General features: G+C 68.5%; 211 protein-coding genes, 2 tRNA genes, 2 pseudogenes and 1 riboswitch (2 of these 216 running past the window's edge). Of the genes and pseudogenes, 125 read left to right on the top strand and 90 right to left on the bottom strand.

Going from position 1 to position 222,703, the window contains the following annotated elements:
• From dnaX to AC1DF3_RS02150, 6 genes are all read left to right on the top strand, one after another.
• Nucleotides 1-1,511: the 3' portion of a DNA polymerase III subunit gamma/tau gene (dnaX, locus tag AC1DF3_RS02175; RefSeq protein ID WP_286532074.1), read on the top strand. Its footprint begins 304 nt before the window's first position; 1,511 of the gene's 1,815 nt are visible here — the last part of the coding sequence; its start codon lies off the left edge, out of view; it ends in the stop codon at nt 1,509-1,511.
• A 96-nt stretch (nt 1,512-1,607) separates the two neighbouring features.
• Nucleotides 1,608-1,940: a YbaB/EbfC family nucleoid-associated protein gene (locus AC1DF3_RS02170; RefSeq protein ID WP_012747441.1), complete on the top strand. Its 333-nt coding sequence runs from the start codon at nt 1,608-1,610 to the stop codon at nt 1,938-1,940.
• 17 nt (nt 1,941-1,957) lie between these two features.
• On the top strand, nt 1,958-2,548 hold the full coding sequence (gene recR / locus AC1DF3_RS02165; protein ID WP_286528760.1) for a recombination mediator RecR: 591 nt from the start codon (nt 1,958-1,960) through the stop codon (nt 2,546-2,548).
• Nucleotides 2,549-2,669: 121 nt separating this feature from the next.
• Nucleotides 2,670-3,704 (top strand): ABC transporter substrate-binding protein, encoded by a 1,035-nt coding sequence (locus tag AC1DF3_RS02160; protein WP_286532072.1) that lies wholly within the window; start codon nt 2,670-2,672, stop codon nt 3,702-3,704.
• 50 nt (nt 3,705-3,754) lie between these two features.
• On the top strand, nt 3,755-4,570 hold the full coding sequence (locus AC1DF3_RS02155; protein WP_286532070.1) for an ABC transporter ATP-binding protein: 816 nt from the start codon (nt 3,755-3,757) through the stop codon (nt 4,568-4,570).
• Nucleotides 4,571-4,835: 265 nt separating this feature from the next.
• Nucleotides 4,836-5,669, top strand: coding sequence for an ABC transporter permease (locus tag AC1DF3_RS02150; protein WP_301809901.1), 834 nt, complete (start codon nt 4,836-4,838; stop codon nt 5,667-5,669).
• Here the strand turns inward: AC1DF3_RS02150 and AC1DF3_RS02145 are convergent.
• A complete protein-coding gene (locus AC1DF3_RS02145) occupies nt 5,666-7,243 on the bottom strand; it encodes a transglycosylase SLT domain-containing protein (protein WP_286532067.1) in 1,578 nt (525 codons plus the stop codon). The genes AC1DF3_RS02150 and AC1DF3_RS02145 overlap by 4 nt on opposite strands.
• Nucleotides 7,240-7,593, bottom strand: a complete 354-nt coding sequence (locus AC1DF3_RS02140) for a hypothetical protein (protein ID WP_478138704.1) — start codon at nt 7,591-7,593, stop codon at nt 7,240-7,242. The genes AC1DF3_RS02145 and AC1DF3_RS02140 overlap by 4 nt, the downstream gene beginning before the upstream one ends.
• Between AC1DF3_RS02140 and AC1DF3_RS02135 the strand changes: the two genes are divergently transcribed.
• Both AC1DF3_RS02135 and rnhA read left to right on the top strand, forming a co-directional pair.
• Entirely contained in the window at nt 7,592-8,386 is a 795-nt protein-coding gene (locus AC1DF3_RS02135) for a class I SAM-dependent methyltransferase (RefSeq protein WP_286532065.1), read from the top strand. The genes AC1DF3_RS02140 and AC1DF3_RS02135 overlap by 2 nt on opposite strands.
• Nucleotides 8,383-8,832 carry a ribonuclease HI gene (gene rnhA, locus AC1DF3_RS02130; protein WP_286509015.1) on the top strand — a complete coding sequence of 150 codons (450 nt, stop codon included), beginning with the start codon at nt 8,383-8,385 and terminating at the stop codon, nt 8,830-8,832. The genes AC1DF3_RS02135 and rnhA overlap by 4 nt, the downstream gene beginning before the upstream one ends.
• Here the strand turns inward: rnhA and AC1DF3_RS02125 are convergent.
• The 7 genes from AC1DF3_RS02125 to AC1DF3_RS02095 are packed head-to-tail and all read right to left on the bottom strand — an operon-like array spanning nt 8,829 to nt 15,327.
• Nucleotides 8,829-9,320 (bottom strand): Crp/Fnr family transcriptional regulator, encoded by a 492-nt coding sequence (locus AC1DF3_RS02125; protein ID WP_286532063.1) that lies wholly within the window; start codon nt 9,318-9,320, stop codon nt 8,829-8,831. The genes rnhA and AC1DF3_RS02125 overlap by 4 nt on opposite strands.
• A 35-nt stretch (nt 9,321-9,355) precedes the next feature.
• Nucleotides 9,356-10,663, bottom strand: a complete 1,308-nt coding sequence (gene moeA / locus AC1DF3_RS02120; RefSeq protein ID WP_478138703.1) for a molybdopterin molybdotransferase MoeA — start codon at nt 10,661-10,663, stop codon at nt 9,356-9,358.
• 13 nt (nt 10,664-10,676) lie between these two features.
• The gene (gene mobA, locus AC1DF3_RS02115) at nt 10,677-11,327 is read right to left on the bottom strand and encodes a molybdenum cofactor guanylyltransferase MobA (protein WP_478138702.1); all 651 of its coding nucleotides are present in this window, start codon (nt 11,325-11,327) and stop codon (nt 10,677-10,679) included.
• A complete protein-coding gene (gene moaA / locus AC1DF3_RS02110) occupies nt 11,324-12,442 on the bottom strand; it encodes a GTP 3',8-cyclase MoaA (protein ID WP_286532058.1) in 1,119 nt (372 codons plus the stop codon). Before moaA ends, mobA begins: the two co-directional genes overlap by 4 nt.
• Before the next feature lie 58 nt (nt 12,443-12,500).
• Complete coding sequence (locus AC1DF3_RS02105; protein ID WP_286532056.1) at nt 12,501-13,262, bottom strand: SDR family oxidoreductase; 762 nt, start codon at nt 13,260-13,262, stop codon at nt 12,501-12,503.
• Nucleotides 13,263-13,322: 60 nt separating this feature from the next.
• Entirely contained in the window at nt 13,323-14,756 is a 1,434-nt protein-coding gene (locus tag AC1DF3_RS02100) for an aldehyde dehydrogenase family protein (protein WP_286532054.1), read from the bottom strand.
• 16 nt (nt 14,757-14,772) lie between these two features.
• Nucleotides 14,773-15,327: a peroxiredoxin gene (locus AC1DF3_RS02095; RefSeq protein WP_436411581.1), complete on the bottom strand. Its 555-nt coding sequence runs from the start codon at nt 15,325-15,327 to the stop codon at nt 14,773-14,775.
• Between the two features lie 89 nt (nt 15,328-15,416).
• Between AC1DF3_RS02095 and AC1DF3_RS02090 the strand changes: the two genes are divergently transcribed.
• From AC1DF3_RS02090 to AC1DF3_RS02075, 4 genes are all read left to right on the top strand, one after another.
• Nucleotides 15,417-16,994 (top strand): phospholipase D family protein, encoded by a 1,578-nt coding sequence (locus AC1DF3_RS02090; RefSeq protein ID WP_286532053.1) that lies wholly within the window; start codon nt 15,417-15,419, stop codon nt 16,992-16,994.
• A 60-nt stretch (nt 16,995-17,054) separates the two neighbouring features.
• Nucleotides 17,055-17,402 carry a hypothetical protein gene (locus AC1DF3_RS02085; RefSeq protein ID WP_301809928.1) on the top strand — a complete coding sequence of 116 codons (348 nt, stop codon included), beginning with the start codon at nt 17,055-17,057 and terminating at the stop codon, nt 17,400-17,402.
• Entirely contained in the window at nt 17,395-17,640 is a 246-nt protein-coding gene (locus tag AC1DF3_RS02080) for a hypothetical protein (protein ID WP_286509024.1), read from the top strand. The genes AC1DF3_RS02085 and AC1DF3_RS02080 overlap by 8 nt, the downstream gene beginning before the upstream one ends.
• 232 nt (nt 17,641-17,872) lie before the next feature.
• Entirely contained in the window at nt 17,873-18,439 is a 567-nt protein-coding gene (locus AC1DF3_RS02075) for a hypothetical protein (protein ID WP_286528790.1), read from the top strand.
• A gap of 30 nt (nt 18,440-18,469) precedes the next feature.
• On the opposite strand, the gene AC1DF3_RS02070 is transcribed toward AC1DF3_RS02075, so the two are convergent.
• Nucleotides 18,470-20,986 (bottom strand): sodium-translocating pyrophosphatase, encoded by a 2,517-nt coding sequence (locus AC1DF3_RS02070; RefSeq protein WP_286532049.1) that lies wholly within the window; start codon nt 20,984-20,986, stop codon nt 18,470-18,472.
• A 253-nt stretch (nt 20,987-21,239) separates the two neighbouring features.
• Here AC1DF3_RS02070 and ppa point away from each other — a divergent pair, with 253 nt between their 5' ends.
• A complete protein-coding gene (gene ppa / locus AC1DF3_RS02065) occupies nt 21,240-21,767 on the top strand; it encodes an inorganic diphosphatase (protein WP_286528793.1) in 528 nt (175 codons plus the stop codon).
• A gap of 51 nt (nt 21,768-21,818) precedes the next feature.
• Here ppa and AC1DF3_RS02060 read toward each other — a convergent pair whose 3' ends face one another.
• Both AC1DF3_RS02060 and AC1DF3_RS02055 read right to left on the bottom strand, forming a co-directional pair.
• On the bottom strand, nt 21,819-23,000 hold the full coding sequence (locus AC1DF3_RS02060) for a GNAT family N-acetyltransferase (RefSeq protein ID WP_478138701.1): 1,182 nt from the start codon (nt 22,998-23,000) through the stop codon (nt 21,819-21,821).
• 10 nt (nt 23,001-23,010) lie between these two features.
• Complete coding sequence (locus tag AC1DF3_RS02055; RefSeq protein WP_286532045.1) at nt 23,011-23,952, bottom strand: DMT family transporter; 942 nt, start codon at nt 23,950-23,952, stop codon at nt 23,011-23,013.
• Between the two features lie 107 nt (nt 23,953-24,059).
• Here AC1DF3_RS02055 and AC1DF3_RS02050 point away from each other — a divergent pair, with 107 nt between their 5' ends.
• Both AC1DF3_RS02050 and AC1DF3_RS02045 read left to right on the top strand, forming a co-directional pair.
• Entirely contained in the window at nt 24,060-25,754 is a 1,695-nt protein-coding gene (locus AC1DF3_RS02050) for an NAD+ synthase (RefSeq protein WP_286532043.1), read from the top strand.
• Entirely contained in the window at nt 25,751-26,089 is a 339-nt protein-coding gene (locus AC1DF3_RS02045) for a P-II family nitrogen regulator (RefSeq protein ID WP_286368035.1), read from the top strand. Before AC1DF3_RS02050 ends, AC1DF3_RS02045 begins: the two co-directional genes overlap by 4 nt.
• Nucleotides 26,090-26,221: 132 nt before the next feature.
• Here the strand turns inward: AC1DF3_RS02045 and AC1DF3_RS02040 are convergent, their stop codons facing one another.
• The 6 genes from AC1DF3_RS02040 to AC1DF3_RS02015 are packed head-to-tail and all read right to left on the bottom strand — an operon-like array spanning nt 26,222 to nt 29,553.
• Nucleotides 26,222-26,818 (bottom strand): LOG family protein, encoded by a 597-nt coding sequence (locus tag AC1DF3_RS02040; protein WP_478138700.1) that lies wholly within the window; start codon nt 26,816-26,818, stop codon nt 26,222-26,224.
• Nucleotides 26,819-26,836: 18 nt separating this feature from the next.
• Nucleotides 26,837-27,226: a diacylglycerol kinase gene (locus AC1DF3_RS02035; RefSeq protein ID WP_478138699.1), complete on the bottom strand. Its 390-nt coding sequence runs from the start codon at nt 27,224-27,226 to the stop codon at nt 26,837-26,839.
• Nucleotides 27,223-27,780, bottom strand: coding sequence for an RDD family protein (locus AC1DF3_RS02030; protein WP_286532039.1), 558 nt, complete (start codon nt 27,778-27,780; stop codon nt 27,223-27,225). Before AC1DF3_RS02030 ends, AC1DF3_RS02035 begins: the two co-directional genes overlap by 4 nt.
• A 6-nt stretch (nt 27,781-27,786) precedes the next feature.
• Nucleotides 27,787-28,539 carry a DUF3106 domain-containing protein gene (locus AC1DF3_RS02025; protein WP_478138698.1) on the bottom strand — a complete coding sequence of 251 codons (753 nt, stop codon included), beginning with the start codon at nt 28,537-28,539 and terminating at the stop codon, nt 27,787-27,789.
• Between the two features lie 16 nt (nt 28,540-28,555).
• Nucleotides 28,556-28,990, bottom strand: a complete 435-nt coding sequence (locus tag AC1DF3_RS02020) for a DUF3619 family protein (RefSeq protein WP_478138697.1) — start codon at nt 28,988-28,990, stop codon at nt 28,556-28,558.
• Nucleotides 28,987-29,553 carry an RNA polymerase sigma factor gene (locus tag AC1DF3_RS02015; RefSeq protein WP_286528809.1) on the bottom strand — a complete coding sequence of 189 codons (567 nt, stop codon included), beginning with the start codon at nt 29,551-29,553 and terminating at the stop codon, nt 28,987-28,989. Before AC1DF3_RS02015 ends, AC1DF3_RS02020 begins: the two co-directional genes overlap by 4 nt.
• Nucleotides 29,554-29,838: 285 nt before the next feature.
• Here AC1DF3_RS02015 and AC1DF3_RS02010 point away from each other — a divergent pair, with 285 nt between their 5' ends.
• From AC1DF3_RS02010 to AC1DF3_RS01980, 7 genes are all read left to right on the top strand, one after another.
• Nucleotides 29,839-31,623, top strand: a complete 1,785-nt coding sequence (locus AC1DF3_RS02010; protein WP_286532035.1) for an acetolactate synthase 3 catalytic subunit — start codon at nt 29,839-29,841, stop codon at nt 31,621-31,623.
• A 140-nt stretch (nt 31,624-31,763) separates the two neighbouring features.
• Nucleotides 31,764-32,255 (top strand): acetolactate synthase small subunit, encoded by a 492-nt coding sequence (gene ilvN / locus AC1DF3_RS02005; RefSeq protein ID WP_076998466.1) that lies wholly within the window; start codon nt 31,764-31,766, stop codon nt 32,253-32,255.
• 44 nt (nt 32,256-32,299) lie between these two features.
• On the top strand, nt 32,300-33,316 hold the full coding sequence (gene ilvC, locus AC1DF3_RS02000; protein ID WP_286368026.1) for a ketol-acid reductoisomerase: 1,017 nt from the start codon (nt 32,300-32,302) through the stop codon (nt 33,314-33,316).
• 149 nt (nt 33,317-33,465) lie between these two features.
• Entirely contained in the window at nt 33,466-34,290 is an 825-nt protein-coding gene (gene pssA, locus AC1DF3_RS01995) for a CDP-diacylglycerol--serine O-phosphatidyltransferase (protein WP_286528811.1), read from the top strand.
• Between the two features lie 182 nt (nt 34,291-34,472).
• Complete coding sequence (gene leuA / locus AC1DF3_RS01990) at nt 34,473-36,176, top strand: 2-isopropylmalate synthase (protein ID WP_286532027.1); 1,704 nt, start codon at nt 34,473-34,475, stop codon at nt 36,174-36,176.
• A gap of 51 nt (nt 36,177-36,227) precedes the next feature.
• Complete coding sequence (locus tag AC1DF3_RS01985) at nt 36,228-37,766, top strand: 2-isopropylmalate synthase (RefSeq protein WP_478138696.1); 1,539 nt, start codon at nt 36,228-36,230, stop codon at nt 37,764-37,766.
• A 117-nt stretch (nt 37,767-37,883) separates the two neighbouring features.
• Complete coding sequence (locus AC1DF3_RS01980) at nt 37,884-39,059, top strand: serine hydrolase (protein ID WP_478138695.1); 1,176 nt, start codon at nt 37,884-37,886, stop codon at nt 39,057-39,059.
• Between the two features lie 99 nt (nt 39,060-39,158).
• On the opposite strand, the gene AC1DF3_RS01975 is transcribed toward AC1DF3_RS01980, so the two are convergent.
• The 3 genes from AC1DF3_RS01975 to aat are packed head-to-tail and all read right to left on the bottom strand — an operon-like array spanning nt 39,159 to nt 41,482.
• Complete coding sequence (locus AC1DF3_RS01975) at nt 39,159-39,953, bottom strand: IclR family transcriptional regulator (RefSeq protein WP_286532024.1); 795 nt, start codon at nt 39,951-39,953, stop codon at nt 39,159-39,161.
• Between the two features lie 30 nt (nt 39,954-39,983).
• Nucleotides 39,984-40,733, bottom strand: coding sequence for an arginyltransferase (locus tag AC1DF3_RS01970; protein WP_286528825.1), 750 nt, complete (start codon nt 40,731-40,733; stop codon nt 39,984-39,986).
• Nucleotides 40,730-41,482, bottom strand: coding sequence for a leucyl/phenylalanyl-tRNA--protein transferase (gene aat / locus AC1DF3_RS01965; protein ID WP_478138694.1), 753 nt, complete (start codon nt 41,480-41,482; stop codon nt 40,730-40,732). Before aat ends, AC1DF3_RS01970 begins: the two co-directional genes overlap by 4 nt.
• A gap of 122 nt (nt 41,483-41,604) precedes the next feature.
• Here aat and AC1DF3_RS01960 point away from each other — a divergent pair, with 122 nt between their 5' ends.
• On the top strand, nt 41,605-43,929 hold the full coding sequence (locus AC1DF3_RS01960; RefSeq protein ID WP_286532022.1) for a xanthine dehydrogenase family protein molybdopterin-binding subunit: 2,325 nt from the start codon (nt 41,605-41,607) through the stop codon (nt 43,927-43,929).
• Nucleotides 43,930-43,995: 66 nt separating this feature from the next.
• Here AC1DF3_RS01960 and pobA read toward each other — a convergent pair whose 3' ends face one another.
• Complete coding sequence (pobA, locus tag AC1DF3_RS01955; RefSeq protein WP_478138693.1) at nt 43,996-45,177, bottom strand: 4-hydroxybenzoate 3-monooxygenase; 1,182 nt, start codon at nt 45,175-45,177, stop codon at nt 43,996-43,998.
• Between the two features lie 119 nt (nt 45,178-45,296).
• Here pobA and AC1DF3_RS01950 point away from each other — a divergent pair, with 119 nt between their 5' ends.
• The 5 genes from AC1DF3_RS01950 (at nt 45,297) to AC1DF3_RS01930 (ending at nt 50,329) form a co-directional block, all read left to right on the top strand.
• A complete protein-coding gene (locus AC1DF3_RS01950) occupies nt 45,297-46,067 on the top strand; it encodes an IclR family transcriptional regulator domain-containing protein (RefSeq protein ID WP_286532020.1) in 771 nt (256 codons plus the stop codon).
• A 41-nt stretch (nt 46,068-46,108) separates the two neighbouring features.
• The gene (locus tag AC1DF3_RS01945) at nt 46,109-46,768 is read left to right on the top strand and encodes a response regulator (RefSeq protein ID WP_301812720.1); all 660 of its coding nucleotides are present in this window, start codon (nt 46,109-46,111) and stop codon (nt 46,766-46,768) included.
• Nucleotides 46,769-46,853: 85 nt separating this feature from the next.
• The gene (locus AC1DF3_RS01940) at nt 46,854-48,161 is read left to right on the top strand and encodes an ATP-binding protein (RefSeq protein WP_286532018.1); all 1,308 of its coding nucleotides are present in this window, start codon (nt 46,854-46,856) and stop codon (nt 48,159-48,161) included.
• A 202-nt stretch (nt 48,162-48,363) separates the two neighbouring features.
• The gene (locus AC1DF3_RS01935) at nt 48,364-49,848 is read left to right on the top strand and encodes a Do family serine endopeptidase (RefSeq protein WP_478138692.1); all 1,485 of its coding nucleotides are present in this window, start codon (nt 48,364-48,366) and stop codon (nt 49,846-49,848) included.
• A gap of 208 nt (nt 49,849-50,056) precedes the next feature.
• Complete coding sequence (locus AC1DF3_RS01930; RefSeq protein ID WP_286532016.1) at nt 50,057-50,329, top strand: hypothetical protein; 273 nt, start codon at nt 50,057-50,059, stop codon at nt 50,327-50,329.
• An 8-nt stretch (nt 50,330-50,337) separates the two neighbouring features.
• Here the strand turns inward: AC1DF3_RS01930 and AC1DF3_RS01925 are convergent, their stop codons facing one another.
• The gene (locus tag AC1DF3_RS01925; protein WP_478138691.1) at nt 50,338-50,544 is read right to left on the bottom strand and encodes a hypothetical protein; all 207 of its coding nucleotides are present in this window, start codon (nt 50,542-50,544) and stop codon (nt 50,338-50,340) included.
• A 124-nt stretch (nt 50,545-50,668) separates the two neighbouring features.
• Here AC1DF3_RS01925 and AC1DF3_RS01920 point away from each other — a divergent pair, with 124 nt between their 5' ends.
• From AC1DF3_RS01920 to AC1DF3_RS01910, 3 genes are all read left to right on the top strand, one after another.
• Complete coding sequence (locus AC1DF3_RS01920; protein ID WP_286532014.1) at nt 50,669-51,049, top strand: FHA domain-containing protein; 381 nt, start codon at nt 50,669-50,671, stop codon at nt 51,047-51,049.
• A gap of 95 nt (nt 51,050-51,144) precedes the next feature.
• Entirely contained in the window at nt 51,145-51,306 is a 162-nt protein-coding gene (locus AC1DF3_RS01915) for a hypothetical protein (RefSeq protein WP_286532013.1), read from the top strand.
• A gap of 57 nt (nt 51,307-51,363) precedes the next feature.
• Nucleotides 51,364-53,001, top strand: a complete 1,638-nt coding sequence (locus tag AC1DF3_RS01910) for a putative bifunctional diguanylate cyclase/phosphodiesterase (protein WP_478138690.1) — start codon at nt 51,364-51,366, stop codon at nt 52,999-53,001.
• A gap of 14 nt (nt 53,002-53,015) precedes the next feature.
• Here the strand turns inward: AC1DF3_RS01910 and AC1DF3_RS01905 are convergent, their stop codons facing one another.
• From AC1DF3_RS01905 to AC1DF3_RS01870, 8 genes are all read right to left on the bottom strand, one after another.
• The gene (locus tag AC1DF3_RS01905; protein WP_478138689.1) at nt 53,016-57,314 is read right to left on the bottom strand and encodes a cellulose biosynthesis protein BcsC; all 4,299 of its coding nucleotides are present in this window, start codon (nt 57,312-57,314) and stop codon (nt 53,016-53,018) included.
• Nucleotides 57,290-58,510: a cellulose synthase complex periplasmic endoglucanase BcsZ gene (bcsZ, locus tag AC1DF3_RS01900; RefSeq protein ID WP_478138688.1), complete on the bottom strand. Its 1,221-nt coding sequence runs from the start codon at nt 58,508-58,510 to the stop codon at nt 57,290-57,292. Before bcsZ ends, AC1DF3_RS01905 begins: the two co-directional genes overlap by 25 nt.
• Nucleotides 58,511-58,534: 24 nt before the next feature.
• The gene (gene bcsB, locus AC1DF3_RS01895) at nt 58,535-60,808 is read right to left on the bottom strand and encodes a cellulose biosynthesis cyclic di-GMP-binding regulatory protein BcsB (protein ID WP_478138687.1); all 2,274 of its coding nucleotides are present in this window, start codon (nt 60,806-60,808) and stop codon (nt 58,535-58,537) included.
• Nucleotides 60,805-62,961, bottom strand: coding sequence for a UDP-forming cellulose synthase catalytic subunit (bcsA, locus tag AC1DF3_RS01890; protein ID WP_286532008.1), 2,157 nt, complete (start codon nt 62,959-62,961; stop codon nt 60,805-60,807). The genes bcsB and bcsA overlap by 4 nt, the downstream gene beginning before the upstream one ends.
• Nucleotides 62,958-63,770 (bottom strand): cellulose biosynthesis protein BcsQ, encoded by an 813-nt coding sequence (gene bcsQ, locus AC1DF3_RS01885; RefSeq protein ID WP_478138686.1) that lies wholly within the window; start codon nt 63,768-63,770, stop codon nt 62,958-62,960. Before bcsQ ends, bcsA begins: the two co-directional genes overlap by 4 nt.
• On the bottom strand, nt 63,752-64,132 hold the full coding sequence (locus AC1DF3_RS01880; RefSeq protein WP_478138685.1) for a hypothetical protein: 381 nt from the start codon (nt 64,130-64,132) through the stop codon (nt 63,752-63,754). The genes bcsQ and AC1DF3_RS01880 overlap by 19 nt, the downstream gene beginning before the upstream one ends.
• The gene (bcsD, locus tag AC1DF3_RS01875) at nt 64,129-64,602 is read right to left on the bottom strand and encodes a cellulose biosynthesis protein BcsD (protein ID WP_478138684.1); all 474 of its coding nucleotides are present in this window, start codon (nt 64,600-64,602) and stop codon (nt 64,129-64,131) included. The genes AC1DF3_RS01880 and bcsD overlap by 4 nt, the downstream gene beginning before the upstream one ends.
• Nucleotides 64,603-64,685: 83 nt before the next feature.
• Nucleotides 64,686-65,690 carry a diguanylate cyclase domain-containing protein gene (locus AC1DF3_RS01870; protein WP_286532174.1) on the bottom strand — a complete coding sequence of 335 codons (1,005 nt, stop codon included), beginning with the start codon at nt 65,688-65,690 and terminating at the stop codon, nt 64,686-64,688.
• A 185-nt stretch (nt 65,691-65,875) separates the two neighbouring features.
• Between AC1DF3_RS01870 and AC1DF3_RS01865 the strand changes: the two genes are divergently transcribed.
• Complete coding sequence (locus AC1DF3_RS01865; protein ID WP_478138683.1) at nt 65,876-68,008, top strand: ATP-binding protein; 2,133 nt, start codon at nt 65,876-65,878, stop codon at nt 68,006-68,008.
• A gap of 17 nt (nt 68,009-68,025) precedes the next feature.
• On the opposite strand, the gene AC1DF3_RS01860 is transcribed toward AC1DF3_RS01865, so the two are convergent.
• From AC1DF3_RS01860 to AC1DF3_RS01850, 3 genes are all read right to left on the bottom strand, one after another.
• On the bottom strand, nt 68,026-68,628 hold the full coding sequence (locus AC1DF3_RS01860; RefSeq protein WP_478138682.1) for a DUF2939 domain-containing protein: 603 nt from the start codon (nt 68,626-68,628) through the stop codon (nt 68,026-68,028).
• Nucleotides 68,629-68,665: 37 nt separating this feature from the next.
• Entirely contained in the window at nt 68,666-69,004 is a 339-nt protein-coding gene (locus AC1DF3_RS01855) for a hypothetical protein (protein WP_301812736.1), read from the bottom strand.
• Between the two features lie 96 nt (nt 69,005-69,100).
• Entirely contained in the window at nt 69,101-69,418 is a 318-nt protein-coding gene (locus tag AC1DF3_RS01850; RefSeq protein WP_478138681.1) for a hypothetical protein, read from the bottom strand.
• Between the two features lie 89 nt (nt 69,419-69,507).
• Here AC1DF3_RS01850 and AC1DF3_RS01845 point away from each other — a divergent pair, with 89 nt between their 5' ends.
• Nucleotides 69,508-70,086, top strand: a complete 579-nt coding sequence (locus tag AC1DF3_RS01845) for a DedA family protein (RefSeq protein ID WP_478138680.1) — start codon at nt 69,508-69,510, stop codon at nt 70,084-70,086.
• A gap of 11 nt (nt 70,087-70,097) precedes the next feature.
• On the opposite strand, the gene AC1DF3_RS01840 is transcribed toward AC1DF3_RS01845, so the two are convergent.
• The 7 genes from AC1DF3_RS01840 to AC1DF3_RS01810 form a co-directional block, all read right to left on the bottom strand.
• Nucleotides 70,098-70,625, bottom strand: coding sequence for a thermonuclease family protein (locus AC1DF3_RS01840; RefSeq protein ID WP_478138679.1), 528 nt, complete (start codon nt 70,623-70,625; stop codon nt 70,098-70,100).
• A gap of 92 nt (nt 70,626-70,717) precedes the next feature.
• A tRNA-Asn gene (locus AC1DF3_RS01835) sits at nt 70,718-70,793 on the bottom strand.
• A gap of 210 nt (nt 70,794-71,003) precedes the next feature.
• Nucleotides 71,004-71,079 (bottom strand) — tRNA-Asn (locus tag AC1DF3_RS01830).
• Nucleotides 71,080-71,114: 35 nt separating this feature from the next.
• Nucleotides 71,115-72,035, bottom strand: a complete 921-nt coding sequence (locus AC1DF3_RS01825) for a thiamine phosphate synthase (protein ID WP_478138678.1) — start codon at nt 72,033-72,035, stop codon at nt 71,115-71,117.
• Complete coding sequence (locus AC1DF3_RS01820; protein WP_478138677.1) at nt 72,032-72,850, bottom strand: thiazole synthase; 819 nt, start codon at nt 72,848-72,850, stop codon at nt 72,032-72,034. The genes AC1DF3_RS01825 and AC1DF3_RS01820 overlap by 4 nt, the downstream gene beginning before the upstream one ends.
• Before the next feature lie 9 nt (nt 72,851-72,859).
• Nucleotides 72,860-73,057, bottom strand: a complete 198-nt coding sequence (thiS, locus tag AC1DF3_RS01815; protein ID WP_286531996.1) for a sulfur carrier protein ThiS — start codon at nt 73,055-73,057, stop codon at nt 72,860-72,862.
• Nucleotides 73,054-74,154 (bottom strand): FAD-dependent oxidoreductase, encoded by a 1,101-nt coding sequence (locus AC1DF3_RS01810; protein ID WP_478138676.1) that lies wholly within the window; start codon nt 74,152-74,154, stop codon nt 73,054-73,056. The genes thiS and AC1DF3_RS01810 overlap by 4 nt, the downstream gene beginning before the upstream one ends.
• 47 nt (nt 74,155-74,201) lie before the next feature.
• On the opposite strand from AC1DF3_RS01810, the gene thiD reads away from it, so the two are divergent.
• Nucleotides 74,202-75,047, top strand: a complete 846-nt coding sequence (gene thiD / locus AC1DF3_RS01805; RefSeq protein WP_286531994.1) for a bifunctional hydroxymethylpyrimidine kinase/phosphomethylpyrimidine kinase — start codon at nt 74,202-74,204, stop codon at nt 75,045-75,047.
• Here the strand turns inward: thiD and AC1DF3_RS01800 are convergent.
• The 11 genes from AC1DF3_RS01800 to AC1DF3_RS01750 all read right to left on the bottom strand — a co-directional run bounded on the left by AC1DF3_RS01800 (nt 74,992) and on the right by AC1DF3_RS01750 (nt 86,290).
• The gene (locus tag AC1DF3_RS01800) at nt 74,992-76,329 is read right to left on the bottom strand and encodes a purine-cytosine permease family protein (RefSeq protein ID WP_478138675.1); all 1,338 of its coding nucleotides are present in this window, start codon (nt 76,327-76,329) and stop codon (nt 74,992-74,994) included. The two genes, thiD and AC1DF3_RS01800, sit on opposite strands and share 56 nt — an antisense overlap.
• Nucleotides 76,330-76,400: 71 nt before the next feature.
• Nucleotides 76,401-76,510: riboswitch (TPP riboswitch) on the bottom strand.
• 52 nt (nt 76,511-76,562) lie between these two features.
• The gene (locus AC1DF3_RS01795; protein ID WP_478138674.1) at nt 76,563-77,147 is read right to left on the bottom strand and encodes a phosphatase PAP2 family protein; all 585 of its coding nucleotides are present in this window, start codon (nt 77,145-77,147) and stop codon (nt 76,563-76,565) included.
• A gap of 81 nt (nt 77,148-77,228) precedes the next feature.
• Nucleotides 77,229-78,293, bottom strand: coding sequence for an NAD(P)/FAD-dependent oxidoreductase (locus tag AC1DF3_RS01790; RefSeq protein ID WP_478138673.1), 1,065 nt, complete (start codon nt 78,291-78,293; stop codon nt 77,229-77,231).
• Complete coding sequence (gene fdxA / locus AC1DF3_RS01785) at nt 78,251-78,580, bottom strand: ferredoxin FdxA (RefSeq protein ID WP_162574924.1); 330 nt, start codon at nt 78,578-78,580, stop codon at nt 78,251-78,253. Before fdxA ends, AC1DF3_RS01790 begins: the two co-directional genes overlap by 43 nt.
• Before the next feature lie 43 nt (nt 78,581-78,623).
• The gene (locus AC1DF3_RS01780; protein WP_478138672.1) at nt 78,624-79,961 is read right to left on the bottom strand and encodes a sulfate adenylyltransferase subunit 1; all 1,338 of its coding nucleotides are present in this window, start codon (nt 79,959-79,961) and stop codon (nt 78,624-78,626) included.
• Nucleotides 79,961-80,914, bottom strand: coding sequence for a sulfate adenylyltransferase subunit CysD (gene cysD, locus AC1DF3_RS01775; protein ID WP_478138671.1), 954 nt, complete (start codon nt 80,912-80,914; stop codon nt 79,961-79,963). The genes AC1DF3_RS01780 and cysD overlap by 1 nt, the downstream gene beginning before the upstream one ends.
• A gap of 43 nt (nt 80,915-80,957) precedes the next feature.
• Nucleotides 80,958-81,578 carry a phosphoadenosine phosphosulfate reductase domain-containing protein gene (locus tag AC1DF3_RS01770; protein ID WP_301812750.1) on the bottom strand — a complete coding sequence of 207 codons (621 nt, stop codon included), beginning with the start codon at nt 81,576-81,578 and terminating at the stop codon, nt 80,958-80,960.
• Entirely contained in the window at nt 81,575-81,994 is a 420-nt protein-coding gene (locus tag AC1DF3_RS01765; RefSeq protein WP_478138670.1) for a DUF934 domain-containing protein, read from the bottom strand. Before AC1DF3_RS01765 ends, AC1DF3_RS01770 begins: the two co-directional genes overlap by 4 nt.
• Nucleotides 81,991-83,769 (bottom strand): nitrite/sulfite reductase, encoded by a 1,779-nt coding sequence (locus AC1DF3_RS01760; RefSeq protein ID WP_478138669.1) that lies wholly within the window; start codon nt 83,767-83,769, stop codon nt 81,991-81,993. Before AC1DF3_RS01760 ends, AC1DF3_RS01765 begins: the two co-directional genes overlap by 4 nt.
• A 239-nt stretch (nt 83,770-84,008) precedes the next feature.
• The gene (locus AC1DF3_RS01755) at nt 84,009-84,227 is read right to left on the bottom strand and encodes a YbdD/YjiX family protein (RefSeq protein ID WP_286531985.1); all 219 of its coding nucleotides are present in this window, start codon (nt 84,225-84,227) and stop codon (nt 84,009-84,011) included.
• Nucleotides 84,224-86,290 carry a carbon starvation CstA family protein gene (locus AC1DF3_RS01750; protein WP_301812753.1) on the bottom strand — a complete coding sequence of 689 codons (2,067 nt, stop codon included), beginning with the start codon at nt 86,288-86,290 and terminating at the stop codon, nt 84,224-84,226. Before AC1DF3_RS01750 ends, AC1DF3_RS01755 begins: the two co-directional genes overlap by 4 nt.
• Nucleotides 86,291-86,469: 179 nt before the next feature.
• Here AC1DF3_RS01750 and AC1DF3_RS01745 point away from each other — a divergent pair, with 179 nt between their 5' ends.
• Nucleotides 86,470-86,733, top strand: coding sequence for a hypothetical protein (locus AC1DF3_RS01745; protein WP_286531983.1), 264 nt, complete (start codon nt 86,470-86,472; stop codon nt 86,731-86,733).
• A 94-nt stretch (nt 86,734-86,827) separates the two neighbouring features.
• On the opposite strand, the gene AC1DF3_RS01740 is transcribed toward AC1DF3_RS01745, so the two are convergent.
• The 5 genes from AC1DF3_RS01740 to AC1DF3_RS01720 form a co-directional block, all read right to left on the bottom strand.
• Nucleotides 86,828-88,282, bottom strand: a complete 1,455-nt coding sequence (locus AC1DF3_RS01740) for a GntP family permease (RefSeq protein ID WP_478138668.1) — start codon at nt 88,280-88,282, stop codon at nt 86,828-86,830.
• Nucleotides 88,283-88,285: 3 nt separating this feature from the next.
• Nucleotides 88,286-89,299, bottom strand: a complete 1,014-nt coding sequence (locus tag AC1DF3_RS01735; protein WP_478138667.1) for a patatin-like phospholipase family protein — start codon at nt 89,297-89,299, stop codon at nt 88,286-88,288.
• A gap of 161 nt (nt 89,300-89,460) precedes the next feature.
• Nucleotides 89,461-90,360: a transglutaminase family protein gene (locus AC1DF3_RS01730; protein WP_478138666.1), complete on the bottom strand. Its 900-nt coding sequence runs from the start codon at nt 90,358-90,360 to the stop codon at nt 89,461-89,463.
• Between the two features lie 28 nt (nt 90,361-90,388).
• Nucleotides 90,389-92,254 carry a bifunctional tRNA (5-methylaminomethyl-2-thiouridine)(34)-methyltransferase MnmC2/FAD-dependent 5-carboxymethylaminomethyl-2-thiouridine(34) oxidoreductase MnmC1 gene (gene mnmC, locus AC1DF3_RS01725; RefSeq protein WP_478138665.1) on the bottom strand — a complete coding sequence of 622 codons (1,866 nt, stop codon included), beginning with the start codon at nt 92,252-92,254 and terminating at the stop codon, nt 90,389-90,391.
• 18 nt (nt 92,255-92,272) lie between these two features.
• The gene (locus tag AC1DF3_RS01720; protein WP_286531978.1) at nt 92,273-92,545 is read right to left on the bottom strand and encodes an oxidative damage protection protein; all 273 of its coding nucleotides are present in this window, start codon (nt 92,543-92,545) and stop codon (nt 92,273-92,275) included.
• Nucleotides 92,546-92,671: 126 nt separating this feature from the next.
• Here AC1DF3_RS01720 and AC1DF3_RS01715 point away from each other — a divergent pair, with 126 nt between their 5' ends.
• The 11 genes from AC1DF3_RS01715 (at nt 92,672) to AC1DF3_RS01665 (ending at nt 101,857) form a co-directional block, all read left to right on the top strand.
• Entirely contained in the window at nt 92,672-93,694 is a 1,023-nt protein-coding gene (locus AC1DF3_RS01715) for a sulfate ABC transporter substrate-binding protein (RefSeq protein WP_478138664.1), read from the top strand.
• A gap of 7 nt (nt 93,695-93,701) precedes the next feature.
• A complete protein-coding gene (gene ssuE / locus AC1DF3_RS01710) occupies nt 93,702-94,292 on the top strand; it encodes an NADPH-dependent FMN reductase (protein WP_301812759.1) in 591 nt (196 codons plus the stop codon).
• 90 nt (nt 94,293-94,382) lie between these two features.
• On the top strand, nt 94,383-94,523 hold the full coding sequence (locus AC1DF3_RS01705; RefSeq protein ID WP_286531975.1) for a hypothetical protein: 141 nt from the start codon (nt 94,383-94,385) through the stop codon (nt 94,521-94,523).
• Nucleotides 94,524-94,552: 29 nt separating this feature from the next.
• Nucleotides 94,553-95,509, top strand: a complete 957-nt coding sequence (locus AC1DF3_RS01700) for a sulfonate ABC transporter substrate-binding protein (protein ID WP_478138663.1) — start codon at nt 94,553-94,555, stop codon at nt 95,507-95,509.
• A gap of 13 nt (nt 95,510-95,522) precedes the next feature.
• Nucleotides 95,523-96,692: an FMNH2-dependent alkanesulfonate monooxygenase gene (ssuD, locus tag AC1DF3_RS01695; protein ID WP_478138662.1), complete on the top strand. Its 1,170-nt coding sequence runs from the start codon at nt 95,523-95,525 to the stop codon at nt 96,690-96,692.
• A gap of 9 nt (nt 96,693-96,701) precedes the next feature.
• Nucleotides 96,702-97,535 (top strand): aliphatic sulfonate ABC transporter permease SsuC, encoded by an 834-nt coding sequence (gene ssuC / locus AC1DF3_RS01690; RefSeq protein ID WP_478138661.1) that lies wholly within the window; start codon nt 96,702-96,704, stop codon nt 97,533-97,535.
• Nucleotides 97,532-98,359 carry an ATP-binding cassette domain-containing protein gene (locus AC1DF3_RS01685; RefSeq protein WP_478138660.1) on the top strand — a complete coding sequence of 276 codons (828 nt, stop codon included), beginning with the start codon at nt 97,532-97,534 and terminating at the stop codon, nt 98,357-98,359. The genes ssuC and AC1DF3_RS01685 overlap by 4 nt, the downstream gene beginning before the upstream one ends.
• A 40-nt stretch (nt 98,360-98,399) precedes the next feature.
• On the top strand, nt 98,400-98,615 hold the full coding sequence (locus AC1DF3_RS01680; RefSeq protein WP_028250350.1) for a TOBE domain-containing protein: 216 nt from the start codon (nt 98,400-98,402) through the stop codon (nt 98,613-98,615).
• A gap of 174 nt (nt 98,616-98,789) precedes the next feature.
• Nucleotides 98,790-100,232: an amino acid permease gene (locus AC1DF3_RS01675; protein WP_478138659.1), complete on the top strand. Its 1,443-nt coding sequence runs from the start codon at nt 98,790-98,792 to the stop codon at nt 100,230-100,232.
• A gap of 74 nt (nt 100,233-100,306) precedes the next feature.
• Nucleotides 100,307-101,221, top strand: a complete 915-nt coding sequence (epsC, locus tag AC1DF3_RS01670; protein ID WP_478138658.1) for a serine O-acetyltransferase EpsC — start codon at nt 100,307-100,309, stop codon at nt 101,219-101,221.
• A gap of 81 nt (nt 101,222-101,302) precedes the next feature.
• Nucleotides 101,303-101,857 carry an NADPH-dependent FMN reductase gene (locus AC1DF3_RS01665; protein WP_286531968.1) on the top strand — a complete coding sequence of 185 codons (555 nt, stop codon included), beginning with the start codon at nt 101,303-101,305 and terminating at the stop codon, nt 101,855-101,857.
• 84 nt (nt 101,858-101,941) lie between these two features.
• Here AC1DF3_RS01665 and AC1DF3_RS01660 read toward each other — a convergent pair whose 3' ends face one another.
• Nucleotides 101,942-102,589, bottom strand: a complete 648-nt coding sequence (locus tag AC1DF3_RS01660) for an FMN-dependent NADH-azoreductase (RefSeq protein ID WP_478138657.1) — start codon at nt 102,587-102,589, stop codon at nt 101,942-101,944.
• Nucleotides 102,590-102,718: 129 nt separating this feature from the next.
• On the opposite strand from AC1DF3_RS01660, the gene AC1DF3_RS01655 reads away from it, so the two are divergent.
• The 7 genes from AC1DF3_RS01655 (at nt 102,719) to AC1DF3_RS01625 (ending at nt 108,914) form a co-directional block, all read left to right on the top strand.
• Nucleotides 102,719-103,636: a LysR family transcriptional regulator gene (locus AC1DF3_RS01655; protein WP_286531966.1), complete on the top strand. Its 918-nt coding sequence runs from the start codon at nt 102,719-102,721 to the stop codon at nt 103,634-103,636.
• A gap of 209 nt (nt 103,637-103,845) precedes the next feature.
• A complete protein-coding gene (locus AC1DF3_RS01650) occupies nt 103,846-104,403 on the top strand; it encodes an RBBP9/YdeN family alpha/beta hydrolase (protein WP_478138714.1) in 558 nt (185 codons plus the stop codon).
• Nucleotides 104,400-105,398 carry a sulfate ABC transporter substrate-binding protein gene (locus AC1DF3_RS01645; protein ID WP_286531964.1) on the top strand — a complete coding sequence of 333 codons (999 nt, stop codon included), beginning with the start codon at nt 104,400-104,402 and terminating at the stop codon, nt 105,396-105,398. The genes AC1DF3_RS01650 and AC1DF3_RS01645 overlap by 4 nt, the downstream gene beginning before the upstream one ends.
• 85 nt (nt 105,399-105,483) lie before the next feature.
• Nucleotides 105,484-106,371, top strand: a complete 888-nt coding sequence (cysT, locus tag AC1DF3_RS01640; protein WP_286531963.1) for a sulfate ABC transporter permease subunit CysT — start codon at nt 105,484-105,486, stop codon at nt 106,369-106,371.
• 3 nt (nt 106,372-106,374) lie between these two features.
• Nucleotides 106,375-107,271 carry a sulfate ABC transporter permease subunit CysW gene (gene cysW / locus AC1DF3_RS01635; RefSeq protein ID WP_286527693.1) on the top strand — a complete coding sequence of 299 codons (897 nt, stop codon included), beginning with the start codon at nt 106,375-106,377 and terminating at the stop codon, nt 107,269-107,271.
• A gap of 12 nt (nt 107,272-107,283) precedes the next feature.
• A complete protein-coding gene (locus tag AC1DF3_RS01630; RefSeq protein WP_286531962.1) occupies nt 107,284-108,378 on the top strand; it encodes a sulfate/molybdate ABC transporter ATP-binding protein in 1,095 nt (364 codons plus the stop codon).
• Complete coding sequence (locus AC1DF3_RS01625) at nt 108,375-108,914, top strand: disulfide bond formation protein B (protein WP_301812773.1); 540 nt, start codon at nt 108,375-108,377, stop codon at nt 108,912-108,914. Before AC1DF3_RS01630 ends, AC1DF3_RS01625 begins: the two co-directional genes overlap by 4 nt.
• Nucleotides 108,915-108,917: 3 nt before the next feature.
• On the opposite strand, the gene AC1DF3_RS01620 is transcribed toward AC1DF3_RS01625, so the two are convergent.
• Complete coding sequence (locus tag AC1DF3_RS01620) at nt 108,918-109,610, bottom strand: P-loop NTPase family protein (protein ID WP_286527688.1); 693 nt, start codon at nt 109,608-109,610, stop codon at nt 108,918-108,920.
• Nucleotides 109,611-109,999: 389 nt separating this feature from the next.
• On the bottom strand, nt 110,000-110,749 hold the full coding sequence (locus AC1DF3_RS01615; RefSeq protein ID WP_301812774.1) for a hypothetical protein: 750 nt from the start codon (nt 110,747-110,749) through the stop codon (nt 110,000-110,002).
• A gap of 129 nt (nt 110,750-110,878) precedes the next feature.
• Here AC1DF3_RS01615 and smc point away from each other — a divergent pair, with 129 nt between their 5' ends.
• From smc to AC1DF3_RS01585, 6 genes are all read left to right on the top strand, one after another.
• The gene (gene smc, locus AC1DF3_RS01610) at nt 110,879-114,394 is read left to right on the top strand and encodes a chromosome segregation protein SMC (RefSeq protein WP_478138656.1); all 3,516 of its coding nucleotides are present in this window, start codon (nt 110,879-110,881) and stop codon (nt 114,392-114,394) included.
• Between the two features lie 13 nt (nt 114,395-114,407).
• Nucleotides 114,408-115,505, top strand: coding sequence for a cell division protein ZipA C-terminal FtsZ-binding domain-containing protein (locus tag AC1DF3_RS01605; protein ID WP_478138655.1), 1,098 nt, complete (start codon nt 114,408-114,410; stop codon nt 115,503-115,505).
• 13 nt (nt 115,506-115,518) lie between these two features.
• Complete coding sequence (gene ligA, locus AC1DF3_RS01600) at nt 115,519-117,609, top strand: NAD-dependent DNA ligase LigA (protein ID WP_286531958.1); 2,091 nt, start codon at nt 115,519-115,521, stop codon at nt 117,607-117,609.
• A 71-nt stretch (nt 117,610-117,680) separates the two neighbouring features.
• A complete protein-coding gene (locus AC1DF3_RS01595) occupies nt 117,681-117,977 on the top strand; it encodes a hypothetical protein (protein ID WP_478138654.1) in 297 nt (98 codons plus the stop codon).
• 19 nt (nt 117,978-117,996) lie between these two features.
• Nucleotides 117,997-118,536, top strand: coding sequence for a peptide deformylase (def, locus tag AC1DF3_RS01590; protein ID WP_286527675.1), 540 nt, complete (start codon nt 117,997-117,999; stop codon nt 118,534-118,536).
• 3 nt (nt 118,537-118,539) lie between these two features.
• On the top strand, nt 118,540-119,742 hold the full coding sequence (locus AC1DF3_RS01585) for an MFS transporter (protein WP_478138653.1): 1,203 nt from the start codon (nt 118,540-118,542) through the stop codon (nt 119,740-119,742).
• Nucleotides 119,743-119,755: 13 nt separating this feature from the next.
• On the opposite strand, the gene AC1DF3_RS01580 is transcribed toward AC1DF3_RS01585, so the two are convergent.
• The gene (locus tag AC1DF3_RS01580; RefSeq protein ID WP_286531954.1) at nt 119,756-120,160 is read right to left on the bottom strand and encodes a DoxX family protein; all 405 of its coding nucleotides are present in this window, start codon (nt 120,158-120,160) and stop codon (nt 119,756-119,758) included.
• Between the two features lie 156 nt (nt 120,161-120,316).
• Nucleotides 120,317-120,616 (bottom strand): annotated as a pseudogene (locus AC1DF3_RS01575) (transposase); the annotation flags it as partial.
• A gap of 409 nt (nt 120,617-121,025) precedes the next feature.
• On the opposite strand from AC1DF3_RS01575, the gene AC1DF3_RS01570 reads away from it, so the two are divergent.
• The 4 genes from AC1DF3_RS01570 (at nt 121,026) to AC1DF3_RS01555 (ending at nt 126,306) form a co-directional block, all read left to right on the top strand.
• Nucleotides 121,026-121,574, top strand: a complete 549-nt coding sequence (locus AC1DF3_RS01570) for a fimbrial protein (RefSeq protein WP_286531953.1) — start codon at nt 121,026-121,028, stop codon at nt 121,572-121,574.
• 86 nt (nt 121,575-121,660) lie between these two features.
• The gene (locus AC1DF3_RS01565) at nt 121,661-122,452 is read left to right on the top strand and encodes a fimbria/pilus periplasmic chaperone (RefSeq protein WP_286531952.1); all 792 of its coding nucleotides are present in this window, start codon (nt 121,661-121,663) and stop codon (nt 122,450-122,452) included.
• Nucleotides 122,453-122,575: 123 nt separating this feature from the next.
• A complete protein-coding gene (locus AC1DF3_RS01560) occupies nt 122,576-125,173 on the top strand; it encodes a fimbria/pilus outer membrane usher protein (protein ID WP_478138652.1) in 2,598 nt (865 codons plus the stop codon).
• 17 nt (nt 125,174-125,190) lie between these two features.
• On the top strand, nt 125,191-126,306 hold the full coding sequence (locus AC1DF3_RS01555; protein WP_478138651.1) for a fimbrial protein: 1,116 nt from the start codon (nt 125,191-125,193) through the stop codon (nt 126,304-126,306).
• Between the two features lie 26 nt (nt 126,307-126,332).
• On the opposite strand, the gene AC1DF3_RS01550 is transcribed toward AC1DF3_RS01555, so the two are convergent.
• Nucleotides 126,333-126,740, bottom strand: a complete 408-nt coding sequence (locus AC1DF3_RS01550) for a hypothetical protein (RefSeq protein WP_286531949.1) — start codon at nt 126,738-126,740, stop codon at nt 126,333-126,335.
• 164 nt (nt 126,741-126,904) lie between these two features.
• On the opposite strand from AC1DF3_RS01550, the gene AC1DF3_RS01545 reads away from it, so the two are divergent.
• The 5 genes from AC1DF3_RS01545 (at nt 126,905) to AC1DF3_RS01525 (ending at nt 130,837) form a co-directional block, all read left to right on the top strand.
• Entirely contained in the window at nt 126,905-127,936 is a 1,032-nt protein-coding gene (locus AC1DF3_RS01545; protein WP_286531948.1) for an amino acid ABC transporter substrate-binding protein, read from the top strand.
• Entirely contained in the window at nt 127,933-128,922 is a 990-nt protein-coding gene (locus tag AC1DF3_RS01540; RefSeq protein WP_478138650.1) for an amino acid ABC transporter permease, read from the top strand. The genes AC1DF3_RS01545 and AC1DF3_RS01540 overlap by 4 nt, the downstream gene beginning before the upstream one ends.
• Complete coding sequence (locus AC1DF3_RS01535) at nt 128,919-129,974, top strand: amino acid ABC transporter permease (RefSeq protein ID WP_478138649.1); 1,056 nt, start codon at nt 128,919-128,921, stop codon at nt 129,972-129,974. The genes AC1DF3_RS01540 and AC1DF3_RS01535 overlap by 4 nt, the downstream gene beginning before the upstream one ends.
• A gap of 78 nt (nt 129,975-130,052) precedes the next feature.
• The gene (locus AC1DF3_RS01530; protein WP_286531945.1) at nt 130,053-130,328 is read left to right on the top strand and encodes a type II toxin-antitoxin system TacA family antitoxin; all 276 of its coding nucleotides are present in this window, start codon (nt 130,053-130,055) and stop codon (nt 130,326-130,328) included.
• Nucleotides 130,328-130,837 (top strand): GNAT family N-acetyltransferase, encoded by a 510-nt coding sequence (locus tag AC1DF3_RS01525; protein ID WP_286531944.1) that lies wholly within the window; start codon nt 130,328-130,330, stop codon nt 130,835-130,837. Before AC1DF3_RS01530 ends, AC1DF3_RS01525 begins: the two co-directional genes overlap by 1 nt.
• A 3-nt stretch (nt 130,838-130,840) precedes the next feature.
• Here AC1DF3_RS01525 and AC1DF3_RS01520 read toward each other — a convergent pair.
• Nucleotides 130,841-131,602: pseudogene (locus AC1DF3_RS01520) on the bottom strand (glycosyl hydrolase family 28 protein); the annotation flags it as partial.
• On the opposite strand from AC1DF3_RS01520, the gene AC1DF3_RS01515 reads away from it, so the two are divergent.
• A complete protein-coding gene (locus AC1DF3_RS01515; protein WP_478138648.1) occupies nt 131,493-131,954 on the top strand; it encodes a FadR/GntR family transcriptional regulator in 462 nt (153 codons plus the stop codon). The pseudogene AC1DF3_RS01520 and the gene AC1DF3_RS01515 sit on opposite strands and share 110 nt — an antisense overlap.
• On the opposite strand, the gene AC1DF3_RS01510 is transcribed toward AC1DF3_RS01515, so the two are convergent.
• Genes AC1DF3_RS01510 through map form a run of 3 tightly spaced genes read right to left on the bottom strand, consistent with a single transcriptional unit; the run spans nt 131,951 to nt 135,796 of the window.
• Entirely contained in the window at nt 131,951-132,346 is a 396-nt protein-coding gene (locus tag AC1DF3_RS01510) for a PPC domain-containing DNA-binding protein (RefSeq protein WP_478138647.1), read from the bottom strand. The genes AC1DF3_RS01515 and AC1DF3_RS01510 overlap by 4 nt on opposite strands.
• Nucleotides 132,347-132,356: 10 nt before the next feature.
• Nucleotides 132,357-134,945, bottom strand: coding sequence for a [protein-PII] uridylyltransferase (locus AC1DF3_RS01505; protein ID WP_478138646.1), 2,589 nt, complete (start codon nt 134,943-134,945; stop codon nt 132,357-132,359).
• A gap of 26 nt (nt 134,946-134,971) precedes the next feature.
• A complete protein-coding gene (map, locus tag AC1DF3_RS01500) occupies nt 134,972-135,796 on the bottom strand; it encodes a type I methionyl aminopeptidase (protein WP_286531938.1) in 825 nt (274 codons plus the stop codon).
• An 80-nt stretch (nt 135,797-135,876) separates the two neighbouring features.
• Between map and purL the strand changes: the two genes are divergently transcribed.
• Nucleotides 135,877-139,950, top strand: coding sequence for a phosphoribosylformylglycinamidine synthase (gene purL / locus AC1DF3_RS01495; RefSeq protein WP_478138645.1), 4,074 nt, complete (start codon nt 135,877-135,879; stop codon nt 139,948-139,950).
• Nucleotides 139,951-140,015: 65 nt separating this feature from the next.
• Nucleotides 140,016-140,867: a 4,5-DOPA-extradiol-dioxygenase gene (gene ygiD, locus AC1DF3_RS01490; RefSeq protein ID WP_478138713.1), complete on the top strand. Its 852-nt coding sequence runs from the start codon at nt 140,016-140,018 to the stop codon at nt 140,865-140,867.
• Nucleotides 140,868-140,942: 75 nt separating this feature from the next.
• Here the strand turns inward: ygiD and AC1DF3_RS01485 are convergent, their stop codons facing one another.
• From AC1DF3_RS01485 to AC1DF3_RS01465, 5 genes are read right to left on the bottom strand one after another with little or no spacing between them, the layout of a single operon-like run.
• A complete protein-coding gene (locus AC1DF3_RS01485) occupies nt 140,943-141,728 on the bottom strand; it encodes a foldase protein PrsA (protein WP_286531936.1) in 786 nt (261 codons plus the stop codon).
• A gap of 51 nt (nt 141,729-141,779) precedes the next feature.
• Nucleotides 141,780-142,043 carry a BolA family protein gene (locus tag AC1DF3_RS01480; protein ID WP_286527636.1) on the bottom strand — a complete coding sequence of 88 codons (264 nt, stop codon included), beginning with the start codon at nt 142,041-142,043 and terminating at the stop codon, nt 141,780-141,782.
• Nucleotides 142,040-142,579, bottom strand: a complete 540-nt coding sequence (locus AC1DF3_RS01475; RefSeq protein WP_286531935.1) for a septation protein A — start codon at nt 142,577-142,579, stop codon at nt 142,040-142,042. The genes AC1DF3_RS01480 and AC1DF3_RS01475 overlap by 4 nt, the downstream gene beginning before the upstream one ends.
• A gap of 8 nt (nt 142,580-142,587) precedes the next feature.
• Nucleotides 142,588-143,007, bottom strand: coding sequence for a peptide-methionine (R)-S-oxide reductase MsrB (msrB, locus tag AC1DF3_RS01470; protein ID WP_478138644.1), 420 nt, complete (start codon nt 143,005-143,007; stop codon nt 142,588-142,590).
• Nucleotides 143,004-144,485 (bottom strand): protein adenylyltransferase SelO, encoded by a 1,482-nt coding sequence (locus AC1DF3_RS01465; RefSeq protein WP_478138643.1) that lies wholly within the window; start codon nt 144,483-144,485, stop codon nt 143,004-143,006. The genes msrB and AC1DF3_RS01465 overlap by 4 nt, the downstream gene beginning before the upstream one ends.
• Nucleotides 144,486-144,588: 103 nt before the next feature.
• Between AC1DF3_RS01465 and AC1DF3_RS01460 the strand changes: the two genes are divergently transcribed.
• The gene (locus AC1DF3_RS01460; protein WP_286531933.1) at nt 144,589-144,825 is read left to right on the top strand and encodes an AbrB/MazE/SpoVT family DNA-binding domain-containing protein; all 237 of its coding nucleotides are present in this window, start codon (nt 144,589-144,591) and stop codon (nt 144,823-144,825) included.
• The gene (gene mazF, locus AC1DF3_RS01455; protein WP_478138642.1) at nt 144,825-145,163 is read left to right on the top strand and encodes an endoribonuclease MazF; all 339 of its coding nucleotides are present in this window, start codon (nt 144,825-144,827) and stop codon (nt 145,161-145,163) included. The genes AC1DF3_RS01460 and mazF overlap by 1 nt, the downstream gene beginning before the upstream one ends.
• 18 nt (nt 145,164-145,181) lie before the next feature.
• Here mazF and AC1DF3_RS01450 read toward each other — a convergent pair whose 3' ends face one another.
• A complete protein-coding gene (locus tag AC1DF3_RS01450; RefSeq protein ID WP_478138712.1) occupies nt 145,182-146,159 on the bottom strand; it encodes an AraC family transcriptional regulator in 978 nt (325 codons plus the stop codon).
• A 234-nt stretch (nt 146,160-146,393) separates the two neighbouring features.
• On the opposite strand from AC1DF3_RS01450, the gene AC1DF3_RS01445 reads away from it, so the two are divergent.
• From AC1DF3_RS01445 to AC1DF3_RS01355, 19 genes are all read left to right on the top strand, one after another.
• Nucleotides 146,394-148,196, top strand: a complete 1,803-nt coding sequence (locus tag AC1DF3_RS01445; RefSeq protein ID WP_478138641.1) for a carboxylesterase/lipase family protein — start codon at nt 146,394-146,396, stop codon at nt 148,194-148,196.
• Between the two features lie 159 nt (nt 148,197-148,355).
• Nucleotides 148,356-149,999, top strand: a complete 1,644-nt coding sequence (locus AC1DF3_RS01440; RefSeq protein WP_286527630.1) for a 3-(methylthio)propionyl-CoA ligase — start codon at nt 148,356-148,358, stop codon at nt 149,997-149,999.
• Nucleotides 150,000-150,165: 166 nt separating this feature from the next.
• Nucleotides 150,166-151,404, top strand: a complete 1,239-nt coding sequence (locus AC1DF3_RS01435; protein ID WP_286531930.1) for a branched-chain amino acid ABC transporter substrate-binding protein — start codon at nt 150,166-150,168, stop codon at nt 151,402-151,404.
• Nucleotides 151,405-151,484: 80 nt separating this feature from the next.
• Nucleotides 151,485-152,438, top strand: coding sequence for a branched-chain amino acid ABC transporter permease (locus AC1DF3_RS01430; RefSeq protein WP_286527628.1), 954 nt, complete (start codon nt 151,485-151,487; stop codon nt 152,436-152,438).
• 4 nt (nt 152,439-152,442) lie between these two features.
• On the top strand, nt 152,443-153,741 hold the full coding sequence (locus tag AC1DF3_RS01425) for a branched-chain amino acid ABC transporter permease (RefSeq protein WP_478138640.1): 1,299 nt from the start codon (nt 152,443-152,445) through the stop codon (nt 153,739-153,741).
• Nucleotides 153,738-154,508 (top strand): ABC transporter ATP-binding protein, encoded by a 771-nt coding sequence (locus AC1DF3_RS01420; protein ID WP_286527626.1) that lies wholly within the window; start codon nt 153,738-153,740, stop codon nt 154,506-154,508. The genes AC1DF3_RS01425 and AC1DF3_RS01420 overlap by 4 nt, the downstream gene beginning before the upstream one ends.
• Before the next feature lies 1 nt (nt 154,509).
• Nucleotides 154,510-155,205, top strand: coding sequence for an ABC transporter ATP-binding protein (locus AC1DF3_RS01415; protein WP_286531928.1), 696 nt, complete (start codon nt 154,510-154,512; stop codon nt 155,203-155,205).
• 178 nt (nt 155,206-155,383) lie between these two features.
• A complete protein-coding gene (locus AC1DF3_RS01410; RefSeq protein ID WP_301812792.1) occupies nt 155,384-157,489 on the top strand; it encodes a 3-hydroxyacyl-CoA dehydrogenase NAD-binding domain-containing protein in 2,106 nt (701 codons plus the stop codon).
• 19 nt (nt 157,490-157,508) lie between these two features.
• On the top strand, nt 157,509-158,978 hold the full coding sequence (locus AC1DF3_RS01405) for a M20 family peptidase (RefSeq protein WP_478138639.1): 1,470 nt from the start codon (nt 157,509-157,511) through the stop codon (nt 158,976-158,978).
• 31 nt (nt 158,979-159,009) lie between these two features.
• Nucleotides 159,010-160,185: an acetyl-CoA C-acyltransferase gene (locus AC1DF3_RS01400; RefSeq protein WP_286531925.1), complete on the top strand. Its 1,176-nt coding sequence runs from the start codon at nt 159,010-159,012 to the stop codon at nt 160,183-160,185.
• A gap of 162 nt (nt 160,186-160,347) precedes the next feature.
• Nucleotides 160,348-162,180, top strand: coding sequence for an acyl-CoA dehydrogenase (locus AC1DF3_RS01395; RefSeq protein ID WP_286531924.1), 1,833 nt, complete (start codon nt 160,348-160,350; stop codon nt 162,178-162,180).
• A complete protein-coding gene (locus AC1DF3_RS01390) occupies nt 162,180-162,401 on the top strand; it encodes a hypothetical protein (RefSeq protein ID WP_286527620.1) in 222 nt (73 codons plus the stop codon). The genes AC1DF3_RS01395 and AC1DF3_RS01390 overlap by 1 nt, the downstream gene beginning before the upstream one ends.
• The gene (locus AC1DF3_RS01385; RefSeq protein WP_286531923.1) at nt 162,398-162,682 is read left to right on the top strand and encodes a Dabb family protein; all 285 of its coding nucleotides are present in this window, start codon (nt 162,398-162,400) and stop codon (nt 162,680-162,682) included. Before AC1DF3_RS01390 ends, AC1DF3_RS01385 begins: the two co-directional genes overlap by 4 nt.
• Before the next feature lie 16 nt (nt 162,683-162,698).
• On the top strand, nt 162,699-163,493 hold the full coding sequence (locus AC1DF3_RS01380) for an SDR family oxidoreductase (RefSeq protein WP_286531922.1): 795 nt from the start codon (nt 162,699-162,701) through the stop codon (nt 163,491-163,493).
• Nucleotide 163,494: 1 nt separating this feature from the next.
• Nucleotides 163,495-163,956, top strand: a complete 462-nt coding sequence (locus AC1DF3_RS01375) for a PaaI family thioesterase (RefSeq protein ID WP_301812796.1) — start codon at nt 163,495-163,497, stop codon at nt 163,954-163,956.
• Between the two features lie 22 nt (nt 163,957-163,978).
• A complete protein-coding gene (locus tag AC1DF3_RS01370; protein WP_478138638.1) occupies nt 163,979-164,995 on the top strand; it encodes an NADP-dependent oxidoreductase in 1,017 nt (338 codons plus the stop codon).
• A 24-nt stretch (nt 164,996-165,019) separates the two neighbouring features.
• Nucleotides 165,020-166,660, top strand: a complete 1,641-nt coding sequence (locus tag AC1DF3_RS01365) for an isovaleryl-CoA dehydrogenase (protein WP_478138637.1) — start codon at nt 165,020-165,022, stop codon at nt 166,658-166,660.
• Between the two features lie 22 nt (nt 166,661-166,682).
• The gene (locus AC1DF3_RS01360; RefSeq protein WP_478138636.1) at nt 166,683-167,621 is read left to right on the top strand and encodes a glutathione S-transferase family protein; all 939 of its coding nucleotides are present in this window, start codon (nt 166,683-166,685) and stop codon (nt 167,619-167,621) included.
• A gap of 96 nt (nt 167,622-167,717) precedes the next feature.
• On the top strand, nt 167,718-168,623 hold the full coding sequence (locus AC1DF3_RS01355) for an SDR family oxidoreductase (protein WP_286531917.1): 906 nt from the start codon (nt 167,718-167,720) through the stop codon (nt 168,621-168,623).
• A 131-nt stretch (nt 168,624-168,754) separates the two neighbouring features.
• Here the strand turns inward: AC1DF3_RS01355 and AC1DF3_RS01350 are convergent, their stop codons facing one another.
• Complete coding sequence (locus tag AC1DF3_RS01350; RefSeq protein ID WP_478138635.1) at nt 168,755-170,578, bottom strand: SLC13 family permease; 1,824 nt, start codon at nt 170,576-170,578, stop codon at nt 168,755-168,757.
• Between the two features lie 164 nt (nt 170,579-170,742).
• On the opposite strand from AC1DF3_RS01350, the gene AC1DF3_RS01345 reads away from it, so the two are divergent.
• Nucleotides 170,743-171,102 carry a DUF1428 domain-containing protein gene (locus tag AC1DF3_RS01345; protein WP_478138634.1) on the top strand — a complete coding sequence of 120 codons (360 nt, stop codon included), beginning with the start codon at nt 170,743-170,745 and terminating at the stop codon, nt 171,100-171,102.
• Between the two features lie 11 nt (nt 171,103-171,113).
• Here the strand turns inward: AC1DF3_RS01345 and AC1DF3_RS01340 are convergent, their stop codons facing one another.
• Both AC1DF3_RS01340 and AC1DF3_RS01335 read right to left on the bottom strand, forming a co-directional pair.
• Nucleotides 171,114-172,154 (bottom strand): aldo/keto reductase, encoded by a 1,041-nt coding sequence (locus AC1DF3_RS01340; RefSeq protein WP_478138633.1) that lies wholly within the window; start codon nt 172,152-172,154, stop codon nt 171,114-171,116.
• Between the two features lie 43 nt (nt 172,155-172,197).
• Nucleotides 172,198-173,376 (bottom strand): MFS transporter, encoded by a 1,179-nt coding sequence (locus AC1DF3_RS01335; RefSeq protein ID WP_478138632.1) that lies wholly within the window; start codon nt 173,374-173,376, stop codon nt 172,198-172,200.
• 79 nt (nt 173,377-173,455) lie between these two features.
• Between AC1DF3_RS01335 and AC1DF3_RS01330 the strand changes: the two genes are divergently transcribed.
• From AC1DF3_RS01330 to AC1DF3_RS01290, 9 genes are all read left to right on the top strand, one after another.
• Entirely contained in the window at nt 173,456-174,409 is a 954-nt protein-coding gene (locus tag AC1DF3_RS01330) for a LysR substrate-binding domain-containing protein (protein WP_478138631.1), read from the top strand.
• 123 nt (nt 174,410-174,532) lie between these two features.
• A complete protein-coding gene (locus tag AC1DF3_RS01325) occupies nt 174,533-175,297 on the top strand; it encodes a carbonic anhydrase (protein ID WP_478138630.1) in 765 nt (254 codons plus the stop codon).
• Nucleotides 175,298-175,344: 47 nt separating this feature from the next.
• Nucleotides 175,345-175,968 (top strand): paraquat-inducible protein A, encoded by a 624-nt coding sequence (locus AC1DF3_RS01320; RefSeq protein WP_286531911.1) that lies wholly within the window; start codon nt 175,345-175,347, stop codon nt 175,966-175,968.
• A complete protein-coding gene (locus tag AC1DF3_RS01315) occupies nt 175,965-176,624 on the top strand; it encodes a paraquat-inducible protein A (protein ID WP_478138629.1) in 660 nt (219 codons plus the stop codon). Before AC1DF3_RS01320 ends, AC1DF3_RS01315 begins: the two co-directional genes overlap by 4 nt.
• Nucleotides 176,621-178,255 carry a PqiB family protein gene (locus AC1DF3_RS01310; protein ID WP_286531909.1) on the top strand — a complete coding sequence of 545 codons (1,635 nt, stop codon included), beginning with the start codon at nt 176,621-176,623 and terminating at the stop codon, nt 178,253-178,255. Before AC1DF3_RS01315 ends, AC1DF3_RS01310 begins: the two co-directional genes overlap by 4 nt.
• Nucleotides 178,252-178,884, top strand: a complete 633-nt coding sequence (locus AC1DF3_RS01305) for a PqiC family protein (RefSeq protein ID WP_478138628.1) — start codon at nt 178,252-178,254, stop codon at nt 178,882-178,884. Before AC1DF3_RS01310 ends, AC1DF3_RS01305 begins: the two co-directional genes overlap by 4 nt.
• Nucleotides 178,885-178,905: 21 nt before the next feature.
• On the top strand, nt 178,906-179,448 hold the full coding sequence (locus AC1DF3_RS01300; protein WP_478138627.1) for a methylated-DNA--[protein]-cysteine S-methyltransferase: 543 nt from the start codon (nt 178,906-178,908) through the stop codon (nt 179,446-179,448).
• A 65-nt stretch (nt 179,449-179,513) separates the two neighbouring features.
• Complete coding sequence (locus AC1DF3_RS01295) at nt 179,514-180,719, top strand: multidrug effflux MFS transporter (protein WP_286531907.1); 1,206 nt, start codon at nt 179,514-179,516, stop codon at nt 180,717-180,719.
• Nucleotides 180,720-180,722: 3 nt separating this feature from the next.
• Nucleotides 180,723-182,132 (top strand): MFS transporter, encoded by a 1,410-nt coding sequence (locus AC1DF3_RS01290; protein ID WP_478138626.1) that lies wholly within the window; start codon nt 180,723-180,725, stop codon nt 182,130-182,132.
• Between the two features lie 9 nt (nt 182,133-182,141).
• Here AC1DF3_RS01290 and AC1DF3_RS01285 read toward each other — a convergent pair whose 3' ends face one another.
• A complete protein-coding gene (locus AC1DF3_RS01285; protein WP_478138625.1) occupies nt 182,142-183,596 on the bottom strand; it encodes an alpha/beta hydrolase in 1,455 nt (484 codons plus the stop codon).
• A 65-nt stretch (nt 183,597-183,661) separates the two neighbouring features.
• Complete coding sequence (locus AC1DF3_RS01280) at nt 183,662-185,086, bottom strand: aminotransferase-like domain-containing protein (RefSeq protein ID WP_478138624.1); 1,425 nt, start codon at nt 185,084-185,086, stop codon at nt 183,662-183,664.
• A 45-nt stretch (nt 185,087-185,131) separates the two neighbouring features.
• Here AC1DF3_RS01280 and AC1DF3_RS01275 point away from each other — a divergent pair, with 45 nt between their 5' ends.
• From AC1DF3_RS01275 to AC1DF3_RS01230, 10 genes are all read left to right on the top strand, one after another.
• Entirely contained in the window at nt 185,132-186,736 is a 1,605-nt protein-coding gene (locus AC1DF3_RS01275) for an MFS transporter (protein WP_478138623.1), read from the top strand.
• Nucleotides 186,737-186,812: 76 nt separating this feature from the next.
• A complete protein-coding gene (locus AC1DF3_RS01270; protein WP_478138622.1) occupies nt 186,813-189,338 on the top strand; it encodes a hypothetical protein in 2,526 nt (841 codons plus the stop codon).
• Nucleotides 189,339-189,357: 19 nt separating this feature from the next.
• Nucleotides 189,358-191,235, top strand: coding sequence for a GMC family oxidoreductase (locus AC1DF3_RS01265; RefSeq protein WP_478138621.1), 1,878 nt, complete (start codon nt 189,358-189,360; stop codon nt 191,233-191,235).
• A 61-nt stretch (nt 191,236-191,296) separates the two neighbouring features.
• Entirely contained in the window at nt 191,297-191,728 is a 432-nt protein-coding gene (locus AC1DF3_RS01260; RefSeq protein ID WP_478138620.1) for a hypothetical protein, read from the top strand.
• Between the two features lie 27 nt (nt 191,729-191,755).
• The gene (locus AC1DF3_RS01255; protein WP_478138619.1) at nt 191,756-193,063 is read left to right on the top strand and encodes a hypothetical protein; all 1,308 of its coding nucleotides are present in this window, start codon (nt 191,756-191,758) and stop codon (nt 193,061-193,063) included.
• Nucleotides 193,045-194,556, top strand: coding sequence for a Dyp-type peroxidase (locus AC1DF3_RS01250; RefSeq protein ID WP_478138618.1), 1,512 nt, complete (start codon nt 193,045-193,047; stop codon nt 194,554-194,556). The genes AC1DF3_RS01255 and AC1DF3_RS01250 overlap by 19 nt, the downstream gene beginning before the upstream one ends.
• Nucleotides 194,553-195,779 (top strand): catalase family protein, encoded by a 1,227-nt coding sequence (locus AC1DF3_RS01245; RefSeq protein WP_478138617.1) that lies wholly within the window; start codon nt 194,553-194,555, stop codon nt 195,777-195,779. Before AC1DF3_RS01250 ends, AC1DF3_RS01245 begins: the two co-directional genes overlap by 4 nt.
• A 110-nt stretch (nt 195,780-195,889) precedes the next feature.
• Complete coding sequence (locus tag AC1DF3_RS01240; protein WP_478138616.1) at nt 195,890-196,624, top strand: glutathione S-transferase family protein; 735 nt, start codon at nt 195,890-195,892, stop codon at nt 196,622-196,624.
• Between the two features lie 37 nt (nt 196,625-196,661).
• On the top strand, nt 196,662-197,366 hold the full coding sequence (locus tag AC1DF3_RS01235; RefSeq protein ID WP_478138615.1) for a helix-turn-helix transcriptional regulator: 705 nt from the start codon (nt 196,662-196,664) through the stop codon (nt 197,364-197,366).
• 66 nt (nt 197,367-197,432) lie between these two features.
• A complete protein-coding gene (locus AC1DF3_RS01230) occupies nt 197,433-197,801 on the top strand; it encodes a VOC family protein (protein ID WP_478138614.1) in 369 nt (122 codons plus the stop codon).
• A gap of 10 nt (nt 197,802-197,811) precedes the next feature.
• Here AC1DF3_RS01230 and AC1DF3_RS01225 read toward each other — a convergent pair whose 3' ends face one another.
• Complete coding sequence (locus AC1DF3_RS01225; protein WP_478138613.1) at nt 197,812-198,489, bottom strand: FMN-dependent NADH-azoreductase; 678 nt, start codon at nt 198,487-198,489, stop codon at nt 197,812-197,814.
• A gap of 35 nt (nt 198,490-198,524) precedes the next feature.
• On the opposite strand from AC1DF3_RS01225, the gene AC1DF3_RS01220 reads away from it, so the two are divergent.
• A complete protein-coding gene (locus AC1DF3_RS01220) occupies nt 198,525-199,571 on the top strand; it encodes a LysR substrate-binding domain-containing protein (protein ID WP_478138612.1) in 1,047 nt (348 codons plus the stop codon).
• A 19-nt stretch (nt 199,572-199,590) separates the two neighbouring features.
• On the opposite strand, the gene AC1DF3_RS01215 is transcribed toward AC1DF3_RS01220, so the two are convergent.
• From AC1DF3_RS01215 to AC1DF3_RS01200, 4 genes are all read right to left on the bottom strand, one after another.
• Complete coding sequence (locus tag AC1DF3_RS01215) at nt 199,591-200,289, bottom strand: glutathione S-transferase (RefSeq protein ID WP_478138611.1); 699 nt, start codon at nt 200,287-200,289, stop codon at nt 199,591-199,593.
• Nucleotides 200,256-201,602: an MATE family efflux transporter gene (locus tag AC1DF3_RS01210; protein ID WP_286532161.1), complete on the bottom strand. Its 1,347-nt coding sequence runs from the start codon at nt 201,600-201,602 to the stop codon at nt 200,256-200,258. Before AC1DF3_RS01210 ends, AC1DF3_RS01215 begins: the two co-directional genes overlap by 34 nt.
• A gap of 77 nt (nt 201,603-201,679) precedes the next feature.
• Complete coding sequence (locus AC1DF3_RS01205) at nt 201,680-202,255, bottom strand: DUF2239 family protein (protein ID WP_478138610.1); 576 nt, start codon at nt 202,253-202,255, stop codon at nt 201,680-201,682.
• 66 nt (nt 202,256-202,321) lie between these two features.
• A complete protein-coding gene (locus tag AC1DF3_RS01200; RefSeq protein ID WP_286531894.1) occupies nt 202,322-202,819 on the bottom strand; it encodes a hypothetical protein in 498 nt (165 codons plus the stop codon).
• Between the two features lie 400 nt (nt 202,820-203,219).
• Here AC1DF3_RS01200 and AC1DF3_RS01195 point away from each other — a divergent pair, with 400 nt between their 5' ends.
• From AC1DF3_RS01195 to AC1DF3_RS01185, 3 genes are read left to right on the top strand one after another with little or no spacing between them, the layout of a single operon-like run.
• Nucleotides 203,220-205,592, top strand: coding sequence for a Tex family protein (locus AC1DF3_RS01195; protein ID WP_478138609.1), 2,373 nt, complete (start codon nt 203,220-203,222; stop codon nt 205,590-205,592).
• A gap of 47 nt (nt 205,593-205,639) precedes the next feature.
• Nucleotides 205,640-206,713, top strand: a complete 1,074-nt coding sequence (locus AC1DF3_RS01190) for a patatin-like phospholipase domain-containing protein (RefSeq protein ID WP_286531892.1) — start codon at nt 205,640-205,642, stop codon at nt 206,711-206,713.
• A gap of 14 nt (nt 206,714-206,727) precedes the next feature.
• Nucleotides 206,728-206,949 (top strand): hypothetical protein, encoded by a 222-nt coding sequence (locus AC1DF3_RS01185; protein WP_286531891.1) that lies wholly within the window; start codon nt 206,728-206,730, stop codon nt 206,947-206,949.
• A 2-nt stretch (nt 206,950-206,951) separates the two neighbouring features.
• On the opposite strand, the gene AC1DF3_RS01180 is transcribed toward AC1DF3_RS01185, so the two are convergent.
• Genes AC1DF3_RS01180 through AC1DF3_RS01165 form a run of 4 tightly spaced genes read right to left on the bottom strand, consistent with a single transcriptional unit; the run spans nt 206,952 to nt 210,193 of the window.
• Entirely contained in the window at nt 206,952-207,317 is a 366-nt protein-coding gene (locus AC1DF3_RS01180) for a nitrile hydratase accessory protein (RefSeq protein WP_286531890.1), read from the bottom strand.
• Complete coding sequence (nthB, locus tag AC1DF3_RS01175; protein WP_478138608.1) at nt 207,314-207,976, bottom strand: nitrile hydratase subunit beta; 663 nt, start codon at nt 207,974-207,976, stop codon at nt 207,314-207,316. Before nthB ends, AC1DF3_RS01180 begins: the two co-directional genes overlap by 4 nt.
• Entirely contained in the window at nt 207,973-208,602 is a 630-nt protein-coding gene (gene nthA, locus AC1DF3_RS01170; protein WP_478138607.1) for a nitrile hydratase subunit alpha, read from the bottom strand. Before nthA ends, nthB begins: the two co-directional genes overlap by 4 nt.
• 19 nt (nt 208,603-208,621) lie before the next feature.
• Entirely contained in the window at nt 208,622-210,193 is a 1,572-nt protein-coding gene (locus AC1DF3_RS01165; RefSeq protein ID WP_478138606.1) for an AMP-binding protein, read from the bottom strand.
• 153 nt (nt 210,194-210,346) lie between these two features.
• On the opposite strand from AC1DF3_RS01165, the gene AC1DF3_RS01160 reads away from it, so the two are divergent.
• A complete protein-coding gene (locus tag AC1DF3_RS01160) occupies nt 210,347-211,333 on the top strand; it encodes a tripartite tricarboxylate transporter substrate binding protein (RefSeq protein ID WP_478138605.1) in 987 nt (328 codons plus the stop codon).
• On the opposite strand, the gene bla is transcribed toward AC1DF3_RS01160, so the two are convergent.
• The gene (gene bla, locus AC1DF3_RS01155) at nt 211,305-212,186 is read right to left on the bottom strand and encodes a class A beta-lactamase (protein ID WP_478138604.1); all 882 of its coding nucleotides are present in this window, start codon (nt 212,184-212,186) and stop codon (nt 211,305-211,307) included. The genes AC1DF3_RS01160 and bla overlap by 29 nt on opposite strands.
• 98 nt (nt 212,187-212,284) lie before the next feature.
• On the opposite strand from bla, the gene AC1DF3_RS01150 reads away from it, so the two are divergent.
• Nucleotides 212,285-213,172: a LysR substrate-binding domain-containing protein gene (locus AC1DF3_RS01150; protein WP_478138603.1), complete on the top strand. Its 888-nt coding sequence runs from the start codon at nt 212,285-212,287 to the stop codon at nt 213,170-213,172.
• A 3-nt stretch (nt 213,173-213,175) separates the two neighbouring features.
• Here the strand turns inward: AC1DF3_RS01150 and AC1DF3_RS01145 are convergent, their stop codons facing one another.
• Nucleotides 213,176-214,312 carry an iron-containing alcohol dehydrogenase gene (locus tag AC1DF3_RS01145; RefSeq protein WP_286531883.1) on the bottom strand — a complete coding sequence of 379 codons (1,137 nt, stop codon included), beginning with the start codon at nt 214,310-214,312 and terminating at the stop codon, nt 213,176-213,178.
• Nucleotides 214,313-214,427: 115 nt separating this feature from the next.
• Between AC1DF3_RS01145 and AC1DF3_RS01140 the strand changes: the two genes are divergently transcribed.
• The 7 genes from AC1DF3_RS01140 (at nt 214,428) to AC1DF3_RS01110 (ending at nt 221,967) form a co-directional block, all read left to right on the top strand.
• Entirely contained in the window at nt 214,428-215,363 is a 936-nt protein-coding gene (locus AC1DF3_RS01140; RefSeq protein WP_478138602.1) for an alpha/beta hydrolase, read from the top strand.
• A gap of 5 nt (nt 215,364-215,368) precedes the next feature.
• Entirely contained in the window at nt 215,369-216,238 is an 870-nt protein-coding gene (locus AC1DF3_RS01135; protein WP_286531881.1) for a YbgC/FadM family acyl-CoA thioesterase, read from the top strand.
• An 85-nt stretch (nt 216,239-216,323) separates the two neighbouring features.
• The gene (locus AC1DF3_RS01130; protein ID WP_286531880.1) at nt 216,324-217,055 is read left to right on the top strand and encodes an alpha/beta fold hydrolase; all 732 of its coding nucleotides are present in this window, start codon (nt 216,324-216,326) and stop codon (nt 217,053-217,055) included.
• 536 nt (nt 217,056-217,591) lie between these two features.
• Nucleotides 217,592-218,953 carry a cache domain-containing protein gene (locus AC1DF3_RS01125; RefSeq protein WP_478138601.1) on the top strand — a complete coding sequence of 454 codons (1,362 nt, stop codon included), beginning with the start codon at nt 217,592-217,594 and terminating at the stop codon, nt 218,951-218,953.
• Complete coding sequence (locus AC1DF3_RS01120; protein ID WP_478138600.1) at nt 218,950-219,585, top strand: response regulator; 636 nt, start codon at nt 218,950-218,952, stop codon at nt 219,583-219,585. The genes AC1DF3_RS01125 and AC1DF3_RS01120 overlap by 4 nt, the downstream gene beginning before the upstream one ends.
• A gap of 112 nt (nt 219,586-219,697) precedes the next feature.
• The gene (locus tag AC1DF3_RS01115; RefSeq protein ID WP_478138599.1) at nt 219,698-221,755 is read left to right on the top strand and encodes a carbon starvation CstA family protein; all 2,058 of its coding nucleotides are present in this window, start codon (nt 219,698-219,700) and stop codon (nt 221,753-221,755) included.
• Entirely contained in the window at nt 221,752-221,967 is a 216-nt protein-coding gene (locus AC1DF3_RS01110; RefSeq protein ID WP_286528952.1) for a YbdD/YjiX family protein, read from the top strand. Before AC1DF3_RS01115 ends, AC1DF3_RS01110 begins: the two co-directional genes overlap by 4 nt.
• Before the next feature lie 14 nt (nt 221,968-221,981).
• Here the strand turns inward: AC1DF3_RS01110 and AC1DF3_RS01105 are convergent, their stop codons facing one another.
• Nucleotides 221,982-222,703, bottom strand: partial view of a competence protein CoiA gene (locus AC1DF3_RS01105; RefSeq protein ID WP_478138598.1) — the 3' portion only. It continues 40 nt past the right edge of the window; 722 of the gene's 762 nt are visible here — the last part of the coding sequence; its start codon lies off the right edge, out of view; its stop codon occupies nt 221,982-221,984.

The following is a 222,703-nucleotide window of genomic DNA, read 5'->3' as shown; positions in this document are numbered from 1 at the left end:
CCAACCGGGGCGTCGACGAGGTCCAGGCGCTGCTGGAGCAGGCGGTCTACAAGCCGGTGCAGGGCCGTTTCAAGGTCTTCATGATCGACGAAGTCCACATGCTCACCGGCCACGCGTTCAACGCGATGCTGAAGACGCTCGAGGAGCCGCCCGAATATCTCAAGTTCGTGCTGGCCACGACCGACCCGCAGAAGGTGCCGGTCACGGTGCTGTCGCGCTGCCTGCAGTTCAACCTGCGGCCGATGGCGCCCGAGACCGTGCTCGAACACCTCACGCAGGTGCTGCAGTCTGAAGCCGTGCCGGCCGAACCCCTGGCGCTGCGCCTGATTTCGCGCGCCGCCCGCGGCTCGATGCGCGATGCGCTGTCGCTGACCGACCAGGCCATTGCCTTCGGCAACGGCGAACTGCTGGAGACGGGCGTACGCCAGATGCTCGGCAGCGTCGATCGCGGGCACGTGTTCCGGCTGATCGAGGCGCTGTCGCAGGGCGATGGAAAGACGGTGGTCGAGACCTCCGAAGGGCTGCGCCGCGACGGTCTCTCCGCCGCTTCCACGCTGGAGGAAATGACCACCGTGCTGCAGGCGATGGCGGTGCTGCAGGCGGTGCCTTCGCGGGCCGAGTCGCGCGATGGCGCCGACCCAGACGCGGCGGAGACGGCCCGCCTCGCGGCCCTGCTGCCGGCCGACGAAACCCAGCTGCTCTACAGCCTCTGCCTGCACGGCCGCGGCGAGCTCGGCCTGGCGCCCGACGAGTACGCGGCGCTCACGATGGTGCTGCTGCGCCTGCTGGCCTTCAAGCCCACCGCTTCGGCCGGCGCGGAAAAAAAAACTCTGAATGACGCCGTGCCTGCGGCTGCGCAGGCACCCACGGCCGCGCCGCTGTCTCCTCCCCCGGTGGCTGCGCCAGTGCCGGTCGAGCCGGTGCGGCCCCCAGCGGTGGCGGCTCCCGCGGCGCCGGGCCATCGGCTGCCGGTGGTCGAGGCCCCGGCGCTGAGCGCTGCCGCGCCGCCCAGGGCGGCCGCCACGCCCGAACCGGCCGCCAGGCTGATGGCGATGCCGGTGCGCGTGCAGCCGCCGGCCGGCGCCCGCGAGGCGCCGTCGGCGGTAGCCTCGACGCCGATCCCGCCGAGCGAGGAGGGCGATTTCTGGCATGCCACCGTGACGCGGATGGTGGTGGCCGAGGCGATCACTGCGCTGACGCGCGAGCTCGCCCTGCAATCGCAGCTGGTGGCGCGCGATGTCGACCAGTGGCTGCTGCGGGTCGAGCGCGAGTCGCTCAACCAGACCAGCAGCCGCGAGAAGCTGCAGGCGGCGCTCGCGGCCCTCGGCCACTCGGTGACAATCGCCATCGAGATCGGCGGCGTGGTCGACAGCCCGGCCCGCCGCAACCGGCAGGCCGCCGAAGAACGCCAGCGCATCGCCGAGGAAGCGATCCACAACGACCCCGAGGTGCAGTCGATGATGCGCGACTGGGACGCGAGAATCGTTCCGGGGACGCTGCGGCCCTCCTGAGACCTTGCGGGACAGACCAAAAACTGCGAAGCGGTTTTTGCTCTGTCCTCAACTGACTAGACTCTTTTTTCAACGATCGACAAACAGGATCCCCCCATGTTCAACAAAGGACAACTGGCCGGCCTCATGAAGCAGGCGCAGGCGATGCAGGACAACCTCAAGAAGGCCCAGGAAGAACTGGCCACCATCGAGGTCGAAGGCGAATCGGGTGCCGGTCTCGTGAAAGTCGTCATGACCTGCAAGCACGACGTCAAGCGCATCACGATCGACCCCAGCCTGCTGGCCGACGACAAGGACATGCTCGAAGACCTGGTGGCCGCAGCCTTCAATGCCGCCGTGCGAAAGGCCGAGGAAACCAGCGAGCAGAAGATGGGCAAGCTGACCGCCGGCATGCCCGGCCTGCCGCCCGGCATGAAGCTGCCGTTCTGAGCCTCCATCGGTCCTCGATGGCGGATTCCAGTTCGCTCGATGCGCTGGTCGAGGCGCTGCGCCGGTTGCCCGGCGTCGGGGCCAAGTCGGCCTCGCGCATGGCCTTCCACCTGCTGCAGCACGACCGCGAAGGCACGCTGATGCTCGCGCGCGCCCTGCAGCAGGCGGCCAGCAACGTGCGCCATTGCGAGCGCTGCAACACCTTCACGGAAGGCCAGGTCTGCAGCGTCTGCCAGGATGCCCGGCGCGACGGCACCAAGCTGTGCGTGGTCGAGACCCCGGCCGACCAGGCCGCGCTCGAGCGCACCGGCGTGTTTCGCGGCTACTACTTCGTGCTGATGGGCAAGCTGAGCCCGCTCGACGGCGTGGGGCCGAACGACATCGGACTCGCGAAGCTGTTCGCGCGCGCGCTCGACGGCACGGTGAGCGAGGTGATCCTCGCCACCAACTTCACCGCCGAGGGCGAAGCCACGGCCCATGTGATCGGCGATGCGCTCAAGCAGCGCGGACTTTCGGTGACCCGGCTGGCGCGCGGCGTGCCGGCCGGCAGCGAGCTCGAATACGTCGATCTCGGCACCATCGCCCATGCGCTGGTCGACCGTCGCTGAGGGCCGGACAACGGCCTTTCAGTTTACGTAAAAACCCGCACGGGATGTTCCCGATGCAGGGGCAGGGGGCCGCCCCTAAGCTCGATTCGAATCACACGAAAAGAGCCCGCGGGCGCCACTCATGCTCAATCGCCGTACCTTTACCGTTGCCGCAGCGCTGGGCGCCGCTGCGATCGGGGCGCCGCTGGTCCATGGCCAGCCCAAGCTCGAAAAATCCAAGGTGTCCATCGCGGTCGGTGGCAAGGCGGCGTTCTACTACCTGCCGCTCACCATCTCCGAGCAGCTCGGCTACTTCAAGGCCGAAGGACTCGACGTCGAGATCTCGGACTTCGCCGGCGGCGCACGCGCGTTGCAGGCGGTGGTCGGCGGCTCGGCCGATGTCTGCTCGGGCGCCTTCGAGCACACCATCAACCTGCAGGCCAAGAACCAGTTCTTCCAGGCCTTCGTGCTGCAGGGGCGCGCGCCGCAGATCGCGATCGGCGTGTCGACCAAGAACATGCCCGGCTACACCGGCATCGCCGACCTCAAGGGCCGCAAGATCGGGGTTTCGGCGCCGGGCTCGTCGACCAACATGGTGGCCAACCTGGTGCTGTCGCGCGGCGGGCTCAAGGCCAGCGACGTGAGCTACATCGGCGTCGGCGTGGCCGCCGGCGCGCTGACGGCGCTGCGTTCGGGCCAGATCGATGCGATCAGCAATACCGATCCGGTCATGACCATGCTCGAGCAGAAGGGCGACGTGAAGATCATCAGCGACACCCGCACGCTGAAGGGCACTCAGGAGGTGTTCGGCGGCCTGATGCCGGCCGCCTGCCTCTATGCCTCGTCGGAATTCATCCAGAAGAATCCGAACACCTGCCAGGCGCTCGCCAATGCCATCGTGCATGGCCTCAAGTGGCTGCAGACCGCCGGCCCGGGTGACATCATCAAGACCGTGCCAGAGACCTACCTGCTGGGCGACCGGGCCCTGTACCTTGCATCGTTCGACAAGGTGCGCGAGGCCATCGCCGTCGATGGACTGGTGCCGGCCGACGGCCCCAAGACCGCGCTCACCGCGATCGCGAGCTTCGATCCGACAGTCAAGGCCGAAAAGATCGACCTGGCGAAGCTCTACACCAACGAATTTGCGCGGCGCGCCAAGGACAAGTTCAAAGCTTGACCCCGGTGTCGCTGCAACCCGGCCCAGGCCGGGTTTTTTCTTCCAAGCCCATGGCCGCCCACGCGCTCGAACTGATAGACATCCGCTGCACCTTCCGCGCGAAAGACGACCACAGCCAGCGCTACACCGCGGTGGCTGACACCACGCTGCGGATCGCCGACGGCGAGTTCGTCTCGGTGGTCGGACCGACCGGCTGCGGCAAGTCGACCTTGCTGAATGTCGGCGCCGGCCTGCTCGAACCCTCGTCGGGTTCGGTGCGGGTGTTCGGCCAGCCGCTGTCCGGCATCAACACGCGTGCCGGCTACATGTTCCAGAGCGAAGCCCTGATGCCCTGGCGCAGCGCGCTGGACAACGTGAAGGTGGGCCTGCAGTACCGCGGCGTGCCCGATGCCCAGGCCAGGGAGCAGGCCGAGGCCTGGCTCGCGCGGGTCGGCCTCGCTGGCTTCGGCGACCGTTATCCGCATCAACTTTCCGGCGGCATGCGCAAGCGCACCGCGCTGGCACAAGTACTGGCGCTCGATCCGGACATCATCCTGATGGACGAGCCCTTCAGCGCGCTCGACATCCAGACCCGGCAATTGATGGAGAACGAAGTGCTGGATCTCTGGGCTGCGAAGAAGAAGGCGGTGCTTTTCATCACCCACGATCTCGATGAAGCGATCGCGATGAGCGACCGCGTGGTGGTGCTCTCCGCCGGCCCCGCGACCCACCCGATCGGCGAGTTCGAGATCGACCTGCCGCGGCCGCGGGACGTCGCCGAGGTCCGGGTGCATCCGCGCTTCGTCGAACTTCACACGCAGATCTGGAACGTGCTGCGCGACGAGGTGCTCAAGGGCTATGCGCAGCAGTTGAAGGCAGTGGCATGAGCTCGCCCCCAGGTTGGCTCACTTCGTGTAGCCGCCCGCCCCCTACCGGGGGCAACACCAGCGGGCTGGCAAAGCCAGTTCCGCGGTGTTTCACGAAGGGGCCTGGCTGCGCCGGCCAACTCAACCCGGTCGGCATCTGTTTTTCGGCTGCGCGCAGCGCGCCCATTCGTGGGCAGTCGCGGAACCGGCTTTGCCGGGCCGCTGACTGCGCCCCCGGCAGGGGGTGGGCGCCCGGACACGAAGTGCCGGGCAACCTGGGGGCGAGATGAAGCTCCGACCCAGGGAGAGCAATGCGCGCCTCTGGCAGCTGGCGGTGCTGGTCGCGCTGCTGGCGGGCTGGCACCTGGCGTCGCGCAACCAGCAGTTCGCCTTCTTCGTCGGCGAACCGATCCAGGTGGCCGGCCGGATCTGGAGCTGGTTCATGCCGTTCGCGATTCCACCCAATCCGCTGTTCCCCGATGGGCTCGCGGGCAACGCCGACATCTACCTGCACCTGGGCACCACCTTGCTCGAGACCGTACTGGCCTTCGTGATCGGCACCGTGCTGGGCCTGGCCTGCGGCCTCTGGCTGGCCCTGGCGCCGACCGCGAGCCTGGTCTTCGATCCCTACATCAAGGCGGCGAACTCGATGCCGCGCGTGATCCTGGCGCCGATCTTCGCGCTGTGGTTCGGCCTCGGCATCTGGAGCAAGGTGGCGCTGGCGGTCACGCTGGTGTTCTTCATCGTCTTCTTCAACGTCTACCAGGGCGTGCGCGAAGTCAGCCCGGTGGTGCTGGCGAATGCGCGCATGCTCGGCGCCAGCCAGCGGCAGCTGCTGCGCACGGTCTACCTGCCGAGCGCGACCAGCTGGGTGTTCTCCAGCCTGCACACCTCGGTCGGGCTGGCCTTCGTGGGTGCGGTGGTGGGCGAGTACCTGGGCTCGGCGCGCGGCGTGGGCTACCTCATCCTGCAGGCCGAGGGCACCTTCGACGTCAACACGGTGTTTGCGGGCATCGTGGTGCTGACCGGTTTTGCGCTGCTGCTCGATGCGATCGTCGGCGTGCTCGAGAAGCGCCTCATGAAATGGCAGCCTCGCAGTGGCGAGACCGAAAAGCTTTAGCGTTTCTTCTTCGACGGCGTGCCGCCGCGCTTCTCGCGCACGACTTCCTTGCTGCTGCTCGACGTCTTGGTCAGCTTGGCGGTCGAGCTTTTGGCGCTCGTGCCGCCACGCGGCGCCACGGCGCTGCTCTTGAGCACCGGCGCGCGGCCGAAGCCCGAGCCCACGCCGGCGGTCTTCGCGGCCCGCACCGGCAGGAACACCACCACTTCATAGCCGCGCTGGAAGGTGTGGTTGGCCTTGACGTCGTTCCATTCGGCCACGCTGGCCGGGCTCAGCCGGTAGCGCCGCGCGATGCTGGCGACGCTGTCCTGGCGCCCGGCCTTGATCACCGTGCGGCGGGTGACGATCTCGGGCTGGAAGCTCAGCTGCCCGGTGTCGGCGACCACCGCCGCGACGTCTTCCTGGACTCGCGCGCTGCGCGGAACGATCAAGGTCGAGCCCGACTTGATCAGCATGCGCGGCGGCACGTTGTTGATGGCCCGCAGGTCGGCTTCGCTCATGCCCGAGCGCTGTGCGGCGTCGGCCACGGTCATGGTCGAGGGCACGGTCCAGGCGGTCCAGCTGGCGTACTGGCCCTGGCTGTAGGCCTCGAAGTTGCGCTGGAACACGGCGGCGTTGTCCCACGGCAGAAGGATCTCGGGCGTGCCGGCCGCCAGCAGCACCGGTTTGTGGGCCGACGGATTGAGGGCCCGGAAGTCCTCGATCTGCACGTCCGCCAGCTTGGCCGCCAGCGAGACGTCGAGATCGCGCTTGAGCGTGACGGTCTGGAAGTAGGGGTGGTTGGCGATCAGCGGCAGGTCGACATTGAAGCGGGCCGGATTGGCGACGATGTTCTTCACGGCCTGCAGCTTCGGCACGTAGAGCCGGGTCTCGGCGGGCATCGACAGGTCGCTGTAGGTGGCCGGCAGGCCGGCGCGCTGGTTCTTGGCGATCGCCTTGGCCACGTTGCCTTCGCCCCAGTTGTAGGCCGCCAGCGCGAGCTGCCAGTCACCGAACATGCCGTAGAGCCGCTGCAGATAGTCGAGCGCCGCGCGGGTCGAGGCGACCACATCGCGGCGGTCGTCGCGGAAGATGTTCTGCTTCAGGTCGTAGTCGGTGCCGGTGGCCGGCATGAACTGCCACATGCCGGCGGCGCGCGCGCTCGACACGGCCTGCGGATTGAAGGCGCTCTCGATGTAGGGCAGCAGCGCGATCTCGGTCGGCATGTCGCGACGTTCGAGTTCCTCGACGATGTGGAAGATGTAGCGGTTGGAGCGCTCGGTCATGCGCTGGATGTAGTCGGGCCGGGTGGCATACCACTGCTCGCGATCGCGCACCAGGTCGCCGTCGAGGTCGGGCATCTTGAAGCCGCGGCGAATGCGGTCCCACATGTCGACCGGCGGGGCGAGCGTGACGACGGGGCGCGACTTGGTGTCGCCGGAKGTGATCGGCGTGAGGCTGCCGCGCGGGTAGACCGGCGAGGCACCGCCCGAGGCGGCACCGGACGACGACCCATCCATCGACGGACCGGTGCCTGTGGCGCAGCCCGCCAGGAACAGGGAGCCCGCGAGGCAGGCAGCTAGCAGAAATTTCATCGAAAATCGTTCTTCCATTGGTGCGGGGCAGCGAGCAAGGGCCGTGGCCGCTCGCAGCGCGCACGCAATGCGGCGCAAGGCGCCGTGGAGTGAGTGGGATCCGGCTTGCGGGGTTCCATGCTTTGCACGAATCTCAGGTTAGCAAGTGTGTATCCATGGTGCGTCGAGACACCGTCGACGCCGTCGGCGCGAGGGCGCGTGACTAGAATCGCGGCCAGTTGCAGTTGCTCGCGCCCGGGTGCATCGAACACGGGTGTTGCATCCCCTGGGTCGACCTCGATCGCGTTGCGCCCCTGCTGCAGCATCCAGATGTAGTTGTCGGCACGGGCGGGCAGCGGAACGAGGGTCATGAGCGGTCAAATTATAGGTTTGCACGATTGGTTCGAGACCCCCCCGGGCCGCTACCTGCTGGCTTGGGAGCAGGCCCAGTTCGACCAGGCGGTGGCCGACATCTTCGGTTATCACGCGCTGCAGCTGGGCCTCAGCGAGGTCCAGGGGCTGCGTGCCAATCGAATGCCGCACCGCTGGCTGGCGCTGTCCGATCCGGCGCAGGCCGGCGCGCCCGCGCTCTGGACCGACTTTTCGGCCCTCCCTTTTCCGGCCAACAGCCTCGACCTCGTGGTGCTGCCGCACACGCTCGAGCTCAGCCCGGACCCCCACGCGACCCTGCGCGAGGTCGAGCGGGTGCTGGTGCCCGAAGGGCGGGTCGTCATCTGCGGCCTGAATCCGGCCAGCCTCTGGGGCATGCGGCAGCGGCGCGCCCACCTCTACCGCGGACTCGGGTTCGGCGAGCTGTTCCTGCCCGAGGCCGGTGACTTCATCGGTTACCGGCGCATGCGCGACTGGCTGCGGCTGCTGAGCTTCGAGGTCGAGTCCGGGCGATTCGGCGTCTACCGGCCCGCGGTCCGCAGCGAAGCCTGGCTGGAGCGCTGCCGCTGGTTCGATGCCGCCGGCGAGCGCTGGTGGCCGATCTTCGGTGCGGTCTATTTCCTGGTGGCCGTCAAGCGGGTGCGGGGGCTGCGGCTCTTGAGCGCCGACTGGCGCCGCGCCGCATCGCGCGCCAGCGCGCCRGTGCCGATCGCCGGCAAGATGCACCGGGGGCGCGACAATGGCGGCCAGCTAGAAGAAGGAAGCGGTTCTTGAACGAAGTACAGATCTACACCGACGGTGCCTGCAAGGGCAACCCCGGTCCCGGCGGCTGGGGCGCATGGCTCAAGTCGGGCGCCACCGAAAAAGAACTTTTCGGCGGCGAACTCAACACCACCAACAACCGCATGGAACTGCAGGCCGTGATCGAAGGCCTGGGCGCGCTCAAGCGCCCGTGCAAGGTCGTCCTCTACCTGGACAGCCAGTACGTGCGCATGGGCATCACCGAGTGGATTCGCGGCTGGAAGGCCAAGGGCTGGCGGACCTCGACCAAGCAGCCGGTGAAGAACGTCGAGCTCTGGCAGCAGCTCGACAAGCTGGTGGCCGAGGGCGGCCACCAGATCGAATGGCGCTGGGTCAAGGGCCATTCGGGCGATCCGGGCAACGAGCGCGCGGATGCGCTCGCCAACAAGGGCGTCGAGCGCGCGCTCGGCCGGATCTAACGCCGCAGCAGCCGTTCCGGCGTCTCGGGCACGTCGCCCATGCTGGCCCTGAAGAGCAGGTCGTCCGTGATCCGCAAGCGGCGGCTCATCTCGCGGGCGATGTTCATCTGGATCAGCGCGAACTGCTCGACGTCGCGCTCGAACACCCGGTACAGGTTCGCGGAAGTGAGTTCGATCGCGCGGCAGTCGACGTCGGCCCGGACCGAGGCGCTGCGCGGGAAAAGGTCGAGCAGCGCCATCTCGCCGAAACAATCGCCCTGCGCCAGGCGCCGGATGAGCAATTCGTGCTGCTGCCAGCTCTTGGAGATCGTCACGCTGCCGCTCTCGAGCACGAACATGCCGTGGCCGGGCTCGCCCTCGCGGAAGAAATAGCCGCCGGACGGCATCTCGACCACCGGTGCGGCCGCCAGCAGGAACTCCAGGGTGTCCGCGGCAATGGCGCCGAAGATCGGCATCTGCTGCATCAGTTCGATCCTGCTCGCTGCCATGCGCGACTCCGGTGAGGCCAGGGCGGGGACAGACCTTACACCACGCCGTCGAAGATCATGACGTCGACCGTGTCGCCCGGCGCCACGCCGGCCTGGTCATGGTGCAGCACCACCAGGCCGTTGGCCTCGACCATCGAACTCAGCACGCCCGAGCCCTGGTTGCCGGCGATGCGCACCTGCGGCAAGGCACCCGCCACCTGTTCGACCCGGCCCCGCTGGTACTCGGTGCGTCCGGGCTTCTTGCGGATCGCGTCGACGCTGGTGGCGCGCAGTAGCGGCGGCGGCGCGGCGCAGGCGGAGTTGCAGCCCATCATCCTGAGCAGCGCCGGGCGCACGAAGGCGAGAAAAGTGACCATCACGGCGACCGGGTTGCCCGGCAGCCCGAACAGCACGGCCGGCCCGCGGGGCGCGCCCGGGGCGGGGATCAGGCCGACCGCCATCGGCCGGCCGGGCCGCATGGCGACGCGCCAGAACGCCATGTCGCCGAGCCGCTGCATGACGGCGCGCGTGTGGTCGGCCTCGCCGACGCTGACGCCCCCGCTGGTGATGATGGCGTCGGCCTGCGCGGCGGCGCGGCGCAGCGCCGATTCGAGCGCCGCCGGGTCGTCGCGCACCAGGCCGAGGTCGATCACCTCGCAGCCCAGCCGCGTCAGCAGGCCGAACACCGTGTAGCGGTTGCTGTCGTAGACCGCGCCTTCGCGCGGAAGCTCGCCAAGACTCAGGATCTCGTCGCCGGTGGAGAAGTAGGCGACGCGCAGGCGCCGCAGCACCGGCACCATCGGCAGCCCGAGGCTGGCCACCATGCCGAGCGCGGCCGGGGTGACGATCTGGCCGCGCCGCAGCGCCGGCTGGCCCTGCATCAGGTCTTCGCCGGCGAAGCGGCGGTTGTCGCCGCGTCGCAGCGCCTGGGCCGGGAAGCTCACCCGGTCACCCTCGACCGTGCAGAACTCCTGCGGGACCACGGTGTCGAGGCCGGCCGGCATCACGGCACCGGTCATGATCTTGACGGCGTCGCCGGTGCCGGTCGCGCCGCGCCAGGCGGCGCCGGCCAGTGCGGTGCCGACCACCCGCAGGCTCAGCGCGGTGTCGCCGGCCGCTTCGAGCTGCGCGCCATCGAAGGCGAAGCCGTCCATGGCCGAGTTGTCGTGCGGCGGCACGCTGACCGGCGAGACGATGTCCTCGGCCAGCACCCGTCCGAGCGCATCCCGCAGGGCCAGGCGCTCGACCTCGGTGACGATGGCAGGCTCGGCCAGCTGCGCCAGGAAGGCCTGCACGGCATCGACACCCAGCGCCTTGGGGTCGTAGCCCGCCAGCGCGGCGGCGATTTCGGCGATTCGGCTCATGACGGGACGGGCCTCACGAACGCTGGCGCTCGAGCGTGTGCAACTCGGCCAGCGTGTTGGCATTGAAGAAGGCGTCGGCGGCATCGCCCGGGCGATCGAAGGGCACCAGCACGGTGTGGTGCTGCGCGGTCCATTTGTCGATCTTGCGGCCGCCGTCCTGGGTGAAGCGCACCAGGCTGTCGAGCAGCGTGGCGCGCAGCAGGCAGAACACCGGCTGCGGGAACAGCGCCGCCGAGGCGCCCGGCGGACCCGCGGTCTCGGGCGCGGAGACCATCGCGATGTCCGCTTCGTGGGACGCCAGGGCCGCCGCCAGCCGGCTGGCGAGGTCGAGCGGGAACAGCGGGGTGTCGCACGGCACGGTGAGCAGGTAGGGCGTCTCGCAGCGCTCCAGCCCGGTCAGGAAGCCGGCCAGCGGACCGGCATAGTCGGCCAGCCCGTCGGGCCAGACCGGCACGCCGAAGGATTCGTAGGCGGCCAGGTTGCGATTGGCGTTGACCAGCACCTGGCCGACCTGCGGACCCAGCCGCAGCACCGCATGCAGCGCCAGCGGCGTACCGTTGAAGTTCTGCAGGCCCTTGTCGACGCCGCCCATGCGCGAGCCGCGCCCGCCGGCGAGAACGAGGCCGGTGATTTCGCTGGCGACGATGGGGGCCGGCGCGCTCATCCGCCGATGTAGCTCATCTCGACCCGGCGCGCCGCGCCGGCATCGGTGTCGGGGACCCGCGACGCGCGCAGCTCGGAGTAGCGATCGCTGCGGCCCTGCCAGATGTGGCCGAGCGCGGAGGCGATCTGCGCGTCGTCGGCATCGCCGCGCAAGAGCGGCCGCAGGTCGTGCCCCTGGCTCGCGAACAGGCAGAGGTAGAGCTTGCCCTCGGTCGACAGGCGGGCCCGGCTGCAGTCGTGGCAGAAGGCCTGCGTCACGCTGCTGATGACGCCGATCTCGCCGCCGCCGTCGGCGTAGGCCCAGCGCTGTGCGGTCTCTCCGGGGGCGCTGGCTTCCAGCGGCACGAGCGGGAATTCGGCGCCGATGCGGCGCACCACCTCGGCCGATGGCAGCACCTCGTCCATGCGCCAGCCGTTGGTGGCGCCGACGTCCATGTATTCGATGAAGCGCAGCACCACGCCGCTGCCGCGGAAGTGGCGCGCCATCGGCAGGATCTCCTGCTCGTTGGTGCCGCGCTTGACCACCATGTTGACCTTGATCGGGCCCAGGCCGGCCGCCTTCGCAGCCTCGATGCCGGCCAGCACTTCGGCGACCGGGAAGTCGACGTCGTTCATGCGCCGGAACACCGTGTCGTCGAGGCCGTCGAGGCTGACGGTCACCCGATTCAGGCCGGCGGCCTTCAAGGCCCCGGCCTTGCGCGCCAGCAAGGATCCGTTGGTGGTCAGCGTGAGGTCCAGCGGCTGGCCCTGCGGCGTGCGCAGCGCGGCGAGCTGCTCGACCAGCACCTCGAGGTTCTTGCGCAGCAGCGGCTCGCCACCGGTGAGCCGGATCTTGCGCACGCCGTGGCTGGCGAACAGGCGCGCCAGACGGGTGATCTCCTCGAAGCTCAGCAGCGCGCTGTGGGGCAGGTACTGGTAGTCCTTGTCGAACACTTCTTTCGGCATGCAGTAGCTGCAGCGGAAGTTGCAGCGGTCGGTGACGCTGATGCGCAGGTCGGTCAGCGGCCGGGCCAGCCGGTCGAGCAGCACGCCGGTGGCCGGCACGGCGTGCGCGGCCGGCGCGGCGCGGGGCGCGCGACCGATCTCGGCGATCTTGACGACATGCTGCGAACTCATGGGAGGGCCAATTTACCGCATCGCCCGGCCTGATACCGCTGCAAGGCCTTGGCGCCGATCAGACGCAGCGGGCGCCGTCGACTTCGATGCAGACCCCGCTGATGAACGAGGCCTCGTCGCTGGCCAGGTAGAGCGCCGCGTTGGCGACGTCGAGCGCGGTCGAGAAGCGGCCCAGCGGGATGGTGGCGCGGAACTTGGCCTTGCGCTCTTCGGTGACCGGACCACCGGCGAACTCGGCCGCCAGGCCGGTGTCCGGGTTGAACACCGGGTTGATGCAATTGACCCGGATGTTGTCGGGACCGAGTTCGGCCGCCAGCGACTTGCTGGTCGTGATCACGGCGCCCTTGGAGCCGTTGTACCAGGTGAGGCCCGGGCGGGGGCGCACGCCCGCGGTCGAGGCGATGTTGATGAACGATCCGCCGCCGTTGGCCCGGAAGGCCGGCACCGCATGGATGGTCGACAGGTAGATGCTCTTGACGTTGACCGAATAGCAGCGGTCGAACTCGTCCTCGCTGACTTCCAGTGCGGGCCGGTTGCGGTGGGTCCACCCGGCGTTGTTGACCATCGCGTCGAGCTTGCCATGGCGCTGCACGGCGGCATCGACCAAGGCTTTCATCTGGTCGGACTTGGTGACGTCGGCGGCGAAGAACGAAGCCCGGCCGCCGTCGCGCAGGATGGCCTCGACCACCTGTTCGCCGAGCGCCTGGTTGATGTCGTTGACGATGACCTGCGCGCCCTCGGCCGCCAGCCGCTTCGCGATGCCCTCGCCGATGCCGCCGCCGGCACCGGTCACGATGATGGATTTGTCCTTGACGCGCACAGGTGTCTCCTCGAATTGAAGTGCAGCCGGCCAGTGTATCGGCCGGCCGGTCCCTCGCGTTCAGCCGTGCTTGACGGCGACGGTCTTGAGGGTGGTGAAGCCGTAGAGCGCCTCGAAGCCCTTTTCGCGCCCGTAGCCCGAGGACTTGACGCCGCCGAAGGGCAGTTCGACACCGCCGCCGGCGCCGTAGTTGTTGATGAACACCTGGCCGCTCTTCACGCGCTTGGCCATCCGGAACTGCCGTCCGCCATCGTTCGTCCAGATGCCCGCGACCAGCCCGAACTGCGTGGCATTGGCCAGCGCCACGGCCTCGTCCTCGTCGCGGAATGGCATCGCGGCCAGCACCGGGCCGAACACCTCCTCCTGTGCCAGGCGGTGGTCCACCGGCACGTCGCGCAGCAGGGTGGGGGCCTGGTAGAAGCCGGCCTGGGGCGCCTCGTCGACCACCACGCCCTGCGCCACCATCGGAATGCCGGCCACATGGGCGTCCGAGAGAAAGTCCCAGACCCGCTGCTGCTGCGTCTGGCGGATCAGCGGGCCGACGTCGAGGTCCATCGCCGCCGGGCCGACCCGAAGCGCCTCGAAGGCGTGGCCGAGGCGCTGCAGCAGCGGCTCGTAGATGGCCTGGTCTATCAGGACCCGCGAGCCGGCCGAGCAGGTCTGGCCGGCGTTCTGCACGATCGCGTTGATCAGCACCGGGATCGCCGCGCCCAGGTCGGCATCGGCGAACACGATCTGCGGGCTCTTGCCGCCGAGCTCGAGCGTCACCGGGCAATGCCGTTCGGCGGCTACCTGCTGGATCAGCGTGCCCACCTTGGGGCTGCCGGTGAAGCTGATGTGGTCGATGCCCGGGTGCCGCGCCAGGGCGTCGCCGACCTCGTGGCCCAGGCCGGTGACGATGTTCAGCGCACCCGGCGGAAAGCCGGCCTCGGCCGCCAGCTTGGCGACCCGGATCAGCGACAGGCAGGCGTCCTCGGACGGCTTCACCACGCAGACATTGCCCGCGGCCAGGGCGCCGCCGACGCTGCGCCCGAAAATCTGCATCGGGTAGTTCCACGGGATGATGTGGCCGGTGACCCCGTGCGGCTCGCGCCAGGTGAAGACGCTGTAGCCGTCCTGGTAGGGAATCGTCTCGCCGTGCAGCTTGTCGCAGGCGCCGGCATAGAACTCGAAGTAGCGCACCAGCGCGAGCGCGTCGGCGCGCGCCTGCTTGACCGGCTTGCCGCAGTCGCGCTGCTCGATCAGCGCCAGCTCGTCGACATGCTCGGCGATCTTCTGCGACAGCTTGTAGAGCAGCCGGCCGCGCTCGGCCGCGCTGACCTTGTGCCAACCGGTTTCGAAGCAATGGCGCGCAGCCTGCACCGCGGCGTCGATGTCGGCGGCATTGCTGCGCTGCAGTTCGTCGAAGGGCTGGCCGTCCGAGGGGTCGATCACCGGCAGCGTGCGGCCGGAAGAGGAAGCAACGTTTTCGTTGCCGATGTAGTTGAGTTGCATGGGGCAAATCTTAAGGTCAGCGCGAAGGCGTCGCCTTCGGCAGGGCCCGAAGCGCGTTGAGCATGCGCTCGACGTGCTTGTCCGGATTCAGGTTCTGATAGTAGTAGGCCACCTTGCCGCTGGGCGCGATCACGTAGGACAGGCGATTGGCGAAATCCGGGCGGGTCTGCATCAGGGCGTCGAAGCCCTCGATCACGGTCTTGGCCTCGTCGGACGCGACTGGAAAGCGGCTCTGGCAGGACTTGACCGAGAACTTCGCCAGCGTGTCGATGTCGTCGGCCGACACCCCGATCACCGTGGCGCCGAGCGCCGCGAACTGGTCGATGGCCTCGGCGAAGGCGTGGGCCTCGATCGAGCAGTCGGCCGAATCCGCCGCCGGAAAGAAGTACAGCACCACCGGCCCCTTGGCCAGCGCATCGGCGAGCGAATAGCGAAAGGTCTTGCCGCCGAGCGCCGCGTTGGCCGTGAATTTCGGCACCGGGTCACCGATGTCGAGCGCGGCGACGGCCGGCAGGGCCAGCATGGCGGCGGCCGCCATGAAAATTGCGCGCGCGCTGATCGAGAACGTCATGATGTAACCCCGGGTGGAAGCGTTTCGAATTCTAGGACTGCATGCCGCGGTCCATGACGCCCACCCGCCGCCACGAAAGCACACACGACATGAGGATTGACCTGGACCGCTGGCTTCGCCTGGCGCTGGTCGCGGCCGGCATCGCACTGCTGGCTGCCTGCGGCTCGCTGCCGATCGCCCGCGACCGCCCGGCCGAGTACGCCGCGGCGCCCGACCGGTCGACCCGGCTGGCCAAGATCGTGGCCGATTCGACGCCGCCGGGGGAGCAGTCGGGATTCCGGCTGATGCCGCTGGGCGTCTATTCGCTCGACGCCCGCATCCAGCTCGCCCAGCGGGCCCAGCAATCGCTGGTGGTGCAGTACTACCAGCTCGAGAACGACGCCACCGGGCGGCTTTTGATGCGCGCCGTGCGCGAAGCCGCCGCCCGCGGCGTCAAGGTTCGGGTGCTGGTCGACGACCTCTACACCGCCAAGAGCCAGCAGCCGCTGCTGGCGTTGTCGCACACGCCCAACGTGGAGGTGCGGCTCTTCAACCCCTTCTGCTGCGGCCGCGACGGCTTCCTGTCGCGCTTCATCGCCTCGCCGCAGGACATCGCGCGGCTCAACCACCGCATGCACAACAAGCTCTTCATCGCCGACGGCGTGGTGGCGGTGGTCGGCGGGCGCAACATCGCGGACGAGTACTTCGTGCTCAGCCAGGCGCAGAACTTCATCGACATGGACGCCCTGGTGGTCGGCCGGGTGGTGGCCGAGCTCGAGGCGATCTTCGACGCCTACTGGAACGCCGAACAGGTCTGGCCGATTGCCGAGATCGTGCGCGGACCCGGCGGTCGCCCGCCTGGCCCGGACGACTTCGATGCCTGGATCGGCATGAGTTCCCCGGCGCCGAAGGTCGAGCTGCCGCCCTCGGATGTGCTGGGCTACGGGCCGATCACCGAGGAGCTCGACGGCGGCCGCATGGGCCTGCTGTGGGGCGAGGCGCATGCGGTGGCCGATCCGCCGACCAAGCCGGCCACGATGAGCGCCGACGAGGCGCTCGCGACCAGCGTGACCATGAAGGTCTGGGGCCTCCTGATGGATGCGCGGTTCGAGGTCGACCTGACTTCGCCCTACCTGGTGCCGGGCGAGAAGGGGATGGCCGCGTTCGAGGACCTGTCGCGGCGCAAGGTCAAGCTGACGCTGCTGACCAATTCCCTGGCCGCCAATGACGAGCCGCTGGTCCACACCGGCTATGCGCGCTACCGCGAGCGCCTGCTCGCCAGCGGCGCCGACCTCTACGAGCTGAGCCCCGAGCGCACCACCGCCAACAAGCGCTTCGACATGTTCGGCAACTCGCTCGGCCGGCTGCACGCCAAGACGGCCGCGATCGACCGGCGGCGCATCTTCATCGGCTCGATGAACCTGGACCCGCGCTCGGCGACCCAGAACACCGAAATGGGCGTGGTGGTCGACAGCCCCCAGCTGGCGCGCGAAATGCTGCGCGTGATCAACATCAGCAAGCTCCAGAACTCCTACCGCCTGCGGCTGGACAAGGACACCGGCGCCCTCGAATGGCTCACCACCGACGGCGAAAAAGAGATGATCCTCCACTCGGAACCCGAATCCGGCTTTTTCAAGCGTTTCTACAATTCGCTGATTGCCCCGATCGTGCCGGAGATGCTGTTGTAGGCTCGGGGGATGGTTCTTTCACGCCCTTGCAATCCTTTGGCACCGCCCCACATGCTGTGCATGAACGCTACCCACACCCCCGCGCACAAGGCCGACCTGGCCGTCACGCATGTCCTGGCCCAGCTCCTCGAGCGGCTGGAACACAGCGCCGTGCCGGTAGGCCCCGAGCAATACCGGTCGGTGGTGACGCACCTGGTCGAGCAATTCCGCGACGCCGAGCCCGGCTCCGAGCTGGGCCGGCTGCTGGATGCCTATCCGGCCGCCTCCGAGGTGTACGAAAACCTCAACTACCAGCACGCCGGCCTCTGCCGCTCGGCGCTCGACACCTCGCTGGCCGCCGAATTGGCCGCCCGCAAGGCGATCGAACGCGCCATGCACGCCGCTGGACCGGAAGCCGCCCATGAGTAAGGCCGAGGTCAAGACCGCCGTGGTGGCCGACGGGCTGCGCTACAAGGCCAAGGCACCCGGCTCGCCGTTCCGGGCCTCGGCCTCGTTCAGCGGCGCCACCATGTCCTGCTTCATGTGCGGCAAGCATCGGGTCCGCTCGCAAATGCGCACCCGGCAGCTGCTGGGCAAGTCGCAGACCGTCTGCGCGCCGTCCTGCAAGGCACTCGACGAATTGGTGGAAGCCGGCGGCGGCGCCTGAAACGGCGAGCCGGCGGCCGGCTATCGGCCGCTCATTGGCAATTGATTGAGTCAATTTAGTACTTCGTGTTGCCTATCCATTGAAGGCAATTCGGACTACAGTTAGAAACAATTGATGCAAGCGATTTGCATCAATACCTAAGTTCTAATTGAGTAGATTCAATGCTTCCAATGAAACCCATTGCCTGCAACGGGTCGAAACTGACTCGAATGCTTGCGAAAGGACGGCCTCTGTGAGCCAGCTGCGTCACGTCATCATGCAGGTCGTCAAGCGCTCGGGTGGCGCGACGCACCATGTCGAGTTCTGCATCGACGACAACTTTGCCGAACGCCTGCGGCAGTTGCGTTCGCTGGTGCCTCCGCTCAATGCGCTCAACAAGCAGCGTGACTTGGTCATCGACAAGGTGCGCGTGCGGCTGCCGACCGCCATCTGGCGCTGCGGGGGCGACATCGACAGCTCGGTCGAAGGATCGTGCATCGTGATCGCTGCCGAAGGCTTCTTCAATTGCGGTGCCAAGGACCGCAAGACGAAGGAAAAGCTGGTCACCTACACCTTCCCGATCGCGCGCCTCATCGAGCTGCACATGGAGCGCCCGGCGGGCGAGACCTTCTACATCCGCGACGGCATCTTCACCAACGACGAGCCGGCGGAGTCGGCCGCCGGCCGTTGGGTCGCCTCACTGCATGAGCTCGAGGAAATGCGCGTGCCCGAGGCGCCGTCGGATTTCGACACCCTGCAGGGTGTGCCGCTGCGCACCGAGCAGGGCGCGCTGCCGGTGCAACGCGCCAGCCTGAACTGAGCGCGTCGCGCCGAGCCCGAGGGCGGGGCACTACTGGAGTTTGACTTCGACCCGGCGCGCTTCGGCCGGCGGCCCGTCGGCCTGGGTCTGGGCCGGCTTGGCGAGTTCGAGCTTGTCTTCGGGCACGCCGGCGATCTTGAGCGCGGCACCCACGGCCATCGCGCGCTGCTTGGCGAGTTCGGCGTTTTTCTCGGGGTCGCCGGTGGCGTCGTGGTAGCCGCTCACCAATACCCGGCCCCCGCTCTGCACCGCCTTCACGACATCGGCCAGCGCTGCGCTGGATCCGGCGGGCACTTCGGCGCTGTTGGTGGCGAAGTAGAACTTGACGACGCCGCCCTCGGTCTTGATCGAGGCGCCGCCGTCGGCGACCGGCGCCGCGGCGGGCGCTGCCGCGGCAGGACCCGGTGACGGTGCGGCCGGCGCTGCCGGCGCGCTGGCTGGCGGCGGGGCCATGGTGGGCGCCGTCATCGCGCCCGCATCGCCGGAGTGGAACTTGACCACCAGCGGCACGATCAGCAGCGCCACGATGTTGATGATCTTGATCAGCGGGTTGACCGCCGGGCCGGCCGTGTCCTTGTAGGGGTCCCCCACGGTGTCGCCCGTGACCGCCGCCTTGTGCGCCTCCGAGCCCTTGCCGCCATGGTGGCCGTCCTCGATGTATTTCTTGGCGTTGTCCCAGGCGCCGCCGCCGGTGCACATCGAGATCGCGACGAACAGGCCGGTGACGATGGTGCCCATCAAGAGCCCGCCGAGGGCCTTGGGTCCGAGCAGCAGGCCGACCAGGATCGGCACTACTACCGGCAGCAGCGAAGGAATCATCATTTCCTTGATCGCGGCGCCGGTCAGCATGCTCACGGCGCGGCCGTACTCGGGCTTGCCGGTGCCTTCCATGATCCCGGGGATCTCGCGGAACTGCCTGCGCACCTCCTCGACCACCGAGCCGGCCGCGCGGCCCACGGCTTCCATGGCCATGGCGCCGAAGAGGTAGGGGATCAGGCCGCCGATGAACAGGCCGACGATCACCATCGGGTCGCTCAGGTTGAAGCTGATGGCGAGCCCGTAGCTCTCGAGCTTGTGGGTGTAGTCGGCGAACAGCACCAGGGCCGCCAGGCCGGCCGAGCCGATCGCGTAGCCCTTGGTCACGGCCTTGGTGGTGTTGCCCACGGCGTCGAGCGGGTCGGTGATGTCGCGCACGCTGGCCGGCAGCTCGGACATCTCGGCGATGCCGCCGGCGTTGTCGGTGATCGGGCCGTAGGCGTCGAGGGCGACCACGATGCCGGCCATGCTCAGCATCGCAGTGGCGGCCACCGCGATGCCGTAGAGGCCGGCGAGCGTGTAGGAGGCCAGGATCGCGATGCAGACGAAGATCACCGGCCAGGCGGTGGAGCGCATCGAGACGCCGAGGCCGGCGATGATGTTGGTGCCGTGGCCGGTGGTCGAGGCCTGCGCGATGTGCTGCACCGGCGAATACTGCGTGCCGGTGTAGAACTCGGTGATCCAGACCAGCGCCGCGGTCAGCGCCAGGCCGACGAAGCAGGCGCCGAACAGCTTCAGCTGGCTGCCGGTGGCGGCGATCGCGTTGTCGGGGATCAGCCAGGCGGTGACGAACCAAAAGGCGATCAGCGACAGGATGCCCGCCACCGCGAGGCCCTTGTAGAGCGCCGGCATCACGTTGACCATGCCCGGCGAGGCCTTGACGAAGAAGCAGCCGATGATCGACGCGATGATCGACACGCCGCCCAGCGCGAGCGGATAAAGCACCGCGTTGACCGGCGCCGCGGCCACCATCAGCGCACCGAGCACCATGGTGGCGATCAAGGTGACGGCGTAGGTCTCGAAGAGGTCGGCGGCCATGCCGGCACAGTCGCCGACGTTGTCGCCCACGTTGTCGGCGATCACGGCCGGGTTGCGTGGATCGTCCTCGGGGATGCCGGCCTCGACCTTGCCCACGAGGTCGGCGCCGACGTCGGCGCCCTTGGTGAAGATGCCGCCGCCGAGGCGGGCGAAGATCGAGATGAGCGAGGAGCCGAAGGCGAAGCCGATCAACGGATTGAGCAGGCTGGCCAGGCTCTTGTCCGGCGTCAGGCTGCCGTTGCCGGCCAGGAACCAATAGAAGCCCGACACGCCGAGCAGACCCAGGCCGACCACCAGCATGCCGGTGATGGCACCGCCGCGGAAGGCGACGTCGAGGGCCGGGCCGATGCCTTGCGTGGCGGCCTGCGCGGTGCGCACGTTGGCCCGCACGGAGACGTTCATGCCGATGAAGCCGCAGGCGCCGGAGAGCACCGCGCCTATCACGAATCCCACGGCCGTGGTGAAGTCGAGGAAGAGGGCGATCAGGATCGCCAGCACCAGGCCGACGACCGCGATGGTGCGGTATTGCTTCGCGAGGTAGGCCGCTGCGCCGGTCTGGATCGCGGCCGCGATCTCCTGCATTCGGGCATTGCCCGGGTCTTTCGAAAGAATCCAGCTGCGCGCCCAGAATCCATAGGCCACGGCCACCAGGCCGCAGACCATGGCAAGGACGAGAGGGGTGTTGCCAGTCATGCCGTTGCTTCTCCAGTCGTTCGTTGTAACTAATGGAGACGAAAGCCGGACCCTGTGCGCAACGCGTACGGGACAGTGCTTCCGCCGCGTTGCTTCCTCGAAGCCCCGGTGCCGTGAAAGGCAGGGACCGATTGGCCAACGTGGGCAATTTACAGGCAAAAACCGCTTTGTGTGCGACTGTCCGATGACATGGAAAGTAAACTTCGGGTTTGTCCGCATCCCGCTAACACTTTCAACTACTCCAAGTCAGACCATGTCCCTCGGCCAAGTTTCCCCCGGCAAAGACGCCCCCGAAGCCTTCAATGTCGTCATCGAAATCCCGATGAACGCCGACCCGATCAAGTACGAAGTCGACAAGGAATCGGGCGCGATCTTCGTCGACCGCTTCATGACCACCGCGATGCACTACCCGACCAACTACGGCTACGTGCCGCAGACGCTGTCTGGCGACGGCGATCCGGTCGACGTGCTGGTGATCACGCCCTGGGCTCTGGTGCCCGGCGTGGTGGTGCCGTGCCGCCCGATCGGCATCCTGATGATGGAAGACGAGGCCGGTGTCGACGGCAAGGTGCTGGCCGTGCCGACCACCAAGGTGCTGCCGATCTACAGCCACTGGAAGACGGTGGAAGACGTGAACCAGATGCGTCTGAAGGCCATCACGCACTTCTTCGAGCACTACAAGGACCTCGAGGCCGGCAAGTGGGTCAAGGTGCTCGGCTGGGAAGGCATCGATGCCGCCAAGAAGGAAATCATGGACGGCATCGCGAACTACAAGAAGTAAACGCCGCCGTAGCAAATCAACGCCCCGCGATTTCGGTCGCGGGGCGTTTTTTCATTCTGGCGCGGTGTGGCGGAACGGACTGCGTTCGCCCAGGTGGTCCAGGTAGTTCTCGATGCCTGCACCTTCGCGCTCCAGGAAGCGCTCGACCGCGTCGGCGAAGGCCGGGTGGGCCAGCCAGTGGGCACTGGTGGTGCGCACCGGCATCAGCGCGCGCGCCATCTTGTGCTCGCCCTGGGCGCCGCCTTCGAAGCGCCGCACACCGTGCTCGATGCACCACTGCAGCGGCTGGTAGTAGCAGGCCTCGAAATGCAGGCAGTCGACCCGTTCGAGCGCTCCCCAGTAGCGGCCGTAGGCGATCCGCGGCGCGGGGGAATCGTCCGCGCCGCCGGGCCCGGCCGACAGCGCGATCAGGCTCGACGCGATCGGCTTGCCCTCGCGCTCGGCGATGAACAGCAGCCAGGCCTCGGGCATGGCCGCGGCCATGYGATGGAAGAAGTCGCGGTTCAGGTAGGGCGGATTGCCGTGCTCGCGATAGGTGCGGGCATAGCAGCGGTAGAAGAAGTCCCAGTCGGCGGCGCGGATGTCGGTGCCGCGCGACCAGCGGAAGGAGACGCCGGCGTCGTGCACCTTGCGGCGTTCCTGGCGAATCTTCTTGCGCTTGTCGTGGGCGAGGCTGGCGAGGAAGGCGTCGAAGCTTGGCCAGTCGGCATTGTCCCAGTGGAACTGGACCGTGTGACGCAGCATCAGGCCGGCTTCCGAACAGGCGGCGATGTCCTCGTCGGCGCCGAACAGCAGGTGCAGCGACGACAGTTCCTCTTCCTTGCACCAGGCGACCAGGGCCTGCGCCAGCAAGGCGCGGCTCTCGGCATCGCGGGCCAGCAGGCGCGTCCCCGGCACCGGCGTGAAGGGCACCGCGCAGACCGCCTTCGGGTAGTAGGCCAGCCCGTGCTGCTCGTAGGCGTTGGCCCAGGCCCAGTCGAACACGTACTCGCCGTACGAATGGTCCTTGATGTAGAGCGGGCAGGCCGCCATCAACTGCTTGCCGCGCCAGAGCGTGACGAACTGCGGCGTCCAGCCGCTCGCCGGCGAGGCGCTGGCGCTGGCGTCGAGCGCGGCCAGGTAGGCGTGGCGCATGAACGGGGAGGGCGCAGGCTGCAGGGCCAGCAGTGCGTCCCAGTCGGCGGCGTCGATCTCGGACGGCGAGCGGTGGATACGGACGATCGGCGTGGTCAAGGGCGTGGGGTCAGCGTTGCTTGCCGGGCCCGAAGGACTCGGCGATGTAGATGCCGCCCAGCACCAGCGCCAATGCGAGCGCGTGGTAGGCGGAGAGCGGCTCGCCGAGGACCAGCACCGCCAGCAGCGGGCCGAAGATCGGCACCAGGTTCAGGAACAGCCCGGCGCGCGCCGGCCCGATCGCCTCGACCGCCTGGATGAAGAAGATCTGCGAGACGAAGCTCGGCAGCAGGCCGATGAAGACGATCAGGGCGACCCCGGTGGCGGTCGGCATGAAGAAGTGGCCGGTGACGATCTCGGCCACCACCAGCGGCACCGAGGTGAGGGCCGCCACCGCCGCCATCGCGGCGAAGAAGACGATGGCCGGCACCGCCGGCCGATCGCGCAGCGCGAGCGCATAGCCGGCATACAGCAGGCACGCCAGCACGATCCAGAGGTCGCCGATGTTGAAGGCGAGGCCGGCCAGCAGCGCGAACTGCCCGCGCGATGCCACGACCACGATGCCGGTCAGCGTCACCAGCACGCCGATGATCTGCAGCGCGCCGATCCGGCTGCCGAAGAAGATGAAACCGCCCAGCAGCACGAGCACCGGAATGGTGCCCTGGATGATCGCGATGTTGATGGCGGTGGTGTGGTGCGCCGCGGCGTAGAAGAGGGCGTTGAAGCCGGTGAAGCCGAGCGTGCCCATCAAGGCGATGGAGCGCCAGGACGGCCGCAAGGCCCGCCAGTGCGTGGAGATCTCGCGCCGCGAACTCAGGGCCAGTGCGAGGCAGCAGACGATCCAGCGCGAGAAGGTCAGCATCATCGGCGAAACCTCGCCCACCGCCAGCCGGGCCGCCACGGCATTGGCGCCCCAGGTGAGCGTCGCCAGTACCAGCAGCAGGTAGGCCCGGCCCTGGGACCGGGGCGCAACGGCGTCGGAGAAGCTGGGGGAAGAAGAACCTGTGCGCATCGCCCGTCGAGGGTAACAGCCCGCGCCGCGGCGTGTGGAAGGTGGTCCGCAAGCCATGCGATTCGAAGGCCGATGACATAATCGACCAGCCTTTTTTCTACATCGACATGACCCTGAAACTCGCCATCGCGCAGCTCAATTTCGTCGTGGGCGACCTCGCCGGCAACGCCCGCAAGATCGTCGACGCGGCCCGCGACGCCTATGGACAGGGTGCGCGCCTGCTGCTCACGCCCGAACTGTCGATCTGCGGCTACGCCGCCGAGGACATGTTCCTGCGGCCGGCCTTCGTCACTGCCTGCGACGACGCGGTGCGCGCCGTGGCCGCCGAACTGGCCGACCTCGACGGCATGGTGGTGGTGGTGGGACATCCCACGGGCGGCAGCCTGCGCAGCCGGTCGGTCGCGGTGCAGCTGCGCCACAACGCCGCCAGCGTGCTCAGCGAAGGCCGCATCCTCGACACCTACGCCAAGCGCGAACTGCCGAACTACCAGGTGTTCGACGAGCGCCGCTACTTCACGCCGGGCGACGGCGTCTGCGTGTTCGAGGCCGGCGGCATCCGGGTCGGCCTGCTGATCTGCGAGGACGCCTGGTTCGACGCCCCGGCCCAGCTCGCCAAGGACGGTGGCGCCGAGATCCTCGCGGTCATCAACGCCTCGCCTTTCCATGTCGGCAAGGAGGGCGAGCGGGTCGCGCGCATGGCCGAGCGCGCCACCGCGGTGGGGCTGCCGCTGGTCTACGCGCACCTGGTGGGCGGCCAGGACGAGGTGGTGTTCGACGGCGCCTCCTTCGCCCTCGAGGCCGACGGCGCCAGGGTCGTGCAGGCCGAGAGCTTCCAGGAGCGCCTGGTCTTCGCCCAGCTCGAACGGCGCGCGACCGGCGTCGGCTTCGTGCGCAGCGAGGGCGCTGTCGCCGCGCCGCGCGCGCCCGAGGCCCAGCTCTGGGATGCGCTGGTCGTGGGCGTGCGCGACTACATCGGCAAGAACGGTTTTCCGGGCGCCATCCTCGGCCTGTCGGGCGGCATCGACTCCGCGCTGGTGCTGGCGATCGCGGTCGACGCGCTCGGCAAGGACCGCGTGCGGGCCGTGATGATGCCCTCGCCCTATACCGCCGACATCAGCTGGATCGACGCCCGCGAAATGGCCAAGCGGCTCGGCGTGCGCTATGACGAGATCTCCATCAAGCATACCTTCGAGTCCTTCCGCGGCGCGCTGGCCGAGGAGTTCAAGGGCCTGGCCGAGGACACCACCGAAGAGAACCTGCAGGCCCGCATCCGCGGCACCCTGCTGATGGCGCTGTCGAACAAGTTCGGCTCGATCGTGCTGACCACCGGCAACAAGAGCGAGATGGCCACCGGCTACTGCACGCTGTACGGGGACATGGCGGGCGGATTCGCGGTCATCAAGGACCTGCTGAAGACCACCGTGTTCGCCCTGGCGCGCTGGCGCAATGCGCACGACCCTTACGGCACCGGCACCGAGCCGATCCCCGAGCGGATCATCACCCGGCCCCCCAGCGCCGAGCTGCGGCCCGACCAGACCGACCAGGACAGCCTGCCGCCCTACGACATCCTGGACGGCATCCTGGCGCGCTACATGGAAGACGACGAAGGCATCGACGAAATCATTGCCGCCGGCTACGAGCGTGCCGTCGTCGAGCGGGTGGCGCGCCTCATCAAGATCAACGAGTACAAAAGGCGCCAGGCGCCGGTGGGTATCCGCGTCACCCACCGCAGCTTCGGCAAGGATTGGCGCTACCCTATCACCAGCAAGTTCAACGAAACCGCCGGAAGAAAGACCGTATGAAGCAAATCACCGCCATCCTCAAACCGTTCAAGCTCGATGACGTGCGCGAGGCCCTGGCCGAGGTCGGCGTCACCGGACTCACCGTCACGGAGGTCAAGGGCTTCGGCCGCCAGAAGGGCCACACCGAACTCTACCGCGGCGCCGAGTACGTGGTCGACTTCCTGCCGAAGATGCGCGTCGAGGTGGTCGTCAACGAGGCCGACGTCGAACGCTGCGTCGACGCCATCGTCAGCGCCGCGCGCACCGGCAAGATCGGCGACGGCAAGATCTTCGTCACCAACGTCGAGCGCGTCGTGCGCATCCGCACCGGCGAAGAAGACGAAGCCGCGGTATAAGCTCGCCCCCAGGTTGCCCGGCACTTCGTGTCCGGGCGCCCACCCCCGTCCGGGGGCGACACCGGCGGCCTGGCAGAGCCAGTTCCGCGGTGTCTCACCAACATGGGCCTGGCTGCGCCGGCCCCTTCGCGATCAAAGAACTTCTGCGAGCTTGTCGCCCTTGGGGTGGCGGCTCGCTTCCTCGGCCAGGGCCTCGAGCAGGGGGACGGTGTCGGTGCCGGTGCGCACCAGGGTCATCTGCCAGTCGTTCATGAAGCCCGCGCGGACACTCTCCGCCAGGAAGGCGAGCATGCCGTCGTAGTAGCCGCCGGCGTTCAGGATGCCCACCGGCTTGTCGTGGTAGCCGAGCTGGCGCCAGGTCCAGATCTCGAACAGTTCCTCGAAGGTGCCGATGCCGCCGGGCAGGGCCAGGAAGGCGTCGGCGCGTTCGCCCATCATGGCCTTGCGCTCGTGCATGGTGTCGACCACGTGCAGTTCGTCGCTCTGGCGGTTGGCGAGTTCCTTGTCGACGAGGGCCTTGGGAATGATGCCGACCACCCGGCCGCCGGCCGCGCGGGTGGCCTCGGCCACGGTGCCCATGAGGCCGGTGCGGCCGCCGCCGTAGACCAGTTGGCCGCCGCGCTCGCCGATCCAGCGGCCGACCGCCTGCGCCACGGCGGTGAATTCGGGGCGCTCGCCGGGACGCGAGCCGCAATAGACGCAAATCGAGAAAGAAGGGGAGGAAGTCATCCCCCGATCATGCCGCGCCTAGATGAATCTTTGCCACAAGGCAGCCAGCCAGACCCCGACGCACAGCAGGATCGTCAGCAGCACCGCCGCGCTGCCCAGGTCCTTGGCGGCCTTCGACAGCGAATGCCATTCGGGTCCGATGCGGTCGATGGCGGCCTCGATCGCGCTGTTGAGCAGCTCGACGATCAGGACCAGCACCACCGTGGCGACCAGCAGCGCCACCTCGACCCAGCTGCGGCCGACCCAGAAGGCGGCCGGGACCATGACGACGGCGCAGGCCACTTCTTCGCGGAAGGCGGCCTCGCGCCAACCGGCGCGAAAGCCGTTCACCGAGATCAAGGCGGCATGCCAGACGCGCTGGATGCCGCGCCGCAGCGCCTGCGGGTTGACCGGATCGGAGCCGTTCATCGCCGGCTCATCGGCTTGGAGGTGATCAGCCGGGTGCCGGCCCAGGCGTCGTGCCAGAACTGGCGCTCGGGATGGAAACGCGCCAGCAGGGCCCAGACCGCCACCCAGCCGAGGACCAGTACGGAGGCTTCGCCGCCGCCGAGCTTGAACGGCGCGATGAGTGCGAGGGGCGGCAGAAACCAGACCCAGCTGAGCAGGTAGCGCAGCAGCGCCCGGCCCTGGCTCAACGCCCGGCCCCGGCGGTCGACCACGCGGATGCCCCAGGTCTTCATGGCCAGGGTCTGGCCCTTGGCCCAGAAAAAGACGAAGTAGACGCCGAAGACGATGAACAGGAAAGCCTGCAGCAGATGCCGGCGCGAATCCATCGCGTCACGCATCTGGCCCAGGGTGCTGAAGAGCCAGCCGGCGACGAAGACCACCGCGAACAGCAGCATGCCTTCGTAGAGCCAGCAGGCCATGCGGCGCCAGAGACCGGGCGTGCCCGGCAGCGGGGACGCGGCGTCGCCGCCGGCAGCCGAGTGCGGTCCGGTCGGGCCGGAGAGTGTGGATGCCATCGACGATCAGGGCGCCGACGATGGCTGTTCGGTCTGGCGAAGAACCGGCGGGGTCGATGCCACCGGCGGCTCCGCGGCGGGGGCGCTGGGGGTCGGCGGCGGCACCTGCGCTTCGGCGGAGACGGGAGGGCTGAACGAGGGCGCCGGGGCGACCGGGCGTGCGACGACCGTCGGCGCGGCCGGTGGCGCCAGCTGGATGCGCGGCGTGTGCTGAGCGTCGGGTCCGGCCGCGGGCACTGGCACCAGCTTCTGGAGCGGCACCGGCCGGATGGCCGCGGCTGCGCCCGGCGAGGTCGTCGGAGCGCTGGCGGCGAGCCGGCTCTTTTCCTCGTCGCTGAGGGCCTGGTAGGCCTCCCACTTGGCCTTGCGCTCATCGGCGGGCAAGCGCTTCGCGTCGGCGAAATTGAGACGCGCCTGGGCGCGCTCCTTGTTGCTCAGCTTGGCCCACTCTTCCATGCGGCTGTGCAGGATATCGCGGTCAGCGGTCGACATCTCCGCGTAATCGCGCACGATCGCCAGCCATTTGCGCTTATGAGGCTCGGTCAATTCATCCCAGGTGGATGCCAGGGGCTCCAGGGCCCTCTGCTGACGCGCGGTCAGATCGCGCCAAGCGGGCTTGGCGACGGCCTTGGCCGCCGGAGCCGGTGCCTTGGCGGGCGGGGCGTCGGCGGGCGGCCCGGCCGCGGTCTCGAACGCGACCAGCACCAGCGCCGCGAACAGGACACCGGCCGCGGAAGAGAGGGGAAGTGAAGGCAGCATTCGTCGCGGGGAGGAATCAGCGCTCGCCAGCGTCGCTGGTCTTCAGGAACTGGGCGAAGCCGGGGTCGGTGTAGGCCGCGGGCGGCAGGTCATCGGTCAGGAGCGCCGAGTCGACTTCCGCCAGTTCGTCGGTACGGCGTTCTTCCTGGATCACGCTGATCGCCATCAGGCCCGCCACCAGCGCCACCAGCGGCACCACCGAGCCGATGCGCGTCCACCAGCCGCCACCGAGGACGGCGGCGCGGCCGCTGGCCACCGCCACCGGGACCGATCGGAGTTCGGGTGCGGTCTTGCGGCGTGCCACGGCCTGCACGCGGGCCGCGCGCAAGCGCTCGCCGACCTCGTGCGAGAGATCGAGGTTGCCGGCAGACAGGCGCGCGGCGACCCGGCGGCCGAATTGCTCTTCGAAGGCGACGGCGGACCCTGTCGGGCTGGTGTTTGTTGGTTTCATAGCGAAATTCCCTTGGCTCTGAGCGCCTTGCTCAAGGCGTGCACGGCCCGCGAACAGTGGGTCTTGACGCTCCCTTCGGAGCAGCCCATCGCGGCGGCCGTCTCGGCGACGTCCATTTCCTCCCAGTAACGCATTAGAAAGGCCTCGCGTTGACGTCCTGGCAGTGCGGCAATTTCTTCTTCGATCTCGTGAAAGATCTGCGTGCGCCGGGTGGCGTCCTCGGCGCTCTCGCTTTCGCGCGTGTCGGTCGGGGCCTGGACGTGTTCCAGCAGGTCGAAATCGCCATCGTCGTCGATCGATTCGAAATCGCTCAGGTTCGAGAACAGGGCCCGCCGGGTCTTCTGGCGCCGGAACCAGTCGAGCGTGCAGTTCGAGAGGATCCGCTGGAACAGCATCGGCAGCTCGTTGGCCGGCTTGTCCCCGTAGTGCTCGGCGAGCTTCATCATGCTGTCCTGCACGATGTCGAGCGCTGCCTCTTCGTCCCGCACGTGGTAGACGGAACGCTTGAATGCCCGTCGTTCGACGCTCTTCAGGAAGTCGGAAAGTTCTTTTTCAGTGGCCAAGCGAATCCGGCGCCGGGGTAGTGCGCCGCGTGGGGAAAAGTCTCGGGGACGTTTGTCTTTTTGTCGCCGCGAATTATGCCCCGGTGCCCGCCGGGCTCGCTCGGGCCGCCAATCGGGGTTCCTGCATGTCATAATCCGCCTTGCAAGTCAAAAGGCAAACGGGTCACGGTCCGGCGGTATACAGATACGCTCATGGTTGTGGCCTCAAGTCCTGACGCGGCTTCAAAAGAGCTGGCGAAGGGGCACCCAAGGTTTTTCGTTCCCGAAAAAACACAAAGGTTCATCATGGAAATCTCCAAGGCGGAACTCACTTCCGCAGCAGCCGCGTCCTCCGGGATGGGCAACCAAACCCAAGAACTCATGGGCGCCGAAGTGCTGGTCAAGGCACTGCAGGCCGAGGGCGTCAAGTACGTCTGGGGCTACCCCGGCGGCGCGGTTCTCTACATCTACGACGCCTTCTACAAGCAGGACACCATCCAGCACGTGCTGGTGCGCCACGAGCAGGCCGCCGTCCACGCGGCCGATGGCTATGCCCGCGCCACCGGCGACGTCGGCGTCGCCCTGGTCACCTCCGGTCCTGGCCTGACCAACGCGGTCACCGGCATCGCGACGGCCTACATGGACTCGATCCCGATGGTGATCATCTCGGGGCAGGTGCCGACCGCGGCGATCGGCCTCGACGCCTTCCAGGAATGCGACACCGTCGGCATCACGCGGCCGATCGTCAAGCACAACTTCCTCGTCAAGGATCCCAAGGACCTGGCGATGACCATGAAGAAGGCCTTCCACATCGCCCGCAGCGGCCGCCCCGGCCCGGTGGTGGTCGACGTGCCGAAGGACGTCTCCTTCAAGAAGGTCCCCTACAGCGGCTATCCCGACAAGGTCGAGATGCGCTCTTACAACCCGGTGCGCAAGGGCCACGGCGGCCAGATCCGCAAGGCGCTCCAGCTGTTGCTGAACGCCAAGCGTCCCTATATCTACACCGGCGGCGGCGTGCTGCTCGGCAACGCCACCAACGAACTCCGCACCCTGGTCGACATGCTCGGCTATCCGGTCACCAACACGCTGATGGGCCTGGGCGCCTATCCGGCCAGCGACCGCAAGTTCCTCGGCATGCTCGGCATGCACGGCACGATCGAGGCCAACAACGCGATGCAGAACTGCGACGTGCTGCTGGCCGTGGGCGCGCGCTTCGACGACCGCGTGATCGGCAACCCGAAGCACTTCGCCCAGAACGAACGCAAGATCATCCACGTCGACATCGACCCGTCGAGCATCTCCAAGCGCGTCAAGGTCGACATCCCGATCGTCGGCGACGTCAAGGACGTGCTGACCGAGCTGATCTCGATGATCCGCGAGAGCACGATCCGCCCCGATGCCGGTGCGCTGGCCAGCTGGTGGAGCACCATCGAGGAATGGCGCGGCAAGGACTGCCTCAAGTACGACCGTGGCAACAAGGAAGTGATCAAGCCGCAGTACGTCATCGAGACGCTGTGGAACATGACCAAGGACGCCGACACCTACATCACCTCCGACGTCGGCCAGCACCAGATGTGGGCGGCGCAGTACTACCGCTTCGACGAGCCGCGGCGCTGGATCAATTCGGGCGGGCTGGGCACCATGGGCGTGGGCATTCCGTACGCGATGGGCATCAAGCTCGCCAAGCCGGAGTCGGAAGTGTTCTGCGTCACCGGCGAAGGCTCGGTGCAGATGTGCATCCAGGAACTCTCGACCTGCCTGCAGTACAACACGCCGATCAAGATCTGCTCGCTCAACAACCGCTACCTGGGCATGGTGCGCCAGTGGCAGGAAATCGAGTATTCGGGCCGCTACAGCCACAGCTACATGGACGCGCTGCCCAACTTCGTGAAGCTGGCCGAGGCCTATGGCCACGTCGGCCTGCTGATCGAACGGCCGCAGGACGTGGAGCCGGCGTTGCGCGAGGCGCGCAAGCTCAAGGACCGCACCGTGTTCATGGACTTCCGCACCGACCCGACCGAGAACGTGTTCCCGATGGTCAAGGCGGGCATGGGCATCACCGAGATGCTGCTGGGGTCCGAAGACCTCTAGCGCGAGCGAAAGCGAAGCCACAAGTCCCCGGTTCGCAGAACCGGGTTTCAACTTTTTTATTTCGGATCAATCTATCGTTCCGTCGAGCCCGCGCATTACCGTGCACGGGGGAGGGCGGCGAAAAGAGGAGTCCTGCTGACATGAAACACATCATTGCCGTGCTGCTCGAGAACGAGCCCGGTGCACTCTCCCGCGTCGTCGGCCTGTTCTCGGCCCGCGGCTACAACATCGAATCGCTGACCGTCGCGCCGACCGAGGACCCGAGCCTCTCGCGCATGACCATCGTCACCGCCGGCTCGGACGACGTGATCGAGCAGATCACCAAGCACTTGAACCGCCTGATCGAGGTCGTCAAGGTGGTCGACCTGACCGAAGGCGCTTACACCGAGCGCGAGCTCATGATGGTGAAGGTGCGCGCGGTCGGCAAGGAGCGCGAAGAAATGATGCGCATGGCCGAGATCTTCCGCGGCCGCATCATCGACGTGACCGACAAGAGCTACACCATCGAGCTCACCGGCGACCACGGCAAGAACGACGCCTTCCTCGAAGCCATCGATCGCGGGGCGATCCTCGAGACGGTCCGTACCGGCGCCAGCGGCATTGGCCGCGGCGAGCGCATCCTGCGCGTCTGAACCCATCCATCCACACACCAGCGAATCAACGAAGGAGCACTCTCATGAAGGTTTATTACGACAAGGACGCCGATCTCAGCCTGATCAAGGGCAAGACCGTCGCGATCATCGGCTACGGCAGCCAGGGCCATGCGCACGCGCAGAACCTGAACGACAGCGGCGTGAAGGTCGTGGTCGGCTTGCGCAAGGGCGGCGCATCGTGGGACAAGGTCGGCAAGGCTGGCCTCAAGGTCGCCGAAGTCGCGGATGCGGTGAAGTCCGCCGACGTCGTCATGATCCTGCTGCCCGACGAGCAGATCGCCAGCGTCTACAAGAACGACGTCGCGCCGAACATCAAGGAAGGCGCTTCGCTGGTCTTCGCCCATGGCTTCAACGTGCACTACGGCTTCGTGCAGCCGCGTGCCGACCTCGACGTCTGGATGGTCGCCCCGAAGGCACCCGGCCACACCGTGCGCAGCACCTACACCCAGGGCGGCGGCGTGCCCCACCTCGTGGCCGTGCACCAGGACAAGAGCGGCAAGGCGCGCGACCTGGCCCTGTCCTACGCCACCGCCAACGGCGGCGGCAAGGCCGGCATCATCGAGACCAACTTCCGCGAAGAGACCGAGACCGACCTGTTCGGCGAACAAGCGGTCCTGTGCGGCGGCACGGTGGAGCTGATCAAGGCCGGCTTCGAGACGCTGGTGGAAGCCGGCTACGCGCCCGAGATGGCCTACTTCGAATGCCTGCACGAGCTCAAGCTGATCGTCGACCTGATCTATGAAGGCGGCATCGCCAACATGAACTACTCGATCTCGAACAACGCCGAATACGGCGAGTACGTGACCGGTCCGCGCATCGTCACGGACGAGACCAAGAAGGTCATGAAGCAGGTGCTGAAGGACATCCAGACCGGCGAATACGCCAAGAGCTTCGTGCTCGAAGCCGCCGCCGGCCAGCCCGCGCTGATCAGCCGCCGCCGCATCAATGCCGAGCATCAGATCGAAGTCGTCGGCGAGCAGCTGCGCGCGATGATGCCCTGGATCAAGAAGAACAAGCTGGTCGACCAGACCCGCAACTGATCCGGATTCTTTCCGATGCAAGAAGGGCCACCCTGCGGTGGCCCTTTTTCATGGAGGCGCGCTGTGCGCCTGAACTAAACTGCCACCGATGTTTGCCATCTCCCGTCCTGCCCCGTCCCCGAGCCCCTTTCGCACTGGAGGCCGACCCCATGCATGACGACACGCTTCCCGACGACGTGCCGACGCGCAAGCGGCGCAAGGGCATCTACATCCTGCCGAACCTGTTCACGCTGGCGGCCCTGTTCGGTGGCTTCTACTCGGTCGTGATGGCCATGAACGCGCGCTTCGACCTGGCCGCGCTCGGCGTCTTCGCGGCCATGGTGCTCGACAGCCTGGACGGGCGCGTGGCGCGCATGACCAACACGCAAAGCGCCTTCGGCGAGCAGATGGACTCGCTGTCCGACATGGTGTCCTTCGGCGCCGCGCCGGCCCTGATCGCCTACGAGTGGTCGCTCAAGGGACTGGGCCGCTGGGGCTGGATCGCGGCCTTCGTCTACTGCGCCTGCGCGGCGCTGCGGCTGGCGCGTTTCAACGTCAACACCGGGGTGGTCGACAAGCGCTGGTTCCAGGGCCTGCCGTCGCCGGCGGCGGCGGCGCTGGTGGCCGGCTTCATCTGGCTCGTGACCGAATGGGGCAAGCGCGGCGGCGAGGTGCTGTACCTGTCGTGGAACCAGATCACCTGGATCACCTTCGCCTTCACGCTGTATGCCGGGCTGTCGATGGTGACCAATGCGCCGTTCTACAGCTTCAAGGACATCCAGGTGAAGCGCAGCGTGCCGTTCGCCGTGATCGTGCTGATCGCGCTCGGCATCGCGGTCATCAACATCCACCCGCCGACCGTGCTGTTCGGCGTCTTCGTCGCCTATGGGCTGAGCGGCTACGTGGTGTACGCGTGGCGCAAGGCCAAGGGGCAGCAGGTGAGCGTGATCAGCATTTCGACGGATGAGCCCGACGAACGCGGGCTCCACAATTGAGCCGCACTGTGCTACATTCGAAACCCTCATGAACAAGATTTCGCTGGCCCTACTACTGATCCCCTTCGGGCGGAGACGGTAGAGCGCGCGCGCAAATCCCTCACCACGGCCCGTTCGCACCAGCAACGGGCCGTTTTGTTTGGGGTTGCTGGTGGACTCCCAACCACAGCGAGAAATCCAAGATGTTGAAGCAACCCGACCGCAAGTACCGCGCCTTCGCCCCGATCGCATTGAAGGACCGCACCTGGCCCGACGCCGTGCTGACCCGCGCGCCGATCTGGCTGTCGACCGACCTGCGCGACGGCAACCAGGCGCTGGTGGAGCCGATGGACATCGCCCGCAAGATGAAGATGTTCGAGACGCTGGTGGCGATCGGCTTCAAGGAAATCGAAGTGGGCTTTCCCTCGGCCTCGCAGGTCGAGTTCGACTTCGTCCGCAAGCTGATCGAGGAAGACCGCATCCCCGACGACGTCACGATCCAGGTGCTCACGCAGGCCCGCGACCACCTGATCGAGCGCACCTTCGAGGCGCTGCAGGGTGCGCCGCGCGCCATCGTGCACCTCTACAACGCGGTGGCGCCGATCATGCGGCGCGTGGTGCTGGGCATGGACGAGGACCAGATCGTCGAACTCGCGACCACCCATGCGCGCATGTTCAACGACTGCGCCGCCAGGCAGCCGGCCACGCAGTGGACCTTCCAGTACTCGCCCGAGATGTTCTCGGGCACCGACCTCGCGTTTTCCAAGCGGGTGGTCGATGCGGTCACCGAGGTCTGGGCGCCGACGCCCGAGCGCAAGTGCATCGTCAACCTGCCGTCGACGGTCGAGCATTCGACGCCGAACATTTTCGCCGACATGATCGAATGGATGCACCGCCATCTCGCGCGCCGTGACGCGATCGTGCTGTCGGTGCATCCGCACAACGACCGCGGCACCGGTACGGCAGCCGGCGAGTTCGCCCTGATGGCCGGCGCCGACCGCATCGAAGGCTGCCTGTTCGGCAACGGCGAGCGCACCGGCAACCTCGACCTCGTCAACGTGGCGCTCAACCTCTACACGCAGGGCGTGTCGCCCGAGCTCGATTTCTCGAACATCGACGAGATCCGCGCCGTCGTCGAGCACTGCAACCAGTTGCCCGTGCATCCGCGCCATCCCTATGTCGGCGACCTGGTCTACACCTCCTTCTCGGGCTCGCACCAGGACGCGATCAAGAAGGCCTTCAGCGACCGCAAGGACGGCGACATCTGGGACATGCCGTATCTCCCGATCGATCCAAAGGACGTCGGCCGGAGCTACGAAGCCGTGATCCGCGTCAACAGCCAGTCGGGCAAGGGCGGGATCGCCTACCTGCTCGAAAGCGAATACGGGCTCGAGTTGCCGCGTCGCCTGCAGATGGAGTTCAGCCAGGCCGTGCAGCGGGTGATGGACGTCGCAGGCAAGGAACTGACCGCCGCCGACCTCTATGCGTTGTTCGAGTCCGAGTACGGCGTGCGCGACGACAACGGTCCGCAGCACCAGGTGCTCGAAGAGCAGGGCGAAGGCGCCGCCGCATCGGTGGTGCTGCGCGCCGACCTGCCGTGGGAGGGGGACATCCGTCCGATCGAAGGCCGCGGCAACGGACCGATCGACGCCTTCATCCACGCCCTGGCCGGCGCCACCGGGCACGCGATCCGCGTGATCGACTACCACCAGCACGCGATCGGCGCCGGTGCCGACGCCCAGGCGGTCGCCTACCTCGAACTGCGCGTCGACGAAGCGATGACGCTGTTCGGTGTCGGCATCGATGCCAATATCATCTCGGCCTCGCTCAAGGCCATCGTTTCGGGGTTGACCCGGGCGCGGGCGCGGGGCGCGCACAGCGCACAATCGGTGGCTGAACCCGCATAAGGCGACGCACGGACGCGCCCCTTGGGCGCGTCCCGGCACAAGGAGACCACGATGGCTGACAAACTGATCATTTTCGACACCACCCTGCGCGACGGCGAACAGTCGCCGGGTGCCTCCATGACCAAGGACGAGAAGCTGCGCATCGCGCGTCAGCTCGAGCGGCTGCGGGTCGACGTCATCGAGGCCGGCTTCCCGGCCAGTTCGAACGGCGACTTCGATGCCGTGAGCGCGATCGCCAAGGCGATCAAGGACTCCACCGTCTGCGGCCTGTCGCGGGCCAACGACCGCGATATCTCGCGCGCGGCCGAGGCGCTCAAGGGGGCCGCCAACGGGCGCATCCACACCTTCATCGCGACCTCGCCATTGCACATGGAGAAAAAGCTGCGGATGACGCCCGACGAGGTGTTCGAGCAGGCCAAGCTGGCGGTGCGCTTCGCCCGCAACCTGGTGGCCGACGTCGAGTTCAGCCCCGAGGACGGCTACCGCAGCGACCCGGACTACCTGTGCCGGGTGCTCGAGGCCGTGATCCACGAAGGCGCCACCACGATCAACGTGCCGGACACCGTGGGCTACGCCATTCCCGAGCTCTACGGCAACTTCATCAAGTCGCTGCGCGAGCGCATCCCGAACAGCGACAAGGCCATCTGGTCGGTCCATTGCCACAACGACCTCGGCATGGCGGTGGCCAATTCGCTGGCCGGCGTCAAGATCGGCGGTGCCCGGCAGGTCGAATGCACCATCAACGGACTGGGCGAGCGCGCCGGCAACTGCTCGCTCGAAGAGATCGTGATGGCGGTCAAGACCCGCAAGGATTACTTCGGCCTCGAGATGGGCATCGACACGCGCCACATCGTGGCCGCCAGCCGGATGGTCAGCCAGACCACCGGATTCGTGGTGCAGCCGAACAAGGCGGTGGTGGGGGCCAATGCCTTCGCCCATGCCTCCGGCATCCACCAGGACGGCGTGCTGAAGGCCCGCGACACCTACGAGATCATGCGGGCCGAGGACGTCGGCTGGAGCGCCAACAAGATCGTGCTGGGCAAGCTCAGCGGCCGCAACGCCTTCAAGCAGCGGCTGCAGGACCTGGGCGTTACCATGGACAGCGAGGCCGACATCAACGCCGCCTTCGCCCGCTTCAAGGAACTGGCCGACAGAAAAAGCGAAATATTTGACGAAGACATCCTCGCTTTGGTCAGCGACGGAGAGCTCTCGCACGTTGGTGAGCAGTTCGGCTTTGTATCCTTGTCGCAACATAGTGAAACAGGTGAGCGGCCCCAGGCCCGCATCGTCTTCACCGTGCAGGGCAAGGAGGTCACGGGCGAGTCCGACGGCAATGGTCCGGTCGACGCGTCCCTGAAGGCGATCGAGGCCCATGTGAAGAGCGGGGCCGAGATGGTGCTCTATTCGGTCAATGCGATCAGTGGGTCGACCGAGAGCCAGGGGGAAGTGACGGTGCGTCTGCAGAATGCGGGCCGGGTGGTCAACGGGGTCGGTGCCGATCCCGACATCGTGGTCGCTTCGGCAAAAGCATACTTAAGTGCTCTCAACAAGTTACAGAGCCAAGCTGAGAGAGTGGCAGCACAAGGTTAGGTTTTCGGTACTCCTTGTATTCGATTTGAAGAAGAGGGTGCAAGTAACTGATATTGCGTGTCTTTTTTGATTTCGTTTACACTGCGGTCACCTTTTATCGCCGCTGGAGAGTTTTAAATGTCTGAAGCCCGTTCCTACCGAGTTTCCAGCCAGCGGTTCCTACCCACCCTCCGCCTTGCCGCCGTCGTTCTGTGTGCGACGGCGTTTTTGTTGCCCGGGGCGCAAGCCGCCACCGCGGCCAAGAAGAAGACGGCCGTGAGCGCCGACTCGAGCCGCAAGGCCGCTTCGGGCGCGAGCGCGAAACACGCTGGCGGCAAGCAGGTCGCGAAGGTTGACAAAGCCGACAAGAGCGTGAGCGGCGGACGCAACGTGGTGGCGACGATCCGCCAGAAGAATGGCAAGACCGTGGTGGCCGTGCAGCGCCGCTCGATCGTCCGCGTCGCGGAAGCCGCGCCGGCGCGCCAGTCCTTTGGACAGATGGCCGGCCTGCACAGCACCGAAGACGCGCTCGACCTGAAGTCCAGCGTGGCCCTGGTGATCGACCAGGACACCCAGGAAGTCCTGTTCAGCAAGAACGACCACGCCGTGCTGCCGATCGCATCGTTGACCAAGCTCATGACCGGGCTGCTGATCAGCGAGGCCAAGCTGCCGTCCGATGAACTGATCACCATCACCCAGGACGACGTCGACACCGAGAAATTCAGCCGCTCGCGGCTGGTGGTGGGCACCAGCCTGCCGCGCGGGGAACTGCTGCACCTGGCGCTGATGTCGAGCGAGAACCGTGCGGCCCACGCCCTCGGCCGCACCTACCCCGGCGGCCTGTCCACCTTCGTGAGCATCATGAATGCCAAGGCCAAGATGCTCGGCATGAAGGACACGAGCTACGTCGAGCCGACCGGCCTGTCGAGCCGCAACCAGTCGAGCGCCCAGGACCTGGCCCTGCTCGTGAACGCCGCCTACGCCGACGCGACCGTGCGCCAGCTGTCGACCTCGCCCGAGTACCAGGTGGAAGTCGGCAACCGCACGCTGCAGTTCAACACCACGAACCGCCTGGTCAAGAGCCCGGATTGGGACATCGGGGTGCAGAAGACCGGCTACATCTCGGAAGCCGGGCAGTGCCTGGTCATGCAAGCCAAGATCGCCGGTCGCAAGCTGATCATGGTGTTCCTGGATTCGGCCGGCAAGTTCAGCCGGATCGGGGATGCGGAGCGGGTCCGCCGCTGGGTCGAGGCGACCCATATGGGCAGGCCGAATCCGGGGATGCAGCAGGCGTTTGCGCACGCTGCGAGCTGAAGGCGGGGGGAGCGGGGACCTTTGATCAGTTGAGGACAGAGCAAAAACCGCTGCGCGGTTTGTTGGTCTGTCCCGCAAGGTCTCAGGTTCCGCAAGGTCTCACGAGGCGACCTGCTGCTCGGCCTTGTAACCCAACGCACCTGAAATCTCGTTGGCGGTGGCTTGCAGCTTCGGCAGCCATCCCTCGTCGAGCCGGTCGGCGGGTGCCGAGATCGACAGGCCCGCGACCAGCTTGCCCTGGTCGTCGTAGATGCCGGCCGCCATGCAGCGCACGCCGAGCTCGAGTTCCTCGTTGTCGCGCGCGATGCCGTACTGGCGGGCCTTGGACAATTCGCGCTCCAGGGCCGGCAATTGCGTGATGCTGTTGCGCGTGTGGCCGGCCAGGCCGGTCCGGGTGGCGTAGCTGCGGATGCGCTGGGGCTCGTCGACCGCCAGGAACAGCTTGCCGGTCGAGGTGAGGTGCAGCGGCGCCCGGCCACCGATGGCCCGCACCACCTGCATGCCCGAGCGCTCGCTGTAGGCGCGCTCGATGTAGACGATCTCGTCGCCCTGGCGCATGCTGAGGTTGACCGGCTGCTGGGTGAGCTTGTGCAGCTCCCGCATCGGCGTCAGCGCCGCGTCGCGCACATTGAGCCGGCCCTTGACCAGGTTGCCCAGCTCCAGCAGCCGCATGCCGAGCCGGTAGCTGCCGGCCTCGGGGCGGTCGACGAAGCGGCCGACAGCCAGGTCGTTGAGGATGCGGTGCGTGGTCGACGGATGCAGGCCCGTCTTTTCGCTGATTTCCTTGAGGGAAATCGCTTCTTCACGCGACGCCAGCACATCGATGAGCGAAAACATCCGCTCGATGACCTGGATCACGGGGGTGGCGGGAACGTCAGATTGTGGTTTTCTCATGTGCAACGCGGTGGGAGAYCGGTCGCCATTTTACTTGGTGAAATGGGTTTGCGGTTGCCAGCGACCGTCGATCAGCACTTCATGCGGCGTAAAGCGCGCCTTGTAGTTCATCTTGGCGCTGCCTTCGATCCAGTAGCCGAGATAGACGTGGGGCAGGGCGAGCTTGCGGGCCTGTTCGATCTGCCACAGCACGCTGTAGTTGCCGTAGCCGGCGCCCGGCTCGGGCTCGTAGAAGGTGTAGACCGCCGACAGGCCATCGTTCAGCACGTCGAGGATGGAGACCATCTTGAGGGCGCCGGCGCTGCCGTCGGGGAGCGTCTCGCGGAACTCGACCAGCCGCGAATTGACCCGGCTCTGGAGCAGGAACTGGGTGTACTGGTCGATGCTGTCGTGGTCCATGCCGCCACCCGAGTGGCGGCCGTTCTGGTAGCGCAGGTAGAGTTGGTAGTGCTCGGGCACGAAGCACAGCTTGAGCACCCGGGCCTGCAGGTTGGCGTGGCGCGTCACGGCGCGGCGCTGGCTGCGATTGGGCTTGAATTCGTTGGCCAGCACGCGCAGCGGCACGCAGGCGCTGCAACCGTCGCAATACGGCCGGTAGGTGAACATGCCGCTGCGGCGGAAGCCGCTCAGCACCAGGTCCGAGTAGGCGTCGTTGTGGATCAGGTGGCTCGGCGTGGCGACCTGCGAGCGCGCCTGCCGGTCCGGCAGATAGCTGCACGGATAGGGGGCCGTTGCGTAGAACTGCAGCGTGTGGAGCGGGAGATCCTTGAGGTGCGTCACGTCGGGTTGGAGCTTCGCGCAGGCAGGAGTTCATTCCAGTATACGGGCTCGAAGCGCCAGACAGGGCCGGGTTCGCGGCGCGCGTGGGCGACGTGCGACACGAAGCGCTGGCGCGGCATTTCGCGGGCCCCGAGGCTGGCGAGATGGCTGGTTTTCTGCTGGCAGTCGATCATGGCGATGCCATGGCGGCGGCAGAACGCGACCAGGGCCGCCAAGGCCATCTTCGAGGCGTCGGGACGGCGCGTGAACATCGATTCGCCGAACACCGCGCGGCCGATGGCGACGCAATAGAGGCCGCCCGCGAGCGCGCCGTCGATCCAGGTCTCGATGCTGTGGGCATGGCCGGCGCGGTGCAGTTCGCCGTAGGCGGCCAGCATCTCCGGCAGGATCCAGGTGCCGGACTGGCCGGCCCGCGGTGCTTGGGAGCAGGCCGAGATGACCGTCTCGAAGCTGTGGTCGAAGCGGATTTCGCAGCGCGGCGAGGCGCGGAACGCGGCCAGGGTCTTGCGCAGCGACCGGTGGAGCCGGAAATCGGCCGTCTGGAGCACCATGCGCGGGTCGGGGCTCCACCAGAGGATCGGCTGGCCCTCGCTGAACCATGGGAAGATGCCGCTGCCATAGGCCCGCAGCAGACTGGCGACGTCGAGGCTGCCGCCGGCCGCCAGCAGGCCGGGCACGGGATCGGCATCGCCCCAGGCCAGGGCGGCATCGGGCAGGGGATCTCCAGGATCGAGCCAGGGCAGTTGCATGGTCGGAGGTATACACGGCTTCGGACGGGGCGCATCCGTTGCACAAGCCGAATGATCGCCAAAACCCTATAGTCGTTCCTGCACCCGCAAAAAATGCCCCCAACAAAGCAAGAGGACCCACGGTGACCACAGATACGAATCCCATGCGCTTCGGCAGCGGCCAGGCGGTCAGACGGCTCGAGGACGAGAAGCTGCTGGCCGGCGCCGGCCGCTACACCGACGACGTCGCACCGGCGGGCCAGAGCTGGCTTTGCTTCGTGCGTTCGCCCTATCCGCACGCGCGGCTCGTCACGGTCGATACGGCGGCGGCCGGCGGAATGCCCGGCGTGCTCGGCGTCTTCACCGGGGCCGACCTGGACCGGGCCGGCGTCAAGCCGATGCCGGGAGCGCCCTTCAAGCGCGCCGACGGCGCCGACTGCGCGACGCCGCTGCGCCGGGTGCTGGCGCTGGAGCGCGTGCGTTTCGTCGGTGAGCCGGTCGCCGTCGTGGTCGCGGAGACTTTGACCCAGGCGCGCGATGCGGCCGAGGCGGTGATGGTCGACTACGAAGAGCTGCCGATGGTGGTCGACCTGCGGGCTGCGACCGCCGAGGGCGCGCCTCTGATCTGCGACGAGGGCACCGGCAACATCGCGGCCGAGATGCGCCACGGCAGCGCCGAAGCGACCGCGGAGGCCTTCTCCAAGGCCAGCCACGTGGTGGCGCTCGACGTCGTCAACCAGCGCGTGGTTGCGCTGACGATCGAGCCACGCACCGTGCTGGCCGAGTTCGACCCGGCCACCGACCGGATCACGATCCGGATGAGTACGCAGATGCCTTCCGGCGTGCGCGATTCGGTGTGCGACGCTATCGGCCTCGCGAAGGACAAGGTGCGCGTGGTGGTGGGCGACGTGGGCGGCGGCTTCGGCATGAAGACCGGCGCCTATCCCGAGGACATCGCGGTCGCCTACGCCGCCCGCGCGCTGCGGCGCCCGGTGAAGTGGGTTGCTGACCGCAGCGAAGAGTTCCTGACGACCTCGCATGGCCGCGACATCGAGGCCAAGGCCGAGCTGGCGCTCGACGCCCAGGGCAAGATCCTCGGCCTGCGCATCCGCACCCATGCCAACGTCGGCGCCTACGCGACCGGCACCGGGGTCGCGATCCAGCTGCTGATCGGCCCGTGGGTGCAAACCAGCGTCTATGACATCCAGACCATCGACTTCCATTTCAAGGCGGTGCTGACCAACACCGCGCCCACCGGCGCCTACCGCGGGGCCGGTCGGCCCGAGGCGATCTACACGATGGAGCGCCTGATGGACGAGGCGGCGCGCCAGACCGGCATCGACCGGATCGAGCTGCGCCGGCGCAACTTCATCGGCCCGGCGCAGATGCCCTACAAGAATCCGATGCAGCAGGTCTACGACACCGGGGCCTTCGAATCGGTCATGGACCAGGCGCTGGCGCTGGCCGACTGGCAGGGCTTCGATGCCCGGGCGGCCGAATCGAAGCGGCAGGGGCGGATGCGCGGACTGGGCATCGCCACCTTCCTCGAGTGGACCGGCGGCAATGTGTTCGAGGAGCGCGTCACGGTCGCGGTGCGCGCCGACGGCGTGATCGAGGTGTTCTCGGCCGTCAATGCGATGGGGCAGGGCATCGCGACCACCCTGGCGCAGCTGGTGGTCGACGCCTTCGGCGTGCCGATCGAGCAGGTGCACATCGTGCTGGGCGACACCGACCGCGGCGACGGCTTCGGCAGCGCCGGCTCGCGCTCGCTGTTCACGGGCGGCTCGGCGGTCCGGATCGGCGCCGAGCGCACCATCGAGAAGGGCCGCGAACTGGCGGCACAAGAACTCGAGGTGGCGACGGCCGACGTCGAATACGCGGCCGGCGTCTTCAAGGTGGCAGGCACCGACCTGAAGCTCGACCTGTTCACGCTGGCCGGCAAGCAGGCCGAGCAGCAGATCTTCGTCGACTCGACCAGCACGGTGTCGGGGCCGACCTGGCCGAACGGCTGCCACATCACCGAGATCGAGATCGATCCGCCCACGGGCGAGATCAGCGTGCAGACCTATGCCTCGGTCAACGACGTCGGCCGGGTGGTCAACCCGCTGATCGTGCGCGGCCAGCTCGAGGGCGGGGCGGTGCAGGGCATCGGCCAGGCACTGTGCGAGCGGGTGGTCTACGACAGCGAGACCGGCCAGCCGCTGACCGGCAGCCTGATGGACTACGCGGCGCCGCGGGCCGACATCATCGCCACGATGTTCCGCATGGAGATGGACGAATCGACGCCGTGCAAGAACAACCCGCTGGGGGTCAAGGGCGTGGGTGAGCTGGGCACCATCGGCGCCACGCCGGCGGTGGTGAATGCGGTGGCGGATGCGCTGGCGCGCAACGGGCTGGCGGACCGGACGCCGCATCTGGACATGCCGTTGACCCCGGATCGGGTCTGGCGGTTGATGCAGGCGGCCTGAAAAATCTGGTCAATTGGGGACGGAGCAACAAACCGCTTCGCGTTCGTTGGTCTGTCCCGCAAGGTCTCAGAAATCTTCCATCCGCAACCCCACATAGTTCTCCGCCAGCGAGGTCGAGGCGGCATGCGAGTGCACCAGGTAGTCGAGTTCGGCCTCCTGGATCTTCTGGCCGAATTCGCCGGTGTCCGGGAAGCGGTGCATCAGCGAGGTGAACCACCATGAGAAGCGCTCGGCCTTCCAGACCCGGCGCAGGCAGAGGTCGGAGTAGCGGTCCAGGGCCGAGGGCGTCTTCTCGCCGTAGTAGATCTCGAAGGCGCGCGACAGGTAGCCGACGTCGGCCGTGGCCAGGTTCAGGCCCTTGGCCCCGGTCGGCGGCACGATGTGGGCGGCGTCGCCGGCCAGGAACAGGCTGCCGAAGCGCATCGGCTCGGCGACGAAGCTGCGCAGCGGCGCGATGCTCTTCTCGAGCGACGGGCCGGTCACGAGGCGATCGCGGGCCTCGGGGTCGAGGCGCAGGCGCAGCTCGTTCCAGAAGGCCTCGTCGCTCCAGTTCTCGACCTTCTCTTCGGTCGGGACCTGGACGTAGTAGCGGCTGCGGGTGGCGCTGCGCATGCTGCACAGCGCGAAGCCGCGCGCGGTGTTGGCGTAGATCAGTTCGTGCGACACCGGCGGCACGTCGGCCAGCACGCCGAGCCAGCCGAAGGGGTAGATCTTCTCGTAGGTGTGCAGCGAATCGGCCGGCACGCTGGCGCGGCTGACGCCGTGGTAGCCGTCGCAGCCGGCGATGAAGTCGCATTCGACCTCGTGGGTGGCGCCGTCCTTCTGGTAGCGCACCCGGGGCCGGGCGGTGTCGAAGTCGTGCAGGCTGACCGACGCGGCGTTGTAGATCGTGGTCAGGCCGGCGGCCGCGCGCGCTTCCATCAGGTCGCGGGTCACTTCGGTCTGGCCGTACACGGTGACCTGCTTGCCGTCGGTCAGGCCGTGCAGGTCGATGCGGTGCCGGGCGCCCTTGAACAGCAGCTCGATGCCCTCGTGCGGCAGGCCCTCGGCCTTGGCCCGGGCGTCGACGCCGGCGCGGGCCAGCAGGTCCATCGTGATCTGCTCGAGCACGCCGGCGCGGATGCGGCCGAGGACGTAGTCCCCGCTCTGGCGTTCGAGAATGATGTTGTCGATGCCGGCCTTGTGCAGCAGCTGGCCGAGCAAGAGGCCGGCGGGGCCTGCACCGATGATGGCAACCTGTGTTCGCATGCGAGTCTCCTGAAGTTTGTGCGAGCGTAGGGCGTCGCATCCGTTTCAGGGGACCCGGATGGCACGCGCTGTGCGATCATGAAAGCACTTGCGCGATGATCGCGCAATCCCTTCCGACCATGACCATCGCCAAACCGGATTTCATCGAGGGCATCGCCAAGGGCATGGCCGTGCTCGAGAGCTTCGATACCGAGCGCCAGCGGCTCAATGCCACCCTGGCCGCCGAGCGGGCCGGGCTCACGCGCGCCGCGGCCCGGCGCCACCTGCTGACCCTGGCACACCTGGGCTACCTGGAAACCGACGGCAGCTATTTCTGGATGTCGCCCAAGGTGCTGCGCTTCTCGGGCAGCTACCTGGCGTCGTCGCGGCTGCCGCGGGCGCTGCAGCCGACCTTGAACCGGCTCGCGGCCCAGACCCAGGAATCGTTCTCGGCCGTGGTGCTCGACGGCGAGGAGGTGGTGATCGTCGCGCGCAGCGGCAGCTACGCGGCGCCGACCCGGGTGCTGGCCTATGGCCTGCATCTCGGGGCCCGGCTGCCGGCCCACGCGACCTCCACCGGCCGGGTGCTGCTGGCCGCGCTGAGTCCGGCCGAGCTCACCGAATGGCTCAAGGCGCGGCGGCTGTCGCGGCTGACGCCCCAGACCATCACCCAGGCGCGGGAACTGCGCCAGCGCATCGCGCAGACCCGCAAGGACGATTTCTGCTTTGCCAGCGAAGAGCACGAGCTCGGCGTCCAGGCCATGGCGGTGCCGCTGCGCGACATGCAGGGGCGCACGGTGGCGGCGCTCAACGTGGTGCTGTCCGGGGGGCGCTACCAGGAGGACGCGCTGCGCCGCGACCTGCTGCCGCTGCTGTTCGATGCGGCCAGAGAGGTCAGGTCCTTGCTGTGAGTCGCTACCATCGCGTTCGACCCACAGCGGATGACTGAACCATGCGACTGCTGCTGCTCGAAGACGACGTGATGATCGGCGAAGCCGTGCTCGACCTGCTGCGCGCGGAGCAGTACGCGGTCGACTGGGTCAAGGACGGCGACGCCGCCGATACCGCCCTGCGCACGCAGCAGTACGACCTGGTGCTGCTCGACCTCGGCGTGCCGCGCCGCGACGGGCTCGACGTGCTGCGCGCGCTGCGGGCCCGCAAGCAGCGCATGCCGGTGCTGATCGCGACCGCGCGCGACTCGGTCGCGCAGCGCATCGAGGGGCTCGATGCCGGCGCCGACGACTACGTGCTCAAGCCCTACGACCTCGACGAACTGCTGGCCCGCATCCGGGCGCTGCTGCGGCGGGCCTCGGGGCGGGCCGAGCCGGTCTACGAGCACATGGGCGTGAGCGTCAATCCGGCGACCCGGGAGGTCAGCGTGGGCGGCCAGCCGGTCATCTTGTCGGCGCGCGAATGGGCGGTGCTCGAGCCGCTGCTGGCCCGGCCCGGCATGGTGCTGTCGCGGGCCCAGCTCGAGGAGAAGCTCTACAGCTGGAAGGACGAGATCAGCAGCAATGCGGTCGAGGTCTACGTCCACGGGCTGCGCAAGAAGCTGGGCGCCGACCTGATCCGCAATGTGCGGGGGGTGGGGTACATGGTGCCGAAGGAATGAAGAGCGCCGCGCCGGGCCGCCCCAAGCGAGCTCGCGCCCCCTCGGGGGGCAGCGAGGACACGAAGTGCCGAGCGTGGGGGCATCGATGAAGTCGCTCCGGGCTAGGTTGCTGTGGTTCCTGCTGGCGGCCATCGTGCTGGCGGCCGGCACCCAGGCCTTCGTCACCTATCGCGCGGTGCTCGAGGCGGCCGACGACATCTTCGACCAGCACATGCAGCAGATGGCGCTGTCGCTGCGTGCCGGCCTGCCGCCCAGTTCCACGGTCGGCGGCCTGGGCGGCGGCGAGGAGAATTTCGAATTCATCGTCCAGATCTGGACCCTGGACGGCATCCGGATCTTCGATTCGGCCGCCCAGTCGGCGCTGCCGCAGCGCGCGGTGCTGGGCTTTTCCAACGTGAAGGCGCGCAGCACCACCTACCGCGTCTTCTCGCTGGCGACCGGGGCGCTGGTGATCCAGGTGGCGCAGGACATGGCGGCACGCCGCCGCATGGCGGGCACGCTGGCTTTGCGCACCGTCGGGCCGATCGTGCTGGCGGCGCCGCTGCTGATGCTGGTGGTCTGGTGGGTGGTGAGCCGCTCGCTGGCCCCGGTGGCCCGGGTCCGCCGGCAGGTGGCGACCCGGCAGGCCGACGACCTGTCGCCGCTCAACGAAGCCGACCTGCCCGAGGAGGTGCGGCCGCTGGTGCACGAGCTGAACCTGCTGTTCGTTCGGGTGCGCCAGGCCTTCGAGGCCCAGAAGCACTTCGTCGCCGACGCGGCGCACGAACTGCGATCGCCGCTGGCGGCGCTCAAGCTGCAGGTGCAAGGCCTGCAGCGTGCGGCCGACGATGCGACGCGCGAACTCGCGGTGGCCCGGCTGGCCGCCGGCATCGACCGGGCGACCCGGCTGGTCGAGCAGATGCTGGCGCTGGCACGGCACGAGGCCAGCGCGGCGGCGGGCGCGCGGCCGGAAGCCGTCAGCCTGCCCGAGGTCGCGCGGCTGGCGATCTCCGACACCGTGGCCGCGGCCCAGTCGCGCGACATCGACATCGGCATCGCGCGGGCCGACCCGGCGACGGTGCAGGGCCAGCCGGAGGCGCTGCGCACCCTGCTGCGCAACCTGATCGACAACGCGGTCAAGTACACGCCGCCCGGCGGCCGCGTCGACGTCGGGATCGCCGCCGGGGCGGGCGCCGTCGAATTGAGCGTCGACGACAGCGGACCCGGCCTGCCCGAGAGCGAGCGCGAGCGCGTGCTCGACCGCTTCTACCGCGCGGGCCAGCCCCAGGCCCCCGGCAGCGGCCTGGGCCTGTCGATCGTCAAGTCGATCGCCGACCTGCACGGCGCGGCCGTCTCGCTGGAGCCATCGCCTCTCGGCGGCCTGCGCGTTCTGGTTCGCTTCCCCGCAGCCTGACTGCCCCGGCCGGCGCAGCCCGGCCCGTTGGTGAAACACCGCGGAACTGGCTTTGCCAGGCCGCTGGTGTTGCCCCCGGTAGGGGGTGGGCGCCCGGACACGAAGTGCCGGGCAACCTGGGGGCGAGCCAATTTAAGCCGGGCCTAAGCTGGCGGCCCGACATTCCTTTCGTGCTCTCTTCCCATACTCGAAAGGATTTCTGATGAAAACCGGTTTGACCTCGCCTCGCGCGCTCGTGCTTTCGCTGGCAGCCGCCGGCGTGATCGGTGCCGTCGGCACTGGCGCCTACACCAGCGCCCGTGCCGTGGCCGCGCCCCCGGCGCAGGCCGTTGCCGTCGCTGGCACCACCACCGCGCCGACGGTGACCATGCCCGACTTCTCCACCATCACCGCCCGCGACGGCCAGGCGGTGGTCAACATCAGCGTCACCGGCACCACCAAGACGGCCGGCGCCGAAGGCGGCCCGCAGATGGACCCGGACGATCCGATGTACGAGTTCTACCGCCGCTTCGGCGGCGGCCAGGGCCCGCGCGGCCAGCAGCCGCAGCGCGAGACCCCGGTCCGTGGCCAGGGCTCGGGCTTCATCCTGAGCGCCGACGGCATCATCCTGACCAACGCCCACGTCGTGAAGGACGCCAAGGAAGTCACGGTCAAGCTGACCGACCGCCGCGAGTTCAGCGCCAAGGTGCTGGGCTCCGACCCCAAGACCGACGTCGCCGTGATCAAGATCGAGGCCAAGAACCTGCCCGTGCTGGCGGTCGGCAGCACCAAGGACCTGAAGGCCGGCGAATGGGTGCTGGCGATCGGCTCGCCCTTCGGCTTCGAGAACACCGTCACCGCCGGCGTGGTCAGCGCCAAGGGCCGCTCGCTGCCCGACGATGGCTACGTGCCCTTCATCCAGACCGACGTCGCGATCAATCCGGGCAACTCCGGCGGCCCGCTGCTCAACACGCGCGGCGAGGTGGTCGGCATCAACTCCCAGATCTACAGCCGCAGCGGTGGCTACCAGGGCGTCTCGTTCGCGATCCCGATCGAGGTCGCGATGCAGGTCAAGGACCAGATCGTCGCGACCGGCAAGGCCACCCATGCGCGCCTCGGCGTCGCGGTCCAGGAAGTGAACCAGGCCTTTGCCGATTCGTTCAAGCTCGACAAGCCCGAAGGCGCGCTGGTCTCGAACGTCGAGAAGGGCGGCCCGGCCGACCAGGCCGGCCTGCGCTCGGGCGACGTGATCCGCAAGGTCGACGGCGAGCCGATCGTGTCCTCGGGAGACCTGCCGGCCCTGATCGGCCAGAAGAAGCCGGGCAGCAAGATCGCGCTCGAGATCTGGCGCCAGGGTGCGCGCGAGGAAATCTCCGCCAAGCTGGGCGACGCGGCCGAGAAGGGCACCGCGGTGGCGAAGAACGAGGAGGGCGGCGCCAAGCAGGGCAAGCTCGGTCTCGCGCTGCGTCCGCTGCAGCCGCAGGAACAGCGCGAAGCCCAGGTCGACGGTGGCCTGCTGATCGCGGAAGTCGGGGGTCCGGCGGCACTGGCCGGCGTCCAGACGGGCGACGTGCTGCTGGCCATCAACGGCACGCCGGCGAAGAGCATCGAGCAGGTGCGCGAGGTGGTGGCCAAGGCCGACAGGTCGGTGGCGCTGCTGATCCAGCGCGACGGCAACAAGATCTTCGTGCCGGTGCGCCTGGGCTGAGGCGCTGCCCTTTGCGGGCCGGCCGATTGCGACTTAGTGCCGGTCTCGCGGGGGTGATCGTCAAGGCAGCGTGCAAAAGTGCCTTGGCGATCAAATCACCGCCCAGTAACAATCCAGGCTTCACTGATCGAAAGGTTTCCCGGTGGCACTTCGCGATATAGCGCTGACTGTTCTCGAACTGGAACCCAATGAATTCCATTGGGTTCTGATGGAGGCAGTCCAGGCCGAGTCCGAGGATTGCCTGGGATTCAGGCCGATCGACTGCTCGACACAGGGTGTTCCGGACTATTCGGAAGCGCTCATCCAGGGCGCCTCGGCGCTGCGCGTGCTGCAGGGCCTCGCGCCTTTCGGCAAGCCGAAGACGCCGGTCAGCATCGGCGAGAGCACCGCGGCCCCCTTGCCCGACCCGGGCGGGGCGACCACCGCCTATTCGAGCGGACCGGACTCGTGCATGTTCACCACGGACCACTCCATCCTGTAGTCTTGCGCTCAACGGCCCTGGGCATCGAAGTGCAGCGCCGTGACCGCGATCACCTGGGCCGCCCGCGAGCGGATGGTGCCTCGCTGGGACACGCCGCGAAGCACCAACAACGGCGGGGCCGGCGTGCGACAGGGTGCAGGGGGCTGGCGATGGAAGCCGACCGCCGCGAACGGCAGCAGAAATCTGGCGGCGAGCGTGTCGGGATGTTGCATCATCCTGAAGTTACGCGGCCGCCGCTCTTTCGCCCATCTCTCCGAAGGAGGCATGGCACCCCCAAAGCGGCATAGACCGGAAGGGCGGCCACGCCGTTCAGGTATTCACCAAGGAGAGGATCGAACAATGACGAGATTGATCGTGTTGCAGAAGAACGGCTCGGCCAAGCAGGTCAACATGACCCGCACGCCCTTCGTCGTCGGCCGTGCCGACAGCTGCGACCTGGTGCTGGACAACCCGCTCGTGAGCCGCTCCCACGCGGTGTTCGAGGCCGTGGGCGACGCCATGACGATCCGCGATCTGCAGAGCCACAACGGGACCTATGTCAATGGCCAGCGGGTCGAGGGCAGCGCGTTGAGCAATGGCGACGAAATCAAGATTGGCGGCTACCAGATCCGCTTCCTGTCGCAGGGCAGTCCGATCGGCGCCGCGGAGGCGCTTCGCCTCGTGACCGTGCCGGGCCGGCTGGCCGACATCGATCTGCAACGGCTGAACGCGAAGTCCTGATCCGGGCCAGCCTCGAAAGACACACGCCTTTCGGCTGATTCCCGTCGATCCGTTTGCAGCGCAGAGTGTGCGCTCGACGACTCCGGGAGCACAGCATGGACTCTGAGGTCTTGACCCTCGGCGTACTGGCGATCCTGGTGGCGGGCGGCTGGTTGATGGACGTCCTCGGCCACCGGGGGGCATCGCCGCTGCAGCGCCGCATGGTCCAGCAGATCAAGAAATCGGCCGACACGATTCGGGGCGCGCCGCTGCGCTGATCCGATCCGTCATCGGGAGGACGTCGGGCGGTTGTTTTTCCGTGAACAATAGCGCCCATGCTCACCCGCACCCTCGTTGGCCACCTCAAGATTTGCGATGGATCGATTCTCTGGGCCGACGAGGACGCGCACACGCTGCTCGACTATCCGTCGGGCGCGCTCACGGACATGCCCTTCGACGATGTCCTGCCGCCCGCGTCCGCCAACGAGTTGAAGCTCCCGGCGCGCGGCGCGGTGGATGGCCGCCGGGTCGTGTTGCGGGCCCGGCACGGCCACACGATCATGGCCGACCTGCGCGGCGAGCGCATGGACGACCGCTGCGTCCTGTGGAGCTTCACGCCGACGGCCCGCGGCGTGCGCGGCGAGCGGCTCGACCTGCTGTCGCGCCATGACGCGCTGACGCGGCTGCCCAATCGCGTGCCCTCGGCCGAGGAACTGAACCCTGCGCCGGTGCGCAACGGCGACGGCGAGCGCCTGCTGGCGGTCTGCTACCTCGACCTCGACCGTTTCCGCGACATCAACGAGAGCTTCGGTCCGGTGGGCGGGGATGCGGTGCTGCGCGAGGTGGCGCGCCGCCTGAAGGCCGCGGTGCCGAACGATGCCAGCGTCGCCCGGGTCGGCGGCGACGAGTTCGCGCTGCTGCTGTTCGTCAATGACGCGGCGCATTCCGAGGCTCTGCTGGAGCAGATCCTGGCGCGGCTCGCGCATCCGTTCCGGCTGCAGGACCGTTCGACGCGGCTGCGCACCAGCGTCGGCGTTTCGCTGATGCGCCAGGGCGAGCAGCCGACCGAAGTCATGCTGCAGCAAGCGCAGCACGCGGTGTTCTTCGCCAAGCGGGCCGGTGGCAGCCAGGTCCATTTCTTCGACGCCGGCCTGGCCCACGAGGAACAGCAGGAACAGCAGATCCGCGAGCGGATCCAGGCCGGCCTGGCGAACCACGAGTTCCTGCTGGCCTACCAGCCCAAGGTCGACATGCTGTGCGGCCGGGTGATCGGCTTCGAGGCCCTGGTTCGCTGGCAGCATCCCGAGCGGGGGCTGCTGCAGCCATCCGCCTTCGTGCCGATGATCGAGGACCACGAACTGGTGGAGCAGCTCGGCGACTGGGCCATCGGCGAGGCGGTGCGGCAGGCGGCCGACTGGCTGGCCGCGGGGGTCAAGACCTCGGTCAGCGTCAACATCAGTCCGCGCCACCTGCTGCGGCCGGACTTTATCGAGCGGCTCGGCTTTCACCTGGGCCGTTTTCCGCAGCTGCACGCGGGCGTGCTCGAGCTCGAGATCCTCGAGACCACCGCCATCAAGGACTTCGGCGCCGTCGCCGATTTCATCGGTGCCTGCAAGGCGCTCGGCGTGCCGGTGGTCATGGACGACTTCGGCACCGGCTATTCGTCGCTGACCTACCTGCGGCGCCTGCCCGTGACCGCGCTCAAGCTCGACCAGTCCTTCGTGCGCGGCATGCTCGAAGACCCGGAGGACGAGGCGATCATCCGCGGCATCCTGGTGATGGCGCGGGGCTTCGGCCGCAAGACCATCGCCGAGGGGGTCGAGTCGGTGGCGCACGGCAATGCGCTGCTGGCCCTCGGCTGCACGCTCGGGCAGGGCTACGGCATCGCCAAGCCGCTGCCGGCCGCCGAGGTGCCGGCATGGATCACCGGCTTCGAGCAGGCGCCGCCCTGGGGCCGGGCGGCGGGCTGCTGAGCGCCAGCAGGTTCCTAGAGCAGCGGCGTGTAGGGCGAGCTCACCGGCTTGAGCGTGGCGCCGGCCGGGGCGCCGTAGCGTCCGGTGTTGCCGAGCATGTAGCGCAGGTAGGCGCTGACCGTCACCTGGCGGTAGTTCGATGCGTTGTTGAAAGCCATGGCGCCGCCCAGGAAGAGCTGCGGAGCCACCTGGTATTCGACGATGCCTGCCAGGTTGTAGGCCACGCCCGTGTGGCTGTTCGACAGGTAGTAGCCGGTGAAGGGGGCCTTGTTGAGGCCCAGTCCGGTGGCGGTCGCGACGGCGCTCGCGGCGGCGGCCTGGCGCGCCGGGTCGGTCGGGAACCAGGGCGATGCGTCCTCCGTGAACGACTGGATGCCCAGCGAGGCATTGAGCCGCCACGAGAGCCGGTCGTCGCGGCCGGTCCAGTCGACCGGGAAGGCCACGCTCACATAGGACTGCGGGCTGAAGTAGCCGCCCTGGCCGAAGGTGAAGAAGCTCAGGTTCTTGTCGTAGCTCAGCAGGTCGAGGTTCATGCCGGCGGTCAGGGTCGAACCGGGCTTGTTCATCAGGTGCACGTACAGCCCGCCGCCCAGTTCGTAGCGCGAGTTGTCGGCCACGTTGTGGCCGGTGATCGCATGGGCCAAGCCGTAGCCGTAGATGCCGTAGGTGCCGTCGTCGCGGGTGATGTCGAGCCGGGCGCCGGTCGCCACCACGCCGCCCCAGCGGTCGCCGGTGCGGGTGTCCTCGGTGCCGGCGAACGACAGCAGGCTGTCGGTGACGGCGCGGCGCGACAGGTCGCCCTTCATGGACACGGTGTCGGACAGGGCACCGCTGTAGGTGAGGTTGCCGACCGCGTTGGTCTGCTGGAAGCCGAGCGGCGTGGTGCCGATGCTGGCGTTCAGGTTCTTGCCCTCATAGCCGACCGCGAGGCCGACGCCGCTGGCGTGCTGGCCATCCACCGCCGGGACCCTGCCCGCGAGCAGGTCGATCGCCGCCTGCGGCCCGCCGCCGAAGCGGCTCGAGGTGCCGTAGTCCTGCGCCAGCGCGCCGTTGTCGAGCACCGTCGGCGTGGCGCTGAGCACCACCTTGCCGTTGCCGGCCGGGAAGCGGGCCTCGATGGGCACCTGCAGGTCCTGCAGGCGGCTCAGGCCCGGTTCGCCGTCGCGGCTGCGGTAGACGCTGCCGATGTCGAGCGTCGTGCTGCGTTCGGACTGGATGTCCTGCAGTTCGCTCAGCAACGGGTTGGCCGGCGCCGCGCCGGCGCGCGGCGGGGCGTTCCAGCTGCCTTCGGTTGCCAGGCTGCTGCCGGGCACGGGGGGCGGCAGCGGATAGACCGGCTGGCCGGCGGCTTGGGGCAGCGGATAGGCCGGGGCCTGGGCGTACTGGGGCGCGGCCAGTGCCGGGGAAGGCAGCGGCGCAGCGCCGGCGGGCGCGGCCTGCTGGTTGGCCGCGGCATTGCGGCGGCGGAATTCGGCGCTGTTGCGCGGGGCGGTGGACTTCGGCGCGGCCGTGGCGGCGGTCGCCGGTGCAGCCGCGGTGCTGCCGCCGGCGCCCCAGGGCAGGTTGGCGGCCGGCTGGCTCGCCGCCGCCGCATAGACGGGCGGCACGGCCGCAGGCAACGGCGGCAGCGCCGCGATCGGGGCCGCGCCGCCGCGCATGCCGGCAAAGGGCGAGGCCGGGGCGTTGCCGGCGCTGGCCGGATAGCCTGGCGCGGGCAGTCCGACCGGCTGCAGGGTGGCGGCGAACGGGTTGCCGCCGCTGGCGGCGCCGCCGGTCATGCCGGCGAAGGGATTGGCCGGGGCGGCCGGCACGCCACCCTGGCCGGCCGCGCGGCTGTCGGCGGCGACGGCGGCGCGCAGGTATTGCTCGGCCCGCGCGTTGTCGCCCGCATTGCGATAGACGCGGCCGGCCGCCGCCAGCACGCGCGACTGGTCGGGGGCCTGCTTCAGGGCCGCCTGCACGTAGCTCTCGGCCTCGCCGTGGGCGCGCAGCGCGCTGGCGCTGGCGGCGGCGGCGAGCAGGGTGTCGAGGTCGGTCGGACTGCGCTGCAGGATGCGCTGATAGATCGCCAGGGCCTGCTTCTCGTCGCGCGCTGCCGCATAGAGGCGGGCCAGCGCGGCCAGCACCTGCGGGTCTTCGGGCCGCGCGGCCAGCACCGGCGCCAGCGCGTTGTAGGCCGCTTCGAGGTTGCCGGCCTCGCGCAAGGCGTCGGCCTGGCGCAGGCTGAAGGCGATCGTCAGGCGCTCGTAGTCGGCCCGCTGGGCCGTTGTCATGCTGGCCGATTGCAGCTGCCGCAGCACTGCGGAGAGTTCGACATCCTGCTGGGTCTTGAGCAGCACCGAGGCGTAGAGCAGGCGGTCGCCGACGCCCGGATTCGGGCTGCGCGCCAGCAATTGCCGGCTCATCGCCAGGGCCCGTGGCGCGTCGCCGATGTCGGCGTAGGCGATGGCCAGCTGGCCCCAGAGCTCGGGCGGCATGTCGGCGCCGAGCGCCGCTTCGGTCTGCGCCAGCACGCCGCGGGCCGCGGCCACCTGGCCCTGCCGCGCCAGCGCCTGCGCCTGTTGCGCCTGGCTGGCGGCCCACAGGCGGCGCTGCAGCTGGGTCATGTCGCGGGTGCGCGAGGCGGCCGGGATGCGGTCGAGGTACTGCAGGCCGGCCGCCGGGTCGCCGGCATCGGAGGCGAGCAGGGCGCTCGCATAGAGCGCGTCCGGCATGTCGGGCTGCGACATGAGCAGGCCGTCCATGACGCCGCGGGCCTGGGCCATCATCCCCTGGCGACGGTAGATGTTGGCCAGGTCGAGCCGGACCCAGGGGCTGTCGGGGGCGGCCAGCATGGCGTCCTCGAGCGTGCGCTGGGCGCCGGCGTTGTCGCCGGCTTCGATCTGGGCGCGGGCCTTGGCGCGCGCGGCCTCCACCTTGACGTCCTGCAGGCTGCCGATCTGCCGCGCCTGCTCGGGGCTGAGCCGCTGCGACAGGGCCATCGCCTCGTCGCTGCGGCCCTGGCGGGTGTAGGCCGTGATCAGGCCGCGCAGCGCCTGGGTGTCGTTGGGCTTGCTGTCGAGCGCACGCCGATAGCCTTGCTCGGCACCGGCGTAGTCGCCGGCCGCGAGCCGAAGGTCGGCCAGCGCGACCTGTCCGACGGTCTCTCGCGGATCGATCTTCACGGCGCGTTCGAGCAGGCCCTGGGCCGTGCGCGTGTCGCCCTTGGCCCGCGCGGCATTGGCCTGGCCGACCAGGTTCCAGTAGGTGGCGCTTTGCAGCGCCGACGCCCACTTGCCGCCGCCGGCGCTTTTCGCGGCCTGCTCCAGCAGCTGCTGGGCTTCGGCGAAGCGCTCCTGGCGCAGCCGGATCAGGCCCAGGCCACCGAGCGCCTCGGCGTCGCCGGGCTCGACCTTCAGAGCCTGCTGGAAGCGCTGCTCGGCGGTTGCGGTGTCGCCGCGATCCAGTGCCTTGAAGCCTTCGCCGAGCGGCTGGGCGGCCGGCGACGCCGGAGCCGCGGCGCTGCGGGCGGCGCTCAGGCCGTCGAGCCGCGCCTGCACGGCGGGGTCGGGATGAGTGGCCAGGAATTCGGTGTAGAGCGGCGCATCGGCCTGCCGGGCGTCCAGCCAGATCAGCGCCTGGCGCCAGCTGGCCGTGGCCGCCACGCCCACCCCGGGCTGCGTCGAGAGCGCCATCAGGCTGCGGATGCCTTCGCGCCGGGTCGGCTCGCGGTAGGTCTGCAGCTGGGCCAGCGCCAGCTTGTAGCCGAGGTTGTCGGGCTTGTCCTTGACCAGCTGGTCGAGTCCCTTGCGGCCTTCTTCCCAACCCTGTTGGGTGCCGCCTAGCAGTTGGTAGTACTCGACCGCCAGCGGCTCGGGCGGCGGCCGGTTGGCGAAGATCGCGCGGTAGATCTGGATCGCTTCGGCGGTGCGGCCGGCCTTGGAGGCGGCGCGTGCGCGCTGCAGGTCGGTCTGCGGCGTGCCGGACTGCGCGCCCTGGGGCGCACCGCGCGGGTCGTCGGGATGGGCGGCGTGCAGCCGCGTGATCCAGCCGCGGGCCGGTTCGGGCTTGCCGCGCGCGAGTTCAACCTGCGACATGCCGTACATCGCATCGGCCGATTGCGGATCGATGCTCAAGAGCTTGCGCCAGCTCTCCTCGGCCAGCTCGATCCGGCCCATGCTCTGCCAGTAGTTGCCCTGTTCGATCAGGGCCGTCTTGGCGTCGCCCTGGGCCTGCACCGGCGTGCCCGCGTACAGCGCACCCACCAGGCCCAGGCAGGCCATCAGGCGACTCGCGGCGGTGGAGCCCTTCAGGCGAGTTGGGTGGCGGGGCATAGCAGTCTCCAATGGGTTTGCAGCTGGCCGGTGCGGCTGAATGCGAAGCGGCCATCGAGCCAGGCTTGTCCGAAGAGAAGCAGCATGCGCTCGTAGTACGGAAGGGGCTTGGGCGCGGGCTGGGCCGGACTGCCCACCCGGGCGCGAACGCGCGCCAGTTCGGCGTCGAGCTGCGGCGTCAGCGCCTGCGCCTTGAGATAGGGCAGCAGCGCGCCCGAGAAGCCGACCGGGCCGGTGCCGCGCATGACGCCGGTGTCGGTGTCGATGAATTCGGGCATCGGCTTGCCCTGTTCGAGCAGCCGGCGCGGCCCGTAGAGCGACTTCAGCAGTGGCTGGCGGGCCGGATCGGCGGCGTGCAGCATGCCGGCCCAGAGGTAGACGCGGATGGCGTCGTAGCTGCCCACCGCGCCTTTCTCCGGGTCGGCGACGAAGGCCTGCTCCTGGGTCGACCAGGCGCACCAGTCGGGCACGAATCCCTGCGGCGTCACCGCGGCAATCATGCGCACCGTGTTGTCGGCGATCTCGCCCCACGGGCCCTTGCCGTCCAGTTGCTGGAAGCGGCGCAGCAGCTGCAGCGGCAGGTAGCTCGGGTTGAGCCTCCACGCCGGGCCCTTGGCCACCGACTTGGGCCATGGCAGCAGCATGCGGCCGAGCCCCGGCAAGGTCGCGACCTCGTCGCGCGCGGCCATCGCGAGCACCGCGCGGGCCAGGGTCTGGTAGCGCGGCTCGTTCCACAGCCGGCCGGCTTCCAGCAGTGAATAGGCGATCCAGAGGTCGGAGTCGGAGGCCGGGTTGTCGTCGAGCACGCCCCAGCTGTCGTCCGGCTTGTGGCCCCACTGCCACGCCGGCAGGCGCTGCGCGAGGCTGCCGGCCGCCAGGTTCTTCTCGGTCCATTCGAGGATCCGCGCGAAGGCGGCGCGGTCGTTGTGCACCAGCGCGAAGAACAAGCCGTAGGACTGGCCCTCCGAGGTCGAGTGCTGGTTCGGCGTGTCGAAATCGACGATGCGGCCATCGGCCTGCAGGTGGCGGGCAGCGAAGGAGGTCCAGTCGGTCGCCGGCAGGCAGGCGCCGAGAGCCTGCTGCGCCGCGGCCGGCAGGGCGTTGGCGAGCGGCATCAGGGCCAGGCCCGCCAGCCAGCGGCGGCGGCTGATGGTCGTGGCGGGGCAGAAAGGGGCGGGCGAGGGAGGGCGGGTCATGGCCAGGGGGCTTTCGAGGCCGTGTCAGCGCAGCCGACGGCGGGCGCGCAGTTGAAGACTGAGATAGGCCGCCACGGCGCCGATGAAGGCCAGCGCCACCACCGCCGCCGCCAGCAGCAGCGGGCTGCGCGACAGGGTCCACTGCAGCCACATCACCGGCGGCAGCCGGCCGACGTAGTAGGTGCCCCCGGCCAGCAGGCTGCTGACCTGGGTGCCGCGCACGAAGGCGGTGCTGCCCTGGATGTCGCGCACCAGGCTCGGGCTCATCAGCGCGTTCAGCAGCGCCGGCTGCGAGGCCGCGGTGGCGACCACCGCCACCACGCTGCGCTCCTTCTGCAACGGCGACTCGAAGCCGGCCAGCACGGCATCGGTGCCGTCCTCGGCCACGGTCATCCGGGTCGTGGCGGGAAGGTCCTCGCGCTGGCGGGTGCCGGTGATCAGGTCGAGCGTGTCGTCGATCCAGCTGCCCAGGTGGAACTGCTTGGCTTCCGGGGTCCGCTTGAGCGGCATCCGGTCGGCCCATTGGGTGAACAGCGGCTGGCTCTGCAGGCTGCCGAGGACCAGCAGGTCCTTCTGGGCCCACTGCGAGACATTGGCCGCCCGCCCGAGCGTGAGCCTGAGCGCCGGATAACCGGTGGCGTTGCCCAGGTGGCCGAGCAAGGCCAGGTAGGTCTCGACGTCGCTGGTCTCGGGCTGGTCGGGCAGCACGACGACGGTGTCCGCCAGGTCGGCCAGGCGAGAGAACGGAAAGCCGCTGTTGGCGTAGGCCGCGAGTTCGGGCATGGCGATGTAGTGCGGCAGCCGCGAGACGTCGATGGTCGAGGCCGGGTCGATGTTGCCGCGCACGTTGTCGAGCAGCGGCTTGCAGTCGCTTGCCTGCGGCTCGAAGTAGTAGTGCATGCGCAGCTGGCTGCGCGAGCCCACCAGCAGCGGCGACAGGCTGAGGCTCTTGTTCTGCGACACGGTGCCGTCGGGCAGCAGCGGCAGCAGGAACTGGTTCCACCAGTGTTCGCCGGCCGGATTGGCCGCCCGCAGCGGCAGCGAAGCGACGAAGCTCTCGTTCAGGCTCAGGTTGAGGGTCGACTGGTCGGCCCGCACGCGCGGCGTGTAGTTGAAGCGCAGGTCGAGCGGGTAGCCGCGGCTGCGCCAGGTGAACAGGTCGGGCGCCGGCTGCAGGTTGACCTTGACCACGTCGGGCGCATAGCCCGCGACCGAGAAGTCGGCCACCGGCGCCAGTTCGCCGAGCTTCACCGGCCGGTCGTCGGCGAGCCAGCGCGGCGAATCGTAGGGCCGGCGTGGCGGCGGTTCCTGGAAGTTGCTGACCGTCGCAGTGCCGCCGGTGAAGACCCGGCTGTTGACCGCGAGTGCCGCGGCCGCGGTGCGCAGTTCGGCGGGATTGCGGCCCAGCACCAGCAGCAGCTTGTGCGTGGCGTCGCGCGGGTGGTCGACCACGCTGAGGGTCGGACCCTGGATCGGCGGCAGGGGGAGGCCGTCGATGGTGGTCTCGGGCGTCGCGAAGACGACGGCATGGGCGGCCGGGAGTTCGCCGTTGCTGACCGGGAACACCGCGCCGCGGTAGCCGGCCAGACCGCCGAACCAGGACGAGACGATGCCCGCGGCTTCGAGGGTCGGCGTGCCGGCGGCATTGCCGAACACGAAGGGGATGCTGGCGCGGCGGACGTCGCGGCGGTCGAAGAAGGGCTGCGGCAGGGTGCCGAGATCGGCCGCCACCTTGAGCGGCACGACGTTGAGGCGCAGCGTGCTGGAGGCGTCCACCGTGGCCCACAGGCTGCTGTGCACCGGGTCCTCGCATTCGCGCGTGTAGTGGCCGACCAGTTCGATGTTGATGCGGTTGAAGTCGGTGATCAGCCGCCGGTCGATCGGGATCTCGGCGCTCTGGGGCTTGCCGGCTTCGCCCCGGACCACCGGCAGCGTGGTCACCAGCACGTCGTTGACGCTGACCTTGATGTGGGACAGCTCCGGGATCAAGGCCGGCGAATAGGCATAGTTGAGCTTGAGCGCCGCGCTGGTGACCAGCTCGTCGGCCCGGACGCTGAACGGGATGCCGACCGTGCCGCTGATGCCGCGCAGGTTGATCGCGTAGTCGACGCCGAGCTGGGTCAGCGTCAGTTCGCGTGTCGTGCCCGCAGGGGGGGCCGACTGCGCGATCGCGGGCAGGCCGGGCGCCGCGGGGGTGGTCGTCGCGGGCTTGCCCTGCGCCAGCGCCGAGCCGCCGGCCCAGGCCAGCAGGGCCAGGGCGATCGCGCCCGCCTGTTTCCGATGAAGCGCCGATGTCACGTAGGTTCCTTTGCGTTGGCGGGGCGTGGCGCGGCCGGGGCCGGGCGCAATTTGCGGCCGGCGGCGCGCGCGTAGTGGCCGAACATGTCGCGGAAGCCGACCAGGCTGATGCGCGCGATGTGGCCGATCACGCGGTGGGCGGGCACCCGCGGGTGGTTGCCCCAGCGCGCAGCCCAGATGTCGGCGCGGGCGGTGGTGCACTGGACCAGCGCGCGCTCCTGCGCGAAGTCGAGCGCGGTGAACTGCAGGCCCAGGCGCTTGCCGCGGTTGAAGCGCACCGTCGCCGGAAAGCGGTATTCGGTCTCGCCGCGGTAGAGCGCCACCTCCAGCGGCGCCTCCTGCGCGAGCGCGATTTCCGTCGGCAGCTCGAGGCCCAGCCCACCGCTGGAGAAATCGAAGGTGTTGCAGCGCATCGAATGGCCATCCGCGAAATGCAGCGTGGCCGGCACGTTGAGCGTCACGCGGTGGGCGCCGCGCACCTGGCGCGACTCGTTGGCCGCCGCCACGCAGGCGCCCAGGATCATCAGGTTGTAGGCGGTCCAGGCCAGGTTGAGCCAGACGGTCGCGATGTTGTCGGCGTCGACCCAGGTCAGGCGCCAGAGGCCGGCCGCCACGCCGAGGAAGTTGAGCGCCAGCAGGAACAGGCTGGCCTTGGCGATCTCGGTGTCGAAGTACTGCTCCTGGATCAGGCCGCCCTTGGCCGTCACGTTGAAGCTGCCGAGCTTGGGGTTGATCAGCGCCACCAGCGTCGGGCGGAAGATGTACCAGGCCAGCACCGCCTCGTAGACCTCGTTCCAGAACAGGTAGCGGAAGCGCCCCTGGATGCGGCTGTTGGTCAGGTTGGCGTGGAACAGGTGCGGCAGCGCATAGGCGAAGATCATCGGCGCCGAGGCGTGGATCACGCTGGCGCCGAACAGCAGGTAGGCCAGCGGTGCGGTGAGGTAGATGATGCGCGGCAGCCCGTACAGGAAGTGCAGCATCGCGTTGATGTAGCAAAGGCGCTGGGCCCAGCTCAGGCCGCGCCCGAAGAGCGGGTTGTCGACCCGGAAGATCTGCGTCATGCCGCGGGCCCAGCGGATGCGCTGGCCGACGTGGCCGGACAGGCTCTCGGTCGCCAGGCCGGCCGCCTGCGGCAGCGCCAGGTAGGCCGTGTTGTAGCCCCGGCGGTGGATCTTGAGCGCCGTGTGGGCGTCCTCGGTCACGGTCTCGACCGCGATGCCGCCGACCTCCTCGCAGATCGTGCGCCGCAGCACCGCGCAGGAACCGCAGAAGAAGGTCGCGTTCCAGAGGTCGTTGCCGTCCTGGATCAGGCCGTAGAACAGCTCGCCCTCGTTCGGCACGGTGCCGAAGGTGTCGAGGTTCTTCTCGAACGGATCGGCCGAGAAGAAATAGTGCGGCGTCTGCACCATGCCGAGCTTCGGATCGCGGCCGAACCAGCCCATGGCGATCTGCAGGAAGGAGCGCGTCGGCGTGTGGTCGCAGTCGAAGATGGCGATGAATTCGCCGCTGGTGTTCTTGAGCGCCGCGTTGATGTTGCCGGCCTTGGCATGGCGGTTGTTGTCGCGCGTGACGTGATGCACGCCGACGCCCTCGCAGAACACCCGGAACTCCTCGCGCCGGCCGTCGTCGAGCACGTAGATGTTGATCTTGTCCGGTGGCCAGTCGATCGACTGGGCCGCCAGCACGGTCGGCCGGACCACCGACAGCGGCTCGTTGTAGGTCGGGATGAAGACGTCGACCGTCGGCCAGTCGCGCGGGTCGTCCGGCAGCGGATGCGGCTTGCGCTCCAGCGGCCAGGCGGTCTGGATGTAGCCCAGCAACAGCACCACGAAGGCATAGATCTCGGCCATCAGGAGCCCGCTGCCCAGCACCAGGTCGAGCAGGTTGTCCATGTACATGGTCTCGGTGATGCGCCAGTACATGTAGCGCGACGAGACGATGACCGACAGGAAGATCATCACGAGCGTCGGGATCCGGCCCGGGAAGCGGTTCAGCACCAGCGCGGCGATGAAGATCGCGACCGACAGCGTGAGCTGCTGGTGCAAGGTCAGCGGCGTGATGACGATCATCGGCAGCACGACCAGCGTGATGGCCCAGGCGACGATGCGGGGCAGCCGATGGCTCGGGGGAGGCGGCGCGGCGGGGGTGGTCATGGTCGGCGGATCTCTGCGGGGTGCGCCGGCGGCGCGAGACGTCGGAGGACCTGGCGCGCGCACTGGACGAAGTCGTCCGCGGCCTGGCTGAAGGGTGCGTAGCGGCCCACGTCGGTGGCGCTGGCCAGCGCCTCGCACACGGCCTGGTCCTGGTGGACCACGCCGAGCAGCCGGTCGCCGAGTTCGTGGCGAAGCGCCTGCAGCACGTCGCGATTGAGGCGCTTGCCGGCGTCGACCTGGTTGACGAGGCAGACGCTGGCGATGAAGTCGGGGCGGCCACGGCAGTATTTGTCGACCATGCGGTCGACCAGCGGCAGCGTGGCGAAGGAACCGGCGTCGGGCAGCACGGTCACCACGCCGAGCTGGGCGACGCGCAGCGCCTGCTGCAGGTAGACCGACGGCCCCGGCGGCGTATCGAGCAGCACCACGGTTTCGGGCGGAAGCTGGAAGCGCGCCAGCGTCTCCGCGAGCCAGCCCGGATGGTCGGCCAGCTGGCGTTCGAGGTCGATCTGGTGCTCGTCGTCGATCGCGCCGAACGGCAGCAGCACCACGCCGCCACGGCCCGGCTGCATCGCCTGGGCCCAGTTCGCGCGCCCGGCCAGCACGCCGGCCAGGCCGCACTCGCAGGCCGTGCGATCGAGGGCCAGGTGGAAGCGCAGTGCGTTCTGGGGATCGAGGTCGATGGCGAGGACGGCTTGGCCCGCGTCCGCCAGTGAGGTGCCGAGGTTGGCCGCCACCGTCGTCTTGCCGACGCCGCCCTTGGCACCGATGACCGCGACCACGGGCATCGTCAGGAGGGCTTGCGCCATCGGGACATGAGCCCGTGGCCGCCTTCGGGGGCAGGTTGGGGCTGGCCGGCCAGCCGAGCGAAGAGGAGGTCGAGCTCGCGGGGCGTGCCGGCCGGCGGCGCTGCCACTGCGCTGGGCGCCGGGGCCAATGGCGTCGGCACCGGTGCGGGTGCTGATGTCGCAGGCTCCGGGACGACGGTAGGAGATACGGGCGTCGCGATGGCCGCTGCCGGCGCCGCGGGCGACCCCGGGATCAACGTCCACGCGCCCTGGGGCTGGCCGACCTCGGGTGCCGGCTCGAATTCCTTGTAGCCCTTGGCGTCGCCGCCGAACTTGCGGAACAGCCCGGCCACGTCCTCGGCTTCACGATCGTCGTTGCTCATCGCTGGAACCTGCCCAGCCGCAGCATGACCTGCGGCGATCCGTCCGTTGGCGCGGCTTCGGCCTGCACCCGCAGCGCCGGGGGTGTGCCCTGCGCCGCGAACCAGGTCTGGTAGGCGCCCTCGAAGAAGCCGCTCGCCCAGTCTTCGGTGTCGGGCCCGAAGGCCATCGCCAGCGGGCTGCAGGCGTGCACGATGTGCAGGTGGTCGGCCTGTTCTTGCAGTGTGGCGAAGCCCCAGTCGATCGCCTCCCAGCGGGCGTTGAAACCGTCGCGCAGCTGCTCGACGGTGTCGCAGCGCTCGACCGGGAGCGCCAGCGCGATGCGCTCGCCGATCCGGCGGAACAGCTGGCGGATGTCTTCAGGCGGCAGGCCGGCGCTCAGTTCGGCGGCGAACGCCCGGTTGAATTCCATCCATTGGGCGGAGCATGTACGGCGTTCGTAGTAGCTGAGAAGGGCGTCTTTATCTGTCATGGGCAGCGGCTTCGATTGTCACGGCGCTGCAGCGGATTGACAACAAAGCGGTGCCCGGCTGTCGTGTGGATGCGATTCAGGGGTCAGTGGCCGACGACGCGGTTGCGTCCACCGCATTTGGCTTGGTACAGGCGGGCGTCGGCGGCCGCGATGAGCAGGTCCGGCGAAGCGTCGGGCGGCGCGACCATGGTGGCGCTGCCGATGCTGACAGTGACCGAGGTGGGCTCCGGCGCCTTGTGGGGCAGGGTCGTGCGCTCGACCTCCCGCCGCAGCGTCTCGGCGATGGCGCCGGCCTGCGCGGCCGTGACGCCCGGCAGCACCATGGCGAATTCCTCGCCACCGAAGCGAGCGGGCAGGCAGGCCGGGTCCGGCTGGGCCTTGCGGATCGCCTCGGCCACGCACTTCAGGGCGTCGTCGCCCGCCAGGTGGCCGAAGCGGTCGTTGTAGTTCTTGAAATAGTCGACGTCGATCATTAACAGCGACAGCGGCGAACCCTGGCTTTGCGAAGTGGCCCACGCGCGTGCCAGGTGGTCGTTGAACGAGCGCCGGTTCGGCAGTCCCGTGAGACCGTCGGAGTTGGTCAGCCGCTGCAGTTCAAGGTTGCTGAGCAGCAGCTTCTGCTGGCTCAGGCGCAGGGCCCGGTAGGCGTTGTCGCGCTCGACCAGGGCCATGTAGGCGCGCGAGTGGTAGCGGATCCGGGCGATCAACTCGATCGGCTCCGGCAGCTTGACCACGTAGTCGTTGGCGCCGATGGCGAAGGCCGATCGCTTCATCTCCGGCTCGTCGTTGGAGGACAGCACGATGATCGGGATGTCGCGGGTCTCGGGCATCGAGCGGTAGGCCAGCACCAGATCGAGGCCGTTGGCCTCGGGCATGACCAGGTCCTGGAGGATCACGGTGGGGCGCACCTCGCGCGCCCGGGCCACGGCCTCGGTGGCCTGAGTGCAGACCTGGACCTCGATCGCGGGGTCGACCGCGAGCATCTTGCGCACCATCATCGCGATCACCGGCTGGTCGTCGACCAGAAGCACGGTGACCGTATCCTGCGCGCCATCGTCCGGATCTTCGGCGCGCGTATTCCCGGGCATACTCATCGGACGATGAACGCCAGGGCGAGCCGGGCGCCGGTGGGCTTGATGGTGATCGTCGGATGTGCCATGGAGACCTGGAACAGTTTCAGCAAGACGCGGGGTCGCCCGCAAGGCGGCCCGCGTCCATTATCAGGGCTCGCCCCGAAGTCCCGACAAAGGCCCCGTGGATGGCAGCAGACGAGATGACACAACCCGACGCGCAGGAAGCGCTGGCGCGCCTCGAAGCCTCGCAGCAGCGCCAGCTCGAGCTGGTCCGGCGCGTGGTGGCGCTCACGGCCGAGCGCGACAAGCTCGCGGCCCGCGTGCGCGAGCAGGACCAGGAGCTCGACGCCTCGCACAAGGTGCTGGTGGCCGCCAAGCGCCACCTGATGGTGGCCGAGGCGGCCCGGGTGGCGCAGTGGGAGTGGGACCTGGCGGGCGGCCGGGTGCTGCTCGGACGCCGCTGGGACCGGATGATCGGCGAAGAGGTCGAGGACCGCCGCTGGGAGTTGAGCGCCCTGGAGGCCCGGGTCCACCCGGACGACCTGCCGCTGGTCCGCCAGGCCCTCAAGGATGCGCTGAGCGGCAAGGCCGACCGCTACATCGCCGAGCACCGGGTCTCGACCGCCAACGGCTGGATCTGGATCGAGAGCGTCGGCATGGTCACCGAGCGCGATGCCGCGGGCGCGCCCTTGCGCCTGACCGGCTTCAACACCGACATCACGGCGCGGCGCACGATGCATGCCGAGATCGAGCAGGCCCGGGCCCAGGCCGAGGCCAGCAACCGGGCCAAGAGCGAGTTTCTCGCCAACATGAGCCACGAGGTTCGCACGCCGCTCAATGCCGTGATGGGGCTGACCCGGCTGCTGCACCAGTCGCCGCTGAACGATGAACAGCGCCAGCACCTGGAACTGATCGACAACTCCGCCACCTCGCTGCTGGCACTGCTCAACGACGTGCTCGACCTGTCGAAGATCGAGGCCGGCAAGCTGGTGTTCGAGCAGGTGCGCTTCGACGTCGGCCGCTGGGTGCGCGAGGCGGTGGCGCTGCACCGCCCGGCGGCGGCCAAGAAAGGCCTGAAGGTCGAGCTCGAGATCGCCGAGGACGTGCCGTGGAAGGTGGCGGGGGACCCGGGGCGGCTGCGCCAGGTGATCTCCAACCTGGTGTCGAACGCGGTGAAGTTCACCGACTTCGGCCGCATCTCGGTGACCGCGCGGCTGGCGCCCAACCAGAGCGAACTGCGGCGCGACCAGCTGCGCCTGCTGTTCACGGTGCGCGACACCGGCATCGGGGTCGCGCAAGACAAGCAGGCGCACATCTTCGAAGCCTTCACGCAGGCCGATGCATCGATCACGCGGCGCTACGGCGGCACCGGGCTCGGGCTGGCCATCTGCGCGCGGCTGGTGTCGATGATGGGCGGGTCGCTGAACCTGCTGAGCCGGCCGGGCGAGGGCAGCACCTTCCGCTTCACGGCGGTGTTCGAGCAGGCGGCCGACGAGATGAGCGTGCTGACCGAACCGGCCCCGCTCGAGGCCATGAGCCTGCAGGGCCTGCACGTGCTGGTGGCCGAAGACCATGCGGTCAACGAACTGCTGATGCGCAAGCTGCTGACGCAGATGGGCTGCACCTTCCACGTGGCGCGCAACGGCGAGGAGGCGGTGCGCTGCTGGCGGGAGCGCCGCTTCGACCTGGTGCTGATGGATGTCCAGATGCCGGTGCTGAGCGGCCTCGACGCCGTGGCGCAGATCCGCGCCGTGGAAGCCGCCGAGCCGCGGCGCGGGCACACGCCTGTCGTGGCGCTGACCGCGCATGCGATGGCCGGGGACCGCGAACGCTGCCTGGCCGCCGGCATGGATTCCTATGTATCGAAACCGGTGTCGCCGGCGCTGCTGGCCCAGGCGATCCAGGAGGCTCGCGCGGCGCGCCGCGAACCGGGGGACGAGTGGGAGCCCGGGCAGCTGGGCATCGAGGACCTCTTCAAGCCCGAGGCCGAGTTGGCGCCGGCGGTCGACATGCGGCAACTGGTGCGCACGCTGGGCGGCGATCTGGTGGTGGTGCGCGAGATCGCGGTCGCGATGCGCAGCGACATGGCGGTGCGGCGCGAGGCGATCGCCGCGGCGCTCAGGGACGGCAACGCCACCGCCGGCCAGGAGCAGGTGCACGCGCTCAAGGGGGCGCTGGCCAGCATCGGCGCGCACCAGGCGGCACGGCAGGCCAAGAACGTCGAGAACGCGTGGCGCCAGGGCGACTGGGACACCGTGCGCGCCGCGGCCGAACTGCTGGAGCGCGAGGTGGAGCGGGTCGACGCGGCGCTCGAGGAAGTGGTCGACGGTTGAGCATTTGAGCGCGACGGCTATTTGTTGAAGGCCGAGGCCGGCAGCCGGAGGTCGGTGAGCTTCCAGTCTGCGAAGCCGCTGCGTTCCAAGACCAGGCCGAGGCGCTCGCTGTTGGGCTCGTCGTCGGGGCGGGCGGGATCGACGGCGTAGGCCGTGACCCGGCTGGCGCCCTGGCGCTCGATGATCCAGCGGGCCTTCTTCGGCTCCGGCGCTGCGGTGTCCGCCGGGGCGCTGCCGGGGGGCGGCGGCGCCGGCTCGGACGCGCTGCGGCCGAGCCGGCCGTTCTGCATGGCGGCCATCACCGTTTCCGGCCGCACCAGCGTGTCCACCAGCGGATTGACCAGGCTCGCGCCGATGACGTTGCCGAGCGCGCTCAGCGGATTGCCGCCGTCCTTCGGTGCCCCGAGTTTCTGCGCCAGCAGGGCCGTCAGCTGTGCCTTGAGGCTTTCACGCAGCAGGGGATAGTCGATGTGGGCATTGAGGGCTTCGGCGTCGCCGCGCTGTGCAGCCGCCTGGAGCTGGCGCACGGCCAGAAAGGGCGACAGGTACCAGTAGCCGGCGCCAGCCAGCAGGAGCAGCATGACCAGGGCGGCCGCAGCCAGGCGTTGTGGTTTCTTCATCCCCCGATTCTGCCAATCGGGACGCGCTCGCCGCGCTTCAGTACTTGAGGGTCACGCCGGCCTTCACGCCCTTTTTCTCATTGCCGTCGGAGAAGACGCCAGCGGAATAGGACAGGTCGCCTGCCGTGCTGCCGCCGAGCGAATAGGTCGGCCGGGAGCCGGTGGTGTCGACGCCGATGTACTTGCTGCTGCCGTCAGGGCGTTGGGCGCCGACCGTGGCGCCCTTCGATTCCATCGACGTCTCGGTCGGGGACACGTTGGGCTCGACGTAGACAGTCCCGTTGTCGTCGCTCTTCAAGGGCAGTTTCGGGGTCTGGGCGAGGGCGGCGGCACAGCACGCGGCCAAGCCCAGCACTGCAACGATGGATGTGCGCATGCGCTGGATCCTGAGGCCGAAGAGCCGGCGGCAGCGTAGGCCCGAGTCGCCGGATCGGCTGCGCGTTGTCCGACAGGCATTTCGGAGCTTCCAGGTTCAGCCGCGCATGGCATCGCGGATGGCGGCGACCGGACCGATTCCGAGCGAGCCGAGCAATGTCAGGACCCAGAAGGTGACCGCGGCCGGTCCGACGACGACGACCGCTGCGGCGGGCAAATGCTGATCTGCCCAGCCGACCGCGAGGACGACAATCGCGAAGACGATCGTCACGAAGACGCGACAGCTCGATACGCCTGGACGCCAGCGTCCGGTTCCGGCGGAAAGTCGAGCCATGCCCGGACGCATGAGGCGGGCAGCTCGCAAGCGCGGGGCTGCCAATGGCTGTGGCGAGAGGTCGATGAACGGAGAAGGCATGACGGAATTGTGCGGTGCGGAACCTGACTGTTGGCCTCCCAACGGCCAGCGGCGGACCAGAATCCGCAGCCTCATCTGAAAAGGCACGCATGTCCTTGACCCGGCTGCTCACCGACTATGGCTACTTGGCCGTCTTTGCGGGCTGTCTTCTCGAGGGCGAGACGATCCTGCTGCTGGCCGGATTCGCTGCCCACCAGGGACATTTGTCGTTGCCGCTGGTCCTCGCGATCGCCTTCATCGGCGGGGCCCTGGGCGACCAGATCTTCTATTGGGCCGGGCGCGCATGGGGCACGGCACTGCTGGGCCGGATACCCGGTTTCCATGAGCGGGCGCGGCGGGTCATCGCATTGCTGAAGCGCCACGATGCACTGCTGATCGTCGGCATCCGCTTCATGTACGGCCTGCGCATCGTCGGGCCGATCGCCATGGGCGCCGTCGGCCTGTCATCTCGGCGCTTCAGCGTTTTCAACCTGGTTGGCGCAGCCATCTGGGCGCCGCTGGTGGGCGGCCTGGGCTACCTGTTCGGCCATGCCGTCGAGGCGCTGCTGGGCGACATCGCGCGCTTCGAGGAAGTGGCGCTGGCGCTGATCGTCGCTGTCGCGGCCCTGTTCGGGCTCATCCACGCCTGGCTGCGGGCGAGATCGAAATCGAAGAATCCGGATCGATGAGGCGCAGCGGGTCAGTGCGTGTCGTGCTCTGTCCTGCGCCATTCCCAAGGCGGCACCGGGCTGGCGTCGCGCCAGAGCCCGATCTTCTTCGCCCGCGCTTCGGCTTCGGCGAATTCATGCTGGCCGCGGGCCTGGGGCGTCTGCTCGTGCGCATAGGCGCGGTACCACCAGGCCATTCCGAGCGTGAGCATCGCCAGCCCGGCGTCCAGTGTCTTCGGACCCTGCGGCGCCGATGCCGGCGCGACCCGCACGCTGCAAACCGCGCGGCCGTAGCGGTCGGTCTTCTGGCAGTCGAGTTCGACCTCCTTCGCGAAGACCAGTCGCGACAGCGCTTGCTTGGCGCGGGCGCCGAAAGCCTGGCGCTTCTCGGGCGCGTCGATGGCATCGAGGCGAACCTTCAGCCGTTCGTAGCCGCCTGTCCCCGGACAGCGCGCCGTCAGCGTGTCGCCATCGGTGACGCCGACCACCAGGCAGGTGCGCGGGGCGGCATGGAGGGCAAAGGGCAGGGTGAGGAAGAGGGTGAAGAGAAGGCGGCGCATCGAGAGGTCGGGTTGCCGAACGAGGCACCCCAATGGAAAATGCCCCGCTACCTTTTGAGTAGCGGGGCATCCAGTGGCCTTGCGGCACATTCTGGCTCCTCGACCTGGGCTCGAACCAGGGACCTACGGATTAACAGTCCGGCGCTCTACCAACTGAGCTATCGAGGAACAAGCCTCAAATTATATATCGAGTGAAGGGGCCGATTCCCCAGGCACACACGTGACGCGCTACAAAATCGAAGTCGCCGAAGCAAAAAAAAACGCGCCGGCATGGGCGCGTTCTGCAGAGACACTCGAAGCTCGTTGTAGAGGCCGAATGCAGAGCCGAAGCTCTTCTTGTTGTCGCCGCCGCAAAACGGGTTCACTGCGGCTTGATTCTGGCTCCTCGACCTGGGCTCGAACCAGGGACCTACGGATTAACAGTCCGGCGCTCTACCGACTGAGCTATCGAGGAACAAGCCTTAGATTATAGCGTGGTTTTTGGCCCTCTCAGGCGGCGCTGTTGCAGATCGCCATCAGCCGCCGTGCCGCCTCCTCGGGCTGCGGGTCGGCCACCAGCGCGCGCACCACGGCCACCGAGCCGACGCCCGTGGCCAGCACTTCGGGCATGCGCTCTTCATCGACGCCGCCGATGCCGACCTGCGGGTAGCCACGCATGAGCCGCGCATACGCAGCCAGGCGCGCCACGCCCTGGGGCGCGGTCGCCATCCGCTTGAGCGTGGTCGGGTAGACYGCGCCCATCGCGATGTAGCTCGGGCTTGCGAGGTCGGCGCGAAGCATTTCCGCGTAGCCGTGGGTGCTGACGCCGAGGCGAATGCCGGCGTCGCGGATCGTCCGCAATTCTGCGGGAGCCAGCGCGTCGAGGTCTTCCTGGCCCAGATGCAGGCCGTAGGCCCGCGCAGCGATGGCGTGCTTCCAGTGGTCGTTGATGAAGAGCAGGGCGCCCGTGCCGCGCACCGCCTCGACAGCCGCCCGCACCTCGCGCTCGATGGCGCCGGCATCGTCCGACTTGAAGCGCAGCTGCACCGTCGGCACGCCGGCGCGCGCCATGCGCCCGACCCATGGGGCATCGGGCAGCACCGCATACAGGCCCAGCTTCTCGGGGCAGGGCGGAAACGCGTCGTCGCGGCGCGTCGGCGGAAAGGAGCGCAGGCCGAAATCGGCCGGGGTGTCGGGCCAGGCCTCGGCGTCGAAGCGGCCGGTGCGCTCGCTCTGTGCCCGCCATGCGCGCGCCAGGCATTCGGCGTCGATGTCGATGAAGCCCAGGGTGCCGCAGGCCTGCTTCGCGCCGCGGTAGACCGGGTCGTCGGAGGTGAACGAATCCGTGGCGTGGCTCGTCGTGCCAAAGCGCGCGGCGTGGGCCGCCACGATGGCCCGTGCGATGGTGGAGGGGTCGGTCATGGCGGTCATTGGGATGCTGCGTGATGCCAGAAAGGCGTACCCAGCACCGGCGTGCTCGGCTGGGCCGAATCCTGCGCCGCCATCGCGCCCGCATGGTGCGCGCTGCGCCCGGCCTGCACTGCGTCGGCGAAGGCGCCGGCCATCGCGACCGGGTCCTGCGCCAGCGCCACCGCGGTGTTCAGCAGGACGCCGTCATAGCCCCATTCCATCACCTGGCAGGCATGCGAGGGCAAGCCCAGCCCGGCGTCGACCAGCAGCGGCACCGACAGCCGCTCGCGCAGCACCTGCAAGGCGTAGGGGTTGACCGGCCCGCGCCCGGTGCCGATCGGCGCCGCCCAGGGCATCACGGCCTGGCAGCCGACATCGACCAGCCGCTGGCACAGCACGAGGTCCTCGGTGCAGTAGGGCAGCACCTGGAAGCCTTCGCGGATCAGCTGCGCGGCGGCGTCGACAAGGTTCAGCGTGTCGGGCTGCAGCGTGTAGTCGTCGCCGATCAGCTCGAGCTTGATCCATGGCGTATCGAACAGCTCGCGCGCCATCTGCGCGGTGGCGATCGCCTCCTGCACGCTGTGACAGCCGGCCGTGTTGGGCAGTACCGGCACGCCGAGGCGGCGCAGCAGGTCCCAGAAGCCGTTGTCGCTGCCGGCGCCGTTCGAGGTCGCGGTTTGGCGTCGCAGCGAGGCAGTGAGCATGGCGGGCCGGGCGCGCCGGACGGCCGCCTCGAGCACGTCGGGCGAGGGGTAGCGCGCGGTGCCGAGCAGCAGCCGGCTGTCGAAGCTCTGGCCGTAGAGCACGAGCGGATCGTTGGGGGGAATCGGTGTCATGGTGTGTCCTCAGCCGCCCGTCACGGGGCGGATCACTTCGATGCGGTCGTCGGCCTGCAGCAGATGCGCGCCGTAGTTCGAGCGTGGCACGAACTGGCGGTTGACGGCGACGGCGAACGGCGGCTTGGCTTCGATGAGCGCAAGCGCGTCCGACAGCGTCGCGCCGGCCGGCAGCTGGTGGGGTTGGTCGTTGATCAGCAGGTTCATGGATGGGTTGCGAGGCCGAAGCGGCCGGCCAGCGCCGACTGGCCGGTGGCCAGCAGTTCGAGCGCGATGTCGAGGATCGCCGGCGCGATCATGAAGCCGTGGCGATAGAGGCCGTTGATCTGCATCACGTGCGGGCGCAGCTCGCGCACGGCCGGCAGATTGTCGGGCAGGGTCGGGCGGCACTGGGTCGCGATCTCGACGATGCGCGCTTCCGCGAAGCCGCTGTGCACCGCGTAGGCCGCGCTCAGCAGTTCGAGCGTGGAACGCACGCTGGCCGGCGACATGTCGTCCGACTCGATTTCGGTGGCACCGATGACGAACAGGTGATCGGGCTTGGGTGCGATGTAGATCGGGTAGCGCGGGTGCACCAGCCGCGTCGGCCGCCGCAGCGTGACCTCGGGCGCATGGACCCGGATCACTTCGCCGCGCACGCCGCGCAGCGCGCCCCACTGCGGCTTGGCGCCGAGGCCGCGGCAGTCGATCACGCGTTCGGGCTGGCCGGTGGCGCCGGGACTGAAGTCGTCGGGCGCGCGCGGCGCCTGCCAATGCAGCCGGACCTTCGGCTGCGCCTGCAGCGTGGCCAGCAGCGCGTCGAGCAAGGCGCGGTTGTCGAGCTGGCCTTCGTCGGGCAGCAGCAGCGCCTGCGCGAAGCGCCGCCCCAGCGCGGGTTCGATGGCCTCGATGCCGGCGGCGTCGAGCGTGCGCATCGCGGGCAGCTCCGGCACCCGTTCGCCGGTGCGCTCCAGCACGCGGCGCAGCCGCGCGGCCTCGGCGGCGTCCTGGCGGTGCCACAGCACCAGCGTGCCTTCGCGCTGGAAGAACACCGGGGCCGCGAGCGCTGCGATCAGCGTCGGCCAGCGGTCGAGCGCGTGATGCCCCATGCGCACGACCGAGGACGGCGCCACGGCCGATTCGGCCAGCGGCGCGAGCATCGCAGCAGCCACCCGTGCGGCGGCGCCCTCGGCCTGCGGACCACCGGCTTCATACAGGTCGATCTCGCAGCCGGCCCGGGCCAGTGCCAGTGCCAGCAGCCGGCCCATGAGCCCGGCGCCGAGCACGGCCGCGGAGCGGAAAGGGAATTCTTGCGACGGGCTCATTGCGGGCTCAGCGTGGGCCACGGCGTGCGTGGTCGATAATTTTCAACATGACCTCTGCATTTTCCCGCTACGCACGCGTGCTTTCGATCGCCGGCTCCGACAGCGGCGGCGGCGCCGGCATCCAGGCCGACCTGAAGACCTTTTCGGCCCTCGGCTGCTACGGGATGACCGCGATCACCGCGCTGACGGCGCAGAACACGCTTGGCGTGTCGGGCATCCACGGCGTGCCGCCGGCCTTCCTGAAGGCGCAGATCCAGGCGGTGGTCGAGGACATCGGGGTCGACGCGGTCAAGCTCGGCATGCTGCATGCGCCCGAGATCGTCGAGGTGGTGGCCTGGGCCATCGACCACTACAAGCTGCCCAACGTGGTGCTCGATCCGGTCATGGTCGCCACCAGCGGCGACCGGCTGATCGCCGCCGAGACGGTGGCCGAGCTGGTGCGCGAACTGTTCCCGCGCGCGATCGTCGTCACGCCCAACCTCGACGAGGCGGCGCTGCTGATCGGCCATGCGATCGACGGGGTCGATGCGCTCGACGACGCGGCCACCGAACTGCTCGCCCTGGGTGCCAGGGCGGTGCTGCTCAAGGGCGGCCACCTGCCGGGCGACGACGTGGTCGACCTGCTGGCCGAGGCCGACGGCGAGCGGCTGCGGCTCTCTTCCAGCCGCATCGCGAGCCGCAATCTGCATGGCACGGGCTGCACGCTGTCGTCGGCGATCGCTGCCCACCTGGCGCTCGGCCATGCGCTGCCCGTGGCGGTGGAACGCGCCCGCGGCTATGTGGTCGCCGCCATGGCGGCGGGCGCGGACATGCAGGTCGGCGCCGGTCACGGTCCCCTCAACCACGGCTTTGCACCAGTGCCGAGCGTTCGCCTGCCTGTGCCGGGCGCGTGACCAGGGCCAACACGAAGGTCAGGGCCAGGGTCGGCAGCGCCGAGCCCCACTGCGGCGCCCAGGCGGCGCAGGCGTGGTAGACCGCGATGCCACCGATCCAGAGGCCGGCCGCCGCCGGGTCGACGCGGCGGCTGCCGAGCGGCACCGGCGCGTTGCCGGTGCCGAGCCGGCCGAGGATCACGCCGTAGAGCGGGACGAACACCGAACTCAGCAGCAGCAGGAAGGGTTCGAGCGTGTGCATCGGCAGCACCAGCGCGAAGCCGATGCAGACCGCGGCCAGCAGCAGGCCCCAGCGCCGCACGCTCCAGCGCGGCCGCAGGCTGTGGGCCGACACCGAGCCCGAGTAGACATCGCCGTAGGCGTTGTCGAGCTCGTCGATCAGGATCAGGCCGAGTGCGACCAGGCCGCCCTGGGCCAGCAGCAGGGCGGCGACCAGGTCGGTGCCGGGCTCGGCCACGCTCACGACCATCACGCCGAGCGCGTAGCACCAGATGTTGGCCAGCACATAGCCGATCCAGGTGCCGCTGAAGGCGCCGCCCAGGCCGCCCGCGCTGCGCTTGCCGTGGCGTGCGTAGTCGGCCACCAGCGGCAGCCACGAGACCGGCATGGCGATCACCAGGTCGAGCGCGCCGAACATGCCCATCGAGCCGTCGCCGGGGCGGGTCCAGAAGGCGTCCAGTCCTTTGGCGTGGAGCCGGGCCGCGAACTGCCAGCTCAGCCAGGCCAGCGAGAGCACCACCAGCGGCAGGCCGAAGCGGCTCACGAAGCGGCGCACCAGCTTGACCATCGAGCCGGCCAGCAAGGCCAGCAGCACGGCGCCCCACAGCAGCGTCGTCAGGACGGTGCCCAGCGGGCCGCCGAGCGACCAGCCGAAAGCCTGCGCGCCGATGGCCTGGGCGCCTTCGCGCATGATCACGAGTTCGAAGGTGGTCCAGCCGATGAGCTGCACGATGTTGAGCAGCACCGGGAGCCGCGCGAAGGCGCTGCCGTAGGTGGCGTTCATGAGGCCGGCGCTGGCCAGGCCGCTTTCGCAACCGACGCGGGCCGTCCAGGCCAGCAGGCCGGCGCCGATGCAGGAGCCCAGCACGATCGCCAGCATCGCGTCGCGGGTGCCGACCGCGGGCACCAGATAGGCGCCGATCTGCATCACCAGCAGGCCGACGCCCAGGCTGAACCAGAGCGCCATGTGGTCGCGCCACTGGAAGACGCGGTGCGATTCGCCAAGCGGCGTCAGCGCCTCGTTGGCCGCGGCCGAGGCCTGTTCATGGGTTGTGTTTGCCATCCATTTGCTCCATGCAAGTGTGTGGCAGGTGGGCGAGGCCGGCGACCCGACCGCCGCGCGAGAAAACGTGGCGGCCGCCGGACCAGCTTCCCTGCGCGAGGATTACCTCAGTCAGGTTCAAAGGGACTCTCTCAGCCGGCCTGCAACTGCGTGTTGCGGGCCGGCACCCCTAGCGTTGCTTCCGTCAGGCGAAGCAGGTCGATTGTAGAGCCGGCCGGGGCCGGCGGGCCCGCTCAGGCGGCGGGAGTGCCCGTGGGCTTTGCCGAGCGCGCATCGTCGCGGGCGATCAGCGGCAGGACGATGCGGCGCACGCCGATGGACAGCACCCAGAACAGCCCCGTGATCACGATCGCCAGCGCGAGCCCTGCGGCGATGTCGAACGGGAAATGGGCGCCGACGTAGATGCGGGCCCAGCCGGTGACCAGTGCGATCGCGAACACCGCGAGGCCAAGCGTTCGCAAGGCCGGGCGCAGACAGAGCACCAGTGCCAGCGTGAACATCACGCTCGCATGCGCGCTCGGCAGCGAACCCCTGGCGCCGTGGGCGATGTAGTTGGGGCTCAGGCCGGCGACGAAGGGCCTCGGGAGATTGAGAGCCTGGGCCAGCGCATGCGCGGCCAGCGCGGCGGCGCCGGCGGCGGCCAGGGTCGCCATCAGGTAGCCGCGTTGTGCGGGCTGCCGCCAGGCGGCCACGGCCAGCAGTGCGAGGCAGAGCCAGGAGGTTCCGTCGGCCAGCAGCGTCGCCAGCCAGAGGAACTGCGCGTCGGGCGCATGGCCCGCGCCGAGCCATTGGAAAAGAGAGATGTTGACGTCCTGCATGTCAGGCGATCCTAAGGCCAGCGGGTGTCCCCACCATGAACGGGGTGTTCACCTCAAGTTCAGGCATCGATCGGTTCTTTCTCAGTGGGCGACGCCGAGCAGCTGGTGCAGCCGCGTGCTGGTGGTGGTGTACTGCAGCGGGATCGACTTGTCGGGAAAAACGATCGCCGCCGCGCCCCAGGCCGCCAGCGTGGCCTCGTGGAAGCCGCAGACGATCAGCTTCTTCTTGCCGGGGTAGGTGTTGATGTCGCCGACGGCGAAGACCCCGCGCTCCTGGGTCTGGTACTTCTCGGTGTCGACCGGCAGCTGCTTGCGCTCGAGCGCCAGTCCCCAGTCGGCGATCGGCCCGAGCCGCGGCGAGATGCCCAGGCAGCCGATCAGGGTGTCGAAGAGCAGCACGACGGTCTGCGCGTCGGGCGTGGCGACCTGCAGATGGGCCGGATCGAAACCGACCGGCTGCCCGACCTGGAGGCGAAGGGCGCCGGCGGCGATGCGCTCGCGCACGGCCGCGACCGTGGCCTCCTCGGCCTGGAAGACGTCGCGGCGATGCAGCAGCGTGACCGCCTTGGCCAGCGGCAGCAGTGCCAGCGCGGTCTCCAGGGCGGCATCGTCGCCGCCGTGGACGATCACCGACTGGCCCGCAAAGCGCTCGAGGGCGTCGGGATGGTAGAAAAGCCGCGTGCCTTCAAGGCGGGCGATGCCTTCCACCGCGATGCGCCGCGGGACGAAGGCGCCGACGCCGGCGGCAATGAAGACCGTCTTGCAAAGGAAGGCGTTGCCGCGAGAGGTCCCGAGCAGCAGGCGGCCGTCCTCCTGGCGGGCCAGCGTCGCGACCTGCTCGTCGAAATGGATGCGCGGCTTGAACGGCGCGATCTGCCGCAGCAGGGATTCGGCCAGGCCGCTGCCGGTCGTGACCGGCGTGCCGGGGATGTCGTAGATCGGCTTGTCGCCGTACAGCGCCACACACTGGCCGCCCGCGCGCGGCAGGGCGTCGACGATGTGGCAGGAGATCTCGAGCAGGCCGAGCTGGAAGGCCTGGAACAGCCCGACCGGCCCCGCGCCGATGATCAGCGCATCGGTTTCGATGGGCGCAGCCGGCGTACTCAGCGCACCAACTCCCCGATCTTGTCGGTCTTGTCTTTCCACTCGTCGGCATCGGGCAGCGCGGGCTTGCGCTTGGTGATGCTCTTCCAGCCGTCGGCCAGCGCCAGTTCGGCGTTGAGCTTGATGAAGGCCAGCTGGTTGGCCGGCAGGTCTTCTTCGGCGTAGATCGCGTTCACCGGGCACTCGGGGATGCAGACCGCGCAGTCGATGCACTCGTCGGGATCGATGACCAGCATGTTCGGCCCTTCACGGAAGCAGTCGACCGGACAGACGTCGACGCAATCGGTGTATTTGCAGCGGATGCAGGATTCGGAGACGACGTGGGTCATTTTCTTGGCAAGCGGAAGGGAATGATCGGGAAAACCCCGAATTTTAGGCCTTTGTGGCGGCAGGGCGCACCAGCACCGCAGCGGAGGTGCGGTGCGAGGCGGTATCGACCAGGATCAGCGAGCCCAAGGTGCGCGACTGGGTGAAGGGCAGCACGGCCAGCGGCTGCTGCAGCGACAGCACCACGTCGCCGATGGCGTTGGCTTCGAGCTTGTCGGTCGGCTCGGCGTCCAGCGTCGTGATGTTCACGCGGTCGATGATGCGCGCCACCTTGGCCTTGACCCAGCGGTGGCCCTGCAGCGCCCAGTAGACCCGGCCGGCCACCAGCGGCTCGTCGTCGAGCCAGGCCACCGTGGCGGTGATCTCGCGCACCGGCTCGAAGGCGTCGGGGGCCAGCAGCCAGTCGCCGCGCGAGACGTCGAGTTCGCGGTCGAGCACGATGCCGGCGCTGTGGCCGGCATGCACGGCCTTGGGCTCGCGCGTGTGGCTCAGCACCTGGGCCACGGTGGCGTGCTGGTTGCTCGGCAGCACGGCGATGCGCTGGCCGGGCTCGATGTGGCCACTGGCGACCCGGCCCCAGAACACGCGGCGGCCGCGCGAGGTGTCGGCCGAGGCCGAGAACTTCTCGACCCATTGCACCGGGAAGGCGAAGGGCACGGCCTCGTCCTGCGCGGTGACCGGCAGCTGCTCGAGCAGTTCGAGCAGGCTCGGGCCCTTGTAGCCGGCCCAGTCGGGGTGGCGCGACGCCACGTTCCAGCCCTTGAGCGCGGAGATCGGCACGGTGGCGGCGACCTGCACGCCGGCGGCTTCGGCGAAATTCGCGAGCGCCTCCGAGATGCGTTCGAAAGCCAGCTCGGCATCGTCGATCGCATCGAGCTTGTTGACCGCGAAGACGATCGACTGCACGCGCAGCAGATGGCACAGCAGGGTATGGCGGCGGGTCTGCGGCAGCAGTTCGCGCTTGACGACTTCGCCGTCGCCCACTTCGCCGGCCCAGGCCAGCTTGGTGGCGTCGACCAGCACCACGGCGGCGTCGGCGCTCGATGCGGCCGTGACCATGTTGCGCGTGTACTGCTCGTGGCCCGGCGCGTCGCCGATCACGAACTTGCGATGGGCGGTCGAGAAGTAGCGGTAGGCGACGTCGATCGTGATGCCTTGCTCGCGCTCGGCCGACAAGCCGTCGGTCAGCAGCGCCAGGTCGGTCTCGCCGCCGCGTTGCACGCCGGCCAGCTGGTCCTGCAGCACGGTCTTGCTGTCGACCAGCAGGCGGCCGATGAGGGTGCTCTTGCCGTCGTCGACGCTGCCGCAGGTGATGAAGCGCAGGGCGGCGCCGGTCTCGGCTTGCTGGGCGGAGGCCGCCGGAATCGAAGTTGCGGCGGTCATCAGAAGTACCCGTCCTTTTTACGTTTTTCCATGGAAGCTTCGGAGGTCTTGTCGTCCATCCGCGTCGCGCCGCGTTCGCTGACATCGGCCGCCAGCGTCTCGACCACGACGTCGCCGGCATCGGCCGCCAGGCTGTCGACAGGGCAGGTGCAGGTGATGTCGCCGACGGTGCGGAAGCGCACGTCGCGCACTTCGACCTGCTCGCCATCGCGCGGCGGCGTGAGCTCGGTGACGGGCACCAGCAGGCCGCGGCGCTCGACGACTTCGCGCTTGTGGGTGTAGTAGATCGAGGGCAGGGCGATGTGCTCGCGCTCGATGTACTGCCAGACGTCGAGTTCGGTCCAGTTCGAGATCGGGAAGACGCGGAAATGCTCGCCCGGCGCGAGGCGCGTGTTGAACAGCGTCCACAGCTCGGGCCGCTGGTCCTTGGGCTGCCATTGGCCGAAGCTGTCGCGGTGCGAAAAGATGCGCTCCTTGGCGCGCGCCTTTTCCTCGTCGCGGCGGGCGCCGCCGATCAGCGCGTCGAAGCGGAATTCCTCGATCGCCTCGAGCAGGGTCACCGACTGGTGCACGTTGCGCGATTCGCCCGGGTGGGCGAGGCGCACCGTGCCGCGCTTCATCGAATCCTCGACATTGCGCACGATCAGCTCGGCACCCAGTTCCTTGGCGCGTTGATCGCGGAAGGCCGTCACTTCAGGGAAGTTGTGGCCGGTGTCGATCATCAGCAGCGGATACGGAATGCGGCCGGCGCCGAAGGCCTTCTCGGCGCACTTCAGCAGTACCAGCGAATCCTTGCCGCCCGAGAACAGCAGGGTCGGCCGCTCGAAGGAGGCCGCGACCTCGCGCAGGATGAAGATGGTTTCTTCTTCCAGGGCGTCGAGCTGGGTGTTGGACAGGTGGGCCAGCGTCTGTGCGGTCGACAGCAGCAGGTCGGGTTCGGTTCGGGCGTTCATCGGGTGCGATCTTGAATGCGGGGAATCGGTGCGGCGTTGGCGTTCAGTGCGCGAGATGCAGTCCGCACTCGCGGTTGTCTTCGCCCTTGGTCGGGTCCACGTAGTCGAAGTTGTTGGGGAGGCCGTGCGCTTCGCAGTAGGCGTACAGGTCCTTCGACGACCAGTGCAGCAGCGGCGCGACCTTGATCAGGCCGTCCGGATTGACGCTGACCGGGTCCATCTGCGCGCGCACGGCCGTGTCAGTGGCCCGCAGCGCGGTGAACCAGACCTTCGGCGCGGTCTCGCGCAGGGCGCGGGCGAAAGGCTCCAGCTTGACCTCTTCCGTGAAGGCGGCGTGGCGCGGATCGTCGAGCGCCGGCGTCGGGCCCTCCACCGCTTCGCGATGCGCCCGGGAGCGGCGCGGCAGGTAGATGTGCAGGTCCAGGCCCAGCTGCTTCGTCACTTCGTCGGCGAAGCGGTAGGTGGCCTCGGTGTTGTAGCCGTTGTCCATCCAGACCACCGGCACATCGGGTTTCGCGCGCGTGACCATGTGCAGGATCACGGCCTCGAAGGGTCGGAAATTGGTGGTGACGATGGTCGGCTGGCCGAGCCCGATGGCCCAGTCCACCAGCCCCTCGGCGTTGCGGCCGAGTTCGGTGTTGATGCGTGCGAGGTCGATGCTCATGCCGAGGGCTCCGATGCGGTCTCGGGTGCCGCGACGAAGTGCGGCGCGGCCTGCACCGCGTCGCCCTGGTAGAAGGCGGCGAAGCGGTCGAACTGGCGCTGGGCGGCCGACGCATCGACGCCTTCCTTGAGCACGGCGCTCGAGAAGCCGGTGCGCTGCATCTGCACCAGCTGGTCGATCAGCACGTCGCCGGTGGCGCGGATGTCGCCCTTGAAGCCCAGGCGGCGGCGCAGCAGGAAGGCCTGGCTGTAGGCGCGGCCGTCGGTGAATTTCGGGAAGTCGAGATCGATGCGCTCGACGTCGTCCAGGCAGACCTCGATCGCCAGCGGATCGGCGTCGTTGGGAAGCTGGAGCACGGTCGGGTCGCCGTTGTCGACATGGTCCTCGGCGGCGATCAGGGTCAGGGTGCGGTTCATGCGGCCACCTCGACCTTGAAGCGGGCGCCGTTGGCGGCGGCCTTGAAGGGTTCGATGCCGACCCGGCGCAGTGCGTCGATGAAGGTCTCGCCGGCTTCGCGGGTGTCGCGGTAGGTGTTGAGCACGGCCTCGATCACGTCGGGCACTTCGGCCGCCGAGAACGACGGGCCGACCACCTTGCCGGCCTGCGCCGCGCCGCTGAGCAGCGAGCCGTCGGAGCCGCCGAGCGTGACCTGGTACCACTCCTTGCCGTCCTTGTCGACGCCGAGGATGCCGATATGGCCGCTGTGGTGGTGGCCGCAGGAGTTGATGCAGCCGCTGATGTGGAGGTCGATCTCGCCGAGGTCGTCGAGTTCGTCGAGGTCCTGGTAGCGCTCGGTGATGGCCTCGGCGATCGGGATCGAGCGTGCGTTGGCCAGGGCGCAGAAGTCGCCGCCCGGGCAGGCGATCATGTCGGTCAGCAGGTGCACGTTGGCGCTGGCGAAGCCGGCCTCGCGGGCGTTGAGCCACAGCGCGTGCAGGTCCTCGGCATGCACCCACGGCAAGAGCAGGTTCTGGTCGTGCGTGACGCGCACCTCGCCGGCGCTGAAGCGGTCGGCCAGCTGGGCGGCGGTGTCGAGCTGGTCGGCCGAGGCATCGCCGGGCGCCTGCAGGCGGCGCTTGAACGACAGCGTCACGGCGCGCAGCGCGGGGTTCTGGTGCGGCGCCACGTTGCGCGCCAGCCAGCGCGCGAACATCACGTCGTCGGCGGCCTGCGCGCGCAGGTCGGCATCGGTGGCCTCGGCGCTGCGGAACACGCGGGTGGCGAGCTGCGGCGGCACGAAGGAGGCGCTCACGCGGTCGAGTTCGGCCTGCGTGATGGTGTGCGGCGCACCGTCGTGCTCGATGACCTGCTTGTACTCGGCCTCGACGTCGTCGATGTAGCGCTGGCCCTCGGCCTTGACCAGGATCTTGATGCGCGCCTTGTAGATGTTGTCGCGCCGGCCGTAGCGGTTGTAGACCCGGATCACCGCTTCGAGGTAATTCATGATCTGGTTCCAGGGCAGGAACTCGCGCAGCACGGTGCCGATGATCGGCGTGCGGCCCATGCCGCCGCCCACCTGCACGCGGAAGCCCAGCTCGCCGGCCTCGTTCTTGACCAGGTGCAGGCCGACGTCGTGCCAGCCGGTGGCGGCGCGGTCTTCCTTGGCGCCGGTGATGGCGATCTTGAACTTGCGCGGCAGGAAGGCGAATTCGGGGTGCAGCGTGCTCCACTGGCGCATGATCTCGGCGAAGGGGCGCGGGTCGGCGATCTCGTCGACCGCGATGCCGGCGCGCTCGTCGCTCGTGATGTTGCGGATGCAGTTGCCGCTGGTCTGGATGCCGTGCATGTCGACCGAGGCCAGCAGGTCCATCACGTCGGCCGACTTGGACAGCGGGATCCAGTTGTACTGCACGTTCTGGCGCGTCGTGAAGTGGGCGTAGTGGGTCGGCAGCTTGTGCGTGCCGAGCTTGCCTTGCGTGGCCAGCGCGTGCTTGTAGACCTCGGCCTCGGGCTCGTCGTACTCGCGGGCGATCTTGGCCAGCACGCGCAGCTGGCGGCTCGACAGTTCACCGTAGGGCACGGCCACCCGCAGCATCGGCGCGTAGCGCTGGACGTACCAGCCGTTCTGCAGGCGCAGCGGACGGAACTCGTCCTCGGCAAGCTTGCCGCTCTGCCAGCGCTCGAGCTGGTCGCGGAATTGCGCGGCGCGCAGGTGCACGAACTGGCGGTCGAAATCAGTGTATTGGTACATCGTGTGTCAGTTGCTGGAAGGCGGCGCGTCCACCGCACGTCAAAGCGAGCGTGGAATGTAAGAGCGAGCCTTATGGAAACAAACTATTTTTTGGTTCGCGCCTTATGCGGATAAGCTTATTCGCCAGTCCCCATGCGGGTTTGCGGGCGATTCGAGTGCGCTTCCGGATAAGGCGGAAGCGCTGGGGAACCGTCGATTCTAGGAAAGGGCGCGGCGTCGTGCAGGGCGCCGCCGGCCGCTCAGCAGCAGCGCCCCACGCCCTGGCCGTAGCGGCGCTCGATCACCTTGGCGCAGTAGTCGTCGCGCGAGAGCACCGGCGCCCCGGGATGAAGCTGGGCCGCGTGTTCCAGGTAGCGCTCGTAGTCGGGCATGCCGAAGACCTGCCGGCAGGCCGAGCAGAGGCTCTGCCAGCGGCGGCCCAGCGAGCGCTCGGCCTCGGGATTGCCGGCGTCGTTCACGGCATCGCTCCCTGCGGCCCGCTCATCGGCGGGATCTCCTGCGCCGTCGGCCTGGACTGCTTCAGGGCCTGCAGGCAGATCTTGGCGGCGAACACGCACATCGCGACCACCAGCAGCACGAAGAAGCCGCAGACCACGGCGTCGAGCGTGTTGTTGAAGGCCACGCGCTGCATCTCGGCGATCGACTTGGCCGGTGCGATCAGCGTGCCTTGCGCGGCCGCATCGCCGAACTTGCGCGCCAGTGCCAGGAAGCCGATGGCCGGGTCGGGGTGGAAGATCTTCTGGACGCCGGCGGTCAGTGTCGTGACCAGCAGCCAGGCGGTCGGCGCCAGCGTGACCCACACGTAGCGTTCGCGCTTCATCTTCACGAGCACGCTGGTGCACAGCAGCAGCGCGATGCCGGCCAGCATCTGGTTGCCGACGCCGAACAGCTGCCACAGCGTGTTGATGCCGCCGAGCGGATCGACCACGCCCTGGTACAGAAAGTAGCCCCAGAGCCCGACGCACAGCAGCGTCGCGACGATGTTGGCGGGCAGGAACTCGGTGTCGCCCAGCGGCTTGTAGAGGTGGCCCAGCATGTCCTGGATCATGAAGCGGCCCACGCGCGTGCCCGCATCGACCGCGGTCAGGATGAAGAGGGCCTCGAACAGGATCGCGAAGTGATACCAGAAGGCCTCCATCGACTTGCCGCCGAAGGCCTGGCCGAGGATCTGCGCCATGCCGACCGCCAGGGTCGGCGCGCCGCCGGCGCGCGACAGGATGCTGGTCTCGCCGATATCGATCGCGGTCTGGTTGATGAGCTCGGGCGTGATCGTGAAGCCCCAGCCCGAGATCACCTCGGCCGCGTGGGCCGCGGTGGTGCCGATCACCGCCGCCGGCGCATTCATCGCGAAATAGATGCCGGGGTCGAGCACGCTGGCGGCCGTCAGCGCCATCACCGCGACGAAGGACTCGGCCAGCATGCCGCCGAAGCCGATGAAGCGCATGTGCGACTCTTTCTCGACCATCTTCGGCGTCGTGCCCGACGAGATCAGGGCGTGGAAACCCGACACCGAGCCGCAGGCGATGGTGATGAACAGGAACGGGAACAGCTTGCCCGAGAACACCGGCCCGCTGCCGTCGATGAAGCGGGTGGTTGCCGGCATCGCCAGCAGCGGCGCGACGTAGTAGATGCCCAGCGCCAGCGCCACGATGGTGCCGATCTTGAGGAAGGTGCTGAGGTAGTCGCGCGGCGCCAGCATCAGCCAGACAGGCAGGCTGGCCGCGATGGCGCCGTAGACGATCAGCGCCCAGGCCAGCTGCGGGCCGGTGAGGGTGAACCACGGCGCCCAGGTGGCGCTCTCGGCCACCGCCCGGCCGAGGAAGATCGATGCCAGCAGCAGCACCACGCCGAACACCGAGGCCTCGCCGACCCGGCCGGGCCGGATGATGCGCATGTAGACGCCCATCAGCAGCGCGATCGGGATGGTGGCGAAGATCGTGAACAGGCCCCAGGGGCTGCCGGTGAGCGCCTTCACGACGATCAGCGCCAGCACCGCCAGGATGATGATCATGATCGCCAGCACGCCGACCAGCGCCAGCGTGCCGGGCACCGGGCCGAGCTCCATCTTGATCATCTCGCCAAGCGACTTGCCGTCGCGCCGCACCGACGCGAACAGCACGATGAAGTCCTGCACCGCGCCGGCCAGCACCACGCCCGAGAGGATCCACAGCGTGCCGGGCAGGTAGCCCATCTGCGCCGCCAGCACCGGCCCGACCAGCGGCCCGGCGCCCGCGATGGCCGCGAAGTGGTGGCCGTAGAGCACCCACTTGTTGGTCGGCACGTAGTCCATGCCGTCGTTGTGGCGCAGCGCTGGCGTGACGCGCGTGTCGTCCAGCCGCAGCACCTTGTCGGCGATGAACTTGCTGTAGAAGCGGTAGGCGATGAAGTAGACGCACAGCGCCGCGGTCACCAGCCAGACCGCGTTGACGCTCTCGCCCCGGCCCAATGCCAGCGCTGCGAACGAGAAGGCGCCGAGGATGGCGATCGCCGGCCACAGCAGCAGGGAGGTGAGCTTGTTCATGGCATGTCTCCTTCGGCGGCAGCCATCTTCCTGCCGCGGCGGCGCCGGCGCAAGGCGCAGATTGAATCGGATTGCGACTGCCCGGAACGGATAGCGCCTAAGCCATATGGACCGGGGCGCGCCCAAGCCCTAATGTCGGTTAGTAGCTAAGTAGTACAAATAACAATTGGGGAGATGCCGTGCATCGGTCGAAAAGAGGACAGCTGGCGAAGCTGAGGGGCGAGATGGTGCGCTGCCGCCTGGCCGTGGTCGCCGCGCGCGAAGAGATGATCGAGTCGCTCGGCGACTTCATGTGCGGCAGCGGCACGCCGCCGGGCCTGGAGGACATCCGGGCGCTCGAGCGCCTCTGCGAAGCGCAGGAGGAGGCCGAGACGGCCTATGCACGCCGGCTGGCGGCGCCGCCGGAGCACCACCCGGCCGCGTTGCGGCTGCGGGTGGGGTGATTCCAGGCCGGCGCCGGGCCGCCCCAAGGCGGCCTGCGGCCCCCTCGGGGGGGCAGCGACCCACACGCAGTGGGGGAGCGTGGGGGCCAAGTCCTCAGAAGGAGCCGACTGTCGAGCCGAGCACGATGACGGCGATCAGCGCGATCAGCGCACCGACGATGCCGACCATCACGATGTCGAAATAGCTCTCGCCGTGCTTGGTGCCGCAGACCGCCAGCAGCGTGACGACCGCGCCGTTGTGCGGCAGGCTGTCGAGGGTGCCGGCGCCGATCACCGCCACCCGGTGCATCAGCGCCGGATCGAGGCCGGTGGTGGCGGCCAGCTGCATGAAGGTGCCACCCAGCGCATCGAGCGCGATCGTCAGGCCGCCCGATGCCGAGCCGGTGAGGGCGGCCAGGATGTTGGTCGACAGCGCCAGCGAGACCAGCGGGCCGCCGCCGATGCCCAGCACCCATTCGCGCACCAGTTCGAAGGCCGGCATGGCGGCCACCACGGCGCCGAAGCCGACCAGGCTGGCGACGCAGACCACCGGCAGCACCGAGGCATTGGCGCCGGCATCGACCGTGGCGCGCAGCGAAGGCAGGCGCTTCCAGTTCAGCGCGACCAGCACCGCCATGGCCGCGGCCAGTGCCACCAGCACCGCCCAGACGCCGCCGACGTTGGCCAGGCCGATGCCGCCGAAGCGGGCCTCGGCCAGGTAGTCCGTGTTGATGCGTGGCAGTACGACCAGTGCCATCAGCAGGTTGACGACCACCACCACCACCAGCGGGGCCAGGGCCGCCACGATGCCGGGCTGGCCGCTGCCGTGCTCGCCGTGCTGGACTTCGGCCGGGTCGAAGCTGCCGGCGGTGGTGGCGCGCTCGCGCACCACGGGGTCTTCCGCGGCATCGATGTGGGCGTCCGAGTCCGGGGTGCCGAAGCTCTCGCCGGCCGCGCGCGCCTTGGCCTCGGCGCGCCGCAGCCACCACATCCCGAAGCCCAGCATGATCGCCGAGGCGATCACGCCCAGTCCGGGCGCGGCGAAGGCCGTGGTGCCGAAGAAGGGCATCGGGATCGCGTTCTGGATGGCGGGCGTCCCGGGCAGCGCCGACATCGTGAAGGTCGAGGTGCCGAGCGCGATCGCCGCCGGCATCAGGCGGGCCGGGATGTTCGCGGCCCGGAACAGGGCCTGCGCCATCGGGGCCAGCACGAAGAAGGCGACGAAGAGGCTGACGCCGCCGTAGGTGACCAGCGCACCGGCCAGCACCACCGCGAGCATCGCGCGCTGGGGCCCGAGCTTCTCGGTCATGAAGCGGGCGATGGTCTGGACCGAGCCGCTGTCGTCCATCAGCTTGCCGAACACGGCGCCGAGCAGGAACAGCGGGAAGAAGCTGGCCAGGAAGCCGGCCGCCGAGCCCATGAAGGTCTGGGTCCAGTGAGCGAGCAGCGGCTCGCCGGCGAACAGCGCGGCGATCAGTGCCGCGGCCGGTGCCAGCACCAGCACGCTCCAGCCACGGTAGGAGAGCCAGATCAGCAGCCCGAGGCCGATGAAGATCCCTGCGAGTCCCATGGCTCAGACCCCTTCGAGCAGGGCGTCGAGGTCGAGCGTCGAGCGCTTGCCGATGTCGCCCTTGTGGGCCTCGAGGAAGGCTTGCGCCGAGCGCCGGCCTTCATCGCGCAGCTGGCACAGGAAGGGCCACTCCGAAATCATCTTGGACGAGGCGCCGAGCGCCAGCATGGCGTCGGTGGCGATGCGGTGGATGCGCATCCGGGCCCACGCTGCGCCTTCGCCGTGCCCCGGGTCGGCCACCTGGTGCAGCAGCGCGATCATGCGCAGCTCCTTGAGCAGCGGCGAGTTGAAGGACAGCTCGTTGAGCCGGTTGTTGATCTCGGTGGCGCTGCGCGGAACGCCCGCCCGCTCGACTGGATTGATCTGGATCAGCAGGGTGTCGCTCGACTGGCATTCGCGGATCAGCGGCGTCATCGTCGGGTTGCCGGCATAGCCGCCGTCCCAGTACGGATCGCCGTCGATCTCGACCGCGTGGAACATGGTCGGCAGGCAGGCCGAGGCCAGCAGCACGTCGGGCGTCAGCTCGGCGTTGCGGAACACCCGGCCGCGGCCGGTGCGCACGTTGGTGGCGGTCACGAAAAGCTTGATCGGCGATGCCGAGAGGCGGTCGAAGTCGATCAGGTCCGACAGTATGCCGCGCAGCGGGTTCATGCCGCGCGGATTGAGGTCGTAGGGCGACCAGAGGCGGGTGGCCAGGTCGGCGGCGATGAAGGCCGGCGAGTTGTCGAGCGTCCAGGTGCCGCTGAGCATGTCCATCCAGCTGCGCTTGAAGGGACTGTACTTGGCGGCATCGGAGACGCCGCGCCAGAACCTGTCGAGCGATTCGCGCGCTCCTTCGGCCCCGCCCGCCGCGTGGCCGGATGCCAGCGCCGCCGCGTTCATGGCGCCAGCCGAGGTGCCCGAGATGCCGTCCAGCTGCAGCCAGGGTTCTTCGAGCAGGCGGTCGAGGACGCCCCAGGTGAAGGCGCCGTGCGAGCCGCCGCCCTGCAAGGCCAGGTCGATGGGAAAAGTCTTCAATCAGAACCTCCGAAGTGAGGACAGTGTCCCGGCACCGCGTGTCGGAACAGTGTCATCAGCAAGAACCGCGCCCAGGAAAAGGCGCCGGAAGCCACTTTAAGTGCCGGCCGATCGTTGCGGCAAGGTCTTCGTCGGGCTTGCGGTCGGACGGTTTTTGACGGTCAGCCCGAGATTCGCCGCACCACCACGGTCGCTTCCAGCCCCTCGTAGGCCTCGGGCTCGCCGTACCAGCTGCCCGAGATCGGCGCCGCCAGCGCCGGGTCGCGTGCCACGCCGACCCGGATCAGCTGGGCGCCGCCCATGAGGTTGTTGGTGGGATCGAAGGCGATCCAGCCGGCGCCCGGCAGGTAGGCGTGCAGCCACGCATGCGTGCTGCCGGCGCCGCTGACGGCCAGGCCCGGCTCGGCGGGCGCGCCGGTGTCGAGCGCCGCGTCGTAGATATAGCCGGAGACGAAGCGGGTGGCGATGCCGAGGCGGCGCGCAGCCTCCATCATCAGCAGCGCGTAGTCGCGGCAGCTGCCGCTGGCGAGCGTGAGTGTCTCCAGCGGCGTCTGCGTGCCTTCCTCGTCTCGGGCCACGTAGCGCAGGCTTTGGCCGATGTGCGCGTTCATGCGAGCAAGTACGTCGCGCGTGTTGTTCGGCTGGTCGGTGTGCAGGAACTGGTGGGCCCAGCGGATCAGCGTGCCGTCCGGATCGTCGTGGTGCGGCCGCAGGTAGTGCTCGAGGTCGAGCCGGTCCTCCAGCGAATAGGCGAAGGGCAGCACCTCGGCGGCCGGCTCCAGCGCCAGTTCGTCGATCGGCGTCGGCAGGTGCTCAATGGTGAACGAACAGACGATGCGCAGTTCGCGCGCCTCGCCCATCGGCTGCACCAGCGCCACCGAATTGGAGTGCGGGTCGTGGATCATCCGCACATAGGCATCGGGACTCACCACCAGGTCGGTCGCCAGCACCCGCAGGTCGTGGCTGTCGCGCGGCCTGAACATCACGCGGTGCAGCCCGAAGGTGACGGGCGTCTTGTAGCGGTAGACGGTGGTGTGGGTGATGTCGTAGCGGACGGCCATGGGCCATTGTGGACCCGCGAGGGCTTGGCTAGAAAGCCTCGCTCTCGCGCCAGGCGCGCTCGGTGCCCAGGGCGGCCRCGAGCTTGGCCGGCAGCGGCAAGGGCTCGCCATGCCACTGCGCGGCCAGCAGCTCGGCGCACAGCGCGGCGAAGCTGAGGCCGCGTGAGCCGAGCGCGGTGCAGAGCCAGACGCCGTCGGCCGTCCCGGGCCCGAGCGGGCCGACCAGCGGCCGGCGGTCCGCCGAGGCGCAGCGCACGCCGGTCCAGGTCCGGGTGGCGCCGGTCGCGAACTGCCCGTCGAGCCGTGCTGCGGTTTCAGGCAGCAGCCGTGCCAGCCGCTCGCGATTGAATGCTGTGTCGGCGCTGCGCGGCGCGGCATCGGTGCTGTCGCGGTCGAAGGTGGCGCCGACGAACCAGCCCGGGCCCTCCGGGCCGGGCACGTCGGCGATCAGGTGGCCGTCGCCGTTCACGGGCGCTTCGGGCAGGCCCAGGCCATCTGTCATGCGGCCCGATTCGACCTGGCCGCGCACGGGCTGCAGCGGGTATTCGGGCGCCAGCGCGCGGCTTTCGAAGCCGGCGGCGACGACCACCCGGTCGGCCTCGGCCAGCGATCGGCCGTCGGCGTCACGCAGCACCCAGCGCGGCGCGCCGCTGCCGCCGGGTTCGATCCGCGCCACGCGGCAACCCATCCGCAGCGTGATGCCGGGCCGCGCCAGCCAGGCGTCGACCAGCCGCGCCGGCCGCACCCAGCCGGCGCGCGCATGCCAGAGGGCGGCCGAAGCGGCCGGCAGGCCCGCGGCCATCAGCCGAACCGGATCCGCCCGCCAGCTTTCGTTGGGCCCCGCGGCCGACCAGCCGGGCGGCAGGCGATCGTCGCCGTCGGCGCGCCGCTCGAGCACGCCGCTGGCGCGCCAGTCCGAGCCCTCGACCAGCCATTGTTCGAGCTGCTGCCAGGTGGCGCGGATCCCGGCGCGGGTCAGGCGCGAGAGCAGGGCGTCGTCGGGAGAGACATGCGGCGCCAGCAGCCCGGCCGGCAGGCTGGAAGCCCCCGAAGCCGGCCGCTGAGCGGCATCGAGCACCTCGACCTGCCAGCCGCGGCGCGCCAGGCTGGCGGCGACCGCGGCGCCGGCCAGACCGGCGCCGACCACGGCACAGCGCCCGGCCGCGAGCGGCGCCGCCTCAGGGCCGCGCCGGCGCACTTCCCAGGCCGGTTCGAATACGCCCTGCAGGCAGTCGCGCTTGGGCGGCATGCCGGGCGCCCTGGTCAGCTGGAAGCCGCACTGGGCCAGCGCATCGCAAACCGCCCGCGCGATGGTCCAGGTCGCGACCCGCGTGCCGCGCCGAGCGAAGCGCGAGACCGCCTTGAGGGTGTCGGCCGACCACATGGCGGGGTTGCGCTGCGGGCTGAAGCCGTCGAGGAAGAGGCTGTCGGCCTCGAAGCGTTGCGCGCGCAGCATCGGCTGGACGTCGCCGATGCACAGCGTGAGCAGCACCTGGCCGGCGTCGAACCAGAGCCGGTGGAAGCCTGGCAGCAGGCCGTGCCACTGCGCCGCGAGTTGCGTCGCCTGCGGCAGCAGGTCGGGATAGGCCTGGGCCGCACGCAGCAGGTCGTCGCGCGAGACGGGAAAGGCCTCGATCGACACGAAGTGCAGCAGCCGAGGCCGCTGCGGGTCGCGCCGCCAGGCCTGCCAGGTTGTCAGGAAATTGAGCCCGAAACCGAAGCCGGTTTCGAGAATCCGCCATTGCGGCGCTTCGGCCCAGGCGGCGGGCAGCCCGCAGCCGCCGAGGAACACATGCCTGGCCTGCGCGGGCGCGCCGCTTTCAGAGTGGTAGATGTCGTCGAAGCGCGCGCTGCGCGGAATGCCGTCCGCGCGCCAGTCGACGGGCTCGGCCACGGCAGGGGAGCCTTCGGCTCAGGCCGGTGGCGGCACGTAGCCCTGCGCCACGTCGGCGCCTTCGCCGAAGAAGTGCTTTTCCATCTGGCGCGCCAGGTATTGGCGGGCCCGCGCGTCGGCCAGGTTGAGCCGGTTCTCGTTGACCAGCATGGTCTGCTGCTTGAGCCAGGCGGCCCAGGCTTCCTTGCTGACGTTCTCCCACAGCCGCTTGCCCAGTTCGCCGGGATAGGGCGGGAAATCGAGTCCTTCGGCTTCTTTGCCGAGCTTGATGCACTGAACCATGCGAGCCATTTGGATTCCTCTGGGGTGTCTTAGTTGTTTTAGCTATTTAGAACTGAGAACTCAGTCGTTCTCTATTCCATATGCCGTAATCAGAATACGTGGCTTCAGCTTTATGCCTATCAAGAGCACAAGACCATGAGCCTTCGCCGCGACTTTATCAAGCTTTCCCTCGGCGCCGCCGCCGCCGCCAGCTTCGCCCTGACCGCAATGCCGTCGTTCGCGCAAAGCGTGACCCTGCTCAACGTCTCGTACGACCCGACCCGCGAGCTGTACGTGGACTACAACCAGGTCTTCGCCAAGTACTGGAAGGCCAAGACCGGCCAGGACGTGACGATCAAGCAGTCGCACGGCGGCTCGGGCAAGCAGGCCCGCTCGATCATCGACGGCATCGATGCCGATGTCGCCACCCTGGCCCTGGCCGGCGACACCGACGCGCTCGTCACCCACGGCGGCCTGGTCAAGCCCGACTGGCAGAAGCGGCTGCCGCACAACTCGGCACCCTACACCTCGACCATTGTCTTTCTCGTCAAGAAGGGCAATCCGAAGGGCCTGAAGGACTGGGATGACCTGGTCAAGCCCGGCGTGCAGGTGATCACGCCGAATCCGAAGACCTCGGGCGGCGCGCGCTGGAACTACCTGGCGGCGTGGGAGTTCGCCAAGCGCAAGTACGGCGGCGACGACAAGGCCAAGGAATTCGTCGGCAAGTTGTACAAGAACGTGCCGGTGCTCGACGCCGGCGCCCGTGGCTCGACCATCACCTTCGTGCAGCGCGGCGTCGGCGACGTGCTGCTGGCCTGGGAGAACGAGGCCTTCCTGGCGCTGAAGGAATTCGGTCCGGAGAAGTTCGACATCGTCGTGCCGTCGATCAGCATCTTGGCCGAGCCCACCGTCGCGGTGGTCGACAAGGTGGTCGACAAGAAGGGCACGCGCGCCGTGGCCGAGGAATACCTGAAGTACCTGTACTCGGACGAAGGCCAGGACGTCGCCGGCCGCAACTACTACCGCCCGACCTCCGACAAGGCCAAGGCCAAGTACGCGTCGCAGTTCCCGAAGCTCACGCTGTTCACGATCGACGATGCCTTCGGCGGCTGGACCAAGGCCGACAAGGCGCACTTCGCCGACGGCGGCTCGTTCGACCAGATCTACCTGAGCAAGTGATTTCGCCATGACGGTGCTTCTCATTGCCGGCAGTCCCTCCGCACCGTCGCGTTCGGCGGTGCTCCTCGACGCGGTCGCGGCGCGGCTGGCCGAGCGCGCCGTGCCGGTCGAACGGCTGGCGATCCGCGAACTGGCGGCCCACGCGCTGCTGCTCGGCGAGGCCTCGCACCCGTCGGTGCAGCAGGCGGTCGAGCAGGTGCGGCGGGCCGACGTGGTGGTGATCGCGACGCCGGTCTACAAGGCGGCGTACAGCGGCGTGCTGAAGGTCTTCCTGGACCTGCTGCCGCAGTCGGCGCTGAAGGGCAAGACGGTGCTGCCCCTGGCCACCGGCGGCAGTCCGCACCACATGCTGGCGCTCGACTATGCGCTGCGCCCGGTTCTGCAGTCGCTGGCGGCGCGGCAGATCCTGCCCGGCGTCTATGCCACCGACGGCCAGGTCACGCTGCAGCCCGAAGGCGCCTACCAGCTGCAGGCCGAGCTCGCGCAGCGGCTCGACGAAGCCGTCGACACGCTGGCCAGCGAAGGGCTCAAGCTGCAGTCGCCATCGCGCTGGGGCTTCGAGCCCGTCGCCTTCTCGCAGGTGCGATGTAGCGTCTGACGGCGCGCACTCGCCGCCTCGCTCCAACCCCCTTGATTCGCGTTCATCGCCGCACGGCGGCGAGGGAGCGCCGTTGCCTGAAAGAAATCCATGCCACCCGTTCCGACCGACCTCTTCCAGCCCCGCCGCAGCATCCGCACACGGCTGGCCGACCTCGCGATCAGCGTCGCCGTGGTGGCCGCGATCGCGCTGATCACGGGCTTCCTCGCCGCCACTTCGGCCACGTCGTGACATCGACCTTACCCATCGAAAGCACTTCAATGACCTCGCATTCGCATTCGCATTCGTCCAGTCGCCGCCGACTGATCCAGGGCGCCGCCGCCGCCGTCACGCTGCCCGCGCTCGCCGCCTGGGCCCAGGCCCCCGCGCGCGCGCTGCGCATCGGCAACCAGAAGGGCAACCTGAGCCTGCTCAAGGGCCGCGGCACGCTGGAGAAGCGGCTCGCGCCGCTCGGTGTTGCCGTCAAGTGGACCGAGTTCACGGCCGGCCCGGTGCAGCTCGAGGCGCTCAACGTCGGCTCGATCGACTTCGGCGATGTCGGCGAAGCGCCGCCGATCTTCGCGCAGGCCGCCGGCGCGCCGCTGGCCTATGTCGCGGCCACGCAGCCGCGGCCGCAGTCCGAGGCGGTGATCGTGCCGAAGGGGTCGGCGATCCAGTCGGTGAAGGATCTCAAGGGCCGGAAGGTGGCGCTCAACAAGGGCAGCAACGTCCATTACTTCCTGGTCAAGCTGCTCGAGAAGCACGGCCTGGCCTACGGCGACGTCAGCGTCGTCTTCCTGCCGCCGGCCGACGCCCGCGCCGCCTTCGAGAAGGGTTCGATCGACGCCTGGGTGATCTGGGACCCGTTCCTGGCCGCGGCGCAGAAGACGCTCGATGCGCGCCTGCTCGCGGACGCCACCGGCGTGGTCGGCAACCGGGCCTTCTATTTCTCGTCGCTCGACTACGCGGGCAAGAACGCCGACGTGATCAAGATCCTGATCGAGGAGCTCGACAAGGTCGACCAGTGGGCGCAGGCCAACAGGGGCGCCTTCGCGGCCGAACTCGCGGCGCTCTGGGGCCTGCCGCAACCGGTGGTCGACCTGTCGGTGTCGCGCACCCCGTTCGGCACCGGGCCGATCACCAAGGCGATCCTCGGCGAGCAGCAGCAGATCGCCGACACCTTCCTTGCGCTCGGATTGATCCCCAGGAAGATCAACTTGCTTGAAGCCGCCGTCTGAGGAGCCCGTGCCCATGCAAGTCTTCTGGTTCCTCCCCACCCACGGCGACAGCCGCTACCTCGGCACCGCCGAAGGCGCGCGCCCGGTCGACCTGGCCTATCTGCAGCAGATTGCCGGCGCGGCCGATTCGCTCGGCTACGAAGGCGTGCTGATTCCCACCGGGCGCTCTTGCGAGGACCCGTGGGTCATCGCCTCCAGCCTGATCGGCGCGACCCGGCGGCTCAAGTTCCTGGTCGCGGTGCGGCCCGGGCTGCACCAGCCCAGCCTGGCCGCGCGCATGGCGGCCACCTTCGACCGGCTCTCGGGCGGGCGGCTGCTGGTGAACCTCGTGACCGGCGGCGACCAGGCCGAGCTCGAAGGCGATGGCGTGTTCCTTGGGCATGCCGAGCGCTACGAACAGTCGGCCGAGTTCATCCGCATCTGGCGCGAGATCATCGCCAGGAGCCACGACAGCCAGAGCTTCGACTACGACGGCAAGCACCTGAGCGTGAAAGGCGCGAAGCTGCTGTTCCCGCCGGTCCAGAAGCCGTACCCGCCGGTGTGGTTCGGCGGCTCGTCGGCGCCGGCGCACGAGCTCGCGGCCGACCAGGTCGATGCCTACCTCACGTGGGGCGAGCCGCCCGCCGAGGTCGCGAAGAAGATCGCCGACGTCCGCCAACGCGCACAGGGCAAGGGCAGGGCGGTCAAATTCGGCATCCGCCTGCACGTCATCGTGCGCGAGACCGAGGACGAAGCCTGGCGCGCCGCCGAATCGCTGATCAGCCGGGTCGACGACGAGACCGTGATCCGGGCCCAGGCCGCCTTCGCGCGGATGGACTCCGAAGGCCAGCGCCGCATGGCGGCGTTGCATGCCGGCGGTGCGAAACGCAGCCGCGCCGATCTCGAGATCAGTCCCAACCTCTGGGCCGGCGTCGGCCTGGTGCGCGGCGGCGCGGGCACCGCGCTGGTCGGCGATCCGAAGACCGTGGCGGCCCGCATCGAGGAGTACGCGGCGCTGGGTATCGACAACTTCATCCTCTCGGGCTATCCGCATCTGGAGGAGTCCTACCGCTTTGCGGAGCTGGTGTTCCCGCTGCTGCCGCGCAAGCGGCGGCCGGGCCTGCCGGGGCAGGTGCTGAGTGGGCCTTTCGGCGAGGTCGTCGCCAATCTCGATGCGCCGTCGCGCCTCGCCGCGCAGAGCTGAGGAGATCGAATGAACCAACAAGTACAGGCCCTGCCGGTGGCCGCGCCGTCGCTCCACGGCGCCGGGACCTTTGCGGCCGGCGTGCTGCGCCGCCTGGTGCCGTGGCTGGTACCGGTCGGGCTGATCGTCGCCTGGCAGATCGCCTCGTCGCTGGGCTGGCTGTCGACCCGCGTGCTGCCGGCGCCGATCGACGTGCTCAAGGCCGCATGGCGGCTGACCGCGTCGGGCGAGCTCTGGACCCACGTGAAGGTCAGCGCCGCGCGGGCGCTGGCCGGCCTCGCGATCGGCGGCGGCCTCGGGCTCGCGCTGGGCCTGCTCACGGGCTCGGTGCGCTTCTTCGAGACGCTGCTCGACTCGACCATCCAGATGGTGCGCAACATCCCGGCGCTGGCCCTGATCCCGCTGGTGATCCTGTGGTTCGGCATCGACGAATCGGCCAAGCTGTTCCTGATCGCGGTGTCGGTGTTCTTCCCGATCTACCTCAACACTTTCCACGGCATCCGCAATGTCGATCCGCAGCTGATCGAGATGGGCCGCACCTACGGCCTCACCCGCTGGCAGCTCTACAAGGAAGTGATCCTGCCGGGCGCGATGTCCTCGATCCTGGTCGGCCTGCGCTTCTCGCTGGGCCTGATGTGGGTGATCCTGATCGTGGCCGAGACGATCTCGGCGCAGTCGGGCATCGGCTATCTCACGATGAATGCGCGCGAGTTCCTGCAGACCGACATCGTGCTGGTGGGGATCCTGCTGTATGCGCTGCTCGGCAAGCTGGCCGACCTGTTCGCGCGCGGACTTGAACGCTGGTGGCTGCGCTGGCACCCGGCTTATGGAGTGACGAAATGAGTGCAGTGCTTCAACAGACCCCAGAGGACGCCGGCGGCGTGCGCCTCGACATCCGTTCCCTGCGCAAGCGCTACGGCGAGCGCGAGGTGCTGCGCAACACGCAGCTGCATATCGAGCCCGGCCAGTTCATCGCCATCGTGGGCCGCAGCGGCTGCGGCAAGAGCACCTTGCTGCGCCTGGTGGCCGGCCTGGAGGAGGCCACCGAAGGCACGCTGCAGGTCGACGGCAAGGCCATCGACGGCCTGCACGACGACACGCGGATCATGTTCCAGGAAGCGCGCCTGCTGCCCTGGCGTCGCGTCATCGACAACGTCACCCTCGGGCTGCCGCCCGAGAGCCGGCCGCGCGGCGACGAGGTGCTGGCGCAGGTCGGCCTGGCCGAGCGGCGCGGCGAATGGCCGGCGCGGCTGTCGGGCGGSCAGCGKCAGCGCGTCGYGCTGGCCCGCGCGCTGGTGCACCGGCCGCGGCTGCTGCTGCTCGACGAGCCGCTGGGGGCGCTCGACGCGCTGACCCGCATCGAGATGCACCGGCTCATCGAAGGGCTGTGGCTGCGCCATCGCTTCACGGCGCTGCTGGTCACGCACGACGTGCAGGAGGCGGTGGCGCTGGCCGACCGCGTGATCCTGATCGAGGACGGCCGCATCGCGCTCGACGAGAACATCACGCTCGCCAGGCCACGCTCGCAGGGCGATGCGGCGTTCGCGGCGATCGAGAAACGCATCCTCGACCGCGTACTGCAGAAGCCCGCCGACAACGAAGCCGAACCCGCCAACGACACCCGTTGGGCCGACGGACCCGCGCACGTGCTGCGCTGGGCCGTCTGACCCCCCGTTTTTTCACCCACCCATCCAAAGGAGTTTTTTCATGTCCATCCAGGCCATCAATGTGCGCAACCAGTTCAAGGGCAAGGTCCGCGAGATCATCCGCGGCGATGTCGTCTCCGAAGTCGACGTCGAGACCGCGTGGGGCATCGTGACCTCGGTGATCACCACGCGCTCGGTCGACGAACTGCAGCTCAAGCCCGGCTCCGACGTCGTCGCGCTGGTGAAGTCGACCGAGGTGTCGATCGCCAAGCTCTGAGCCTCGTGCAGGTGGAGAGTCCCGATTCGGGCTCTTCTCGGGCTTACCCTGTATAGACATGTATATCTATTAATCGAGAATCGGCGCAGCCGTGTTTCTGCCACCTTGAATCGAAAGGAAGCCTATGCCCACTGTCTGATCCGCACCGTGAGTCAACCAAGGGAGAAACAAAAAATGAGAGTTGCACAAGACAAAGAGTTGAAGCAGGGGCTGAATCGCCGCCACATCCTGTTCATCGCGTTGGGTTCGGCCATCGGCACCGGGCTTTTCTACGGCTCCGCCAAGGCGATCCAATTGGCGGGGCCTTCGGTCATCCTCGCCTACCTGCTGGCCGGGGCCGCGGTCTTCATCGTGATGCGGGCGCTGGGGGAGATGGTGCTCCACCAGCCGCTGCCCGGTTCCTTCGCCGGCTATGCCAGCCACTACATGAGCCCGCTCGCGGGCTTCCTGACCGGCTGGACCTACATCATCGAGATGGTGCTGGTCTGCATCGCCGACGTGATCGCGTTCTCGATCTACATGGGGCTCTGGTTTCCGGACGTTCCACCGTGGCTGTGGTCGCTCGGCATCACGCTGATCATTGCCGGCCTGAACCTCTGTGCCGTGAAGATGTTCGGCGAGATGGAATTCTGGCTGTCGCTGATCAAGGTGGTCGCGATCTGCTCGATGATCGCCGGCGGGGCCTGGATCATCTTCTTCGGCTTCACCTCGACGGCTTCCGACGGCACTGCGGTCCGCAACGCGGCCACCGGCATCTCGAACCTCTGGTCGCATGGCGGCTGGTTCCCGAATGGCTTGCTGGGTTTCGTCTCGGCCTTCGCGGTGGTGATGTTCGCCTTCGGCGGCATCGAGATCATCGGCCTGACAGCCGCCGAGGCGCAGCAGCCCGAGAAGAACATCCCGCGCGCGATCAACAGCGTGCCGTCGCGCATCCTGATCTTCTACGTGGGCACGATGTTCGTCCTGATGTCGATCTACCCATGGAACGAGATCACCGGTGCAAGCAGCCCGCTGGTCCAGATCTTCGGCAGCATCGGCGTCTCGTCGGCGGCCCATGTCCTGAACGTGGTGGTGATCACCGCCGCGGTGTCGGCGATCAACAGCGACCTGTTCGGTGCCGCCCGGATGATGTATGGCCTGGCCAAGCACAAGCATGCGCCCGACGCGCTCGGCGTCGTCTCACGGACCGGGGTGCCCGTGGTCCCGGTGATCGTGATGCTCGCGGCCATGCTGGCCGGCGTGCTGCTGCACAAGCTCTATCCGGAAGGACTGTTCTTCATCGTCGCCGCGATGGCGACTTTCGCCACGGTCTGGGTCTGGCTGATGATCCTGTTGTCGCACTGGTGCATGCGCAGGAAGATGCTGAAGGAGGAAGTGAGGGGGCTCAAGTTCCCGGTGCCCTGGTGGCCCGTCGCGCCGGCGACCGCCATCGGCTTCCTGGTCCTCACGATCGTCCTGCTCGGCGTCAACGAGGCCTCGCGGCCAGCGCTCTACGGCGGGGTCCTGTGGGTCGCCGGGATGTCGTTCGTCTATTGGAAGTTCGTCAGGGAGAAAGAGATTCCGCTCACAACCCTGGCCGAAGTCGATGGGCCGCCCGGCGTCAGAAGGCATTTCTGAAGCCAAGAAACCCGCCCGCCGTGGGGTCTTGCGCGATGGTGCATCGTCGGGACCCCACGACTGGAGGAGTTCGCATGTCTTTGTTCGATGTCGGCGCGATCGTCAGTGCGCTGCATGATGCGCGCGACGAATGGCGCGATTCGCAGCGGCGCTCGCGCGAGCCCGGCAGCCGCGAGTTCCCGTCACGCGAGGCGCTGGCGGAAATCGTCGAGTCGCTCAAGGGCGCGCTGTTCCCGATGCGCCTCGGCCCGCCCGACCTGCGCCATGAGAGCGAGGATTTCTATGTCGGCTACACGCTCGACTCGGCACTCAACGCACTGCTGAACCAGGCCCGGCTCGAACTGCGCTACACGGCGCGCCACGAGCCGCGCGCGGCCGAGGACATCGACGCCCAGGCCGGCGCCGCGGTGCGCGAGTTCGCCGCCGCGCTGCCGGGCATCCGCCGCCTGCTCGACGGCGACGTGCTGGCGGCCTTCCAGGGCGACCCGGCGGCACGCAGCGTCGACGAGGTGCTGCTGTGCTATCCGGGCATCCTGGCCATGATCCACCACCGGATCGCGCACCAGCTCTACCGCCTCGGCCTGCCGCTGCTGGCACGCATCGCGGCCGAGCTGGCGCACGGCCAGACCGGCATCGACATCCACCCGGGCGCGCAGATCGACGCCGGTTTCTTCATCGACCACGGCACGGGCGTGGTGATCGGCGAGACCGCGGTGATCGGCAAGCGCGTGCGCATCTACCAGGCCGTCACGCTGGGCGCCAAGCGCTTTCCGACCGATGCCGAGGGCAACCTGCAAAAGGGCCTGCCGCGCCATCCGGTGGTCGAGGACGACGTCGTGATCTATGCCGGCGCGACCATCCTGGGCCGCGTGACGCTGGGCAAGGGCGCGACCATCGGCGGCAACGTCTGGATCACCGACGACGTGCCGCCAGGCGCCGGCGTGACGCAGGCCAGCCTGCAGAATGCGCCGCAGCGGCGGCCGGTCTGAGGCGTTTTTCTTGCAGCCGGCGTATCGTGCGGCCTGCAGGATTCGTCTTTGTCTTCTTCAACCCGTACTCAAGGAGTCTTCATGAGCCAGAAAAAGATCGCTGTCGTCATCGGCAGCCTGCGCAAGGATTCGCTGAACCGCAAGCTGGCGCTCGCGATCGCGCATCTCGCGCCGGAGGATTTCACCTTCGAGCATGTGCGCATCGACGACCTGCCGCTGTACAACCAGGACGACGACGGCAAGCAGGCGCCATCGGTGTTGCGCCTGAAGACCGAGATCGCGGCCGCGGACGGCCTGCTGTTCGTGACGCCCGAATACAACCGCTCGATTCCGGGCGTGCTCAAGAATGCGCTCGACAACGCGTCCCGGCCCTACGGCCAGAGCGCCTGGGCCGGCAAGCCGGCCGGCGTGGTGGGGGTGTCGGTGGGCACGGTCGGCACCGCCGCGGCGCAGCAGCACCTGCGGCCCATCCTGGCCTACCTCGACGTCCCGACGATGGGCCAGCCCGAGGTCTTCATCCAGAACAAGGAAGGCCTGTTCGACGACAAGGGCCATGTCGCCGAAGGCAGCAAGCAGTTCCTGCAGAGCTGGGTCGACAAGTACGTGGCCTGGATCAAGACCCACACCGGAAAGTAAGGCGCCACAACGCCAAAGGGACGGCCCGCTCGATGCGGGTCGTCCCTTTGGTTGGACCGGACGCGCGATGCGTCCGGTGCGGGATCAGGCAGCCAGCGTGGCCTGGTCCTGGTTGGCGGCCTTGCCGGTCGCGACGGCGATGTCGGCGCGGGCGGCTTGCAGCGCGGCGGCCTTGGCCGCGTCGCCCATCCCGATGCCTTCGGCGCGCACGAAACGCACGTCGGTGATGCCGAAGAAGCCGAAGATCACCTTCAGGTAGCTCTCCTGGTGCTCCATCGCCTGGCCGCCTTCGCTGGTGGAGTACATGCCGCCGCGGGTCGAGGCCACGATCACGGTCTTGCCGGTCGCCAGGCCGACCGGGCCGTTGTCGGTGTACTTGAAGGTGCGGCCGGTCTGCGCCAGGCGGTCGATCCAGGCCTTGAGCTGGGTCGGCACCGTGAAGTTGTAGAGCGGGGCGCCGATGACGATCACGTCGGCCGCCAGGAACTGCGTCACCAGCCGTTCGGAGACTTCGTTCTCGCGGCGCTGGGCGTCGGTCGGCTCGGCCTGGACACCGACCTTGATGCCGAGCGCATCGGCGCTGAAATGGTTGGGGGTGTCGACCGCGAGGTCGAGGTAGTCGACCGTGGTGTGCGGGTGCGCCTTGCGCCAGTCGGCGACGATTTCGGCGGTGAGCTGGCGGGAGACGGAGTTGGTTCCGAGAACGCTGGAATCGACGTGCAGGAGTTTCATGATCATTGCTTTCTTTGAAAGCGCCGGCACTGGAATCGGTCGGCGTGGGATGAATTCTATTTTTGCGGCGATTGATTGATAAGTCTGCAAAAATGGCTTAGTTCGTCCCACAAATAGGACAATGAGCCGATGCAAGACCTGAACGACATGGTGTTTTTTGCCGAGGTCGCCGAACGCGGGGGCTTCGCGGCCGCCAGCCGGGCACTCGGCGTGCCGAAGTCCCGCCTGTCGCGGCGGGTGGCCGACCTCGAGGCCCAGCTCGGCGTCCAGCTGATGCAGCGCAGCACCCGGCGCCTGTCGCTGACGCCGGCCGGCGAGATCTACCTCAAGCACTGCGCGGCGATGCGCGATGCCGCGCAAGCGGCGGCCGAGGCGGTGGCCCAGATCCAGACCGAGCCGAGCGGCACGGTGCGGCTGAGCTGTCCGGTGACGCTGGCGCACAGCAGCGTCGGGCCGCTGCTGCCGGAATTCATGCAGCGCTATCCGCAGGTCCGGGTCGAGATGCGGGTGCTGAACCGGCCGGTGGATCCGGTCGAGGAGGGCGTCGACCTGGCCCTGCGGGTGCGTCCGGCGATCGAGGACAGCGCCACCCTGGTGGCGAAGAATTTCGGCGTCAGCCGCGGCCTCCTGGTCGCCAGCCCCGACCTGATGCGCCGCCAGGGTCCGGTGGCGCTGCCGGCCGATCTCTCCAGGCTCGACAGCGTCGCCATGTCGACCGGCGAGGGCCGGGCCAGCTGGCGGCTCGAAGGCCCGAGCGGCAAGGTGATCGTGCACACCCACGCGCCGCGCTATGTGGCCGACGACCTCCTGACGCTCAAGTTCGCCGTGATGCAGGGGGTTGGCGCCTCGGTCATGCCCGACTACATGTGCCACCGCGAGATCAGCGCCGGCCGGCTGGTCGAGGTGCTGCCGGGTTGGGGGCCGGCGCCTGGGATCTGCCACGTCGTGTTCCCGGCACGCCGTGCGCTGGTGCCGGCGGTGCGCCGCCTGATCGATTTCCTGGCCGAAAACCTCGACGGGGCGGAGCCGCACCATCTGGCGGAATGAGGCGCTTATGTCCAAAAAGCCATATTCAAACAAGTAGATATTCGTTTGTCGTTGAAGCGATGGTTCGGACAATGGCGCTCCCACCCGGAACAACGAGAACCACCATGCCCACCCTGCGCCTCGGCGACACCGCCGCCGTCTTCACCCGTGTCCGCGCCTGACGCGGCCGACGAGCAAGCAGGCGGCGCGTGAGCAAACCGACGATCGTCATGGTGCCGGGCTGGCGCGATTCCGGCCCCGGCCATTGGCAGAGCCTGTGGGCCGAGCGCATGCAGGGCGCGGTGCGGGTGGTGCAGGACGACTGGGTCACGCCGAGCCGCGCCGCCTGGGTGGCCACGCTCGAGAAACTGGTGCTCGACAGCCCGGGCCCGGTGATCGTCGCCGCCCACAGCCTCGGCTGCATCGCGACCACCCACCTGTCGGAGGCGGCCGCGGCGCGCATCCAGGGCGCGCTGCTGGTCGCGCCGGCCGACCCCGAGCGCCGCGCCGTGTTGAGCGATTTCGCCCCCGTGCCCTTTGCCCCGCTGCCTTACCGCAGCATCCTGGTGGCGAGCAGCAATGACCCTTTCTGCCCGGTGCGGCTGGCCGGCGCCTATGCCCGGGCATGGGGCAGCGAATTCGTTCGGATGCAGAATGCCGGCCACATCAACATCGAATCCGGACACGGCGACTGGCCCCTGGGCCTGGCGCTGCTCCAATCGCTGACCGACGAGCCGACCACGCTGATGGCCGGCCGCAAGAATCCAGAACCCTTGGCAACCCTATGACTTCCAGAATCAAGACCCTCATCGGCACGCTGGTGCTCGCCGCCAGCGGCGCCGCATCGGCCCAGACCCTGCTCAACGCCTCGTACGACGTGGCGCGCGAGTTCTACAAGGACTACAACGCCGCCTTCGTCGCCAACTACAAGAAGACCACCGGCAAAGAGGTCAAGATCGACCAGTCGCATGGCGGCTCGAGCGCCCAGGCGCGGGCCGTGGCCGACGGCCTCGACGCCGACGTGGTGACCATGAACACCTCGACCGACATCGACTTCCTGGCCAATGCCGGCGTGGTCGCCAAGGACTGGCCCAAGCGCTTCCCGTACAACGCCTCGCCGACCACTTCGACGATGCTGTTCCTGACCCGCAACGGCAACCCGAAGGGCATCAAGGACTGGGACGACCTGATCAAGCCCGGCGTCCAGGTCGTGGTCGTGAACCCGAAGACCGGCGGCAACGGGCGCTACGCCTACCTGGCGGCCTGGGGCTACGTGAAAAAGAAGGGCGGCACCGACGCCCAGGCGGCCGAGTTCGTCGGCAAGCTGTTCAAGAACGTGCCGATCCTGGCGCGCGGCGGACGCGATGCCACCACCGCCTTCCTGCAGCGCAACATCGGCGACGTGCTGATCACCTTCGAATCCGAAGTGGTGTCGATCGACCGCGAGTTCGGCTCGGGCAAGGTCGACGCGGTGTATCCGTCGATCAGCATCCTGGCCGAGAACCCGGTCGCGATCGTCGAGCGCACGGTCAACAAGAAGGGCACCGGCGAACTGGCCAAGGCCTACCTCGACTACCTCTATTCGGATGAAGCGCAGGAGATCGCCGCCAAGCATGCGCTGCGCCCGCGTTCCGAGGCCGTGCTCAAGAAGAACGCCGCGACCTTCAAGCCGCTGCAGCTGTTCACGGTGCAGGAACTGTTCGGCAGCCTGTCCGAAGCGCAGAAGGTGCACTTCAACGACGGTGGGCAGTTCGACAAGCTGTACACGCCTGGCGCCAAGTAATGAGCTCGGCGCAGAACCGCTTCAAGCGAGCGAACGCCCCCTCGGGGGGCAGCGATGACGCGCCAGTGCTGAGCGTGGGGGCACGATGAGCGGTGCTGCTACATCGGCGCTGTCGTCTGCGGCAGCGCCGCTTGCGTCTGGCGGCGGCCACGGCGTTTCGCGCCGCGTGCTGCCCGGCTTCCACCTCACGCTCGGCTATGCGGTGCTCTACCTGAGCCTGATCGTGCTGATCCCGCTGTCGGCGCTGGTCTTCAAGACCTTCACCATGAGCTGGGAGCATTTCTGGGTGGCGGTGACCGCGCCGCGCGTGATGGCTTCGTACCGGCTGACCTTCGGCGCCTCGCTGATCGCGGCACTGGTCAACCTGGTGTTCGGGCTGCTGGTGGCCTGGGTGCTGGTGCGCTACAAGTTCCCGGGCAAGCGCATCGTCGACGCGCTGGTCGACCTGCCATTCGCGCTGCCCACCGCGGTGGCCGGCATCTCGCTGACCGCACTGCTGGCCGGCAATGGCTGGGTCGGCCAGTTCCTCGAACCGCTCGGCATCAAGCTGGCCTTCACGCCGGCCGGCGTCGTGATCGCGCTGATCTTCATCGGCCTGCCGTTCGTGGTGCGCACGGTGCAGCCGGTGCTCGAAGACACCGAGAAAGAACTCGAAGAGGCCGCCACCAGCCTCGGCGCGACCCGGCTGCAGACCTTCACCAAGGTGATCCTGCCGTCGATCATGCCGGCGCTCCTGACCGGCTTCGCGATGGCCTTCGCGCGTGCGATCGGCGAATACGGCTCGGTGATCTTCATCGCCGGCAACATGCCGATGATCTCGGAGATCACGCCGCTGATCATCATCGGCAAGCTCGAGCAGTACGACTACGCGGGCGCCACCGCGGTGGCGCTGGTGATGCTGGTGATCTCGTTCCTGCTGCTGCTGGTCATCAACGGCCTGCAGGGCTGGAAGCGGCGCCGGTCGGAGGCTTGAGCCATGAGCGCACCTTCGAAAACCATCCGCCGCGTGCAGGCCGGCACCACCGAGTCGGCCTGGGTTCGCCGCACCTTGATCGGCATCGCGCTGGCCTTCATGTTCCTGTTCCTGGTGCTGCCGCTGGCAGCGGTCGCGGCCGAGGCGCTGCGCAAGGGCGTCGGCGCCTACCTCGAGGCGCTCAAGGAGCCCGATGCCTGGGCGGCGATCCGCCTGACCCTGCTGACGGCCGCCATCGCGGTGCCGCTGAACCTGGTCTTCGGCGTCGCCGCGGCCTGGGCCATCGCCAAGTTCGAGTTCCGCGGCAAAGCGGTCCTGACGACGCTGGTCGACCTGCCGTTCGCGGTGTCGCCGGTGGTGGCGGGCCTGATCTACGTGCTGGTGTTCGGCGCCCAGGGCTGGTTCGGCCCCTGGCTGCAGGCACACGACATCAAGATCATCTTCGCCGTGCCCGGCATCGTGCTGGCGACCGTGTTCGTGACCTTTCCGTTCATCGCCCGCGAGTTGATCCCGCTGATGCAGGCTCAGGGCACCGACGAGGAGCAGGCGGCGATCGTGCTCGGCGCGACCGGCTGGCAGACCTTCTGGCGCGTCACCTTGCCCAACATCAAGTGGGGCCTGCTGTACGGGGTGATCCTGTGCAACGCCCGGGCGATGGGCGAGTTCGGCGCGGTGTCGGTGGTCTCGGGCCACATCCGCGGCCAGACCAACACCATGCCGCTGCACGTCGAAGTGCTCTACAACGAATACCAGTCGGTGGCCGCCTTCGCGGTGGCCTCGCTGCTGGCCATCCTGGCGCTGGTCACGCTGGTGATCAAGTCGGTCATCGAATGGCGCCACGAGCGCGAGATGAAGGCGATCGCCGAGCTGCCGCCGGAACGTCCGACGCCGGCCGCCTGAAAGAGAGAAATCATGAGTATCGAAATCAGAAACGTCAGCAAGCAATTCGGCGACTTCCACGCCCTGCGCGATGTCAGCCTGGACGTGGCCTCGGGCGAACTGGTCGCGCTGCTGGGGCCTTCGGGCTGCGGCAAGACCACCTTGCTTCGCATCATCGCGGGCCTGGAAACCGCCGGCACCGGCAGCATCCTGTTCGCGGGCGAGGACACCACCGATGTCCATGTGCGCGAGCGCCAGGTCGGCTTCGTGTTCCAGCACTACGCGCTGTTCCGCCACATGACGGTGTTCGAGAACGTCGCCTTCGGCCTGCGGGTCAAGCCGCGCGGCCTGCGCCCGAGCGAGGCGCAGATCAAGACCAAGGTGCACGACCTGCTCAAGCTGGTGCAACTCGACTGGCTGGCCGACCGCTATCCGGCCCAGTTGTCGGGCGGCCAGCGCCAGCGCATCGCCCTGGCGCGCGCGCTGGCGGTCGAGCCCAAGGTGCTGCTGCTCGACGAGCCCTTCGGCGCGCTCGACGCCAAGGTGCGCAAGGAACTGCGCCGCTGGCTGCGCCGGCTGCACGACGAACTGCACGTGACCAGCATCTTCGTCACCCACGACCAGGAAGAAGCGCTCGAAGTGGCCGACCGCGTGGTCCTGATGAACAGCGGCCGCATCGAGCAGGTCGGCTCGCCGCAGGAGGTCTGGGACCACCCGGCGAGCCCCTTCGTCTACGGCTTCCTGGGCGACGTCAACCTGTTCCATGGCCGTTCGCTCGAGGGCGAGGTTCAGGTCGAAGGCATCCGGCTCGACACCCGCGACCAGCAGGGCTTGCGCGACGGCAAGGCGCTGGCCTATGTGCGGCCGCACGACCTCGACGTGGCGCGCTACGCGCCGGGCGCCAGCGGCATCGTCGCGACCCTGACCCGCGCCATCGTGGTCGGACCGATCGCGCGGCTGGAACTGGAACCGGTCGAATCGAATCCAGATAATCCGGGCTCCGGAACCATCATCGAGGCGCAACTCCCTGCGCAACAGTTCCGGGACCTTGGTCTTGGCGAGGGCGACAAGGTGGTCGCCACGCCGCGCAAGGCCAGGGTGTTCGTAGAGGATTGGGTTTCACCTTGAAGTTTTTCGACTGGTATTTCGGCGCGCCGAGGCGCGCCCTGGCGCTGATCTGCGTGGCCTGCATCGCGATGCTGGCCTTCGGCATGTACCTGCAGCATGTGGTGGGCCTCGAGCCGTGCCCGATGTGCGTCGTGCAGCGCTATGCGCTGGTGCTGGTGGCCGTGTTCACCGGGCTCGGCGCGGCCAGCGGCAGCAAGGCCTTGCGCATCGCCACCATCCTGACGGCCCTGGTCGTGGCCGTGGGCGGCGCCTACACGGCGGCGAGCCAGAGCTGGCTGCAGTGGTATCCGCCGGAGGTGGTCTCGTGCGGGCGCGACATCTACGGAATGATCGAGACCTTTCCGCTGCAGCGCGCGCTGCCGATGATCTTCCGCGGCGCCGGCGACTGCTCGCAGATCGACTGGACCTTCCTTGGCCTGTCGATCGCCAACTGGTCGTTCATCGCCTTCACGGGGTTCGGGCTGGCGCTGCTGGTGCTGCTGGCGCGGTCGTTCCGCCGGCCGCCTATCCGGCCGGCGCTCAAGACCGTCCGCTGAGGCCTACAGGGGCAGGGTGTCGAAGGCCGCGTAGGCCGTCGCCAGCCAGGTCTTCACGCGCTGGCGCTCGAGCAGCCCCAGCGCGTGCGGGCCCTCGCGGTCGTTGACCGCCTTCCAGAAGCTCGTGTTGCGCGCATCGATCTTGCGCATGCTGGCGTCGTGCAGCCGGGGCAGGGCGATCACGCGCGCGCCGTGCGCCGTGGCCTTGCTGAGCGACTGCGATCCGAGCAGCAGGCCGAAGTCGTTGCCGCGCCCGTAGTTCTGCACCACGATGTAGTTCGGCCGGTCGCCGAAGGTGTCGATCAGGGTGCCGAGCAGGTCGCTGGAATCCTTGCCATCGTCCAGCACGTGCCAGAAATTCACCGCCACCCCGAGTTCGGCGAAGACGTCGAACAGGTCCGACTCCTTGATCCAGCGCGACAGCGGCGCCAGCGTCTGGGCCGCGAGGTCGACGATCACGCTCTGCTGCGGATTGGTTTCGAAGCCGTTGACTACCGTGTCGAGGCCCTCGAAGCTGTCCACCACCACCTGCGACGCGAAGCCCTCGTAGAAACGGGTGAAAGAGCTGTGCGAACGGTCCGTGTCGAAGCCCACGAAAGGCCGGCTGTGGTCGATGAAATACTGCGCCAGCACCCGCGCCGTGACCGACTTGCCGACACCGCCTTTTTCGCCGCCGATGAAATTGATGGAGCTCATGAGGTTCCTGCGAGAGTGGGAAGAAACTGCGATCGATTCTAGGTGCGGGGCTGGATTGGACCTGGTGCTGTCCGACCATCGGCACCCCGCTTGCGCAACGCCCGCAAGGATCGCGCCATGGCTGTCCGGGGCGCGTGCCGAGGGCACCGGGTGGCCCCCTCCGCTCATGTCCCCCGGCCTGCGGCCTCCTCCTTTACTTCGCTGCGGGGGCCACCCGGCGCCCTCGGCACGGGTAGCAGGAGGTTGTTCCCGCCGATCAACGACCGCCGTGACGGCTCACGCCGATGGTGTGCTCTGCGCAGCGAAATAAAGGAGGAGCCCGAAGGGCGGGGGACATTCGCGGAGCAGAGCACACCGTCGGCGTGAGCCCGCCCCCCCGGCCAGAAACCTCACTTCGGCACCATCGAAAGAAACGGCCCCAGGCTCCCCAGGAACCAGTTCTGGCTGAAGTCGAGCGCCGCGCGCCGGTACTTCTCGTCGGCCTGCGCCGCCAGCAGGTCGAGCCGAGCCACCACCTTGGACAGTTCGCGGTCGACCAGCAGGTTGCGCCCGCGCTCGCTGATCTCGGTGGCCAGCAGCAGCGGCTGCCCGTCGGGGCCGGTCTTCGAACCGATCAGCCACAGCGAGATCTCGAAGTTGCGCGCCGCCCGGTAGCTGTTCTCGGCACTGACGCCGTCGAGCATGTTCTGCTCCCAGGTGTCGCCGTTGGCCTGCTTGAGCAGCGCCGCCCAGCCGACCACCAGCGCGGCGACGCGGTCGCCCTCGAAGGGCTTGGGCGCGGTCTCGAAGGCCAGGCGGACGGCATCGATGCCATAGGCGCCATGCAACTGCGGCAGCGGCGCGTTCTGCGAGATCGATTCCCAGGTGCGCTGGATCGCCTCGTCGGCGCTGCCGCACCACTTGCGCCATTCGCGTGGATTGCGTCGATAGAGCGAGATCTGCACGCGCCGCACCGACTGCAGGTTGTCGCGCAAGGCCAGGTTGGCGATGCGGTTCGCGCCGCTCTGGAGCCATTCGTTGCTGGCATAGGGTTCGGCGCGCTGGGTGGAGCCGCAGGCCGCGAGCGCCAGGGCCGCCGCGCCGCTGCCGATGAGCCACGCACGGCGAGCAAGACACGGGGAAAGAGGGGAAACGCGCATGGTCCGCACGTTATCATCCTCGCCTCAGGTGGCGGCCTGGCCTGGACGTGCCAGCCGCCGGAATCTGCTTACAAATCAACACCTTGGCACCCAACCTTGGCAAAACAACTGGCTTAGGGCCGACCTGACGTGCGTCTCAATTCCATCAAGCTCTCGGGCTTCAAGTCCTTCGCCGAACCCACCAATTTCCTGCTTCCCGGCCAGCTGGTCGGGGTGGTCGGTCCCAACGGCTGCGGCAAGTCGAACATCATGGATGCCGTGCGCTGGGTGCTCGGCGAATCGCGTGCCTCCGAACTGCGCGGCGAGTCGATGCAGGACGTGATCTTCAACGGCACGACCACCCGCAAGCAGGCCAGCCGCTCCAGCGTCGAACTGGTGTTCGACAACGCCGACCACCGCGCGGGCGGCCAGTGGGCGCAGTTCGCCGAGATCGCGGTCAAGCGGGTGCTGACCCGCGACGGCAACTCCAGCTACTACATCAACAACCAGCCGGTGCGCCGGCGCGACGTGCAGGACGTGTTCCTCGGCACCGGCCTGGGGCCGCGCGCCTACGCGATCATCGGCCAGGGCACGATCAGCCGGATCATCGAATCCAAGCCCGAGGAACTGCGCCTGTTCCTCGAAGAGGCCGCCGGCGTCTCGAAGTACAAGGAGCGCCGCCGCGAGACCGAGAACCGGCTCGGCGACACGCGCGAGAACCTCACGCGGGTCGAGGACATCCTGCGCGAACTCAACAGCAACCTCGAGCGGCTCGAGAAGCAGGCCGAGGTGGCGGCGCGCTACAACCAGCTTACCGGCGACGCGACGCGCAAGCAGCACCAGCTGTGGTTCCTGAAGCGCACCGAGAGCGAGGCCGACCAGGCCAAGGTCAAGGCCGACGCCGAGCGCGCGATCAACGACCTCGAATCGCGCACCGCAGACTTGCGCCACATCGAGGCCGAGCTCGAGACCGTGCGCCAGGCCCACTACGCGGCCGGCGACCAGGTCAACCAGGCCCAGGGCAAGCTCTACGAGGCCAGCGCCGAGGTCGGCCGGCTCGAAGGCGAGATCCGCTTCGTGGTCGAGGGGCGCCAGCGGGTCGAGCAGCGGCTGGTGCAGCTGCGCGAACAGATGGGGCAATGGGACACCCGGCGCGACGACGCCGAGGCCGAGATCGAGACCCTGGCCGGCCAGGGCGTGAACGCCGAGGAGCAGGCCGAACTGCTGGCCGCCCAGCTCGAGGAGCACGACGCCCGCATGCCCGAGCTCGAGGACGCCCAGCAGCGGGCCCAGAACGAGGCCAACGCCCAGCGCGCGACGGTGGTGCAGGTGCAGCAGCAGATCCAGGTGCTGGCCGCCGACCAGCGCAACATCGAGGACCAGAGCCGCCAGCTCAACCTGCGCGCCGAGCGGCTGCGCACCGACCAGAACGCGCTCGCGGCGCCCGACGAGGGGCGCTTGCGCGAGCAGCAGGAGCAACTGGCGATGGCCCAGGAGGCGGCCGCCGAATCCGATGCGCGCCTGCAGGAACTGCAGGAAGCCGTGCCGCAGCTCGACGACGACCGGCGCACGCGCCAGCAGGCCGTCAATGCCGAAGGGGCGCGCCACGCCGACCTGTCGGCGCGGCTGGAGGCGCTCAAGGCCTTGCAGGAGAAGGTCAAGACCGACGGCAAGCTCGCGCCCTGGCTCGCCAAGCATGGGCTCGAAAGCCTGCAGGGCCTCTGGAGCCGCATCCACATCGAGCTCGGCTGGGAAGACGCGCTCGAATCGGCCTTGCGCGAGCGCATGGGCGCGCTCGAAGTCAGCCGCCTCGACATGGTCCGCGCCTTCGCCGCCGATGCGCCGCCGGCCAAGCTGGCCTTCTATTCGCCGCCGCTGGCGGGCCTGCCGCCGGGCGCGTCGTCGCTGCCGCGGCTGTCCGACCTGCTGCGCCTGGCCGACGCCGGCCAGCAGGCGCTGCTGGCCGAGTGGCTGCACGGCTGCTTCACGGCCACCAGCCTCGAAGAGGCGCTGGCGCAGCGCGACAAGCTGCAGCCCGGCGAGGTGATCTACATCAAGAGCGGCCATGCGGTCACGGCCCACAGCGTCAGCTTCTACGCCCAGGATTCGGAACAGGCCGGCCTGCTGGCGCGCCAGCAGGAAATGGAGAACCTGGAACGCCAGCTGCGGGCCCAGACCCTGATCGCCGACGAGTCGCGCACCGCGCTGGCCCGTGCCGAGGCGGCCTACGGCGATGCCGCCCAGCGCCTGGTCGCGGCGCGTCGTGAAGCGGCCGAGACCCAGTCGCAGGCGCACGCGCTGCAGGTCGAGACGCTGCGCCTGTCGCAGTTGGCCGAGCAGACCCGCGCCCGCAGCGAACAGCTGTCGAACGACTTGGGCGAGGTGACGGCGCAGCTCGAGGAGCTGCAGGAAAAGCGCATCGCCGCCGAGTCGCGCTTCGAAGAGCTCGACATGCAGCTCGCCGACAGCCAGGAACGCCATGCGCAGCTCGATGAGAAGGTCATCGAGGCCGGCCGTGCGCTCACGGCCAGCCGCGAACAGCATCGCAGCCTGGAGCGCCAGGCCCAGGAAGCCACCTTCGCGCAGCGCACCCTCGAGGCGCGCCGTGGCGAGCTGAGCCGCGCGATCGAGACCGCCAGCCAGCAGATCGTCGCCCTGACCGACGAAGAAGAACGCGCGCGCGCCGAGCTCGGCCGCCTGTCCGACGCCGCCGCGCAGGCCGGACTGCAGGACGCGCTGTCGCTCAAGCTCGAACGCGRGACCGCGCTCGGTGCCTCGCGCAGCCAGTACGACGACCTGACGATCAAGCTGCGCGCCAGCGACGAGCGCCGGCTGCAGCTCGAGCGCGAGCTCGACCCGCTGCGCCAGCGCATCACCGATTTCCAGCTCAAGGAGCAGGCCGCGCGGCTGGGCTTCGAGCAATACCAGCAGCTGCTGGCCGACGCCGAGGCCGACCTCGAGGCGGTCGCGCTGTCGATCGAGACCGACAAGGTCCGGCTCACCGGGCTGCAGAGCGAGATCGACCGGCTGCATCGCGAAGTGGCAGCGCTCGGCGCGGTCAACCTGGCCGCTCTCGACGAACTGGCGGTGGCCAGCGAGCGCAAGACCTTCCTCGATGCCCAGTCGGCCGACTTGAACGAGGCCATCGGCACGCTCGAGGACGCGATCCGCAAGATCGACGCCGAGACCCGCGACCTGCTGGGGGGCACCTTCAAGATCGTCAACGAGCACTTCAGCCGGATGTTCCCGGAGCTCTTCGGCGGCGGCAATGCCCGGCTCATGATGACCGGCGACGAGATCCTCGACTCCGGCGTGCAGGTCATGGCCCAGCCGCCGGGCAAGAAGAACCAGACCATCCATCTGCTGTCGGGCGGCGAGAAGGCGCTGACCGCGATCGCGCTGGTGTTCGCGATCTTCCAGCTGAACCCGGCGCCGTTCTGCCTGCTGGACGAAGTGGACGCGCCGCTGGACGACGCCAACACCGAACGCTATGCCAAACTCGTCACAGCCATGAGCCGCGAAACCCAGTTCCTCTTCATCAGCCACAACAAGATTGCCATGGAGATGGCCGAGCAGCTGATCGGCGTGACCATGCAGGAGCAGGGCGTCTCGCGCATCGTGGCGGTCGACATGGAGTCGGCCGTGTCCATGGTCGAGGCCGCTTGAGCACCGGCGGCCCATGAGCAATCTCACCGTCGCCCTCGCCATCCTCGGCGGACTGGTTCTCGCCACCGTGGTCGGCTACAACACATGGATGTCGCGCCGCAATGCGCCGAAGCAGCCCGACGCGCCCGCCAGCAGCGAACCGGCCGTGCCGGAGGCCGCCCCCAAGGGGGAGTTCGAGCCCGTGCTGCATGTCGATCCGCACCAGGTCCCCGGCAACGAGCGGCACGAGCCGCTGTTCGATCCGGACCTGCCGGCGCCGAGCGCACTGGCGGCACCGTCGGCCGAGCGCCGCGGCGGCCTCGATCCGCTGATCGACATCATCGCCCCGGTGTCGCTCGACGGCCTGGCCTCCGGCGACGCCGCGATCGCGGCCATGCCGGCGACCCGGCGCGCCGGCAGCAAGCCGGTGGCGGTCGAGGGGCTCAATGAATTCACCGGCGAGTGGGAGCCGGCGGTGGCCGGGCAGCGCTATGGCGCCTTCCAGGTCGGCGTGCAGATGGCCAACCGCACCGGTGCGCTCAACGAGATCGAATACTCCGAGTTCGTGGTCAAGGCCCAGGCCTTCGCCGATGCCCTCAACGGCGCGCCCGAGTTTCCCGAGATGCTCGACGAGGTGGCGCGGGCCCGCGAGCTCGACCAGTTCGCGAGTTCGCACGATGCCCAGCTGAGCTTCGTGCTGCGTGCCCGCCATGCGGCCTGGAGCCCCGGCTACGTGCAGCAGAACGCTTCCCGCCTCGGCTTCGTGGCCGGCATCATCCCGGGGCGCATGGTGCTGCCGGCGGGCGAGCAGGGGCTGCCGCCGATCCTCGGGCTGTCCTTCGATACCCAGGCCGCGCTGGCCGACGATCCGGCGCAGTCGGCGATCCGCGAGTTGACCCTGAGCCTCGACGTGCCGCAGGTCGACCGCGCGGAGCGCCCCTTCGAGCGCATGCGCGAGTCGGCCGCCGCGCTGGCGCGCGAGATGGACGGTGTGGTCACCGATAGCGACGGCCAGCCGCTGCGCGACGAGACCATGGATGCCATCGGCGTCGACCTCGAGCAGCTCTACGACACGCTCGACACGCGCGACCTGTCGGCCGGCTCGCCGCTGGCGCGGCGTTTGTTCAGCTAGTCCGGAGATCCCCATGCCCACGCGCGAAGACGCAGCTCGCGAGGCCGCTGCGCTCAGCGAGCAGCTGCACCGCCACGCCCATCTCTACTACGTGCTCGACGCGCCCGAACTGCCGGACGCCGAGTACGACCGGCTGTTCCAGCGGCTGCAGGCCCTGGAGGCCGAATTTCCCGAACTGCGCACCCCCGATTCGCCGACCCAGCGGGTCGGCGGCAAGCCGCTCGACGGCTTCGCCAAGGTGCGCCACAAGGTGCCGATGCTGTCGATCCGCACCGAGACCGACATCACGCCCGCCGGTGCCAGTGCCTTCGACGCCCGGGTCCGCAAGGAGCTCGGACTGGCCGAGGATGGGCCTCAGGTCGAATACGTCTGCGAACTCAAGTTCGACGGCCTGGCACTGAACCTGCGCTACGAGGACGGCGTGCTGGTGCAGGCGGCGACCCGCGGCGACGGCGAGATCGGCGAGGAAGTGACCCAGAACATCCGCACGGTGCAGCAGATCCCGCTGCGCCTGCAGGGCGACCCAACGGCCATTCCGCCGGTGGTCGAGGTGCGCGGCGAGGTCTACATGCGGCGCGACGATTTCGACGCGCTCAACGAGCGCCAGCGCGAGAAAATCGCGGGCGGCCAGAAGAACGAGAAGGTCTTCGTCAATCCGCGCAACGCGGCGGCGGGCGCGGTGCGCCAGCTCGATCCGTCGATCGCGGCCCAGCGGCCGCTGAGCTTCTTCGCCTACGGCCTGGGCGAGGTGACGCCGCCCGAGCAGGGCGGGCCGGACTTGCCGACCCAGTTCGACTGGCTGCAGCAGTTCAGTGCCTGGGGCTTCCCGGTGGCGACGCAGACCGCGCGCGCCCGTGGTGCCATCGAGCTGATCGCCTTCCACGAGACCATCGGCCGCCAGCGCGACTCGCTGCCCTACGACATCGACGGCGTGGTCTACAAGGTCGACAGCCTCGCGCTGCAGCGGCAGCTCGGCTTCGTCTCGCGCGAGCCGCGCTGGGCGGTCGCCCACAAGTACCCGGCCCAGGAGCAGCTCACCGAGGTGCTGGCGATCGAGATCCAGGTCGGGCGCACCGGCAAGCTCACGCCGGTGGCCAAGCTGGCGCCGGTGTTCGTCGGCGGCGTGACCGTGACCAACGCCACCCTGCACAACGAGGACGAGACCCGGCGCAAGGACGTGCGCGTGGGCGACACCGTGATCGTCCGGCGCGCCGGCGACGTGATCCCCGAGGTGGTCGGCGTGCTGCCCGAGAGCGCGGCTCGGCCCGACGCCGAGCGCGGCCCGGTCTTCACGATGCCGCACCAGTGCCCGGTCTGTGGATCGGACGCCGTTCGCGAGGAGGGCGAGGTCGACTACCGCTGCACCGGCGGGCTGTTCTGCGCAGCGCAGCGCAAGGAAGCGATCCTGCATTTCGCGGCCCGGCGCGCGCTCGACATCGAAGGCCTGGGCGACAAGCTGGTCGAGCAGCTGGTCGATGCCGAGCTGATCCGAACGCTGCCCGACCTCTACAAGCTGGGCTTCACGACGCTGGCCGGCCTGGACCGCATGGCCGACAAGTCGGCCAACAACATCGTCGCAGCGCTGGAGGCGTCGAAGAAGACCACGCTGCCGCGCTTCCTGTTCGGGCTCGGCATTCGGCACGTGGGCGAAAGCACGGCCAAGGACCTGGCGAAGCATTTCGGCAAGCTCGACGCCATCATGGACGCGAGCGAGGAGCAGCTGCTCGAAGTCAACGACGTCGGTCCGGTGGTCGCGACCAGCCTGCGCACCTTTTTCGACCAGCCGCACAACCGCGAGGTGGTCGAGCAGCTGCGTGCCTGCGGCGTCCACTGGGAAGAGAGCGAGCCCGCCGCCCGCGCGCCCAGGCCGCTGGCAGGAAAGACCTTCGTCATTACCGGTACGCTTCCTACGCTGGGTCGCGACGAGGCGAAGGACAAACTCGAAGAGGCCGGCGCCAAGGTGGCCGGCTCGGTGAGCAAGAAGACCGATTACGTGGTGGCCGGCGCCGAGGCCGGCAGCAAGCTGGACAAGGCGCGCGACCTCGGCGTGACCGTGATCGACGAAGCGCAGATGCTGGAGATCCTCGCCCAAGGACTATCCTGAGATTGTTTCGTTTTCCCGGTCAACAGGCGGGCGCGCCGGCCGTTGAATCGAAGATGACCCAGGAGGTCCGGATGAAGCGATTTCGTTCTGTGTCGGCCGCCATCGCCGTGGGGGGCGCCGCATTGCTCGGCGGCTGCGTGGCGCCCGGTCCGTACTATGCGGGCGCGGCCTATCCCTACTACGCCGACCCGGTCGTGGTGGCGCCATCGGTCTACATCGGCGCCACCGGCTACTACGGCTGGGGCGGCTACTACGGCGGCTACCGCTATCCCGGCTACTACGGCTACTACGGACGGGCCGGCTACTACGGGCATCCGGGCTACTACGGTCGGCCCGGGTACTACGGCAGGTACTACGGACGACGCTAGGCCACCGCGATAATCGCGCATGGCCATCCGCGAAATCCTCAAGATGGGCGACCCCCGGCTGCTGCGCATCGCGCAGCCGGTCGCCGCCTTCGACACCGACGAGTTGCACCTGCTGGTGCGCGACATGTTCGAGACCATGTATTCGGTCAATGGCGCCGGGCTCGCGGCGCCGCAGATCGGGGTCGACCAGCAGCTCGTGATCTTTGGCACCGACACGGTGAATCCGCGCTACCCGGATGCGCCGATCGTCCCGCGCACGGTGCTGCTGAACCCGGTCGTCACGCCGATCGGGGACGAGGAGGAAGAGGGCTGGGAGGGCTGCCTGTCGGTGCCGGGCCTGCGCGGCGTGGTGCCGCGCTTCGCCAACATCCGCTACACCGGCTTCGATCCGTACGGGGACCCGATCGATCGCACGGTGAGCGGGTTCCATGCCCGGGTCGTCCAGCACGAGGTCGACCACCTGCTGGGCAAGCTGTATCCGATGCGGGTGCGCGACTTCTCGCGCTTCGGCTTCACGGAGGTGCTGTTTCCGGGGCTCGATGCGGGCGAGGATGACTGAAGGTTGAACAATGCGTTGAGGGCCGCTGGGCCGATTTCGAGCGCAACACCCATCGTTCTGCGCATCGTGGTGTGCGGCGTGTTGTTCGATGCATTGATCCCCCTTTCGCCCTTCATCGTCGAATCCTTCGGCATCGGCTTCGGGGACTTTCAGCGAATCCTGTCCATGGGATTCTTGATTTTTTCCGGCACCCAGTTTCTTGCTCCGCGATTTGCCAATGCGGGGGAGCCCGAGCAACTGCTTCTTGTCTCCACGCTGGGGGTCGCCGCGCTGTGCGGCATGTTGGCGCTTCCGTCCAATTTCTGGGGCTTTTCCCTCATCCTGTTGCTGATGTTCTCCGCCAATGCGGTGGGATCCGTATCGGCGCGTACATCGCTGCGCGGCTTGCTTGATAGTCAGCGCTTCGAGAAAGCGCTTTCGTCTTCCTACTCGCTCATGAGCGCCGGCGCCGTTCTGACGCCGATTCTTGTCGTCGCCGTCGCCACGCGATTGCATTGGAAATGGCTGGTGCTCTTGCCTTCGATGGTGCTGTGCGGGCTTTGTTTCTTTCTGCCGCGATCAACACGGGGTCGGCGCGAACGAACGGAGGCGCCTGATGCATCAAGCCGAAAGGTCGGTGCATTCACCAGAATCGTGAGGAAAAAAGAGTTCCATATTCCATTGTTGATGGGGATGGCTGCGCAAAGCCTCTTCGCTGCGGTGCTGATCAGCAAACCGTCGATATTGGTGGGGCAGTTCAAGATGGCGCCGTCGACGCTCGGCGCTGCGTTGGCGTTCACGGCCGCCGTCGAGGTCCTGGCCTTCCATCTTTCAGGAAAGGCCGCCGGAAGATTTGGCTGGCAGCGCAGAATCTGCGCCGCATGGGGTTTCCTGGCCCTGGGAATCCTGGCGCTGCTGGCCTCCGCCTACGCAGACAGCGTGGCGCTGTTTCTGGCTTTTGCGGTGATGGTCGTCGTCTTCTTCTGCATCGTGCTTCCGATTTCCGCCACCTTGGCGCTCGACGTCGCACCCGACGAGAGATTCCATGCCGCGGCCTTGTACGGTGGAATCCAGAGCCTGGGAGGCGCTTCGATCGTGTTCCTGTTGTCCGCGTTGCCGGGCTCGCCGGTCGCCGCACTGATCATTCTTGCCGTGCTGGTATGGGTGGGCATGCCGGGCCTGCAGTTCGCGCTGCATCGGCCAACCCGCCAAGCGCACGGCGGGTAGCCGCGACTCCGAGCTAGTTCAGTCGTCCGCTGGTGCCGCCCAGGCTGAAACGCCCGGCGCCCAGGAAGGCCACCGCCAGCGCGGCGAACAGAAACATGCCCTGCAGTTCGAGCGCCCAGCCGCCCGACTTGCCGATGACCGTCAGGTCCTTGAGGTGGACGAGCCAGATGGCGACCAGCATGTTGATGACCGTGATCCAGGCCGCCGGACGGGTGTAGACACCGATGATCAGCAACACCGGTGCCAACAACTCGCCCACGTAGACCAGGTAGGCGAGGGCGCCTGGCAAGCCATGCGACGTCAGCATGCCCTCGACGAAACCAACGCCGTTACTGAGCTTCGAGATGCCGTGAAGCAGGATCAGGATACCCAGGGCCAGACGCAGGACGAGCTTGCCGGTGTCATCGGAACGGATCATGTGAAAAACCTTTCGTTGCTAAAAACAGGGGCGATTGTGGTCGATCTCGCACCGCGTTGCCGCATCGGGGTCTCGCACGAGGCGATTTTCCGGATCGGACAGCGATGTCACGGCCGGCTCGCCGGGTCTCGGCAGCGGGAGTGACGTCGATCGGCGCCGCTGGGGCTGCATGAGGGTCGCATCGATCGTCCTGAAGGGGTTGTCGGCATCCCGAGTCAGGGCCTCCACCACCGGCAGCCAGGCGCCGCTGCTGCGCCATCGCGTATAGCGCAGGTGCACGACGCGGAAGTCACCGAAGCGCGGCGGCAGGTTGCGCCACGGAATCCCGGTGCGATAGCGGTACAGCACGGCCTCGACGAACAGCCGGTTGTCTTTGGCTGTCACGCCGACATGACCGCGGCGCCCGGGCAGCAGGTTCTTGATCAACATCCATTGGTAGTCCTTCAGCGCGTACATCCGTCCCCATGATTTGATTTCTATTTCCGCGAATATAACTGTCGGAAAACGTGCGTAATTGATGACAGTTACAAAGTGAAGTACTGAGGGTGTCTATTTTACCAATGAAGACAGCGGCAGGCCTGAGTTCAGTCAATTGAATTGATGACAAACGGGTTTTTCGCATCGATGTTACCGGTGGTTAATAAATTCCTAATTTATTACACCATCGAGGTCAATTGATGGTTTGATGGAATTCCAATTTCTGCTCACTCTATCGGAATTTTCCGCACCGGCGGGCTTCGCTTCGATGATTAGAATCCACGCCGTGCATCAATGCCGGGTGGCATTGACAATTGATTCTTAATCAAAAGATGGGGCGGCCAACACCTCCCCTTGCACGCATTGTCAACTTCAATATGGAATTACCATGAAGAAAATCATTCTGTCGACTCTCGTTGCCAGCGCCTCGGTTCTTGCTTTTTCCGCCCATGCATCGGGCCGGATCAATTTCGACGGCGAGGTGGTGGCCCAGACCTGCAACGTGACCGTCAACGGCCAAGCCACGACCCTGGTGCCGGGGACCAACGTATCGCTGCCGCACGTCACCCAGGGTGCCCTGGCCAACGTCGGCGACGTGGCTGGCGAGACGCGCTTCACCATCGGGCTCAGGGATTGCCTGGCGACCCCGGGCACGGCCGCCGCCTTCTTCGAGCAAGGCCCGACCGTGGATGGCTCGGGTCGGCTGAAGAACATGACGGTCGGCGGCGCCGACAACGTGCAGCTGCAGCTGCTCGATGTCGACGGCAACAATGCGCCGATCAACGTGGGTGACGCATCTCAGCGCACCAACAACGTCCACGGGACCATCTCCGGCGGCGCAGTGGATCTGCCATACGGCGTCCGCTACTACGCGACGGGTGCCTCCACCGCCGGCCTCGTGACCAGCTCGGTCACCTACACGATCGACTACCAATAAGGTTGATCGCGCCCGCGCGCCCTGGCGTGCGGGCGCCTCGGCGCGCCTCGCCGGCGCGCCCGTGCGAGCGACTTCGAACAGACTCAATGAAAAATCACTTTCGCACCGGCGTTCGCCGGCTCCTGGCCCTGTCCGCCTTCGCATTCGGCCTTTCGCATGCGGCCATCGTCATTACCGGCACCCGTGTCGTCTATCCGGCCGAAGAGCGCGAAGTCACGGTCAAATTGAACAATACCGGCGCATTGCCGGCGCTGGTCCAGAGCTGGATCGACGATGGCAATGAAAAAACCAGCGCTCAAGAAAAATCGGTGCCGTTCGCGCTATTGCCGCCGATATTCAGGATCGATCCGGGCAAGGGGCAGTCGGTGCGGATGACCTATACCAAGGAGCCGCTGCCGCAGGATCGGGAGTCGGTTTTCTGGCTCAACGTCCTTGAGATTCCGCCGCGGCCCGATGCCGAGCTTCGAGACAGCCGGAATATTCTGCAGATGGCATTTCGCTCGCGGATAAAGATATTTTTCCGGCCCAAGGGGCTGCCCGGCGACGCCAATGAAGCGATCGCCGGATTGCGCTGGCAATTGACTGCGAACGAGGCCCGCAACGGATACGACCTGAAGGCCGAGAACCCGTCGGCCTACCACGTCAGCGTGTCCAGGGCATCGGTCGCCTTCGGCGACCGGACCTACGAAACCGAGCGTGGCATGGTCGCGCCGCACGACAGCCTGCGCTTTCCGTTGGCCGGGCTGACATCGAAGCCGGATGCTGCACCCCGGATCCGCTTCACCGCGATCAACGACTACGGCGCCCCGGTCGACAGAGAGGTCGAACCCGCAGCCCGCGTCGAGACCCGGGCCGCGCAGCCGGACACGCCGCCCTGAGGGGCTGAATCGATTCCTGCCGGTGCAGCTTCAGGCACCGGGCCTCCCGACTTTCACGACGACCCGCCTCCAGGGGCTGGCGTGGCGCAGCGCTTTCCGCTGCCATGCGATGGATACAGAAAGATGCGAGCTTTTTCCCGGGGCGCCGTGCCCTCGTGGCCGTTGAGCCGCCTGAGTGCGGCGTTGATCTTCGTGTTCGGCCCCATGCCGCTGGCTCTCGCGCAGACCGGCGCGCCCGCTTCGGCCGACGGCTTGGCCGTGATCGAATTCAACGACGACTTCGCCCCTGCGGCGGCCGGTCCCAAGGTGGATTTCTCGCGCTTCGCCAAGGGCAATCCCCTGACACCAGGCGAGTACCGGGTCGACCTGTCGGTCAACGGCAAGGGACTTGGCCGCACCGAAGTCACGGTGAAGGCGATCCGCGGGCCGGACGAGGCGCAACTGTGCGTGACGCGCGCATTGCTCGAGCGGATGTCGGTCGACTTCGAGAAGCTGAGCGAGGCGGCGCTGCTCTCGCTGGCCGGGCCGGCGTGCCTGTCGATCAAGGACCTGATCCCCGATGCCACGCTGACCCTGGACACTTCCTCGCTGTCGCTCGACGCCAGCATCCCCCAGGCCCTGGTGCGCAAGACGCCGCGCGGCTATGTGGACCCTGCGGGCTGGGATCAGGGCGTCACGGCGGCGATGCTCGGCTACTCCTTCAACCACTATCGCCAACGCACGGCCGGACAATCCTTCGACTCGTCCTACCTCGGGCTGAACCTGGGCTTCAATGCCGGCGGCTGGAACTTCCGCCACAACGGCAGCATGTCCTGGCGAGCGCAGGGCGGCTCGACCTACCAGACGCAGAACACCTACGTGCAGCGGGACCTCGGCGCGCTGCGCGGCCGGCTCACGATCGGCGAGGCCAACACCAGCGGCGAAATCTTCGATACCGTGCCCTTCCTCGGCGCGCAGGCGGCCTCGGACGACCGGATGCTGCCCGATTCCCAGCGCGGCTATGCACCGGTCGTGCGCGGGATCGCCACCACCCAGGCGCGGGTCACCATCCGGCAGAGCGGGGTGGTCATCTACGACACGCCGGTGCCCCCTGGTCCCTTCGAGATCAATGACCTCAATCCGGCCGGCTACGGCGGGGACCTCGATGTGACGGTGACCGAATCCGACGGCCGCCAGCGCATCTTTTCGGTGCCCTACGTGTCGGTGCCGCGCTTGCTGCGTCCGGGCACCGCGCGGTTCAGCCTGACGGGCGGCCGCTTGCGCAATGCCGCCCTGATGGATCAGCCGGGTTTCCTGCAGGGCACCCTGCAGCGGGGCTTCAGCGACCGCCTGACCGGCTACGGCGGCATCCAGGCGAGCGAGCATTACGGCGCAGCGTTGGCGGGGCTGGCCGCGGCAACGCCGGTGGGGGCGCTGTCGGCCGACCTGACCGCGGCCAGTTCGGAGATCGGCGAGGCGCGCCGGTCGGGCCAAAGCCTGCGGCTGGGCTACAGCAAGTTCCTGGAGCAGTTCGCCAGCAGCGTCTCGGTGTCGGCGGCCCGCTTCTCGACCGACGGATTCTTCGGTTTCAGCGATGCGGCGCTGGCCGCTGACGCGGTTCGACGGGGGCTGGCGTTCGACTCGATCTGGCGGCCGCGCAATCGGCTGTCGCTCAGTTTCAGCCAGGCGCTGGGAGAACGCGGCGGCCAGCTCTCCCTCAGCGGCTACGCGCAGGACTACTGGAACCGGGATCAGCGCGACGTGCAATACCAGTTCAGCTACAGCAACAGCTTCGGCTCGATCAGCTATGCCCTGTCGATCAATCGATCGCGGGATGCCCTCGGCCGGATGGCGAACGTGTTCATGGCGAGTCTTTCGATCCCTCTGGGCAAGGCCGACAGGCCGCCGATCAACGCCATGCTCAACCTCAGCCGCAATGCCGACGGCGCGAGCGCCAGCCAGGCGACCCTGAGCGGGGTGGCCGGCTCCGGCAACGCGCTGTCCTGGGGCGTGGCGGCCGGACAGGCGGAGCAGCAGGGCGCCAACGGTTCCCTCAACGCCCAGTACCGCAGCCCCTACGCGAACCTCCAGGCGTTCTACGGGCAAGGCCGGGACTACACCAGCGGTTCGCTGGGCGTCAGCGGCTCGGCGGTGCTGCATGCCGGGGGGCTCACGCTGTCGCCGTACATCGGCGAGACGATCGGACTGGTCGAGGCCCCGGGCGCAGGCGGGGCACGCATCGAGAGCTATCCGGGCGTGGTCCTCGATGGCCAGGGCTTCGGCATCGTCCCTTACATGACGCCCTACCGGTTGAACGAAGTCGCGATCGATCCCAAGGGCATCTCCACCGACGTGGAACTGCAGGCCTCGAGCCAGCAGGTGGCACCGCGCGCCGGCGCGGTCGTGAGGCTGCAATACAAGACGGTGACCGGTCGCGCGCTGCTGGTCGACAGCCGCCTGCCGGATGGCGGCCCACTGCCGTTCGGCGCCGAAGTCAGGGACGCCAACGGCGACAACGTCGGGACAGTCGGGCAGGGCGGTCGCATCTTCGCGCGCATGCCCGAGACCAATCGAGTGCTGACGGTGCGATGGGGCGATCAGGATTCGCGCCAATGCAGCATCGATTTGTCGGCCTTGCCGGACCGCGTGTCGGGCAGCAGCGCGAGCCTGGAGCATTTCGACGGACCCTGCGCGGCCGCTGCGCCGTCCGCGGCGCCCGAAACCACGGGCGCCGTCAAATGAAACAACCTGGAGCACGCATGCAAGCATTTCCAAGGCAGGCCCACGCCGTGGCCGGCCGATTCGGCGCCGCACTCGCGCTGCTGGCCCTCTCGACGGCGGCGAGTGCCGCGATCCGCTGCGACTATGGCCTGGACAACGCCTATGGTCCGGCACCCGCTTCGCTCACCCAGTCGCTGGTGGTCCAGGCCCTGACGATCGGGCGCGACGTGCCGGACGGCACGATCATCTATCAGCAGCTCACCGACCTGCAGCCGTTCAGCATCCAGTGCAGCGGCGGCATCGGAAGCGTTGACCTGAGGTCGAACTACGGCGCCAATCCGCGGCCGCTGGCCTCGTGGAACACCGGACCCCATGCGGGCCAGGTCTACGAGTCCGGACTGCCGGGCATCGGGGTCTTCATCGAGGATCTGTCGTCCGATGCCGCGTTGCCGGTCGTGAGGAACCTGCCGATCACCTCGAACCCTGCCGCCGTCGGCGGCAAGCAGGCCCAGTTGCGCCTGAACCTGATCAAGATCGGGCCGGTGTCGCCCGGTGTGGTCAGCGGCAGCCAGCTTCCCGGCGCCGAGGTGTCGATCGCACAGCTGCCGCTGCTGCGGCTGCAGTTCGTCGGCGGCCTGCAGATCGTCTCGCAGACCTGTACCACGCCTGACGTGAACGTCACGATGGGGACTTACCGAAGCGGTGAGTTCTCGGGCCCCGGCAGCACCACGGCGTGGAAGCGTTTCGAGATCCGGCTGGAGAATTGCCCGGCTTTCTACGGCGCGTCGGTGTCGGCGACCAACAGCCACACGGGCGGGAGCGGATGGCAGTTCTCGGGTGTGACGCAAAGCAATCAGATCGGCTACAGCCTGTCCGGCACGACCCGCATGATCGGCCCGCCCAGCCAGGGGGTCGTCGCCCTGAGCCCGGCCCGGCGCGGCGGGATGGCGGCAGGCGGCATCGGGCTGCAGCTCGGACGGCCCGACGGTGCGCCGCATGGCTTCGATACGGTCTATCCCTCGGGGATCGACCCGAATTCGGAGCCGGGCGCCAGCTATGCGATCCCGCTGGCCGCGCGCTATGTGCAGACCGACCCGGTCGTGACGCCGGGCGAGGCCAACGGCGCGGTGATCTTCACGATCGACTACCAGTAGGGCGGGGCGCCATCGGCGGCGGCGCGTCAGTCGTAGGTCGTGATCACCACGGCGAGCGCGGAGGCGCCGGCTGGCGGCGCCAGCGTCAGGCTGCCGGTCTCGTGGCCCAGCCGGCAGCCGCGATCGGATGTGGTTTGCATCCCGGCGCCGCAGCGGATCTCAACAGGTTCGCGATCCGGTCGTTCGATGCGCACCACGGCGCTCCTGGGTTCGGATGGCGAGGCGATGAATCGCAGCTCGGTCCCGCGGAGCGTCGGGTCGTCGCGGGCGCCGCCAGAGGCGGCGGGTGAAACGACGACACCGTACGACGACGGGACGATCGCGCCGGCGAAGGCGATCGAGCCGCCCGCCGCGCTGGCGGCCGTGGTGAAGAGACAGGCGGCAATGACCGGGACGATGGCCATGCGCGAGGAAGCGCCAGTGCGCTGCTGCATATCTACCTCCTTGAGCTCGTGGTGGTTTCAAATATATTGCAAATGTTTCGACCAGTCACACGCTGAAACAACGAACCTTGACCGCCGACAAGCCGCCGCAATTGGATGCCCACCCCACGTAAACTGCCGGCCTGCCGTCATTTCGAAGAAAAGAGGACCACCGCATGAATTCACGCATCCGCCCGGCGCTCGCCGCTGTCGCCGCCACCCTGGCCTTCGCGGCCGCGCCGGCTTTCGCCGGCAAGACGCTCGACGCCGTCAAGCAGCGCGGCACCGTCAAGTGCGGCGTGACCAACGGGGTGGCCGGCTTCTCGGCGCCCGACACCCAGGGCAACTGGTCCGGGCTCGATGTCGACACCTGCCGCGCGATCGCGGCGGCCGTGCTCGGCGACGGCAAGAAGGTCGAGTTCGTGCCGCTGAATTCGCAGCAGCGCTTCTCGGCCCTGCAGGCCGGCGAGATCGACATCCTGGCGCGCAACACCACCTGGACGCTGACCCGCGACGCATCGCTCGGCTTCCACTTCACGACCATCACCTACTACGATGGCCAGGGTTTCCTGGTGCCCAAGAAGCTCAAGGTGACGAGCGCCAAGCAGCTCAAGAACGCCACCATCTGCACCCAGGCCGGCACCACCAACGAAAAGAACGTCGCCGACTGGTTCAAGGCCCAGAACATCCCGGTCAAGACGGTCGTGTTCGAGAGCTTCGAGGCCTCGTTCAAGGCCTTCTTCGCCGGTCGCTGCCAGGCGTTCACGACCGACACCTCGGCGCTCGCGGGCCTGCGCAACAAGGAAGCGCCGAACCCCGACGACTACGTGATCCTGCCCGAGCTGATCTCCAAGGAGCCGCTGGCGCCGCTGGTGCGCCGCGGCGACGACGAATGGTTCGCGATCGCCAAGTGGGTGCCCAACGCGCTGATCGAGGCCGAGGAGTTCGGCATCACCCAGGCCAACATCGACGAGCTCAAGGCCTCCAGCAAGGACCCGGCGCAGCAGCGCCTGGTCGGCAGCGGCGACGACCTCGGCAAGCTGCTGGGCCTCGACAAGGACTGGTCCTACCGCGCGATCAAGGCGGTCGGCAACTACGGCGAGATGTTCGAGCGCAATGTCGGCCCAAAATCGGTGCTCAAGCTGCCGCGCGGCTCGAACAACCTCTGGAACAAAGGCGGGCTGATGTACGGATTGCCGGTGCGATGAGCCGGCGCCGGGCCGCCTGGCTCGCCTGGGCCCTGCAGGCCCTGCTGATCGCGGCGATCGCGTCCGGCGTCGTCTGGCTGGTTCAGCATGCGCTCGAGGTGCTGCGCAGCCGCGGCGTGCACTCGGGCTTCGACTTCCTGCTGCAGCCGGCGGGTTTCGAGATCTCCGAGGGCTGGCTCGATTTCGATGCCGGCCAGCCGTTCTGGCGTGCCTTCCTGGCCGGCCTGATCAACACGGTGCGCGCCGCCGTGCCGGCAGCGCTGATCGCGGTCGTGCTCGGCACGCTGATCGGCATCGGCCGGCTGGCGCCGCACGTGCTGGTGCGCGGGCTGTGCAGGGCCTATGTGGAGACGATCCGCAACGTACCGCTGCTGGTGCAGCTGCTGATGCTGTACTTCGCGCTCACCCAGTTGCTGCCTGATTCCACCGAGCCGCTCGAACTGCTGCCGGATGTCTGGCTGAGCAAGGGCGGGCTGGCGCTGCCCTGGCCGGTCCGGGAGGAGGGCGCGTGGTGGCCCAGCCACTTCGAATGGCCCGAGCGCGGCAGCTTCAATGTCAGCGGCGGCGCGGCGCTGAGTCCCGAATACCTGGCGGTGGTGACCGCGCTGGCCCTCTACACCGCCTCCTTCGTCGCCGAGATCGTGCGCGCCGGCATCGCCTCGGTCGCGCAGGGCCAGAAGCTGGCCGCCCAGGCGCTGGGCCTGACCGGGTGGCAGCAGCTGCGCATCGTGGTGCTGCCGCAGGCGCTGCGCGTGATCGTGCCGGCCCTCACCAACCAGCTGCTGAGCCTGACCAAGAACTCTTCGCTCGCGGTGGCGGTCGGCTATCCGGAGCTGGTCTCGATCGCCAACACCTCGCTCAACTCGACCGGCCGCGCCTTCGAGTGCATCGCGGTGATCATGGCGGTCTACCTCGGGCTTTCGCTGCTGATCTCCTGGGCGATGAACCGCTACAACGCGCGCGTCGCGCTGCGGGGCTGGCGATGAGCGCCGGCGTGCGGGCGCCGATCGAATGGCGCGAGGAACTGTGGGGCTCGCCGCTGCGCGGGGCCTTCACGCTGGCGCTGCTGCTGCTGTTCGGCTGGGCGGGGTTCCACGCGTTCGAATGGGCGGTGCTGCAGGCCGTGTTCCGTCCGGATGCGCAGGCTTGCCGGGCCGTGCCCCATGGCGCCTGCTGGGGCGTCATCGCCGAGAAGTGGCGACCGATCCTGTTCGGCCGCTATCCCTACGAGGACCAGTGGCGGCCGGCGGTCGCCGTCACGCTGCTGTCGCTGACCACGCTGCTGAGCGCCTGGCCGCGCAGCTGGCGCTGGTGGCTGCTGCCGCTCTGGCTGGTGTCGCTGTCCGCGTTCGTGCTGCTGATGCGCGGCGGCGTGGCGGGACTGGCGGCGGTGGCGACCAACCGCTGGGGCGGCCTGCCGCTCACCATCGGACTGGCGGTGGTCGGCCTGGCACTGGCCTTTCCGCTGGCGCTGCTGCTGGCGCTCGGCCGGCGCTCGGAGTGGCCCCTGATCCGCACCCTCTGCGCCACTTACATCGAACTGGTCCGCGGCGTGCCGCTCATCTCGGTGCTTTTCATGGCTTCGTTCCTGCTGCCGCTGCTGTGGCCGGCCGGCTGGCAGCCCGACGTGCTGGTGCGGGTGCTCGCCGGCCTGTCGCTGTTCGTCGCCGCCTACCTGGCCGAGATCATCCGCGGCGGGCTGCAGGCGGTGCCGCGCGGCCAGGTCGACGCCGCGATGGCACTCGGCTTCGGCCGCTGGCCGGTGCAGCGCGACATCGTGCTGCCGCAGGCGCTGCGGCTGGTGGTGCCGGCCCTGACCAACAACGTGGTCGGCACCTTGAAGGACACCTCGCTCGTCACCGTGGTGGGCCTGTTCGAGCTCACCGGCGCGCTCGGCCTGGCGCTGGGCGGCGACCCGACCTGGCGGCCGTTCTACCTCGAGGGCTACCTGTTCATCGCCGCCGTGTACTGGGTGCTGTGCTTCGGGCTGTCGCGCTACAGCGGCTGGCTGGAGCGGCGGCTGTCGAGCGGGCATTGAGCGGTCTCATCGACAACTTCGAAATTGCATTTGTGCGTCGTTTGTACTAACATGGCGTACGTTCTGAAGGAAATCGCGATGACCACTGCTGCTCGTTCCTCCCGGCTCGGACTGCGTGCCACCCCGCAGCAGGAGACCGTACTGCGTCGCGCCGCGGAGGTCAGCAACAAGTCGATGACCGAGTTCATTCTCGATAGCGCCTACCAGGCCGCCGAACGAACCCTGCTCGACCAGCGCTTGTTCCTGGCGACGAGCAGTCAGTCGCAGGCGTTGCTGTCGATGCTGGATCGGCCCGAACAGGACAACCCCGGCCTGAAGAACCTGCTCTCGCGACGCGCTCCCTGGGACACCTGATGGCATTCGGTGCTCCGCAGGCGCTGGATGCGAGCCATCGCCTGGAAGCGTTCGATTGCGGCAAGCCTTCGCTCGATGATTGGTTGGTTCGGCACGGGCGCCAAGCGCAGGCCAGCGGATCGGCCAAGACCTTCGTGGTTGCGCAGGGCGCACGGGTCGCCGGCTACTTCAGCCTGACGGTGGGACAGATCGACACGCTGGATGCGCCTGATCGGGTACGCAAGGGCATGGGGGCCTTCCCCATTCCGGTGATCATCCTGGCCAGGCTGGCAGTGAGTTCGTCCGATCAAGGTCGGGGCATTGGCGTCGGCATGCTCCAGGACGCCATCCGACGCACGCTCCTCATCGCCGACCAGGCCGGCGTCCGCGCCATGTTGACCCACCCCATCGACGAAGATGCCGAGCGCTTCTATCTTCGATTCGGCTTCGAGCCGTCGCCCGTTCGTGAGCAGCAGTTGCTGCTGCTCCTCAAGGACGCGCGCCGGATCTCGTCGAGCCCGGCGCCCTGAGCTTCAAGGGGCCGCATGGGTCCCGAACGGGTTCGACGCACCGATGGCCGGAAAGTCGACGAAGGCCTTGCTGCAGTCGAGGATCTTCGAAGGCTCCTGGGTGTGCGCCGACGCGCCGCTGACGACGATGTTGTTGGCCGTCGATGCGGCGATCGGCAGGTTCACGTCGCTGAGCGTGAGGTTCGCATCCGAGGCGATCACCGAGATCAGCGCCGGATCGTCCGCCAGCACGTCGGTCATGGTCATGCCCAGCGGGTGGCCCGGCAGATAGCCCGTCGGAATGGCAGGCGTCGGCGTGAAGTAGCCGCCGGTGCCGGCCGCGAAGCCCTGCAGCTTGATCATCGCGCTGCCCATGATGCGAACGTTGCTGAGCGAGATGTCGTGGAAGTTCGGCACCTTCGGCCCCGTGCCCGGCAGCGACTTGGTGCTGTAGTAGGTGGTGAACAGCAGGGCGTTCTGCGCGTCCTTGATGCAGATGTCGCGGTAGTCGATGTTGCTGACTTCGCCGCCGCGCGCGTAGTCCGACTTGATGCGCAGGCCTTCTTCCGAATCCTGGAACGAGTTGTCGTACACATGGACGTTGGTGACGCCGGCATTGGTCTCGCTGCCGATCGAGATCCCGTGGCGCCAGTAGATGTGGTTGTGCGCGATCACGATGCCATGGGCACGGTCGCTGCGCTTGTCGCGATTGCCGTCGATGCCAAAGCCGACCGGGTTGGGGTTGTTGCTGCCCTTGAGGGCGATGTCGTCGTCGCCGGTGCTCACGGATTTCGAGCGCGACCTGACGGGGGTCGGCGAGACGGTCCCTCCCGATTTCCGCTTCCACCTGGCGATCGCCCAGGCGACCGGCAACCGGTACTTCAGCGACCTGATGGCGCACCTGGGCCTGGAGGTGATTCCGCGCACGCGGGTCTCGTCGTCATGGCTGAACGTCGAGCAGCGCGCCCAGCACCTGCAGAAGGTCCATCAGGAGCATCAGGACATCTTCGGCGCGATCGAGCGCCACGACCCCGAGGCGGCGCGCGCCGCCATGCGGATCCACCTGGTCAACAGCCGCGAGCGCCAGCGGCTGGCGCATGCGGATCCGTCGTCCGGCGGCGTCCCCGCGGTGGCTTAGGTCTTGCGGATCGTCAACTCGGCGAAACCGGTCGCAGGATCGAGCTCGCGGGTGAACCGCCACGCCGGCAGCCATGCCACCAGCAGCTCGGCGGTCGTGCGCACGATGCAGCCCGGCGCGACATGGCCCCCGCGCACCCGGCCTTCGGAATCGGACACGCTCATGTGCAGGTGCGAGCCGGTGGGCGACAGGGTGCCCGCCAGCGTCAGGATCTCCAGGTCGCCGAGCAGGGTCGCGGGTGTCTCGATGCCGGCGTAGCGCAGGCGTGCGGCGCCCAGGCTGCCGATCCCCGAGAGCACGAACCCGGCCGCGCAGCTCCGCGCGGCCAGCGCCGCATCGAGGGCGCCGCGCAGGTCGTCGCCGGGGTGCAGGCGCAGCGGCGTCGCTTCCACCTCCGGCTCCTCAGGCCGCCAGCGCCTCGAGCAGCTCGGTCTCGATCGCCAGCTGGGCCCGCTGGCCCTGGAGCTCCGGGCCGCTGATCAGGAAGGTGTCCTCGACCCGCTCGCCCAGGGTCGTGACCTTCGCCAACTGCAGGTTCAGGTGGTGCCGCGCCAGCACGCGGGCCACCGAATAGAGCAGTCCGGCGCGATCGCTGGCCGAGATGCTGAGCAGCCAGCGCTGCGCCTTCTCGTCGGGCAGCAGGCTGACGCGCGGCTTGATCGGGAAGCTGCGCACCCGGCGCGAGACCCGGCCCTTGCTCGGCGCCGGCAGCGGGCCGGCCTCCCTGAGCGTCTTGGCCAGGCCGGTCTCGACCATGCTGATCAGGTCGCGGTAGTGCTCCGGGATGAAGGTGGTCACGACCTGGAAGGTGTCGAGCGCGAAGCCGTTGCTCGCCGTGTGCACCTTGGCGTCCAGGATGCTGAAGGACGACTGGTCGAAGTAGCCGCAGATGCGCACGAACAGGTCGGCCTGGTCGGGCGTGTAGACCACCACCTGCAGGCCTTCGCCGACCGGCGACAGCCGGGCCCGCACGATCGGCGGCGTGTGCGGATCGATCGGCACGCCGGCATGCGGCACGTGGCGCGACAGCTGCTTGGCGTGCCAGGCGATCTCGTTGGCATCGTGGCGCATGAAGTAGCCGACGTCGAGCGTCTCCCAGAGCGCCTTGTGCGCGTGCAAGGGCTCGGCGTAGAGCGCCAGCTGCACCAACGCCTCGCGCTTGCGGGCCTCGATCTCGGCGCCGGGGTCTGGCATGCGGCCGCCCAGCACGCGCGAACTCAGCCGGTAGAGGTCCTCGAGCAGCTTGCCTTTCCAGGCGTTCCAGACCCTCGGCGAGGTGCCGCGGATGTCGGCGATCGTCAGCAGGTACAGCGCCGTCAGGTAGCGCTCGTTGCCGACGCGCTTGGCGAAGGCGCCGATGACCTCGGGGTCGCTCAGGTCCTGCTTCTGCGCCACCTGGCTCATCACCAGGTGCTCGGCGACCAGGAACTCGATCAGCCTGGCGTCTTCGCGCGGGATCTCGTGCTGGCGGCAGAAGCGCCGCACGTCGCGCGCGCCCAGGGTCGAATGGTCGCCGCCGCGGCCCTTGGCGATGTCATGGAACAGCGCCGCGATGTAGAGGATCCAGGGCTTGTCCCAACCGGCCGCTAGCTGCGAGCAGAAGGGGTACTCGTGCGCGTGCTCGGCGATGAAGAACCGGCGCACGTTGCGCAGCACCATCAGGATGTGCTGGTCGACCGTGTAGACATGGAACAGGTCGTGCTGCATCTGGCCGACGATGGTCCGGAACACCCGCAGGTAGCGCCCCAGGACCGAGGTCTGGTTCATCAGCCGGAGCGCGTGCGTGATGCCGCGCGGCTCCAGCAGCATCCGCATGAAGGTCGCGTGGTTGACGGGGTCGTTGCGGAACTTGCTGTCCATCACGTGGCGCGCGTTGTAGAGCGCCCGCAGCGTGCGCGCCGACAGGCCGTTGACGCCGATGGTCTTCTGGTAGAGCAGGAAGGTCTCGAGGATCGCGTGCGGATCCTTCACGTAGAGGTCGTCGCTCGCGACCTCGATCAGGCCGCCCTTCTCGAAGAAGCGCTCGTTGATCGGCGTCGGCTGGTCGGCCTGCGGCTGCAGCTTCTCGGCGATGTTGAGCAGCAGGATCTGGTTGAGCTGGGTGACCGCCTTGGCGGCCCAGTAGTAGCGCCGCATCAGCGCCTCGCTGGCCTTGCGCTGCGACTCGCCGACATAGCCGAAGGTGGCGGCCACCGCGGTCTGGAGGTCGAACACCAGCCGGTCCTCGCGGCGATTGGCAGTGACGTGCAGGCGGGCGCGGATCAGGCTCAGGAGCGCCTCGTTGCGCTTGATCTGCTGGATCTCGAACGCGGTCGCCAGGCCATTCCTGGCGAGGTCGTCCCAGCGGTTGCCGAAGCCCGCGGCCTTGGTCATCCACAGGATGGTCTGGAGGTCGCGCAGGCCGCCTGGCGACTCCTTGCAGTTGGGTTCGAGCGCGTAGGGCGTGTTGTCGAACTTCTGGTGGCGGTGCCGCATCTCCTGCGACTTGGCGGCGAAGAAGGCCTGCGGGTCGATGGCGGCGAAGAAGTTCTTGCGGAAGCTCGCATAGAGCTTTTTGTCGCCGATCACCAGGCGCGATTCGAGCAGCGAGGTCTGGACCGTGACGTCCTTGGCGGCTTCGTCCAGGCATTCGGAGACCGTCCGCACGCTGGAGCCGATCTCGAGCCCGGCATCCCAGCACTGGCCGATGAAGGCCTCGAGCCGTGCCGGCTCGACCCCGCTGTCCTCGCCCTCGGGCAGCAGCAGCAGCACATCGACGTCGGAGTAGGGAAACAGCTCGCCGCGCCCGAAGCCGCCCACCGCCACCAGCGCCAGCCGGTGGCCGAAGCCGGCGTCGGCCCACAGCGCGCCGAGCGTCTCGTCGGCCAGCGCCGCCAGCTGCCGCAGCACGGTGTGGACGCTGCGCGTCGGCGCCCGCGCGCTGCGCAGCTGGTCGAAGAGCGCCAGCTTGTGCGTGCGATAGGCGTCGCGCAGCGAGGCGATGTCGACCATGGGCGCCAGGAGCAGCCGGCGCGGTTTCAAGCCGCGGCGCTGACGAAGGCCGGCACGGGTGGGCTGCCGGCCGACAGCGTCAGCACCTCGTAGCCGGTCTCGGTGACCAGCACCGTGTGTTCCCACTGCGCCGACAGCGAGTGGTCGCGGGTGACGATGGTCCAGCCGTCGTATTGGCCACCCTTGGCGTCTTCCTTGATCTCGCGCTTGCCGGCGTTGATCATCGGCTCGATCGTGAAGGTCATGCCCGGCTTGAGCTCCTCGAGCGTGCCCGGCCGGCCGTAGTGCAGCACCTGCGGCTCCTCGTGGAAGCCCCGGCCGATGCCGTGGCCGCAGAATTCGCGCACCACCGAGAAGCCGTTGCTTTCGGCGAAGCGCTGGATGGCGAAGCCGATGTCGCCCAGATGGGCGCCCGGCTTGACCTTGACGATGCCGTGCCACATGGCGTCGTAGGTGAAGGCGCACAGCCGCTTGGCCGCGATCGAGGCATCGCCGACCACGAACATCCGGCTGGTGTCGCCGTGCCAGCCGTCCTTGATGACCGTGATGTCGCAATTGATGATGTCGCCCTTCTTGAGCGGCTTGTCATTCGGGATGCCGTGGCAGACCACGTGGTTGACCGAGGTGCAGATCGACTTGGGGTAGGGCGTGCTGCTGGCGCCCATGTAGTTCAGGGGCGCCGGAATGGCGCCCTGGACCTGCGTGATGTAGTCGTGGGCGAGCTTGTCGATCTGGTTGGTCGTGACGCCGGGCACGACGTGGGGCGTGAGGTAGTCCAGGACCTCGGAGGCCAGGCGGCAGGCCACGCGCATGCCGGCGACGCCCTCGGCGTCTTTGTAGGTAATGCTCATGGCCGGAATTATCCCATCCGAGCCGTTAAAATTCAGGGTTAGCGCGGATGGCCCCAGTCAGCGGCCGCCGCCTCATTCTCATGAATCCCAACGCGGCCCCTGCGGCCGACCCGAACGTGACGCTGCCCGTGAACCCGTCTTCCCCTCGTGCTGTCCATGCCGCCCCCGTGGTGAGCTTCTTCGAGGGCGGCAGCGCCCTCAGCGATTTCCGGGCCCGGCAGCTGCTGCCCCGCCTGCAGGCGGTCGAGCCGCGCATCGAGGGCCTGAGCGCCCGTTTCGTCCACCTGGTGGTCACCGACGATCCCCTCGACCAGGCCGCGAAAGAGCGGTTTGCCGCCCTGCTGGGCTATGGCGAGCCCTTCGTGGCGCCGGCCAAGGCCGGGTCGACGGTGGTGGTCACGCCCCGGCTGGGCACGGTGTCGCCCTGGGCCTCCAAGGCCACCGACATCGCCCACAACTGCGGCCTGGCGCTGCGCCGGGTCGAGCGGGTGACCGAGTACCACCTGGTGCTCAAGGCGCCCCTGCTCGGCAAGGCGCCGGTGCTCGAAGGCGACAAGCTGGCCGCGGTGGCCGACCTGCTGCACGACCGCATGACCGAATCGGTGCTGGCCCGGATCGAGCAGGCGGCCGAGCTGTTCGCCGAACTGCCGCCGCAGCCGATGGCGCAGGTCGACGTCCAGGGCGGCGGACGGGCGGCGCTGGTCGAGGCCAACAGCCGTTTCGGCCTGGCCCTGGCCGAGGACGAGATCGACTACCTGGTCGATGCCTTCACCCGACTGGGCCGCAACCCGAGCGACGTCGAGCTGATGATGTTCGCCCAGGCCAACAGCGAGCACTGCCGTCACAAGATCTTCAACGCCGACTTCGTGATCGACGGCGCGGCGCAGCCGCAGAGCCTGTTCTCGATGATCCGCAACACCGAGCGCCTGAGCCCGCAGCACACGGTGATCGCCTATGCCGACAACGCCTCGGTCATGGAGGGCACGCAGATCGAGCGTTTCGTGGCCGCCTCCGAATCCGGCGGCTACCGCAAGGAAGAGGCGCTGAGCCACGTGCTCATGAAGGTCGAGACCCACAACCATCCGACCGCGATCTCGCCGTTCCCGGGCGCCTCCACCGGCGCCGGCGGCGAAATCCGCGACGAGGGCGCCACCGGGCGCGGCTCCAAGCCGAAGGCCGGCCTGACCGGCTTCACGGTGTCGAAGCTGTGGCCCGCCGAGGGCAGCTACGGCAAGCCCGGCCACATCGCGAGCCCGCTGCAGATCATGACCGAGGGCCCGCTGGGCGGCGCCGCCTTCAACAACGAGTTCGGCCGGCCCAACCTGCTGGGCTACTTCCGCGAGTACGAACAGGCGATCGAAAGCGACCGGGACACGGTCCAGCGCGGCTATCACAAGCCGATCATGATCGCCGGCGGCCTCGGCAGCATCGATGCCGGCCAGACCAGGAAGATCCGTTTTCCCGCCGGCGCGCTGCTGATCCAGCTCGGCGGGCCGGGCATGCGCATCGGGATGGGCGGCAGCGCCGCCAGCTCGATGGCGACCGGGGCCAATGCGGCCGAACTCGACTTCGATTCGGTCCAGCGCGGCAACCCGGAAATCGAGCGCCGGGCGCAGGAAGTCATCAACCATTGCTGGCAGCAGGGCGAGGCCAACCCGATCCTGGCGATCCACGACGTCGGCGCCGGCGGCTTGAGCAACGCCTTCCCCGAGCTGACCAACGACGCCGGCCGCGGCGCGCGCTTCGACCTGCGGGCGGTGCCGCTCGAAGAATCCGGCATGGCGCCCAAGGAGATCTGGTGCAACGAGAGCCAGGAGCGCTACGTGCTGGCGATCGCGCCGGAGTCGCTGGCGCAGTTCCGCGCCTTCTGCGAGCGCGAGCGCTGCCCGTTCTCGGTGGTCGGCGTGGCGACCGAGGAGCGCCAGCTGCTGGTGGCCGACGAAGGCGCCGAGGCGCAGCCGGTCGACATGCCGATGGACGTGCTGCTGGGCAAGCCGCCGAAGATGCTGCGCGACGTTCAGACCGTGGCGCGCAGCTTCAAGCCGCTCGACCTCACGGGCGTCGACCTGCAGCAGGCCGCCATCGACGTGCTGGCGCACCCGACCGTGGCCTCGAAGCGCTTCCTGATCACCATCGGCGACCGCACCGTCGGCGGCCTGAGCCACCGCGACCAGATGGTCGGCCCGTGGCAGGTGCCGGTGGCCGACTGCGCCGTCACGCTGGCCGACTACCGCGGCTTCGCGGGCGAGGCCATGAGCATGGGCGAACGCACGCCGCTGGCCGCGCTCGACGCCCCGGCTTCGGGCCGGATGGCGGTGGCCGAGGCCATCACCAACCTGCTGGCGGCGCCGATCGAACTGTCGCGGGTCAAGCTGTCGGCCAACTGGATGGCCGCCTGCGGCGAGCCCGGCGAGGATGCGGCGCTGTACGAGACCGTCAAGGCCGTCGGCCTCGAGCTCTGCCCGGCGCTCGGCATCTCGATCCCGGTGGGCAAGGATTCGCTGTCGATGCGCACCCAGTGGCAGGACGGCGGCGAGGCGAAGAAGGTCACGTCGCCCGTGAGCCTGATCGTCACCGCCTTCGCCACCTTGGCCGACGTCCGCGGCACGCTGACGCCGCAGCTCGATGCCGACGAGCCCGACAGCACGCTGGTGCTGGTCGACCTGGGCCGCGGCAAGCAGCGCATGGCCGGCAGCATCCTGGCGCAGACGCTGGGCCAGAGCGGCGACACGGTGCCCGACCTCGACGATCCGCAAGACCTGGTGAAGCTGGTCGCCGCGGTCAACGCGCTGCGCGCCGAGGGCAAGATCCTCGCGCTGCACGACCGCAGCGACGGCGGCCTGTTCGCGGCCGCCTGCGAGATGGCCTTCGCCGGCCATGTCGGCGTGGCGCTCAACGTCGATCTGCTGGTCACCGAGGGCGACGGCATCAGCGACAGCCGCGCCGAATACGGCGATGCCAAGAACTGGGCCGGCCAGGTCAGCGCGCGGCGCGAAGAGCTCACGCTCAAGGCGCTCTTCAACGAAGAGCTGGGCCTGCTGCTGCAGGTGCGAACCGCCGAGCGCAACGAGGTCATGCAGACCCTGCGCGCCCACGGGCTCAGCGCCCACAGCCACTTCGTCGGCAAGACCCGGCCGGCCAGTTCGCCGATGGACGCGGGCAAGGGAAAGGTCGAAGTGTGGCGCGACGCCAAGGCCGTCTTCAGCGCCGGCCTCGCCGACCTGCACCAGGTCTGGGATTCGGTCAGCTGGAAGATCTGCCGCGAACGCGACAACCCCGACTGCGCCGATGCCGAACACGCCGCCGCCGGCGATCCGCAGGACCCGGGCGCCCACGTGCTGCTGGCGCCGGGCGCGACCGACGATGTGGCTGCGCCATTCCTCAATCTGGCCCGCCCCAAGGTCGCGATCCTGCGCGAGCAGGGCGTCAACTCGCATGTCGAGATGGCCTACGCCTTCACCGAGGCCGGCTTCGAGGCCTTCGACGTCCACATGACCGACCTGCAGACGGGCAGGGCGGACCTGGCCGACTTCAAGGGCGTGGTCGCCTGCGGCGGCTTCAGCTACGGCGACACGCTGGGCGCGGGCATCGGCTGGGCCCGGAGCATCACCTTCAACCCCAGGCTGGCCGAGCAGTTCAAGGGCTTCTTCGGCCGCGCCGACACCTTCGGCCTGGGCGTGTGCAACGGCTGCCAGATGTTCGCCGAGCTGGCCGACATCATTCCGGGCGCCGAGGCCTGGCCGCGCTTCACGACCAACCAGAGCGAGCGCTTCGAGGCCCGCCTGTCGATGGTCGAGGTGCTCGAATCGCCCAGCCTGTTCTTCGCCGGCATGGCCGGCAGCCGCATGCCGATCGCAGTCGCGCACGGCGAGGGCTACGCCAACTTCAAGCACCGCGGCGACCCGGCCCGGGCGATCGCGGCGATGCGCTTCGTCGACAACCACGGCGAGGCGACCGAGCGCTATCCGTTCAACCCGAACGGCAGCGCCGGCGGCCTGACTTCGGTGACCACCGTCGACGGCCGCTTCACCGCGCTGATGCCGCATCCGGAACGCGTTTTCCGCAACATCCAGATGAGCTGGACCTCGGGCGACCGCAGCGAGCTCAGCCCCTGGATGCGGATCTGGCGCAACGCGCGCAAGTGGGTGGGCTGAGCCCCGTGCTGCGACGTTCGGTGCTCGGCGCCAGCGCCGTGATGGGCGGCGCGCTGCTCGGAAGGATGCCCTTGTCCGGCGCGGCCGAAGCCTTCGGCGCGCTGAAGAAATCGCCGCGCATGCCGCTGCTCTTCGTCGGCCACGGCAGTCCGATGAACGCCATCGGCGACAACGCCTATCGAAGGAGCTGGCAGGCGCTCGGCGCCGAGTTCGGCGCCCGCTACCCGAAGCCGCAGCTCATCCTGTGCGTCTCCGCGCACTGGCTGACGCGGGGAGGCTGGTTCCTTACCGGCATGGCCAGGCCCAAGACCATTCATGACTTCGGCGGCTTTCCCCAGGAGCTGTTCGACCAGCAGTACCCTGCGCCCGGCGCACCCGAAGCGGCAGCGCAGATCGCGCAGGGCGTGCGCCAGCCGCTCAGCGGCGCCGCGCTGGGCCTGGACGAGGCCGAGTGGGGCTTCGACCACGGCACCTGGTCGGTGCTCAAGCCCATGTTCCCGAGCGCCGACATCCCCGTTGTGCAGCTCAGCATGGACTACAGCCGCCCGCCGGCCCAGCACTACCAGCTCGGCCAGCAACTGCGGGCGCTGCGCGAGCGTGGCGTGCTGATCGTCGGCAGCGGCAACATCGTGCACAACCTGGGCGCCACGCGCCGCGACGCCAGCCCAGGCCAGGCCTACGACTGGGCGATCGAGTTCGACCGCATCGTCGGAGAGCAGATCAGGAACGGCGAGCTCGCCGCGCTGCCGCACTTCAAGAGCCTCGGCCCGATCGCGGCGCAGGCCCATCCCACGCACGATCACTACCTGCCGCTGCTGTACGCCGCCGGTGCGGTCGATGGCAAGGAAGCGCCGCGCTTCTTCAACGCCGACTTCCAGTCGGCATCGATCTCGATGCGTTCGGTGGTCTGGGGCTGAAAGCAAAAAGGGCCGGCGAAAGCCCGGCCCTTTTTGGGAAATGCGGCGGAACCGGCCTCGCCGGGCCCGCAGCAATTACTCGACCTTGGCCTTGGCCCGCAGGTCTTCCTGGTACTTCTGCAGCCGCTGCTGCTGCAGCTGCTGCACGACCTGCGGCTTGACCTCTTCGAGCTTCGGCAGCTGCGCCTGGCGGATGTCGTCGACGCGGATGATGTGGTAGCCGAACTGCGACTTGACCGGTGCCGCCGTGGTCTCGCCCTTCTTGAGCTTGATCATGGCTTCCGAGAATTCGGGCACGAAGCTCGCGGGCGCTGCCCAGTCGAGGTCGCCGCCGTTGGCGCCCGAGCCCGGGTCCTTGCTCTGCTTCTTGGCGATGTCCTCGAACTTGGCGCCCTTCTTGAGGTCGGCCAGGATCTTGTTGGCCTGGTCCTCGGTCTCGACCAGGATGTGGCGCGCCTTGTATTCCTTGCCGCTGTTGGCGGCGACGAACTTGTCGTACTCGGCCTGGACGTCGGCGTCGGTCACCGGGTTGTTCTTGCGGTAGTTCTCGAACAGCTGGCGGATCAGGATCGCCTGACGCGCGAGCTCGAGCTGGTTCTTGTAGTCGTCGGTGCCGTCGAGGCCTTGCTTCTGGGCTTCTTGCATGAAGACCTCGCGCGCGACGACTTCCTCGCGCAACTGGCCCTGCATCTCGGGCGTGACCGGGCGGCCGGCGGCCGCGAGTTGCTGGGCCAGCACGTCCATGCGCGCCTTCGGCACGGCCTTGCCGTTCACGATGGCGGCGTTCTGCGCCAGGGCGGCGAACGGAATGGCGCCGACCAGGGTGGCGAGCGCGACGGCCTTGAGGATGTTTTTCTTCATAAGGGGAGGGGGTTGTCGCCGCACGACCGTGCGGGTGATGTGAACGACGCCCTAGAGCGTCTCGATGGCAAGCGCGTGGAGGCCCTGTGCGATGAAAAGTTGCAGCGCATCATACACAAGCCGATGGCGCGCCACGCGGGGCTTGCCGGCGAACAGAGGGGAGGCGATGCGGACCCGGAAATGCGTGCCGTAGCCTTCGGCGCCGGCGCCCGCATGGCCGGCGTGGGCGGCGCTTTCGTCGATCACTTCGAGTGCCGTGGGCTGCAGCGTTTCGCGCAGCCGCGCTTCGAGGTCGCTGGCGGTCGGGAGGCTCATGCTGCGGGCTTGTCCGATTTGAGGTGCGGCGAGATGTAGATCCCCTGCGCGACCAGGAACACGATCGGGAAGACGTAGCCCCAGAGCTTGAAGTTGACCCAGGCCTCGGTCGTGAAGTAGGCCGCGACGTAGCCGTTGAGGACCGCCATGAAGACGCAATAGGCGATCCAGGCGACATTGAGCTTGCCCCAGATCGGGGTCGGAAGCTCGAGTTGCCCGCCCAGCAGCATCTTCAGGAAGTTCTTCTTGAAGCCCCACAGCGCGACCGCCAGCGCGATCGCCATGGCGCCGTACAGCACGGTCGGCTTCCACTTGATGAAGCGGTCGTCGTGCAGCGCCAGCGTGAGCGAGCCGAACAGCAGGATCAGCACCAGCGTCGCCTTCTGCATGGGCTGCAGCCGGCGTTCCATCAACCAGATGATCGCCATCTGCAGCGCGGTGGCGGCCATCAGCACGCCGGTCGCGGTGTAGATGTCGTAGAACTTGAAGGCGCCGAAGAACAGCAGGATCGGGAAGAAGTCGAGGATGAGTTTCATGTTCGGGATCAGTCGGTTTCGCGATCCTTGAACTCGAGCGAGGCCGAATTCATGCAGTAGCGCAGGCCGGTCTCGGTCGGGCCGTCGGGAAACACGTGGCCCAGGTGGGCGCCGCAGTTGGCGCAGACGTTCTCGGTGCGCACCATGCCGTGCGAGCGGTCGACGATGTTGCGGATCGCGCCGGGCACGGCCTCCTGCGAGAAGCTGGGCCAGCCGCAGCCGGCGTCGAATTTGGTGGCCGACTCGAACAGCTTGGCGCCGCAGCAGATGCAATGGTAGGTACCGTCGTCCCAATGGGCTTCGTACTTGCCGGTGAAGGGGCGCTCGGTGGCGGCGTGCCGCGTGACCTCGAAGGCGCCGCGCTCGGCGCCTTTCTCGGCCAGCAGGGCCTTCCATTCGGCATCGGTTTTCTGGACGGGTGAAGTCATGATGAGCAGCTGATTTCGATCGTGGAGGCCCAGTCGGGCGGGAAGCCGGCGAAAGAGTCGTGGCCGGCATGTTCGTCAAATGGGGATTCGAGCAGGCGCAGCAAGGTGGCGACGCCGGAGAAATCCTTTTGCCCGGCGGCTTCGATCGCCTGCTGGCCCAAGTGGTTCCGCAGGACGAATTTCGGATTGCTGCGCAGCATCCGGGCGGCGGTGTCCGCGGCCGGCGTGCCGGCACGGCGCCCGGCATAGGTCTGCAGCCAGGCATCGAAACCGGGCCGGTCGACAAACAGGTCGCGCACCGGCTCGACATCGCCGCTGGCCACGCCATGGGAGAGCCGGCGCCAGAAGATCGTGTAGTCGACCTTTTCCTGGGCCAGCAGTTTCAGCACGCCTTCGATCAAGGCGCGGTCGCCCTCGGCGGCCTCGGCGAGGCCCAGCTTGGCCCGCATCCGGGCCTCGAACTCGCGCGGGAACACGGTCTTGTACGACTCCAGCGCGGCGACCGCCACCTCCTGGTCGCCGATCAAGGGGAGCAGCGCCTGGGCCAGGCAGAACAGGTTCCAGTAGGCGACGTTGGGCTGCTGGTTGAAGGCGTAGCGGCCGGAGGTGTCGCTGTGGTTGCAGATGTGGCGTGGGTCGAAGCCGTCCAGGAACTGGAACGGCCCGTAGTCGATCGTGAGCCCGAGGATGCTCATGTTGTCGGTGTTCATCACGCCGTGACAGAAGCCGACCGCCTGCCATTGGGCCAGCAGGGCGGCGGTGCGTTCGCTGACCGCCTCGAGCAGTGCGGCATAGGGGTTGCCGCCGAAGCTGGGGCTGACGCGGCACTCCGGGTAGTAGCGGTCGATCACGTAGTCGGCCAGGGCGCGCAGTTCGTCTTCGCGCTGGTTGGCGGCGAAATGCTCGAAGTGGCCGAAGCGGATGAAGCTGGGTGCGACCCGCGTCACGACGGCGGCGGTTTCGAGTTCTTCGCGGCGTACCCGGGCGTCGGAGCCGGTCACGCACAAGGCCCGCGTGGTCGGGATGCCCAGGCCGTGCATGGCCTCGCTGCAGAGGAATTCGCGGATGCTGGAGCGCAGCACCGCCCGGCCGTCGCCCATGCGGGAGTAGGGCGTCGGGCCGGCGCCCTTGAGTTGCACCTCGAGCCCCCCGGCGGTTTCACCCAGGAAGATCGCTCGGCCATCGCCGAGCTGTCCGGCCCAGACGCCGAACTGATGGCCGCTGTAGACGCTGGCGAACGGGCGGGTGCCGGCGACTGGCGAATTGCCGACAAAGGCGGCCAGGCCTTCGTCGGATTGCAGCCAGGACGGGTCCAGGCCGAGATCGCCTGCCACGCGGGCGCTGGCGCCGACCCAGTAGGGATCGGGCAGGGGACGGGGCTGGAGTTCGGTGAAGAAGGCGGGGCCCAGCGCCGAAAAGCCCGGGGCCCAGCGCAGACCCAGGTCGACCAGGTCCGCTTCGTCTGCAAGCATGCTCATGAGGGCGATTGTCCTGCAGCGGGCGAGACCCCGGACGGGTGAGGCCATCCCGGGGCACACGAAGTCAGTTAAAGTATCTACATTGTCGATACATGGAGGTGTCATGCACGTGGTCATCAAGAAATGGGGCAACAGCGCCTCGGTCCGCCTTCCGGCGTCCGTGATGAAGTCGCTCAATCTGCAACTCGATCAGACAGTCGATGTGCGTGACGAAGGCGGACGGATCGTGATCGAGCCGGTGCGCCATGCGGTCGACCTGGCGGAACTGCTTGCCGCCATCACGCCCGAGAACCTGCACGGCGAGGCCGAGTTCGGTCCGGTCGTGGGCAAGGAATGGTGATGGCGAGCCGCTACGTTCCCGAAGCCGGGGACATCGTGTGGCTGCAGTTCGATCCGCAGGCCGGGCACGAGCAGTCGGGCCACAGGGCTGCGCTGGTACTGAGCCCGGCCGCCTACAACGGCAAGACCGGCCTGATGCTGTGCTGCCCCATGACGACGCAGATCAAGGGCTATCCCTTCGAGGTCCCGATCGCCGGCAGCCGGGCGACCGCGGTTCTCTCAGACCAGGTCAAAAGCCTGGATTGGAAAGTTCGCCGGGCGACTCGGAAGGGGCAGGTTTCAACGGGGGAGCTGTCGGATGTCAGGGCCAGGATCCTGGCGCTGGTCGGAAAGCCCTGAGGTGCCAACGCGCTGCGCTCAGGTGCGCACCATGCCGCCATCGACACATCGCGCCCGGTACTGCGCCGGCGGCAGCCCGAACCAGCGCTTGCACGCCCTGAAAAAGTTGCTGCTGTCGACGAAGCCGAGCAGGTCGGCCACATCGGTCAGCGTATGGCGCCGGTCGGCCAGGTACTGCTGGGCCAACTCACGCCGGGTCTGGTCGAGCAGCGCCTGGTAGGAACTCGATTCGGCCTGCAGCCGGCGCTGCAGGGTGCGCTCGGTGACGCCGAGCCCGGCGGCCACATCCTGCCGGCGCGGCTCGCCCGCGGGCAGCCGGCGCGCGATCTCGGCGCAGACCCGCCGGCTGATCGTGCTGTCGGCCAGGGTGATCAGCTGCTCGTCGAGCAGGCGCTCGTGCAGCGCCGCCAGTGCCGGGTGCTGCGAAGGGATCGCCGCGCGCATGTCGGCATCGGCCAGCAGCAGCCGGTTGGCGGCGGCGCCGAAGCGGATCGCGCAGCCGAAGGCGGCCCGGTGCGGCGCGTCGCTCGGCGGTGCCGGGTACACGAACTCGACCGCCAGCGGCCGCAGCTCGCGCCGAGTCAGCCAGCCGCACAGCACCAGCATGGTCAGCATCCCGTACTCGACGCGCTGGCGCGGCACCGGCCGACGGCTGCCGACGTGGCCGAGCACCAGCCAGTGGCCGCGTGCCTCGGGCTCGAGCTCGAAGGTGGCGGCGTCCGAGACCACCGCCAGGTAGCGTGCCAGGCGTTCCAGGCCGGCGTGCAGATGCGGGCTGCAGGTCATCGCGTGACCCAGCGTGTCGAGATTGCCGTGGCGGGCGGCCAGTTCGCGCGAAAGGCCCAGCGTGGCCTTGCCGGAGCGGGCCACGGCCAACTGCCACAGCTGGCTGATGTCGTCGGCCGGAAAGCGGGCCTCGGGCCGTTCGAGCCCGGTGGCGTCGAAGCCGCAGTCGCGCAGCAGGGACGGCACATCGAGCCCTTCGGCCGCGAACATGTCGAGCACGCCTCGCAGCCAGGCGCCCGAACTGGTGCGCAGCGGGGCCGCGGGGGGCGCAGGTCGCACTGATTCCGATGCTCGCGTCTCTGAAGTCACTGGTTTGGCGCGCTTGCGATAGCAGGCATGGGGCGGGTCGTTCCTAGAATTTTTCGGGGCTCGCGAAGAAGCCCAGAAGTATCGCGGCCGGTCCCGGCCGCGCGCATTCCGGATAACCCGACGAGGAGACAAGACATGACCACGACAAGCCGGAAATGGGGCGCGGGATTGGTGCTACTGTGCGCCATGATCGCCGCTTGCGGCGGATCGTCCGATCCCACTTTCAGCGTTCCGCCGCCCGCGGCGGCCACCACCCCGACCATGACGCCGACGACCTCGACCACCGTTCCCGCGACACCGCCCGCCGAAGCCCCCACGGTGCGCACCACCGCCCAGGGCAAGGTCGAAGGGGTCGACGACAGCGCCCACTCGGGCACCTGGTCCTGGAAGGGCCTGCCGTTTGCCCGGCCGCCGGTCGGCGCGCTGCGCTGGCGGGCCCCGGCCGAGCCCGAAGCCTGGGTTGGCATCCGACCGGCCAAGCAGTTCGGCAACCCCTGCCTGCAGAACGGCCGCCTTTACGGCCCCGGCGCCAACAACACCTACGACGCCACGATCGCCACCACCTTGAACACCCCGGTCGGCAGCGAGGATTGCCTGACGCTCAACATCTGGCGTCCGGCTAGCACCGACGAGAAGCTGCCGGTGCTGCTCTTCATCCACGGCGGCAGCAACATCTCGGGCTACACGGCCGACCCGGTCTACGACGGCGGCAATCTGGCGAAGAAGGCCAACGCGGTGATCGTCACGGCCAACTACCGCCTGGGCGTGCTCGGCTTCCTGAACCTGCCGCAACTGCACGTGGGCGGCACCGAAGGCGACGATTCGGGCAATTTCGCGTTGCTCGACAACCTGGCGGCGTTGCGCTACGTCCAGAAGAACATCGCCGGCTTCGGCGGCGACGCCAGCAACGTCACGGTGATGGGGCAGTCGGCCGGCGCGATCAACCTGCTGGCCCTGATGGCGTCGCCGATGGCCAAGGGACTGTTCCACAAGGCGATGCCGCTGTCGGGCGGCATCTCGCTGGCGACCAACCTGCCGCCCGGCAGCCTGCCGACCTTGAACCCGGCGTCGACCTACCTCGCACAGGGCAATGGCCTGCTGCTGAACCTGCTGGTGGCGGATGGCAAGGCGGCCGACCTGGCTGCTGCCGCGACCTACGCCGCCGGGATGAGCCCGGCCGACGTCGCCGACTACCTGCGCGCCAAGGACGCCAGGACGATCCTCGGCATCGTGCTCGCCAAGGGCCTGACCGGCTCGGGCCCGATCCCGGACGGCACGGTCCTGCCGACCGACCCGATCGCGGCGATGGCCGCCGGGCGGTACCTGAAGGTGCCGACCGTGGTCGGCGTCACGCGCGACGAGGGCAAGCTCTTCACGCCCTTCCTGCCGCTGGTCGGCGGCCCCAAGCCCGGCCTCAAGATCGACGATGCGACGCGCTTCACGATGATGCAGAACTTCAACCCGGACGCTGCCACCACGCTGAATTCAGCCGACATCATCGACCCGGCCTACCTGCCGGTGACGACGCCGGTCACGGGCTACGACGCGATGACCGCACGCATCACCAACGCCTTCATGGTGCCGAGCCGCGACAACCTGCTGAACACCCTGAAGACGCAGCAGTCGGACCTGTGGCACTACCAGTTCGACTGGGCCCAGCTGCCGCCGCCCTGGAACGAGGTCTACGGCGCGGCGCATGCCTTCGACCTGGGCTTCGTGTTCGGCAATTTCGGGCCGTCGCTGTTCTCCAACGCGAGCTTCAGCGCCGCCAACCGGCCGGGCAGGGAGGCGCTGTCCAACGCCATGATGGGCAGCATCGCCGCCTTCATGCGCAGCGGCGACCCGAACAGCGCGGCACTGGGCACGACCTGGACGCCGTGGCCCTCGCGGCTGCTGCTCGACGCCACCCCCGGCGCGGCCAGCATCTCGACCCAATAGCCGGCCGTTCGCAGCCGGTCTCCTCGGGGACCCGACTGCGGGTTTCTGGCATTGCACTGCAACACGGATTTGAAGGATTCTCGGGACCAGCGGGACGCCGGTGGTTACATTGGCTTTCCTCTCAGAATTACCAAGAATACTTACGCAAGGAGCTGATAGATGCTGGGTTTGATGCAGGACCAACCGTTGCTGATCTCGTCGCTGATCGAGTTCGCCGAGCGCCACCATGGCGACGCCGAAATCGTCTCGCGGCGGGTCGAGGGCGACATCCACCGGACGACATGGCGCCAGGTCGCCGCGCGTTCGCGGCAGGTCGCCAACGCGCTCGAGGACGAGCAGCTGCTCTTCAGCGACCGGGTCGCCACGCTGGCCTGGAACGGCTACCGCCACCTCGAGCTCTACTACGGCGTGAGCGGCTCCGGCCGCGTGCTGCACACCATCAACCCGCGGCTGCATCCCGACCAGATCGCCTGGATCGCGAACCACGCCGAAGACCAGATCCTGTGCTTCGACCTGTCGTTCCTGCCGCTGGTGCAGGCGGTCCACGCCAAGTGCACCACGATCCGGAAATGGATTGCGCTGTGTGATGCCGACAAGCTGCCGGCCGACACGGGCGTGCCGAACCTGGTGAGCTACGAAGCCTGGATGGGCCAGCGCTCCGATGTCTATCCGTGGCCCAGCTTCGACGAGAACTCGGCGTCGAGCATGTGCTACACGAGCGGCACCACGGGCAACCCGAAGGCCGCGCTCTACAGCCACCGCTCGACCCTGCTGCACGCCTACGCCGCCGCGCTGCCCGACGTGATGTGCATCTCGGCGCGCGATTCGGTGCTGCCGGTGGTGCCGATGTTCCACGTCAACGCCTGGGGCATCCCGTATTCGGCGGCCCTGGTCGGCGCCAAGGTGGTGTTCCCCGGCCCGGCGCTGGACGGCAAGTCGGTCTATGACCTGATCGAGGCCGAGAAGGTGACATTCGCGGCCGGCGTGCCGACCGTCTGGCAGATGCTGCTGGGCCACCTGCAGGCCAACGGCCTGAAGTTCTCGAGCCTGAAGCGCACCGTGATCGGCGGCTCCGCCTGTCCGCCGGCCATGATCCACGCCTTCCAGGAGCTCTACGGGGTCGACGTGCTGCACGCCTGGGGCATGACCGAGATGTCGCCGCTCGGCACCCTCTGCACGCTCAAGAACAAGCACCTGGCGCAGAGCCCCGAGCAGCAGACCGCGATCCGCATGAAGCAGGGCCGCGCGATCTTCGGCGTCGACATGAAGATCGTCGACGGCAACGGCGAGGAGCTGCCCTGGGACGGCAAGGCCTACGGCGACCTGCTCGTCAAGGGTCCGTGGGTGGTCAAGGAATACTTCAAGGGGGAGGGCGGCAACCCTCTGGACACCGACGCCGAGGGCCGCGGCTGGTTCCCGACCGGCGACGTCGCCACCATCGATGCCGACGGCTTCCTGCAGATCACCGACCGCAGCAAGGACGTGATCAAGTCGGGCGGCGAATGGATCAGCTCGATCGACATCGAGAACATCGCGGTGGCGCACCCGGCGATCGCGATGGCGGCCTGCATCGGCGTGTTCCATCCCAAGTGGGACGAGCGGCCGATCGTGGCGGTGGTGAAAAAGCCGGGCGGCGAAGTCTCGCGCGACGAACTGCTCGCCTTCTACCAGGGCAAGACCGCCAAGTGGCAGATCCCCGACGACGTGGTGTTCGTGGAGGCGATTCCGATCGGTGCCACCGGAAAGATCCTCAAGACCAAGCTGCGCGAATTGCTGCGCGACTACAAGCTGCCGGGGGTCTGAAAACGAGCCCATCCTACCGCCGAGTAGCACCAGCCCGAACGGGGCTGTCGCATGGGTGATAGAAACCGCCCCGGCAGCCTCGTCCTTACGGGCATTCCCTGACGGGCGGGTCCCCAAAGACTTGTAATCTCGCCCAGCCCTGACAGCCTGAACTAGGAGACAAGAAATGAAATTCACCCTGAAGATCGCCACCGCCGCCATCCTCGTCGCGAGTGCCACCGGCGCCTTCGCCCAGAAGGGCGAGACCGTGAAGATCGCCTGGCTCGATCCGCTGTCCGGCCTGATGGCCGCCGTCGGCACCAACCAGCTCAAGACCTTCCAGTTCCTGGCCGACGAGTTCAACAAGAAGAACGCGGCCGGGGTCAAGTTCGAGATCATCGGCATCGACAACAAGCTGAGCCCGCAGGAAACCACCAGCGCCCTGCGCTCGGCCATGGACCAGGGTGCGCGCTACGTGGTGCAGGGCAACGGCTCCGGCGCCGCGCTCGCGATCATCGACGCGCTCGAGAAGAACAACGCCCGCAACCCGGGCAAGGAAGTGCTGTACCTGAACTACGCGGCGGTCGATCCCGACCTGACCAACAGCAAGTGCAGCTACTGGCACTTCCGGCTCGATGCCGACACCTCCATGAAGATGGAAGCGCTGACCACCTTCATGAAGGACCAGCCGGATGTCAAGAAGGTCTACCTGCTCAACCAGAACTACTCGCACGGCGTGCAGGTGGCCAAGTACGCCAAGGAGAATCTGGCGCGCAAGCGGCCCGACGTCCAGATCGTCGGCGAAGACCTGCATCCGCTCGCGCAGGTGCGCGACTTCGCGCCGTACATCGCCAAGATCAAGGCCTCGGGCGCCGACACCGTGATCACCGGCAACTGGGGTTCCGACCTGTCGCTGCTGATCAAGGCGGCCAACGACGCCGGGCTCAACAACGTCAAGTTCTATACCTACTATGGCACGGTCAGCGGCACGCCGACCGCCATGGGCGCGGCTTCGGACGGCAAGGTGTTCCAGGTCGGCTACGGACACTACAACATGGGCGGCGAGATCCAGCGCCTGTCCGTCGACTTCAACAAGAAGTTCAAGGAAGATCTCTACACCTCGGCCGCCTACACCTCGCTGCAGATGCTGGTCGACGGCTTCGTCAAGGCCAAGTCGACCGACCCGGTCAAAGTGGCCGCGGCGCTCGAGGGCATGCGCTTCAAGAGCTTCAACGGCGAGGTCGAGATGCGCAAGGCCGACCACCAGCTCCAGCAGGGCCTGTACGTGGCCAAGTGGGAGAAGGCGGGCGGCAAGTTCCCGATCGACGCCGAGAACACCGGCTACACCTTCGTGCCGGTCAAGTACTACGAGCCCTACGTGGCCAGCACGCCGACCACCTGCGAAATGAAGCGGCCCAGCCCCTGAGGCATGACTTCGCGCTGACCGGTCGAGGCCCGACTTCAACACTCGGGCCTTTTTTCTTTTCCACGTGACCCCGAGGACCGATGAACGTCGAATTTTTCGTCATCTCGCTGCTCAACGGCGTGAGCTACGGCTTGCTGTTGTTCATGCTGAGCTCTGGCCTGACGCTGATCTTCAGCATGATGGGCGTGCTCAATTTCGCGCACACCAGTTTCTACATGCTGGGGGCCTACGTGGCCTACACGCTGTCCGGCATCATCGGCTTCTGGCCGGCGCTGTTCATCGCGCCGCTGCTCGTCGGGGCGCTCGGCGCCGGCTTCGAGCGCTACAGCCTGCGGCGGGTCCACAAATTCGGCCATGTGCCCGAATTGCTGGTGACCTTCGGTCTCTCGTTCCTGATCCTCGAGGTGGTGCAGCTGGTCTGGGGCCGATCCACCGTCCCCTATGCGCTGCCGAGCCAGCTGCAGGGCCCGCTGTTCACGATCTACGGCACCCAGTTCCCGAAGTCGCGCTCCTTCATCATGCTGGTCGCCTTGCTGATGCTGCTGTCGGTGTGGCTGCTGCTCACGCGCACCCGCATCGGCCTCGTGATCCAGGCTGCGCTCAAGCATCCTGAAATGGTCGAGGCGCTCGGCCACAACGTGCCGCGCGTCTTCATGCTGGTGTTCGGCGGCGGCGCCGCGCTGGCCGGGCTGGCCGGCGTGGTGGGCGGCAACACCTATGTCACCGAGCCGGCCATGGCCGCGTCGGTGGGCTCGATCATCTTCGTGGTGGTGGTGGTCGGGGGCCTCGGCTCGTTGGCTGGTGCCTTCCTGGCGTCGCTCCTGATCGGCATCGTCCAGACCTTCGCGGTGGCGATGGACCAGTCGATGGCCGGCGGCCTGCAGGCGCTGGGCGTGGCGGTGACCGAAAGCACCTTCGGCTACCCATTGCTCAAGCTCACCATCTCGCAGGTGGCGCCGATCCTGCCCTATCTGTTCCTGGTCCTGATCCTGATCTTCAGGCCCAAGGGCCTGCTCGGCACGCGCGAAGACTGATCCGATGACGAATACGCAGTACTACCGCTTCAAGCCCCTGAACCTCGGGCGCTTCTTCATCTGGTCGCTGTTCGCGATCGTCCTGATCGTCGCGCCGATGGTCTTCAAGACCAGTCTGGCGCTGACGATGCTCTCGCAGATGGGCTACCTCATCATCATCTGCCTGAGCTACAACATCCTGCTCGGGCAGGGCGGCATGCTGAGCTTCGGGCATGCGGTCTATGTCGGGCTCGGCTCCTTCATCGCGATCCATGCGATGAACCTCGCGAGCAAGGGCGCCTTGCCGATCCCGCTGGTGCTGATCCCCGTGGTGGGGGGGCTGGCGGGCATGTTCTTCGCGATCATCCTGGGCTTCGTCACGACCAAGAAGTCGGGCACCACCTTCGCGATGATCACGCTGGGCATCGGCGAGCTGGTGGCGTCCATGGCGCTGATGTTCCCGGGCTTCTTCGGCGGCGAGGGCGGCATCACCACCGACCGCGTCTACGGCCGGCCCTTCTTCGGCCTGACCTTCGGGCCGCAGATCCAGGTCTACTACCTGATCGCCGTCTATTGCTTCATCTGCACCGCGCTGATGTACGCCTTCACCGGCACGCCGCTGGGCCGCATCCTGAACGCGGTGCGCGACAACCCGGAGCGGGTCGAGTTCATCGGCTACAACACCCAGCGGGTGCGCTACTTCGCCTTCATCATCGCCGGCTTCTTCGCCGGCGTTGGCGGCGGGCTGGCGGCGATCAACTTCGAGATCGTCAACGCGGCCGACAGCCTCAACGCGCTGCGCTCGGGCAGCTACCTGCTGTTCACCTTCCTGGGCGGCGCGATCTTCTTCTTCGGGCCGATCATCGGCGCGGTGCTGCTGGTCTTCGCCGCGGTGCTGCTGTCGGAGCTCTCCAAGGCCTGGCAGCTCTATTTCGGGCTGGTCTTCGTCTTCATGGTGATGTTCGCGCCGGGCGGCATCGCCAGCCTGGTGATGATGAATCTTCGCGTGGCCAAGTTCGGCAAGTTCAAGCAGTTCTGGCCGCTTTACGGCGGCCTGCTGGTGGCGATCATCCCGGTGGTGATCGGCGCCGCCGCCCTCATCGAGATGATCTATCACATCCAGCTCAATTCGGCCCTGGGGCCGAACCTCCCGTTCATGGGCGTTTCGCTCGACACCTCCGGCGTGGCCAGCTGGCTCGGCGCGTCGCTGATCCTGGTCATCGGGCTCATCGCGCTCGAGTTCGCGCGGCGGCGCTTCGTGCGGGCCTGGGGCACCGCCCAGGAGCAGATCGAGGCCGAGATCAAGCGGAGGGAGCTCGCATGACCCACGCCCTGGAACTCAAGTCGCTGCGCAAGAACTTCGGCAAGACCGAGATCATCCGCGGCGTCGACCTGGCCGTGGAGGCCGGTGAGCGGATCGCCATCATCGGCCCGAACGGCGCCGGCAAGTCGACCCTGTTCAACCTGATCAGCGGCCGGCTCGCGCCCAGCAGCGGCGAGGTGCTGCTCGACGGCCAGCGCATCGATGGCAAGAAGCCGTTCGAGATCAATCGGCTGGGCCTGTCGCGCAGCTTCCAGATCACCAACATCTTTCCGAAGCTCAGCGTCTTCGAAAACCTGCGCTGCGGGGTGCTGTGGAGCCTGGGCTACCGCTACAGCTTCCTGCGCTTCCTGTCGAACCTGCACGATGCCAACGCGCGGACCGAGGAACTGATCCACCAGGTCGGCCTCGACCGCAAGCGCGACGTGCAGGCCGTCAACCTCACCTATGCCGAGCAGCGGGCGCTGGAGATCGGCGTCACGATCGCCGGCGGCGCCAATGTCATCCTGCTCGACGAGCCGACCGCCGGCATGAGCAAGACCGAGACCTCGCACTTCATCGCGCTGATCAAGCAGGTGACGGTCGGCAAGACGCTGCTCACCGTGGAGCACGACATGGGGGTGGTGTTCGGCCTGGCCGACAAGATCGCGGTGGTGGTCTACGGCGAGGTGATCGCCTTCGACACCCCGGCCGCGGTGCGCGCCAATGCGCGCGTGCAGGAGGCCTACCTGGGTTCCTCGGTGGCCGATGCGCAGGGCGGAGGACACTGACATGCTGAAACTCCAAGACATCCACGCCTATTACGGCAAGAGCCATGTGTTGCATGGTGTTTCGTTCGACGTCGGTCCCGGCGAGATCGTCGCGCTGCTGGGCCGCAATGGCTCGGGCCGCTCGACCACCGCCAAGGCGATCATGGGCCTGGTCCATGCCGAAGGCACGCTGCGCTGGAAGGACAAGGACATCCTGCGCAAGAAGGCCTACGAGGTGGCGCACATGGGCATCGGCTACGTGCCCGAGAACCGCGACATCTTTCCCAAGCTCACGGTGCACCAGAACCTGCTGCTGGGCCAGAAGGGCAACGGCCGCGGCAGCCGCTGGTCGTTCGACGACATGTACGGCATGTTCCCGCGGCTCAAGGAGCGCCAGCACACCGAGGCCGGCGTGCTGTCGGGCGGCGAGCAGCAGATGCTGACCCTGTGCCGCACGCTGATGGGCGACCCCGACCTGATCATCATCGACGAGCCGACCGAGGGCCTGGCGCCGAAGATCGTCGAGCTGGTCGGCCAGTACCTGCGCACGCTCAAGGACAAGGGCATCTCGGTGCTGCTGATCGAGCAGAAGCTGACCATCGCGATGCAGATCTCCGACCGGGCCCTGGTCATGGGGCACGGCAGCATCGTGTTCGACGGCACGCCCGACAGCCTCAGGGCCGATGCCACTACCCGGAAGGAATGGCTGGAGGTCTAATCCACCTCGGCGCCTTGTCCCGGCAGCGACTTGGCATGGTTGCCCGGTCTCTCGAAACGCCTAGAATTCGATAAAAAAGAACACTCGTGCTTTTTGTGAGCGGGGTCTTGGCGTCTGATCGCGCCATGGCCCTCGAACCCGTTTTTTTCGATCCTCTCCCATCCCAAAGGAACGCAGCATGACGGCTGAATACAAAGTGCTCGGCGACGTCGCCGTGATCACGCTGAACAACCCCCCGGTCAATGGCCTCGGCTTCTCGACCCGGGTCGGCATCACCGACGGGCTTTCCAAGGCCATCGACGACCCGGCCGTCAAGGCGATCGTCATCACCGGCGAGGGCAAGGCCTTCTCGGGCGGCGCCGACATCAAGGAATTCGGCACGCCCAAGGCGCTGCAGGAGCCCAACCTGCTGAGCGTCATCCTGGCGCTCGAGGCTTCCACCAAGCCGATCGTCGCGGCGATCCATTCGGTCTGCATGGGCGGCGGCCTCGAACTGGCCCTGGGCTGCCACTACCGCGTTGCGGCACCCGGCACCAGCGTCGCGCTGCCCGAGGTCAAGCTGGGCCTCCTGCCCGGCGCCGGCGGCACCCAGCGCCTGCCGCGCGTGCTGGGCGTGGAGACCGCGCTCAACATGATCGTCAGCGGCGAGGCCGTCAAGAGCGAGGTGCTGGCGTCGATGCCCGGCCAGAAGCTGTTCGACAAGCTCTCGGGATCGGCCGAGTCGCTGTTCGACGAAGCGCTCGAACTCGCCCGGCACGTGGCCGGCAAGACCGGCGATGCACTGCCGCTGGTGCGCAACCTGCCGTGCAAGCACCCGCAGGGCGACGCCTACTTCCAGTTCGCCAAGAACATGGTCGGCGGCATGTCCAAGAACTACCCGGCGCCGCTCAAGTGCGTCGACGCCGTGCAGGCCGCGACCCAGCTGAAGTTCGACCAGGGCATGGCCGAGGAGCGCCGGCTCTTCACCGCGCTGATGTTCACGCCCGAATCGATGGCGCTGCGCCACCTGTTCATGGCCGAGCGCGCGGCATCGCGCATTCCCGATGTGCCCGAGGACACGCCACAGCGCGCCATCAAGTCGGTCGGCGTGATCGGCGCCGGCACCATGGGCGGCGGCATCTCGATGAACTTCCTGAACGCCGGCATCCCGGTCAAGATCCTCGAGATGAAGCAGGAAGCGCTCGACCGCGGCGTGGCCACCATCAAGAAGAACTACGAAGCCCAGGTCAAGAAGGGCAAGCTCAAGCAGGACAAGTACGAGCAGCGCATGGCGCTCTTGAGCACCACGCTGAGCTATGACGACCTGAAGGATGTCGACCTGGTCATCGAGGCCGTGTTCGAGGAACTCGGCGTCAAGGAAGCGGTGTTCAAGGAACTCGACCGCGTCGCCAAGTCCGGTGCCATCCTGGCGTCCAACACCTCGACTCTCGACGTCGACAAGATCGCCGCCTTCACGAAGCGTCCGCAGGACGTGGTCGGCATGCACTTCTTCAGCCCGGCCAACGTGATGAAGCTGCTCGAAGTGGTGCGCGGCAAGAAGACCGCCAAGGACGTGCTGGCCACGGTGATGTCGCTGGCCAAGAAGATCAAGAAGACCGCGGTGGTCTCGGGCGTCTGTGACGGCTTCATCGGCAACCGCATGATCGAGCAGTATTCGCGCCAGGCGGGCTTCCTGCTGGACGAAGGCGCGACCCCGCAGCAGGTCGACCGCGCGATCGAGAAATTCGGCTTCGCGATGGGCCCGTTCCGCATGGGCGACCTGGCCGGCAACGACATCGGCTGGGCCATCCGCAAGCGCCGCGCGACCGAGATCGCCGACATGAAGTACAGCCGCACGGCCGACAAGCTCTGCGAGCTGGGCCGCTTCGGCCAGAAGACCGGGGCAGGGTGGTACGACTACCAGGCCGGCAAGCGCGATGCGATCCCGTCCGAGCTGGTCAACAAGATGATCGAGGACCACCGCAAGGAGCTCGGCATCACGCCGCGCAAGATCTCCGACGACGAGATCGTCCAGCGCCTGGTCTATTCGCTGGTCAACGAAGGCGCCCGCATCCTCGAGGACGGCATCGCCTCGAAGTCGGGCGACATCGACATGGTCTACCTCACGGGCTATGGCTTCCCGATCTGGCGCGGCGGTCCGATGCACTACGCGTCGCAGGTCGGCCTGTTCAACGTGGCCGAGTCGATGAAGCGCTTCGCGAAGAATCCGCGCGACGACGCGAGCTTCTGGCAGCCGGCCGCGCTGATCCAGAAGCTGGTGGCCGAAGGCAAGAACTTCAGCTGAAGACGGAAGGCGACCGCTCATGGTGAAACGCGTCTTCCTGGCGTTGCTGCTGGTGCCGGTGGCGCTGGCGGCAGCTGTGGCGGTCAATACCTGGCGCACGCCGTCGCGGCAACTTGCCGTGGCGCCGGCGCCGAAGCTCGCGATCGACGTCCAGGCCGCCGCCAGGCGGCTGGCGGGCGCGATCCCGTTCCGCACGGTGTCGAGCCTCGACAACCCGAGCGGCAACGGCGCCGAGTTCGACAAGCTGCATGCCTACCTGGCCGAGCAGTTCCCGAAGGTCCACGCCACCCTCAAGAAAGAGGTGGTGGGCCAGAAGGCGCTGCTCTACACCTGGGCCGGCAGCGACCCGGCCGCCAAGCCGATCGCGCTGATGGCGCACCAGGACATGGTGCCGATCGCGCCGGGCACCGAGAAGGCCTGGTCGGTCGACCCGTTCGGCGGCGCCATCCAGGACGGCTTCGTCTGGGGCCGCGGCACGCTCGACAACAAGGGCAACCTGTTCGCGCAGATGGAAGCCATCGAGCTGCTGATCGGGCAGGGCTTCAAGCCGACCCAGACGGTCTATCTCGTGATGGGCGACGACGAGGAGGTCAGCGGCCTGCGCGGCGCCCTGCCGATCGCCGAACTGCTCAAGTCGCGCGGCGTGCGCCTGGACTGGGTGCTCGACGAAGGCCTGCTGGTGCTGGACGGCGTGCTGCCGGGACTCTCGAAGCCGGCGGCGCTGATCGGCTTGGCCGAGAAAGGCTACGGCACCTTCTTCCTCTCGCTCGACACCGCCCCCGGCCACTCGTCGATGCCGCCGCAGCACAGCGCGATCGGCAGCATGAGCGCCGCACTGGCACGGCTCGAGGCCAAGCCGATGCCCGGCGGCATCCAGGGCGTGGCGGCGCAGATGTTCGGCACGCTGGCCCCCGAGATGGGCGGCCTGAATCGCGTGATGCTGTCCAACCTGTGGCTCACCGGGCCGCTGGTCGAGGGTCAACTCGAGAAGAGCCCGAGCAGCAATGCGATGCTGCGCACCACCACGGCGCTCACCATCGTGCGGGCCGGCAACAAGGACAACGTGCTGCCGGGCCGCGCCGAGGCGGCGGTCAACTTCCGCATCCTGCCGGGCGACTCGATCGACAGCGTCGAGAAGCACCTCAAGGGCGCGCTCGGCAACGACGCGATCCAGGTCAAGCGCTACCCGGGCAATTCCGAGCCGTCGCCGGTGTCGCCGACCGACAGCACCGGCTACCGCGCGATCGAGCAGGCGGTGCGGCAGACCTTCCCGGACGCGGTCGTGGCGCCGGGCCTGATGACGGCCGCCACCGACTCGCGCCACTTCAGCCTGGTGAGCGATGCGGTCTACCGCTTCTCGCCGTTCCGGGCCAAGGCCGAAGACCTGCCGCGCTTCCATGGCACCAACGAGCGCGTCTCGATCGCCAACTACGGCGAGATGATCCAGTTCTATCAGCAACTGCTGCGCGATACGCAACAGCCCCAGTAACCGTCATTCCTCTTTCTCAAAGGACCTCACCATGACCCGCGCCGTCATCGTCTCCACCGCCCGCACGCCGCTCGCCAAGAGCTGGAAGGGTGCCTTCAACATGACGCACGGCGCCACGCTCGGCGGCCACGCGGTGCAGCACGCGGTGCAGCGCGCAGGCATCGACCCGGCCTCGGTCGACGACGTGATCATGGGCTGCGCCACGCCCGAGGGCGCCACCGGCTCGAACATCGCGCGCCAGATCGCGCTGCGCGCCGGCCTGCCGATCACCACTTCGGGCATGACCATCAACCGCTTCTGCTCGTCGGGCCTGCAGACCATCGCCACCGCCGCCCAGCGCATCATCGCGGGCGAAGGCGAGGTCTACGTGGCCGGCGGCGTCGAGAGCATCTCGTGCGTGCAGAACGAGGCCAACAAGCACATGCTGGCCGACCCCTGGCTGGTGAAGCACAAGCCCGAGATCTACTGGAACATGCTGCAGACCGCCGAGCAGGTCGCCAAGCGCTACAACATCGGCCGCGACGCCATGGACGAATACGGCGCCGCCAGCCAGCAGAAGGCCACCGCCGCGCTGGAAGCCGGCCGCTTCAAGGACGAGATCGCACCGATCACCGTGCTGGCCGGCGTGGCGGATGCCGTGCTGGGCCTGCGCACCAAGGAAGTCACGATCGAGAACGACGAAGGCATCCGTCCCGGCACCACCAAGGAAGGCATCAGCGGCATCCGCCCGGCGATTCCCGGCGGCCTGATCTCGGCCGGCAATGCCAGCCAGTTCTCCGACGGCGGCGGCGCCTGCGTGCTGGTCGACGAGAAGTACGCCGAGCAGAAGGGCCTGAAGCCGCTGGGCCGCTTCCTCGGTTTCGCGGTCGCCGGCTGCGAGCCCGACGAGATGGGCATCGGTCCGGTGTTCGCGATCCCGAAGGTGCTGAACCGCCTGGGCCTGAAGGTCAGCGACATCGACCTCTGGGAGCTCAACGAAGCCTTCGCGGTGCAGGTCATCTACTGCCGCGACAAGCTCGGCATTCCGGCCGACCGGCTCAACGTCGACGGCGGCGCGATCGCGGTTGGCCATCCCTACGGCGTGAGCGGCCAGCGCCTCACGGGCCACGCGCTCATCGAAGGCAAGCGCCGCGGCGCCAAGAAGGTCGTGGTCACGATGTGCATCGGCGGCGGCATGGGCGCGGCCGGCGTGTTCGAAGTCCTCTGACGGGCGAGCCTCGCGGGCCGGTCCGTACCTGCGAGGCCTTCACGGTCAACGACGGGCAAAAGAAGCCCTGGGCGCTGGCCCGGGGCACCATTGCACATCTGCCATCGGCACCGGATGCTGCGGCAGAATCGAAATCCAACCTCTCGCCCAGCGATCCTCGCCATGAGCCTTCGTCCCACCCTCGACTTTCTTCTCTACGACTGGCTCGACGCCGAGTCGCTCAGCGGCCGCGAGCGCTTCGCCGACCATTCGCGCGAGACCTTCGACGCCGTGCTCGACACCTGCGAGCGGATCGCGCGCGAGAAGTACGCGCCGAGCAACCGCATCGTCGACACCCAGGAGCCGCACTTCGACGGCGAGAAGGTGATCCTGCCGCAGGCCACCCACGATGCCCACAAGGCCTTCGTCGAATCCGGCATGCTGAGCGCCGCCCAGGACTACGACATCGGCGGCATGCAGCTGCCCTACACCCTGTCGGCGGCGGCCAACAGCTTCTTCGCCATGGCCTCGGTCAGCATCGGCTCGAACATGCTCACCAGCGGCAATGCCAACCTGCTGATGGTGCATGGCACCGAGATGCAAAAGGAAGTCTTCGCCAAGAACGAGTTCGCCGGCCGCTGGTCGGGCACCATGTGCCTGTCGGAGCCGCAGGCTGGCTCCAGCCTCAGCGACGTCGCCACCCGCGCGGTGCCCGACGGCCCGGATTTCCAGGACGATCCGCTGGGCCCACGCTTTCGCCTCACCGGCAACAAGATGTGGATCTCGGCCGGCGACCACGAGCTGACCGAGAACATCGTGCATATCGTGCTGGCCAAGATTCCCGACGAGAACGGCAAGCTGATCCCGGGCACGCGGGGCATCTCGCTGTTCATCGTGCCCAAGAAGATGGTCGGCACCGACGGCCAGCTGACCGGCGAGCGCAACGACGTGGCACTCGCCGGCCTGAACCACAAGCTCGGCTGGCGCGGCACCACCAACACGCTGCTCAATTTCGGCGAGGGCAAGTTCCCGGTCGGCGGCAAGGCCGGCGCGGTGGGCTACCTGGTCGGCCAGCCCGGCAAGGGCCTGCACTGCATGTTCCACATGATGAACGAGGCGCGGATCGGCGTCGGCACGGCCGCGACCATGCTCGGCATGGCGGGCTACTTCGCCTCGCTCGACTACGCGAAGAACCGGCCGCAGGGCCGGCCCGCGGGCCCGGCCGGCAAGGACGCGGCCAAGCCGCAGGTGCGGATCATCGAGCACGCCGACGTGCGCCGCATGCTGCTGGCCCAGAAGGCGTACTGCGAAGGTGCGCTGGCGCTGGAACTCTATTGCGCGCGGCTGGTCGACGAGCAGAAGACCGGCGACGCGCAGGCGGCCGACGATGCGCGGCTGCTGCTCGAGGTGCTGACCCCGATCGCCAAGAGCTGGCCCAGCGAATGGTGCCTGGAGGCCAACTCGCTGGCGATCCAGATCCATGGCGGCTACGGCTACACGCGCGATTTCCCGGTCGAGCAGTATTGGCGCGACAACCGGCTGAACATGATTCACGAAGGCACCCACGGCATCCAGGCGGCCGACCTGCTCGGGCGCAAGGTGCTGATGGAAGACGGGCGCGGCCTGCAGCTGCTGGCCGGCCGGGTCGGCCAGACGATCGCCCGCGCCGCCGCGGTGCCGGCGCTGGCCGGCCACGCCAAGGCGCTCGGCGAGGCGCTCGAGCGCATCGGCTCGGCCACCCGGGCCGCCTGGGCCACCGGCAACCCGCAGGAGGCGCTGGCCAATGCGGTGCCGTACATGCAGGCCTTCGGCCATGTGGTGCTGGCCTGGATCTGGCTCGACGTCGCGCAGCACGCGCTGGCGCGCGACGGCGCCAAGGCCTTGCCGGCCACGGTCGGGCGCCTCGGTGCGGCCGACTTCTTCTTCCACTATGAACTGCCGAAGATCGGTGCCTGGCTGCAGGTGGTCGAGCGCCGCGACCCGACCTGCGCGGCGCTGCCAGAGGAGGCCTTCTGATGGCCGGCGTGTCCCAGGCGAAGCCGCATGCGACGCTCGAGAAATGGATCTGGATCCTGATCTTCGGCGGCCTCTTCGGCGTGGTCATCGGCATCGCCGTCGGCCGTGCCGACGAAGCGCTGGGCTGGGCCCTGGCCGTGCCCGGCGCCGCGCTGGTGGCCGTCGGCGTGGTGCTGATCTATGTCCGTTCCCGGTTCCCCGACAGCAAGGATTCACCATGATCAAGCACGTCGTGATGTGGAAGCTCAAGAACCCCAAGGACGCCGCCGCGTTCAAGGCCCGGCTCGACAGCTGCCAGGGCCTGGTGCCGGGCATGCGGCAGTTCGAGGTCGGCGTGCGCACGCCCGGCCTCGAGGCCAACTGCGACGTGGTGCTGAACTCGGCCTTCGACGACGAGGCGGCGCTGCAGGCCTACCTGGAGCACCCCCGGCACGTCGAGGTGTCGGCCGTCCTCGGCAGCCTGCGCGAGTCGCGCAGCGTGCTCGACTATCAAACCCCCTGACATTCCCGGAGACACCATGACTGCACGCAGCATCCAGAAGCTTTTCGACCTCAGCGGCAAGACCGCGCTGATCACCGGCGGCTCGCGCGGCCTGGGCCTGCAGATGGCCCACGCGCTCGGCGAGGCCGGCGCCCGCATCATGCTGAGCTCGCGCAAGGCCGACGACCTCGAGCAGGCCACGGCCGAACTGCAGGCCGCCGGCATCGACACCCGCTGGATCGCGGCCGACTGCTCGAAAGAGGAGGACACCCGCCGCCTCGCCACCGAGACGCTCGAGCGCATGGGCGCGATCGACATCCTGGTCAACAACGCCGGCGCCAGCTGGGGCGCCCCGGCCGAAGACCATCCGGTCGAAGCCTGGGACAAGGTGATGAACCTCAACGTCCGCGGCTATTTCATCCTGGCGCAGCAGGTCGCCCGCGCCTACATGATCCCGAAGAAGGCCGGCCGGATCATCAACATCGCCTCCATCGCGGGCCTCAACGGCAACCCACCCGAGATGCAGACCATCGCCTACAACACCTCCAAGAGCGCGGTGATCGGCTTCACCCACACGCTGGCCGCCGAGTGGGGCAGGTACAACATCAACGTCAACGCGATCTGCCCGGGCTTCTTCATGACCAAGATGGCGGCGGGCCTGATCAAGTCGATCGGCGAAGACAAGATGGCCTCGCACGCACCGCTCGGCCGACTCGGCGACGACGAGGACCTGAAGGGCATCACGCTGCTGTACGCCAGCGACGCCGGCAAGCACATCACGGGCCAGTGGCTGGCCGTCGACGGCGGGGTCAGCGTGGTTCTTGGCGCCTGACATGACCGATTCCGACGACAGCATCAACCTGCGCTCCTATACGGACCAGATTCCGTTCGCGCGCCATCTGGGCTTCGAGATCACGAAATTCGAGGGCGGCGAATCCGAGCTGCGCTACACCGCGAAGCCCGAGCACCTGAACACCTTCGACGTGACGCACGGCGGCGCCGTCATGACCATGCTCGACATCGCGATGGCCGCCGCCGCGCGCAGCGAGACGCCCGAGATCGGCGTCGTCACGATCGAGATGAAGACCACCTTCATGGCGCCGTCGGTCGGCCCGCTGATCGCACGCGGCAGCCTGCTGCACCGCACCGCGACGATGGGCTTCACCGAGGCCAAGATCTACGACGCCCAGGAACGCGTCTGCGCCCACGCCACCGGCACCTTCAAGTACGTGAAGCGCCGCCTGCCCACGGGCCCGGCCAGCGCCAATGCGATGCGCCCGCCCTCGACCGACTGACCCCTTTTCTCCGGAGACCTCCATGCCCACCAACAGACAACAGATCCTCGACAACCGCCCCGAGGGCGAAGCCGTCGCCAGCAACTTCAAGCTCGTCAGCACCGAGACCCCGGCGCTGAAGGACAACCAGGTGCTGGTGCGCCACCACTACATGAGCCTCGACCCCTACATGCGCGGCCGCATGAACGATGCCAAGAGCTACGCCCAGCCGCAGCCCCTGGGGCAGGTCATGCAGGGCGGCACGGTCGGCGAGGTGGTCGAGAGCAAGCACCCCAGGTACGCCGTCGGCGACAAGGTGGTCGGCTTCGGCGGCTGGCAGGAATACAGCGTGGTCGATGCCTCGCAGCCCGGCGCGCTCAAGAAGGTCGACACCACGCACGTGCCGCTGTCGCACTACCTGGGCGCGGTCGGCATGCCTGGCGTCACGGCCTGGTACGGGCTGGTGAAGATCATCGCGCCGAAGGCCGGCGAGACCGTGGTCATCACCGCCGCCAGCGGCGCGGTCGGCAGCGCTTTCGGTGCGCTGGCCAAGGCGCGCGGCTGCCGCGTGGTCGGCATTGCGGGCGGCCCCGACAAGTGCAAGTACGTCACCGAGGAGCTCGGCTTCGATGCCTGCATCGACTACCGCCAGCATCCCGACGTCAAGAGCATGAGCGCGGCGCTCAAGGAAGCCTGCCCGAACGGCATCGACGGCTACTTCGAGAACGTCGGCGGCTACATCTTCGATGCGGTGCTGCTGCGCACCAACGCCTTCGCGCGGATCGCGCTGTGCGGCATGATCGCCGGCTACGACGGCCAGCCGCTGCCGCTCGCCAACCCGGCGCTGTTCCTGGTCAACCGGCTCAAGCTCGAGGGCTTCATCGTCAGCGAGCACATGGAGGTCTGGCCCGAGGCGCTGGCCGAACTCGGCGCGCTGGTCGCCAGCGGCAAGCTCCGGCCGCGCGAGTCGGTGGCGCAGGGCATCGAGGCGGCACCCGAAGCCTTTCTCGGCCTGCTGAAGGGCCGGAATTTCGGCAAGCAGCTGGTCAAGCTGATCTGAACGCAGCCACGGGGAGAGCCGGCCATGGACACCACGCACGAGGTCTTCAACCAGCCGGCGCCGCTCACCGGCTACAACCTGTTCGACAGCCACCGGCCGCTGCGTGACGCGCTGAAGTTCAACGCGCCGCAGCTGCAACTGGCGCCGCTCGAACACCTGGGCGCCAGCCTGGGGACGGCCGAGATGCAGACCCATGCGCGGCTGGCCAACATCCACCCGCCGGTGCTCCATACCCACGACCGCTTCGGCCGCCGCATCGACGAGGTCGAGTTCCATCCGAGCTATCACGCGCTGATGGCGGCGGCGGTCGGCGCCGGGCTGCACGGCACGCCCTGGACCGGTGAATCGCAGTCGCCGCACGTCGAACGGGCGGCCGGCTTCATGCTGTTCACCGAGCTCGAGCCCTCGATGCTGTGCCCGATCTCCATGAGCTATGCCGTGACGCCGGCGCTGCGCGGCAATGCCGGCGTCTACGCCGACTGGGGCCCGAAGCTCGCCAGCCGCTGGTACGACCCGAGGCTCCTGCCCTGGCGCGACAAGCCGGGCGTGACCATGGGGATGGGCATGACCGAGAAGCAGGGCGGCTCGGACGTCCGCGCCAACACCACGCAAGCGGTGCGCACCGGCAGCGATGGCTGGGGCGAGCGCTACGCGATCACCGGCCACAAGTGGTTTTTCTCGGCACCGATGTGCGACGCCTTCCTGGTGCTGGCGCAGGCGCCGGCCGGCCTGTCGTGCTTCTTCCTGCCGCGCGTGCTGCCGGACGGCAGCCGCAACGAGATCCGCATCCAGCGCCTGAAGGACAAGCTCGGCAACAAGGCCAACGCCAGCTCCGAGGTCGAGTTCCATGGCGCCAGCGCCTGGCTGGTGGGCGAGGAGGGGCGCGGCATTCCGCAGATCCTCGAGATGGGCACCATGACCCGGCTCGACTGCGCGCTCGGCACCAGCGGGCTGATGCGGCAGGCCCTCAGCCTGGCGCTGAACCACACGGCGCAGCGCCAGGCCTTCGGCCGCCCGCTGATCGAGCAGCCGCTGATGAAGAACGTGCTGGCTGATCTTGCGCTCGAGAGCGAGGCCGCGACCGCGCTGGCGATCCGGCTGGCGCGCGCCTTCGACCATCCCGGCGACGAACACGAGCGCCTGATGGCCCGGCTGCTGACGCCAGTGGCCAAGTTCTGGATCTGCAAGCGCGGCAGCCACTTCGCCCAGGAGGCGATGGAATGCCTGGGCGGCAACGGCTATGTGGAAGAGGGCGGCGAGGGCGTGATGGCGCGCGTATACCGCGAGATGCCGCTCAATTCGATCTGGGAGGGCGCCGGCAACATCATGGCGCTCGACCTGCTGCGCGGGCTGCGCAAAGGCGACGCCGTCGCCGCGCTGGCGCACGAACTGGCGCCGGCGCGCGGCAGCGATGCCGCGCTCGACCGGCTGGCCGACGCGCTGCCCGCGCGCATCGAGGCGATGGCGACCGAGGTCGAGGCCCGTCGGCTGGCGCAGGATGTGGCCCTCGCGGTGCAGGCCGCGCTGCTGGTGCGGACCGCGCCGCCGGCCGTGGTCGGCGGCTTCTGCGCCTCGCGCCTCGGCGGCGACTGGGGCCATGCCTTCGGCACGCTGAGCGCCGGCGTCGACCTCGATGCGATCATTTCCCGCGCGCGGCCCCAGTGACGGCGCAACTTCGAAAGACCCCATGGCCGACCTGATCCTCCACCACTACGCCACCTCCCCCTTCTCGGAGAAGCTGCGGCTGATCCTCGGCTACAAGAAGCTGGCCTGGAAGTCCGTGATCATTCCGCAGATCGCGCCCAAGCCCGACCTGGTCGCGCTCACCGGCGGCTACCGCCGCACGCCGGTGCTGCAGATCGGCGCCGACATCTACTGCGACACGGCGCTGATCTGCGACGTGCTAGAACACCTGGCGCCGCTGCCGTCGATCTACCCGGAGCCGGGCAAGGGCCTGGCGCGGGTGCTCGCGCAATGGGCCGACAGCACGCTCTTCTGGGCTGCGATGGCCTACAACTTCAGCCCCAAGGGCGCGGCCGACATGTTCGGCAAGGCGCCCCCGGAGGTGGTCAAGGCCTTCACCGAAGACCGTCGCGCGATGAGCGGCAACATGGTGAGGCTGCGGCCGGCGGATGCCGCCGCGGCGTACAAGTCGTACCTGCGCCGGCTGTCCGACATGCTCGACGACACCGACTACCTGCTGGGTGCCTTCCCGACCGTGGCCGACTTCGCCTGCTACCACCCGCTGTGGTTCACGCGCAAGCGCACGCCCTCGATGGCTGGCATCCTGCAATTGACGCCCGCCGTGGGCGACTGGATGGACCGCATGGCGGCCATCGGCCACGGCACGATGGAAGTCTTCGATGCCGCCCGGGCGCTCGAGGTCGCGGCCGCGTCGACCCCCCACACGCTGCTGTCCGACAGCACCTTCCAGGACGAGCACGGCATCGCGCTCGGCTCGGCTGTCACGATCGCCGCCGAGAGCTTCGGGCCCGAGGCCACCGAGGGCGAACTGGTCGCGGCCACGCGCACCCACTACACGCTGCGCCGCACCGATCCGCGCGCGGGCACGGTGCATGTGCACTTTCCGCGAATCGGGTATGTGTTGCGGGCGGTGTCCCCCTGAGCGTGAAGCACCTGCGCGACTCCGATTTCGCCGGTTTCGTATTTCAATAGCGCCTCAACGCCAAACCCAACACAAGAGACGAAAGGACACGCGCAAATGATCCAGGACTTCAAGGGCACGACGGCCGTTCTCACCGGCGCCGGCTCCGGCTTCGGCCTCGAATGCGCGCGCATCGGCGCGGCACGCGGCATGAACCTCGTGCTGGTCGACGTCCAGCAGGATGCGCTCGACCGGGCGCAGGCCGAGATGGAAGCCGCCGGCGCGCAGGTGCTCGCGCGCAAGGTCGACGTCGCCGACGCGGCCCAGATGGAAGCACTCGCCAAGGCGGTGCAGCAGCGCTTCGGCGCACCGCATTTCGTCTTCAACAACGCCGGCGTCGGCGCCGGCGGGCTGGTGTGGGAGAACAGCGTCGCCGACTGGGAATGGGTGCTCGGCGTCGACCTGTGGGGCGTGGTGCACGGCGTGCGCCTGTTCACGCCGATGATGCTGGAAGCGGCGGCCAAGGACCCGGCGTACCGCGGCCACATCGTCAACACCGCCAGCATGGCGGGCCTACTGACGCCGCCCAACATGGGCATCTACAACGCGGCCAAGGCCGCGGTCGTGAGCCTCACCGAGACTCTCTACCAGGACCTGAAGCTCGTCACCGACCAGGTCGGCGCGAGCCTGCTGTGCCCGTACTTCGTGCCCACCGGCATCACCCAGAGCGAACGCAATCGCCCGGGCGCGCTGGCCGGCGGTGCGCTCACCAAGAGCCAGCTGATCGGCCAGGCGATGAGCAACAAGGCGGTCAGCAGCGGCAAGGTCAGCGCCGCCGAGGTTGCCCAGATGGTGTTCGATGCGATCACCGCCAACCAGTTCTACGTCTTCAGCCACCCGAAGGCGCTCGGCAACGTGAAGAGCCGGATGGAGAACATCGTGTCGATCACGAACCCGGCGGACCCCTTCCTGGAGCGGCCGGAAATCGGCGCCAACCTGCGCGCCCAATTGCGCGCGAACTGAAGTCGGCCCGCGCAGCGAGGCCCCTTCGGGAAACCCCGCGGAACCGGCTTTGCCGGGCCGCTGGGGTTGCCCCCGGCGAGGGGGTGGGCGGGCTACACGAAGTGAGCCCAACCTGGGGGAGAGGGGTGGGTCTAGGGCGGCAGCAGCCAGGGCACCAGCAGCACGGCCACGGCGCCCACCATCACAGCGAGCGGCAGGCCGATCTTGACGAAATCGCCGAAGCTGTAGTTGCCGGCGGTGCTGACCAGCGTGTTGACGGGCGACGAGATCGGCGTCATGAACCCGGCCGACGCGGCCAGCGCCACCATCATCGCGAACGGGTAGGGCGATGCGTCCAGATGCTTGGCCAGCGCCAGCGCGACCGGCGCCATCAGCACCGCGGTGGCGGTGTTCGCGATCACCAGGCCGATCAGCGAACTCAGCACGAAAAGGCAGGCCAGCACCGGACGGATGCCGTAGCCGCCCACCAGCGCCAGCAGGCCGTCGGCCGCCAGGTCGATGCCGCCGGTGCGCTGCAGCGCCAGCGAGAAGGGCAGCATCCCGATGATGAGGATCAGGCTGCGCCAGTGGATCGCCCGGTAGGCGGAGTCGAGGTCGATGCAGCGGAACAGGCCCATCAGCAGGCAGCCGGCGATCGCCGCCTGCACGTTGGGGACCGCGCCCGACAGCATCAGCCCGATCACCAGCAGCAGGCAGAACACCGCGTGCGGCGCGCGGCGCGGCGCGGCCAGCAGCGCCCCGCCTTCCTGGGGCAGGCTCAGGCCGACCAGGTCGTGGCCGTCGGTCTGCAGGGCCCGGATGGCTTGCCACGGCCCGACCAGCAGCAGCGTGTCGCCGACCTTGAGGCGCGCGCTCTCCAGGCCGTGCGCGTGGGTGACCCGGCCCCGGCGCAAGCCCACGACCGTGAGGCCGTGCTGCGCCAGCAGGCGCGATTCGCTGCCGGTGGTGTCGACCAGCGTCGAGTCGACCGGGATCACCGCCTCGGCCATGCCGACGTCGCGCGACTGGTCGGTGAAGTAGGCGCCGGAGATCGGAAGACGGTGCAGCGCATAGCGCTCGCACAGGGCCGGGACGTCGAAGTCCTTCGACTCGACGTCGAGCAGCAGGATGTCGCCGGCCCGGATCTCGGTGTCGGCCGAGACCCGCAGCACCTCGCGCCGCAGCGTGTGCTGGCGCTCGAGCGCGATCACGTGGGCATCGGAGGCAGGGCCGAGTCCCAGGCCTTCGAGGCTGCGCCCCACCAGCGGCGAATCGGCTTGCACCGCGAGGCGGAAGGCGCGGTCGTGCAGCTTGTACTGGTCCACCCAGTCGTTCAGGCTCGGCCGGCCGCCGCTCGTCGAGCCGCTCTCGCCGCGCAGGCGCCGCCTGGCCACCGCCATGTAGGCGATCGCGAGCAGCAGCACCGGCACGCCGATCGGCGTGATGGTGAAGAAGCCGAAGCCTTCGGCCCCGTGGCGCATCAGCTCGCTGTTGACGATCAGGTTGGGGGTGGTTGCGACCAAGGTCATCATCCCGCTGATCAGGCCCGCCACGCTCACGGGCATCAGCAGCTGGCCGGCCGCGACACCGGTCTGCTGGGCGATGCGGATCACGATCGGAATGAAGATCGCGACCACGGCGGTGGAACTCATGAACGAGCCCATCAGGCCGACCGCCAGCATCAGCAGCGCCAGCAGGCGGGTCTCGCTGCTGCCGCCGTGCTTCACCAGCCAGTCGCCGACGTGCTGGGCCACGCCGGTGCGCACCAGGCCTTCGCCGAGCACGAACAGGGCGGCGACCAACACGATGTTCGGATCCGAAAACCCCGCCAGGGCCTCGTTCATGTCGATGATGCCGGTCATGGGCAGCAGCACGATCATGATCAGCGCCACGGCGTCGAGGCGCGGCCGGCCCGAGATGAACATGGCGATCGCGACGCCCAGCAGGGCGAGGACTTGGACCAGCTCAGACGACATGGAACCACCCGCGAGAATGAGAGACCGAATTCTGCGCGATCCGGCCGTCGCATCGGCCATCTCGCAATCCCTCATCCAGATGCGGGACTTGGCTGCCGCCCGGGAATGCATATACTGAACCGTACGGTTCTGTGTAAGTTCGATCCACACCCAGGAGACCTTCCATGGCCTATGTCGACGGCTACGTGCTTCCCCTCAAGAAGAACAAGATCGATGCCTACCGCCAGATGGCGGCGCTCGCCGGTTCGGTCTGGCGCGAGCATGGCGCGCTCGAATACCGCGAGTGGATCGCCGAGGACGTGAAGGCCGGCGAGCACACCTCGTTTCCGCAGGCCGTGAAGCTCGAGGACGACGAGATCGTGGTGTTCTCGTGGATCGTCTTCGAGTCGCGCGACCACCGCGACGAAGTCAACGCCAAGGCCATGAGCGACCCGCGCCTGGCCGGCATGATGGACCCGACGTCGATGCCCTTCGACGGCAAGCGCATGTTCTGGGGCGGCTTCGAGCCGCTGGTCGCGCTCTAGTCGGCGGAACGTCAGCGCGACTGCACGGCGACCGGACTGCGCTCCGCGAACTGGCCGTTCCAGTAGGGGTAGTAAGGGTAGGGTGGCGTCGTGGCGCTGGCAGCATCCAGCCGTGCGATCTGGTCTGCCGTGAGCTCCCAGCCCAGCGCGCCGAGGTTCTGCCTGAGCTGCGTTTCGTCGCGCGCCCCGATCAGCACCGACGAGACGGTCGGCCGCCGCAGCAGCCAGTTGAGTGCGATCTGCGGCAGCGTCTTGCCGGTTTCCTCTGCCACCTGGTCCATCGCGTCGACCACGCGGTAGAGGCGCTCGTCGTCCACCGGCGGCGCGGCGCCGGCCGTGTCGTGCAGGCGGCTCGCCGCCGGCCAGGGCTGGCCGCGCCGGATCTTGCCGGTCAGGCGGCCCCAGCCGAGCGGGCTCCAGACGATCGCACCGACGCCCTGGTCGAGCCCGAGCGGCATCAGTTCCCATTCGTAGTCGCGGCCGACCAGCGAGTAGTAGGCCTGGTTGGCGACATAGCGCGACAGCCCGAGCCGATCGGACGCCGCCAGCGATTTCATCAGCTGCCAGCCCGAGAAATTCGAAGCGCCGATATAGCGGACCTTGCCCGCCCGGATCAGGTCGTCAAGGGTGCGCAGCACCTGCTCGACCGGCGTCATGGCGTCGAAGGCATGCAGTTGCAGCAGGTCGATGGTGTCGGTGCCCAGGCGCCGGAGCGCGGCGTCGACGCCCTGGACCAGATGATGGCGCGAGGCGCCGACGTCGTTCGGTCCGTCGCCGGCGCGCAGAGCGAGCTTGGTCGACAGGATGACCTTGTCGCGCCGGCCCTGGATGGCCGCGCCGAGTATCGATTCGGAAGCGCCGCTGGAGTAGACGTCGGCGCTGTCGAACAGGTTGACGCCGGCGTCGAGGCAGATGTCGACGATGCGGCGCGCCCCGGCGACATCGGTGTTGCCCCAGGCGCTGAACAACGGGCCTTCACCGCCGAAGGTTCCGGCCCCGAAGCCGAGGGCCGGGACCTTGAAGCCGGAGTGGCCGAGATAGCGGTATTCCATGGTGAGTCCTTGTGTGCGTGGGTATGAAAAAGGGTGGTGCGGTTCAGGCGCAGGCGGTGGCGGCGCCCGCCGGAAGCCGTCGATCGAGCGCCCGGCTCCAGAGCGCGATCGCCAGCCCGGCCAGGGTCAGCAGCGCCGCCACCCAGCCCAGCGCCTGCAGGCCGGGCCCGCGCTCGATGACGACGCCGCCGGCCCAGGCGCCCAGCGCGTTGCCGAGATTGAAGGCCGCGATGTTGAGGCTGGCGGCCAGGTTCTGTCCGGCGCCCGCCGCCTTGTCCAGCACCCGCAGCTGCAGCGGAGCGACGGTGGCGAAGGCGGCGATGCCCAGCAGCAGCACGAACACCATCGCGGTCCAGGGCGTGTGGATCAGCCACCGCATCGCGCCGAGCGCCACGGCCAGCGCGAGCAGGGTGCCGAGCAGCGCAGGCATCAAGGCGCGGTCCGCGAGCCGGCCGCCCAGCAGATTGCCGATGGCGAGCCCGCCGCCGAACACCAGCAGGATCGGCGATACCGCCGCTTCGGACACGCCGGTCAGTTGCGTGAGCAGCGGCTGGATGTAGGTGTAAACCACGAACACGCCGCCGAAGCCGAACACGGTCATTGCGAGGCCGAGCAGCACCTGCGGGCGGGCGAGCACCGCGACTTCTTCACGCAGCGAAGCGGAGGGGGCCTCGGCACTGCCGCGCGGCACGAACAGCGCGAGGATGGCGAAAGCCGCCACGCCGATCAGCGTCACAGCCCAGAAGGCGGCGCGCCACCCGAAGTGCAGGCCCAGCCAGGCGCCGGCTGGCACGCCGAAAAGCGTGGCGGCGGTCATGCCGGTGAACATGATCGCGATGGCCGATGCGCGGCGCTCCGGTGGCACCAGCCCGGTCGCGACAACCGAGCCGACGCCGAAGAAGGTGCCGTGCGCGAGCGAGGTGATGACGCGCGCGGCCATCAGCGTTTCATAGTTGGGCGCGAGCGCGCAGGCCAGATTGCCGAGGGTGAAGATTGCCATCAGCGCCAAAAGTACGGTTTTGCGCGGCATGCGACGCGTGGCGATGGTCAGCAGCGGCGCGCCGACCGCGACGCCGAGCGCGTAGCCCGAGATCAGCAGGCCGGCAGCCGCGATCGAGACCTGGAGATCGGCGGACACCTGCAGCAGCAGGCCCATGATGACGAATTCGGTGGTGCCTATTCCGAAGGCACCGGCGGTGAGGGCGAGGAGGGCGATGGGCATGATGGCCATGACTGTGCCGGTTCCGCGGCGGCATGAATAGAATGCCGATCCGACATGCTCCTGTGAATCGAAGTCACAAATGCCCCGCTCCGAGGTCAACCGTTCCGGCGAGATGGAAGCCTTCGTGCAGGTGGTCGATCGCGGCAGCTTCTCGGCCGGCGCCCGCGCCCTGGGAATGACCCCGTCCGCGGTCAGCAAGCTGATCGGGCGGCTCGAGGCGCGTCTCGGCGCCCAGCTGGTGCACCGCTCCACGCGCAAGCTGCAGCTGACGGCCGAGGGCCAGCTTTTCTACGAGCGCAGCGTCCGCGTCCTGGCCGACATGGACGAGGCCGAGCGCTGCGCCGCAGCCGGCGCGGCACCGAGCGGCCGGGTCAGCATCAACGCCAGCGTTCCTTTCGGGCAGCAGGTGCTGATCCCGCTGGTGCCGCGCTTTCTCGAACTGCACCCGCAGATCACGCTCAACATCGTGCTGACCGACCGCGTGGTCGACCTGATGGAGGAGCGCGCCGACGTGGCGATCCGCTGGGGCGCATTGCCGCCGTCCGATCTGGTGGCCCGGCGACTCGGCGCCACCGGACAGGCGATCGTCGGCGCGCCCGCCTATCTCGCCCGATACGGCACGCCCTACACGCCGGAAGAGCTCGAAGCGCACAACCGGCTCGGCTTCACCTACCGGCGCAGCGTCCCCGACTGGCCGCTCTCGATCGACGGCAGGGTGGTCGACATCCCGGTCAACGGCAACGTCAGGGCCGGCGATGGCGAGGCGCTGCGCGCGCTGCTGCTGGCGGGCGTCGGCCTGGGCCGGTTGTCGCTCTTCCAGGTGCAGGCCGACCTCGATGCCGGCCGGCTGGTGCCCGTGCTGGAGGACTTCAACCCGGGCGACACCGCGCCGATCCATGCCGTCTACCTGGGCAAGCCCGGACGCTTGCCGGCACGGGTGCGGGCGCTGCTGGACTTTCTCTCGGCCCACGTCCTGGCCGATGGGCGGCCGCGCCTTGCGCCTGCGGCTTTCGGAAATTTCCATTGGCAATAAAGGAATCGTCGGCGTCTCGCCTTCGCGGATCGGGCGCGCGGCGGGCGGAAAATCGTCGGGTGCCTCCGGCGCCTGCGTTCCGACTCCGGAACCGACAGCTCTTCCCTATCCTCCAACACAATCATGACTTCATTTCTTCGCCCCGCGATCGCGGGGCTTTTCGCCGTCGGTCTCTGCGCCGGTGCCTCCGCGCTCGAACACGCGCACTGGTCCTACGCCGGCAAGACCGGTCCCTCCGAGTGGGCCGCGCTGGCCCCCGACAACGCGACCTGCAAGACCGGGCAGCAGCAGTCGCCGGTCGACCTGCCTGCAGCCAAGGCCAAGGCGCTGGCGCAACACGATGCCGAGATTCGCTACGGCAAGGCCGCGGGTCGGCTGGTCAACAACGGCCACACCCTCGAACTGGACCTGGACGGCGCGGCGGACAACAAGGTCGTCTACCAAGGTGTCGAATATCGCCTGGCCCAATTCCATTTCCACACGCCCAGCGAACATCACCTCGACGGCCGTGCGTTCCCGATGGAGATGCACCTGGTCAACAAGAGTGCCGACGGCGCCATCACGGTGATCGGGGTGATGATCAAGGCCGGCCGCAAGAACAACGCGTTGGCGCCGGTCTTCGCCAAGCCGCCGAAGGCTGGCGACGCCGCCCACGACCTCGGGATCGATCTTGCCGCCGTGCTGCCGGCCGACCACAAGGCGCTGCTGTACACCGGCTCGCTGACCACGCCGCCGTGCACCGAGCAGGTGCACTGGGTGGTGCTGGAGCGCCCGATCGAGATGTCGCGGGCGCAGATCGATGCCTTCCGCCATTTGTTCCGGGACAATCATCGCCCGATCCAGCCGCTGAACGGCCGCGAGCCGGTGGAAGAGACCGCCGGCGAATAGGCTGCAGCAGCGGCTTTGCGCTTGCCTGACAATAGCTGCGCAAATCCATGAAAGAAGTCCCCGACGCCATCGTCTGCGAAGGCTGCGACGCGGTTTATCGCCGCGTGCGGCTGCGCCGGCGCGAGGTCTCGCATTGCCCGCGCTGCAGCACCGAGCTCGACCGCCATCCCGGCGACCAGAGCGCCCGCGTGCTGCCGCTCACCGTCGCCTGCCTGATCCTGTTCGCCATCGCGAACCTGTTCCCGATCGTCGAGATCGAACTGCAGGGCCTCAGTAACGAGACCACGCTGGCCGGCGCGGTGGTGGCGCTGAGCGCGGGTGGGATGTCGCCGGTGGCGCTGCTGGTGCTCGCGACCACCTTGCTGTTCCCGCTGCTCCAGCTGTGCATCCTCTTCTACCTGCTGGTGCCGATGCGCTACGAGCGGCGGCCGGCGGGTTTCGGGGTGCTCGTGAACGCCCTGGTGGCGTTGCGTCCCTGGGGCATGATCGAAGTGTTCCTGCTCGGTGTGCTGGTGGCGATCATCAAGCTGAGCAGCATGGCGCAGGTGATCGCCGGTCCGGCGCTCTGGGCCTTCGTGGGGCTCACGGTGCTGCTGACGGCGGTGCTGTCCTTCAACCCCCGGACCTTCTGGGAAATGGCGTTCGAGCCGCGGCCGGGTCAGGACGGATGAGCGACCCCGGCGTCGAGACCGCGGCCGCCCTGCGCCTCGTGGCCTGCCACCACTGCGGCACCACCTGGCAAGGTGCGCAGGACGGCGAAGCCTGCGACCGCTGCGGCACCCGGCTGCATGCGCGCAAGCCCGACAGCATCAACCGCACCTGGGCCTACCTGGTCGCCGCCGCGATCCTCTACCTGCCGGCCAACCTGCTGCCGGTGATGATCACCAAGAGCCTGCTGGGGACCCAGCAGGACACCATCCTGAGCGGCGTCATCTATTTCTGGGTCTCGGGCGCCTACGGCCTGGCGGCGCTGATCTTCGTTGCCAGCTTCCTGGTGCCGCTGTTCAAGCTGACCGCGCTGGTGCTGCTCAACATCACGGCGCAGCGCCGAAGCAGCTGGCGGCAGCTCGAACGGGCCAAGCTCTATCGCATCCTCGAGGTGATCGGGCGCTGGTCGATGCTCGACGTCTTCGTGGTGGCGCTGCTGGCCGGCCTGGTGCGCATCCAGGGCTTTGCCGAGATCACGGCCGGGGTCGGCATCGCCGCCTTCGGCGCGGTGGTGGTCCTCACCATGCTGGCGTCGCTGAGCTTCGATCCGCGCCTGACCTGGGACACCGGCCCGGATGCCCTGGCGGAAGAAATGAAAATGGACAATGAACCGATATGAATGACGAAAGCACCCGACCCGAGCCGCAGCCGCCCCGGGCTGCGCCGAAGGTCGTCAGGCGGCGCAACTGGCTGCCGTCCCTGATCTGGCTGATCCCGGTCGTGGCGGCACTGGTCGGCATGACGCTGGTGGCGCGCATCCTGATGGACCGCGGCCCCGAGATCGTGCTGACCTTCAAGAGCGCCGAAGGCCTCGAGGCCAACAAGACCGTGGTCAGGTACAAGGACGTGCAGATCGGCACCGTCACGCACATCCGACTGGCCACCGACCGTTCGCATGTCAGGGTGCTGGTGCAGCTCAAGAAGGAAGCCAGCGCATTCACGGCGCAGGACACCCGGTTCTGGGTGGTCCGCCCGCGGCTCGACACCTCGGGCATCTCCGGTCTGGGCACCTTGCTTTCGGGCGCCTACATCGGCGTCGATGCCGGCACCTCGGAAGAAACCTCGGGCGAATTCACCGGGCTCGAGACGCCCCCCATCGTCACCCGCGACGATTCGGGGCGGCAGTTCCTGCTGCGGGCCCGCGACGTCGGTTCGCTGGACATCGGCTCGCCGGTGTACTTCCGCCGCATCAAGGTGGGCCAGGTCGCGGCCTACGAGCTCGACCCCGACGGCCACGGCGTGACGCTGAGGGTCTTCATCAACGCGCCCTACGAGAAGTTCGTCGGCGTCAACACGCGCTTCTGGCATGCCAGTGGTTTCGACATCGACCTGAACGCCAGCGGCCTGAAGGTTCGCACCCAGTCCCTGATCACGGTGCTGATCGGCGGCATCGCCTTCCAGGCGCCCGACGACCAGAACGGGCCGGTCGCCGGGGAGAACACCGCCTTCGTGCTGGCCAGCGACGAGACCACCGCGATGAAGGAACCCGACGGGCCTTCGCAGACCATGCTGCTGTACTTCAACCAGTCGCTGCGCGGCCTGTCGCCCGGCGCGCCGGTCGACTTCCGGGGCGTCGTGATCGGCGAGGTCAAGTCGATCGGGGTCGAATTCGACCGGGGCGAGCGCGCCTTCAGGATGCCCGTGGTGATCCAGGTCTACCCGGACCGCATGCGGCGCCGTTCCGCCACCGATCCGGACGCTCGCATCTCGTCGTTCCAGCGCTGGCAGCTGCTGGTCAGCAAGGGGATGCGGGCCCAGCTGCGCACCGGCAACCTGCTGACCGGCCAGGTCTACGTGGCGATGGATTTCTTCAACGACGCCAAGCCGGCGAAGCTCGAGCCGAACCAGGTCCCGCTCGAGCTGCCGACCCAGCCCAACCGGCTCGACGAGCTGCAGTCGCAGGTGGCCGACATCGCGCGCAAGCTCAACCAGGTGCCTTTCGAGGAGATCGGTGCCGATCTGCGCAAGAGCCTGGCCTCCCTCGACAAGACCCTCAACAGCACCGAGCAGCTCGCCAGGCGCCTGAACAACGACGTCACGCCCGAGATGGCGGCGGCCTTGAAGGACGTGCGCCAGACCCTGCGCTCGGCCGAGAAGACCATCGCCGACGATGCACCGCTGCAGCAGGACCTGCGCCAGACCCTGCAGGAAGTCACGCGCGCGGCGGGGTCGCTGCGCGTGCTGACCGACTACCTGGAGCGCCACCCCGAATCCCTGATCCGCGGCAAGCCGGAGGACAAGCAGAAATGAAGACGACCCACTTCCGGCTCGCGGCCGCAGCCCTCGGCGCGGCCTGGCTCGTGGCCGCCTGCGGCAGCAGCGGCGGGCCGCAGTACTACAGCCTGGCAGACGGCGCGGCGCCGGCCCGGGCGCCGATGTCGGCGGGCGGCGCGCCGGCTTACATCGAACTGGCCCCCATCGCCATGCCGGAGCGCTTCGCCCGGCCGCAGCTGGTGGTGCGCAAGAAAGATGCGCCGGACAGCCCGGCGGTCGACATCCTCGAGCAGCACCGCTGGTCGTCCTCGTTCGAGGACGAGCTGCGCGACAGCCTGGGCAGCGGCATTGCCAGCCGGCTGGGCGCGGTCGACGTCACCAAGTCCGGCCGCCAGCGCGGCCAACCGGCGACGCGCATCGCGGTCCAGCTGGAGCAGTTCGACGCCATCGAGGGCAAGCGGGTCGATGCCAGCTTCACCTGGACGGTGCGCCGCACCGACGAGGGGTCGGCGACCGGCTGCCGGCTGTCGCTGTCGGAACCCGTGGGCGGCGGCTTCGACGCCCTGGCCCAGGGCGCCCAGCGCCTCACGGCGCGGCTGGCCGATGCCATCGCGGCCAGCGTTCCCGCCCCTGCGGGCCAGCCCACTGCGAAGTGCGCGGCCTGACATAGAGACAGGGCGGTGGCCATGGCCCCGAACGGCTTCGCGCTCTTCGCCACGGCGATCGGCGCCTGCGGCATCGCCTGGGGGCCGGGCGGCATCGCCGGCGTGCAGTTGCCCGAGGGCGGGGAGGGCGCCACGCGTGCGCGCATGCGGCGGCGCTTTCCGAACTGGCCGGAGCAGGACGCGCCAGCCGACGTGGTGCCGGCGATCGAGGGCATCCGCGGCCTGCTGGCCGGCGATGCGCTCGACCTGGCCGAGATCGTGCTCGATCTCGAAGGTGTCAGCGACTTCCATCGGCGCGTCTACGAGATCGCGCGCCGCATTCCACCCGGGCGCACCCGCACCTACGGCGACATCGCGACCGAGCTCGGCGACAAGGGCCTGGCGCGCGCGGTCGGGCAGGCGCTCGGCCTCAATCCCTTCGCACCGGTGGTGCCCTGCCACCGGGTGCTCGCCGCCGGCGGCCGCTGGGGCGGCTTCTCGGCCCACGGCGGTGCGGCGGCGAAGCTCCGGATGCTGGCCATCGAAGGCGCCAGGCCGGACAGCGAGAGCGGTGATTTGTTCTGAGGCCTAGCACAGGCCGGCGCGTCGCGCTGCCGACGGTTCATCGCCGCCTTGGCGACAATCGGGCGATGACTTCTTCGCGCTTCTTCAAGATCGCGCTCGTGCTCGGCCTGTTGTCGGCCATCGGCCCGTTCGCGATCGACATGTACCTGCCGGCGCTGCCCGAGATCGGCAGCAGCCTGCAGGCCGGCATCGGGCCGGTGCAGATGAGCCTCACGGCTTTCTTCATCTCGCTCGGCGTCGGGCAACTGCTCTACGGACCGGTGTCCGACATGGTGGGGCGCAAGCCGCCGCTCTACTTCGGCCTGGGCCTGTTCGCGCTGGCCAGCATCGGCTGCGCGCTGGCCACCAGCATCGAGATGCTGATCGCGCTGCGCTTCGTCCAGGGCCTGGGCGCCGCGGCCGGCATGGCCATCCCGCGCGCCGTGGTGCGCGACCTGCACACCGGCACCGACGCGGCGCGGCTGATGTCGCTGCTGATGCTGGTCTTCAGCGTGTCGCCGATCCTGGCGCCGCTGGCCGGCAGCGCGGTGATCGCCTTCACCGGATGGCGCGGCGTATTCTGGTCGGTGACCTTGGCGGCCGTGGTCGGACTGGCGACCATCGCCATGGTCCTGAAGGAGACCCGGCCGGCCGAGGAGCGGGTCGAGAGCAGCCTGGGCAGCGCGCTGGCCGCCTACGGCGTGCTGCTGCGCGACACCCACTACCTCGGGCTGGTCTTCATCGGTGCCTTCGCCATGGCGGGTTTCTTCACCTACCTGGCGAACTCGTCCTTCGTCATGATCGACCACTACGGGCTGTCGCCGGTGATGTACAGCGTGGCCTTCGGCGTCAATGCGGCCGCCTTCTTCGCCGCCGCGCAGCTCAACGGCCCGCTGTGCGAGCGCTTCGGGATCGAGCGGGTGGTCAAGACCGGCGTCGCGGCCTGCGGCGCGGTGATGCTGGCCATGTTCGCCCATTTCGCCGCCGGCGGCGACCGGCTGGCGGTGCTGATCGTGCTGTACTTCATCGCCAGCGGCCTGATGGGGCTGGTCATTCCGACCACCTCGGTGCTGGCCCTCGAGAAGCACGGCGCCATCGCCGGCACCGCGTCGGCGCTGCTCGGCACCTTGCAGATGCTGACCGGCGCGGTGGTGATGGCGGTGGTCGGGCTGTTCACCGACGGCCGGCCGCTGCCGATGGTGACCGGCATGGCGGGCGGCGCGCTGATCGCGGTGGCCCTGACCTGGCTCACGCTCGATGGCCGGCGCCAGCCCGTCGGGCAGGCCGGCTGAGCGATGTCGTCCATCCCCGTCGGCCAAGCCGTCCACACCGCACGCGATGGCCTGCCGCAGCCGCAGCGCCGCCACGCGATGGTGGTGGTCATTCTCGGCATCGCGGTGGCGGTGCTCGACGGCACCATCGTCAACCTCGCGCTGCCCGGGATCGCGCGCGAGCTGCAGGCGGACCCGGCGCACGCGATCTGGGTGGTCAACGCCTACCAGATCGCCGCGCTGGTCATGCTGCTGCCGCTGGCCTCCCTGGGCGACCGGATCGGCTATCGCCGGGTCTACCTCACGGGCATGGCCCTGTTCGCGGCGGCGTCGCTGATCGCGACCCTGTCGCATTCGCTCGGCATGCTGATCGCGGGCCGGGCGCTGCAGGGGCTCGGCGCGGCCGGCATCATGAGCGTCAACGCGGCGCTGGTGCGGCTGATCTACCCCCGGAACCAGCTCGGGCGCGGCATGGCGATCAATTCGATGGTTGTTGCCACCGCCTCGGTCGCGGGCCCCTCGGTGGCGGCCGGCATCCTGTCGATCGCTTCCTGGCCCTGGCTGTTCGCGCTCAACGTGCCGCTGGGGGCGCTGGTGCTGGTGCTCGGGATGCGTTCCTTGCCGTTCAACGAGGCCAAGGCGTCGGGGGTGCGGTTCTCGCTGCTGGACGTGGCGCTCAACGTGGCGATGTTCTCGCTGGTCTTCGTCGGCGCCGACCGGCTGGGCGTGCGCGGCGAGGCCGGGCAGGGCGCCAGCCCGATGGCCTGGCTGCTGCTGCTGGCCGGCCTGGCGGTCGGCTTCGTCTACCTGCGGCGGCAGGCCGCGCAGGCGGTGCCGCTGTTCCCGGTCGACCTGCTGCGCATCCCGGTGTTCGCGCTCTCGATGGGCACCTCGGTCGGCGCTTTCTGCGCCCAGATGCTGTCCTTCATCGCGCTGCCGTTCCTGCTGCTCGACACCTATGGCCGCTCGCACTTCGAGGCCGGCCTGCTGATCACCGCCTGGCCGCTGGCGATCGTGGTGATGGCGCCGATCGCCGGCCGGCTCATCGGCCGCTGTCCGGACGGACTGCTCGGCGGCATCGGGCTGGCCATGCTGGCCACCGGCCTGGCGCTGCTGGCGGCGCTGCCGGCCCAGCCGGGCAACGCCGACATCGTCTGGCGCATGGTCTTGTGCGGCGCCGGCTTCGGCCTGTTCCAGTCGCCCAACAACCACACCATCGTGACCACGCCGCCGCCCCAGCGCAGCGGCGCGGCGAGCGGCATGCTGGGCACCGCGCGGCTCACGGGCCAGACCCTGGGCGCCGTGCTGCTGGCCGGCATCTTCAGCGTCTGGAGTCCGCACGACGGCAAAGGCCAGGTGATCGCATTGGGCCTGGCCGCCTGCTGCGCGGCGGTGGCCGCGGTCTGCAGCACCTTGCGCACGCGGGCCCGGTAGCGCACCGGCTCAGGGCGGCGGCAGGGTCTGCGCGATGCGCTCGGCCATGAAATCGTAGAACGGATTCGACGACAGCCGCGTGAGCGAATCCAGGCTGACGATCAGGCCGCCGCGCTCGCCACGCATCGCCAGGGCCCCGAGGTTGACGCCGAAATCGTCGCTGTCGTCGGGCCGCAGGCCGTACAGCGGGTCGGTGAGCGGAAACGGCAGCGCCAGGTGCGAGAGCGAAAACACCTCGAGCGGAAACTCGAGCCCGATCGGCCGCGTCTGGACCGTGGTGGCGCCGGCCTCAGTGACCTGCTCGACCACCTGCCGGCTGTGGACGTCGGCATTGGTGACGAGGGTCGTGCGGAAGCGCCGCGGCGCCGGCGGCAGCACCCGGTCGGGCCGCAGGTCGCTGCCGGAGCGCAGCAGCGGCCCGAACTTGACGCTGCGGTTGAGGTCGAACAGCACCAGCTCGCTGCCGTTCGCGGGCAGCCGTGCATAGAGACCGGTGACGATCGCGCGGGTGCTCACCGTGAAGTCGATCAGCGACTGGAAGGTGAGGGTCGGCGGCATCTGGTCGAGCCGCCCGTCGCGCTCCTCGCGGGCCACGTGGGCCTGCAGGTCGCGCGTGAGCAGCGACGACTGGCGCGCCCCGTTGACCGGGAACGAGTTGTACTTGAAGGGGTTGAACTCCGGCACGATGCCGAGCCAGGCCGCCTTGGCGAAGGCCGGAAAGATCGCCGGCCAGCCGAACACGCCGGCGAAGCGCGACAGCTCGGTGATGCCGATCATCGGCGCGATCAGGATCAGGCGATCGGGCCGCGCCAGCTTCGGGTTGTCGATCGCATCGAGCGCGTACTTGGTCGCCAGTGCGCCGCCGTTCGAGAAGCCGACCACGTGCAGCGGCAGCGGCGCCGGCACGCGGCGGCGTGCTTCGCGCACCGCGAGCTCGGTCGCGGCCGACCAGTCTTCCCATGGCACGTGGGTGAGCCCGGCCGGCACGGTGCCGTGGCCCGGCATGCGGATCGCGACGACCGCGAAACCGCGGTCGCGGTACAAGGTGGCCACGTGGCGCAGGCTGAAGGGGGAATCGGTCAGGCCATGGAGCAGCACCACCACGCCCTTGGGCGGGCCTTGCGGATCGAGCGTGTAGGAGCGGTTCCAGTCCTGGCGGAAGTGACCCGGGTAGATCGGGCTGCCGTCGAAATAGCGGTTCGACGGCGTGCGCAGTTCCGGCGGCAGCTTGTCGGTGACTTCGCGCCGGACCTCGTCGAACGTCGCGTTCTCGGCCGCCAGCCAGGCCGGCCAGTCGGCCTGGCGGATCTGCGCGCCCGACAGTTCGTGCGGCACGTGCGTGTGCCACGGCTCGAGCGGGGGGCCGCGCTGCACATCGTAGGTGCGCACGGCGAGCAGTGTGACGAAAACGATGCCCAGCAACAGCGCGGTGCGCTTCAGCATCCTGGCCAGCCAGGGTCCCATTCCGTTTCCTCTTGCGTTCTTGTTCGGGCAGGCGTTTCGCGGGAAACGTCCTGCCGCGCAATCTATCACGCGGCCCCGGGGCGCCGGCTCGCGATCCGGCCCAGTGTCGCGATCGCCTGCTCGGCGCGTTCGTCCCACGGATGGCCGTAGTTGAGGCGCAGGCAGTTCGTGAAGCCGCGCTGGGCCGAGAAGATCGGCCCCGGGGCGACGCTGATGCCTTGGGCGAGCGCCTGCCGATGCACCTCGAGGGCATCGACGTGCCCGGGCATCTCGACCCACAGGAAATAGCCGCCCGCCGGCCGGGTGGCACGGGTGCCGGGCGGGAAGTGCTCGGCGATGGCCTGCGCCAGCAGGGTCTGCTGCCCGGCCAGCGCGCGCCGGAGCTTGCGCAGGTGCTTGTCGAAGCCGCCCTTCTCGAGGTAGGTCGCCAGTCCGTTCTGGGTCGGCGCCGAGGCGCCCAGCGTGGTGGTCAGCTTGGCGCGGGCCACCGCCCGCGTGAAGCGTCCCGGCGCCGCCCAGCCGATGCGGTAGCCGGGCGCCAGGCACTTCGAGAACGACGAGCAGTGCATCACCAGGCCCTGCGTGTCGAAGGCCTTGGCCGGCAGCGGCCGCTTGTCGTCGAAATAGAGCTCGCCGTAGACGTCGTCCTCGATCAGCGGCACCTGGTGGCGGGCCAGCAACTCGACCAGCGCCTTCTTCTTTGCGTCGGGCATCAGGCTGCCGAGCGGGTTCTGGAAGTTGGTCATGAGCCAGCAGGCGTTGGGCCGATGGCGCTGGATCGCGCGCTCGAGCGCGTCGAGCGCCATGCCTTCGCGCGGATGGGTCGGCACCTCGATCGCCTCCAGGCCCAGTCGCTCGAGCGCCTGCAGCGCGGCATAGAAGGTCGGCGATTCGATCAGCACCGCATCGCCCGGCCGCGTGACGCTGGCGAGGCAGAGGTTCAGCGCCTCGAGGGCGCCGTTGGTGATGACGATCTCGTCGGTGTGGACCTGCACGCCGTCGGCCAGGTAGCGCAGTGCGATCTGCCGCCGCAGCCGCGCGTTGCCGGGCGTCAGGTCGTCCACGGTGCTCCATGGATCGAGGTTCTGGACACTGGAGGCCATGATGCGGCCGAGGCGGGCGAGCGGAAACAGCAGCGGGCTCGGGAAGGCCGAGCCCAGCGGCACCACATCGCGCACCATGGTCGACTCGAGGATCTCGAACACATGCTCGCTGACATCGAGCGGCACGGCGTCGTCCTCGGGCTGCGAGGCAGCCTCGGGCTCGGGCGGCAGTTGCCGGGCGCCTTCGGCCACGTAGTAGCCGGAGCGCTCGCGGGCCCGGATCAGGCCCTGGGCCTCGAGCAGGTAGTAGGCCTGGAACACGGTCGACGGGCTGACGCCGCGGCTGGCCCGCGCCTGGCGCACGGAGGGCAGGCGGTCGCCGGGGTGCAGCACCCCGGTGCGAATCGAATCGGCGATCTCGGCGGCCAGGGCCTGGTAGCGTGTCATGGAGCGGCGATTGTCCGGTACTGCGCGCGGCCTCATACTTTGGCGATGCCGCAGATCGGAAAGCCTCCCGGTGACGACAGCCTGATCCGGCACGGTTGCGAGGCCGCCGACTGCCCGCCGGCTTCGCGGCCCTGGGTGCTCGCCGCGGCCATCGTCGGATCGAGCATGGCATTCATCGACGGCACCGTGGTCAACGTCGCGCTGCCGGCGATCCAGGCCGACCTGCATGCCAGCGCCTTCCAGGCCCAATGGGTGGTCGAGTCCTATGCCTTGTTCCTGGCCGCGCTGCTGCTGGTCGGCGGCGCGCTCGGCGATCACTTCGGACGCCGCAGGATCTTCGCGCTCGGGGTCGCGTTGTTCGCACTGGCCTCGATGGCCTGCGCGCTGGCGGGCGACGTCTCGCAGCTGATCGCTGCGCGCGCGGTGCAGGGCATCGGCGGCGCCTTGCTGGTGCCCGGCAGCCTGGCGCTCATCAGCGCGTCCTTTCCCGAGAAGGAGCGCGGCCGGGCGATCGGCACCTGGTCCGGGTTCAGCGGCATCACGGCGGCCATCGGACCGGTGGTGGGCGGCTTCCTGGTCGACCACTATTCGTGGACCTGGGCCTTCCTGGTCAACCTGCCGATGGCGGCCGTGGTGCTGCTGATCGTCTGGCGCCACGTGCCCGAGAGCCGCGGCGGCGCGGCGGCTTCGGCGCGGCTCGATCCCTGGGGCGCGGCGCTGGCGACGGTGGCGCTCGGGGGCATCGTCTATGCATTCATCGAGGCGCCGACACAGGGCTGGCGCGCGCCCTCGGTGCCGTTCGCGCTGCTGGCGGGCATCGCGGCCAGCGTGGCCTTCGTGATGGTCGAGCTGCGCGTGCGCTCGCCGATGCTGCCGCTCGGACTGATGCGCGTCGGCAACTTCGGCGGCGCCAACCTGCTGACGCTGCTGCTCTATGCGGCGCTCGGCGGAGGGCTCTACTTCCTGCCGCTCAACCTGATCCAGGTCCAGGGCTACTCGGCCACCGTCGCCGGCGCGGCTCTGCTGCCGTTCATCCTGATCATGTTCGCGCTGTCGAGCTGGGCCGGGCAACTGGTCGACCGCATCGGAGCGCGCCTGCCGCTGGTGGTGGGCCCCGCCATCGCCGCCGCCGGGTTCGCGCTGTTCGCACTGCCGGGCGTCGGCGCCGATTACTGGACCTCGTTCTTCCCGGCGGTGGTGGTGCTCGGCTTCGGCATGGCGGTGACCGTCGCGCCGCTCACCACCACCGTCATGAACGCGGTCGGGCCGGAGCTCGCGGGCATCGCCTCGGGCGTCAACAATGCGGTCTCGCGCGCCGCCGCGGTACTGGCGATCGCGGTCTTCGGCGTCGTCATGGCCTGGGCCTTCGACGCCGGCCTGGGCCAGGGCCTGCTCGACATGGGGGCTTCGCCCGAGGCGGCAGCCTTCGTGCGGGCGCAGCGCAGCCAGCTGGCCGGCGCCACGCTGCCGCCGGGTGCCGACCCGGCTGTGGCGGCGGCGCTGCGGCACACCATCAACGCGGCATTCGTCTCCGGCTTTCGCTGCGTCATGCTGCTGTGTGCCGGCCTTGCCCTGCTGAGCGCGGTGAGCGCGTGGCTGCTGATCGGCCGCGCCGAGGCCATCGATCGCCATACGTCGCATGGCCGATAGCCAATAGGGGAGGCCCCCTCCACACTGCGCACTCGATGGCCCGTTCACCCAAGGTCTGGCCGCAGGAGGAATGGCAATGAACCAGGGTTTCCACCGCGCCGCTCGATGGTGGCCGCTGATTGCGTGCGTGCTGCTGGCGGGCTGCTCGAAGGGCCCGCAGCCCGGCGAGGTGCAGGACGAAGCGAAGCTCGCGGGCCGCGACGCGGCATCGTTCCCGCATGCCGGCGAGGACTACTTCCACGACATGGACAACGCAATTGCGCTGTCGCCGGAAGAGATCAAGGGCCGCAACATGTGGCTGGTGTGGAGCGGCGGCAACGACCGCTTCTGGACCCGGATGAGCGACTACACCTTCGGCGCCTTCGACCTGCTGAAGGTGATCAGCTCGCACCCCAGCCTGGGCTATTCGCGGGCCAATCGCTGGCAGTACTTCGGCCTGGTCAACGAACCCTGCTTCAACAACGCCGCCGGGCCCGACAAGGCGCGCCGCGGTCTCTGGCTGGACGTCCGCAGCAAGGACTGCGCGCCCGATCCGTTCGAGAACGAGAGCAAGTACCCGGGCGTCGCGATCGGCTCGCGCGGCAAGCCGCTGGGCGACGGCACGACGCAGCCGGTGGGCTCGTTCTACGGCTGGGGCACCGGCATCGCGGGACTGCGCCTGTTTCCGAATCCGGACTTCGACGAGAAGGCCGCCAAGGCATGGGACGCCGAGAAGTACTACACCGACCCGAGCTACTACAACCGCAAGGACCTGGTGCGTCCCTACCGGGTCGGCATGTCCTGCGGCTTCTGCCACGTCGGGCCGAGTCCCGTGAAGCCGCCGGCCGATCCGAACAACCCGAAGTTCGAGAACCTGAGTTCCTCGGTCGGCGCCCAGTACATGTGGGTCGACCGGCTCTTCATCTACAACGCCAACAAGCCCGAGGGCCGGACCAACTACATGTACCAGCTGGCCCACACCTACCGGCCGGGCGCGATGGACACCTCGCTGGTCTCGACCGACGGCATCAACAACCCGCGCACCATGAACGCGGTCTACGACTTCGCCTCGCGGCTCGAGATGGCCCGGCGCATCGGCCGCGAGAAGCTCGCCGGCGGCGAACTCGACAACAAGCAGTTCAACGACTTCATCGCCAGCGGGCCATTGACCGAGTTCTTCTCGAAGGCCGACTCGATGGTCTACACGCCGCACGTGCTCAAGGACGGCGCCGACTCGGTCGGACTGTTGGGCGCGCTGAACCGCGTTTACCTCAACATCGGCCTGTTCAGCGAAGAGTGGCTGCTGCACTTCAACCCGGTGGTCGGCGGCAAGACCATCACGCCGATCAAGATCGCGTCGGCGCAGAAGAATTCGAGCTACTGGCAGGCGACCGAGGCCGGGACGCCGAACACCGCGCTGTTCTTCCTCAAGGCCGCGCAGCCCGACCATCTGAAGGACGCACCCGGCGGCGACAGGTACTTGAACGCCGACGCCGCCACGCTGGAACGCGGCAAGCTGGCTTTCGCCGACACCTGCGCGCGCTGCCATTCGAGCAAGGCACCGCCGCTGCCGGCATCGCTCGAACTCTCGCCGCAACGGTGCGCGGGGCCGGGCTACGTCGACTGCTTCAAGCGCTACTGGGGCTGGACCCAGACCGAGGACTACAAGGTGCAGATGCGCAAGATCGTCCAGGCGCCGGACTTCCTGCAGAACAACTACCTGTCGACCGAGGCGCGGATCCCCGTCACCTTGCTGCGCACCAATGCCTGCAGCCCGCTGGCGACCAACGCGCTGGCGGGCAATATCTGGGACAACTTCTCGTCGCAGACCTACAAGAGCCTGCCCTCGGTCGGCACCGTGACGCTCGCCGATCCCTTCACCGGCGCCCCCAAGCCCTACGAAATGCCAGCGGGCGGACGGGGCTACACGCGGGTGCCGTCGCTGATCAGCGTCTGGTCGACCGCGCCTTTCCTGCTCAACAACACGGTCGGCGAGGCCAACGGCGATCCTTCGGTGGACGGCCGCATGAAGGTCTTCGACCAGGCGATCGAGCAGATGCTGTGGCCCGAGAAGCGCAAGGCCGACGCCCTGCTCGGCGCCAAGGTCGGCGGCACCATCGACCGCACCACCGAGCGCAGCGTCGTCACCATCCCGACCGGCTACGCCCCCGAGGCGCTGCAGCCGCTGCAGGGCGCATTGCACCGCTGGCTGCCGTGGCTGGTGCAGAAGGACGGCGACATCGTGCTGGGTCCGATCCCGGGCGGCGTGCCGGTGAACCTGCTGTCCAACCTCAAGCTGCGTGCCGAGAGCGACGATCTCGGCGACAAGGCCCAGCACGTGAAGGACGCGGGCGCGCTGCTGGTCAAGCTCAAGCTGGCGCTCGCCAGCGCGCCGGCCGGCGCCTCCGACGAAGAACTGCGCCAGCACTTCGCCAACCTGGCCGAGCCGATGCTCGAACTCAGCAAGTGCCGCGACTTCGTGGTCAACCGCGGCCACTACTTCGGCACGGCGGAGTTCAACCGGCAGGACGGACTCAGCGCCGACGAGAAGGCCTTCGGCCGCGAACCCGAGCTGAGCGACGAGGACAAGCGGGCGCTGGTCTCGTTCCTGAAGACCTTCTGAGCCCAGCGAAACGCCACGCATGCAGGGCGCCGATCCGACGACGAGCGACTGGGACTACGTGATCGTCGGTGCGGGCGCGGGCGGCGGCCCGTTGGCGGCCCGGCTGGCCGAACACGGCATGCGGGTCATGCTGCTCGATGCCGGCGGCGATCCGCGCAGCGGCGATGCCCGCCTGCCCGACGACTACGACGTCCCGGCCTTCCATGCCTTCGCCTGCGAGAACCCGGCGCTGCGCTGGGACTTCCGCATCCGCCACTACGCCGACGAGGCGCAGCAGGGGCGGGACTGGAAGTACCAGGCCGGGCAGGGCGTTCTCTACCCGCGCGCCGCCGGCCTTGGCGGCTGCAGCGCGCACAACGCGATGATCTTCATGCCGCCGCACGCCTCGGACTGGGACCGGATCGCGCGGCTGACCGGGGACCCTTCATGGCGCGCGGTGCGCATGCGCCGCTATGCGCAGCGCGTGGAAGATTGCCGCCACCGGCCGGTCTGGCGTGCGTTCAGGCACCTCGGGCTCGATCCGACCGGCCATGGATGGGGCGGCTGGCTGCAGACCGAGAAGTCGATCCCGCTGTCGGTGCTCGGCGACCAGGGCCTGCTGCGGGTGCTGCGCGAGAGCGCGCGCAGCTTCACCCACGACCTGCCGACACCGCTGCTGAGCACGCTGCGCTGGCTGGGTGGCGGCCTCGGCGATCCGAACGCGAGGCGCTGGCGGCCCGGCAGCTTCGAGGGCCTCTGCTACACGCCGCTCGCGACCGCCGGCCACCGCCGCAGCGGCGTGCGCGAACGCCTGCTGGCGGTGGCAGCGCGCCATCCCGATCGGCTGCACATCGAACTCGATGCGCTGGCGACCCGGGTGCTCTTCGATGCCGAGGGCGGCGCCGTCGGCGTCGCCTACATCAAGGGCGCGCGGCTCTACCGTGCTCATGCGACGCCGAGCGAGCAGGCGGGCGAGGCGCGCGAGGCGAGGGCGCGGCGCGAGGTGATCCTCTGCGGCGGCGCCTTCAACACGCCGCAGCTGCTGATGCTGTCGGGGATCGGCCCGGCCGCAGAGCTGGCGGCACACGGCATTCCGCTGCGGGTCGACCTGCCCGGCGTCGGGCGCAACCTGCAGGACCGCTACGAGGTCGCGGTCACGCACCGGATGCAGCTGCCGTGGAAGGCGCTCGAGGGCGCGCGCTTCGAGCGCGACGATGCGCTGTGGCGCCGATGGCAGAAAGACCGCGGCGGCATGTACGCGTCCAACGGCGCCGCGCTCGGCGTGGTCCAGCGCTCGCGCGGCGCGGCGGGACCGGACCAGGAGCCGGACCTCTTCTGCATGGCGCTGCTGGCCCGCTTCGAAGGCTATTTCAGCGGCTTCTCGCACTGGATCCGCGACCATCCCGACCAGCTGACCTGGGCCGTGCTCAAGGGCCACACGCGCAATCGCGCCGGCACCGTGCAACTGCATTCGGCCGATCCGCGCGACATGCCGCTGGTGAACTTCCACTACTTCGAAGAGGGCGACGATGCCGCGGGTGTCGACCTGAAGGCGGTGGTCGAGGCGATCCGCTTCGTTCGGCGCATGACGGCGCCGCTGAGGGAGAAGGGATGGATCGCCGAGGAAGTGGCGCCCGGCACCGCGGTCGACAGCGACGCGGCACTGGCCGACTATGTGCGGCAGACCGCGTGGGGGCACCATGCCTCGTGCACGTGCGCGATCGGTCCCGTGGACGCGGGCGGCGTGCTCGACGGTGCGTTCGCCGTGCATGGCGTGAAGCGGCTGCGCGTGGTCGACGCCTCGGTGTTTCCGCAGATCCCGGGCTTCTTCATCGCCGCGGCGATCTACATGATCGCGGAGAAGGCGGCCGATGTCCTGCTCGAGGCGGCGCGTCGAACACCTCTTTCGGCAAGTTGACGAAGCCCATCGAAGGGCTGACACTTTCTGAACGGCGGGGCTTCCCCGGAGGAGAGAGCAGATGGCTTATGACGTCCAACAGTTGCTCGACATGTCGCAGCAGCAACTCGACGAACTGTTCCGCGCCAGCCCGCCCGGCGAGATCCCGAACGGCGAGGCCGCCGGCACCGCGATCATCGCGCCCGGCACTCACTACACCCAGTCGATCGCGCAGATCATCAACTTCTTCGGCTGGCAAGGGAAGGTGTTCGACGCCGCGAACGGCGTCCTCAAGAACAAGGTCAGCGTGCTCGGCGTGGAGGCCATCGTCGCCAAGGTCTACCTGGGCAGCAGCTGGCTCGACAACAAGCCGTGCATCGTGCTCGACTACTCCGATACCTCCTTCGTCGCCCAGTGGATCCGCGACGAGATCCGGCTCATCTCCCCGAACTTCTACCTCGGCAAGGTCTATTGGGGCAAGGATCGGTTGATCGACTTCTGCCTCCAGTTCTGAGATGCGGTGACACCCCAATCGCATTTCATGGTGGTCGCGGCCGTCGCGAGCGGCCGGGAGACCGGCCTCCGCAAGCTGCTGGACAGCCTGAACCTGAAGCCCGGCATGGCCGACCCGGACAACGCGCTGGTGCCCTTCGGCCGCTTCGAGCGACTGCATTACGCGCGGTTCGCGCTCCTCACCGACACCACGCTCGGCGATCTCGAGGCCTTCGAACTGCCGCGGCCGCGCGTGCCGCTCTACCTGAGCTTTCTCGGCGAATGCGACGGCCCTGCCAACGACCAGCTGGCCGAGTTCGCGCAGGTCGCGGGCGATGGCCTGCGCGGCATCTTCGCGCACTGCGAAGGCTTCGACGTCGATGGCAACCTGTTCGCCTGGCTCAAGGCGCGCTCGCTGCCGGTGGCCGCGGGCTACGTCAACCGCATCGGCCGCACCGTGCGGCAGGTGCGCGAAGACAGTGCGCTGCAACGCGCGCTGGCCTCGCAGGTGCCGCGCGACATCGCTGCCGAAACCGAGGAGCCGCAAGCGCTGCGCCATCGCCTGCTGGCCTTCGTGCAGGCCGAGCAGCTCGAGGGGCGACTGCTGCTGACCTCGCCCGAACGCACGCCCACCGGCTGGTGGCTGCGCAACCTGATGCATGCCTTTGCACCGTTCGCGGTCCTGCTGGTGGCCTTGCTGCTGGTGTGCAGGCAGCCGCTGCTGCTGCTCTTGCTGGTGCTGCTGGCAGCCTGCCTGGTCTGGCAGCTGCGCCGCCGCGAGAAGAGCGACCCCGAGTTCTGTCCGCGCCCGGACCGCGAGGCGGTGCAGGAGATGCAGCGCCTCGAAGACCACGACCTCACCAACAGCTTCACCGCCCTCGGTCCCGTCAAGCCGGGGCTGTTCCGGCGCTGGCTCACGCAACTGATCCTCTACGCCATCGACTATGCCTGCCGCCATGTCTTCGGCCGCGGCCACCTGGCGCGGGTGCAGACCATCCACTTCGCACGCTGGGTGTTCCTCGACGGCAAGACCCGGGTGCTGTTCGCGAGCAACTACGACGGCAGCCACGAAAGCTACATGGACGATTTCATCAACAAGGCGGCCTGGGGCCTGAACCTGATCTTCAGCAACGGCTTCGGCTGGCCACGCACCGACTGGCTGCTGAAGGGCGGGGCGCGGCACGAGTTGCGCTTCAAGTACTACCAGCGGCGGCACCAGCTGCCGACCCAGGTCTGGTACAAGGCCTACCCCGGCCTGACCTTGACCGACCTGGAGCGCAACCGGCGCATTCGCGAGGGCTTCGAGATGCACCAGGTGACGGACGCCCAGGCGCTCGAATGGCTGAGGCTGCTATGAGCGCCCCGGCGGTCGAGTACGACGACATCCAGGGCCTGGTGCGCTTCGGCTACAGGCGCTTGACCCAGGCCTGCTTCCTGTTGTTGCGCGTGACCGATGCGCAGGCCGCACGCGACTGGCTCGCACGCGCGCCGGTCAGCAGCGCGACGACGCAGGAGCCGCCGCCGACCACCGCCCTCCAGGTGGCCTTCACCTGCGCCGGGCTGCAGGCGCTGGGGGTTCGGCCGGACGTCGTCGAAGGCTTCTCGCACGAGTTCATCGTCGGCATGGCGAGCGACGCCAGCCGCGCGCGACGGCTCGGCGATCTGGGCGCCAACGATCCGGGAGGCTGGCAATGGGGTGGCTCGCCGGAACGCCTGCCGCACGTGCTGTTGATGCTCTATGCGGCGCCGGGCGGCCTCGACGATTGGGAGCACAGCGTGCTGGCGCAGTGCGAACAGGGCTTCGAGCAACTCGGGTACCTCGACACCGCCGACATGGACGGCGTCGAGCCCTTCGGGTTCGCGGACGGCATCTCGGAGCCTTCGATCGACTGGCTGCGCGAACGCCGGGCACGCGACGAGGAGGTCGACCGCTACAGCAACCTGTCGTGCCTCGGCGAGTACCTGCTGGGCTACCCGAACGAGTACGGCGCCTACACCGACCGGCCGCTGCTCGATGCCGACCGCGATCCCGATGCGCTGCTGCCGCGCGCCGAAGACGCGCCCGACAAGGTCGACCTGGGCCGCAACGGCAGCTACCTGGTGCTGCGTCAGCTGGAGCAGGATGTCTCCGGCTTCTGGCGCTTCATGGATGCGCAGGTCGGAGGCGACCCGGCGCTGCGCAAGCAATTGGCCGAGGAGATGGTCGGCCGGACGATGGAAGGCGAGCCATTGGTCGGCCGCACCGGCGAACGCATCCAGGGCGAGGAGGACCCGCGCAACAGCTTCACCTATGGCGGCGACGGCGAAGGCCTGCGCTGCCCGATCGGCGCCCACATCCGGCGCAGCAATCCGCGCAACGCCGACCTGCCGCCGGGCAGCCCGGGTTTCTATTCGTGGGCCAGGCGGACGCTGGGTTTCGATGCCACGGCCCTGGCGGCCGACAAGGTCTCATCGACCCGCTTCCACCGGCTGCTGCGGCGCGGCCGCGAATACGGCCGCGCGGTCTCGGTCGAGCAGGCCCTGTCGCCGGCGCCGGCGAACCCGGGCGACGCCACCGGCCTGCACTTCATCTGCCTGGGCGCCAACATCGCGCGCCAGTTCGAATTCGTGCAGTCGGCCTGGCTCGCGGGCCTGCGCTTCGATGGCCTGCCTGGCGACAGCGACCCGCTGACCGGCAACCACCTGCCGCGCGACGACGGCACGCCGACCGACGGCTTCGCGATGCCGCTCGACTCCGGCCCGGATCGACGCGTCTGCGGGCTGCCGCAGTTCGTGACGGTGCGCGGTGGGGCCTATTTTTTTCTGCCCGGCCTGCGGGCCTTGCGCTACCTGTCGAAGGTGCAGCCATGAACTCGAATGCCAGCCGTCCGACGCCGCGGGCCAACACCGGCTCGGCCTGGCGCAACTTCGTCAGCGATTCGGGGATGGCGCTGATCCGGCTGGAGCGCCGCTTCGATCCGCTGCTGCGGCCGGCCTTCGACGCCTTCCTGCGCGATCCGCTGGCGCGCTTCACGACCGCGCTGATCAACCGGCGGCGCACCGACGAGGGCCTGGCGATCGCCGAGGAGCGGCTGCTGCCCGACGAGGAGAGCTTCACCGACTCGATCGTCAAGAGCTTCACGCGCCAGATGACCGATCTCTGGAAGCCCGGTGGCTTCGAGCGCGGCGGCAACACCAAGACCCAGGGCATCGTGCGCGGCGAGTTCCGGGTGCACGACGACATCCCCCCGCACATGAAGCGCGGCATCTACGCCGAGCCGCGAACCTTCCGCTGCTGGGTGCGCTTCTCGGGGCCCGGCCCCTACGTCACGCCGGACATCGACGATGTCGGCTTCATGAGCATCAGCATCAAGCTCATGGGCGTGCCGGGGCCGAAGCTGATGGACGAAGAGCAGCACACGCTCGACATGTTCGCGGTTTCGACCCCGACCTTCGTCACGCCCGACGCAAAGTGCAACGCGGCGCTGCAGCGCGAGAGCGTGAAGAACGCGCAGATCTTCTACTTCGTGAACCTGCACGACCCGCATGTGCTCGACCTCATCATGCAGTCGCTCTTCATCAAGACCCAGAGCAGCCCGTTCGAGGCGCCGTATTTCAGCTGCGTGCCCTACCTGATGGGCGAAGGCCAGGCGATGCAGTACTCGGTCTGGCCGAAGACCCGGCAGCGCACGCCGATCCCGCGGCTGCCGCTGCGTCCGCCCGACGACTACCTGCGCCAGGCGATGGTGTCGGCGCTGGCCAACGACGATGTCGAGCTCGACTTCCGGGTCCAGATGCAGACCGATCCGCACCTCATGCCGATCGAGAATGCCGGCGTGCTGTGGCCCGAGAGGCTGTCGCCGCGCGTCAGCGTGGCGACGCTGCGGCTGCCGCGCCAGACCTTCGATTCACCGGCGCAGATGGAATTTGCGAAGCGGCTCTCGTACAACCCGTGGCACACGATCGCAGAGCACCGGCCGCTCGGCAACCAGAGCCGCGCGCGCCGGCGGATGTACTGGGAGCTGGCCAAGCTGAGGCACACGATGAACGCGGTGCCGCATTACGAGCCGACGGGGGATGAGGTGTTCGAGTAGCCGCGGGCTTGCGGAAAAAGCGGGTTCGATCTCGGAACGATCCAGGAGCGCCGTGGCGGTTCGGCGCTCGCTGTCTTGCTAGTCTTGAGGCAATCCACGAAGAGAAATCAATGATCGTCCATAGCTACGGCCCCGCCTGGAACACCATCGACCTGAGTCCCTTCGTCGTCAAGCTCCTGACCTGGCTGCGGATGGCGCAGCTGCCGTGCACCACGCAGGTCGCCAACGTGCGGAAGATGAGCAACAGCAAGCTGCCCGCGCTGACGCTGGACGATGGCCGGCTCGTCAACGACTCGCAGCAGATCATCGACCTCCTGCGCGAGTTGCATCAGGACCCTCTGGACGAGCAGCGCTGGAGCCCCGCCGAGCAGGCGGTCGACTGCGCCTGGCGGTCGCTGTTCGAGACCGATCTTTATTTCGCTGCCTACTACCAACGCTGGGTGCCCGAACGGAACTTCGCGATCCTGAGGCCAGTCATGGCCGACTACATGGGCGCGCTGGGCGTGCCCGCCTTCGTGCGTCCCTTTGCGGTGAAGGCGGTGCGGCGCAATGTGCTGGCCCAACTCGAGGCGCAGGGCATCGGCCGGCGCCCGATCGAGCAGATCCATGCAATGGCGGACCGCGGCTATGCGGCGGCCAGCGACTTCCTGGCCGACAAGCCCTACTTCATGGGCGACCGGCCGAGCGCGCTCGACGCCACCGTCTTCGCCTTCCTGCACACCCTGCTGTTGCCGCCGTTCGAGACACCGCAGAAGCAACTGGTCGCCAGCCGTACGAACCTGGTGCGTTACCACCAGCGGATGCTGCAACAGTACTGGCCGGAGCGCGACGCGGCCCAGGCCTGACCCGGGCGGCGCGAGCTGCCGCCCGAGGGAGTTCGAATTGTCCAGATCACAGCGCCTGCTGAGCGTGATTCATCAGTTGCGAAGTCATCGCTTCCCGGTGCCCGGCGCACAGCTCGCCGAGGCGCTGGGCATCAGCCTGCGGACGCTTTACCGCGACATCGCGAGCCTCAAGTTGCAGGGCGCGGTCATCGAGGGAGAGCCAGGCATGGGCTATGTGCTGCGTCCGGGCTTCATGCTGCCGCCGCTGATGTTCACCGAGGACGAACTCGAGGCTCTCGTGCTCGGATCTCGCTGGGTGGCCGAGCGTGCAGATCCGCGCCTGCGCGAAGCCGCCGGGAGCGCGCTGGTCAAGGTCGCCGCGGTGCTGCCGCAAGCGCTGCGCGATTCGCTCGACGCCAATGCGCTGCTGATCGGCCCTGTGGCGAGCCAGGCCATCGATACGGCTGACATTTCGCAGCTTCGCAGGGCGATCCGGAACGAGCACAAGGCCACGATCCGCTACCGCGACCTCGAGGGCAAGGAATCGGCCCGGACCCTCTGGCCGTTTGCATTGGGCTACTTCGATCACATGCGAATCCTCGTCGCCTGGTGCGAATCGCTGCAGGGATTCCGACACTTCCGGACCGACCGGATCCTGTCGCTGGTCGTCGAGCCGCAGCGCTATCCACGCCGCCGCCAGGCGCTGCTCAAGGCCTGGCGCGAGAGCGGCGGGCCATCTCCCCCCAAAGGATCACACTGCTGACGGAAGTCGACAGCAGGGCCTCCTAAGCTCCCGGCTTTCCAACCACGATCAAAAAGGGAGCTTTCCATGATCACCTACACCACCGTCGGCACCAACGACCTGCCTCGCGCGGCTGCCTTCTACGATGCCTTGTTCGCGCTGCTCGGCTACCGGCGGGTGATCGAGTCCGTCGACAAGATCGCCTGGGGCATCGACCTCGCCCATCCGCCCTTGTTCTTCGTCACTCGACCCTTCGACGGCCAGCCTGCCACCGTCGGCAACGGCACCATGATCGGCCTCGGGTTGAAGAACCCCGCGGAGATCCGCGCTGCCCATGCACGCGTCCTGGAACTCGGCGGCAGCGACGAAGGCCCACCCGGGCCGCGCGGACCTTTTTACTGCGGCTACTTCCGCGACCTCGACGGCAACAAGCTCAACCTCCACTGCGTACTCTGAGCGCCGCGCCTCAAGGTCGCTTCGTGGTCCACCGCTCGACCAGTTGATCGACCGTGCGCTCCGCCTGTTCGATCGACTGCGCCAGCCGTTCGCCGCCAAACTCGTCGTATTCCACGGCTGCGTCGAAGACCTCGGTGATGCCGATGTAGCCCAACGCAGTGCGCACGCTGGACTCGGCGTGGTTGAGGTGGGCGATACGCTGGGTGTCGCCATAGCCGAAGTCGCCACGTGAACCCAGCAGCACCACGCGCTTGCCGGCATGGGCCAGAAGGGGCCAGTACGGAACGTCGCCACGTGTGCGGTCGAAACCGAAGGTGCGGCCCACCCGGACGACGTTGTCGATGTAGGCCTTGAACTGCGCCGGCACATTGAAGTTGTACATCGGCAGCCCGACGACGATCAGGTCGGCGGCAACCAACTGGTCCACCAAGCGATCGCTTTCCGCGAGGACTTCGTGCATCCACGGCTCGCGCATCTCGGGCTTCGTGAACGCCGCATGGATCCATGGTCCCGTCACATGCGCGGGCGGGGACTGGCCGACGTCGAGGTAGTTGATCGGGTCGTCGGGCCGTGCAGCGCGCCAGCGCTCGACGAAGCGAGCAGAGAGCCTGCGGGTGTGCGAGCCATGGGGATCGGCGCCCGAGCGGCCAGGGCGTGCACTGGCATCGATGTGAAGGAGCATGGTCATAGGGGTCTTCTTCCTTTTGGGGGACAATTTGATGGATGATTTTTGCTCTGATGATTTCCGGAAGAGCGCATCAGGTTTTTGAATTCTCCAAATACAAGCTCACAGTGACAAACGACGATTTGTCTCCAACGAATGAGATGAACTCCTCTGTCAGAAGCCCGCGGCGGCTGCCTCCGTTGTCATCGCTGCGCGCATTCGAAGCCGCCGCGGCGCACCTCAGTTTTCAGCGTGCGGCGCACGAGCTGTCCGTCACGCCGACGGCCATCAGCCATCAGGTGCGCAGCCTCGAAGAGACGCTTGGCCAGCCGCTGTTTCGGCGGTTGACCCGTCAGATCGAATTGACGGCAGTTGGCGAGCGTCTTTTCGCGGCCGTGCGAGAAGGGCTGGATTTGGTCGAGGCGGGCGTTCGCTCCGTTCGCACGCGCAGCGTCCGCGAGACGGTGACGCTGAGCACCAACACCGCCTTCGCCGCCAAGTGGGTGCTGCCGCGGATGGCCAGCTTCCGGGCCGCGTGCCCGGGTATCGAACTTCGTCTGCATGCGAGCGACGCGGTGGTCGATCTGGCGCGCGCCGAGGCCGATCTCGCGATCCGTTCGGGGTCGGGGCGGTGGCGCGGCCTGGTGACCGAGGCGCTGATCGCGGAACGGTATGCACCGGTGTGCAGCCCGCACCTGGGCCTTCGCCGGGTGCAGGACCTGGCGAAGCTCCCGCTCATCCATTGCGATTGGCAGGCAGGGGCACATGCGCCGGCGACCTGGGCACGCTGGTTCGATGAGGCCGGGATTGGGCTGCAGCTCCGCCCCGGCAATTCGCGAGACAAGGGCGTGCAACGCAAGAAGGACGACCTGTTGTTTTCGGACGAGACGCACGCGATGCTCGCTGCATTGGCGGGCCATGGCGTCGCCTTGCTGAGCTTGACGCTGGCCGCCGACGAACTGCGAAGCGGCGCGTTGCTGCAGCCGTTCGGCCCGGTGCTGTCGACCGGCAGCTATTTCCTTGCCACGGCGAATGGGCGGGAGCGTGAACCCGTGATCGGCGCGGTGTGGCGCTGGGCGGTGGCCGAAGCCGCACGGCCAGCTTGACGAGGCGCCACGGCGTGCCTCACGCCGACGTCGATGGCGGAAAACCGATGCCGGGCTGGCCGCTTCGCCACGGCGCGTGCTTCGCCATCACGCGCTCGAAGACCGGCGCTTCGAGCCGAGCCCGCAACCATCCGCGCAATGCGGGCCACGGCTGCTGGTCGAACCAAGCCGCGTCGACCTGCGCGAACTGCCGCACGAAGGGCGCGATCGCCATGTCGGCCAGCGCGGCGTGCTCGCCGTGCAGGCAGCGCGCGGACTGCAGGCGAGCCTCCAGCCGGGCGAGGAAGAGGGCGCCTTGCGCCCGATGCGCTTCGGCGTTCGAACCGGGCTGCCGCTCGGGGTACTTGTAGCCGTCCAGGTCGCGCTTGAAATCGCCGTCGCAGGCGGCGATCAGTGCGAGCATGTCTTTCAGCGTGCCGCGCGCGGGCCGCAACCAGCCGTCGGGGTCGCTGCGTTCCAGCGCCCACAGCATGATGTCCAGGCTCTGGTCGATCACGCGGCCGTCGGTGTCGACCAGCACCGGCACCGTGCCCTTCGGCGATGCGGCCAGCAGCTCGGCCGGCTTGTCGCGCAGCACGACCTCGCGCAGTTCGCAGCGCTGGCCGCTGACCGCGATCGCCATCCGCGCCCGCATCGCATACGGACAGCGCCGGAACGAGTACAGGACCGGCAGCGCGGCCGCGCTCAGATCAGCCTTCGGATCGCCTTCTTGCGCCATACGAACCGGTAGTAGCAGGCCTGCAGCGTCAGCATCGCGCTGAATGCCACCGGGTAGGCCACCCAGATGCCGTTGAGCCCGAAGCGCCGCCCCAGCCACCAGGCGACCGGCACCTCGATCAGCGCGATGCAGAAGACCGATATCGCCGTCGGCACCAGCACGGAGCCGCTGGCGCGCATGATCCCCGACAGCGCCGAACCCATGCCGAAGATGACGGTGCTCCACAGCATGATGTGCAGCAGCGTCTGGGCCACCTCGATCACCGGTTCGCTGGTGATGAAGAAGCCCATCAGCGGCCGCGAGAACAGGTAGCCCAGCAGCACCAGCGAGCCGGTCAGCACCAGGTTCATGAGCAGCGCGGTGCGGGTGATGGCGCCGAGGCGGTTCGCATGGCCGGCGCCGATCGCCTGGGCGCCGAGGATCGACGCCGTGATGGCGATCGAGATCGCCGGGAACTGCACGTAGGCCACCACCTGGTTGACGGCGCCGTAGGCCGCCGTGGCGTTCGAACCGTAGGCGTTGACGAAGGACAGCAGCGCGATCTCGGCCAGCGACACGACGATCATCTGCACGCCGGTCGGAACGCCCACCTTGAGCACCGCTTTCAGAAGCGCCGGTCGGACCCGGAGGTGCCGCATGAAATCGGCATCGGGTGCCAGCACGCTTTTCTTGCGCCGCAGGTGGAAGCCCAGCCAGGCCGTCGCCACCACGAAGGAGACGACGGTGGCGCAGGCGCCGCTGGCCACGCCGAGCTGCGGCAGCCCGAACCAGCCCTTGATCAGCGCTGGCGTGATCAACAGGCCGAGCGCGGTCGAGATCATCAGCGTGTAGAGCGGCGTGACGGTGTCGCCGACGCCGCGCAGCATCGCGGTCGACAGCAGGAACACGAATAGCCCCGGCATCGCGATCAGGATGATGCGGGCGTAGCGCGTGGCATCGGGGAGGATGTCGGCCGGCGTGCCGAGCAGCTTCAGCATCGGCTCGGTGAAGACGCCGCCGAAGAACGCGACGCCGAGGCCGAACAGGATGCCCACCGTGAGCGTGGTCCCGGCCACGGCGCGCGCCTTGTCGGGCTCGCGGGCGCCCCAGGCCTGGCCGATCAGCACCGAGGCGCCGGCGCCCAGGCCGATGGTGAAGGCAATGAAGAAGAACATCACCGGGAAGAAGCCCGACACTGCCGCCAACGCGCCGACGCCGAGCATCTGGCCCAGGTAGATGTTGTTGATCGTGCCCGACAGCGACTGCAGGATGTTGCTGAGGAGCATCGGCGCGAGGAACAGCAGGAACACCTTCCACAATGGCTTGGAGGCCATCGCCGCCAGGCGCGGGTTGACGGGCGGCGCCTTCTGCAGCGGCGCCGGGTCGGCGAGCACGGCTGGGTCGCGGGTGCTCATGCTGCGCTCCAGGCCGGGGCGGAGAGTCGCCTGAGTTGTTCGACCACGTCCTCGGGCCAGGCGGCGATCAGGTCGCCGAAGCGGGCCCGCTCGCCCGCGAACAGGGCGCGGGCGGCTTCTTCGAAACCGGGCAGGTCGCCGGCGATCGCGGTCATGAAGCGGTAGGCGGCTTCGCGTGCGGCCCGCTGCGCGTCGCGGTCGGCATGCACGTGACGGGCCTCGTCGACCAGCTTGCGCAGGGCCACCGAGGCGCCGCCGGGCTGGCGGTTGAGCCAATCCCAGTGGCGCGGCAGCAAGGTGACTTCGCGCGCGACCACGCCCAGCTTGGGACGGCCGACGCCGCGCGCCACCGGGTCGTCGCAGTGCCCGGGGGCCGGCGCTGATTCAGCGCCTGCGCGCAGGTCGAGGTCGAGGCGCTCGCCGGTCAGGTCGTCGAAGACCAGGGGCGGCGCGCCGTTGTCAGCTTGCTCGATCTCGCGCAGCCGCGCGATCACTTCGGGGCGCGGGCCGGAGGCGATGCGACGGAAGCCGGCGAACGCGGACAGGGTGGGTTCAGGGGTAGGGGAAGGCATTGGGCGCGAATAATACCCGGGCAAAAAGCATTTGGCAATCTACCCGGACAAAATTGATCGACGAATTCAGGAGGTGTGGCGCACCGCATGCCACCAGCGGCGCAAGCCAGACCTTGCGCGGCCGACCGCCCGCCAGGGGGCGCTCAGGCGAACGCGTTCGAGGACGCCGTCCTTCCAGACCTTCCAGCGCGGGTAGAAGCGAGCGAACCACGGCAATTGCATCAATGCCGGCTCGACCAGCTGGAACAGCCGGGCCAGGATCGCGGTCCCGACCAGCTTGGCGACCAGCAAGAGCAGCAGCGCGCTCATCGCGTGTCCCTCGCCGAGCAGGAAGAGTCCGAAAAGCTTGACCGGGAGCAGCATCAGCGCCGGCAGAAAGAAGGCCAGCACAGCCCCCCACGGCGGCAGCGAGCGCACCGCCGCCTCGATGCGCGCCCAGACGCGCAGCTTGGCCAGCCGGGCCGTTGCGCGGGCCATCGGCTCCCAGCCCCATTCCTCGAACAGCAGCACCGGCACCAGGAGGGCGGTGGCGACAGCGCGCAGGAGTTTGGCAAGGAGGCGCATGGCCGATGCATTGTGATCGCTGGGCGGTGCGGGTTGCGGCTTCAAGTCGAATTCGAGAATTTTCTCCAGGCCCCGGAGGTTCGCGATCGGGGTTCGACGCATTACAAATTGGTCATGAGTAAGGGGAAAAAATGACGGGATCCACCATCACCGTTAAAGGCTGCAGCTGTACCGCAACGCCACGGCCGACTTTGGCGACTGCCTGCATATCGCCCTGGCGGCACAGGCGGGTGAATCGCCGCTCTGGACTTTCGACAAGCGCGCAGCCAAGGTCGGTGGGTCACGGGTGCTGAGTCGGTCATCTGGTCCGCGGGACCTGGCGGGGTCTGCCTATGGCAAACTTCCTGGCTTTATCCGGCTGGCCGCCCGGCGGCCCAGGCCCCAGGGACGCCCTTCAGACATGCAGAAAATCATTCGCCAGCTCGCGGCCGAGATCAAGGTCGGCGAGCACCAGGTGAAGGCCGCCGTCGATCTGCTCGACGGGGGCGCCACCGTGCCCTTCATCGCCCGCTATCGCAAGGAGGCCACCGACGGCCTCGACGACACCCAGTTGCGTGAGCTCGAAGCGCGCCTGTCCTATCTGCGAGAGCTGGAAGACCGTCGCGCAGCGGTGCTGAAGAGCATCGACGAGCAAGGCAAGCTGACGCCCGAGCTGCGCGCCGCGATCGACGCAGCGCCGACCAAGCAGGAGCTTGAAGACCTGTACCTGCCGTTCAAGCAGAAGCGCCGCACCAAAGGGCAGATCGCGCGCGAATTCGGCATCGAGCCGCTGGCCGACAAGCTGCTGGCCGATCCCACGCTCGATCCGGCGGTCGAGGCCAAGGCCTTCCTGCAGCCCGCGACCACGCTGGACGATGGCAAGCCGGGGCCCGATTTCTCGACCGTCCCGGCGGTGCTCGACGGCGTGCGGGACATCCTGTCCGAGCGCTGGGCCGAGGACGCCCCGCTGGTGCAACGGCTGCGCGAATGGCTCTGGGCCGAGGGCCTGCTCAAGTCCAGCCTGATGGCGGGCAAGGACGAGAACAACGCCGACGTCGCCAAGTTCCGCGACTACTTTGACTACGACGAGCCGATCGGCCGCGTGCCCTCGCATCGCGCACTGGCGGTCTTCCGCGGCCGCGCGCTGGAGATCCTCGATGCCAAGCTGGTGTTGCCGGTCGAGCCCGAACCGGGCAAGCCCTCGATCGCCGAAGGCAAGATCGCCCTCCACCTGGGCTGGAGCCACGCCGGCCGCGCCGCCGACGACCTGATCCGCAAGTGCGTGGCCTGGACCTGGAGAGTCAAGCTGGCGCTGTCGACCGAACGCGATTTGTTCACCCGACTCCGCGAGGATGCCGAGAAGGTCGCGATCAAGGTCTTCGCCGACAACCTGCGCGACCTGCTGCTGGCGGCGCCAGCCGGTCCGCGCGTCGTGATGGGCCTGGACCCTGGCATCCGCACCGGCGTCAAGGTGGCGGTGGTCGATTCGACCGGCAAGCTGGTCGAGACCGCGACCGTGTTCCCGCACGAGCCGCGCAAGGACTGGGAAGGCTCGCTGCACACGCTCGGCAAGCTGTGCGCCAAGCACGGCGTCAACCTGATCGCGATCGGCAACGGCACCGCCAGCCGCGAGACCGACAAGCTGGCCGCCGACCTGATCAAGCTGCTGGCCAAGATGACGGCGCAAGCCGGCGCGCCGGCCGTCAACGTCGACAAGGTGGTGGTCAGCGAGGCCGGCGCCTCGGTCTACTCGGCCAGCGAATTCGCCTCGCAGGAGATGCCAGACGTCGACGTCAGCCTGCGCGGCGCCGCCAGCATCGCGCGGCGGCTGCAGGACCCGCTGGCCGAACTCGTCAAGATCGACCCGAAGTCGATCGGCGTCGGCCAGTACCAGCACGACGTCAACCAGAGCGAACTCGCGCGCACCCTGCACGCGGTGGTCGAGGACTGCGTGAACTCGGTCGGCGTCGACCTCAACACCGCCAGCGTCCCGCTGCTGTCGCGGGTCTCGGGCCTGTCGGCCAGCGTCGCCAAGGCCGTGGTGCGCTGGCGCGAAGCCAACGGCGCCTTCGCCAGCCGCCAGCAACTGCTGGACGTCAGCGGCTTCGGCGCCAAGACCTTCGAGCAGAGCGCGGGCTTCCTGCGCATCCGCGGCGGCAGCAATCCGCTCGACATGACCGGCGTGCACCCCGAGACCTACCCGGTGGTCGAGCAGATGATCGCCAAGACCGGCAAGCCAGTGGCCGAGCTGATGGGCCGCGCCGACATGCTCAAGACCCTCAAGCCCGAGCTGTTCGCCAACGAGAAGTTCGGCGTCATCACGGTCAAGGACATCCTCGGCGAACTCGAGAAGCCGGGTCGCGATCCGCGCCCGGACTTCAAGGTGGCGCGCTTCAACGACGGCGTGGACGACATCAAGGACCTGGTCGAGGGCATGGTGCTCGAGGGCACGGTCAGCAACGTGGCGCAGTTCGGCGCCTTCGTCGACCTCGGCGTGCACCAGGACGGCCTGGTGCACGTGAGCCAGCTCTCGCACAAGTTCGTCAACGATGCGCGCGAGGTCGTGAAGACCGGCGACATCGTGAAGGTCAAGGTGATGGAGGTCGACGTCGCGCGCAAGCGCATCGGCCTGTCGATGAAGCTCGACGCCGCGCCGGCGCGCCGCGACGGCCCGCGCGACAACCGCTTCGAAGGGGCAGGGCGGGGCCAGCAGGGCCCTCGCCGCGACAACTCGCCGCAGCCGGCCGGCCAGATGGCCTCGGCTTTCGCCAAGCTGCAAGGGCTGCGCAAGTAAATGGCGCCTGCCCGCGACAGCGCACGGTTCTTGCCTCTCGTCCAGGCATGAAGGCGCTTCGCATCTACGCCGGCCCGGCCGCCCGCGAGCACATCGCCGCCCATGGCCTGCACCCGCAGGACGTGCGCACGGTGCCGGGCGCGGCCGGCGGTCCCAAGGGGCTGGTGCTCGGCCCGATCGACCGTTTCCTGTTCGGCGACTGGCTGCCGCGGAGCACGCACGCCATCGACCTGGTCGGCGCCTCGATCGGCGCCTGGCGGCTGGCCAACGCCTGCCTGGACGACACCGAGACTGCCTTCGAGCAGTTCGAGCAGGGCTACATCCACCAGCATTTCGAGCTGCCGCCGGGCCAGAAGCGCCTGAGCGCGAAACAGGTCAGCAGCCAGTTCGGCGAGGGCCTGCGCAGCTTCTACGGCGGCCGCACGGCGGAGGTGCTGGGGCATGCGCGCTACCGGCTGCACGTGATCACCTCGCGCGGCCGGCACATCCTCGGGCGCGAGGGCCGGGCCCGCACGCCGGTGGGCTACCTCGGCGCCTTCCTCACCAACAGCGTGCACCGCAAGAGCCTCGGGGCCTGGCTGGAGCGCGTCGTGTTCTCGACGCCGGGCGCGGCGCTGCCTTTCGGCACGCGCGACTTCCGGACCCGGCAGGTGAACCTGGTCGAGGCCAACTTCGAACTCGCGCTGCAGGCCTCGTGCTCGATCCCGTTCATGCTCGAGGCGGTGCACGACATTCCGGGTGCGCCCGCCGGGGCCTACTGGGACGGCGGCATCACCGACTACCACCTGCACCTCGACTACGGCAATGCCGAGGGCGTCGTGTTGTACCCGCATTTCCAGCAGGCGGTGGTGCCGGGCTGGCTCGACAAGGGCCTCAAGTGGCGCCACAAGCCGACCGGTTTCCTCGACCGCATGGTGGTGCTGGCGCCGGATCCGGAATGGGTCCGGACTTTGCCCAACGGCAAGCTGCCCGACCGCAACGACTTCATCCGCTACGGCAACGACCTGCGCGGGCGCATCAAGGCCTGGAGCACTGCGGCGCAAGAGTCGCGCCGGCTGGCGGACGAGTTCGCCCAGTGGCTGGACCAGGGCTGCGGCGTTCAGGACGTGCGACCCCTCTAGCCAGAAAGCTCCCCATGAACCCGCTGCGAATCCTCGGCCTGGTCCTGATCGCCGCCGGCCTGCTGGCACTGGCGATCGGCCATGTCAGCGTCACCCGATCGACCCACCAGATCAAGATCGGGCCGGTCGAACTGGCGGTGAAGGAGAAGCAGGACATCGAGCTGCCGGTCTGGGCCGGTATCGGCGCGATCGTCGTGGGTGGGGTGCTGGTGGTGCTGGGCGGACGCAAACGCTGACGTCAGCCGAAATCGCGCTCTTGCAACGCGATGGCGTGCCCGTGCGGCGTGCGATCCGCCGCCCGGTCCCAGGCCTGCCGATAGCGTTCGAGTTCCACGGCCGAACTTGCGCCCTTGTCCGCGACCAGCGACTCCAGTGCTGCGAGCCAATGGCGGTAGTAGGTGTCGCCGAGGTCGGCGTCGCCGGCCGCCCGGGCGGCACCGATCTGCCGCGCCAGCGCATCGGCCCATTCGGGCCAGGTAAAGAGGCCGCGCTGGTGGAGCGAGACGGCCAGGGCGAAGGCGTGCGCTTCCCAGGGCTCGCGGAACACCGGCTCGGTGCCGTCGTCGCTCGGCATGCCGGGCAGCAGCGGGATGGCCTCGTTCATGCGGCCGGCTCCAGGTAGCTTTCCCAGGCGTCGACCGAGACGCTGAGCCCGGGCTCGGCGCTTTCGCCCCACAAGGCCACGCCGTCGAAGACGACCGTGTAGAGCCATTGCGGCTGTTCGCCCAGTCCCTGCGCGTGCGCGTCGGCGAACACGTGCATGCCGTGCAGGTGCTCGATGGTGCCGACCTTGCCCTGGACGTAGCCGGGCAGGCGGGTGTGGTGCTCGACCGCACTGCTGCGGGTGCGCACGCGCTCTCCGGGCGCGAAGCGCGCCGGCGCGGTGGCGGGGCGTTCGGTGGCCGTCCCCCGGGCCAGGGCGGCCGGCACGTCGGCGGCCCGCAGCACGCGCTTGACCGGCCGCGGTGCATGCAGCATCCGGCCCGCGGCCAACTCGTCGGGCTGCAATTGCAGTCGCTCGGCCATCATCTTTTCGAGTGCCGCGAGCCATATCTGGTAGTAGCTCAGCTGGGCGTAGTCGGGCAGGGTCTCGCGTGCGCCGCGGCTGGCATCGATGTTCCAGGAGCCGGTACCGCCCATCGCCAGCGTCAGGGCCAGCGCACGGGCCTCCCATGGCGCATGGAAGGTTTCGCCTTCGGGTTCGGGGACGATCGCACCGGGCAGATCGCGGCCGCCGAGGTCGGCATGAGAGAGGTAGCTCATGGCGCGGCCTCCGGCATGCGGGCGAGGCCGGTGCCGATCATCGAATCCCTTGTCACGAGTTCGGCCAGGGCTTCTTCGCTCCAGCCCTCGGTGCCGTCCGGACGCTGCGGAATCACGAGATAGCGCACCTCGGCCGTGGAGTCCCAGACCCGGATCGCGGTCGATGCGGGCAGCCGCACGTCGAACTCGGCCAGCACACCGCGCGGATCCTTCACGGCCCGCGAGCGGTAGGGCGCGCTCTTGTACCAGGTCGGCGGCAGCCCCAGCACCGGCCAGGGGTAGCAGCTGCACAGGGTGCAGACGACCATGTGGTGCTGGCTGTCGGTGTTGGCGACCGCGACCATGTGCTCGCCCTGGCGGCCGCTGTAGCCGAGCGAGGCGATCGCCGCGGTGGCGTCCTGCAGCAGCCAGTCGCGGAAGGCCGGGTCGACCCAGGCCCGCGCCACCACGCGGGCACCGTTGCGCGGGCCGATCTTCGTCTGGTAGGTGTCGATCAGGACATCGAGGGCGGCCGGGTCGATGTAGCCCTTCTGCGTGAGCACGGTCTCGAGGGCGCGGACCCGCAGGTCCATTTCGCCGAGCTCGCTGTGGTCGTCGGGATGCGCGTGGTCGTGGTCGTGTGCCATGCGCGCATGCTAGCGCGGCTCAGCGCTGGTACAAGTCCTTGTGCTGCCCGCGGATCAGGTGCTTCTGCAGCTTGCCGGTGCCGGTACGGGGAAACTCCGACACGAAGACGATCGCCTTCGGGGCCTTGAAGCCGGCCAGCCGGCCGGCGCAGTGCGCCATCAGCGCCGCTGCGTCGAGTTCCGCCCCGGGCCGGCGCACCACCACGCCGGTGATCGCCTCGCCCCAGTGCGGATGCGGCAGGCCCACCGCCGCGGCCTCGGCCACGTCGGGATGGTCCATCAGGCAGCGCTCGACCTCGATCGAGGCCACGTTCTCGCCGCCGGTCTTGATCACGTCCTTGTAGCGGTCCTCGAACCAGATCGCGCCGTCGTCGTCGATGTGCGCGACGTCGCCGCTGTGGAACCAGCCGTGGCGCAGGCAGGCCTGGCTTTCCTCGGGCATGTTCAGGTAGCCGTTCATGACCTGCGGACCGCGGTAGACCAGTTCGCCGGTCTGGCCGCGCGGCAGCAGGCGGCCCTGCTCGTCCATCACGGCGACCCGCGTCATCGCGGTGGCGGTGCCCCAGGTGGCGGCCTTGCTCCATTGGTGTTCGGGCCGCTGCACGCAAGTCGCTGGCGTGAATTCGGTCTGGCCCGAGCCGAGCACGACGTCGGCGTTCGGGAACATGGCATGGATGGCAGTGAGGCGCTCGTGCGGCATCGGCGCCATCGCATACATCGCGCGGCGCATGGCCGGGAAGGTCCGGCCCTGGAGCGCGGGGTGGCCGAGCAAGAGGCCATACATCATCGGCAGCAGCACGACCAGGTGGACGCCTTCGGCCTCGAACAGCGTCGCCACCTGCTGCGGCTCGAAGCCCTGCGTCAGCACCAGCGTGCCGCCGATCACCATCAGCGGCAGCACCACGCTGTTGAGCATGGCGCAATGGAACAGCGGCAGGGCGACCAGCGAGGTGTAGCCCGGCCCGCCCTGCAGCGCCAGCGCACCGGTCAAGCCCGCCATCACGACCGCGAGGTGGCTGGTCAGCACGCCCTTCGGGTTGGAGGTGGTGCCGCTGGTGTAGAGCAGCTGCACGACGTCCCGGTCGTGGACTTCGACCTCGAGCGGGGCGCGGCGGCCGCTGGCCAGCAGCTGGTCGAATTCGGGGCCGGTGTGGAAGCGATGCGCGAGCCGGGGCAAGTCCTCGGCCAGCACGCCCTTGGCCATGTCGGCGAGCGGGGCCTCGACGATCAGCACGCGGGCGGCGGCATCGCGCAGGCACCAGGCGATCTCGGAGGGGCGCAGCCCGAGGTTGACCGGCGCGCACACCAGGCCGGCCCGCGCGCACGCGAAGTAGGTCAGCAGAAGTTCGGTGCAGTTGCGCGCCATCACGGCCACCACGTCCTGGTGCCGGAGCCCGAGACCGAGCAGCGCGTGCCCGAGCCGGTCGACCTGGCGGTCGAAGTCGGCGTAGCTGAGCCGCCGCGCGCCGTCGACGATCGCCACCTGGTGCGGATGGAGGTCGGCGGCGCGGGTGACCGTGTCGGCGACGCAGACCCGCTCGATCAGGTTGCGGCCGAGTGCGCCCGAAGGGTCGGATTCATGCAGAGGCATTGCGGTCTCGCTGTAGGTTGTGCCGCGACGATAGGGAGGCGGTCGCGCCTCGTCTTGTGCGTACTGGCTGCAGCCACGCCGCGGCGGGCAAACCCTGAGCGTCGACCTGCGAGCGGTCTTCCAGAATGGGCCGATCATTCCGGAGAGTCCCTGATGCCCCATGTCCCTCTGTCTCGCCGCGCCTTCAATCTCTCCGCCGCTGCGGCCGCGGTCTCCGTCGCGGCACCGTCGCTGGCGCAATCGGCGTGGCCGAGCAAGCCGATCCGCATCGTCGTGCCCTACACGCCCGGCGGCTTCACCGACCAGATGGCGCGGCTGATCCAGCCCGGGCTGCAGAGCCGGCTCGGGCAGACCGTCATCGTCGACAACAAGCCGGGGGCCAACAGCCTGATCGGGGTCGACGCGGTCGCCAAGGCGGCGCCCGACGGGAGCACCTTCGGCGTCGTCATCGCGGCCTATGCGGCCAACACCACGCTGTACCCCAAGCTTCCCTACGACCCGCGCAAGGACCTGGTCGGCGTCTCGTTGATGGGCGTCTCGCCGCTGCTCGCGGCGGTCAACAACGACGCGCCCTTCAAGACCGCGAAGGAGCTGATCGACTACGCGCGCGCGAATCCGGGCAAGGTGAGCTTCGGCTCGTCGGGCAACGGCTCGGCGGCGCATCTCACGAGCGAGTTGTGGAAGTCGCTCACCAAGACCTACATGATCCACATCCCGTACCGCGGCGCGGTGCCGGCGCTGACCGACCTGATGGGCGGCCAGATCCAGCTCTTCTTCGATGCGCCCACTGGGCTCATCAACCAGGGCAAGGCCGGCAAGGTCCGACTGATCGGGGTCGCCAGCGAGCGGCGGCTGCCCGTGCTGCCGGATGTGCCGACCTTCATCGAGCAGGGCTTCCCGGGATTCACCGGCAGCACCTGGGCCGGCATGCTGGCGCCGGCCGGCACGCCGCGCGACATCGTCAAGCGCATGTCGGAGGAGGTGGCGCGGATCATCAAGAGCGACGAGACCAAGGCCAAGCTGGAGGCCATGGGCACCTTCCCGGCCGGCAGCACGCCCGAGGAGTTCGACGCCTTCATCGCGGCCGAGACGGCGAAGTGGGCGCAGGTCATCAAGACTGCGGGCGTGAAGCCCGATTGACCAGGGCGCCGACCGACGCGATGGCGGCATCGCGAACGTCCATCGAGGCTTCCGTGCCGGTCAGATAGGCCGTCACCAGGATCGGCGCGCGGCCCGGCGGCCGCAGTATCGCGATGTCGCAGGTGCTGCCGCGGCTGCCGGAGCCGGTCTTGTCGCCGACCGCCCAGTCCGCGGGCACGCCGGCGCGCAGGCGCTTGGCGCCGGTCTGGCAGCCGTCGAGCCAGGACTGAATCTGCGCGCGCGAGGCGGGCAGGAGCGCGTCGCCCAAGAGGATCTTCTGCATGGTGGCCAGCATGGCGGCCGGCGTGGTGGTGTCGCGCGGGTCGCCGGGCAGCGATTCATTGAGGCCGGGTTCGTTGCGGTCGAGCCGTGTCTGGGTGTCGCCGAGACTGCGCAGATAGCGGGTCAGGCCGGCCGGCCCGCCGAAGCTCGCGAGCATCAGGTTCGCGGCCGGGTTGTCGCTCAGCGTGACGGCCGCCTCGCACAATTCGGCCATGGTGAGTCCGGGCTCGCCGAGATGCTTCCCGGTCACCGGTGCGTGCGGAATCAGGTCGCGCTGGCCGATGACGATGCGCCGCTCCAGCCGCTCCTTTCCCTGGTCGACGCGGCTCAACACAGCCGCGGCGGCCAGGAACTTGAAGGTGCTGCACATCGGGAAGCGTTCGTCCGCGCGATGGCCGGCACGCAGGCCGCTGCCGGTGTCGAGGATGCACACCCCCAGCCGGCCGCCGCTGGCCTTCTCGATGTCGGCCATTTGCCGTTGCAGTTCGGTCGTGCCGTCGGCCCGCGCCAGGGCCGGCGCGCTGGCCAGGGCGGCGAGCAGGGCGGCCGAAAAATGTCGGCGATCCATCATGAAAGTCTCCTTGAAAGCGGCGTACTGTGCGCGATCGAGGGCGGCTCGACAAACGATGGTATTTTCTGCCTCGCAAAAGAAAATCTATCGTCTAATTCATGGCCCGCACCCATCTGCCGCTCAATGCCCTGCGCGCCTTCGAATGCGCCGCCCGCCACCTGAGCTTCACGCTGGCGGCGGCCGAACTCAGCGTCACGCAGGCGGCGGTCAGCCAGCAGGTGCGCGGGCTCGAGGCCAGGCTGGGCGTCTCCCTGTTCCGGCGGCTGCCGCGCGGCCTCGCGCTCACCGACGAAGGACTGGCGCTGCTGCCGGTGCTGGTCGACGCCTTCGGACGCATCGAATCGGTGATCCAGCAGTTCGACAACGGCCATTTCTTCGAGGTGCTGAGCCTGGGCGTGGTCGGCACCTTCGCGGTCGGCTGGCTGATTCCGCGGCTGCGGCTGTTCCGCGACAGCTGTCCCTTCATCGACCTGCGCCTGATGACCCACAACAACGTGGTCGACCTGGCGGCCGAGGGGCTGGACTTCGCGATCCGCTTCGGCGACGGCAACTGGCCCGGGCTGCAGGCCGAGGCCTTGATGGACGCGCCGCTCTGCGTGCTGTGCGCCCCGGCGGTGGCGGCCCGCGTGCGCCGCCCGCAGGACCTGGCGCACGAGACACTGCTGCGCTCCTACAGGGCGGAAGACTGGCCGGGCTGGTTCGCCGCGGCGGGGATGGATTGCCCCGCCATCCGGGGACCGGTGTTCGATTCGTCGCGGCTGATGGTCGAAGCCGCCGTGCAGGGCGCCGGGGTCGCGCTGGCGCCGGCCTCGATGTTCGAGCGCGAGCTGCAGGAGGGGCGGCTGGTCCGGCCGCTCGGCACTTCGGTAGCGACCGGCAGCTACTGGCTCACCCGGCTGCGTTCGCGGCCGGTGAGTCCTGCGATGGCGCTGTTTCGCGATTGGCTGTTCGCGCAGGCGGGTGCCGCGCCCGTGCCGGCGGGCTGAGGCCTACATCGACGCTTCGAGCATCTGGCGGTAGTCGTCGCGGCTCGCGAGCCGCGGATTGGTCTTGTGGCAGTGGTCCACCATCGCGCCGTCGATCACCTGCTCGAATTGCGCGGGCGTGACGCCGACTTCGGCCAGCCCCTTGGGCAGGCCGAGCCGTGCGCTCATGTCGCGGATGGCGTCGCCGAGGTCGCCGGCCGAGTCGAGGTGCATGGCTTGCGCCATGCGCTGCAGGCGCTGCTCTTTCTGGACCGATTCGGCGCCGGCGTTGAAGTGGATCACGGCCGGCAGGAAGAGGGCGTTGAGGGTGCCGTGGTGCAGCCGCGGGTCGACGCCGCCCAGGCTGTGGCTCAGCGAGTGCACGCAGCCCAGGCCCTTCTGGAAGGCCATAGCGCCCTGCATCGAGGCGCTCATGAGATTGAGCCGCGCCTCGCGGTCGCTGCCGTCGCGGGTGGCGCGCTCGATGTGGCCCCAGGCGCGCTCGAGGCCATCCAGCGCGATGCCGTCGGCCGGCGGGTTGAAAGCCGCCGACATGAAGGTCTCCATGCAGTGCGCGATCGCGTCCATGCCGGTGGCCGCGGTCAGCCTGGGCGGCAGGCCGAGCGTGAGCTCGGGGTCGCAGATGGCGGCCTTGGGCATCAGGAACCAGTTGTGGAACCCGAGCTTGCGATGGTCGTCGACGATCACGATAGCGCCGCGCGCCACCTCGCTGCCGGTGCCGCTGGTGGTGGGCACGGCGATCAGCGGCGCCACGCGCTCGGTGATCTTGGTCGAGCCGCCTTCGATGGTCGCGTAGGTCTTGAGCGGGCCCTCGTGCGTGGCCGCGATCGCCACGCCCTTGGCGCAGTCGATGGCCGAGCCGCCGCCGACTGCGATCAGGCCGTCGCAGCCCGCCTCGCGGTACTGGGCCGCGGCCAGCCGGACGGCGGCCTCGGTCGGGTTCGAAGGCGTCTGGTCGAACACCGCGACCGGCAGGTCGCCGAGCGCGTCGAGCGCCTTCTGCAGGATGCCGGCGGCGCGCACGCCGGCATCGGTCACGACCAAGGGCCGCGTGATGCCGATGCGCTCGCATTCGCTGCGCAGCAGCCGGATGGCGCCGAAGTCGAACTGGATCTGGGTCAGGTACTGGATGAGAGCCATGGGGATGACGCCGGGGCTGCCGACGGTACGATGCGAGTCTTCGAATCTAACAAGCACGGACGCCCTTGGACACGAAAAAAACCCTTGCGCTTGTCACCAGCGGTACAGCCCGACCATGCCAGCGCTGACCGCCAAGATGGCCAGCGTGGTCGAGCGCATGGCCCGCGCCGGACGGCCGCCGCTGCATCTGCTGACGCCGGATGAAGCCAAGGCCGCCTACGAGAAAGGCGCCGGCGTGCTCGAAGTCCCGAAGCCGCAGCTCGCGCGGGTGGAGGATTTCAGCGTCCCGGCACGCGACGGGCATGCGCTGCCGGTGCGGCTCTACGCACCTTCCCGCGAGCGGCTGCCGCTGCTGCTGTTCTTCCACGGCGGCGGCTTCACGGTCGGCAGCATCGCCACCCACGACACGCTGTGCCGGGTGCTGAGCCAGCGCAGCGGCTGCGCCGTCGTCTCGGTCGACTACCGGCTGGCCCCGGCGCACCGCTTCCCGACCGCGTCCAACGACGCCTGGGACGCGCTCGCGCACATCGCAGGCAACGCTGCGCAATGGGGCCTGGACGGCAGCCGGATCGCGGTCGGCGGCGACAGCGCCGGCGGCACGCTGGCGGCGGTCTGCGCGATCCTGGCGCGCGACGCCGGGCTGCCTGTCGCGCTGCAGCTGCTGTTCTATCCGGGCATGGCGGCCCACCAGGACACCGACTCGCACCGGCGCTATGCCGAGGGCCCGCTGCTCGGCGAGGCGCTGATCAGCTGGTTCTTCAGCCTCTACGTGCATTCGAGCGCCGAGCGCGACGACTGGCGCTTCGCGCCGTTGAACGCGGACGACCTCGAAGGCGTCGCGCCGGCCTGGATCGGCCTCGCCGAGATCGATCCGGTGGTCGACGAAGGCATCGCCTATGCCGACAAGCTGCGCGCCGCCGGCGTCGCGGTCGACCTTGAAATCTATCGCGGCGTGATCCATGAATTCGTCAAGATGGGCCGCGCCATCCCCGAGGCCCTGCAAGCCCACGCCGATGCGGCGCTGGCCCTGAAACAAGCCCTGCAACCCTGACCGCCATGACCGAACTGCACCGCAAATCCGACTTCCGCTTCTTCCACCGCCTGCGCGTGCGCTGGGCCGAGGTGGACATGCAGAAGATCGTCTTCAACGCCCACTACCTGATGTACTTCGACACCGCGATCGCCGACTATTGGCGCGCGATGGCCCTGCCTTACGAAGAGGCGATGCGCGCCCTCGAGGGCGACCTGTACGTGCGCAAGGCGACGATCGAATTCAATGCCTCGGCGCGGGCCGACGACGTGCTCGACGTCGGCATGAAATGCCTGCGCGTGGGCAATTCCTCGATCGTCTTCCACGGTGGCCTGTTCCGCGGCGACGACCTGCTGGTGAGCTGCGAACTGGTCTACGTCTTCGCCGATCCGGCGACCCAGACCTCGAAGCCGGTGCCGCCGCTGCTGCGCGAGATCCTGGCCGGCTACGAGGCCGGCGAACCGATGCGCGAGGTGGCCACCGGCGACTGGGAGCAGTGGGGCGAGGGCGCCGGCAAGGTGCGGCGCGACGTCTTCATCGAGGAGCAGCGCATCCCGAGGGAACTCGAGTGGGACGAGCACGATGCGGTGGCGCTGCATGCCGTGGCCCGCAACCGCCTGGGCCAGGTGATCGCCACCGGCCGGCTGGTGGCCGAGGCGCCCGGGCTGGGCCGCATCGGCCGCATGGCGGTGCACCGCGCGCTGCGTGGCGGCGGCCACGGCGAGGCGGTGCTGCGCGCACTCGAGGCGGCGGCCGCGGTGCGGGGCGACACCGAGGTGATGCTGCATGCGCAGCGCAGCGCCGAGTCCTTCTACCGGCGCCTGGGCTACGTGCCGCATGGCAGGCCGTTCGAGGAAGCGGGCATCGCCCACGTCGAGATGCGCCGGAAGCTCTGAGGTCCCGCGCCGGGATTACCCGATGGCAGCCGCCGGGCGGCACGCCCAAGATGTGCGCCTCTCAGCTTCTTCTGGAGACACATCGATGGCCAACTTCGTTCTGGTTCATGGCGCCTGGCACGGCGGCTGGTGCTACAGGGAAACCGCGGCGGCGCTGCGGGCGGCCGGACACACGGTGTTCACGCCGACCCACACCGGCGTCGGCGAGCGCTTTCATCAATCGGCCGAGAACGTCACGCTCGAAACCCACATCCGCGATGTCTGCGGCTGCATCGAATGGGAAGAACTGAGCGACGTGATCCTGGTCGGCCACTCGTATGGCGGGATGGTCATCACGGGCGTCGCCGACCGGATGAGCGACCGGATCCGTTCACTGGTCTATCTCGACGCCTTCGTGCCGGCGCATGGCGATTCGCTGATCGGGCTGCTCTCGAAGGCGCTGGTGCCGGAGGTGGCGGCGCAATTCATCGGCGCCTTCCGCGGCACGGCGCTATTGGACAACGGCGGGTTGATGCAGCCGATCCCGGCAGAGATGTTCAACATCGCCCAAGCCAACCGCGAACGGGTCGACCGCCTGTGCCGGCCACAGGCACTGGCCACGTTCGAGGTGCCGCTGCTGTTGACCGGCGCCGGCGACAAGATCGCGAACCGGCTCTACATCCTGGCCGACGGCTGGGATCCGAGTCCGTTCCGCTACTTCGCTGCCAACTGCGAGAAGGCGGCGGGATGGCGCGTGGTGAAGATGCCGTGCAGCCACGACGTGATGGTGGATATGCCGAAGGAGCTTGCTGCGGAGTTGGTGAAGCTGGCTGTCTGAATTGTTCAAGGGCCTTGGCTTTGGTTGGTGCTGGGGCGGCGGCGGCGGGCGGCATGCCCCGGGCCGGCCGACGTCACCGGCCGCTTCGCGGCTGCCCTGCGCTGCTCGCGACAGGCGGGGTCCGCGCAAACTCGCTCCACTCCGTTGCGCTCAAACACGCGCGGCCCTTTTTCCGCCTGCCGCTGCGCTGCTCGGCGGTGCCTCAACGGCCGGCCCGGGGCATGCCGCCCGCCACCGCTGGTACGTCGGGGTTGCATCGGCGTTGGAGACGTTGGGATCGCTTGCACACCCCCTGAGCCCGGCAAGCGGTGCGGGACGGGCGATCCCCTCTGCGCCGCTGAGCAGCGCAGCCTTTCGCGGATCAGGGCTCGCGACTGTTTGAGTGGAGCGTAGCGGAGCGAGTTTGAGCGAGACCCCGCGAAAGGCGAGCAGCGCAAGGGAGCCCGAAGGGCCGGCGCGGTGGGGTCGACTGGCCCGCACCGCTTGCCGGGCGCCCTCCGCACAGGGCGCGTACCAAATGTTAGTCTTGCCGCCCCATGAACCTGAGGACCAAGATCGTCGCGCTCGCCGTGGCTCCGCTGCTGGTCGCGCTGATGCTGGTGGCCTTTGCGGTGCGCCACCAGGAGCGCGACCTGGCGCAGCGTGAACGGGCGCTGATCGAGCAAACCTACATGACGCAGCGGCGCAACGAACTGCGCAGCTACGTCGACCTCGCGGTGAGCACGGTGAAGCCGCTCTACGACGCCGGACTCGACGACGAGGCGACACGCGCCGAGGCGCTGCGCCGGCTGGCCGCGCTCGACTACGGCAACGACGGCTATTTCTTCGTCTACGACCTGCAGGGCCGCTCGCTGATGCATTCGCGCCAGCCCGAGCTGGTCGGCCAGACCCTGTGGGACCTGCGCGATTCGCAGGGCCGGCCCACGATCCAGGACCTGATCGCGCGCGCCCGCGAGGGCGGCGGCTATGTCGAGTACCAGTGGCGCAAGCCCTCGAGCGCGCAGCTGGCGCCCAAGCTCGGCTATGTCACGGCCTTGCCGCGCTGGAACTGGATGGTCGGCACCGGGCTCTACCTCGACGACATCGAGTCCGCGATGCAGACGCTCGACCGCCAGATGAACACCAACGTCACGACCACCATGCTCTGGATCGCCGGCATCGCCGCGCTCTGCCTGGCCGTGGTCAGCGCCACCGGGCTGCTGCTGAACCTGAGCGAGCACCGCATCGCCGAGGCCCGGCTGCGGCTGCTGGCACGCCAGGTCGTGCAGTCGCAGGAAGACGAGCGGGCCCACCTGGCGCGCGAGCTGCACGACGGCACCAGCCAGACGCTGGTGTCGGCCAAGCTGATGATCGAGTCGGCGGTCGACGCCCTCGAACGGGCGCGCGAGCAGGTGCCTCCGGCACTCGGCAAGGCGCTGCAGCGGCTCAATGAATCGCTGGTGGAGGTGCGCCGCATCTCGCACCGGCTGCGTCCGGCCCTGCTCGATACGCTGGGGCTGCCCGCGGCACTGGAGCGGCTGGGCGCGGAGTTCGGCGAGGAGGGCGGCGTCGCCGCGTCGGTCACCGTGCAGGGCCGCCCGCGCGAGCTGCCCCAGGAAGTGAAGACCGCGCTGTTCCGCGTCGCGCAGGAGGCGCTGACCAACGTGCGCAAGCATGCGCGGGCGCGACAGGTGCGCATCGTGCTGGCCTTCGAGGGCAGGGCGGTGCAGCTGGAAATCGGCGACGACGGCACCGGCTTCGACCCCGCCGCGCTCGAACTCGATCCGAAGCGCGGCATCGGCCTGCGCAACATGCGCGAACGGGTGGCGGCGATCGGCGGCTCGCTCGGCGTGCGCTCCGATGCGGACGGCACCTCGATCCTGGCCGAGGTGCCGGTCGACGGGGAAGACAGCGCATGACAACCGCTGTGATCCGGCTGTTCCTGGTCGACGACCATCCCCTGGTGCGCGACGGGCTGCGAGCCCGCCTCGGGCCCTTGCCGACCCTCGAGATCGTCGGCGAGGCCGGCAGCGCCGCCGAGGCGCTCGAAGGCATCGCCCAGGCGCGGCCGGACCTGGTGCTGGCCGACGTCGGCATGAAGGGGATGAGCGGCATCGAGCTGACATCGCTCTTGCAAGATCGTCAGCCTGACGTGCGGGTGCTGATGCTCAGCATGTACGACAACCCGGAATACGTGCAGCAGGCGCTGCAGGCAGGCGCCCGCGGCTATGTGCTCAAGGATGCGCCGGCGGCGGAGATCGTCGCCGCGATCGAGGCGGTGGCGGCCGGCGGAACCTTCCTGAGCGCGGCCGTGTCGCATCGGCTGTTCGCGTCCCAGCAGCCGCGGCCGCTGCTGACGCCGCGCGAGAGCGAGATCCTGACGGCGCTGGGCCATGGCGACTCGAGCAAGCAGATTGCGCGCGACCTGGGCTTGAGCGTGCGCACGGTCGAGGCCCACCGCCAGAGCATCAAGCGGCGGCTCGGGCTCGAGGGCCAGTCGGCGCTGATCAAGTACGCGGTCGAGCACGCGCGCGAGTTCAAGAACAGCTGATTCAGGGTTATCCCTTAGGTGATGCCACGCGATCGATTCGCGCAGTGCAACCGATGCCGCCGCGGGCCAGGCTCGCCACACTTCCGGGGGTTCATCTTCCGGAGACATTCCAATGCACAGCATCCGCCGCCACCTGGTGTGGCTCGTCGTGGCCGTGGTCGGCGCCTTCGCGCTCGGCACCGTGGCCCTTTCGCGCGGGGAGTCCATCAACGCGCTCTGGATCGTGGTCGCCGCGATCTGCACCTACCTGATCGCCTACCGCTACTACAGCCTGTTCATCGCCACCCGCGTGCTCGGGCTCGACGGCAACCGCAAGACGCCGGCACACAAGTACAACGACGGCCTGGACTACGTGCCGACCGACAAGAACGTGCTGTTCGGCCACCACTTCGCGGCCATCGCCGGTGCCGGCCCGCTGGTCGGCCCGGTGCTCGCGGCGCAGATGGGCTACCTGCCGGGGCTGCTGTGGATCCTGGCCGGCGTGGTGTTCGCGGGCGCAGTGCAGGACTTCATCGTGCTGTTCATCTCGACCCGGCGCGACGGTCGTTCGCTGGGCGACCTGATCAAGCAGGAGATGGGCACCGTGCCCGGCATGATCGCGCTGTTCGGCACCTTCATGATCATGATCATCATCCTCGCGGTGCTGGCGCTGATCGTGGTCAAGGCGCTGGCCGAATCGCCCTGGGGCACTTTCACGGTGGCGGCGACCATCCCGGTGGCGCTGTTCATGGGCGTCTACCTGCGCTACATCCGCCCGGGCCGCATCGGCGAGATCTCGGTGATCGGCTTCGTGCTGCTGATGGCGGCGATCTTCGGCGGCCAGGCGGTGAGCCAGAGCCCGGTCTGGGGCCCGATGTTCACCTTCGACGGCAAGGCCCTGACCTGGATGCTGATCGGCTACGGCTTCATCGCCGCCAGCCTGCCGGTGTGGCTGCTGCTGGCACCACGCGACTACCTGTCGACCTTCCTGAAGATCGGCACCATCATCGCGCTGGCGATCGGCATCGTGTTCGTCGCGCCGACCCTGCAGATGCCGGCGGTGACCCAGTTCGCCCAAGGCAACGGCCCGGTCTGGTCGGGCAACCTGTTCCCGTTCCTGTTCATCACCATCGCCTGCGGCGCGGTGTCGGGCTTCCATGCGCTGATCTCCTCGGGCACGACGCCGAAGATGCTCGACAACGAACTGAACGCGCGCTTCATCGGCTACGGCGGCATGCTGGCCGAATCCTTCGTCGCCGTGATGGCGCTGGTGGCCGCGGCCTGCATCGACCCGGGCGTCTACTTCGCGATGAACAGCCCGGCCGCGCTGGTCGGCAGCACCCCCGAGGCGGTGGCGCAGACCATCTCCGGCTGGGGCTTCGCAGTCACTCCCGAGATGCTGCTGCAGACCGCCAAGGACGTCGGCGAGACCACCATCCTCGGGCGCGCCGGCGGCGCCCCGACCCTGGCCGTCGGCATGGCGCACATCCTGCACCAGGTGATCGGCGGCCAGGCCATGATGGCTTTCTGGTACCACTTCGCGATCCTGTTCGAGGCCCTGTTCATCCTGACCGCCGTGGACGCCGGCACCCGGGCCGGCCGCTTCATGCTGCAGGACTTGCTGGGCAGCTTCGTGCCGGCCCTCAAGCGCACCGACTCGCTGCCGGCCAACCTGATCGCGACCTTCCTCTGCGTCGCGGCCTGGGGCTATTTCCTGTACCAGGGCGTGGTCGATCCGCTGGGTGGCATCAACACGCTGTGGCCGCTCTTCGGCATCTCCAACCAGATGCTGGCCGCGGTGGCGCTGATGCTCGGCGTGGTCGTGCTGTTCCGCATGAAGCGCGAGCGCTACGCCTGGGTGGCGGCGGCGCCGGCGGCCTGGCTGCTGATCTGCACGCTGACCGCGGGCTGGCAGAAGATCTTCTCGGCCGACCCGAAGGTGGGCTTCCTGTCGCACGCCGCGAAATACGCCGACGGCCTGGCACAGGGCGTGCTGATCGCGCCGGCGAAGACCCCCGAGGCGATGGCGCGGATCGTCTTCAACGACCGCCTGGATGCCGGCCTGTGCGCGCTGTTCATCTTCGTGGTCCTGAGCGTGCTGGTCTACAGTGTGCGCACCTGCCTGGCCGCGCGCCGGGCCAACCATCCGACCGCGCGCGAGACGCCGTTCGAACCGATGGCCGCGGCATGAGGAATTCCGGCGCCAGCCTGGCCGAGACCGGGCGCTACCTGACCCGCTCGCTGGCGCAGTCGCTGCGGCTGATGGTGGGCATGCCGGACTACGACACCTACCTGAGCCACATGGCGCGCACGCACCCGGGGCAGGAGGCAATGAGCTACGAGGCGTTTTTCAGGGAGCGGCTGGAGGCGCGGTATGGGGGAGGGAAGGGGCGGTGCTGCTGAGCGGGCGCCGCGCTTCATTCCCACCACTTCGCTTGCGCGTCGATGAATTCCGGGATTCGCACCGAGGTGCCGGCCCATGCCGGTCGACAGGTCCTTCGAAATCCATTCGACACCAGGACCGGCTCGCCGGGCTGAGGTTTCCGCCAGCGTCTTGAACGCTTGTCGTAGCCGCCGGCCGAGTGGACGTGACCATGCTTGCGCCAAGTGCTTTCTTCCACACGGATCGACAGCGGCGCAAAGTGAATCGGCCGCAAGGTCTGCCCACCCGCCCAGTAGTAGACGCGTCCGAAATACGCTGCGTGGCACCAGCGCTCCCAGGCGGCCAGGCTGTATCTCGACAGACCCAGGTCGCCGTTCGGGATGCCGATCCAGAGGACTGCGATGCCGAGCCGGTGGTACTCGGCGGTCCGGGCGGTGATCTCGCCGATCGCCAGCGCGCTGCGCTGAACCTCTATCGCCACAGGCACGCCGGAGATGATCGCGAAGACATCGGCGACGGATGTCCCGAAGCTCTTCTCGAGCTCCACGTCCTGCACGTTGGCTTCCTGCCGCAAGGCGTCGAAGAGGCTCAGCTTGGTCAGCAGATGGTCTTCGGTTTCGCCTGCGCCGAGCCGGCATGCGACACGGGCCTTGTGGGCGAAGTGAGGGATGCGCATCAGGCCCTTGTGCAGCACGACTTCGCAGCGGCATGCCGGACACATGAACGGCGCGTCGGGCTTCGCGCTGGACCGCGCAA

It is taken from the genome of Variovorax sp. 10N432 (assembly GCF_056394465.1).
The sequence above is the reverse complement of the archived record's forward strand: the minus strand, read 5'-3'. Positions and strand labels throughout refer to the sequence as shown.

Excerpts from the sequence above, each read along its gene's own strand:
- AC1DF3_RS02170 (WP_012747441.1), top strand. The coding sequence starts at position 1,608 with ATGTTCAACAAAGGACAACTGGCCGGCCTCATGAAGCAGGCGCAGGCG.
- recR (WP_286528760.1), top strand. The coding sequence starts at position 1,958 with ATGGCGGATTCCAGTTCGCTCGATGCGCTGGTCGAGGCGCTGCGCCGG.
- AC1DF3_RS02160 (WP_286532072.1), top strand. The coding sequence starts at position 2,670 with ATGCTCAATCGCCGTACCTTTACCGTTGCCGCAGCGCTGGGCGCCGCT.
- AC1DF3_RS02155 (WP_286532070.1), top strand. The coding sequence starts at position 3,755 with ATGGCCGCCCACGCGCTCGAACTGATAGACATCCGCTGCACCTTCCGC.
- AC1DF3_RS02150 (WP_301809901.1), top strand. The coding sequence starts at position 4,836 with ATGAAGCTCCGACCCAGGGAGAGCAATGCGCGCCTCTGGCAGCTGGCG.
- AC1DF3_RS02140 (WP_478138704.1), bottom strand. The coding sequence starts at position 7,593 with ATGACCCTCGTTCCGCTGCCCGCCCGTGCCGACAACTACATCTGGATG.
- AC1DF3_RS02125 (WP_286532063.1), bottom strand. The coding sequence starts at position 9,320 with ATGGCAGCGAGCAGGATCGAACTGATGCAGCAGATGCCGATCTTCGGC.
- moeA (WP_478138703.1), bottom strand. The coding sequence starts at position 10,663 with ATGAGCCGAATCGCCGAAATCGCCGCCGCGCTGGCGGGCTACGACCCC.
- mobA (WP_478138702.1), bottom strand. The coding sequence starts at position 11,327 with ATGAGCGCGCCGGCCCCCATCGTCGCCAGCGAAATCACCGGCCTCGTT.
- moaA (WP_286532058.1), bottom strand. The coding sequence starts at position 12,442 with ATGAGTTCGCAGCATGTCGTCAAGATCGCCGAGATCGGTCGCGCGCCC.
- AC1DF3_RS02100 (WP_286532054.1), bottom strand. The coding sequence starts at position 14,756 with ATGCAACTCAACTACATCGGCAACGAAAACGTTGCTTCCTCTTCCGGC.
- AC1DF3_RS02095 (WP_436411581.1), bottom strand. The coding sequence starts at position 15,327 with ATGACGTTCTCGATCAGCGCGCGCGCAATTTTCATGGCGGCCGCCGCC.
- AC1DF3_RS02090 (WP_286532053.1), top strand. The coding sequence starts at position 15,417 with ATGAGGATTGACCTGGACCGCTGGCTTCGCCTGGCGCTGGTCGCGGCC.
- AC1DF3_RS02085 (WP_301809928.1), top strand. The coding sequence starts at position 17,055 with ATGAACGCTACCCACACCCCCGCGCACAAGGCCGACCTGGCCGTCACG.
- AC1DF3_RS02080 (WP_286509024.1), top strand. The coding sequence starts at position 17,395 with ATGAGTAAGGCCGAGGTCAAGACCGCCGTGGTGGCCGACGGGCTGCGC.
- AC1DF3_RS02070 (WP_286532049.1), bottom strand. The coding sequence starts at position 20,986 with ATGACTGGCAACACCCCTCTCGTCCTTGCCATGGTCTGCGGCCTGGTG.
- ppa (WP_286528793.1), top strand. The coding sequence starts at position 21,240 with ATGTCCCTCGGCCAAGTTTCCCCCGGCAAAGACGCCCCCGAAGCCTTC.
- AC1DF3_RS02055 (WP_286532045.1), bottom strand. The coding sequence starts at position 23,952 with ATGCGCACAGGTTCTTCTTCCCCCAGCTTCTCCGACGCCGTTGCGCCC.
- AC1DF3_RS02050 (WP_286532043.1), top strand. The coding sequence starts at position 24,060 with ATGACCCTGAAACTCGCCATCGCGCAGCTCAATTTCGTCGTGGGCGAC.
- AC1DF3_RS02045 (WP_286368035.1), top strand. The coding sequence starts at position 25,751 with ATGAAGCAAATCACCGCCATCCTCAAACCGTTCAAGCTCGATGACGTG.
- AC1DF3_RS02040 (WP_478138700.1), bottom strand. The coding sequence starts at position 26,818 with ATGACTTCCTCCCCTTCTTTCTCGATTTGCGTCTATTGCGGCTCGCGT.
- AC1DF3_RS02035 (WP_478138699.1), bottom strand. The coding sequence starts at position 27,226 with ATGAACGGCTCCGATCCGGTCAACCCGCAGGCGCTGCGGCGCGGCATC.
- AC1DF3_RS02030 (WP_286532039.1), bottom strand. The coding sequence starts at position 27,780 with ATGGCATCCACACTCTCCGGCCCGACCGGACCGCACTCGGCTGCCGGC.
- AC1DF3_RS02025 (WP_478138698.1), bottom strand. The coding sequence starts at position 28,539 with ATGCTGCCTTCACTTCCCCTCTCTTCCGCGGCCGGTGTCCTGTTCGCG.
- AC1DF3_RS02020 (WP_478138697.1), bottom strand. The coding sequence starts at position 28,990 with ATGAAACCAACAAACACCAGCCCGACAGGGTCCGCCGTCGCCTTCGAA.
- AC1DF3_RS02010 (WP_286532035.1), top strand. The coding sequence starts at position 29,839 with ATGGAAATCTCCAAGGCGGAACTCACTTCCGCAGCAGCCGCGTCCTCC.
- ilvN (WP_076998466.1), top strand. The coding sequence starts at position 31,764 with ATGAAACACATCATTGCCGTGCTGCTCGAGAACGAGCCCGGTGCACTC.
- ilvC (WP_286368026.1), top strand. The coding sequence starts at position 32,300 with ATGAAGGTTTATTACGACAAGGACGCCGATCTCAGCCTGATCAAGGGC.
- pssA (WP_286528811.1), top strand. The coding sequence starts at position 33,466 with ATGCATGACGACACGCTTCCCGACGACGTGCCGACGCGCAAGCGGCGC.
- leuA (WP_286532027.1), top strand. The coding sequence starts at position 34,473 with ATGTTGAAGCAACCCGACCGCAAGTACCGCGCCTTCGCCCCGATCGCA.
- AC1DF3_RS01985 (WP_478138696.1), top strand. The coding sequence starts at position 36,228 with ATGGCTGACAAACTGATCATTTTCGACACCACCCTGCGCGACGGCGAA.
- AC1DF3_RS01980 (WP_478138695.1), top strand. The coding sequence starts at position 37,884 with ATGTCTGAAGCCCGTTCCTACCGAGTTTCCAGCCAGCGGTTCCTACCC.
- AC1DF3_RS01975 (WP_286532024.1), bottom strand. The coding sequence starts at position 39,953 with ATGAGAAAACCACAATCTGACGTTCCCGCCACCCCCGTGATCCAGGTC.
- aat (WP_478138694.1), bottom strand. The coding sequence starts at position 41,482 with ATGCAACTGCCCTGGCTCGATCCTGGAGATCCCCTGCCCGATGCCGCC.
- pobA (WP_478138693.1), bottom strand. The coding sequence starts at position 45,177 with ATGCGAACACAGGTTGCCATCATCGGTGCAGGCCCCGCCGGCCTCTTG.
- AC1DF3_RS01950 (WP_286532020.1), top strand. The coding sequence starts at position 45,297 with ATGACCATCGCCAAACCGGATTTCATCGAGGGCATCGCCAAGGGCATG.
- AC1DF3_RS01945 (WP_301812720.1), top strand. The coding sequence starts at position 46,109 with ATGCGACTGCTGCTGCTCGAAGACGACGTGATGATCGGCGAAGCCGTG.
- AC1DF3_RS01940 (WP_286532018.1), top strand. The coding sequence starts at position 46,854 with ATGAAGTCGCTCCGGGCTAGGTTGCTGTGGTTCCTGCTGGCGGCCATC.
- AC1DF3_RS01935 (WP_478138692.1), top strand. The coding sequence starts at position 48,364 with ATGAAAACCGGTTTGACCTCGCCTCGCGCGCTCGTGCTTTCGCTGGCA.
- AC1DF3_RS01930 (WP_286532016.1), top strand. The coding sequence starts at position 50,057 with ATGGAGGCAGTCCAGGCCGAGTCCGAGGATTGCCTGGGATTCAGGCCG.
- AC1DF3_RS01925 (WP_478138691.1), bottom strand. The coding sequence starts at position 50,544 with ATGATGCAACATCCCGACACGCTCGCCGCCAGATTTCTGCTGCCGTTC.
- AC1DF3_RS01920 (WP_286532014.1), top strand. The coding sequence starts at position 50,669 with ATGACGAGATTGATCGTGTTGCAGAAGAACGGCTCGGCCAAGCAGGTC.
- AC1DF3_RS01915 (WP_286532013.1), top strand. The coding sequence starts at position 51,145 with ATGGACTCTGAGGTCTTGACCCTCGGCGTACTGGCGATCCTGGTGGCG.
- AC1DF3_RS01910 (WP_478138690.1), top strand. The coding sequence starts at position 51,364 with ATGCTCACCCGCACCCTCGTTGGCCACCTCAAGATTTGCGATGGATCG.
- AC1DF3_RS01905 (WP_478138689.1), bottom strand. The coding sequence starts at position 57,314 with ATGCCCCGCCACCCAACTCGCCTGAAGGGCTCCACCGCCGCGAGTCGC.
- bcsZ (WP_478138688.1), bottom strand. The coding sequence starts at position 58,510 with ATGACCCGCCCTCCCTCGCCCGCCCCTTTCTGCCCCGCCACGACCATC.
- bcsA (WP_286532008.1), bottom strand. The coding sequence starts at position 62,961 with ATGACCACCCCCGCCGCGCCGCCTCCCCCGAGCCATCGGCTGCCCCGC.
- bcsQ (WP_478138686.1), bottom strand. The coding sequence starts at position 63,770 with ATGGCGCAAGCCCTCCTGACGATGCCCGTGGTCGCGGTCATCGGTGCC.
- AC1DF3_RS01880 (WP_478138685.1), bottom strand. The coding sequence starts at position 64,132 with ATGAGCAACGACGATCGTGAAGCCGAGGACGTGGCCGGGCTGTTCCGC.
- bcsD (WP_478138684.1), bottom strand. The coding sequence starts at position 64,602 with ATGACAGATAAAGACGCCCTTCTCAGCTACTACGAACGCCGTACATGC.
- AC1DF3_RS01870 (WP_286532174.1), bottom strand. The coding sequence starts at position 65,690 with ATGCCCGGGAATACGCGCGCCGAAGATCCGGACGATGGCGCGCAGGAT.
- AC1DF3_RS01865 (WP_478138683.1), top strand. The coding sequence starts at position 65,876 with ATGACACAACCCGACGCGCAGGAAGCGCTGGCGCGCCTCGAAGCCTCG.
- AC1DF3_RS01860 (WP_478138682.1), bottom strand. The coding sequence starts at position 68,628 with ATGAAGAAACCACAACGCCTGGCTGCGGCCGCCCTGGTCATGCTGCTC.
- AC1DF3_RS01855 (WP_301812736.1), bottom strand. The coding sequence starts at position 69,004 with ATGCGCACATCCATCGTTGCAGTGCTGGGCTTGGCCGCGTGCTGTGCC.
- AC1DF3_RS01850 (WP_478138681.1), bottom strand. The coding sequence starts at position 69,418 with ATGCCTTCTCCGTTCATCGACCTCTCGCCACAGCCATTGGCAGCCCCG.
- AC1DF3_RS01845 (WP_478138680.1), top strand. The coding sequence starts at position 69,508 with ATGTCCTTGACCCGGCTGCTCACCGACTATGGCTACTTGGCCGTCTTT.
- AC1DF3_RS01840 (WP_478138679.1), bottom strand. The coding sequence starts at position 70,625 with ATGCGCCGCCTTCTCTTCACCCTCTTCCTCACCCTGCCCTTTGCCCTC.
- AC1DF3_RS01820 (WP_478138677.1), bottom strand. The coding sequence starts at position 72,850 with ATGACACCGATTCCCCCCAACGATCCGCTCGTGCTCTACGGCCAGAGC.
- thiS (WP_286531996.1), bottom strand. The coding sequence starts at position 73,057 with ATGAACCTGCTGATCAACGACCAACCCCACCAGCTGCCGGCCGGCGCG.
- AC1DF3_RS01810 (WP_478138676.1), bottom strand. The coding sequence starts at position 74,154 with ATGAGCCCGTCGCAAGAATTCCCTTTCCGCTCCGCGGCCGTGCTCGGC.
- thiD (WP_286531994.1), top strand. The coding sequence starts at position 74,202 with ATGACCTCTGCATTTTCCCGCTACGCACGCGTGCTTTCGATCGCCGGC.
- AC1DF3_RS01800 (WP_478138675.1), bottom strand. The coding sequence starts at position 76,329 with ATGGCAAACACAACCCATGAACAGGCCTCGGCCGCGGCCAACGAGGCG.
- AC1DF3_RS01795 (WP_478138674.1), bottom strand. The coding sequence starts at position 77,147 with ATGCAGGACGTCAACATCTCTCTTTTCCAATGGCTCGGCGCGGGCCAT.
- fdxA (WP_162574924.1), bottom strand. The coding sequence starts at position 78,580 with ATGACCCACGTCGTCTCCGAATCCTGCATCCGCTGCAAATACACCGAT.
- AC1DF3_RS01780 (WP_478138672.1), bottom strand. The coding sequence starts at position 79,961 with ATGACCGCCGCAACTTCGATTCCGGCGGCCTCCGCCCAGCAAGCCGAG.
- cysD (WP_478138671.1), bottom strand. The coding sequence starts at position 80,914 with ATGAACGCCCGAACCGAACCCGACCTGCTGCTGTCGACCGCACAGACG.
- AC1DF3_RS01770 (WP_301812750.1), bottom strand. The coding sequence starts at position 81,578 with ATGAGCATCGACCTCGCACGCATCAACACCGAACTCGGCCGCAACGCC.
- AC1DF3_RS01765 (WP_478138670.1), bottom strand. The coding sequence starts at position 81,994 with ATGAACCGCACCCTGACCCTGATCGCCGCCGAGGACCATGTCGACAAC.
- AC1DF3_RS01760 (WP_478138669.1), bottom strand. The coding sequence starts at position 83,769 with ATGTACCAATACACTGATTTCGACCGCCAGTTCGTGCACCTGCGCGCC.
- AC1DF3_RS01750 (WP_301812753.1), bottom strand. The coding sequence starts at position 86,290 with ATGAACAAGCTCACCTCCCTGCTGCTGTGGCCGGCGATCGCCATCCTC.
- AC1DF3_RS01740 (WP_478138668.1), bottom strand. The coding sequence starts at position 88,282 with ATGGGACTCGCAGGGATCTTCATCGGCCTCGGGCTGCTGATCTGGCTC.
- AC1DF3_RS01730 (WP_478138666.1), bottom strand. The coding sequence starts at position 90,360 with ATGGCCGTCCGCTACGACATCACCCACACCACCGTCTACCGCTACAAG.
- AC1DF3_RS01720 (WP_286531978.1), bottom strand. The coding sequence starts at position 92,545 with ATGGCTCGCATGGTTCAGTGCATCAAGCTCGGCAAAGAAGCCGAAGGA.
- AC1DF3_RS01715 (WP_478138664.1), top strand. The coding sequence starts at position 92,672 with ATGAGCCTTCGCCGCGACTTTATCAAGCTTTCCCTCGGCGCCGCCGCC.
- ssuE (WP_301812759.1), top strand. The coding sequence starts at position 93,702 with ATGACGGTGCTTCTCATTGCCGGCAGTCCCTCCGCACCGTCGCGTTCG.
- AC1DF3_RS01705 (WP_286531975.1), top strand. The coding sequence starts at position 94,383 with ATGCCACCCGTTCCGACCGACCTCTTCCAGCCCCGCCGCAGCATCCGC.
- AC1DF3_RS01700 (WP_478138663.1), top strand. The coding sequence starts at position 94,553 with ATGACCTCGCATTCGCATTCGCATTCGTCCAGTCGCCGCCGACTGATC.
- ssuD (WP_478138662.1), top strand. The coding sequence starts at position 95,523 with ATGCAAGTCTTCTGGTTCCTCCCCACCCACGGCGACAGCCGCTACCTC.
- ssuC (WP_478138661.1), top strand. The coding sequence starts at position 96,702 with ATGAACCAACAAGTACAGGCCCTGCCGGTGGCCGCGCCGTCGCTCCAC.
- AC1DF3_RS01680 (WP_028250350.1), top strand. The coding sequence starts at position 98,400 with ATGTCCATCCAGGCCATCAATGTGCGCAACCAGTTCAAGGGCAAGGTC.
- AC1DF3_RS01675 (WP_478138659.1), top strand. The coding sequence starts at position 98,790 with ATGAGAGTTGCACAAGACAAAGAGTTGAAGCAGGGGCTGAATCGCCGC.
- epsC (WP_478138658.1), top strand. The coding sequence starts at position 100,307 with ATGTCTTTGTTCGATGTCGGCGCGATCGTCAGTGCGCTGCATGATGCG.
- AC1DF3_RS01665 (WP_286531968.1), top strand. The coding sequence starts at position 101,303 with ATGAGCCAGAAAAAGATCGCTGTCGTCATCGGCAGCCTGCGCAAGGAT.
- AC1DF3_RS01660 (WP_478138657.1), bottom strand. The coding sequence starts at position 102,589 with ATGAAACTCCTGCACGTCGATTCCAGCGTTCTCGGAACCAACTCCGTC.
- AC1DF3_RS01655 (WP_286531966.1), top strand. The coding sequence starts at position 102,719 with ATGCAAGACCTGAACGACATGGTGTTTTTTGCCGAGGTCGCCGAACGC.
- AC1DF3_RS01650 (WP_478138714.1), top strand. The coding sequence starts at position 103,846 with ATGGTGCCGGGCTGGCGCGATTCCGGCCCCGGCCATTGGCAGAGCCTG.
- AC1DF3_RS01645 (WP_286531964.1), top strand. The coding sequence starts at position 104,400 with ATGACTTCCAGAATCAAGACCCTCATCGGCACGCTGGTGCTCGCCGCC.
- cysT (WP_286531963.1), top strand. The coding sequence starts at position 105,484 with ATGAGCGGTGCTGCTACATCGGCGCTGTCGTCTGCGGCAGCGCCGCTT.
- cysW (WP_286527693.1), top strand. The coding sequence starts at position 106,375 with ATGAGCGCACCTTCGAAAACCATCCGCCGCGTGCAGGCCGGCACCACC.
- AC1DF3_RS01630 (WP_286531962.1), top strand. The coding sequence starts at position 107,284 with ATGAGTATCGAAATCAGAAACGTCAGCAAGCAATTCGGCGACTTCCAC.
- AC1DF3_RS01620 (WP_286527688.1), bottom strand. The coding sequence starts at position 109,610 with ATGAGCTCCATCAATTTCATCGGCGGCGAAAAAGGCGGTGTCGGCAAG.
- AC1DF3_RS01615 (WP_301812774.1), bottom strand. The coding sequence starts at position 110,749 with ATGCGCGTTTCCCCTCTTTCCCCGTGTCTTGCTCGCCGTGCGTGGCTC.
- AC1DF3_RS01605 (WP_478138655.1), top strand. The coding sequence starts at position 114,408 with ATGAGCAATCTCACCGTCGCCCTCGCCATCCTCGGCGGACTGGTTCTC.
- ligA (WP_286531958.1), top strand. The coding sequence starts at position 115,519 with ATGCCCACGCGCGAAGACGCAGCTCGCGAGGCCGCTGCGCTCAGCGAG.
- AC1DF3_RS01595 (WP_478138654.1), top strand. The coding sequence starts at position 117,681 with ATGAAGCGATTTCGTTCTGTGTCGGCCGCCATCGCCGTGGGGGGCGCC.
- def (WP_286527675.1), top strand. The coding sequence starts at position 117,997 with ATGGCCATCCGCGAAATCCTCAAGATGGGCGACCCCCGGCTGCTGCGC.
- AC1DF3_RS01580 (WP_286531954.1), bottom strand. The coding sequence starts at position 120,160 with ATGATCCGTTCCGATGACACCGGCAAGCTCGTCCTGCGTCTGGCCCTG.
- AC1DF3_RS01570 (WP_286531953.1), top strand. The coding sequence starts at position 121,026 with ATGAAGAAAATCATTCTGTCGACTCTCGTTGCCAGCGCCTCGGTTCTT.
- AC1DF3_RS01565 (WP_286531952.1), top strand. The coding sequence starts at position 121,661 with ATGAAAAATCACTTTCGCACCGGCGTTCGCCGGCTCCTGGCCCTGTCC.
- AC1DF3_RS01560 (WP_478138652.1), top strand. The coding sequence starts at position 122,576 with ATGCGAGCTTTTTCCCGGGGCGCCGTGCCCTCGTGGCCGTTGAGCCGC.
- AC1DF3_RS01555 (WP_478138651.1), top strand. The coding sequence starts at position 125,191 with ATGCAAGCATTTCCAAGGCAGGCCCACGCCGTGGCCGGCCGATTCGGC.
- AC1DF3_RS01550 (WP_286531949.1), bottom strand. The coding sequence starts at position 126,740 with ATGCAGCAGCGCACTGGCGCTTCCTCGCGCATGGCCATCGTCCCGGTC.
- AC1DF3_RS01545 (WP_286531948.1), top strand. The coding sequence starts at position 126,905 with ATGAATTCACGCATCCGCCCGGCGCTCGCCGCTGTCGCCGCCACCCTG.
- AC1DF3_RS01540 (WP_478138650.1), top strand. The coding sequence starts at position 127,933 with ATGAGCCGGCGCCGGGCCGCCTGGCTCGCCTGGGCCCTGCAGGCCCTG.
- AC1DF3_RS01535 (WP_478138649.1), top strand. The coding sequence starts at position 128,919 with ATGAGCGCCGGCGTGCGGGCGCCGATCGAATGGCGCGAGGAACTGTGG.
- AC1DF3_RS01530 (WP_286531945.1), top strand. The coding sequence starts at position 130,053 with ATGACCACTGCTGCTCGTTCCTCCCGGCTCGGACTGCGTGCCACCCCG.
- AC1DF3_RS01525 (WP_286531944.1), top strand. The coding sequence starts at position 130,328 with ATGGCATTCGGTGCTCCGCAGGCGCTGGATGCGAGCCATCGCCTGGAA.
- AC1DF3_RS01515 (WP_478138648.1), top strand. The coding sequence starts at position 131,493 with ATGCCATGGGCACGGTCGCTGCGCTTGTCGCGATTGCCGTCGATGCCA.
- AC1DF3_RS01505 (WP_478138646.1), bottom strand. The coding sequence starts at position 134,945 with ATGGTCGACATCGCCTCGCTGCGCGACGCCTATCGCACGCACAAGCTG.
- map (WP_286531938.1), bottom strand. The coding sequence starts at position 135,796 with ATGAGCATTACCTACAAAGACGCCGAGGGCGTCGCCGGCATGCGCGTG.
- purL (WP_478138645.1), top strand. The coding sequence starts at position 135,877 with ATGAATCCCAACGCGGCCCCTGCGGCCGACCCGAACGTGACGCTGCCC.
- ygiD (WP_478138713.1), top strand. The coding sequence starts at position 140,016 with ATGCCCTTGTCCGGCGCGGCCGAAGCCTTCGGCGCGCTGAAGAAATCG.
- AC1DF3_RS01485 (WP_286531936.1), bottom strand. The coding sequence starts at position 141,728 with ATGAAGAAAAACATCCTCAAGGCCGTCGCGCTCGCCACCCTGGTCGGC.
- AC1DF3_RS01480 (WP_286527636.1), bottom strand. The coding sequence starts at position 142,043 with ATGAGCCTCCCGACCGCCAGCGACCTCGAAGCGCGGCTGCGCGAAACG.
- AC1DF3_RS01475 (WP_286531935.1), bottom strand. The coding sequence starts at position 142,579 with ATGAAACTCATCCTCGACTTCTTCCCGATCCTGCTGTTCTTCGGCGCC.
- msrB (WP_478138644.1), bottom strand. The coding sequence starts at position 143,007 with ATGACTTCACCCGTCCAGAAAACCGATGCCGAATGGAAGGCCCTGCTG.
- AC1DF3_RS01465 (WP_478138643.1), bottom strand. The coding sequence starts at position 144,485 with ATGAGCATGCTTGCAGACGAAGCGGACCTGGTCGACCTGGGTCTGCGC.
- AC1DF3_RS01460 (WP_286531933.1), top strand. The coding sequence starts at position 144,589 with ATGCACGTGGTCATCAAGAAATGGGGCAACAGCGCCTCGGTCCGCCTT.
- mazF (WP_478138642.1), top strand. The coding sequence starts at position 144,825 with ATGGCGAGCCGCTACGTTCCCGAAGCCGGGGACATCGTGTGGCTGCAG.
- AC1DF3_RS01450 (WP_478138712.1), bottom strand. The coding sequence starts at position 146,159 with ATGTTCGCGGCCGAAGGGCTCGATGTGCCGTCCCTGCTGCGCGACTGC.
- AC1DF3_RS01445 (WP_478138641.1), top strand. The coding sequence starts at position 146,394 with ATGACCACGACAAGCCGGAAATGGGGCGCGGGATTGGTGCTACTGTGC.
- AC1DF3_RS01440 (WP_286527630.1), top strand. The coding sequence starts at position 148,356 with ATGCTGGGTTTGATGCAGGACCAACCGTTGCTGATCTCGTCGCTGATC.
- AC1DF3_RS01435 (WP_286531930.1), top strand. The coding sequence starts at position 150,166 with ATGAAATTCACCCTGAAGATCGCCACCGCCGCCATCCTCGTCGCGAGT.
- AC1DF3_RS01430 (WP_286527628.1), top strand. The coding sequence starts at position 151,485 with ATGAACGTCGAATTTTTCGTCATCTCGCTGCTCAACGGCGTGAGCTAC.
- AC1DF3_RS01425 (WP_478138640.1), top strand. The coding sequence starts at position 152,443 with ATGACGAATACGCAGTACTACCGCTTCAAGCCCCTGAACCTCGGGCGC.
- AC1DF3_RS01420 (WP_286527626.1), top strand. The coding sequence starts at position 153,738 with ATGACCCACGCCCTGGAACTCAAGTCGCTGCGCAAGAACTTCGGCAAG.
- AC1DF3_RS01415 (WP_286531928.1), top strand. The coding sequence starts at position 154,510 with ATGCTGAAACTCCAAGACATCCACGCCTATTACGGCAAGAGCCATGTG.
- AC1DF3_RS01410 (WP_301812792.1), top strand. The coding sequence starts at position 155,384 with ATGACGGCTGAATACAAAGTGCTCGGCGACGTCGCCGTGATCACGCTG.
- AC1DF3_RS01405 (WP_478138639.1), top strand. The coding sequence starts at position 157,509 with ATGGTGAAACGCGTCTTCCTGGCGTTGCTGCTGGTGCCGGTGGCGCTG.
- AC1DF3_RS01400 (WP_286531925.1), top strand. The coding sequence starts at position 159,010 with ATGACCCGCGCCGTCATCGTCTCCACCGCCCGCACGCCGCTCGCCAAG.
- AC1DF3_RS01395 (WP_286531924.1), top strand. The coding sequence starts at position 160,348 with ATGAGCCTTCGTCCCACCCTCGACTTTCTTCTCTACGACTGGCTCGAC.
- AC1DF3_RS01390 (WP_286527620.1), top strand. The coding sequence starts at position 162,180 with ATGGCCGGCGTGTCCCAGGCGAAGCCGCATGCGACGCTCGAGAAATGG.
- AC1DF3_RS01385 (WP_286531923.1), top strand. The coding sequence starts at position 162,398 with ATGATCAAGCACGTCGTGATGTGGAAGCTCAAGAACCCCAAGGACGCC.
- AC1DF3_RS01380 (WP_286531922.1), top strand. The coding sequence starts at position 162,699 with ATGACTGCACGCAGCATCCAGAAGCTTTTCGACCTCAGCGGCAAGACC.
- AC1DF3_RS01375 (WP_301812796.1), top strand. The coding sequence starts at position 163,495 with ATGACCGATTCCGACGACAGCATCAACCTGCGCTCCTATACGGACCAG.
- AC1DF3_RS01370 (WP_478138638.1), top strand. The coding sequence starts at position 163,979 with ATGCCCACCAACAGACAACAGATCCTCGACAACCGCCCCGAGGGCGAA.
- AC1DF3_RS01365 (WP_478138637.1), top strand. The coding sequence starts at position 165,020 with ATGGACACCACGCACGAGGTCTTCAACCAGCCGGCGCCGCTCACCGGC.
- AC1DF3_RS01360 (WP_478138636.1), top strand. The coding sequence starts at position 166,683 with ATGGCCGACCTGATCCTCCACCACTACGCCACCTCCCCCTTCTCGGAG.
- AC1DF3_RS01355 (WP_286531917.1), top strand. The coding sequence starts at position 167,718 with ATGATCCAGGACTTCAAGGGCACGACGGCCGTTCTCACCGGCGCCGGC.
- AC1DF3_RS01350 (WP_478138635.1), bottom strand. The coding sequence starts at position 170,578 with ATGTCGTCTGAGCTGGTCCAAGTCCTCGCCCTGCTGGGCGTCGCGATC.
- AC1DF3_RS01345 (WP_478138634.1), top strand. The coding sequence starts at position 170,743 with ATGGCCTATGTCGACGGCTACGTGCTTCCCCTCAAGAAGAACAAGATC.
- AC1DF3_RS01340 (WP_478138633.1), bottom strand. The coding sequence starts at position 172,154 with ATGGAATACCGCTATCTCGGCCACTCCGGCTTCAAGGTCCCGGCCCTC.
- AC1DF3_RS01335 (WP_478138632.1), bottom strand. The coding sequence starts at position 173,376 with ATGCCCATCGCCCTCCTCGCCCTCACCGCCGGTGCCTTCGGAATAGGC.
- AC1DF3_RS01330 (WP_478138631.1), top strand. The coding sequence starts at position 173,456 with ATGCCCCGCTCCGAGGTCAACCGTTCCGGCGAGATGGAAGCCTTCGTG.
- AC1DF3_RS01325 (WP_478138630.1), top strand. The coding sequence starts at position 174,533 with ATGACTTCATTTCTTCGCCCCGCGATCGCGGGGCTTTTCGCCGTCGGT.
- AC1DF3_RS01320 (WP_286531911.1), top strand. The coding sequence starts at position 175,345 with ATGAAAGAAGTCCCCGACGCCATCGTCTGCGAAGGCTGCGACGCGGTT.
- AC1DF3_RS01315 (WP_478138629.1), top strand. The coding sequence starts at position 175,965 with ATGAGCGACCCCGGCGTCGAGACCGCGGCCGCCCTGCGCCTCGTGGCC.
- AC1DF3_RS01310 (WP_286531909.1), top strand. The coding sequence starts at position 176,621 with ATGAATGACGAAAGCACCCGACCCGAGCCGCAGCCGCCCCGGGCTGCG.
- AC1DF3_RS01305 (WP_478138628.1), top strand. The coding sequence starts at position 178,252 with ATGAAGACGACCCACTTCCGGCTCGCGGCCGCAGCCCTCGGCGCGGCC.
- AC1DF3_RS01300 (WP_478138627.1), top strand. The coding sequence starts at position 178,906 with ATGGCCCCGAACGGCTTCGCGCTCTTCGCCACGGCGATCGGCGCCTGC.
- AC1DF3_RS01295 (WP_286531907.1), top strand. The coding sequence starts at position 179,514 with ATGACTTCTTCGCGCTTCTTCAAGATCGCGCTCGTGCTCGGCCTGTTG.
- AC1DF3_RS01290 (WP_478138626.1), top strand. The coding sequence starts at position 180,723 with ATGTCGTCCATCCCCGTCGGCCAAGCCGTCCACACCGCACGCGATGGC.
- AC1DF3_RS01285 (WP_478138625.1), bottom strand. The coding sequence starts at position 183,596 with ATGGGACCCTGGCTGGCCAGGATGCTGAAGCGCACCGCGCTGTTGCTG.
- AC1DF3_RS01280 (WP_478138624.1), bottom strand. The coding sequence starts at position 185,086 with ATGACACGCTACCAGGCCCTGGCCGCCGAGATCGCCGATTCGATTCGC.
- AC1DF3_RS01275 (WP_478138623.1), top strand. The coding sequence starts at position 185,132 with ATGCCGCAGATCGGAAAGCCTCCCGGTGACGACAGCCTGATCCGGCAC.
- AC1DF3_RS01270 (WP_478138622.1), top strand. The coding sequence starts at position 186,813 with ATGAACCAGGGTTTCCACCGCGCCGCTCGATGGTGGCCGCTGATTGCG.
- AC1DF3_RS01265 (WP_478138621.1), top strand. The coding sequence starts at position 189,358 with ATGCAGGGCGCCGATCCGACGACGAGCGACTGGGACTACGTGATCGTC.
- AC1DF3_RS01260 (WP_478138620.1), top strand. The coding sequence starts at position 191,297 with ATGGCTTATGACGTCCAACAGTTGCTCGACATGTCGCAGCAGCAACTC.
- AC1DF3_RS01255 (WP_478138619.1), top strand. The coding sequence starts at position 191,756 with ATGGTGGTCGCGGCCGTCGCGAGCGGCCGGGAGACCGGCCTCCGCAAG.
- AC1DF3_RS01250 (WP_478138618.1), top strand. The coding sequence starts at position 193,045 with ATGGCTGAGGCTGCTATGAGCGCCCCGGCGGTCGAGTACGACGACATC.
- AC1DF3_RS01245 (WP_478138617.1), top strand. The coding sequence starts at position 194,553 with ATGAACTCGAATGCCAGCCGTCCGACGCCGCGGGCCAACACCGGCTCG.
- AC1DF3_RS01240 (WP_478138616.1), top strand. The coding sequence starts at position 195,890 with ATGATCGTCCATAGCTACGGCCCCGCCTGGAACACCATCGACCTGAGT.
- AC1DF3_RS01230 (WP_478138614.1), top strand. The coding sequence starts at position 197,433 with ATGATCACCTACACCACCGTCGGCACCAACGACCTGCCTCGCGCGGCT.
- AC1DF3_RS01225 (WP_478138613.1), bottom strand. The coding sequence starts at position 198,489 with ATGACCATGCTCCTTCACATCGATGCCAGTGCACGCCCTGGCCGCTCG.
- AC1DF3_RS01220 (WP_478138612.1), top strand. The coding sequence starts at position 198,525 with ATGATTTTTGCTCTGATGATTTCCGGAAGAGCGCATCAGGTTTTTGAA.
- AC1DF3_RS01215 (WP_478138611.1), bottom strand. The coding sequence starts at position 200,289 with ATGGCGCAAGAAGGCGATCCGAAGGCTGATCTGAGCGCGGCCGCGCTG.
- AC1DF3_RS01210 (WP_286532161.1), bottom strand. The coding sequence starts at position 201,602 with ATGGCCTCCAAGCCATTGTGGAAGGTGTTCCTGCTGTTCCTCGCGCCG.
- AC1DF3_RS01205 (WP_478138610.1), bottom strand. The coding sequence starts at position 202,255 with ATGCCTTCCCCTACCCCTGAACCCACCCTGTCCGCGTTCGCCGGCTTC.
- AC1DF3_RS01200 (WP_286531894.1), bottom strand. The coding sequence starts at position 202,819 with ATGCGCCTCCTTGCCAAACTCCTGCGCGCTGTCGCCACCGCCCTCCTG.
- AC1DF3_RS01195 (WP_478138609.1), top strand. The coding sequence starts at position 203,220 with ATGCAGAAAATCATTCGCCAGCTCGCGGCCGAGATCAAGGTCGGCGAG.
- AC1DF3_RS01190 (WP_286531892.1), top strand. The coding sequence starts at position 205,640 with ATGAAGGCGCTTCGCATCTACGCCGGCCCGGCCGCCCGCGAGCACATC.
- AC1DF3_RS01185 (WP_286531891.1), top strand. The coding sequence starts at position 206,728 with ATGAACCCGCTGCGAATCCTCGGCCTGGTCCTGATCGCCGCCGGCCTG.
- AC1DF3_RS01180 (WP_286531890.1), bottom strand. The coding sequence starts at position 207,317 with ATGAACGAGGCCATCCCGCTGCTGCCCGGCATGCCGAGCGACGACGGC.
- nthB (WP_478138608.1), bottom strand. The coding sequence starts at position 207,976 with ATGAGCTACCTCTCTCATGCCGACCTCGGCGGCCGCGATCTGCCCGGT.
- nthA (WP_478138607.1), bottom strand. The coding sequence starts at position 208,602 with ATGGCACACGACCACGACCACGCGCATCCCGACGACCACAGCGAGCTC.
- AC1DF3_RS01165 (WP_478138606.1), bottom strand. The coding sequence starts at position 210,193 with ATGCCTCTGCATGAATCCGACCCTTCGGGCGCACTCGGCCGCAACCTG.
- AC1DF3_RS01160 (WP_478138605.1), top strand. The coding sequence starts at position 210,347 with ATGCCCCATGTCCCTCTGTCTCGCCGCGCCTTCAATCTCTCCGCCGCT.
- bla (WP_478138604.1), bottom strand. The coding sequence starts at position 212,186 with ATGATGGATCGCCGACATTTTTCGGCCGCCCTGCTCGCCGCCCTGGCC.
- AC1DF3_RS01150 (WP_478138603.1), top strand. The coding sequence starts at position 212,285 with ATGGCCCGCACCCATCTGCCGCTCAATGCCCTGCGCGCCTTCGAATGC.
- AC1DF3_RS01145 (WP_286531883.1), bottom strand. The coding sequence starts at position 214,312 with ATGGCTCTCATCCAGTACCTGACCCAGATCCAGTTCGACTTCGGCGCC.
- AC1DF3_RS01140 (WP_478138602.1), top strand. The coding sequence starts at position 214,428 with ATGCCAGCGCTGACCGCCAAGATGGCCAGCGTGGTCGAGCGCATGGCC.
- AC1DF3_RS01135 (WP_286531881.1), top strand. The coding sequence starts at position 215,369 with ATGACCGAACTGCACCGCAAATCCGACTTCCGCTTCTTCCACCGCCTG.
- AC1DF3_RS01130 (WP_286531880.1), top strand. The coding sequence starts at position 216,324 with ATGGCCAACTTCGTTCTGGTTCATGGCGCCTGGCACGGCGGCTGGTGC.
- AC1DF3_RS01125 (WP_478138601.1), top strand. The coding sequence starts at position 217,592 with ATGAACCTGAGGACCAAGATCGTCGCGCTCGCCGTGGCTCCGCTGCTG.
- AC1DF3_RS01120 (WP_478138600.1), top strand. The coding sequence starts at position 218,950 with ATGACAACCGCTGTGATCCGGCTGTTCCTGGTCGACGACCATCCCCTG.
- AC1DF3_RS01115 (WP_478138599.1), top strand. The coding sequence starts at position 219,698 with ATGCACAGCATCCGCCGCCACCTGGTGTGGCTCGTCGTGGCCGTGGTC.
- AC1DF3_RS01110 (WP_286528952.1), top strand. The coding sequence starts at position 221,752 with ATGAGGAATTCCGGCGCCAGCCTGGCCGAGACCGGGCGCTACCTGACC.